This is a genomic window from Neobacillus sp. OS1-32 (genome assembly GCF_030915425.1).
Taxonomy (GTDB): Bacteria; Bacillota; Bacilli; order Bacillales; family Cytobacillaceae; genus Neobacillus; species Neobacillus paridis.
Window position 1 is genome coordinate 632,950 of record NZ_CP133263.1, and the last position, 230,686, is coordinate 863,635.

225 protein-coding genes, 7 tRNA genes, 2 rRNA genes, 6 pseudogenes, 1 riboswitch and 1 other annotated feature (2 of these 242 running past the window's edge) are annotated in these 230,686 nt (G+C 40.9%); of the genes and pseudogenes, 165 read left to right on the plus strand and 75 right to left on the minus strand.

Going from position 1 to position 230,686, the window contains the following annotated elements:
* From RCG24_RS03330 to RCG24_RS03380, 11 genes are all read left to right on the plus strand, one after another.
* Positions 1 to 471 carry the 3' portion of a TerC family protein gene (locus RCG24_RS03330; RefSeq protein WP_202655096.1) on the plus strand. 300 nt of this gene lie to the left of the window's left edge, so the window shows 471 of its 771 coding nt (coding positions 301-771); the start codon falls outside the window, past its left edge; its stop codon occupies positions 469 to 471.
* Between the two features lie 72 nt (positions 472 to 543).
* Positions 544 to 1,740 (plus strand): HpcH/HpaI aldolase/citrate lyase family protein, encoded by a 1,197-nt coding sequence (locus tag RCG24_RS03335; protein ID WP_308078307.1) that lies wholly within the window; start codon positions 544 to 546, stop codon positions 1,738 to 1,740.
* Positions 1,682 to 3,025 (plus strand): phosphoribosyltransferase family protein, encoded by a 1,344-nt coding sequence (locus RCG24_RS03340; protein WP_202655098.1) that lies wholly within the window; start codon positions 1,682 to 1,684, stop codon positions 3,023 to 3,025. Before RCG24_RS03335 ends, RCG24_RS03340 begins: the two co-directional genes overlap by 59 nt.
* A gap of 5 nt (positions 3,026 to 3,030) precedes the next feature.
* Entirely contained in the window at positions 3,031 to 4,146 is a 1,116-nt protein-coding gene (locus tag RCG24_RS03345; RefSeq protein WP_202655099.1) for a cysteine protease StiP family protein, read from the plus strand.
* Positions 4,143 to 5,015, plus strand: a complete 873-nt coding sequence (locus tag RCG24_RS03350; RefSeq protein WP_308078308.1) for an HAD family hydrolase — start codon at positions 4,143 to 4,145, stop codon at positions 5,013 to 5,015. The genes RCG24_RS03345 and RCG24_RS03350 overlap by 4 nt, the downstream gene beginning before the upstream one ends.
* Before the next feature lie 377 nt (positions 5,016 to 5,392).
* Positions 5,393 to 7,036, plus strand: a complete 1,644-nt coding sequence (locus RCG24_RS03355; protein ID WP_308078309.1) for a YceG family protein — start codon at positions 5,393 to 5,395, stop codon at positions 7,034 to 7,036.
* A 3-nt stretch (positions 7,037 to 7,039) separates the two neighbouring features.
* Positions 7,040 to 8,140 carry a toxic anion resistance protein gene (locus tag RCG24_RS03360; RefSeq protein ID WP_202655102.1) on the plus strand — a complete coding sequence of 367 codons (1,101 nt, stop codon included), beginning with the start codon at positions 7,040 to 7,042 and terminating at the stop codon, positions 8,138 to 8,140.
* 31 nt (positions 8,141 to 8,171) lie between these two features.
* Positions 8,172 to 8,792, plus strand: a complete 621-nt coding sequence (locus tag RCG24_RS03365; RefSeq protein ID WP_202655103.1) for a TerD family protein — start codon at positions 8,172 to 8,174, stop codon at positions 8,790 to 8,792.
* Positions 8,793 to 8,821: 29 nt separating this feature from the next.
* Positions 8,822 to 9,400 carry a TerD family protein gene (locus RCG24_RS03370; RefSeq protein WP_202655104.1) on the plus strand — a complete coding sequence of 193 codons (579 nt, stop codon included), beginning with the start codon at positions 8,822 to 8,824 and terminating at the stop codon, positions 9,398 to 9,400.
* Between the two features lie 134 nt (positions 9,401 to 9,534).
* Positions 9,535 to 10,329 (plus strand): thymidylate synthase, encoded by a 795-nt coding sequence (locus RCG24_RS03375; RefSeq protein ID WP_202655105.1) that lies wholly within the window; start codon positions 9,535 to 9,537, stop codon positions 10,327 to 10,329.
* Positions 10,326 to 10,829, plus strand: coding sequence for a dihydrofolate reductase (locus tag RCG24_RS03380; RefSeq protein ID WP_202655106.1), 504 nt, complete (start codon positions 10,326 to 10,328; stop codon positions 10,827 to 10,829). Before RCG24_RS03375 ends, RCG24_RS03380 begins: the two co-directional genes overlap by 4 nt.
* Positions 10,830 to 10,888: 59 nt before the next feature.
* Here RCG24_RS03380 and RCG24_RS03385 read toward each other — a convergent pair whose 3' ends face one another.
* A complete protein-coding gene (locus RCG24_RS03385) occupies positions 10,889 to 11,122 on the minus strand; it encodes a hypothetical protein (RefSeq protein ID WP_202655107.1) in 234 nt (77 codons plus the stop codon).
* Positions 11,123 to 11,429: 307 nt separating this feature from the next.
* Here RCG24_RS03385 and tatA point away from each other — a divergent pair, with 307 nt between their 5' ends.
* The 14 genes from tatA (at position 11,430) to RCG24_RS03455 (ending at position 23,943) form a co-directional block, all read left to right on the plus strand.
* Positions 11,430 to 11,624: a twin-arginine translocase TatA/TatE family subunit gene (gene tatA, locus RCG24_RS03390; RefSeq protein ID WP_202655108.1), complete on the plus strand. Its 195-nt coding sequence runs from the start codon at positions 11,430 to 11,432 to the stop codon at positions 11,622 to 11,624.
* Positions 11,625 to 11,763: 139 nt separating this feature from the next.
* Positions 11,764 to 12,504 (plus strand): twin-arginine translocase subunit TatC, encoded by a 741-nt coding sequence (gene tatC, locus RCG24_RS03395; RefSeq protein ID WP_202655109.1) that lies wholly within the window; start codon positions 11,764 to 11,766, stop codon positions 12,502 to 12,504.
* Positions 12,505 to 12,735: 231 nt separating this feature from the next.
* On the plus strand, positions 12,736 to 13,812 hold the full coding sequence (locus tag RCG24_RS03400) for a hydrogenase small subunit (protein WP_308078310.1): 1,077 nt from the start codon (positions 12,736 to 12,738) through the stop codon (positions 13,810 to 13,812).
* The gene (locus tag RCG24_RS03405; RefSeq protein ID WP_202655111.1) at positions 13,812 to 15,533 is read left to right on the plus strand and encodes a nickel-dependent hydrogenase large subunit; all 1,722 of its coding nucleotides are present in this window, start codon (positions 13,812 to 13,814) and stop codon (positions 15,531 to 15,533) included. Before RCG24_RS03400 ends, RCG24_RS03405 begins: the two co-directional genes overlap by 1 nt.
* Positions 15,534 to 15,544: 11 nt before the next feature.
* Positions 15,545 to 16,351: a Ni/Fe-hydrogenase, b-type cytochrome subunit gene (gene cybH / locus RCG24_RS03410; protein ID WP_235888176.1), complete on the plus strand. Its 807-nt coding sequence runs from the start codon at positions 15,545 to 15,547 to the stop codon at positions 16,349 to 16,351.
* Positions 16,341 to 16,829, plus strand: a complete 489-nt coding sequence (locus RCG24_RS03415; RefSeq protein WP_202655112.1) for a HyaD/HybD family hydrogenase maturation endopeptidase — start codon at positions 16,341 to 16,343, stop codon at positions 16,827 to 16,829. Before cybH ends, RCG24_RS03415 begins: the two co-directional genes overlap by 11 nt.
* Positions 16,811 to 17,269 (plus strand): hypothetical protein, encoded by a 459-nt coding sequence (locus tag RCG24_RS03420; protein ID WP_308078311.1) that lies wholly within the window; start codon positions 16,811 to 16,813, stop codon positions 17,267 to 17,269. Before RCG24_RS03415 ends, RCG24_RS03420 begins: the two co-directional genes overlap by 19 nt.
* Positions 17,262 to 17,618 carry a hydrogenase maturation nickel metallochaperone HypA/HybF gene (locus RCG24_RS03425; RefSeq protein WP_308079101.1) on the plus strand — a complete coding sequence of 119 codons (357 nt, stop codon included), beginning with the start codon at positions 17,262 to 17,264 and terminating at the stop codon, positions 17,616 to 17,618. The genes RCG24_RS03420 and RCG24_RS03425 overlap by 8 nt, the downstream gene beginning before the upstream one ends.
* Positions 17,618 to 18,277, plus strand: coding sequence for a hydrogenase nickel incorporation protein HypB (gene hypB / locus RCG24_RS03430; RefSeq protein WP_202655115.1), 660 nt, complete (start codon positions 17,618 to 17,620; stop codon positions 18,275 to 18,277). The genes RCG24_RS03425 and hypB overlap by 1 nt, the downstream gene beginning before the upstream one ends.
* Positions 18,262 to 20,541, plus strand: coding sequence for a carbamoyltransferase HypF (gene hypF / locus RCG24_RS03435; protein ID WP_308078312.1), 2,280 nt, complete (start codon positions 18,262 to 18,264; stop codon positions 20,539 to 20,541). Before hypB ends, hypF begins: the two co-directional genes overlap by 16 nt.
* Positions 20,542 to 20,543: 2 nt before the next feature.
* A complete protein-coding gene (locus RCG24_RS03440; protein ID WP_202655117.1) occupies positions 20,544 to 20,777 on the plus strand; it encodes a HypC/HybG/HupF family hydrogenase formation chaperone in 234 nt (77 codons plus the stop codon).
* Positions 20,752 to 21,864 carry a hydrogenase formation protein HypD gene (hypD, locus tag RCG24_RS03445; protein ID WP_202655225.1) on the plus strand — a complete coding sequence of 371 codons (1,113 nt, stop codon included), beginning with the start codon at positions 20,752 to 20,754 and terminating at the stop codon, positions 21,862 to 21,864. The genes RCG24_RS03440 and hypD overlap by 26 nt, the downstream gene beginning before the upstream one ends.
* Positions 21,864 to 22,865 (plus strand): hydrogenase expression/formation protein HypE, encoded by a 1,002-nt coding sequence (gene hypE / locus RCG24_RS03450; RefSeq protein ID WP_202655118.1) that lies wholly within the window; start codon positions 21,864 to 21,866, stop codon positions 22,863 to 22,865. Before hypD ends, hypE begins: the two co-directional genes overlap by 1 nt.
* A gap of 235 nt (positions 22,866 to 23,100) precedes the next feature.
* The gene (locus RCG24_RS03455; protein WP_308078313.1) at positions 23,101 to 23,943 is read left to right on the plus strand and encodes a DegV family protein; all 843 of its coding nucleotides are present in this window, start codon (positions 23,101 to 23,103) and stop codon (positions 23,941 to 23,943) included.
* 118 nt (positions 23,944 to 24,061) lie between these two features.
* On the opposite strand, the gene RCG24_RS03460 is transcribed toward RCG24_RS03455, so the two are convergent.
* Positions 24,062 to 24,952, minus strand: coding sequence for an MBL fold metallo-hydrolase (locus tag RCG24_RS03460; RefSeq protein WP_202655120.1), 891 nt, complete (start codon positions 24,950 to 24,952; stop codon positions 24,062 to 24,064).
* Between the two features lie 163 nt (positions 24,953 to 25,115).
* On the opposite strand from RCG24_RS03460, the gene RCG24_RS03465 reads away from it, so the two are divergent.
* The 5 genes from RCG24_RS03465 to RCG24_RS21245 all read left to right on the plus strand — a co-directional run bounded on the left by RCG24_RS03465 (position 25,116) and on the right by RCG24_RS21245 (position 27,575).
* A complete protein-coding gene (locus tag RCG24_RS03465) occupies positions 25,116 to 25,718 on the plus strand; it encodes an SCO family protein (RefSeq protein WP_202655121.1) in 603 nt (200 codons plus the stop codon).
* Positions 25,719 to 25,832: 114 nt separating this feature from the next.
* A complete protein-coding gene (locus tag RCG24_RS03470) occupies positions 25,833 to 26,657 on the plus strand; it encodes an SGNH/GDSL hydrolase family protein (RefSeq protein WP_202655122.1) in 825 nt (274 codons plus the stop codon).
* A gap of 7 nt (positions 26,658 to 26,664) precedes the next feature.
* A complete protein-coding gene (locus RCG24_RS03475) occupies positions 26,665 to 27,126 on the plus strand; it encodes a YpmS family protein (RefSeq protein WP_308078314.1) in 462 nt (153 codons plus the stop codon).
* A 16-nt stretch (positions 27,127 to 27,142) separates the two neighbouring features.
* Positions 27,143 to 27,244 (plus strand): hypothetical protein, encoded by a 102-nt coding sequence (locus RCG24_RS03480; protein WP_308078315.1) that lies wholly within the window; start codon positions 27,143 to 27,145, stop codon positions 27,242 to 27,244.
* Positions 27,245 to 27,413: 169 nt separating this feature from the next.
* Positions 27,414 to 27,575 (plus strand): YjcZ family sporulation protein, encoded by a 162-nt coding sequence (locus RCG24_RS21245; RefSeq protein WP_374049119.1) that lies wholly within the window; start codon positions 27,414 to 27,416, stop codon positions 27,573 to 27,575.
* A 99-nt stretch (positions 27,576 to 27,674) separates the two neighbouring features.
* Here the strand turns inward: RCG24_RS21245 and RCG24_RS03490 are convergent, their stop codons facing one another.
* The gene (locus tag RCG24_RS03490) at positions 27,675 to 29,036 is read right to left on the minus strand and encodes a TrkH family potassium uptake protein (protein WP_374049120.1); all 1,362 of its coding nucleotides are present in this window, start codon (positions 29,034 to 29,036) and stop codon (positions 27,675 to 27,677) included.
* A gap of 204 nt (positions 29,037 to 29,240) precedes the next feature.
* Here RCG24_RS03490 and RCG24_RS03495 point away from each other — a divergent pair, with 204 nt between their 5' ends.
* From RCG24_RS03495 to RCG24_RS03545, 11 genes are all read left to right on the plus strand, one after another.
* Complete coding sequence (locus RCG24_RS03495) at positions 29,241 to 30,593, plus strand: aspartate aminotransferase family protein (protein ID WP_202655124.1); 1,353 nt, start codon at positions 29,241 to 29,243, stop codon at positions 30,591 to 30,593.
* Positions 30,593 to 31,285, plus strand: a complete 693-nt coding sequence (locus RCG24_RS03500) for a CoA transferase subunit A (RefSeq protein ID WP_308078316.1) — start codon at positions 30,593 to 30,595, stop codon at positions 31,283 to 31,285. Before RCG24_RS03495 ends, RCG24_RS03500 begins: the two co-directional genes overlap by 1 nt.
* On the plus strand, positions 31,270 to 31,935 hold the full coding sequence (locus RCG24_RS03505; RefSeq protein ID WP_202655126.1) for a 3-oxoacid CoA-transferase subunit B: 666 nt from the start codon (positions 31,270 to 31,272) through the stop codon (positions 31,933 to 31,935). Before RCG24_RS03500 ends, RCG24_RS03505 begins: the two co-directional genes overlap by 16 nt.
* A gap of 15 nt (positions 31,936 to 31,950) precedes the next feature.
* Entirely contained in the window at positions 31,951 to 33,225 is a 1,275-nt protein-coding gene (locus tag RCG24_RS03510; RefSeq protein ID WP_308078317.1) for a peptidase, read from the plus strand.
* A 159-nt stretch (positions 33,226 to 33,384) separates the two neighbouring features.
* On the plus strand, positions 33,385 to 34,239 hold the full coding sequence (gene ablB, locus RCG24_RS03515; RefSeq protein WP_202655128.1) for a putative beta-lysine N-acetyltransferase: 855 nt from the start codon (positions 33,385 to 33,387) through the stop codon (positions 34,237 to 34,239).
* A 64-nt stretch (positions 34,240 to 34,303) separates the two neighbouring features.
* Positions 34,304 to 35,698: a sigma-54 interaction domain-containing protein gene (locus RCG24_RS03520; protein WP_202655129.1), complete on the plus strand. Its 1,395-nt coding sequence runs from the start codon at positions 34,304 to 34,306 to the stop codon at positions 35,696 to 35,698.
* A 137-nt stretch (positions 35,699 to 35,835) separates the two neighbouring features.
* Positions 35,836 to 37,257, plus strand: coding sequence for a lysine 2,3-aminomutase (gene ablA / locus RCG24_RS03525; protein WP_202655130.1), 1,422 nt, complete (start codon positions 35,836 to 35,838; stop codon positions 37,255 to 37,257).
* A 12-nt stretch (positions 37,258 to 37,269) separates the two neighbouring features.
* Entirely contained in the window at positions 37,270 to 37,554 is a 285-nt protein-coding gene (locus tag RCG24_RS03530; RefSeq protein ID WP_202655131.1) for a YokU family protein, read from the plus strand.
* A 114-nt stretch (positions 37,555 to 37,668) separates the two neighbouring features.
* A complete protein-coding gene (locus RCG24_RS03535; protein WP_202655132.1) occupies positions 37,669 to 37,899 on the plus strand; it encodes a YozE family protein in 231 nt (76 codons plus the stop codon).
* A 130-nt stretch (positions 37,900 to 38,029) separates the two neighbouring features.
* A complete protein-coding gene (locus tag RCG24_RS03540) occupies positions 38,030 to 38,722 on the plus strand; it encodes a hypothetical protein (protein ID WP_308078318.1) in 693 nt (230 codons plus the stop codon).
* 34 nt (positions 38,723 to 38,756) lie between these two features.
* Entirely contained in the window at positions 38,757 to 38,930 is a 174-nt protein-coding gene (locus RCG24_RS03545; protein WP_202655134.1) for a YozD family protein, read from the plus strand.
* Between the two features lie 104 nt (positions 38,931 to 39,034).
* On the opposite strand, the gene RCG24_RS03550 is transcribed toward RCG24_RS03545, so the two are convergent.
* Complete coding sequence (locus tag RCG24_RS03550) at positions 39,035 to 39,163, minus strand: hypothetical protein (RefSeq protein ID WP_306792958.1); 129 nt, start codon at positions 39,161 to 39,163, stop codon at positions 39,035 to 39,037.
* Between the two features lie 190 nt (positions 39,164 to 39,353).
* Here RCG24_RS03550 and deoD point away from each other — a divergent pair, with 190 nt between their 5' ends.
* From deoD to RCG24_RS03565, 3 genes are all read left to right on the plus strand, one after another.
* Positions 39,354 to 40,058: a purine-nucleoside phosphorylase gene (deoD, locus tag RCG24_RS03555; RefSeq protein ID WP_308078319.1), complete on the plus strand. Its 705-nt coding sequence runs from the start codon at positions 39,354 to 39,356 to the stop codon at positions 40,056 to 40,058.
* A 148-nt stretch (positions 40,059 to 40,206) separates the two neighbouring features.
* On the plus strand, positions 40,207 to 41,703 hold the full coding sequence (locus tag RCG24_RS03560; protein WP_202655136.1) for a lmo1851 family serine protease: 1,497 nt from the start codon (positions 40,207 to 40,209) through the stop codon (positions 41,701 to 41,703).
* Positions 41,704 to 41,830: 127 nt separating this feature from the next.
* Positions 41,831 to 42,646: a hypothetical protein gene (locus RCG24_RS03565; protein WP_202655137.1), complete on the plus strand. Its 816-nt coding sequence runs from the start codon at positions 41,831 to 41,833 to the stop codon at positions 42,644 to 42,646.
* A gap of 48 nt (positions 42,647 to 42,694) precedes the next feature.
* Here the strand turns inward: RCG24_RS03565 and RCG24_RS03570 are convergent, their stop codons facing one another.
* The 6 genes from RCG24_RS03570 to RCG24_RS03595 form a co-directional block, all read right to left on the minus strand.
* Positions 42,695 to 42,940 carry a DNA alkylation repair protein gene (locus RCG24_RS03570; RefSeq protein WP_202655138.1) on the minus strand — a complete coding sequence of 82 codons (246 nt, stop codon included), beginning with the start codon at positions 42,938 to 42,940 and terminating at the stop codon, positions 42,695 to 42,697.
* Positions 42,941 to 43,056: 116 nt separating this feature from the next.
* Positions 43,057 to 43,239 (minus strand): hypothetical protein, encoded by a 183-nt coding sequence (locus RCG24_RS03575; protein WP_202655139.1) that lies wholly within the window; start codon positions 43,237 to 43,239, stop codon positions 43,057 to 43,059.
* Positions 43,236 to 43,724, minus strand: a complete 489-nt coding sequence (locus RCG24_RS03580; protein WP_202655140.1) for an Hsp20/alpha crystallin family protein — start codon at positions 43,722 to 43,724, stop codon at positions 43,236 to 43,238. Before RCG24_RS03580 ends, RCG24_RS03575 begins: the two co-directional genes overlap by 4 nt.
* Before the next feature lie 75 nt (positions 43,725 to 43,799).
* Positions 43,800 to 44,147, minus strand: coding sequence for an Hsp20/alpha crystallin family protein (locus tag RCG24_RS03585; protein ID WP_308078320.1), 348 nt, complete (start codon positions 44,145 to 44,147; stop codon positions 43,800 to 43,802).
* Positions 44,148 to 44,303: 156 nt separating this feature from the next.
* Positions 44,304 to 44,546 (minus strand): spore germination protein, encoded by a 243-nt coding sequence (locus RCG24_RS03590; RefSeq protein ID WP_202655142.1) that lies wholly within the window; start codon positions 44,544 to 44,546, stop codon positions 44,304 to 44,306.
* Positions 44,547 to 44,570: 24 nt separating this feature from the next.
* Positions 44,571 to 44,813, minus strand: a complete 243-nt coding sequence (locus RCG24_RS03595; RefSeq protein ID WP_202655143.1) for a spore germination protein — start codon at positions 44,811 to 44,813, stop codon at positions 44,571 to 44,573.
* 172 nt (positions 44,814 to 44,985) lie between these two features.
* Between RCG24_RS03595 and RCG24_RS03600 the strand changes: the two genes are divergently transcribed.
* Positions 44,986 to 45,756, plus strand: coding sequence for an SDR family oxidoreductase (locus RCG24_RS03600; protein WP_202655144.1), 771 nt, complete (start codon positions 44,986 to 44,988; stop codon positions 45,754 to 45,756).
* Between the two features lie 65 nt (positions 45,757 to 45,821).
* On the opposite strand, the gene RCG24_RS03605 is transcribed toward RCG24_RS03600, so the two are convergent.
* Positions 45,822 to 46,379: a GNAT family N-acetyltransferase gene (locus RCG24_RS03605; protein ID WP_202655145.1), complete on the minus strand. Its 558-nt coding sequence runs from the start codon at positions 46,377 to 46,379 to the stop codon at positions 45,822 to 45,824.
* A gap of 478 nt (positions 46,380 to 46,857) precedes the next feature.
* On the opposite strand from RCG24_RS03605, the gene RCG24_RS03610 reads away from it, so the two are divergent.
* The 3 genes from RCG24_RS03610 to dapF all read left to right on the plus strand — a co-directional run bounded on the left by RCG24_RS03610 (position 46,858) and on the right by dapF (position 49,133).
* Positions 46,858 to 47,181: a DUF4870 domain-containing protein gene (locus tag RCG24_RS03610; protein WP_202655146.1), complete on the plus strand. Its 324-nt coding sequence runs from the start codon at positions 46,858 to 46,860 to the stop codon at positions 47,179 to 47,181.
* A gap of 121 nt (positions 47,182 to 47,302) precedes the next feature.
* Positions 47,303 to 48,094, plus strand: coding sequence for a hypothetical protein (locus RCG24_RS03615; protein ID WP_308078321.1), 792 nt, complete (start codon positions 47,303 to 47,305; stop codon positions 48,092 to 48,094).
* 64 nt (positions 48,095 to 48,158) lie between these two features.
* Positions 48,159 to 49,133 (plus strand): diaminopimelate epimerase, encoded by a 975-nt coding sequence (gene dapF, locus RCG24_RS03620; RefSeq protein WP_202655148.1) that lies wholly within the window; start codon positions 48,159 to 48,161, stop codon positions 49,131 to 49,133.
* Between the two features lie 66 nt (positions 49,134 to 49,199).
* On the opposite strand, the gene RCG24_RS03625 is transcribed toward dapF, so the two are convergent.
* Entirely contained in the window at positions 49,200 to 51,044 is a 1,845-nt protein-coding gene (locus RCG24_RS03625) for a DNA ligase D (RefSeq protein WP_202655149.1), read from the minus strand.
* A gap of 126 nt (positions 51,045 to 51,170) precedes the next feature.
* Here RCG24_RS03625 and RCG24_RS03630 point away from each other — a divergent pair, with 126 nt between their 5' ends.
* Positions 51,171 to 52,004, plus strand: a complete 834-nt coding sequence (locus tag RCG24_RS03630; RefSeq protein WP_308078322.1) for a non-homologous end joining protein Ku — start codon at positions 51,171 to 51,173, stop codon at positions 52,002 to 52,004.
* Between the two features lie 134 nt (positions 52,005 to 52,138).
* Here the strand turns inward: RCG24_RS03630 and RCG24_RS03635 are convergent, their stop codons facing one another.
* The 4 genes from RCG24_RS03635 to RCG24_RS03650 form a co-directional block, all read right to left on the minus strand.
* A complete protein-coding gene (locus RCG24_RS03635) occupies positions 52,139 to 52,423 on the minus strand; it encodes a DUF6509 family protein (RefSeq protein WP_202655151.1) in 285 nt (94 codons plus the stop codon).
* A gap of 119 nt (positions 52,424 to 52,542) precedes the next feature.
* Positions 52,543 to 52,634, minus strand: a tRNA-Ser gene (locus tag RCG24_RS03640).
* Positions 52,635 to 52,645: 11 nt separating this feature from the next.
* Positions 52,646 to 52,719 (minus strand) — tRNA-Gly (locus tag RCG24_RS03645).
* A gap of 202 nt (positions 52,720 to 52,921) precedes the next feature.
* Positions 52,922 to 54,217, minus strand: a complete 1,296-nt coding sequence (locus RCG24_RS03650) for a bacillibactin exporter BcbE (RefSeq protein ID WP_202655152.1) — start codon at positions 54,215 to 54,217, stop codon at positions 52,922 to 52,924.
* A 311-nt stretch (positions 54,218 to 54,528) separates the two neighbouring features.
* Between RCG24_RS03650 and RCG24_RS03655 the strand changes: the two genes are divergently transcribed.
* The 9 genes from RCG24_RS03655 (at position 54,529) to mnmH (ending at position 64,218) form a co-directional block, all read left to right on the plus strand.
* The gene (locus tag RCG24_RS03655) at positions 54,529 to 55,872 is read left to right on the plus strand and encodes an ISLre2 family transposase (RefSeq protein WP_308077453.1); all 1,344 of its coding nucleotides are present in this window, start codon (positions 54,529 to 54,531) and stop codon (positions 55,870 to 55,872) included.
* Between the two features lie 162 nt (positions 55,873 to 56,034).
* Positions 56,035 to 56,391 (plus strand) — a binding site (T-box leader).
* A 214-nt stretch (positions 56,392 to 56,605) separates the two neighbouring features.
* On the plus strand, positions 56,606 to 57,901 hold the full coding sequence (trpE, locus tag RCG24_RS03660) for an anthranilate synthase component I (RefSeq protein WP_308078323.1): 1,296 nt from the start codon (positions 56,606 to 56,608) through the stop codon (positions 57,899 to 57,901).
* Positions 57,898 to 58,485, plus strand: a complete 588-nt coding sequence (locus tag RCG24_RS03665) for an anthranilate synthase component II (RefSeq protein ID WP_308078324.1) — start codon at positions 57,898 to 57,900, stop codon at positions 58,483 to 58,485. The genes trpE and RCG24_RS03665 overlap by 4 nt, the downstream gene beginning before the upstream one ends.
* Positions 58,482 to 59,507 carry an anthranilate phosphoribosyltransferase gene (gene trpD, locus RCG24_RS03670; protein WP_202655155.1) on the plus strand — a complete coding sequence of 342 codons (1,026 nt, stop codon included), beginning with the start codon at positions 58,482 to 58,484 and terminating at the stop codon, positions 59,505 to 59,507. The genes RCG24_RS03665 and trpD overlap by 4 nt, the downstream gene beginning before the upstream one ends.
* Position 59,508: 1 nt before the next feature.
* Positions 59,509 to 60,297: an indole-3-glycerol phosphate synthase TrpC gene (trpC, locus tag RCG24_RS03675; RefSeq protein WP_308078325.1), complete on the plus strand. Its 789-nt coding sequence runs from the start codon at positions 59,509 to 59,511 to the stop codon at positions 60,295 to 60,297.
* Positions 60,297 to 60,905 carry a phosphoribosylanthranilate isomerase gene (locus tag RCG24_RS03680; RefSeq protein ID WP_202655157.1) on the plus strand — a complete coding sequence of 203 codons (609 nt, stop codon included), beginning with the start codon at positions 60,297 to 60,299 and terminating at the stop codon, positions 60,903 to 60,905. Before trpC ends, RCG24_RS03680 begins: the two co-directional genes overlap by 1 nt.
* An 11-nt stretch (positions 60,906 to 60,916) precedes the next feature.
* Positions 60,917 to 62,122, plus strand: a complete 1,206-nt coding sequence (gene trpB, locus RCG24_RS03685; protein WP_202655158.1) for a tryptophan synthase subunit beta — start codon at positions 60,917 to 60,919, stop codon at positions 62,120 to 62,122.
* A complete protein-coding gene (gene trpA, locus RCG24_RS03690) occupies positions 62,119 to 62,904 on the plus strand; it encodes a tryptophan synthase subunit alpha (RefSeq protein ID WP_202655159.1) in 786 nt (261 codons plus the stop codon). The genes trpB and trpA overlap by 4 nt, the downstream gene beginning before the upstream one ends.
* A gap of 243 nt (positions 62,905 to 63,147) precedes the next feature.
* Positions 63,148 to 64,218, plus strand: a complete 1,071-nt coding sequence (gene mnmH / locus RCG24_RS03695) for a tRNA 2-selenouridine(34) synthase MnmH (protein ID WP_202655160.1) — start codon at positions 63,148 to 63,150, stop codon at positions 64,216 to 64,218.
* Between the two features lie 100 nt (positions 64,219 to 64,318).
* Here the strand turns inward: mnmH and sda are convergent, their stop codons facing one another.
* Positions 64,319 to 64,444 (minus strand): sporulation histidine kinase inhibitor Sda, encoded by a 126-nt coding sequence (gene sda / locus RCG24_RS03700; RefSeq protein WP_374049145.1) that lies wholly within the window; start codon positions 64,442 to 64,444, stop codon positions 64,319 to 64,321.
* A gap of 218 nt (positions 64,445 to 64,662) precedes the next feature.
* Here sda and RCG24_RS03705 point away from each other — a divergent pair, with 218 nt between their 5' ends.
* Positions 64,663 to 64,866, plus strand: coding sequence for a DUF6501 family protein (locus tag RCG24_RS03705; protein WP_202655228.1), 204 nt, complete (start codon positions 64,663 to 64,665; stop codon positions 64,864 to 64,866).
* A 47-nt stretch (positions 64,867 to 64,913) separates the two neighbouring features.
* Here RCG24_RS03705 and RCG24_RS03710 read toward each other — a convergent pair whose 3' ends face one another.
* Positions 64,914 to 65,495 (minus strand): YhcN/YlaJ family sporulation lipoprotein, encoded by a 582-nt coding sequence (locus tag RCG24_RS03710; RefSeq protein ID WP_202655162.1) that lies wholly within the window; start codon positions 65,493 to 65,495, stop codon positions 64,914 to 64,916.
* A gap of 212 nt (positions 65,496 to 65,707) precedes the next feature.
* On the opposite strand from RCG24_RS03710, the gene RCG24_RS03715 reads away from it, so the two are divergent.
* Positions 65,708 to 65,998, plus strand: coding sequence for a fluoride efflux transporter FluC (locus tag RCG24_RS03715; protein ID WP_308078326.1), 291 nt, complete (start codon positions 65,708 to 65,710; stop codon positions 65,996 to 65,998).
* Positions 65,999 to 66,015: 17 nt separating this feature from the next.
* Positions 66,016 to 66,369, plus strand: a complete 354-nt coding sequence (locus RCG24_RS03720; protein ID WP_202655230.1) for a fluoride efflux transporter FluC — start codon at positions 66,016 to 66,018, stop codon at positions 66,367 to 66,369.
* Between the two features lie 38 nt (positions 66,370 to 66,407).
* Here the strand turns inward: RCG24_RS03720 and yidC are convergent, their stop codons facing one another.
* The 4 genes from yidC to RCG24_RS03740 all read right to left on the minus strand — a co-directional run bounded on the left by yidC (position 66,408) and on the right by RCG24_RS03740 (position 71,493).
* A complete protein-coding gene (gene yidC, locus RCG24_RS03725) occupies positions 66,408 to 67,193 on the minus strand; it encodes a membrane protein insertase YidC (protein WP_202655163.1) in 786 nt (261 codons plus the stop codon).
* 437 nt (positions 67,194 to 67,630) lie between these two features.
* Complete coding sequence (gene pflA / locus RCG24_RS03730) at positions 67,631 to 68,380, minus strand: pyruvate formate-lyase-activating protein (RefSeq protein WP_202655164.1); 750 nt, start codon at positions 68,378 to 68,380, stop codon at positions 67,631 to 67,633.
* 131 nt (positions 68,381 to 68,511) lie between these two features.
* Positions 68,512 to 70,791 carry a formate C-acetyltransferase gene (pflB, locus tag RCG24_RS03735; protein WP_202655165.1) on the minus strand — a complete coding sequence of 760 codons (2,280 nt, stop codon included), beginning with the start codon at positions 70,789 to 70,791 and terminating at the stop codon, positions 68,512 to 68,514.
* A gap of 249 nt (positions 70,792 to 71,040) precedes the next feature.
* Positions 71,041 to 71,493, minus strand: coding sequence for a cupredoxin domain-containing protein (locus RCG24_RS03740; protein ID WP_202655166.1), 453 nt, complete (start codon positions 71,491 to 71,493; stop codon positions 71,041 to 71,043).
* Between the two features lie 201 nt (positions 71,494 to 71,694).
* Between RCG24_RS03740 and mprF the strand changes: the two genes are divergently transcribed.
* Together mprF and RCG24_RS03750 are read left to right on the plus strand one after the other, a co-directional pair.
* Positions 71,695 to 74,220 carry a bifunctional lysylphosphatidylglycerol flippase/synthetase MprF gene (gene mprF / locus RCG24_RS03745; RefSeq protein WP_235888178.1) on the plus strand — a complete coding sequence of 842 codons (2,526 nt, stop codon included), beginning with the start codon at positions 71,695 to 71,697 and terminating at the stop codon, positions 74,218 to 74,220.
* Between the two features lie 167 nt (positions 74,221 to 74,387).
* A complete protein-coding gene (locus tag RCG24_RS03750) occupies positions 74,388 to 75,509 on the plus strand; it encodes a D-alanyl-D-alanine carboxypeptidase family protein (RefSeq protein WP_308078327.1) in 1,122 nt (373 codons plus the stop codon).
* A gap of 52 nt (positions 75,510 to 75,561) precedes the next feature.
* Here the strand turns inward: RCG24_RS03750 and RCG24_RS03755 are convergent, their stop codons facing one another.
* Entirely contained in the window at positions 75,562 to 75,828 is a 267-nt protein-coding gene (locus RCG24_RS03755) for a hypothetical protein (RefSeq protein WP_308078328.1), read from the minus strand.
* Positions 75,829 to 75,989: 161 nt separating this feature from the next.
* On the opposite strand from RCG24_RS03755, the gene RCG24_RS03760 reads away from it, so the two are divergent.
* The gene (locus RCG24_RS03760) at positions 75,990 to 76,478 is read left to right on the plus strand and encodes an Hsp20/alpha crystallin family protein (protein WP_202655170.1); all 489 of its coding nucleotides are present in this window, start codon (positions 75,990 to 75,992) and stop codon (positions 76,476 to 76,478) included.
* A gap of 144 nt (positions 76,479 to 76,622) precedes the next feature.
* Complete coding sequence (locus RCG24_RS03765; RefSeq protein ID WP_308078329.1) at positions 76,623 to 76,973, plus strand: hypothetical protein; 351 nt, start codon at positions 76,623 to 76,625, stop codon at positions 76,971 to 76,973.
* A gap of 24 nt (positions 76,974 to 76,997) precedes the next feature.
* Here RCG24_RS03765 and RCG24_RS03770 read toward each other — a convergent pair whose 3' ends face one another.
* Positions 76,998 to 77,240, minus strand: a complete 243-nt coding sequence (locus RCG24_RS03770; protein WP_202655172.1) for a YkuS family protein — start codon at positions 77,238 to 77,240, stop codon at positions 76,998 to 77,000.
* Between the two features lie 116 nt (positions 77,241 to 77,356).
* On the opposite strand from RCG24_RS03770, the gene RCG24_RS03775 reads away from it, so the two are divergent.
* On the plus strand, positions 77,357 to 77,497 hold the full coding sequence (locus tag RCG24_RS03775) for a YuzL family protein (protein ID WP_202655173.1): 141 nt from the start codon (positions 77,357 to 77,359) through the stop codon (positions 77,495 to 77,497).
* Between the two features lie 51 nt (positions 77,498 to 77,548).
* Here the strand turns inward: RCG24_RS03775 and RCG24_RS03780 are convergent.
* The 3 genes and pseudogenes from RCG24_RS03780 to RCG24_RS03790 form a co-directional block, all read right to left on the minus strand.
* Positions 77,549 to 79,169 (minus strand): annotated as a pseudogene (locus tag RCG24_RS03780) (ABC-F family ATP-binding cassette domain-containing protein).
* A 367-nt stretch (positions 79,170 to 79,536) separates the two neighbouring features.
* Positions 79,537 to 80,139 (minus strand): SCO family protein, encoded by a 603-nt coding sequence (locus RCG24_RS03785; protein ID WP_202655175.1) that lies wholly within the window; start codon positions 80,137 to 80,139, stop codon positions 79,537 to 79,539.
* 124 nt (positions 80,140 to 80,263) lie between these two features.
* The gene (locus tag RCG24_RS03790; protein WP_202655176.1) at positions 80,264 to 80,692 is read right to left on the minus strand and encodes a hemerythrin domain-containing protein; all 429 of its coding nucleotides are present in this window, start codon (positions 80,690 to 80,692) and stop codon (positions 80,264 to 80,266) included.
* 137 nt (positions 80,693 to 80,829) lie between these two features.
* On the opposite strand from RCG24_RS03790, the gene RCG24_RS03795 reads away from it, so the two are divergent.
* The 5 genes and pseudogenes from RCG24_RS03795 (at position 80,830) to RCG24_RS03815 (ending at position 87,524) form a co-directional block, all read left to right on the plus strand.
* On the plus strand, positions 80,830 to 84,519 hold the full coding sequence (locus RCG24_RS03795) for a nitrate reductase subunit alpha (protein ID WP_308078330.1): 3,690 nt from the start codon (positions 80,830 to 80,832) through the stop codon (positions 84,517 to 84,519).
* On the plus strand, positions 84,509 to 86,035 hold the full coding sequence (narH, locus tag RCG24_RS03800) for a nitrate reductase subunit beta (protein WP_308078331.1): 1,527 nt from the start codon (positions 84,509 to 84,511) through the stop codon (positions 86,033 to 86,035). The genes RCG24_RS03795 and narH overlap by 11 nt, the downstream gene beginning before the upstream one ends.
* Positions 86,028 to 86,558, plus strand: coding sequence for a nitrate reductase molybdenum cofactor assembly chaperone (narJ, locus tag RCG24_RS03805; protein WP_202655179.1), 531 nt, complete (start codon positions 86,028 to 86,030; stop codon positions 86,556 to 86,558). The genes narH and narJ overlap by 8 nt, the downstream gene beginning before the upstream one ends.
* Before the next feature lie 12 nt (positions 86,559 to 86,570).
* Positions 86,571 to 87,293, plus strand: a pseudogene (gene narI, locus RCG24_RS03810) (respiratory nitrate reductase subunit gamma).
* Between the two features lie 12 nt (positions 87,294 to 87,305).
* Positions 87,306 to 87,524 carry a cold-inducible protein YdjO-related protein gene (locus RCG24_RS03815; RefSeq protein WP_202655181.1) on the plus strand — a complete coding sequence of 73 codons (219 nt, stop codon included), beginning with the start codon at positions 87,306 to 87,308 and terminating at the stop codon, positions 87,522 to 87,524.
* Between the two features lie 47 nt (positions 87,525 to 87,571).
* Here RCG24_RS03815 and RCG24_RS03820 read toward each other — a convergent pair whose 3' ends face one another.
* The 3 genes from RCG24_RS03820 to yhfH (RCG24_RS03830) form a co-directional block, all read right to left on the minus strand.
* Positions 87,572 to 87,763, minus strand: coding sequence for a hypothetical protein (locus tag RCG24_RS03820; RefSeq protein WP_308078332.1), 192 nt, complete (start codon positions 87,761 to 87,763; stop codon positions 87,572 to 87,574).
* A 97-nt stretch (positions 87,764 to 87,860) separates the two neighbouring features.
* Entirely contained in the window at positions 87,861 to 87,995 is a 135-nt protein-coding gene (gene yhfH, locus RCG24_RS03825) for a protein YhfH (protein ID WP_308078333.1), read from the minus strand.
* A 75-nt stretch (positions 87,996 to 88,070) separates the two neighbouring features.
* Entirely contained in the window at positions 88,071 to 88,205 is a 135-nt protein-coding gene (gene yhfH, locus RCG24_RS03830; protein WP_308078334.1) for a protein YhfH, read from the minus strand.
* 301 nt (positions 88,206 to 88,506) lie between these two features.
* On the opposite strand from yhfH (RCG24_RS03830), the gene RCG24_RS03835 reads away from it, so the two are divergent.
* The 3 genes and pseudogenes from RCG24_RS03835 (at position 88,507) to fdhF (ending at position 92,491) form a co-directional block, all read left to right on the plus strand.
* The gene (locus tag RCG24_RS03835) at positions 88,507 to 90,303 is read left to right on the plus strand and encodes an ATP-binding protein (RefSeq protein WP_202655185.1); all 1,797 of its coding nucleotides are present in this window, start codon (positions 88,507 to 88,509) and stop codon (positions 90,301 to 90,303) included.
* A 127-nt stretch (positions 90,304 to 90,430) separates the two neighbouring features.
* Positions 90,431 to 90,589 (plus strand): annotated as a pseudogene (locus RCG24_RS21250) (hypothetical protein); the annotation flags it as partial.
* Between the two features lie 24 nt (positions 90,590 to 90,613).
* Entirely contained in the window at positions 90,614 to 92,491 is a 1,878-nt protein-coding gene (gene fdhF, locus RCG24_RS21255; RefSeq protein WP_374049146.1) for a formate dehydrogenase subunit alpha, read from the plus strand.
* Positions 92,492 to 92,535: 44 nt separating this feature from the next.
* Here fdhF and RCG24_RS03850 read toward each other — a convergent pair.
* Positions 92,536 to 94,049: pseudogene (locus RCG24_RS03850) on the minus strand (MFS transporter).
* A gap of 289 nt (positions 94,050 to 94,338) precedes the next feature.
* On the opposite strand from RCG24_RS03850, the gene RCG24_RS03855 reads away from it, so the two are divergent.
* Positions 94,339 to 94,500 (plus strand): hypothetical protein, encoded by a 162-nt coding sequence (locus RCG24_RS03855; RefSeq protein ID WP_202655199.1) that lies wholly within the window; start codon positions 94,339 to 94,341, stop codon positions 94,498 to 94,500.
* Between the two features lie 133 nt (positions 94,501 to 94,633).
* On the opposite strand, the gene RCG24_RS03860 is transcribed toward RCG24_RS03855, so the two are convergent.
* Positions 94,634 to 94,813 carry a hypothetical protein gene (locus tag RCG24_RS03860; RefSeq protein ID WP_235888189.1) on the minus strand — a complete coding sequence of 60 codons (180 nt, stop codon included), beginning with the start codon at positions 94,811 to 94,813 and terminating at the stop codon, positions 94,634 to 94,636.
* Between the two features lie 482 nt (positions 94,814 to 95,295).
* On the opposite strand from RCG24_RS03860, the gene RCG24_RS03865 reads away from it, so the two are divergent.
* Complete coding sequence (locus tag RCG24_RS03865) at positions 95,296 to 97,245, plus strand: lipoteichoic acid synthase (protein WP_308078335.1); 1,950 nt, start codon at positions 95,296 to 95,298, stop codon at positions 97,243 to 97,245.
* Positions 97,246 to 97,356: 111 nt separating this feature from the next.
* Positions 97,357 to 98,244, plus strand: a complete 888-nt coding sequence (locus tag RCG24_RS03870; RefSeq protein WP_308078336.1) for a thermonuclease family protein — start codon at positions 97,357 to 97,359, stop codon at positions 98,242 to 98,244.
* A gap of 139 nt (positions 98,245 to 98,383) precedes the next feature.
* Here the strand turns inward: RCG24_RS03870 and RCG24_RS03875 are convergent, their stop codons facing one another.
* On the minus strand, positions 98,384 to 98,479 hold the full coding sequence (locus RCG24_RS03875; protein ID WP_374049121.1) for a YjcZ family sporulation protein: 96 nt from the start codon (positions 98,477 to 98,479) through the stop codon (positions 98,384 to 98,386).
* Positions 98,480 to 98,714: 235 nt separating this feature from the next.
* On the opposite strand from RCG24_RS03875, the gene RCG24_RS03880 reads away from it, so the two are divergent.
* From RCG24_RS03880 to RCG24_RS03905, 6 genes and pseudogenes are all read left to right on the plus strand, one after another.
* On the plus strand, positions 98,715 to 98,840 hold the full coding sequence (locus tag RCG24_RS03880) for a hypothetical protein (RefSeq protein ID WP_308078337.1): 126 nt from the start codon (positions 98,715 to 98,717) through the stop codon (positions 98,838 to 98,840).
* Positions 98,841 to 99,009: 169 nt separating this feature from the next.
* Positions 99,010 to 100,014, plus strand: a complete 1,005-nt coding sequence (locus RCG24_RS03885; RefSeq protein WP_202655233.1) for an ABC transporter substrate-binding protein — start codon at positions 99,010 to 99,012, stop codon at positions 100,012 to 100,014.
* A gap of 107 nt (positions 100,015 to 100,121) precedes the next feature.
* Positions 100,122 to 101,153 carry an ABC transporter permease gene (locus RCG24_RS03890; protein ID WP_202655203.1) on the plus strand — a complete coding sequence of 344 codons (1,032 nt, stop codon included), beginning with the start codon at positions 100,122 to 100,124 and terminating at the stop codon, positions 101,151 to 101,153.
* Complete coding sequence (locus RCG24_RS03895) at positions 101,128 to 101,922, plus strand: ABC transporter ATP-binding protein (protein WP_202655204.1); 795 nt, start codon at positions 101,128 to 101,130, stop codon at positions 101,920 to 101,922. The genes RCG24_RS03890 and RCG24_RS03895 overlap by 26 nt, the downstream gene beginning before the upstream one ends.
* Positions 101,923 to 102,080: 158 nt before the next feature.
* Complete coding sequence (locus tag RCG24_RS03900) at positions 102,081 to 102,701, plus strand: NUDIX hydrolase (protein WP_308078338.1); 621 nt, start codon at positions 102,081 to 102,083, stop codon at positions 102,699 to 102,701.
* Positions 102,702 to 102,796: 95 nt separating this feature from the next.
* A pseudogene (locus RCG24_RS03905) lies at positions 102,797 to 104,158 on the plus strand (aspartate kinase).
* Positions 104,159 to 104,209: 51 nt separating this feature from the next.
* Here the strand turns inward: RCG24_RS03905 and RCG24_RS03910 are convergent.
* On the minus strand, positions 104,210 to 104,806 hold the full coding sequence (locus RCG24_RS03910) for a DUF2238 domain-containing protein (RefSeq protein ID WP_202655207.1): 597 nt from the start codon (positions 104,804 to 104,806) through the stop codon (positions 104,210 to 104,212).
* 12 nt (positions 104,807 to 104,818) lie between these two features.
* Positions 104,819 to 105,385, minus strand: a complete 567-nt coding sequence (locus tag RCG24_RS03915) for a DUF2238 domain-containing protein (protein ID WP_308078339.1) — start codon at positions 105,383 to 105,385, stop codon at positions 104,819 to 104,821.
* Positions 105,386 to 105,535: 150 nt separating this feature from the next.
* Between RCG24_RS03915 and RCG24_RS03920 the strand changes: the two genes are divergently transcribed.
* Positions 105,536 to 106,156 (plus strand): GntR family transcriptional regulator, encoded by a 621-nt coding sequence (locus tag RCG24_RS03920; RefSeq protein ID WP_202655209.1) that lies wholly within the window; start codon positions 105,536 to 105,538, stop codon positions 106,154 to 106,156.
* Positions 106,157 to 106,197: 41 nt separating this feature from the next.
* Here the strand turns inward: RCG24_RS03920 and RCG24_RS03930 are convergent.
* Positions 106,198 to 107,675 (minus strand): annotated as a pseudogene (locus RCG24_RS03930) (glycine betaine ABC transporter substrate-binding protein).
* Positions 107,676 to 107,750: 75 nt separating this feature from the next.
* Positions 107,751 to 108,875 (minus strand): ABC transporter ATP-binding protein, encoded by a 1,125-nt coding sequence (locus tag RCG24_RS03935; protein ID WP_202655211.1) that lies wholly within the window; start codon positions 108,873 to 108,875, stop codon positions 107,751 to 107,753.
* Positions 108,876 to 109,183: 308 nt separating this feature from the next.
* On the opposite strand from RCG24_RS03935, the gene RCG24_RS03940 reads away from it, so the two are divergent.
* Both RCG24_RS03940 and RCG24_RS03945 read left to right on the plus strand, forming a co-directional pair.
* Positions 109,184 to 109,837, plus strand: coding sequence for a DHHA1 domain-containing protein (locus tag RCG24_RS03940; protein WP_235888181.1), 654 nt, complete (start codon positions 109,184 to 109,186; stop codon positions 109,835 to 109,837).
* Between the two features lie 465 nt (positions 109,838 to 110,302).
* Positions 110,303 to 110,770, plus strand: coding sequence for a GreA/GreB family elongation factor (locus tag RCG24_RS03945; protein ID WP_202655212.1), 468 nt, complete (start codon positions 110,303 to 110,305; stop codon positions 110,768 to 110,770).
* A 93-nt stretch (positions 110,771 to 110,863) separates the two neighbouring features.
* On the opposite strand, the gene RCG24_RS03950 is transcribed toward RCG24_RS03945, so the two are convergent.
* Both RCG24_RS03950 and RCG24_RS03955 read right to left on the minus strand, forming a co-directional pair.
* A complete protein-coding gene (locus tag RCG24_RS03950; protein ID WP_308078342.1) occupies positions 110,864 to 111,415 on the minus strand; it encodes a MerR family transcriptional regulator in 552 nt (183 codons plus the stop codon).
* A 69-nt stretch (positions 111,416 to 111,484) separates the two neighbouring features.
* Positions 111,485 to 112,360 carry a MerR family transcriptional regulator gene (locus RCG24_RS03955; RefSeq protein WP_308078343.1) on the minus strand — a complete coding sequence of 292 codons (876 nt, stop codon included), beginning with the start codon at positions 112,358 to 112,360 and terminating at the stop codon, positions 111,485 to 111,487.
* Between the two features lie 379 nt (positions 112,361 to 112,739).
* On the opposite strand from RCG24_RS03955, the gene RCG24_RS03960 reads away from it, so the two are divergent.
* Together RCG24_RS03960 and RCG24_RS03965 are read left to right on the plus strand one after the other, a co-directional pair.
* Positions 112,740 to 114,245: an aminotransferase class V-fold PLP-dependent enzyme gene (locus tag RCG24_RS03960; protein ID WP_308078344.1), complete on the plus strand. Its 1,506-nt coding sequence runs from the start codon at positions 112,740 to 112,742 to the stop codon at positions 114,243 to 114,245.
* A 131-nt stretch (positions 114,246 to 114,376) separates the two neighbouring features.
* Positions 114,377 to 114,865 carry a L,D-transpeptidase family protein gene (locus RCG24_RS03965; RefSeq protein ID WP_308078345.1) on the plus strand — a complete coding sequence of 163 codons (489 nt, stop codon included), beginning with the start codon at positions 114,377 to 114,379 and terminating at the stop codon, positions 114,863 to 114,865.
* A gap of 49 nt (positions 114,866 to 114,914) precedes the next feature.
* Here the strand turns inward: RCG24_RS03965 and RCG24_RS03970 are convergent, their stop codons facing one another.
* Positions 114,915 to 115,448 carry a YceI family protein gene (locus tag RCG24_RS03970; protein ID WP_308078346.1) on the minus strand — a complete coding sequence of 178 codons (534 nt, stop codon included), beginning with the start codon at positions 115,446 to 115,448 and terminating at the stop codon, positions 114,915 to 114,917.
* Positions 115,449 to 115,844: 396 nt separating this feature from the next.
* Here RCG24_RS03970 and helD point away from each other — a divergent pair, with 396 nt between their 5' ends.
* Positions 115,845 to 118,175, plus strand: coding sequence for an RNA polymerase recycling motor HelD (gene helD, locus RCG24_RS03975; RefSeq protein WP_308078347.1), 2,331 nt, complete (start codon positions 115,845 to 115,847; stop codon positions 118,173 to 118,175).
* 59 nt (positions 118,176 to 118,234) lie between these two features.
* Here helD and RCG24_RS03980 read toward each other — a convergent pair whose 3' ends face one another.
* Positions 118,235 to 118,369 carry a BA3454 family stress response protein gene (locus RCG24_RS03980; protein WP_202655219.1) on the minus strand — a complete coding sequence of 45 codons (135 nt, stop codon included), beginning with the start codon at positions 118,367 to 118,369 and terminating at the stop codon, positions 118,235 to 118,237.
* Between the two features lie 247 nt (positions 118,370 to 118,616).
* Positions 118,617 to 118,847, minus strand: coding sequence for a hypothetical protein (locus tag RCG24_RS03985; protein ID WP_202655220.1), 231 nt, complete (start codon positions 118,845 to 118,847; stop codon positions 118,617 to 118,619).
* A 278-nt stretch (positions 118,848 to 119,125) separates the two neighbouring features.
* On the opposite strand from RCG24_RS03985, the gene asnS reads away from it, so the two are divergent.
* Entirely contained in the window at positions 119,126 to 120,517 is a 1,392-nt protein-coding gene (gene asnS / locus RCG24_RS03990; protein WP_202655221.1) for an asparagine--tRNA ligase, read from the plus strand.
* 85 nt (positions 120,518 to 120,602) lie between these two features.
* Here the strand turns inward: asnS and RCG24_RS03995 are convergent, their stop codons facing one another.
* Entirely contained in the window at positions 120,603 to 122,078 is a 1,476-nt protein-coding gene (locus RCG24_RS03995) for an amino acid permease (RefSeq protein ID WP_308078348.1), read from the minus strand.
* A 101-nt stretch (positions 122,079 to 122,179) separates the two neighbouring features.
* Positions 122,180 to 122,369: riboswitch (Lysine riboswitch) on the minus strand.
* Between the two features lie 182 nt (positions 122,370 to 122,551).
* Complete coding sequence (locus tag RCG24_RS04000; RefSeq protein WP_308077453.1) at positions 122,552 to 123,895, minus strand: ISLre2 family transposase; 1,344 nt, start codon at positions 123,893 to 123,895, stop codon at positions 122,552 to 122,554.
* Positions 123,896 to 124,216: 321 nt separating this feature from the next.
* On the opposite strand from RCG24_RS04000, the gene RCG24_RS04005 reads away from it, so the two are divergent.
* Entirely contained in the window at positions 124,217 to 125,185 is a 969-nt protein-coding gene (locus tag RCG24_RS04005) for a DMT family transporter (RefSeq protein WP_308078349.1), read from the plus strand.
* Positions 125,186 to 125,241: 56 nt separating this feature from the next.
* Here RCG24_RS04005 and RCG24_RS04010 read toward each other — a convergent pair whose 3' ends face one another.
* From RCG24_RS04010 to RCG24_RS04020, 3 genes are all read right to left on the minus strand, one after another.
* Entirely contained in the window at positions 125,242 to 126,102 is an 861-nt protein-coding gene (locus RCG24_RS04010; RefSeq protein WP_308078350.1) for a DUF421 domain-containing protein, read from the minus strand.
* A gap of 18 nt (positions 126,103 to 126,120) precedes the next feature.
* Positions 126,121 to 126,327 carry a DUF1657 domain-containing protein gene (locus RCG24_RS04015; RefSeq protein ID WP_308078351.1) on the minus strand — a complete coding sequence of 69 codons (207 nt, stop codon included), beginning with the start codon at positions 126,325 to 126,327 and terminating at the stop codon, positions 126,121 to 126,123.
* Positions 126,328 to 126,408: 81 nt separating this feature from the next.
* The gene (locus RCG24_RS04020; RefSeq protein ID WP_308078352.1) at positions 126,409 to 126,612 is read right to left on the minus strand and encodes a DUF1657 domain-containing protein; all 204 of its coding nucleotides are present in this window, start codon (positions 126,610 to 126,612) and stop codon (positions 126,409 to 126,411) included.
* A gap of 251 nt (positions 126,613 to 126,863) precedes the next feature.
* On the opposite strand from RCG24_RS04020, the gene RCG24_RS04025 reads away from it, so the two are divergent.
* The gene (locus RCG24_RS04025; protein ID WP_202654691.1) at positions 126,864 to 127,025 is read left to right on the plus strand and encodes a hypothetical protein; all 162 of its coding nucleotides are present in this window, start codon (positions 126,864 to 126,866) and stop codon (positions 127,023 to 127,025) included.
* A 245-nt stretch (positions 127,026 to 127,270) separates the two neighbouring features.
* Here the strand turns inward: RCG24_RS04025 and RCG24_RS04030 are convergent, their stop codons facing one another.
* The 3 genes from RCG24_RS04030 to RCG24_RS04040 all read right to left on the minus strand — a co-directional run bounded on the left by RCG24_RS04030 (position 127,271) and on the right by RCG24_RS04040 (position 128,705).
* Positions 127,271 to 127,522: a sigma-G-dependent sporulation-specific acid-soluble spore protein CsgA gene (locus RCG24_RS04030; protein WP_202654680.1), complete on the minus strand. Its 252-nt coding sequence runs from the start codon at positions 127,520 to 127,522 to the stop codon at positions 127,271 to 127,273.
* A 114-nt stretch (positions 127,523 to 127,636) separates the two neighbouring features.
* A complete protein-coding gene (locus RCG24_RS04035; RefSeq protein ID WP_308078353.1) occupies positions 127,637 to 127,870 on the minus strand; it encodes a hypothetical protein in 234 nt (77 codons plus the stop codon).
* Between the two features lie 124 nt (positions 127,871 to 127,994).
* Positions 127,995 to 128,705: a class I SAM-dependent methyltransferase gene (locus RCG24_RS04040; RefSeq protein ID WP_308078354.1), complete on the minus strand. Its 711-nt coding sequence runs from the start codon at positions 128,703 to 128,705 to the stop codon at positions 127,995 to 127,997.
* 227 nt (positions 128,706 to 128,932) lie between these two features.
* Between RCG24_RS04040 and RCG24_RS04045 the strand changes: the two genes are divergently transcribed.
* Both RCG24_RS04045 and RCG24_RS04050 read left to right on the plus strand, forming a co-directional pair.
* Positions 128,933 to 129,559 carry a YkoP family protein gene (locus tag RCG24_RS04045; protein ID WP_308078355.1) on the plus strand — a complete coding sequence of 209 codons (627 nt, stop codon included), beginning with the start codon at positions 128,933 to 128,935 and terminating at the stop codon, positions 129,557 to 129,559.
* 50 nt (positions 129,560 to 129,609) lie between these two features.
* Positions 129,610 to 129,915, plus strand: coding sequence for a hypothetical protein (locus tag RCG24_RS04050; protein ID WP_202654677.1), 306 nt, complete (start codon positions 129,610 to 129,612; stop codon positions 129,913 to 129,915).
* Positions 129,916 to 129,948: 33 nt separating this feature from the next.
* Here RCG24_RS04050 and RCG24_RS04055 read toward each other — a convergent pair whose 3' ends face one another.
* A complete protein-coding gene (locus RCG24_RS04055) occupies positions 129,949 to 130,830 on the minus strand; it encodes a VanW family protein (RefSeq protein ID WP_308078356.1) in 882 nt (293 codons plus the stop codon).
* A 231-nt stretch (positions 130,831 to 131,061) separates the two neighbouring features.
* Here RCG24_RS04055 and RCG24_RS04060 point away from each other — a divergent pair, with 231 nt between their 5' ends.
* The 6 genes from RCG24_RS04060 to RCG24_RS04085 all read left to right on the plus strand — a co-directional run bounded on the left by RCG24_RS04060 (position 131,062) and on the right by RCG24_RS04085 (position 137,600).
* The gene (locus tag RCG24_RS04060; protein ID WP_308078357.1) at positions 131,062 to 131,643 is read left to right on the plus strand and encodes a TetR/AcrR family transcriptional regulator; all 582 of its coding nucleotides are present in this window, start codon (positions 131,062 to 131,064) and stop codon (positions 131,641 to 131,643) included.
* Between the two features lie 176 nt (positions 131,644 to 131,819).
* Positions 131,820 to 132,521, plus strand: a complete 702-nt coding sequence (locus tag RCG24_RS04065; protein ID WP_308078358.1) for a winged helix-turn-helix domain-containing protein — start codon at positions 131,820 to 131,822, stop codon at positions 132,519 to 132,521.
* Positions 132,493 to 133,932, plus strand: coding sequence for an ATP-binding protein (locus RCG24_RS04070; protein WP_308078359.1), 1,440 nt, complete (start codon positions 132,493 to 132,495; stop codon positions 133,930 to 133,932). Before RCG24_RS04065 ends, RCG24_RS04070 begins: the two co-directional genes overlap by 29 nt.
* A gap of 149 nt (positions 133,933 to 134,081) precedes the next feature.
* Positions 134,082 to 135,470, plus strand: coding sequence for a S1C family serine protease (locus RCG24_RS04075; RefSeq protein WP_308078360.1), 1,389 nt, complete (start codon positions 134,082 to 134,084; stop codon positions 135,468 to 135,470).
* A 203-nt stretch (positions 135,471 to 135,673) separates the two neighbouring features.
* Positions 135,674 to 136,354 (plus strand): response regulator transcription factor, encoded by a 681-nt coding sequence (locus RCG24_RS04080; protein WP_308078361.1) that lies wholly within the window; start codon positions 135,674 to 135,676, stop codon positions 136,352 to 136,354.
* Complete coding sequence (locus RCG24_RS04085; protein WP_308078362.1) at positions 136,344 to 137,600, plus strand: sensor histidine kinase; 1,257 nt, start codon at positions 136,344 to 136,346, stop codon at positions 137,598 to 137,600. The genes RCG24_RS04080 and RCG24_RS04085 overlap by 11 nt, the downstream gene beginning before the upstream one ends.
* Here the strand turns inward: RCG24_RS04085 and RCG24_RS04090 are convergent.
* The 4 genes from RCG24_RS04090 to RCG24_RS04105 are packed head-to-tail and all read right to left on the minus strand — an operon-like array spanning position 137,597 to position 140,015.
* The gene (locus RCG24_RS04090) at positions 137,597 to 138,175 is read right to left on the minus strand and encodes a ferric reductase-like transmembrane domain-containing protein (protein ID WP_308078363.1); all 579 of its coding nucleotides are present in this window, start codon (positions 138,173 to 138,175) and stop codon (positions 137,597 to 137,599) included. The two genes, RCG24_RS04085 and RCG24_RS04090, sit on opposite strands and share 4 nt — an antisense overlap.
* A complete protein-coding gene (locus RCG24_RS04095; protein WP_308078364.1) occupies positions 138,172 to 139,119 on the minus strand; it encodes an FAD:protein FMN transferase in 948 nt (315 codons plus the stop codon). The genes RCG24_RS04090 and RCG24_RS04095 overlap by 4 nt, the downstream gene beginning before the upstream one ends.
* Positions 139,085 to 139,357 (minus strand): hypothetical protein, encoded by a 273-nt coding sequence (locus tag RCG24_RS04100; protein ID WP_308078365.1) that lies wholly within the window; start codon positions 139,355 to 139,357, stop codon positions 139,085 to 139,087. The genes RCG24_RS04095 and RCG24_RS04100 overlap by 35 nt, the downstream gene beginning before the upstream one ends.
* 13 nt (positions 139,358 to 139,370) lie before the next feature.
* Positions 139,371 to 140,015, minus strand: coding sequence for a copper amine oxidase N-terminal domain-containing protein (locus RCG24_RS04105; RefSeq protein ID WP_308078366.1), 645 nt, complete (start codon positions 140,013 to 140,015; stop codon positions 139,371 to 139,373).
* Between the two features lie 123 nt (positions 140,016 to 140,138).
* Here RCG24_RS04105 and RCG24_RS04110 point away from each other — a divergent pair, with 123 nt between their 5' ends.
* Positions 140,139 to 140,639 (plus strand): mismatch-specific DNA-glycosylase, encoded by a 501-nt coding sequence (locus RCG24_RS04110; protein WP_308078367.1) that lies wholly within the window; start codon positions 140,139 to 140,141, stop codon positions 140,637 to 140,639.
* Between the two features lie 36 nt (positions 140,640 to 140,675).
* Here the strand turns inward: RCG24_RS04110 and shc are convergent, their stop codons facing one another.
* Positions 140,676 to 142,547 carry a squalene--hopene cyclase gene (gene shc / locus RCG24_RS04115; protein WP_374049122.1) on the minus strand — a complete coding sequence of 624 codons (1,872 nt, stop codon included), beginning with the start codon at positions 142,545 to 142,547 and terminating at the stop codon, positions 140,676 to 140,678.
* An 81-nt stretch (positions 142,548 to 142,628) separates the two neighbouring features.
* Between shc and RCG24_RS04120 the strand changes: the two genes are divergently transcribed.
* The 26 genes from RCG24_RS04120 to RCG24_RS04245 all read left to right on the plus strand — a co-directional run bounded on the left by RCG24_RS04120 (position 142,629) and on the right by RCG24_RS04245 (position 172,835).
* Complete coding sequence (locus tag RCG24_RS04120; protein ID WP_202654686.1) at positions 142,629 to 143,753, plus strand: DUF2515 domain-containing protein; 1,125 nt, start codon at positions 142,629 to 142,631, stop codon at positions 143,751 to 143,753.
* Positions 143,680 to 144,126 carry a CBO0543 family protein gene (locus RCG24_RS04125; RefSeq protein WP_235888120.1) on the plus strand — a complete coding sequence of 149 codons (447 nt, stop codon included), beginning with the start codon at positions 143,680 to 143,682 and terminating at the stop codon, positions 144,124 to 144,126. Before RCG24_RS04120 ends, RCG24_RS04125 begins: the two co-directional genes overlap by 74 nt.
* Before the next feature lie 324 nt (positions 144,127 to 144,450).
* The gene (locus tag RCG24_RS04130; RefSeq protein WP_202654666.1) at positions 144,451 to 144,891 is read left to right on the plus strand and encodes a peptidylprolyl isomerase; all 441 of its coding nucleotides are present in this window, start codon (positions 144,451 to 144,453) and stop codon (positions 144,889 to 144,891) included.
* Between the two features lie 123 nt (positions 144,892 to 145,014).
* Positions 145,015 to 145,767, plus strand: a complete 753-nt coding sequence (locus RCG24_RS04135) for an exodeoxyribonuclease III (RefSeq protein ID WP_202654665.1) — start codon at positions 145,015 to 145,017, stop codon at positions 145,765 to 145,767.
* Between the two features lie 285 nt (positions 145,768 to 146,052).
* The gene (locus tag RCG24_RS04140; protein WP_308077453.1) at positions 146,053 to 147,396 is read left to right on the plus strand and encodes an ISLre2 family transposase; all 1,344 of its coding nucleotides are present in this window, start codon (positions 146,053 to 146,055) and stop codon (positions 147,394 to 147,396) included.
* A 559-nt stretch (positions 147,397 to 147,955) separates the two neighbouring features.
* Positions 147,956 to 149,505 (plus strand): 16S ribosomal RNA (locus tag RCG24_RS04145).
* Positions 149,506 to 149,893: 388 nt separating this feature from the next.
* A 23S ribosomal RNA gene (locus RCG24_RS04150) occupies positions 149,894 to 152,830 on the plus strand.
* Together the 16S and 23S rRNA genes with 5 tRNA genes alongside form the textbook arrangement of a ribosomal RNA operon.
* Before the next feature lie 267 nt (positions 152,831 to 153,097).
* Positions 153,098 to 153,181: transfer RNA gene (locus tag RCG24_RS04155), tRNA-Leu, on the plus strand.
* 14 nt (positions 153,182 to 153,195) lie between these two features.
* Positions 153,196 to 153,267, plus strand: a tRNA-Gly gene (locus RCG24_RS04160).
* A 69-nt stretch (positions 153,268 to 153,336) separates the two neighbouring features.
* Positions 153,337 to 153,413 (plus strand) — tRNA-Pro (locus RCG24_RS04165).
* 3 nt (positions 153,414 to 153,416) lie between these two features.
* Positions 153,417 to 153,492, plus strand: a tRNA-Ala gene (locus RCG24_RS04170).
* Positions 153,493 to 153,507: 15 nt separating this feature from the next.
* Positions 153,508 to 153,581: transfer RNA gene (locus RCG24_RS04175), tRNA-Met, on the plus strand.
* Positions 153,582 to 153,887: 306 nt separating this feature from the next.
* Positions 153,888 to 155,243 carry an RNA-guided endonuclease TnpB family protein gene (locus tag RCG24_RS04180; protein ID WP_202653103.1) on the plus strand — a complete coding sequence of 452 codons (1,356 nt, stop codon included), beginning with the start codon at positions 153,888 to 153,890 and terminating at the stop codon, positions 155,241 to 155,243.
* 439 nt (positions 155,244 to 155,682) lie between these two features.
* On the plus strand, positions 155,683 to 156,324 hold the full coding sequence (locus RCG24_RS04185; RefSeq protein WP_308079104.1) for a transcriptional regulator CcpN: 642 nt from the start codon (positions 155,683 to 155,685) through the stop codon (positions 156,322 to 156,324).
* A gap of 18 nt (positions 156,325 to 156,342) precedes the next feature.
* Positions 156,343 to 157,158, plus strand: a complete 816-nt coding sequence (locus tag RCG24_RS04190; protein WP_308078369.1) for a pyruvate, water dikinase regulatory protein — start codon at positions 156,343 to 156,345, stop codon at positions 157,156 to 157,158.
* 2 nt (positions 157,159 to 157,160) lie between these two features.
* Entirely contained in the window at positions 157,161 to 159,830 is a 2,670-nt protein-coding gene (gene ppdK / locus RCG24_RS04195) for a pyruvate, phosphate dikinase (RefSeq protein ID WP_308078370.1), read from the plus strand.
* A gap of 183 nt (positions 159,831 to 160,013) precedes the next feature.
* Positions 160,014 to 160,574, plus strand: a complete 561-nt coding sequence (locus tag RCG24_RS04200; RefSeq protein ID WP_374049147.1) for a TetR/AcrR family transcriptional regulator — start codon at positions 160,014 to 160,016, stop codon at positions 160,572 to 160,574.
* A gap of 11 nt (positions 160,575 to 160,585) precedes the next feature.
* Positions 160,586 to 162,082: an o-succinylbenzoate--CoA ligase gene (locus RCG24_RS04205; RefSeq protein ID WP_308078372.1), complete on the plus strand. Its 1,497-nt coding sequence runs from the start codon at positions 160,586 to 160,588 to the stop codon at positions 162,080 to 162,082.
* A 46-nt stretch (positions 162,083 to 162,128) separates the two neighbouring features.
* Positions 162,129 to 163,136 (plus strand): 3-oxoacyl-ACP synthase, encoded by a 1,008-nt coding sequence (locus RCG24_RS04210; protein WP_308078373.1) that lies wholly within the window; start codon positions 162,129 to 162,131, stop codon positions 163,134 to 163,136.
* 175 nt (positions 163,137 to 163,311) lie between these two features.
* Positions 163,312 to 163,503, plus strand: a complete 192-nt coding sequence (locus RCG24_RS04215) for a YbxH family protein (protein ID WP_202653096.1) — start codon at positions 163,312 to 163,314, stop codon at positions 163,501 to 163,503.
* Positions 163,504 to 163,569: 66 nt separating this feature from the next.
* Positions 163,570 to 166,143: a DEAD/DEAH box helicase gene (locus RCG24_RS04220; RefSeq protein WP_308078374.1), complete on the plus strand. Its 2,574-nt coding sequence runs from the start codon at positions 163,570 to 163,572 to the stop codon at positions 166,141 to 166,143.
* 116 nt (positions 166,144 to 166,259) lie between these two features.
* Entirely contained in the window at positions 166,260 to 167,717 is a 1,458-nt protein-coding gene (gene dacB / locus RCG24_RS04225; protein WP_202653105.1) for a D-alanyl-D-alanine carboxypeptidase/D-alanyl-D-alanine endopeptidase, read from the plus strand.
* 99 nt (positions 167,718 to 167,816) lie between these two features.
* A complete protein-coding gene (locus RCG24_RS04230) occupies positions 167,817 to 168,545 on the plus strand; it encodes a CBS domain-containing protein (RefSeq protein ID WP_202653094.1) in 729 nt (242 codons plus the stop codon).
* 160 nt (positions 168,546 to 168,705) lie between these two features.
* Positions 168,706 to 170,031 (plus strand): FAD-binding oxidoreductase, encoded by a 1,326-nt coding sequence (locus RCG24_RS04235; RefSeq protein ID WP_308078375.1) that lies wholly within the window; start codon positions 168,706 to 168,708, stop codon positions 170,029 to 170,031.
* A 1-nt stretch (position 170,032) separates the two neighbouring features.
* On the plus strand, positions 170,033 to 171,397 hold the full coding sequence (locus tag RCG24_RS04240; protein ID WP_308078376.1) for a (Fe-S)-binding protein: 1,365 nt from the start codon (positions 170,033 to 170,035) through the stop codon (positions 171,395 to 171,397).
* Positions 171,384 to 172,835, plus strand: coding sequence for an FAD-linked oxidase C-terminal domain-containing protein (locus RCG24_RS04245; protein ID WP_308078377.1), 1,452 nt, complete (start codon positions 171,384 to 171,386; stop codon positions 172,833 to 172,835). The genes RCG24_RS04240 and RCG24_RS04245 overlap by 14 nt, the downstream gene beginning before the upstream one ends.
* 144 nt (positions 172,836 to 172,979) lie before the next feature.
* Here the strand turns inward: RCG24_RS04245 and RCG24_RS04250 are convergent, their stop codons facing one another.
* Entirely contained in the window at positions 172,980 to 173,318 is a 339-nt protein-coding gene (locus RCG24_RS04250) for a CotG/ExsB N-terminal domain-containing protein (protein ID WP_202653093.1), read from the minus strand.
* Between the two features lie 200 nt (positions 173,319 to 173,518).
* On the opposite strand from RCG24_RS04250, the gene RCG24_RS04255 reads away from it, so the two are divergent.
* A complete protein-coding gene (locus tag RCG24_RS04255) occupies positions 173,519 to 174,613 on the plus strand; it encodes a CotH kinase family protein (protein ID WP_308078378.1) in 1,095 nt (364 codons plus the stop codon).
* A gap of 57 nt (positions 174,614 to 174,670) precedes the next feature.
* On the opposite strand, the gene RCG24_RS04260 is transcribed toward RCG24_RS04255, so the two are convergent.
* Positions 174,671 to 176,011, minus strand: coding sequence for a uracil-xanthine permease family protein (locus RCG24_RS04260; protein ID WP_308078379.1), 1,341 nt, complete (start codon positions 176,009 to 176,011; stop codon positions 174,671 to 174,673).
* 180 nt (positions 176,012 to 176,191) lie between these two features.
* Between RCG24_RS04260 and RCG24_RS04265 the strand changes: the two genes are divergently transcribed.
* Positions 176,192 to 177,169 carry a Rieske 2Fe-2S domain-containing protein gene (locus tag RCG24_RS04265; RefSeq protein WP_308079105.1) on the plus strand — a complete coding sequence of 326 codons (978 nt, stop codon included), beginning with the start codon at positions 176,192 to 176,194 and terminating at the stop codon, positions 177,167 to 177,169.
* Between the two features lie 43 nt (positions 177,170 to 177,212).
* Here the strand turns inward: RCG24_RS04265 and RCG24_RS04270 are convergent, their stop codons facing one another.
* The gene (locus RCG24_RS04270; RefSeq protein ID WP_202653090.1) at positions 177,213 to 178,151 is read right to left on the minus strand and encodes an endonuclease I family protein; all 939 of its coding nucleotides are present in this window, start codon (positions 178,149 to 178,151) and stop codon (positions 177,213 to 177,215) included.
* Positions 178,127 to 178,291, minus strand: a complete 165-nt coding sequence (locus RCG24_RS04275; RefSeq protein WP_308078380.1) for a hypothetical protein — start codon at positions 178,289 to 178,291, stop codon at positions 178,127 to 178,129. Before RCG24_RS04275 ends, RCG24_RS04270 begins: the two co-directional genes overlap by 25 nt.
* 138 nt (positions 178,292 to 178,429) lie before the next feature.
* On the opposite strand from RCG24_RS04275, the gene RCG24_RS04280 reads away from it, so the two are divergent.
* The 11 genes from RCG24_RS04280 to RCG24_RS04330 all read left to right on the plus strand — a co-directional run bounded on the left by RCG24_RS04280 (position 178,430) and on the right by RCG24_RS04330 (position 187,594).
* Complete coding sequence (locus RCG24_RS04280) at positions 178,430 to 178,885, plus strand: SRPBCC family protein (RefSeq protein WP_308078381.1); 456 nt, start codon at positions 178,430 to 178,432, stop codon at positions 178,883 to 178,885.
* Positions 178,886 to 178,898: 13 nt separating this feature from the next.
* Complete coding sequence (locus RCG24_RS04285) at positions 178,899 to 179,510, plus strand: (2Fe-2S)-binding protein (RefSeq protein ID WP_308078382.1); 612 nt, start codon at positions 178,899 to 178,901, stop codon at positions 179,508 to 179,510.
* A complete protein-coding gene (locus tag RCG24_RS04290) occupies positions 179,425 to 181,767 on the plus strand; it encodes a xanthine dehydrogenase family protein molybdopterin-binding subunit (protein ID WP_308078383.1) in 2,343 nt (780 codons plus the stop codon). The genes RCG24_RS04285 and RCG24_RS04290 overlap by 86 nt, the downstream gene beginning before the upstream one ends.
* Positions 181,764 to 182,621, plus strand: coding sequence for an FAD binding domain-containing protein (locus tag RCG24_RS04295; protein ID WP_308078384.1), 858 nt, complete (start codon positions 181,764 to 181,766; stop codon positions 182,619 to 182,621). Before RCG24_RS04290 ends, RCG24_RS04295 begins: the two co-directional genes overlap by 4 nt.
* 215 nt (positions 182,622 to 182,836) lie before the next feature.
* Positions 182,837 to 183,748, plus strand: a complete 912-nt coding sequence (locus tag RCG24_RS04300) for an XdhC family protein (RefSeq protein WP_308078385.1) — start codon at positions 182,837 to 182,839, stop codon at positions 183,746 to 183,748.
* 7 nt (positions 183,749 to 183,755) lie between these two features.
* A complete protein-coding gene (locus RCG24_RS04305; protein WP_308079106.1) occupies positions 183,756 to 183,947 on the plus strand; it encodes an XdhC family protein in 192 nt (63 codons plus the stop codon).
* The gene (locus RCG24_RS04310; protein WP_308078386.1) at positions 183,944 to 184,570 is read left to right on the plus strand and encodes a nucleotidyltransferase family protein; all 627 of its coding nucleotides are present in this window, start codon (positions 183,944 to 183,946) and stop codon (positions 184,568 to 184,570) included. The genes RCG24_RS04305 and RCG24_RS04310 overlap by 4 nt, the downstream gene beginning before the upstream one ends.
* 5 nt (positions 184,571 to 184,575) lie before the next feature.
* On the plus strand, positions 184,576 to 185,466 hold the full coding sequence (locus tag RCG24_RS04315) for a 5-oxoprolinase subunit B family protein (protein WP_308078387.1): 891 nt from the start codon (positions 184,576 to 184,578) through the stop codon (positions 185,464 to 185,466).
* A complete protein-coding gene (locus RCG24_RS04320) occupies positions 185,459 to 186,433 on the plus strand; it encodes a 5-oxoprolinase subunit C family protein (RefSeq protein WP_308078388.1) in 975 nt (324 codons plus the stop codon). The genes RCG24_RS04315 and RCG24_RS04320 overlap by 8 nt, the downstream gene beginning before the upstream one ends.
* Positions 186,434 to 186,563: 130 nt before the next feature.
* Positions 186,564 to 186,800 carry an acetyl-CoA carboxylase gene (locus RCG24_RS04325; RefSeq protein ID WP_202653082.1) on the plus strand — a complete coding sequence of 79 codons (237 nt, stop codon included), beginning with the start codon at positions 186,564 to 186,566 and terminating at the stop codon, positions 186,798 to 186,800.
* 26 nt (positions 186,801 to 186,826) lie between these two features.
* A complete protein-coding gene (locus tag RCG24_RS04330) occupies positions 186,827 to 187,594 on the plus strand; it encodes a LamB/YcsF family protein (RefSeq protein ID WP_202653081.1) in 768 nt (255 codons plus the stop codon).
* Between the two features lie 43 nt (positions 187,595 to 187,637).
* Here the strand turns inward: RCG24_RS04330 and RCG24_RS04335 are convergent, their stop codons facing one another.
* The 3 genes from RCG24_RS04335 to RCG24_RS04345 form a co-directional block, all read right to left on the minus strand.
* Positions 187,638 to 189,242: a sodium:solute symporter family protein gene (locus RCG24_RS04335; protein ID WP_202651674.1), complete on the minus strand. Its 1,605-nt coding sequence runs from the start codon at positions 189,240 to 189,242 to the stop codon at positions 187,638 to 187,640.
* The gene (locus RCG24_RS04340) at positions 189,239 to 189,382 is read right to left on the minus strand and encodes a hypothetical protein (RefSeq protein ID WP_202651672.1); all 144 of its coding nucleotides are present in this window, start codon (positions 189,380 to 189,382) and stop codon (positions 189,239 to 189,241) included. Before RCG24_RS04340 ends, RCG24_RS04335 begins: the two co-directional genes overlap by 4 nt.
* Before the next feature lie 97 nt (positions 189,383 to 189,479).
* Entirely contained in the window at positions 189,480 to 190,886 is a 1,407-nt protein-coding gene (locus RCG24_RS04345; protein WP_202651671.1) for a sigma-54 interaction domain-containing protein, read from the minus strand.
* A gap of 285 nt (positions 190,887 to 191,171) precedes the next feature.
* Between RCG24_RS04345 and RCG24_RS04350 the strand changes: the two genes are divergently transcribed.
* The 4 genes from RCG24_RS04350 (at position 191,172) to RCG24_RS04365 (ending at position 197,306) form a co-directional block, all read left to right on the plus strand.
* Positions 191,172 to 193,190, plus strand: a complete 2,019-nt coding sequence (locus tag RCG24_RS04350) for an oxidoreductase (protein ID WP_202651669.1) — start codon at positions 191,172 to 191,174, stop codon at positions 193,188 to 193,190.
* Positions 193,191 to 193,450: 260 nt separating this feature from the next.
* Positions 193,451 to 194,665 carry a CaiB/BaiF CoA transferase family protein gene (locus RCG24_RS04355; RefSeq protein WP_202651667.1) on the plus strand — a complete coding sequence of 405 codons (1,215 nt, stop codon included), beginning with the start codon at positions 193,451 to 193,453 and terminating at the stop codon, positions 194,663 to 194,665.
* The gene (locus RCG24_RS04360) at positions 194,662 to 195,873 is read left to right on the plus strand and encodes an acyl-CoA dehydrogenase family protein (RefSeq protein WP_202651665.1); all 1,212 of its coding nucleotides are present in this window, start codon (positions 194,662 to 194,664) and stop codon (positions 195,871 to 195,873) included. Before RCG24_RS04355 ends, RCG24_RS04360 begins: the two co-directional genes overlap by 4 nt.
* A gap of 101 nt (positions 195,874 to 195,974) precedes the next feature.
* Positions 195,975 to 197,306 carry an aminotransferase family protein gene (locus RCG24_RS04365; protein WP_202651664.1) on the plus strand — a complete coding sequence of 444 codons (1,332 nt, stop codon included), beginning with the start codon at positions 195,975 to 195,977 and terminating at the stop codon, positions 197,304 to 197,306.
* A gap of 48 nt (positions 197,307 to 197,354) precedes the next feature.
* On the opposite strand, the gene RCG24_RS04370 is transcribed toward RCG24_RS04365, so the two are convergent.
* A complete protein-coding gene (locus tag RCG24_RS04370) occupies positions 197,355 to 197,663 on the minus strand; it encodes a DUF3870 domain-containing protein (protein WP_202651662.1) in 309 nt (102 codons plus the stop codon).
* A 184-nt stretch (positions 197,664 to 197,847) separates the two neighbouring features.
* On the opposite strand from RCG24_RS04370, the gene RCG24_RS04375 reads away from it, so the two are divergent.
* From RCG24_RS04375 to qoxD, 7 genes are all read left to right on the plus strand, one after another.
* Positions 197,848 to 199,875, plus strand: coding sequence for a hydantoinase/oxoprolinase family protein (locus RCG24_RS04375; protein ID WP_308078389.1), 2,028 nt, complete (start codon positions 197,848 to 197,850; stop codon positions 199,873 to 199,875).
* Positions 199,876 to 199,892: 17 nt separating this feature from the next.
* Positions 199,893 to 201,872 (plus strand): hydantoinase B/oxoprolinase family protein, encoded by a 1,980-nt coding sequence (locus tag RCG24_RS04380; RefSeq protein WP_308078390.1) that lies wholly within the window; start codon positions 199,893 to 199,895, stop codon positions 201,870 to 201,872.
* Positions 201,873 to 201,960: 88 nt separating this feature from the next.
* Positions 201,961 to 203,367 (plus strand): purine-cytosine permease family protein, encoded by a 1,407-nt coding sequence (locus RCG24_RS04385; protein ID WP_308079107.1) that lies wholly within the window; start codon positions 201,961 to 201,963, stop codon positions 203,365 to 203,367.
* Between the two features lie 364 nt (positions 203,368 to 203,731).
* On the plus strand, positions 203,732 to 204,622 hold the full coding sequence (gene qoxA / locus RCG24_RS04390; RefSeq protein WP_308078391.1) for a cytochrome aa3 quinol oxidase subunit II: 891 nt from the start codon (positions 203,732 to 203,734) through the stop codon (positions 204,620 to 204,622).
* A 59-nt stretch (positions 204,623 to 204,681) separates the two neighbouring features.
* Positions 204,682 to 206,628 carry a cytochrome aa3 quinol oxidase subunit I gene (qoxB, locus tag RCG24_RS04395; RefSeq protein WP_202651658.1) on the plus strand — a complete coding sequence of 649 codons (1,947 nt, stop codon included), beginning with the start codon at positions 204,682 to 204,684 and terminating at the stop codon, positions 206,626 to 206,628.
* A complete protein-coding gene (gene qoxC / locus RCG24_RS04400; RefSeq protein ID WP_308078392.1) occupies positions 206,628 to 207,224 on the plus strand; it encodes a cytochrome aa3 quinol oxidase subunit III in 597 nt (198 codons plus the stop codon). Before qoxB ends, qoxC begins: the two co-directional genes overlap by 1 nt.
* A 1-nt stretch (position 207,225) precedes the next feature.
* On the plus strand, positions 207,226 to 207,507 hold the full coding sequence (gene qoxD, locus RCG24_RS04405; protein WP_202651654.1) for a cytochrome aa3 quinol oxidase subunit IV: 282 nt from the start codon (positions 207,226 to 207,228) through the stop codon (positions 207,505 to 207,507).
* Between the two features lie 39 nt (positions 207,508 to 207,546).
* Here the strand turns inward: qoxD and RCG24_RS04410 are convergent, their stop codons facing one another.
* From RCG24_RS04410 to RCG24_RS04420, 3 genes are all read right to left on the minus strand, one after another.
* The gene (locus tag RCG24_RS04410; RefSeq protein WP_202651652.1) at positions 207,547 to 207,813 is read right to left on the minus strand and encodes a hypothetical protein; all 267 of its coding nucleotides are present in this window, start codon (positions 207,811 to 207,813) and stop codon (positions 207,547 to 207,549) included.
* A 60-nt stretch (positions 207,814 to 207,873) separates the two neighbouring features.
* The gene (locus RCG24_RS04415) at positions 207,874 to 208,134 is read right to left on the minus strand and encodes a hypothetical protein (RefSeq protein WP_202651650.1); all 261 of its coding nucleotides are present in this window, start codon (positions 208,132 to 208,134) and stop codon (positions 207,874 to 207,876) included.
* Between the two features lie 390 nt (positions 208,135 to 208,524).
* Entirely contained in the window at positions 208,525 to 209,802 is a 1,278-nt protein-coding gene (locus RCG24_RS04420) for an IS110 family RNA-guided transposase (protein WP_308079108.1), read from the minus strand.
* A gap of 321 nt (positions 209,803 to 210,123) precedes the next feature.
* Between RCG24_RS04420 and fosM the strand changes: the two genes are divergently transcribed.
* The 12 genes from fosM (at position 210,124) to RCG24_RS04480 (ending at position 219,980) form a co-directional block, all read left to right on the plus strand.
* A complete protein-coding gene (fosM, locus tag RCG24_RS04425; protein WP_202651648.1) occupies positions 210,124 to 210,546 on the plus strand; it encodes a FosM family fosfomycin resistance protein in 423 nt (140 codons plus the stop codon).
* A gap of 73 nt (positions 210,547 to 210,619) precedes the next feature.
* Positions 210,620 to 211,501, plus strand: a complete 882-nt coding sequence (locus RCG24_RS04430; RefSeq protein ID WP_308078393.1) for an NAD-dependent epimerase/dehydratase family protein — start codon at positions 210,620 to 210,622, stop codon at positions 211,499 to 211,501.
* A gap of 516 nt (positions 211,502 to 212,017) precedes the next feature.
* Positions 212,018 to 212,758: a type I methionyl aminopeptidase gene (gene map, locus RCG24_RS04435; RefSeq protein WP_308079109.1), complete on the plus strand. Its 741-nt coding sequence runs from the start codon at positions 212,018 to 212,020 to the stop codon at positions 212,756 to 212,758.
* Between the two features lie 173 nt (positions 212,759 to 212,931).
* A complete protein-coding gene (locus RCG24_RS04440) occupies positions 212,932 to 213,717 on the plus strand; it encodes an HAD family hydrolase (protein WP_202651644.1) in 786 nt (261 codons plus the stop codon).
* Between the two features lie 93 nt (positions 213,718 to 213,810).
* The gene (locus RCG24_RS04445; RefSeq protein ID WP_308078394.1) at positions 213,811 to 214,518 is read left to right on the plus strand and encodes a BsuPI-related putative proteinase inhibitor; all 708 of its coding nucleotides are present in this window, start codon (positions 213,811 to 213,813) and stop codon (positions 214,516 to 214,518) included.
* Positions 214,519 to 214,667: 149 nt separating this feature from the next.
* On the plus strand, positions 214,668 to 215,738 hold the full coding sequence (locus tag RCG24_RS04450; protein ID WP_202651640.1) for a permease: 1,071 nt from the start codon (positions 214,668 to 214,670) through the stop codon (positions 215,736 to 215,738).
* A 264-nt stretch (positions 215,739 to 216,002) separates the two neighbouring features.
* Positions 216,003 to 216,518: an MgtC/SapB family protein gene (locus tag RCG24_RS04455; protein ID WP_202651638.1), complete on the plus strand. Its 516-nt coding sequence runs from the start codon at positions 216,003 to 216,005 to the stop codon at positions 216,516 to 216,518.
* 507 nt (positions 216,519 to 217,025) lie between these two features.
* Positions 217,026 to 218,405, plus strand: a complete 1,380-nt coding sequence (gene brnQ, locus RCG24_RS04460; protein WP_202651637.1) for a branched-chain amino acid transport system II carrier protein — start codon at positions 217,026 to 217,028, stop codon at positions 218,403 to 218,405.
* A gap of 194 nt (positions 218,406 to 218,599) precedes the next feature.
* Positions 218,600 to 219,139 (plus strand): NADPH-dependent FMN reductase, encoded by a 540-nt coding sequence (locus RCG24_RS04465; protein ID WP_308078395.1) that lies wholly within the window; start codon positions 218,600 to 218,602, stop codon positions 219,137 to 219,139.
* 201 nt (positions 219,140 to 219,340) lie between these two features.
* The gene (locus tag RCG24_RS04470; protein WP_202651633.1) at positions 219,341 to 219,607 is read left to right on the plus strand and encodes a hypothetical protein; all 267 of its coding nucleotides are present in this window, start codon (positions 219,341 to 219,343) and stop codon (positions 219,605 to 219,607) included.
* A gap of 54 nt (positions 219,608 to 219,661) precedes the next feature.
* On the plus strand, positions 219,662 to 219,796 hold the full coding sequence (locus RCG24_RS04475) for a hypothetical protein (RefSeq protein WP_306792889.1): 135 nt from the start codon (positions 219,662 to 219,664) through the stop codon (positions 219,794 to 219,796).
* Positions 219,797 to 219,836: 40 nt separating this feature from the next.
* Positions 219,837 to 219,980: a hypothetical protein gene (locus tag RCG24_RS04480; RefSeq protein ID WP_202651631.1), complete on the plus strand. Its 144-nt coding sequence runs from the start codon at positions 219,837 to 219,839 to the stop codon at positions 219,978 to 219,980.
* 47 nt (positions 219,981 to 220,027) lie between these two features.
* Here the strand turns inward: RCG24_RS04480 and RCG24_RS04485 are convergent, their stop codons facing one another.
* The 7 genes from RCG24_RS04485 to arcA all read right to left on the minus strand — a co-directional run bounded on the left by RCG24_RS04485 (position 220,028) and on the right by arcA (position 228,221).
* Complete coding sequence (locus RCG24_RS04485) at positions 220,028 to 220,699, minus strand: Dph6-related ATP pyrophosphatase (RefSeq protein WP_202651629.1); 672 nt, start codon at positions 220,697 to 220,699, stop codon at positions 220,028 to 220,030.
* 314 nt (positions 220,700 to 221,013) lie between these two features.
* Positions 221,014 to 221,622, minus strand: a complete 609-nt coding sequence (locus RCG24_RS04490; RefSeq protein WP_308078396.1) for a cell wall hydrolase — start codon at positions 221,620 to 221,622, stop codon at positions 221,014 to 221,016.
* Positions 221,623 to 221,956: 334 nt separating this feature from the next.
* Entirely contained in the window at positions 221,957 to 222,940 is a 984-nt protein-coding gene (guaC, locus tag RCG24_RS04495; protein WP_308078397.1) for a GMP reductase, read from the minus strand.
* Positions 222,941 to 223,364: 424 nt separating this feature from the next.
* The gene (gene arcC, locus RCG24_RS04500; protein ID WP_202651623.1) at positions 223,365 to 224,324 is read right to left on the minus strand and encodes a carbamate kinase; all 960 of its coding nucleotides are present in this window, start codon (positions 224,322 to 224,324) and stop codon (positions 223,365 to 223,367) included.
* Between the two features lie 12 nt (positions 224,325 to 224,336).
* Positions 224,337 to 225,752, minus strand: coding sequence for an arginine-ornithine antiporter (arcD, locus tag RCG24_RS04505; protein ID WP_202651621.1), 1,416 nt, complete (start codon positions 225,750 to 225,752; stop codon positions 224,337 to 224,339).
* 207 nt (positions 225,753 to 225,959) lie between these two features.
* A complete protein-coding gene (argF, locus tag RCG24_RS04510) occupies positions 225,960 to 226,961 on the minus strand; it encodes an ornithine carbamoyltransferase (protein ID WP_374049148.1) in 1,002 nt (333 codons plus the stop codon).
* 27 nt (positions 226,962 to 226,988) lie between these two features.
* Positions 226,989 to 228,221: an arginine deiminase gene (gene arcA, locus RCG24_RS04515; RefSeq protein ID WP_308078398.1), complete on the minus strand. Its 1,233-nt coding sequence runs from the start codon at positions 228,219 to 228,221 to the stop codon at positions 226,989 to 226,991.
* 497 nt (positions 228,222 to 228,718) lie between these two features.
* Here arcA and RCG24_RS04520 point away from each other — a divergent pair, with 497 nt between their 5' ends.
* Positions 228,719 to 229,282, plus strand: a complete 564-nt coding sequence (locus tag RCG24_RS04520) for a DUF2062 domain-containing protein (RefSeq protein WP_308078399.1) — start codon at positions 228,719 to 228,721, stop codon at positions 229,280 to 229,282.
* Between the two features lie 31 nt (positions 229,283 to 229,313).
* On the opposite strand, the gene RCG24_RS04525 is transcribed toward RCG24_RS04520, so the two are convergent.
* On the minus strand, positions 229,314 to 230,069 hold the full coding sequence (locus tag RCG24_RS04525; protein WP_308078400.1) for a YoaK family protein: 756 nt from the start codon (positions 230,067 to 230,069) through the stop codon (positions 229,314 to 229,316).
* A gap of 590 nt (positions 230,070 to 230,659) precedes the next feature.
* On the opposite strand from RCG24_RS04525, the gene RCG24_RS04530 reads away from it, so the two are divergent.
* Positions 230,660 to 230,686 carry the start of a BC1872 family protein gene (locus tag RCG24_RS04530; protein ID WP_202651611.1) on the plus strand. 297 nt of this gene lie beyond the right edge of the window, so 27 of the gene's 324 nt are visible here — the first part of the coding sequence; its start codon is at positions 230,660 to 230,662; its stop codon lies beyond the right edge, outside the window.

Sequence of the window (230,686 nt, forward strand, 5' to 3'; positions counted from 1 at the left end):
TACCTTGCTTGGTTATCCATTAAATATTTTATCGATAAACATAAAGACGAAGCTGAAGAAGGGGAAGAAGCTGAGGGAATCAACAAGAATGGTATATTGATTCGTACTTTCGGTGTTTTTTGGGGAACAGTTGCTTCTGTTGAACTGATGGATATAGCTTTTTCAGTCGACAGTGTGCTGGCGGCGTTTGGTGTAAGCAATGAGGTCTGGGTCCTGTTAATCGGAGGTATGCTAGGTGTGTTGATGATGCGAGGCGTAGCCGGTTTATTCTTAACCTTAATTGACCGCGTTCCAGAGCTTGAAACAACGGCCTATATTTTAATCATGCTGATTGCCATTAAGATGCTGCTTAGTGTCTTCGATATTGAATTAACCCATGTAACATTTTTCACAATCCTGATCGTAACCTTTGGTGCTACTTTCATTGTTCATTTTATGAACAAGAAAAAGAAGAAGGCGAAAGAAAGTTAACAGCAACATGAAAAGGGAGCTGCCGCGAGTTGTCTCCCTTATTTTTTAGCGTACATGAGGAGTAGGAAACATATGAGGTTTTTTACCTATTTTTATCAGGATGAACTTGAGCAGTTCTTCTATCAACAACCCCAGGAGTTTAATAAATTTTCAAGCAGGGATATCCTGGCTTACGGTTTGGGAGCAACACTTTATATGCCAGCAACACGCCCCAATATTCATCAGGATATTCTCTCCAATAAGCATGAGGGGTTAACCTCCTTAGTTTTAGATCTGGAAGATGCCGTCGGTGATAATCAAGTTATTGCTGCCGAACTGCTGTTAATTGGAGAACTGCTGAAATTAAATGGTGAATTGGAAAAGGGATTTTTAACCGTAAAGGATTTGCCCTTAATGTTTGTCCGCATTCGCAGCCTTGAGCAGTTCAAGCGGGTGATGGAACAGTTGGGTGATGCATCACAGTTGTTAACAGGGGTTGTGCTGCCTAAATTTAATCCCGAAAATGGTGCGGAAATTTTGAACGAAGTTCGTCATATTCATTTGCACCACCATCCTTTTTATGCCATGCCGATTCTCGAATCAGTTAAAGTGATCCAAAAAGAAACGAGAATGGAAGAATTATTAAAAATTAAACAGCTTATCGACTGCTATAAAGAAAATGTACTTAATATTCGAATAGGTGCAACAGATTTTTCCGGGTTATATGGGATTCGCCGCAGCGCCGATACAACGGTTTACGAGATTGCTGTTTTACGAGATTGTATTGCTGATATTATTAATGTTTTCGGGCGCCAGGCAAGTTCCTATGTTATTTCAGGCCCTGTGTGGGAATATTTTTCAGCAAAAGATAGAATCCTTAAACCACAGCTTAGGCAAACCCCATTTCGCGACCGTTATGGCACGGAAGGCTTACGATGGCGAAAAAAATTGTTAAATGAAAATATCGACGGGTTCATTCGGGAAATTCTAATGGATATCGCCAATGGCTTAACCGGGAAAACGATCATTCACCCTTCACATATTAAAATCGTTCAGGCATTAAATGTCGTTTCGTATGAGGAATATATTGATGCGCAGATGATCATTCAAGCGGCAACCGGTGAATTCGGAGTGCTGAAAAGTGAGTTTGCTAACAAAATGAATGAAATAAAACCACATTTGTACTGGGCAGAGAGAACGATGATAAAAGCAAAGCTATACGGGGTGCTGTATGAACATTTTACCAACATCGACCTTATCAAAAAAGAAGTATACGTTCCATATCCTTGATGCACTTGTTGCTGAAATTGATCTATTGGATAATCCATACAGGCTGCCGATTGAGGAGTTATTTACAATGGCCGCAAGAATCAATAAAAAACGGGCGTTTTTATTTGTCAGCAATGTGCTTGGAAAACATGTGCCCATCAGTCCCAATAAAGGACTTTTAATTGGGGCTTTATTAGCAGCGAGATATTGCGAAACGGTAAAGGGACTGCCAGCTAATAATAAAAATCAATTGGTAACTGCGTTTCTTCAGGATACATCGGTGCCGATTGATCCTTTTATTGTAGCCGCAGTGAATCCGCTCATAATTGGGTTTGCGGAAACAGCAACGGCACTCGGTCATGCATTTTTCTCCTGCTTCCAGCATGCCGATTTTTTTCATACAACAAGGGAAGAAGTAGCGAGTTGCACTCCGGAAGTGATCTTTGAAGAAGAGCATTCGCACGCGACCTCGCATCGTTGTTATATTCCAACGGAAATGATCGCTCATCAGCGGGAAATAATTCTCGTTGACGATGAAATGACAACCGGGAAAACCGCTTTAAATATTATTAAGTCTATCCACTGTAAATATCCGCGGAGCGAATACACCGTTGTATCGATTCTGGATTGGCGTTCAGAAGACCACCACAGGCAATTTGCCGATTTAGAGAAAGAGTTAGCCATTAAAATAAATGTAGTCAGTCTTTTATCAGGTAAAGTGCGGGTTAAACCGTTAAAGGAGATGAAAGAAAACGTCCCTGTGAAAGCGGAAGCAGAAAAGCAGCTGTCGATTGAGACGGCAGACCTTTCCGAAATGTTTTCGCCGACGTCATTTTCTTCTATTACTGAAACCATTCCATATATTAAAGAGACGGGGCGATTTGGGCTAAATAGTAGAGAAAATGACCAGCTTCATCAAAGAGCCTGTCAAGCAGCCGCGTTTTTATCGCAGAAAAGGAAGGGGAAGCGGACGCTTTGTCTCGGAACAGGTGAATTCATGTATCTGCCAATGAAAATCGCAGCTGAAATGGGAAAAGGTGTATTTTATCAATCAACAACAAGAAGTCCGATCTATGTTGACCATAACAAAGGATATGGGGTCAGATATGGTCTTGCCTTTCCCAATCCTGAGGACATGGCTGTTCAACATTTTGTCTATAATATTGCCCCAGGATGCTATGATGAAATTTTCCTATTTTTTGAGAGAGCGGTCAATTTAGCGAATCTTGCTCCACTGCTTGAAGAGCTGAAAAAAACGAAAATTAACTCGGTTCAACTTATCTTTTTTTCAAAGAAACAGAGGTGAAAACCATGCAACTTACTAAGCCCGCTAAATTCGGAACCTATTCCCAAGATGACGTTGTTTTTCTATTGAAAGATTTAAGTGATGTGAACCTTGAGGACTCTACCGCCAATCGTGAACGGAGAATTCAATCGGGCGGGCATTATAGCGAGTCGCTGCCAATTGAATACCAGCCTCCAAAAGAGTATGTCGCGCTTTTTTGGGAGACCTTACAGCAATTTAAACAAAAGACAGCCTTATGCATCGGTATTGTTTCAGAGAGAATTTTTCAGTTAAAGGGAAGGAACACTGTTTTGGTTTCCCTTGCCCGTGCCGGGACACCTGCGGGGATATTAATCAAAAGATATCTGCAAATGCAGTATGGAGTTTCATTGCCACATTACAGTGTTTCTATTATCCGCGATCGTGGAATCGATGAAAATGCGATTCAATATATTCTTCAACAGTACTCAGAAGAAAATATTCAATTTGTTGATGGCTGGACAGGTAAAGGTGCGATTTCACTTGAGCTGACAAAAGCCTGTCACCAGTATGAACAAAAATACGGGGTAAGGCTGGATGATCGCCTGGCCGTGATTGCCGACCCAGGCTATTGCACAACCCTCTTTGGAACTAGAGAAGACTTTTTAATCCCTAGTGCCTGCTTAAATTCCACCGTGTCCGGGCTTATCAGCAGAACGGTTTTAAATGAAAGGTATATAGGAAAAGATGATTTTCACGGAGCCAAATTTTACAAGGAATTGATCAAAGATGATGTTTCCAACAAGTTTATTCAGCTGATAGCGAATGAATTTCCAGGCATTGCAAACGAAGCAAAAAAAACCGCGGCACGAATGAATCAGCAAGTGATTGAAACGGGCTTTTTGGGGATAAAGGATATTCAGAGGATACAAGCGGATTTTTCAATCGAAAATATCAATTACATTAAACCAGGTGTCGGGGAAACGACAAGGGTTTTGCTCAGAAGGATTCCGTGGAAAATACTAATGCGTGATGCTTCCAGTCCATTTGTGCAGCATATCTTGATGCTGGCAGAAGAAAAAGGTGTTGAGGTGGTGGAATATCCCGAGCTGAACTATTTGTGCTGCGGCATCATCAAGTCGCTGAAGGAGCAGAACAAATGATTATTGCCTCTGATCTTGACCGCACGTTGATGTATTCTGCCAGAGCAATTAAAGAGCTAAACGCTGCTGAAGAACAAGAATTGAAACCAGTCGAAATGAAAGAGGGCCGCTGGATTGGTTTTATGACGGAAACCGCTCTTAGGAATCTTAAACAATTATCTCAACAAACTTTATTTATCCCCGTAACCACAAGAACAACAGATCAATTTAACCGCATTGTTATCTTTGAAACAGATATCGCGCTTAAATATGCGATTACGGCAAATGGTGCCGATATTTTGTATTATGGCAGGAAGTTGGAAGAATGGTCTGAACAGGTGTTACAAACAATGAATACAGAATCGCTGTCAATGGCAGAAATGTTGGCATTGTTAAAATCGGAGGGCTTTTCTTATGCTAGTGAATTACGGCAGGTAGAAAATCTCTTTTTCTATTATCATTTCAAAAGTGTTCCGGATTCGCTTGATAAAAATGCTCTCCATGCTTTGGCAGCCGTTTCCGGGTGGAGAATATCGCTGCAGGGACGAAAGCTGTATTTTATTCCTAAGGCTATCAGCAAAGGGGCGGCTTTGGAATTTATCTGCCAACGTGAAGGGTTAAAAGCCGTAGCTGGTGCGGGAGATTCAATCTTGGACTGGGATTTTTTGCAGCATTGTCAGCATCGATTTGTGCCAAAACACGGAGAACTGGTAAGCAGGTCCGAGCATGGTCTTTTTACTGTGATTGAGCAAACAGGTTTAAAAGCAGGAGAAATGATTATCAAGGAATTCTTAAAATTGATCCCGCTTAATTGTCCATCTTTTAACAACAAAATAATAAAAACTGGAAAACAAACTGTAACAGCCAATGAAGAAGAAAATCGACAATGAAAGAGAATGAAATACCGGCGTAAGAAACAACGTGAAGATGAGGCTAAATACCAATAAATCGAGAAAAATGAAAAAATCAGATGCCATCACATCCATCACATCCGTTAATTCCTCATAAACAAGTTCCACCTTGGGACGTTTATATAAAAATCTCATTGCGAGCACCTACTTTAATATTGGTATTCAATACTATGTAGGGAGAAGAAAAAAGGTGAAGGAATGGAGGGCGGCCATCGATATATTGAAACATTTTTTTCGTTCTTTCGTATAAACATATGAACCATTTAATTAACTGTGATATGATAAAAAGGGCTGCCTTACATAAATTTCTAATCATACCTAATTCAAGTTTTGCTATAAAAGGGAAGGGGTTATGAATGAATTTATCTTTAAATCAATTAAACATCCGACCTGTAGCCCTTACATCTGAAAATTGGCAGAAAATGCTCCGAAAACCGCTTCAGGATAGGCCCCATTTTTCCTTAGAAAATGGGACGATTCAAATCGGGCAAGTATTAGGGGAATTTCTTGGAGTACCAATTGACGCAGATGAGTACTATAATCAGCTTTTCGACTATGTTTCCTCAAAAGAGTTAGATTTACATTTGCTTAATGAGGATTCTCTTGATAAGACGATCGATAATAGACATTTTCAGGCCATCCAAAGGGTTATTAATATCCATCAGGAGCAAAACCTGTCCATCAACCGCTTTACCGCATTCCTTGACGGGGAGCAGCTGCTGTTAAAAGCAACCGTGCCGGTGCTCCAGCGAAAATTACGGGAAGCAATGGTTGCCACGCTCGAGTTGTTTGCGAACCGTGAACAAGACGGCTTGAAAAGTCACGAATTAAGACGTGTTCTAGTAGACTTGGTGAAGTGGTCGATGAACCATCTTGCCTCACCGCTGGAGAAGGCTGACCCGCAAAAATCAATGCCCAAGTTTCTCTGGTATGGGGATGTGAAAAAGAGCCACCAATATTTTTTATATTATTTAATCAAGCTTGGCTGTGATATTGTGGTTTTTCATCCCGGAGGCATGGATATTTTAGGGGAAATCCTTCAGGAGCCGGTCTTTATTCACCGTTACCCCAACAATCTGCCGCCGGAACCATTTCCAACTGAAAAACGGAGCCGGAAAACAACGGTTGCATACAGGGCTTCCAAGGAAATTGAAACGATTCTTAATCAAGAAGGCTCAGGCCTTTATAAGCCATGGCAATTAAGGAACTACACTCCATCATCATTGACGCTCAAAACAACCTATGATGAAATCTTTATTGTCAGTAAAGAAATCGCCATGATTCGGCCGGAATTTCAGGTGAGCGGCGGCGAGGTAAAGATCCCTTCCATTTTTGCGAAAATCCACGGTGTCAGCAGGGATCGCAAGGAATATTGGGAGCGTCTTCATGCACTATCTCAATTGGACAATAGCCTATTGATTCGCAGACTGCCGATTACTTTACCGAGCCAAAGCGATTTCCGCTTTCACTATCGGAATGCGCTAGGGAAGAATGGGGTGCTTCTTCCGGAGAAAATGATGCAAGGACATTACTGGCCCTATTCATTTCTGCCATTAGGCCTGCAAAAGGGACTGGCTAATGCGATAAAGAGAGTATGTGAGAAACCAGGTTTAAAATCCTTACCAGGGGAAAGTCTGGAAGAAGTAAAAATATACCTGTTTACCCAGGCGATGTTTATCCCGAAAAGTATTATCCAGCTGCTCGAAAGATTTGATTACTCTCAAGAGGTTCCAAAATTGATTATTTTTAATAATGAGACGACAGGGATGTTTTCAAGAACGGATGCGGCGATCCTTCTTTTACTCAACCAATTTGGCCTCGATCTGATTGTATATAACCCTACTGGTCACAATGATATTGAAAATTATCTTGATGAATCCTTATTTGACAGCCATTGGCTTGAGGATGTGGTCTTTGATTTGGAGTATAAAGAGCCTTCTCATTCCATATTCAAAAAGCGAATTTTTCATGGGATATTAAAAAACTTAAGGGGAGATTAACCAGTGAATCTTACACCAAATTCAACGAGTGGTTTAACACCTGCAGAAGATTTATTAACCGAAGCAAAAGTATCGGATATCAAGCTGGCCCTGCGTAAGGAACCGGAAGTGCAGAACTTGGCCCGGTCTATTGATGAACGCGACCAAATTCAAGTATTAGAGTTTGGCAAGGAGCCGGCTGAACAAATTTCCCGGTTCTCCGATCAAATCTTAGGAAATATGCGGACAACAAAGGTAGAGGATTCCGGCGAGCTGTTAAAACAGCTTGGTCGGATTATGGATAAATTTGATCCAAAAGATTTTCAAAAGACATCGGGCGGTCTTTTCGGCAAGTTGTTTAAAAAAGGGGAAAAAGTCATTGAAAAGCTTTTTGGAAAATATCAGACGATGGGATCCGAAATTGACAAAGTTTATCTGGAAATTTCCAAGTACCGCCAGGAAATGGTGGACTCCACAACGATGCTTGAAAATATGTATGAACAAAACTATCAATATTATTTAACCTTGGAGAAATATGTGGTTGCCGGTGAATTAAAAGTTGAGGAGTTGAAAAATATTCAGCTGCCCCAGCTCGAAGCCCGCGTTGCTTCAGGGGACCAGCTTGCTTCAATGCAGTTAGATTCTCTAAAGAACTCAATTGAACTGTTGGAACAGCGAATTTATGATCTAGAAATGGCCAAAATGGTAGCACTGCAAACAGCACCGCAAATCCGGATGCTCCAGCGGGGAAATACCAAGCTGATTGGGAAAATTAATTCTGCTTTTGTAACGACCATTCCAATTTTTAAAAATGGGTTGATTCAGGCAGTTGCCGCCAAAAGGCAAAAGCTTGTGGCCGATTCGATGAGTGAATTGGACCGTCGTACAAATGAAATGCTGTTAAGAAATGCGCAAAACATTTCTCAACAAAGTACCGATATTGCCAGACTAGCCGGTGCCCCAAGTATAAAAATTGAAACGATTGAAGAATCGTGGAATACTATCATCAAAGGAATGCAGGAAACAAAAGCAATAGAAGAGGAAAATAAACGGTTACGTGAAGAGGGGACCAAGCGTTTAGAACAATTGACGCAAAACTTTAAGCAATTAAAACAACAATCTTAGATTGTTTAAAAATATGGATGAGGTGAAAAAAATGGCGATCAATTTACAAAAGGGACAAAGAGTGGATTTAACAAAAAGCAATCCGGGTCTAACAAAAATTCTCGTCGGTTTAGGCTGGGATCCCGTTCAAAACAAAAGCGGCGGTGGCGGTTTCTTTGGTTCGCTATTTGGCGGTGGTGGTGGTGGCCAAGCAAACATTGACTGTGATGCTTCGGTTATAATGCTCGGTGCCAATGACAAACTCGGGAGCAATAAAGATGTCATTTATTTTGGCAATTTACGAAGCAATGACGGCAGTGTTCAGCACTCCGGCGACAATTTGACCGGTGATGGCGACGGTGACGACGAGCAAATTTGGGTAGATTTAAGCAGAGTTCCTGCCAATATTCAAAAGCTCGTGTTTGTCGTTAATATCTACGATTGTGTAAAAAGAAAACAGCATTTTGGGATGATTCAAAACGCCTTTATTCGGATTGTGAATCCTAACAATCAACAAGAACTGATTCATTACAACTTGACAGATAATTACAGTGGCCTAACTTGCCTGATAACCGGTGAAATCTATCGCCATGGTAACGAATGGAAGTTTGCTGCAATTGGTTCAGGGACAACTGCAGCAAGTCTTAGTGAAGTCGTCCGTTCCTACAGTTAACGAAGAAAAATCTGTTAGAGGTGATGATATTGGGCATCAATTTATCAAAAGGACAAAGAATTGATTTGACGAAAACGAATCCGGGCTTAACGAAAGTCATTGTTGGTCTTGGCTGGGATACAAATCGCTATCATGGTGGCTATGACTTTGACCTGGATGCATCTGCTTTTCTTACTGATTCTAACAGCCGGGTAATCAATGATCATGATTTTATTTTTTACAATAATTTGGTTCATCCTTCAGGTGCAGTTGAACATACAGGTGATAATCGCACTGGTGAGGGAGACGGAGACGACGAGCAAATTAAAATTGATTTCAGCAAAGTTCCTTCACATGTCGATCGGATTGCCATTACGGTAACAATTCATGATGCCGAGGCAAGGAACCAGAATTTTGGACAGGTCAGCAACGCTTTTGCGCGAGTTGTTGATGAAGAGTCGGGCAGAGAAATTCTTCGGTTCGATCTTGGTGAGGATTTTTCCGTTGAAACCGCCGTAGTCATTTGCGAGTTGTACCGACATAACGGTGATTGGAAATTCAATGCTGTCGGCAGCGGATTTGCAGGAGGGTTGGCTGCTCTTTGTAGAAATTTTGGTTTAGAAGTTTAACGGCTGGAAGAGGCTGTCCCAAAAGGTTAATGTCCTTTTGGGTCCAGCCTCTTTTTTGGAGCTTATAATTGCTTAAGCCCTTGAAGTAAATTAAAATAAAATAAGATGATTGGCAGTTAGAGGAGTGTACAAATTTGAAACAATATTTAGACTTATGTAAGCATGTGTTAGAAACTGGAACGGTGAAGGGTGATCGCACCGGAACCGGAACCATCAGTACTTTTGGCTATCAAATGAGATTTCCTTTAGCGGATGGCTTCCCACTGTTAACAACAAAAAAACTACATTTAAAATCAATTATTTATGAACTGCTTTGGTTTTTACAGGGCGATACCAATGTTCGTTACCTGCAGGAGCATGGCGTCCGCATTTGGAATGAGTGGGCGGATGAAAATGGTGAACTGGGACCGGTGTACGGTCATCAATGGCGTTCCTGGACCGGAGCCAATGGGAAAACAGTTGATCAAATCAGCGAGTTAATTGAGCAAATTAAGACCAATCCAAATTCGCGGAGATTGCTGGTTAATGCCTGGAATGTCGCGGAGATCGAGCAAATGGCACTGCCGCCTTGTCACTGTATGTTCCAATTTTATGTGGCCGATGGGAAGCTTTCCTGCCAGTTATATCAGCGTTCCGCTGATGTCTTCCTTGGCGTGCCATTTAATATTGCTTCCTACGCACTGCTGACGATGATGATTGCCCAAGTTTGCGGGCTTAAGCCCGGTGAATTTATTCATACGTTTGGTGATGTTCATATTTATCTGAATCATCTGGATCAGGTGAAGCTGCAGTTGACAAGGGAACCGCGGCCGCTGCCAACATTAAAAATTAACCCTGATGTTAAAGATATTTTTAATTTTAGCTATGAGGATTTTGTATTAGAAAACTACAACCCGCATCCTCACATTAAAGGAGTAGTCAGCGTATGATTTCTTTTATTGTGGCAATGGATGAAAATCGGCTAATTGGCAGGAATAATCAGTTACCCTGGCACCTGCCCGAGGATTTGAAGTTTTTTAAACGGATGACCTTAGGACATCCGGTGGCAATGGGAAGAAAAACACACGAATCAATTGGCCGGACACTCCCAGGCCGGGAAAATTTAATTATAACCCGTCAATTTGGGTATCAATCTGAAGGCTGTAAAATATTTTACTCAATCGATGATTTTATCCATTACTGCCGAGAACAAAATGAAGAAATTTTTGTGATTGGCGGTGCGGAAATTTTTAGAGAGACGTTGAAATACGCGGAACGCCTCTACATTACCCTCATACATCATCAATTTGAAGGCGATACATACTTTCCGGCATTCAATTTAGCAGACTGGAAATTGGTTTCAAGTGAAAAAGGGCTAAAAGATGAGAAGAATCCATATGATTATGAATTTAGAATTTACGAAAAGAATGCGAAGGTTCTCGTTTCTTAAGCTATAATGAAAAAAGCATCAGCTTTAAAGCTGATGTTTTTTTCATATTTACTAGTAATTTAATATCCATTAATTTCATATTCGGCTAATTTGGCTAGCATTCCCTGGAATTCGTGTGGATGGCAAAATTCCTCCTCACGGAAATGTGCTTTCACCCAGGCTATTAGTTCTTTCGGGCTATTAAAATACTCTCCGCTTCGATCGCTTTTTCGAATGGTGTACCTTCCATTGTCATCATCGATTGTTACCTCCACTGGCAGGGCCCCATCAAAACTGCAAAGTGAAAATTCCATCCAACTCACATCCTATCCTAAATTAATTTTCATTAGTATATGTTACTAATGATCCAATTATATGCAAAAAAAGTAATGTTGTCAAAATATTTTAAAAATTCCATTAAGATTTTCTTCATTGACTTCAAATCAGGATATTGTTAAATTGACTATAGAGATGGATAAGACATGAATTGTTCATCATACTATTACGTGTTTTATTGAAGTTTGTGAATCTTCTATGAATTATTTTAAAAAATTTTCCCAAACGCAATCCTCAGTACTATAATCGTAGTAGTCATTACAACAAATAAAGGGGAGATACTTCATGTTTTCAAATATCGGAGTACCCGGATTAATTTTGATTCTAGTTCTAGCACTGATTATTTTTGGACCGAAAAAATTACCTGAAATTGGAAAAGCTTTTGGACAAACATTAAAGGAATTTAAAAAATCAACAAGAGAGCTTACAGAAGATGTAATGGAAGATATTAAAGATGAAAAGGAAAAATTGACTAAATAAGGGTGTAAGATTTTGTGTCTTGCACCTTTTTCTTCTCAACTTACCAGATTATTATTGTGTTATGGGTTAATATTGGCCATCATACTTGGTAAAAACGACATAAAATATTTTTAACCTTTGAAATTGGCAGGGGAAGTAAATGGAAGACAAAGAATTACAGTTGGTTGATCATTTAGAGGAATTACGAAAACGAATTATTATTACGGCACTTGCCTTTATTGCTTTTTTTATCTTAGGGTTTATCTACGTCGGTGATATTTATAAATGGTTTGTTCGCGATTTGGATGTTAAATTACTCGTTCTTGGTCCTAGTGATATTATCTGGATTTATTTTATGCTCGCGACTATTGTTGCCATTGCCGGAACAATTCCGGTGCTGGCCTTTGAAATATGGCTGTTTGTAAAACCGGCTTTAAAACCAAACGAAAGAAAAATTACTCTTTCTTATGTACCAGCACTATTTTTTCTATTTGTTTTTGGACTTGCTTTTGGGTATTTTGTTATTTTCCCAATGGTGCTGAAATTCCTGGTAAACATAGGAGCCGATATGTTTGTTACAAATTTTACTGCAGAGCGGTATTTCCGTTTTATTCTGAATATGACACTTCCATTTGGAGTATTATTTGAGTTGCCGGTAGTGGTTATGTTTTTAACTTCACTCGGCATTATAAATCCATTTGTTTTAGCAAGGGTTCGTAAATATGCTTATTTTGTCCTTGTTATTATCGCAGTAGTCATTACACCGCCGGACTTTATGTCTGATTTTGTTGTTACTCTGCCGCTGATCTTGCTATATGAAATTAGCATAAACCTGTCGAAATTTGTTTACCGTAAGCGATTAAAGAAACAGCAGGAAGAAGAGATGTTAGAGTTAAACTAAGCAGACCTTAAGGAATTTGATTCCTTAGGGTCTTTTTTTGCGTATATTTAGAGAGAAAATGGTTTTTAGAACTTAATTAATGTGAAGTTTATCACTAATGTTTTTTATATAAACATCATAAGCATGCAATTAAGGCGAATTTGTGACTATTTGGAGAATAACAGGACGAAATTTTTAAACTATACTACAATTATTTTATATCAAGATTTCTATTTTTGGAGGGGAAGGCGGATGTCGAAGAAAGAGAAAACGGTTTATGAAGCCGCACTGGAACATGGATTTTCACGTCGTGATTTCTTGAAGATGTGTACGGCGCTGGCAGCGACGCTCGGTCTGGAATTTACCCAGTCCGATCAAGTGGTGAAAGCCATGGAAACAAAAACTAGAGTACCAGTTGTATGGCTGCAATTCCAAGATTGTACAGGTTGTTCAGAATCATTTATACGTTCGTCACAACCTAAAACTGAAAGCGTATTACTTGAGATGATTTCACTTGAATATTCTGAAGTGCTTTCCGCACCATCCGGGCATCAGGCTGAAGCATCAATGGAACAGGTTTTAAAAGACTATAAGGGTAAATACATACTTGCAGTTGAAGGAAGCATTCCAAAAGATGATGCTTACTTAATGGTTGGAGGAAAATCTGCCAGAGAGACATTTATCAAAATGGCTGACAATGCCCAGGCTGTCGTTGCCTACGGTTCGTGTTCCGCCTGGGGGGGGATTGTCGGTGCTTCTCCAAATCCAACTGGTGCGAAACCGGTTACAAGCTTTGTGAGTAATACCCCGGTTATCCTTGTTCCGGGTTGCCCGCCAATTGCTGAGGTTATGACGGGAGTGATTGCACATATTATTACATTTGGAAAACTTCCGGAACTTGATCATTTAGGCCGGCCGAAGGCGTTTTATCGCCACAGAATTCATGATAAATGTAACCGGCGTGCCTATTTTGATGCAGGACTGTTTGTTGAATCCTTCGATGATGAAGGGGCCAAACAAGGCTATTGCTTGTATAAAGTGGGCTGTAAAGGACCTACCACCTATAATTCATGCGCGGAAATGCGCTGGAATGGCGGAGTGAGTTACCCGATTCAGTCCGGTAACCCATGCATAGGCTGCTCCGAAAAGGATTTTTGGGATAATGGTCCATTCTTTACAAGAAGAGCGAAAATTCCTGGAACGCAAACAACGATTAATCCGGATTCCGTCGGCTTAGCAGCTCTTGGCGTAACAGCAGCAGGAATCGCTGTCCATGCAACTGGGACAGTGGTTAAGAAAAAGATGGACGAAAAACGGGGTGAAGAATAATGAGCGAACGAATTGTAGTAGATCCAATAACAAGAATTGAAGGCCATCTGCGCGTTGAAGTTGATGTAGATGAAAAAGGTGTGATTAAAGACGCCTATAGTTCAGGCACGGCTGTCCGCGGTTTGGAACTGATTGTAAGAGACCGTGACCCGCGCGATGTCTGGGCATATGTGCAAAGAATCTGCGGTGTGTGTACGACGACACATGCTCTCGCATCTGTCCGGGCAGTGGAAGATGCCCTAAAGATAAAAATTCCTAGAAATGCCCATTTAATACGTGACATCATGAACGAAGCTGTATTTATCCATGACCATGTAGTCCATTTCTATCATTTGCATGCATTGGATTGGGTTGATGTTGTAAGTGCAACAAAAGCCAATCCGGCAGAAACATCCAAGATTGCACAATCGATTTCGAAATGGCCAAACTCATCACCTGGCTATTTTGCCGATGTGCAAAACAAAGTGAAAAAGCTTGTTGCTAGCGGTCAGTTGGGTATTTTTGCCAACGGATACTGGGGACATAAGGCCTATAAACTTCCACCGGAGGTAAATTTACTGGCTGTTGCCCACTATTTAGAAGCTTTAGATTGGCAAAAAGAGATTGTAAAAATCCACACCATTTTTGGAGGGAAAAATCCACATCCACATTATGTAGTGGGTGGTATGGCCACGCCGATTGATATCAATAGCGATAACGGGGTGCACGCGGAAAGATTGATGCACGTTTCGCAACTTATTGACCAAGCTAGAGACTTTGTCACACAAGTATATATCCCTGATTTGCTGGCAATTGGGTCATTCTACAAAGATTGGACATATGGCGGCGGTTTGAATAACTATCTTTGCTACGGTGATTTCTCCACTGGAAGCCTTTATGATCACAAACTTTACCGGATGCCGCGTGGTGTTGTCTTAAATGGCAATCTTAATGAGGTCCTTGAGGTTGATCTCGAAGATCCAAAGCAAGTACAAGAATTTATTGATCACTCTTGGTATACATACGATGGTAAAGATGCCGGTGATGGCAAACATCCGTATGATGGGGAGACAGAATTAAATTATACAGGGCCAAAAGCACCATATAAAACATTGGACACAGACAAAAAATACAGCTGGCTGAAGGCACCGAGATGGAAAGAAAATCCAATGGAAACAGGTCCGTTAGCGCGGATGATGGTCGGCTATGCTGCTGGCAAAAAGGACATTGTTAATATTGTTGATGATACATTGAAAAAACTGGGACTGCCAATTAGCGCATTACAATCAGCTCTCGGTCGTACAGTGGCCCGGGGGATTGAATCGGTATTAATTTCCGAATGGATGCGAAATGATATGGATGCTCTATTGAAAAATATTAAGAACGGTGATCAAGTCACGTTTGATCGCTCGAAATGGGAACCAAACACATGGCCTGAACGTGCAAAAGGCGTCGGCTGGATCGAGGCACCGCGTGGAGCTCTTGGTCACTGGATTGATATTGAAAATGGAAAAACAAAAAATTATCAAGCTGTTGTACCAACTACATGGAATGCTTCACCGCGCGACCATCAAAATAATATCGGCGCCTATGAAGCTTCACTTAAAGGGACACCACTGTTAAATAAAGAGCAGCCGCTTGAAATTATGCGGATTATTCATTCCTTTGACCCTTGTCTTGCATGCGCTGTCCATCTGACAGATTTGGAATCTAAAAATACAACCGAAATTAGATTAGGTTAGGAGTGAGATAAATGGATGCGCCAAAATTACCAACGCAAATGCCAGGGGGACCTACATCACATCCTAATCATGCAGTGGGAATCAATAGCGAGAATTCATTTCACCCGGAGAAACCAATTGTCTATCAAAAGGTAAAAAATGAAGTTAGGGTCTATGTATGGAACTTGCCGGTCAGAATTTTTCACTGGCTCAATGCCTTGGCTATTGTGGTCTTGATGGTGACAGGAATATATATTGGCAAGCCGTTTTCGTCGGCAGGAATTCCCGGGGATGCCTATTATTCCAACCTTATGGGCTGGATGAGGTATATTCATTTTTTTGCTGCTTTCTTGTTTACCGCCAACCTTATGTATCGGTTATTTTGGTCAGCGATCGGTAATAAATTTTCCAGATCCAATCCATTTCGCCTGATATTTTGGAAAGAAGTCTGGGAAACGATTAAATTTTATTTATTTTTGAAAAATAAAAAGCCGCATTATATTGGTCATAACCCATTAGCTCAGCTCAGTTATTGGATTTTCATCTTCTTTGGGTCGTGGATTATGATGCTGACAGGTTTTTCATTATATTTTGAACCACAGCCTGAGTCGTTCTGGGCCAAACTGTTTACTTGGGTTCCGACGGTGTTCGGAGGTAGTAGCTATATGGTTCGTTCCTGGCACCATCTGATTGCATGGGCGTTTATGCTCTTTATGATTATTCACATTTATATGGCTGTTCGCGATGACTATCTTGAACGAAATGGAACAGTATCTTCAATTTTTACTGGCTATAAGACAGCAACGAATCATTCAGTAGGTGAAAAAGATGGCGAATAAGGAGAGAATCAAAAAAATTACGATTCTTGGGATTGGCAACACCCTCTTTTCTGATGAGGGTGTTGGCATTCACCTTTTGCCTCTTTTAGAGGAGAAATATAAGGATGATGACCTAATTGACATCATCGAAGGCCAGACAGACGGAATGAAGTTATTAGGTCCAGTCGAGGATGCGGAAAACTTAATTATTATTGATGCCATCAATGCCGGAAAGGAAGGCGGCAGCATCATTAGGCTCGAAGGTGAAGAGATACCTGCCTATTTTGGAATCAAAATGTCTATTCATCAAATGGGATTTCAAGAGGTTTTATTTGCTGCCAAATTACGCGAACGCTATCCTAAGCAGGTTGTCATGCTTGGCATGCAGCCTAGCTCGCTTGAGTTGGGGGTTGGATTAACAAAAACCAATCAAGAAAAATTATCTGAATTGGCAAATTCAGTCATCGAGCAGGTGGAAAGATGGAGAAATGCATCATGAACCGGGCTGAATTTTTTAAAGAAATGTCAAATAGTCTTTTGCAAACTGTTAAATCTGTCTATGAACCGTTTATTAGTGATGATTTGGAAAAGGTCGAAAACGCCGCAGACCGGGTTCTTGGAATTACCTGGTACCCCTTATTGGAGGATAAAGGACAAGATCCGTTGCTTGAAATGCACTATACAGCTGGAAAGCCAATAATAGTTTCACGTTATGGAACGAACATGCAGGTATTTGACGGTGTATGTCCTGTATGTTCGAATATTATTATGCTATCAACACTATATTCAAAGGGTAAATGTTTAAATTGTCAAAAAGAATTCAATTTTAATACGGGAATCGGAGAGTTAAAGTTGTATTCTTTACCTGTAAAGTATAAGCAGAAAATGGTTTATGTCGGTTTGCAAACAAGTCTGAAACAAGGTGACAAGCATGCATGAAATGGCGTTGATGGGAGATATCGTTCAGTTGATTGAGGAGGATGCAACCGCCCAAGGGATTACGAAAATTGAAAAGGTTGAGCTTATTGTTGGAGAAATTTCCAATGCAATGCCGGATGCCTTAAGGATGGCGTTTGAAATTTTCCGTGATCAGAATTTACATTTCTTTTCCCGAGATGCACAATTAGTGATCCATACAGAAGAAGCAAAGGCGCAGTGTGTTCTGTGCGGAACGCAATATAGACCGAGGCAAAAAATCGCCCTCTGCCCGGAATGTAAAATTCCCTCAGGAAAATTGCTATCAGGGGAAACATTTCAGATTTTATCATATGAAGGGAGTTCTGACTGATGAAGGTTACGTTGAGGACAGATGTATTGACTAATAACAATAAGGCTGCTGAATTTAACCGTGAACTGTTTGAAAGCACCAAAACGTTAGTTATTAATCTAATGAGTTCACCGGGTGCGGGCAAAACAACATTATTGGAGGAAACGGTTCGAGCGTTATCAGAAAAATATCGGATTGCTGTCATTGAGGGAGATTTAGCAACGGAGCGGGACGCAAACCGTATCAGGTCAATGGGGGCGAAAGCAGTGCAAATTAATACCCATGGAGGCTGCCATTTAGATGCAAGAATGGTTGCGGCAGCACTTGGGGAATTTGACCTTGATGAAATCGATATTTTATTTATTGAGAATGTCGGGAATCTTGTCTGCCCATCAGGTTATGACCTTGGGCAAAACCATAAGGTTGCCGTTTTAAGTGTTCCGGAGGGTAATGATAAAATTACCAAGTATCCGCAAATGTTTATGCGGACGGAACTGGTGTTGTTAAATAAAATTGATCTGCTGCCATATCTTGACTTTAATGTGGAGGAAGCGAAACAGGATTTAAGTGAAATTAATCCACAATCAGTGTTAATCCCATTGTCAGCAAGGACAAATGAAGGGCTCCATGAATGGTTTTCTTGGATTGAAGGAGCATATAACCGATGCGTTCAGCAGTAAACATAGCGGTCCATGGCAGGGTTCAAGGCGTAGGGTTTAGGCCTTTCGTCTTCCAACTTGCCCAAAAATTATCACTGCAGGGCACAGTGCAAAACAACATGGACGGCGTGAAAATTTATCTTGAAGGTGAGAAGTCTGCGATAGAGGAGTTTCTAACAGATCTGAAAACAAAAGCTCCAAGACTTTCAAAGATTCATAATATTATTGTGGAAGATAGCGAGCTAAAAAGTGCCGAGGCCTTTTCTATTATTGAAAGTGATCGGCATGGTACATCAATGCTTGTCATTCCGATTGATTCGGCCGTTTGTGACGATTGCTTGAGAGAAATGAATGACCCGGAGGATTTTCGTTACCAATACCCCTTCATCAACTGTACCCAGTGCGGACCGCGATATACGATTATCGATGAATTACCTTATGACAGACCGTATACTTCAATGGGTGGCTTCCCCATGTGTGATGATTGCCGGAAGGAATATGAGGATCCAACAAACCGCCGTCATCATGCACAGCCGATTGCCTGTCCAAAATGCGGCCCAAAAGTAACTTTACTCGATTCAAATGGGCAGGTATATGAAGCAGAGAATTCGATAGAGGTTACCATCAGGTTATTAAAAGCAGGAAAAATTATCGCCATCAAAGGGATTGGCGGCTATCATCTGAGCTGTGATGCCCGGAATGAGCAAGCAGTTGCTACCCTACGCAAAAGAAAAAATCGGCCCAATCGGCCTTTGGCAGTCATGGCTGCATCAATTGCTGCCGCGAAGGAATTTGCGGAAATAAGTCAATCAGAAACAGACCTGCTGAGGAGTCCGGAGGCACCAATAGTGATTTTGAAAAAAAATCGCCGGTATCCATTGGCCGAAAGTGTTGCCAAGGGAATGCGCACGATTGGTGTAATGTTACCCTATTCACCTTTACATCACTTATTATTTGCTGACCCTGAATTATCCTGCCTAGTGATGACCAGTGCCAATCCATCTGGCCTGCCAATCCTTTATCGTGATGATGAAGTATTTCAGTATCTCTCCGGGATTGCCGATTTCTATCTCGTTCATAATCGGGAAATTCTGCATCCTGTCGATGATTCAGTTGTTCAACTCAATAATGGAAAGCTTGATTTCTTCAGGCGTTCTCGGGGCTATGTACCAGATCCATTTACAACGGAACAAGATGTTACCGGTATCGTTGGATTTGGAGGTCAGCAAAAAACAACCTTTACAATCGGCAGAAATGAACAAATTTTTATTGGACCACATATTGGCGACCTGGAAAATATCGAAACAATTAACCATTATCGCCACGAATTGGACCACCTGTTGAAGTGGATTGATATTCCTAAGACCACCGCTGTTATTGATGCCCATCCGGGTTATCAAGTACGGAATGTAGTAAAGGAATATGATTTTTCAGAAGTCGTGGAAGTTCAGCATCATCATGCGCATATGGCGGCATGTATCGAAGAACACCATATTCCCGGGAGAGCATTTGGAATTATCCTGGATGGTACAGGATACGGTCCTGACGGTAATATTTGGGGGTTTGAAATTCTTTATGGCGATGCGGCTCAATATGAACGCATGGCTCATTTATGCTATACACCACTCCCCGGAGGAGAGAAGTGTATTCTGGAACCATGGCGAAATGCTGCGGCGATGTTGATTCAGTTACTCGGTGAAGATGGTGTCAGACTCGCCCAAACCATTTTTTCTGATAAAGAGAGAGAAATAAATGTGTTAAAAAAGCTGATCGAGCACAATTTGAATACCGTCTATGCCGGTACCTGCGGCAGGTTGTTCGATGCGGTTAGCGCGATTTGTGGTGTGACAAAGGTATCTAGCTATGATGGCGAGGCAGCCATTCAGTTAGCGGAACTTGTCGATGAAAATAACAACTTTGAACCATATTCATTTGATTTGCAAAAAGAAAAAATGATGATGATTAATTTTTCATCAATGTTAAAAGAACTTGCCGACGATGTTATTAAGAAAAAGCAAATATCATTGATTAGCGGAAGGTTCCACGAAACTGTGGTACAGGCGATTGTATTAACGATGGATGAATTACTGATGAAAAACCCATCTGCGGAAAAGAACGTTGTATTATCCGGTGGCAGCTTTCATAACCGTTATTTGAGAAAACGGATCACTAATGAACTACAGGCAAGAGGCTTTCAAGTTTTTGTTCCTGAAAGTATACCATGTAATGATGGTGGCTTATCATACGGTCAATTAGCTGTTGCCGCGGCGAAACGGAGGTCATAAACATGTGTGTTGGCGTACCCGCAAAGGTTATAAAAAAAGAAGAGTACAGTGCATTGGTCGATGTATTAGGATCACAGACAACTGTTGGAATTATTTTTGTTCCGGAAGTTGAAATTGGCGATTATGTGATTGTCCATGCTGGTCAGGCCATGAGTATTGTCGAAGAAGAATATGCACGCCAAAGTGTCGAGGAGTGGAAGAAACTTGTCAATGCTCGAAATCCTGAAACAGTCTAGTAATCCTGAAATTTGCAAACCGCTGGTTGATGCCGTCATTCAAAAAGCTGTGGAGTTTCGGCAAAAGTTTGGCCGCAAGCCTGCTTTCATGGAGGTATGCGGTTCCCATACGATGGCGTTGGCACGTACAGGTGTAAAGCAATCGTTGAAGGATTATGTTCAGTTAATTTCCGGACCGGGCTGCCCTGTCTGTGTCACCGACCAGCGCTCAATCGACGCGATGATTGCCCTTGCTGAAGGGGACAATCGCATCATTTGCACGTTTGGTGATATGATGCGGGTGCCGGGCTCTAACAGAACATTGCTGGATTCCAAGATTGCCGGTAAGGACATCCGGGTTTTGTATTCGCCTGTCGATGCCGTAAAGGTTGCCAAAGATAATCCAGATAAAGAGGTCATTTTCCTTGGGGTCGGATTTGAGACCACCATCCCAATATTAACACTAATGGTTGGGGAAGCGGAAAAACTTAGGCTGGATAATTTTTCAATTTGGATGACGACAAAGCTTGTTGAACCAGTATTGCGGTATTTATTAGAGGCAGGTGAGGTTCAGCTGGACGGTTTTCTCCTTCCTGGGCACGTTTCGATTGTCTTGGGTGAGGATGCCTATCAATATTTGGTTACCGAATACAATATTTCCGGTGTCATAACTGGATTTGAGCCGGCAGAGCTGCTCTCGGGAATCTATAAATTGATCGATTTGGCGATCAATGGTCAGGCTTCCATCCTCAATAATCATCCTGCCGTTGTACGAAAAGCAGGAAATCAAGTAATCCACCAGTGGCTGGAAAAATACTTGACCGAATGTGATGAAGCTTGGCGCGGAATGGGCGTAATTCCCAGAAGCGGTTTAGACCTTAAACCCGAGTACGACAAGTATAATGCCAAGAAAAGGTTTACGGTAGAAGTCGGGGAGCCGAAGAAGACGAAATGTCGTTGTGGTGAGGTTATAAGAGGTTTAATTTCCCCAAATGAATGTCCTTTGTTTGGAAAAGCCTGCCATCCCATGAACCCAATTGGACCATGTATGGTCTCGGCAGAAGGAAGCTGTGCCGCTTATTATCAATACATGAGGGAGAGCTTTTGATGGAAACATATATTAGTTTAGCGCATGGTGACGGCGGTGAGTTGAGCCATCGGTTAATTCGTGATATTTTTGTTTCGGCTTTTGGTGATAAAAATGCTGTTATGTTTGATGCTGCAGCAATTACGATGGCCACTCATAAAATTGCCGTGACTACTGACTCGTTTGTAATAAAACCAATCTTTTTCCCAGGCGGTTCTATTGGTAAATTGGCAGTGGCGGGAACAGTCAATGATCTTGCCGTAAGCGGAGCCAAGCCGGCATACTTGACATGTGGGTTTGTGATTGAAGAAGGATTTCCCATTTCTAATCTAAAAAAAATTGTCACTGATATGGCGAATGAAGCAAAAAAATCAGGTGTAACCATTGTAGCTGGTGACACAAAGGTGGTAGAACGCGGCAGCGCCGATGGCGTTTACATTAATACAACTGGTATCGGTGTCTATCAACCTGAGATTGGCTGTAGTTTGGAGTTTGCCGAGGGGGATGCTGTTATCGTCTCAGGCACAATCGGTGATCACGGAATAGCTGTGCTCACTGCCAGAGGGGAATTGGGGATTACAGCCCCGGTAAATAGTGATTGTGCATCGTTAAATAATATGCTTGAAGCGATTCTTAAGGATACCAGCGGTATAAAGATTATGCGCGATCCCACAAGAGGAGGGCTTGCCACGACGCTGGTTGAAATCGCCGAAGATTTCCAATTAACGATTAACATACAGGAGACGGCTATTCCTGTAAAAGCTGAAGTTCACGGGGTTTGTGATTTATTAGGTTATGACCCGCTATACTTAGCTAATGAGGGGAAAGCAATTATCATTGTTTCCGCTAAAGAAAAAGATAAAGTCGTTGAGATCCTGCGAAAATTTCCTGAGGGAAAAGATGCAGCAATCATCGGCTCCATTAGCAGTAAGGAAAAAGGCCGGTTGCTATTGGAAACACCGCTTGGCGCCAAACGATTATTGACGAGACTTTCAGGTACAATGTTTCCGAGAATTTGCTAACATATCATGCTGTCCAAATGGTGTCGGGCACCACTAACTTCCTATCTTGCAGGAATTTGTCACGATTTTGACTGCTAGATAGGATGTTGTGGCGGCTTGACACCTTGCTTTTTGACAACTCCTGATCAATGAGGGGACCGGCAAAGAATTCAATGTTTTTTTATCTTTAAATAGTTGTTTCCTTCATTAGCTGAAACCTGTATAATCAAGGGAGTAATAGTTGGGAAGTGAATGTATGAGCAAAATAAAAATTGTAACCGATTCAACAATGGATATGCCGGAAGAACTTGTTAAAAAGCTGGGAGTCGAAGTTGTCCCCTTGGCAATTACGATAAATGGTGAAACATATTTAGACCGTGTAGAATTAAATCCAGTTGATTTTATTAAAAATATGAGCCTCTCTAGGGAGCTGCCGAAAAGCTCACAGCCATCAGCAGGTGCTTTTCTCGAAATCTATGACCGTCTTGGAAGAGAAGGGTATGAAGTCCTTTCTATCCATATGACCGGAAAAATGAGCGGTACCGTCCGATCAGCGGAAAGTGCGGCCAAGATGACAGAAACGAAAGTAACCGTGGTGGATTCTAAATTTATCTCAAAAGCTCTATCCTTCCAGGTAAAAGAAGCTGCAGAAATGGCGAATCAAGGAAAAAGCATGGCGGAAATTCTTGAAAGACTTGAAATGGTACGTGAACATACTAAATTGTACATCATGGTGGATACACTAGAGAACCTGGTAAAAGGCGGCCGGATTGGTAAGGGGAAAGCTTTTATTGGATCGCTTCTCAATATTAAACCAATTGCTTCACTCGAAGGGGCGGAATATACACCGGTCACTAAGGTACGCAGTTATTCACAAGTCGTTAAATTTATGGCCAAACAGTTTGCCGAGGATGTAAAAGGCAAAACCATCCGCGGTGTCGGTATTGCCCATGCTGAAGCACATGATCTTGCTGTAAAGATTAAGGAAAGTATAATTGAAATGACCGGATTCGGAAATATCGAAATAGATTATACAAATCCAACGATCAGTACCCACACTGGACGCGGAGCGCTAGCATTAATGTATTATTTTGAATAACGGAACAAAAAGCGCAAGCGTTGGAGCTGGGTTCAAATAACCATGTCCAAGTTATCCACAGCTAATAAATTTTATAATTTCCTTAACGAAAAAAATAGGATGGTCCTTGTGCTCCATCCTATTTAGATTTTACCAGATCTAGAGTGGTTTCAGGTAACGTAAGCCCAAGCCGTAACAGGTGCTTGCGAATTCCAATTCGCTCCCAAGTCCTGTAGATAGCATTATTCAGATTCTTCTTTGGATAAAATATGCCAATATTGCTCAACTCTTCAAAAGTTAACCCTTGGCGGACATAGCGTTCGATCATTTCATCACGGCGGTCAATAATGGCAAGATATCTTTCCATTGATTTCTGAAACTCTTGTTTAGAAAATATCCCTTTTTGATGTCCGGTAATATAAGTGTCGGCATCGAGTGAAAGCAGACGTTTTCCCGAGGCAACAAAAGCGTCAATATCGCCATCAGTTCCGTTATACCACGGCCCAAATGAAGTCATATCATAATCACTGCAGAATACAACACCCCATTCAGGAAAGTACGGACAAGCTAGACCACTTGTATGGCCGGGGGTATGCAGAAAAGAAACTTTTACACCTTCAAAAACGTATTCCGTTTCGTATTCATAGGTTCCGGTAATTCCAGTAAGATTTTGGATCATTTCCTGTGGCAGTGATTTTTTCCATCGTTCAATACCCAGAGTCCCCCACTCTTGATAAATTCCGTTGACACGGGCAACCCCTTCCACCGTTCGTGTTATGTCAAATTCGATTGGATTTATCCACTTTTCAGTATCAGGAAACAAATGGTTATGGGTTGTGTGATCGGGGTGGTAGTGTGTATTAATAATTAATCCAATCCCCTTTTCCTGATTAAGATTCAATAGCGTTTTAGCTTCCGCTCCGCTGTCGATTAAGACCTTTTCCCCACTGTCAATAAATAGACTTCTTGAATAAGGTACTTTGCTGTGGTTTGGACCTTCCAAAATGATGATTGGGCCGATGCGTTCCATTAATGATCACCTCCGGATGATTGGTAATATGAATGAGTACTCATTCATATTACCATACATAATAGTATTCTAACAAACTTTTTTTCTTCGACAGTTTCGGAGCTGAATCTATGTTTTTCCTTTCTTCTTTTGTCAATCTTTGTTACACTATTCACGGGAACATATGAAGAGGTTAGTAGGTGATGAGGTGAAAATTAGATCTATTGCGATATTTTTGGTCATTTTGACACTTCTATTATCTGCTTGTGGGAAAAAGGAGATTAAAAATGCGGTTGACTGGCCTGTCAAGGATTTTAAGGCAACCACCCAGGCGGATAAATCTTTTGGTCTAAATGATTTAAAAGGAAAAGTATGGGTTGCTGATTTTATTTTTACAAGCTGTATCGATGTCTGTCCGCCGATGACTGCGAATATGGCAAAGTTGCAAAAGATGGTCAAGGATGAAGGTTTGAAAAATGTGGAATTTGTCTCTTTCAGTGTGGATCCAACTGTTGATTCACCTGACAAGTTAACTAAGTATGCCAACCAATTTAAAGTTGATTTAAACAATTGGACATTTTTAACAGGCTACTCTCAAGATTTTATTGAAAAATATGCGTCAAAAACCTTCAAAACTTATGTCAAGAAGCCTGAAAAAGCTGACCAGGTAATCCATCAAACGTATATATATTTGGTTGATAAAGAAGGTCATATTAGAAAATCCTATAACGGGTTTAAAGATGTTCCGTTTGATGAAATGATTAATGATATTAAAATATTACAATAGACCATTTTACGGGTCTATTTTTTTTCAAAGGAATAGGATATAGTACAGAAGATTCTGAATGAATAAAGCCGTGATATAATGAATGAAGATAGTTTAGAAGGAAGGTGAAAAAGCATGAAAAAAATCTTCACCCCTTTAATTCTCTCTGCGAGTGTATTGGTCTCCTGCAGCGATTCGAACGACCTGATGATGCAGCCGGAAAAGAAGACAGCGATCCAAGTATTTGAACCTATTCCTGCCGATTTTAAGCCGCGAAATTTAACGGTGTTATCCGCAGGCGATTCCTTAACCCAAGGTGTTGGTGATAGTACAGGAAAGGGCGGTTATTTACCGTACTTAGAAACGATGCTGGAAAAAGAGAAGGGAATACATGAAGTAGATTTCTATAATTATGGTGTAAAAGGCAATCGGACGACACAACTGTTAAAGAGATTAAAATCACCGGCAATGAAAGAAGTAATACAGAAAGCTGATTTGGTGATTTTGACGATTGGTGGAAATGATATTATGAAGGTGGTACGAGATCATTTTACCAACTTGCAGGTTTCCGATTTTATGGCAGCAAAAGAAACATATCGGGACCATTTAAACCAAATTATGCAGACCATCGTTGAAGAAAATCCGAATACTTCAATTATTTTAGTGGGGATGTATAATCCATTTTCAAAATGGTTTTCCTATATAAAGGAAATGGATGAAATTGTTTCAGAGTGGAATCAAACCGGGCAGTCTGTCATCGTTCAATATCCAAATGCTTACTTCGTCGGAATTGACGATCTATTTGTCAATACCAATGAGGATCTATTGTACACAGATCATTTTCACCCGAACGATAAAGGATATGAATTAATTGCCCAGAGATTGAATATTGCTTTAGGAGACAAAGTAATTCCAGACCTGGAGAAGAAGACATTAACGGTAAGTACAGAGGAGCATTAGAATTCTTATGAAAAACAAATGGAAAATGGGATTCCTTATTTTGTTAGGAATCGACCTTTTGTTCGCAATTATTATATTATCGCTTGTCATGGCACCTTCTAAGGATATTGAGCGAGAAATAGCCAAACACCCTGTAGGAGAGCATGTCTCCTTTCATGTGAAATCCAATAAGTATGATTTAAATAAGCTGATTAATCATTATTTGGATGAAGAAGCCGCTGATTCGCCGATCCATTATCGTGTTGTATTGGCGGATGAAGTAGAATTGTACGGTAAAATCTCCATTTTTAGTGAAGAGATCAATATGAAGTTAACCTTTAAACCGAAAGCCTTGAAGAATGGCGACTTGGTTCTGAGACAGGAATCCATGTCACTTGGCGATTTACCGCTGCCAAACTCTTATGTGTTAAAGTTTATCAGCGAAAACTATAAGCTGCCAAAAGGAGTTCAGATTCGTCCAAAAGAATGAATTGGTCTATGTTAATATGCAGCAATTAAAGCTGAAGAGTGACTTGAAAATAAAAGCAGAGCAATTTGATCTAAAAAACGATAACATTGCTTTCACGATTTTAGTTCCGGTAAAATAGTGCTCTTTCTATACTCAATGTAAGTAAAAAAACCGCTTTGAGCGGTTTTTTTTAATCTATATTTTTCATGATTGTCCCAAATATAATATAGGCAGATGCACATGCAGGTCAAGCACCTACTTCATAAAGTAACAGGGAAAAGACACAATTTTTAGAGGAGTGAATGCGAATGTATGGATTCGGCGGATACGGCGGTTATGGATTTGATGGCTGCTGTGGCTATGGATATCCGGCAGTGGGTGGCGGATTTGGCTTTGGTTTTGGCGGCTTTGCGCTAATCGTGGTGTTATTTATCCTGTTAATCATCATTGGCGCAAGCTGGGCCTATTAATGGATAAAAAGAGGCTGACTCCGGAATGAGTCAGCCATTTTTGTTTTGGTGGGTGTTTTTATTGGATGAGAAACATGGAAATGCCAGTCGTACCGTCTTTTAACCAATAATAATTTTTTCTTTTGGATAATGGAAAGTTTCCGTGCTGCCTTTACCTCTTAGCAATGATAAGCAGGTAACAATACCGACCCTGCCAATAAACATTAAGATAATGATCAATACCTTTCCGAAAGAAGAAAGTTTCGGCGTTAGTCCCAGTGATAATCCGTTCGTACCAAAGGCAGAGGACACTTCAAAGATGACCTCGATGATCGTTCCTTGTTCAGTCATCGATAGAATGAAAATGGATACTAAACATAAAAAGGCACCAGTTGTCATGACAATAAAAGATTTCAATACATCTTCAGCTTTAAGTTCACGTTTAAAAATTTTAATCGAACCTTTTCCTTGGGCATAAAAAACAATCGCTAAAATTACAATCGCAAATGTTGTTGTTCTAATGCCGCCGCTGGCGCTGCTTGGTGATCCGCCAATGAACATCAGGAAGGACATGAATACCTGGTTACTCGGGGTAAATTCATTGACATCAGTCGTCGCCAGTCCGGCACTCTTAGAGGTAACCGAATGAAATAATGAATAAAAAATGGAATCAAACCAGCCTCTATCAACAAAAAAATGCTGCAAATCCAATAGATAAATGAAAATCGCACCAATAATAGTAATCACAACAAAGGTTAAAGTAGTTAACTTCGTAAATAAAGTAAAATGAAATTTCTTTTTATCCTTGTAGGTGATAAAAAATTCATATACCTCCATGATGACCGGAAAGCCGATTGCCCCGAAAATAATTAATAACATGACGATGGTTTGAACAAAGTAGTCATTATGAAATGGAATTAATGATTCTCCTGTTATATCAAAACCGGCATTTGTCGCCGCACTAATGGCCGCAAAAAAGCCATGTTTAAAGGCAGTAGAGACATTTCCGTAGTATTTGAGAAAGCAAATTCCTAAAATAATTCCGCCAATTATTTCAAATGAAATAAAAATGATAAAAATTCTTTTTGCCAGCTGTACTAAACCAGATAAATTGGATTGATTCTGATCAATCATAAGGAGCTGTCTTTCTTTTAAGCCTACCTTTTTTCCAATCATGACCCAAAGGAAGGTGCTTAAGGACATCACACCCAGTCCGCCTAATTGCAAAATTAAGCAAAGCAGCAAAATTCCGAAATTGTTAAAGGTATCTTTGATGGAAACGACACTCAGGCCGGTCACACTAACAGCGCTCGCGGCAGTAAACATCGCATCAATAAATGATAACTTCGCATTGGGCCGCAACGCGAATGGTATTTTTAGGATCAGGGTAGAAAAAATTAATGCTGATAAATAGAAAATGACAATTAATTGAAAAGCCGATAATTCTTTTGTTTTCATTTGAAATTTTTTAAATGCACTCATACTCCATTCATTCCTCATAATTTCTATGTATTAATCTATAATACCATAGCGATTGTGAAAGGTTGGAATTAAAAATTAAATTTTTCTAACAAAAGGAACAGAAGCAGGTTTGTTCCTTTTTTCTTTATAAAGACGAAAGAAATAAATAGTTAACTCATACAATTTTAACAGGGTTTTACTTATGTAAAAAGGAAGTGGAGACAGATGCAGCGCTCTTTTTTAATAAAACCAATCTTGGACGAGGTTTATCCGGTCATTGATTATGGGAAAGGCGTTTATTTAGTTGATCTTGCTGGACAAAAATATTTGGATGCCGCCTCTGGAGCGGTTACAGCCAACATTGGTCATGGTGTCAGCGACATTATCGAGGCGATGAATGAACAAGCAAAAAAGGTTTCCTTTGTTTATCGTTCTCAATTTACCAGTGAGCCAGCTGAAAATTTAGCAAAAAAAATCGCCAATCTGACTCCGGGCGACCTTAACTGGAGCTTTTTCGTGAACAGCGGCTCAGAAGCAACAGAAACGGCAATGAAAATCGCGATTCAATATTGGCAGGAAAAGGGGATTCACACAAAAGTGAAAGTACTGTCTCGCTGGGTCAGCTACCATGGAATTACACTGGGGGCACTTTCTATGTCAGGCCATACTGGCAGAAGGGCACGCTTTGTTCCACTCCTTGAGGATTTTCCAGTCATTAACCCTCCCTATTGCTACCGCTGCCCCTACCAGCTTGAAGCACCAGCCTGTCAATACGCCTGTGCACACGAGCTGGAAGCGGCGATTCGTAGGATTGGAGCGGATCAGATCGCAGCATTTATTGCTGAGCCGGTAATTGGTGCTGCGGGTGGGGCAATTTCTCCGCCCAAGGATTATTTAAAAGTGATTCAAAAAATTTGTGAGGATCATGACATCCTCTTTATTGCCGATGAAGTAATGACCGGCTTTGGGCGGACAGGAACGATGCTGGCCTGTGAGCATTGGGAAGTGATACCTGATATTGTTACCCTGGGTAAGGGGATGGGGGCAGGGTATGCACCGATTGCCGCAGCAGTTGCCAGTGAAAGGGTGATGGAACCCATTTTGGCTGGATCAAAATTAGTGATGAGCGGGCATACTTTAAGCGCTAACCCGCAGTCATGTGCAATTGCCTTAGCTGTTCTCGAATATCTCGAAAAATACAAGATTATAAGTCAAGTAGAGGCTAAAGGTGATTTCTTAAGACAAAGGCTTGAAAAGTTACAGAACCAATTTTCGTTTATTGGCGATATCCGTGGTAAAGGATTGCTGCTTGGGATCGAATTTGTCGTGGATCGGACGTCTAAAACACCATTCCCACGTAAAGCGGTAGTTACCCAAAAGTTGGTAGATCTTGCGAAGGAAAAGGGCTTAATTGTATATCCCGCCGGTTCGGGTATTGACGGTGTGAATGGAGACGCGATTATCATTGCTCCCCCATTAACGATTACAGAAAAGGAGCTAGACGAACTTGTTGGTTTATTGCATGAAACATTTACTGCTTTTCAAAACGCTCTTGGTGAGACGGCTGGTGTTTTTTAATGAATAATAAGTTCGGAAAAATAACGACGTTAGAGCATGTTCTTAGATTTTTTCAAGATGGGATGACTTTAATGTTTGGCGGCTTTGGCGGGGTTGGCTCACCGCCGACCATTATCGCTGGTATTTTGGAAAAGGGAGTCCGAAACCTCACCTTAATTGGTAATGATACAGGCTTTCCAGATATCGGTATTGGTAAGCTGGTCAGCCGGGGCCGGGCAGTAAAAGTAATTGCTTCTCACATTGGTTCCAACCCTTTTGCCGGGAAAATGATGCATGAGGGAAGTCTGGAGGTTGAATTTTCACCGCAGGGAATTTTAGCTGAAAGAATCCGTGCTGGCGGTGTTGGTCTCCCGGGCATTCTCTCGGATATTGGCTTTGAAAATGAAGTCGTAACCAAAGGCAAACCAATGATTTCTCTTAATGGTAAGGAATATGTCGTGGAAACGGCTTTAACTGCCGAAGTATCAATCGTGTTTGCAAAAAAAGCGGATGAATTTGGCAACTTAATTTATGACAAAAGTGCTCGCAATACTAATCCACTAGTAGCAATGGCGGGCAAGATCACGATAGTCGAAGCAGAGGAAATTGTACCGCTTGGCAGCCTTGATCCTGAAGAAATTATTACCCCCGGCGTCTTTGTCGACTATGTGATTCCATCTAAGGGGGTGAATTGGAAATGGGCATGGGAATAGATACCCGCAATAAATTAGCGAGGCGTGCAGCAGAGGAAATTCGGCATGGAATGGTTGTCAACTTAGGAATCGGCATCCCATCGCTTGTTCCCAACCATTTACCAAAAGATATAACCGTCATGTTTCATGCTGAAAACGGAATTACGGGAATGGGTCCAAGCCCAAACAAAGGAGAAGAGGATGAGAATCTTTGTAATGCTGGCGGGTTTCCGGTCACCTTAACTCCAGGAGGTTCTTATTGTGACAGTGCCACTGCTTTTGCGATGATTCGTAAGGGGATAGTTGATATTACCATTTTGGGCTCGCTTGAAGTCAGCGAAAAAGGGGATTTAGCAAATTGGATTGTACCCGGGAAAAAGGTGCCGGGGATGGGCGGGGCCATGGAACTGGCCCAAAAAGCAAAAAAGGTGATTGTCCTGATGAATCATTGTGACAAAAAGGGATACCCGAAAATTGTCGAGCAGTGTACCCTGCCGTTAACATCCAGTCGTTGTGTTGATCTGATTATTACCGATCTGGCAGTTTTTCATGTATCGGACCAGGGCCTGTTGTTGGCAGAGATGTTTGCACCATATGATGTTACTCAAGTACTTAGCAAAACGGGTTGTCGAGTTCAAATGGCAAAGGAGATCCGTAAAATAAGCTATTAAACGAGGAGGTTGGAAATGCCAAACCCAGCAAATAAAATCAGAAATTGGCTGAAGGAAAACCGTGTCGCCGGGGTCCATTTGGTGCAGAAAATGGTTCAAGAAAACAGTACAAGAGGAAATGAAAGTGGTACCCAGGCAGTGGTGATCGAAAAGTGCCGTCAACTCGGCTTATTACTCGATATTTGGGAAATTGGCGATAATGAGCTGAAAAATCATCCCGCCTATTTTTGTGACCGTGAGAGCTTTGAAGGAAACCCTAATCTGGTGGCAGTTTTAAAAGGCACAGGCGGTGGAAAATCAATGATCTTAAATGGACATATTGATATTGTTCCGGTTGGTGATGAAGCAAGCTGGACATATGACCCGTTTAGCGGCCATATTGAAGAGGGCAAGCTGTATGGCAGAGGAGCAACGGATATGAAAGGCGGGAATGCTGCTCTTTTATTAGCGATCGAAGCAATTATCGCATCTGGCATCAAGCTAAAGGGAGATATCATTTTTCAAAGTGTAATAGAAGAAGAGAGCGGTGGAGCCGGGACATTGGCTGCTGTTTTAAGAGGTTATCAAGCGGATGGGGCAATTATTCCTGAACCAACCAATATGAAAATTTTTCCAAGACAACAGGGATCGATGTGGTTTAGAATCACAGTACCTGGTAAGGCTGCACATGGTGGGACCCGATATGAGGGGATCAGTGCGATTGAAAAATCTGTCCAGGTGATCCAAGGGCTACAACAATTAGAAAAACGTCGCAATGAAAGAATCGAGGATCCCCTGTATAAAGGCATCCCTATTCCCATCCCGATTAATATTGGGAAAATCTCAAGCGGTGAATGGCCCTCGTCAGTTCCCGACACGGCCATTATCGAAGGAAGGATGGGGATAGCCCCAGGAGAAACAATGGAATCAGCGCAGTTTGAAATGGAAACTTGTCTCAAAGAATTAAACGAACAAGATGCTTGGCTACGGGAAAATCCGTTGAAGTTAGAATGGTTTGGCGCCAGATGGCTGCCGGGCAGCTTGGAGAGTGACCATCCTTTGATGATTAACCTTATCGATAGTTTTAAAGAAATTACCGGAGAAACACCTGTGATTGAAGCAAGCCCATGGGGAACGGACGGCGGTATTTTATCAAATGTTGGCGATACACCGGTTGTCGTTTTTGGACCGGGTGTCACCAAGGTGGCCCATGATGCAAATGAATATATTGTCCTCGAAGAAATGTTTACAGCCAGTGAAGTGATTGCCTTGACACTTTTAAAATGGTGTGGGATACAGGGAAATGATTAAACCTATTTTTCACTCATTAGGAAGGAATTACCGATACCAATGCAGAAACTAAACAAGATTAGTAAGAAAGGACAAATAGGAAATGTCTGGCGTGATTCATCGCCAGGCATTTTTCTCTGGCAACTGAGTTTGATAGAAAAGTTGGAAGGAGCGAATCAAATGAATCAATTGGCCAGAACAGATCGTTTACAGGAAATCAATTTTTACCTTGAGGTGTGCAGTGATCCATTTAATCGGCGTGTTCGTGTTGATGACTATCGTGGAAATATACAGGATCTAGTAAATAAAGCTGAGGAACTGGTTCATCAACAACAGGTGGAAAAGTTGATAATCAAAGGGCGTTCCGAAGATGCACATGCCTTTTTCGAGCGAGGGTTTCAGCCTGAGGCGATCGTGGACCGCTATTTTCATGGTTCGGATGCCTGGTTTTTTTCGAAATTTTATACAGCAGAACGAAAAAAGAATGATCATTGGGTGGCCGAGGATGGAATCATTCACAGTGTTTATCAATTGGCCGCTTCTGGACGAAGAGCACTTCCGCCAAAAGAATATGAACTGAAAAAGGCGGGAAAAAATAGTGCCGAAAAGCTGGCAGAATTATACCAGAACGTATTTCAAATTTATCCAACTCCTTTACATGATCCGGAATATGTAAAAAAAACCATGGACGCCGGGACAGTCTACTATGCCTTTTTTTATCAGGGGAAAATTGTTAGCGCCGCTTCTGCTGAAATCAATCTGTTTTATAAAAATGCTGAATTAACGGATTGTGCCACACTAACGGAGCACAGAAAATACGGCTTGATGAAGCTGCTATTGCAGGAACTGGAACAAGAACTGAAGCAGAGGGGGATATTTTGTGCTTATTCAATTGCCAGGGCACAGTCTTTCGGAATGAACGCCGTCCTTTATCAGCTCGGCTTTAAGTATCGCGGGCGGCTTAAGAATAATGTCTTTATTTATGACAAACTTGAAAATATGAATATGTGGGTAAAGAATCTGGCAAATTGCTGAGATTTTGGCAGTACCCGCCTATTTTTCGGCACCTAACAAATCTGGAGAAGGTAGGTGAATAGGGATGGGGGAACTTACCGTCCTCACCCAAGAGGTACTTGCGGCCATTCTAAAGAGTATTGATGAAGGTATCCATGTCGTCAATACGGAGGGGAGGACGATTTTCTATAATGAAGTAGCTGCCAGGCATGATGGGATGGATATAAAAGAAGTTCAGGGCAAACACTTATTAAAGGTATTTCCCTCACTTACGGAGGAATCAAGCACATTATTAAAGGTGATTAGAACGGGAAAACCAATCTACAATCAAACTCAGGTATATGTCAATGTACATGGAACCAGAATCGATACCATTAATACTACCTTACCGATCTTTCTCGGCGAAGAAATTATTGGTGCGGTGGAAATTGCTAAGGACTATTCGAGAATGAAGCTGCTGGCAGAGCGATTGCTGGATTTACAAAAGGGACTGAAAAAAAGCAGCAAGAAAAAGGTATGGAAACAAGTAAAATATTCGTTCCAAGATTTAAAAACAGTCAATCCTCAGTTCATCAATATGAAAGTGGAAGCCAGCAAACTGGCAAAATCTGATTCTCCAATACTGGTCTATGGAGAGTCCGGCACGGGGAAGGAGTTATTTGTTCAAGGGATTCATCAGGAATCGCTTCGTGCCGGCGGTCCTTTTATCGCCCAGAATTGTGCAGCGATACCGGAAACCTTGCTGGAAAGCATTCTTTTTGGGACGGCAAAAGGGAGTTATACAGGTGCAGTTGACCGTAAGGGATTATTTGAACTGGCGGATGGGGGAACCCTGTTTCTCGATGAACTGCATGCGATGCCAATTGAACTGCAGGCTAAATTACTTCGCGTATTGGAAGACGGGATTGTTAGAAGAGTTGGGGGAGCGGAAAATATCATGGTCAATGTCCGGGTGATCGCTGCGGTAAATCTCCATCCTAACAAGGCCTTAAAAGAACAAAAGCTCCGTTCAGACCTATATTATCGTCTTAATGTATTTTCCTTTGCATTACTTCCCTTAAGGGAGCGAAAAGAGGATATCCCCTATCTAACCGATTATTTTATTCAGCTATTTAATAAGAAGTTAGGCAAAGAAGTCAAAGGAATAGAGAAAAAATTGGAAGTGTTTTTCAACAAGTATCATTGGCCAGGGAATGTTCGCGAATTAAAACATACGATTGAATATATGATGAACATTTGCGAGGAAGAAATATTAACCTATGCGCGCCTTCCATTAATCTTGAAGCAGCCGCTGACTCCGGCACAAAGGAACAGTGAACAAACGGAGGATCTTTCATTAAGGAAAAATATTGACAATCTGGAGAGAAACTTGATCTTGAAAGCGTTGGAGAAAACGGATGGTAACATTAATCAAGCGGCCAAACTTTTGGAGATTCCAAGACAAACTTTACAATATAAACTGAAAAAAATACCGCTTTAAGGTGCCGGATCCCCGGCATCTTTTTTTGATTCACCAGCTAATAAATCGGTATTTCCTTTTTATTACTATCTTCAGAAAAGTGGCATGATTCTTGCATATTTAATACATAGAGCAGGAAAAGGGAGGAATTATTGACGATGAAACCATTTTTATATAAGCCAACAAGGCATTGGAAAGAAATTGAGTTGTGGAAAGACGTCACTGATGAGCAATGGAATGATTGGATCTGGCAGTTAACAAATACGATCCGAACACTGGATGATTTAAAGAAAGTGATCAATCTTACACCTGATGAAGAGGAAGGTGTCAGAATCTCGACTAAAACGATCCCCCTTAATATTACACCATATTACGCATCCCTAATGAATCCTGATGATCCGCGCTGTCCCATTCGGATGCAGTCAGTCCCGATATCAAAAGAAATATATAAGACCAAATACGACCTTGAGGATCCGTTATATGAAGATGAGGATTCGCCAACACCAGGCTTGACCCACCGCTATCCGGATCGGGTACTGTTTTTAGTGACCAATCAATGTTCGATGTATTGCCGCTATTGTACGAGAAGGCGTTTCTCCGGCCAGATTGGCATGGGCGTACCTAAAAAACAGTTGGATGCAGCGATCCATTATATTCGCCAAACCCCCCAGGTAAGAGATGTCTTGATTTCCGGCGGAGACGGGCTTTTAATCAATGATAATATTTTGGAATATATTTTAAAGAATTTACGAGAAATTGATCATGTTGAAATTATTCGCATCGGTACCCGTGCACCGGTCGTATTCCCGCAAAGAATTACTGAAAACCTCTGCAACATATTGAAAAAGTATCATCCCATTTGGCTGAATACCCATTTCAACACCTCGATCGAAATTACTGAAGACTCAAAACGAGCCTGCGAAATGCTTGCCAATGCCGGTGTACCGGTTGGCAATCAGTCAGTCATCCTTGCCGGGATAAATGACAGTTTGCCAATTATGAAAAAGTTAATGCATGACCTCGTGAAAATCCGTGTCCGCCCATATTATATCTACCAATGTGACTTGTCAGAAGGAATCGGTCATTTCCGGGCACCTGTGTCAAAAGGTCTTGAAATTATTGAAGGTCTTCGCGGGCACACCAGCGGCTATGCGGTACCAACCTTTGTTGTGGACGCTCCTGGGGGTGGAGGAAAGATTGCTCTGCAGCCGAATTACCTTATCTCACAAAGCCCGGAAAAGGTGGTTCTGCGCAATTTTGAAGGGGTGATCACTTCCTATCCGGAGCCTGAAAATTATATTCCTGGAAGAGCAGACGACTATTTTAAAGAAATTTATCCGGACATCGATGAGAAAAAATCGCTTACCGGGATCGCTGGGATTATGAACGACGAACATTTCAATCTCGTTCCCGAGGATTTATCAAGGATTAACCGTCGTCAAGCCTACAACCAGAATCCCGAGCACACGACGCTTAAAGATAGACGCGGCAAACGAGACGAATTAAAAGAAAAGAAATATCAAGCATTATTGCAAAAAGAAAAGCAAACTGAGGCCGAAGCCGAGCAAGTAAAGGAATAGGAGGCAGCAAAAATGACAACCGTTTGTCAGTGGTGCAATAGCACAAAAATTGAACAAATCAGCGATTCTGTTTTCTGGGAGCTGCCTGACGGTACAAGAGCGATTGAAATAACCAATACCCCGACAATTTCTTGTTTAGATTGCTCAATGGTTTATCAGAGTGAGACAATTGTAAAAGAAATCGAAAATCAATTATTTTTGATAGATTGTAAACAAATTGGTAATGTAATTAGCTTTGATAAGTTGATGCAAATTCCAAGGTTATTGAAGCGGAACTACTTTGATTTTACCTCGTAAAGTAGCAGTCTGGGGCTCCAGGCTGCTTTATATATTTTACTGGACGGAGCAGGCTGAGGTGATTTATAGTATAAAAATATAGAGTGAAAGCGAATTTGCAAAGAAGGGGCCTATATGAGAAAATCTTTCTACCATTTTTTAATGAAATATCGACACCCATCACCCGCTGACGACATAGGTAAATTTGCCAATGATGCTTATTTGGACCATAGCTTTCCGAAACAATCCGATGATTATCAAGAACTTTCGGCTTACCTCGAATTGAATGGTCATTATTTACCGTCCATGTCTGTATTTGATAAAGCATGGGAATTATTTGTTATATCAACAGAAAATCAAAGCTGATCTTGTTCTTTCGCTTCTGCAACTAGAGGCGATTTTTTCATTTTAAAATGGAAAATGCGCGTTTAATTTATCTTCCGCATATACTATGGTAATTAAAATTACGGTTCTTCATTTGAGGGGATGGGAGGAAATGACACAGCGAAAAAAACCGAAGTATAAGATTGGCGACACGGTGGTCATTACAATATACGGTACAGTTGGGAAAATCACTGATATCAAATGGCTGGATGGTCATTATGTGTATGAAGTGAATAAAAGTCATGGACTATTTATGGAATCAACTTTAGAGTTGCTTTCAGAATTTGAGGGAACGGTTAGGGAACAAGAACAAATTGATATTGAGTATAAGTTTTTTATCGGTGATTTGGTTCAGGTTAGCGGATATGGTGCTGATTTGTTTAAAGTTGTCGGCTTCCGTACGGAAATTTGGCGATACAAGGAGGACGCTTGGGAGGATGTCATTTATGAGCTTTCAAGAATAAGTGACGGAGAGTGGCTTGAAGCTGGAGAAGAGGAATTAACTCTTGTTGCCGATGCCGAAAGTGCTGAAACATTCATTCAAAAGCTTGGACTTCTCTATTTAGTCAATAAGCAAGAGAAATCATTGAAAAACCAGCAGTTGCAAAATATCCTTAGAAAAGCGGAACTTGAAGAGATCGCTAAAAAGAAAGAGAAAAAGGAGTTTATTGATCATCTTCTTGATTTATATAATGATTATCGAATTTTATATGAATTATTTCATGATCAAGAATACTACCAGGTTATGCGGGTAATTTTAAGAAAATTGGAAAATTTGGCCGGTAATGGCATGAAGAAGCCTTGACACTCATACATTCTGAAAAAGGGGGTCGATATTTTTGAGAGAAATCGAAGTATTTATCGATACAGAAGAGATTGCCGAATTCTTTTTTCATGAGCTGATGAAAAGGGGATACGTCCCTAGTGAGGAAGAATTAGAGGAAATTGCAGACATTACCTTCGAATATTTAATTGAAAAAAGTATTATTGATGAAGAAGTGAATGAGGAATAAGCTGCTTTTTCATAACATATAGATTTTACCAAGTGAAATATATGCAAAACCTAAGGAAATAGCTCCTTAGGTTTTTGTCGTTTAGAAAATTATAAAATTTATTACTATCTTTTTCTTCCTCCTGTAGCCTGATGTTCTTTCGCGTGTGCTTCATGTTCAGCAACAATCGCTTCAGCAGGAATATGATTATTTTTCTTAGGTGCATTAATTCGTGCCCGGTGTTTTTTTCCCATGTTTCGTTTACCTCCTGTTGAATGCTTATTATCAATTATTTTGACATCATGGATCAGCAACAAGCATATTTAGTTTCCCACAGTTATGAAATTTCATTCTACTACCCATTATCGATTTTCATTGGAAAATGATTTATGTTATATTGACTATGAACATAAGTTATTCGTAGATAAATGAGGAGGAGCATTTATGAGCATACATATTGGTGCAAAGGAAAATGAAATCGCCGATGCAGTCTTATTGCCTGGAGACCCGCTTCGGGCAAAATATATTGCCGAAACATTTTTAGAAGGGGCAACCTGCTATAATGAAGTTCGAAACATGTTTGGCTTCACTGGAACTTATAAGGGAAAACGGGTCTCTGTTCAAGGGACGGGAATGGGAGTCCCATCAATTTCGATTTATGTAAACGAATTAATGCAGAGCTACAATGTACAAACACTAATTCGTGTCGGCACTTGCGGGGCGATTCAGAAGGATGTGAAGGTACGCAACGTGATATTAGCCATGACGAGCTCAACTGATTCAAATATGAATCGACTGACGTTCGGAAATATTGACTACGCCCCTGCCGCAAATTTTGAGCTTCTGAAAAAGGCGTACGATGCAGGAATCGAAAAAGGGCTTAATTTAAAAGTCGGAAGTGTATTCACTGCAGATTCTTTCTATAATGATAATGCTGATTTAGAAAAGTGGGCCAAATACCAAATTCTTGCGATAGAAATGGAAACGGCGGCATTATACACATTGGCTGCCAAATTCAACCGGAAAGCTTTATCCGTCCTTACCGTCAGTGACCATATTCTAACCGGAGAAGAAACAACTGCGGAAGAAAGACAGACCACTTTTGATGATATGATTGAAGTCGCCTTGGAAGCGGCAACTAAAGAATAAGCCTTGCCCATGCCTCTTCGTAAAGAAGAGGTGTTTTTTAATTAAATTCTTTGTTAATTTTATTAAAAAGATGTTATTCTAAACATTAAGAGTTCATTTTTTAGCATATTTAAATGCTTTATCTTAGTATGTTTAATTTTTATGGTTGATGAAAGTGGTGAAGGCTTTGGAAGAAGAGAAAAAGGAAAATGAAAAAGTTGATCAAGAGCGTGTTGCTGATAATAAATCGGGATATATTCGCTTGAAAAAATTCCATTTTGTGATGCTGCTGTTTTTAGTTGTATTTTTATCTGTAGGAATTACTGCTGTGGCCCTCTCATTTGGCGGGGAAAAAGTGGTCACGGTTGGAAACGAACGTACTGAATTTAACAAACTGTATAGTACTTTTGATACCATAAAGAATAAGTATTATACCAAGGTCAATGATCAGAAACTGATTAACGGTGCAATTAATGGGATGGTCCAAGCACTTGATGATCCATATTCTGATTATATGAACAAGGATGAAGCTAAGAGCTTTCAAAGTACAATATCCTCTTCATTTGAAGGGATCGGAGCTGAAATTCAAGAAAAGGATGGCCATATCGTCATTGTTTCTCCGATTAAAGGTTCTCCAGCGGAAAAGGCAGGTTTAAAGCCAAATGATATTGTTTTATCAGTGGATGGCAAAACCCTTCAAGGAATGAATTCAACTCAAGCAGTCATGTTGATCCGCGGCAAAAAAGGGACAAAGGTGGAACTGTCGATTAAACGTCCGGGTATCGAAAATCCAATTTCTGTCCCGATCGTTCGCGACGAGATTCCGATTGAAACGGTATATGGAGAAATGGTGGATGACAAAATAGCTAAGGTTCAAATTACCAGCTTTTCAAGTAATACTGCGAAAGAACTTGTGACCACCTTAAATGATTTACAGAAAAAAGGGATGAAAGGCCTGGTGTTGGATCTAAGGCAAAACCCTGGTGGATTATTAGACCAAGCAGTTAATATCGCTAGCATGTTTGTTCCTAAAGGGAAAGTGATTGTGAAGGAAGAAGACCGAAATGGAAAAATTACCGAGATTCCATCACAAAATGCCGGAAATCCTAATCTTCCTTTAGTCGTCCTAATTGATAAAGGAAGTGCCAGCGCATCAGAAATACTGGCTGCCGCTGTTAAAGAATCTGCTGGCATTCCGCTTGTAGGAGAAAAGTCATTTGGGAAGGGTACCGTTCAAACGACAACAGCCTTCAAAGATGGCTCAAATATTAAATATACGATTGCCAAATGGCTCACTCCAAATGGTAATTGGATTCATAAAAAAGGGATTGAACCGGATGTTACCGTAACGTTGCCAAACTACGCGACATTGCCGATTATTGACCCGGATAAAGTATTATCTAAGTCCAAGGCAGGAACAAATGTGCAAACCGCGCAAAAGATGTTAAAGGCGGTTGGCTATAATCCAGGTCGTGTCGACGGGTTCTTTGATGAAAAAACAAAAGAAGCTGTTATCTCCTTCCAAAAGGCTAATAAATTGAAAGCGGACGGGGTGTTAAAAGGCGACACGACATTGAAGCTCATGGAGCAATTAAGAGAAAAAATTGTTAAAAATGATACCCAGCTGAAAAAAGCTGTCGAGGTTTTGAAGCAAAGAATGAAATAAAAAATGAATATAGCAAAAAGCGGATGGGACTTCATCCGCTTTTTCCAATTCACAGCGAAAATAATGAATGATTAATTCCCCTTCAGGTAATTCTTTAAATGTTAAGATAAAAAGAAGGAGGAAATTAATGAAGAAAACAGTAATGATCATGATCTTTCTGCATTTCCTTCTAAGCGGTGCTGGGGATGCGGCAGGACATATCAGTTTTCAGATTGAAATGCCCGATTGGAAAGATGTTAACCAGATCCTCCCGAAATATTCAAAGTTTACTGTCCTGGACATCGAAACTGGGAAAAAATTTAAAGTCCAAAGACGTGCTGGAAGCCACCATGCTGACGTTCAACCATTAACCGTAAGAGACACAAGTATTATGAAAGATATTTATGGCGGCCGGTGGAGTTGGAAAAGAAGGGCGATCATTGTCATTCATAAAGATCGCTGGATTGCCGCTTCGATGCATGGAATGCCGCATGGGGCCGGCGCGTTGAAAAATAATTTCCCCGGTCATTTTTGTATTCATTTCTATGGAAGCACCACGCATCGAACAAATTCCATGGATTTATCACACATGCTTATGACATTGAAAGCAGCCGGAAAATTAAACGATTACCTGGCGAAGGCTAATCCTTATGATGTTATTTACGCATATTTTACGGCGATTAAACAGCAGGATGAAAAAATTGTCTCGAAAATCTCCCTCCAAAAAGTGAATTGGCAGCCAATCTTACCATTGATCGAAAATGTAGCAATATCGCGCATGGAGTATCTGCCTGCTGAGGATTTAGCCGAAGAAATCAGTTTGGACATTCCGGTCGAAGTAGAGTGGTTTAATAAAACTGGCAAACATGTTTTTAATGGTGAACTACATGTAATTCGTTTTTCACCTCAGGATGGTTGGAAAGTGGATTCACTTCATTTCTTGAAGGAAAATAATTTAAAATAAATGAAACACCTTTATTAATAGCGTATATTAACAAAGGTGTTTTCTCTTTCAATTTTGCTGTTCACCAAATTTTATAAAGGTTAGTTCATCTTCAATCAATCCGCATGAACCGCATTGAATTCGATACTCGGGACCGTTGTAAGGGTGGTGAAAGGGTTCTAGTTCATTTTCACTGTATTCTTTGATGATCACCCCTGTTTGCGGATCAAGCTTCACTGCTTGTGAAACTTGTTGAATAATATTAAAGCGGCTGCGGTTTGTTTTACAATTTGGACATCGATATGGGGTAGGCATATGTCTCTCCTTCCATCCAATTTTAAGACTATTTTCTACAATTAAAGAAGGAAATATGTAACAAAATTTATCCGACAGAAGAGGAAGTTTTATTTAAAAACATGAAAAGACAGCAATCATGCTGTCCCTCTAGCCTCGGGGATCTTTTTTCCCAGTTTTTCTTTTATCTTTTGCTGAATTTGCTTGCTAAAATCCCCTTCATATGTGGTTCCGATATTTAATGTTCCTGATAATTCATGAATCCCTATTTTGCCAAAATTATTAGTAAAACAAACGTTTTTAAAGACCTTTTTTTTCACCTTTGATCAACCTCCTGATCTGGACGATTGGGCTCGAAGTTAATTGGGATTGTTTCCATTTCTTCCTGGTTTATTGGCATAGCGATATATAATATCCCGTTGCGAAATTCTGTTCTGACTTTTTCTAGTAGGATTGGAAACGGAAGTGGTATTTCCTTTTTAAAAGACCGATTGGCGCGTTCTTTTAAGAAATACTTTCGTCCATGTGTAAACGAGTTAAATTCACCGCTAATAGTAAGCATTTGTTCTTGAATGGACAACTTCATATTTTCCTTCGTCATTCCTGGGAGTTCGACTTCGGCCATTAAGTACTGGTCCGTTTCAAACAGATCGCATTTTGGAAAAAAATCAGTAACGGATGTAAAGGGGTTACCATTTAAGGGAGAAGCGGATTTTTGTGAGGAATCAAAAATCGAATTCCAAAAGGTTTCTGATTGGAAATGTTGTGCCGCTTCCATCCACTTTCTTAATTTATCAATCTCCATCAAATCACTCCCGGTAATAAATAGACCGATATTTAATCTTATTAAGGGAAAGGCAAAACATCCGAATAAAAATGATTACATAATTTCTGTAACATCAATTTGCGAGAATTGCATATCAATATTTTTAGGGATTTTTACTTCCAAAATACCATCCTTGTAGTTTGCGGCTGCTCCTTTCTTTTTTACGATGGCCGGAAGGGTAATCGTATGTTTATCATCATGTTCCGGAATATGTTCTAAAATCAATTGGTTTGATGTATGATAAAGGCGAAGCTTCTTTAACCAATCTTCATCCTTAATCGAGATTCTGACAAAGACGTAATCATGTGTTTCAAAAGCGGAGGAATTCAAATTTCCGCTAGAGGCGGGTTGCTGAGACGGAGAGGTTTGAAAGCCGTTTAATATATCCATTGGGTTCATCATTCCCCTCATATTTGCGGGAAACACTTTCCCAATTATATCTTGGACATATTTATCTATTTCCTCGGGTTTCATTTTTTGCACTGAATCCTTTAGGTCTTTGTTAAAAGGGAATATATTCCACGGGAACATTTGTTTCATCCTTTCGCATGTAAGTCATTAAATTTGATTTAAATTTGGTAAAGAAGGGTTGGCAATTTGATCCAGTTCACTGACATCAAAGTCAATATAATTATTGATATGACCGGAAGTCGCCGGGGAAAGGTCGCCAAAAGCCATATTGGTACCAATTAACTTTGTGTTTGAAGTATGAGAGTTTTGCACAATCGGTCCGAAATCAATATTTCCGTTATTATTAATGGCATTGGTTTTAATATTAAAAATATTTATTTGAAAGGGCATGTTATGTTTCAGTCCTTTTATTTGTTATATGGGATTTGAGTAAACATTCGATGGATTAGCAACATCTCCCATATCATTTACGTCCGGATCAATAAAGACGTTTTCCATGGCCGCATTAGGCGGAGCAAAATCACCGTATGAGGTATTTTCACCCTGTGATTTTGTAAGGGCTGAATGAGCATTATGAAGTGCTTCTCCGATGTTGACAGACCCATTGTTGGCTACACTATTAATTTTAAAACTGAAAATGTTAATGATCGTCTGCATTCTGCCACATCCTTTTCTTTTATATCACATCCTATGCAAGCAAAGGCCCATTCGTTATTAATTCTTTATTTTAGCGATATGCGGCAAAAGGCTTACAAAAGAATTTGCATTATGAATGGAATGTTTTTAACATAAAAATAACGAGTGAAATTAAAGATTGGAGAGGTATTATTTGAACAAGAAGACTGCTTTGATAACAGGGGGAGCTTCTGGAATTGGAAAAAAAACAGCGATCCATCTTGCTGAAAAAGGGTATCAAATTGTTATCAATTACCGAAATAGTAAATTAGAAGCCATTTCTTTGGCGAACCATGTAAATCAATGTTATGGTACAAGCGCTATTGCTGTTCAAGGGGATGTCGCTTATCAGGAAGATTGTGAGCGAATGGTAAAAGAGACACTTTCTGTTTATGATTCCATCGATATATTAATCCATAATGCTGGTCCTTACATTCATGAGCGAAAGAAAATGACCGAATATTCCTTTGAAGAATGGAATTACTTGTTAAATGGAAATCTAACTGCTGTATTTAATTTATCAAAATTGATTATTCCGTTGATGCGTCAACAAAAATGGGGCCGAATCATTACCATGGGTTTTGATCGTGTTGAATCTTCTCCAGGATGGATGCACCGCTCTGCTTTTGCTTCTGCAAAGGCGGGACTTGCGTCACTTACAAGAACGATTGCTCTGGAGGAAGCTGGGTATGGGATTACGGCCAATATGGTTTCTCCCGGAGATATTACAGACGATTGGAAGGAAAAATCGATTCAAGAATCAAAGAATGAAACAGCTGGAAGGAACTCTCTTCGGAGGGAGGGAACAGGGGAGGATATAGCCCGAGTTATTGGATTTTTAATTGATGAGCAATCTGATTTTATTACCGGCAGTATCATTCCGGTTACCGGCGGTTTGGATATATTGGGTAAAGCCTTAAAATAATAGATGCTGTCTTTTTTGAACACTTGAACGAAACACGAAAAAAGCAATCGGATTACCGATTGCTTTTATGCTTCCAATAAATGAGAATTGGATTGCTGTAAGCCATTCCGCAGTAAATAGAATGTATACAAATCCTTGGGAATTTCATATAAATCGTATACGGTCTCATTCGCATTTAATTGATTATATAGCGTCTTACGGCTTTCATTCACCTGAATCACAAAGGGAAGTTTCTCAGCTGCTTTTTTCGACCGAATATTAACCTTGCGGATTCGCATATAAACTGTTTCAATTCCTAATTCATAAAATAATTCTTGAAAGAAGCTGTCTTTGGCCAAACGATTATAACCCTTGCCATGGAACGGTTTTCCCAGCCAAGTTCCCAAAAATCCTGACTGATTTTCAATATCATACAAGCTGATGGTACCAATGGGTGCTCCCCATTCATCTAAAATGGTTCGGGAGATTAATTCCCCACGTTCCTCTGCTTCAATTGTTTGTTTGGTTATAAATAAAAATTCATCATATGAAGCTGCCTTTTGGCGAACATAAGGGAAGACATCAGGATGCGTCATTAGTTCATACAATACATTGCAATCTTGCAGCTCACGTTTCTTAAGCATGCGAATCCCTCCAGTTAGGGCATTCCGCTCCCCCGATAGACAGCGGCCACCCTCGAAATTTTTTATAAAAGTAACGTAAAAAATTTCGGGGTGGGAATCGAACCCACTAGAACCAGTAAACTGGTGGCGCACCATTTGCCTTCCCTATTTCATTTTTTGTTATACCAATATAAGTTTGTAAAACCCCCAAATGGTGTTAGAAAAGTTTTATCTAGAGTATAATACATGAAAAAAAGCAAAAAGAAAATAGATTTTTTTGGCGAATTACCGAAAAAAATTATTCCATATTTCTACAGATTTCTACACCTCGGTATAAATGAATTTCTGTAAATACCTTTCTAAATCATAAAATAGTATTTTTTCCATTTTATCAGCATCTGTGCCTTAATAAAAGCAGAAATTTAAATGAAACATTCAGCAAGCTAATACGTAAATAATAGGGTAAGGAATTATTAAAATCCCAATGGGGGGAATTCAGATGGCGAACAGTGATGAAAGAATGCTTGCGGCACTCATGTATGTTCTAAGTTTTTTTGCACCAATTCTTGGTCCGCTAATCATTTGGTTAATTAAGCGGGAGGAGTCGTCGTTTATTGATTACCACGGAAAAGAATATTTTAACTTTTTTATTTCCTACACTGTTTATTGTTTTATTAGCGGTATATTGGTCATTATCTTGATTGGTTTTGTAGCACTGGCGGTGCTGGGAATAATGGCCTTTGTCTTTACGATCATTGCAGCAATCAAAGCATATGAGGGATATGAATATCGTTTCCCGTTGATTTTCAGGTTAATAAAATAATTCGTTCTTAAAGAAGAGGTCTCTAAATGACTCTTCTTTTTCTACGGAAATTCTTCTATCATTTTTTATTGCTGTTTTAAATAAACTAGTAATAGAGGATTTGACAAGGAGTTTTTTCCGTATGAAAATAAACGACTATTACCAAGATGTTGCCCAGTTGAACTTAAATGGCAGTATTGCCGCATTATTACCGAATGTGTTTTTGATCGCTTTCAATTTGGCATTATTTCATAATCATAAAATTTTTATCTTAGCGGTTCCTTTTTTTCTTTACAGCTTTTTTTGCTTTCAACTCTATCTTTTTCGCAAACAACAGGCACTACGTATTAATAGAAACATGACTGAATTAAGACTTGAAAGAAAAAACAATTCGTTGCTGTCAGCTAGATATTTGTTGGTACTATATTCTAATTCCCAAAATTCCAGGATCTTATTCTACTATCCGGATGGACATTTGGCAGGAAGTATCAAGCGATACCGTTCGACAGGTCTGCGCCCGATTCGCTTTTCAAAAATATATGTCCTCTATGATGAAGATCATAGGGCAATTGCCTGCTACCGGGTCAAAGGGAAAAAAACGATGAAAATTGAAGTATACGATAAAGATAAAAGCTATTTAGGCTGCTTGCTGAAAACTAAGCAAAATTGGTGGAATAATAGAGAGGAATTATTTAATGGGGAAGGAAAATATTTTGGCGAGGTAGCGGGTTCCAAGCTATTTATGGACGAAAAAATAATTGATTCGAACGACAGGCAAGTTAGTCGGTTGCGCAGAGGCTGGATGCCCGTTGAATGGAGCCCGATATTTCCGGAACCGAATACACCTGTTCTTTCATTCAGCGGGAATCAATCTGCCCAAGAGAAACTTCTTGGAATGACGATATTAATTAATGAGTATTTCCTTGAGCGCTAGAAGTTCCCCTGAACAATATTGTTTGATATGATAATGGTATTATTTTGTTGCGGGGGTTTTATAAGTGGAAATAAATGTGATTAAAGGCCATGGTTCTGGCAATGATTTTTTATTAATTGATGAAATGACGAATGATTACACCTTTACGGAAGCGGAAAGGGCAGAACTTGCCAGGCTATTATGCAATAGAGAAACGGAATTAGGTGCAGATGGAATTCTATTTGTGTTAAAGAGTGACCGGGCTGATGGAAGAATGCGCATTTTTAATGCTGATGGCTCGGAGGCTTCGATGTGCGGGAATGGACTGCGGCTGGTGGCACGTTACCTTTGTGAATTGCTGGGAAAAAATGAAGCGGTTGTGGAGACAATGAAGGCCGACTTAAAAGTAAGAAAGCAGGCGGAGATTTTTCCCGAGGTCCATACTTACCAAGTGGAAATTTCACCAGTGTTATTTAGCCTAAATGCACTGCCGCTGCAGTTAAATAAACCAACCTTATTCAATGAGAAAATTCCTCAGTTGTCAGAAAAATTAAGATTTACTGCTTTAGCAGTCCCCAATCCCCATTTAATCGCGATCGTTGATGTAGAGACACTGCAAACGGATATTCAACAACAGCTTAGCGAAAAGGTTAATGGCCCCAATGAACTATTTCCGGATGGTGTTAATGTCAGCTTTGTCAAGCCGCTTGGAGCGGGGGCCATTTATGTAAGAACGTTTGAACGAGGAGTCGGTTTCACGAATGCTTGCGGAACAGCAATGTCTGCTTCATCTTTAGTTACCTGCATGCAGGGATTAAATGAATATGAATCTTTAATCGACGTTTATAATAATGGCGGTAAGGTCCAATGTGTTGTCCATCAAATCGGTCAAGAGTATCAAATTGATTTAATTGGCAATGCCACCTATCTTTACAAAGCGTCGGTAACCACCGATTTATCCGCAGGCTCCTTTGTTGTTACAGATAAAAATTATTTCGCGGAGCAGTCTGTCTATGAAAGGCTTCAGGCAGAAGTACAGCAATTTTTAACGATAAAGTGAAACTTCCATCAGTGGCGGTCTTACTGCTTGTTAAGGCGAAATAAAAATGAAAGGATAAGGGGATGCTTATCCTTTTTTTGTGGCCCTTTGTTTTAACACTTCCAGGATCGGGGCAAAGGGCTGAATTTCTTTGGCTTTGAAATAATTTTTGAAAGGGTCTCCCAGTTTTTTTAGGCGGATTAAGGCATTCTCCATTGTAAAAACGTTTGGATCAAGCTGCTCATTCACTTCCTCCCAAAACAATGGGGTGGCAGCCCCGCCATGTTCATTGCCTCGTAAAGAATAGGGTGCAATGATCGTTTTTCCTTCTCCGTGTTGCACATAGTCGACATAAAGCCTGCCGCCGCGCTGTTTTTTCATTCTTTCAATCGTAAAAGAATCTGAATCTTTCGAAACTAAATATTCAGCGATAAAGCGGGTAAACAGCCTTGTGTCAGCAAACGTAAATTTACCTTCCGGCAGCGGCAGATATATCTGCAGCCCCTTGTTTCCGGAAGTTTTAATAAAGCTGATTAAATGAAACTGATCCAGGACTTCTTTAATTAATACCGCTGCTTTGACCGCCATAGGGAAATCTTCCTTTGAAGGAGGATCCAAATCGAAAACAATTTCACTCGGTCCCCGGCTGTAGATGGTGTGAAACGAGACATGAAATTCGATTGCCAGTTGGTTTCCCAGCCAAATGAGCGTTTTCAGGTTATTGCACAAGATATACTTAATTTCATCTACCTTATGGGTTTCAACAAAATCGGGTGCATAATCGGGACAGTTTTTTTGATAAAAGGCTTCACCGAACATGCCGTGGGGAAAGCGAATCACTGTCAATAAGCGATTTGTTAGAAACGGCAGCATATAAGGGGAGACTGCCCGCAAATAAAGGATATAATCTGCTTTTTGAATGGTAAGCTTGTCCCAGAGTGGCTTGTCTGGATGAGTAATTTCTAAATCCTCAGGTAAATTTTTTTGCCTAAAAATAAATTTTTCGTATGTGCAATTCTTAGGTTCGAGATCAAATCGAAAACGGTCAAAATGCGGCTCACGCAGTTGAAAATCATAAAGCTCTAAATATTTTATTTCAAGGCAGATGGCGGGCTCAACATAAATAAATTGTTGATCTTCGCTGGTCGTATTTTGTTTGATAATCTGTTCCAGTGCCTGTTTCTCCTCCGGCTTAAAACCGAACAGCACCTGACCAATCTCGTGAATTTGCTTGCCTTTGTATACCGATACGAAAAAATAACCATTTGTTTTATCATAGGAAGTAACAAAGCAGCTGACGTATTTCCAATTTTTATACTTTAACCATTGTAATGAACGTTTACCCTCCTCCCATGGGCTCTGGTCATTTTTGGCAACGATCCCCTCGCTGTCGAATAAAACAACTTTCTCCCATAATTCCTGAAAATGATCATAAGCGGTTACCAGCTGAAGCAGCTGGTCATTGGCAGGATCAGGATTTAAATCAAACTCCAGCAATTTAAATAAATGCAACAGTTCTTGTTTTCTTTCCTTAAAAGAGAGAGAGTATAGTGGTTTCCCTGACAATTTCAGAAGATCAAAAACCATCAGGCGGCAAGGGGCATTTTTGGCTTGCTCCACCATTTTTTTAACAGATTTAAGCCGTCCACGCAGTTGAATCGCCGAAAAATTGGCTTTAAAAGGATTCTCTAGTGAAACCAGTTCCCCATCGAGCTGCAGGGGTAAAAATGGTTTAAATGCTGCTTCCTTTTTTAATAAAAACTGCTTGATTTCTGGAAACTGCGGCAATAATGTTTTTCCATTTCGACTGGTTAATTCAATCCCGTTTGCATCCCAGTCTAATATAGCCCGAAAACCATCATATTTTACTTCATATACCCAGCCGGGACGGACTGGCTGCTCGAAAGTAAGGGTAGGAAGCATAGGTTTCATAAAAGCATTTCCCCTTTTTCCTTACTTTGTGTTAAACGGCCAAACTTCATTCTTTACCAGAAGTTTTTATGTATTCGCGGCCTTTAGAATCACACACTAAAATTAAAAAGAATGGAGAAAGATGAGATGCACACAATGTGGAAAGGCAGCATCAGCTTTGGACTCGTCAATATTCCCATTAAGCTGCATGCAGCAACAGAGGACAAGGATATAAAATTGAGAACCCTGCATAATAAATGCCATGCCCCAATTAAATATGAAAAAGTTTGTTCAGTTTGCGAAGAGGAAGTAAAACCGGAGAATATTGTCAAGGCTTACGAATATACAAAAGGAAAATTCGTCCTTCTTGATCAGGAAGAACTGGAAAAGTTAGCAAAGGAAAATGAAGATAAAGCGGTTGAAATTATAGATTTTGTCAAAATGGAAGAAATCGACCCGATCTACTTCAATCACAGTTATTATATGTCACCCAATGATGGCGGCAGCAAGGCTTATTCCTTACTGCGCAAAGCTTTGGAGGAAACACAAAAAGTTGGTCTCGCTAAAATCATGATCCGCTCCAAGGAACAGTTAGCAGTAATACGGGTATATGATAATACCTTGATAATGGAAACGATCCATTATCCGGATGAGGTCCGAAAAACAGGTGATGTTCCCAATGTTCCAACGGATGATAAGGTAACGAAGAAAGAACTGGAAACAGCTATTTTGTTGATCGACCAGTTAACAACAGAATTTCAGCCGGAGAAATATACCGATGAATACCGGACAGCACTATTGGAATTAATCGAATCAAAACGCCAAGGTAAAGAAACGGTTACGGCGGAAGCGAAGGAACCGGCTGCTTCCAATGTGACGGATTTAATGGCAGCATTGCAAGCATCGATTGACCGGACGAAACCAAAGAAGGCTGCAGTAACAAAGAAAAAAACTACTGTTAAAGTCAAGAAAGAAGCATAGGTTCTAAAGAATTTACAAATCTTAGAAACTAATCTATAGCAGGGAAGTTCCCTGCTATTTTTTAGCTAAAAGAAAAGGATAAATTCAACTACGCTTCATGAACCATCCTGATGGGCTCACCAGTCGGGGAGTTTTTATTTATTAATATTCTCCTTGCAGTATTGAAGAACTTCCTCTTCTTCGTCATCTTCTAGGGCAAAGTCGAATACCTTTTCACTTTCCTTTTCATAAAAATGATAATTGGATATTTTTGCTTCATGGTTGTCAACGGCCAATAGGACGCGTAAACCAACCCCTTTTTCCGAATAAAGTTCATCGTCTTCATCTATGTCAAGATCCAAAAAAAATTCATAACGGTCACCTGAAAGCAGACCGAAAGGATCTTCTAATTTTTCTACTGTATGTCCAATGATCTCCATATGGATCCTCCTTTTGCATTATTTTAATGTTGTTCTTTGATATTATACATTTTTACCGGCTAAAGCAAAATAAACGTAAAAACGCCAGAATTCTCTGGCGTAGATTGTTTATGTATCGATGGCGGAGAAGGTGAGATTCGAACTCACGCGACGGTTACCCGCCCTAACGCATTTCGAGTGCGCCCCCTTATAACCACTTGGGTACTTCTCCAAAGGATAAAATGGAGCGGGTGAGGGGAATCGAACCCCCGCCGTCAGCTTGGGAAGCTGAAATTCTACCATTAAACCACACCCGCATAGGAACAATTAAGACAATTGATATTATAGCATAATAATTTCAAATATGGTAGAGGAAATTTATTTTTATTTCAATTTTTTAAGGAAAAGTTCATACCTGCAAGCTTACTGTATGCAGGATGCGATTTCCAGGCCTTAAAGGATTAAATTAGTATGGTAAAAGCTCGGCTATGGTGCAACATGAAAGAGCTGAGGGTCCACTCAGCTCTTGCTATAATTATTTTCTTTAGCTTGCGGTTTGATGGCCAGCAAAGTAACGACCGCTGCTAACATACTAAGACCGCTCATGATGATAAAGATCCAATGGTTGGCGTATTTCATTAACAAAGCAATAATTGGTGGACCAGCGGCCACTCCAATAAACCGCATGGAAGAATAAAAAGAGGTGATGGTTCCCCTTTCCTTTTTTTCTACTCCATCAGTAATTAAGGAATCGAGACAAGGAAGACCAATACCGATTCCCACACCGCTAATTAAAAACATGGTGATCATATACCATAGTTTTATGGAAAACCATAAGGCCGCAATTGAAAGGGCGGCAGCGATTATTCCACCGAAGGTTAACCATTTCATTAAAATCTTATTTTTTTTAATCACCTTTCCACTGATAAAGGAGGATAAACAAAGAGCACCAAGGGGAAGAGCCAGGAAAATCCCCTTTTTAACATCCTTTATCCCATACTTTGTTTCAAACACCTCAGAAAGGTAAAAAAGAATTCCAAACAGCACAAGCATTAGGATACCGCCAATAAAAAAAATTGCATAAAGCCAGCGACCATGTTGTTTAAAGGTTTTCTTCACACCACTGAAGAAAGCTTTAAACGGTATTGGCTTTTCCTTGCCTTTGGGAGATTTTACAAGCAACGCCACCATTAAAATCGAGACTGCGCAAAAGATTGGAAAAGATAAGAAAGGTAAAAACCAAATAAATCCTGCTAGAATAGCCCCAAAAATTGGGCTTAATACCTTACCAAAGGTGTTGGAAGTTTCAATTAGCCCCAAACAGGTACTGACATCATCCTCATTCTTAAACATGTCGCCGACCAACGGAAGGACGATCGGAAAAGCCCCGGCAGCTCCTACACCCTGCAGCGCCCTGCCAGCTAAAATAATCCAATAGGCCGACTCAAGTTTCCATGCTGCCCAACCGGAAATAAGACCGCCAATCCCGGCAATAAACAAACTTGGGATAATCACCTTTTTTCTGCCGATATGATCAGATAAATAGCCGGCAATTGGGATTAATACAATCGCTACTATAGAATACACCGTAATAACCATACTCGACTGAAATGCTGAAATCGATAATTCTTTTTCCATCCTAGGCAGTACAGGTATTAACATGGAGTTTCCCAATGTCATCACTAAAGGGATAGAAGATAACGATAAAATTGCCCATTTTTGCTTGGAAATCTCACTAGAACCATTTTGCTTGGATTGGGACTTTTTGCTTTTGGCTGCCCGGGGGTTCGTCCATAATTGTTCAATATGTTCCATTGTCTCCCTATCCCGCCTTCAAAGTATTTGGTATTGTTTAATATTTGCTTATATCGAAAAAAAAACTGTGGTAGAAAAATCCTCTTGGGGAATATTAATTTTGTACCTTTTGAATTTTTCCGAAGTATGAGTAAAATTAATGTGGGCAAAATTTAACCCCTTCATTTGGTGAGGGATTGTCAGATCGCTCACCAAATGAAGGGGCCACCAAGCGAAAGCGCGGTAGTGTTCTAAGCTAAATACATGAAAAAGAGGGCTACTCCTTGGTAGAATCATAGTCGACCAAACCCAATCCAAAGGAGGAAGCCCTCATGCAAAAGAATAGCACAATATATCCCAATTTAAAACAGATTGAACAATTAGTTTGGAGGCAATTACAGGAAACCTTCTCAGGGGTTATGAAGACTCTTTTAGAGGACATGGACCAACAGATTGCCGAAGAGCGTAATAAAAAGCGTTATCGTCTACTCGATAAGCGTACCACCACGTTAGACAGCCTTTTTGGGGAAATCACGATTGAACGGAACTATTACCGTGATAGAGAGAAAAATGAATATGTCTATCTCCTTGATCGTTATTTGGAATTTGAAGGGGCAGGTACCTTCAGTCCCCTTATTGAGGAAGCCGCTCTAGAGCTTGCCATTACAGGGCCTTCTTACCGAAAGGCCGCAGAATCGCTTGAAACACTTTTAGGCTACCGTGTGATCAGTCACGAAGCTATACGTCAACATCTGTTACAGGTTGCCAGTATTCCAAAAGAGCGTCAGCCTATACACCGCTCAGTGTTATTTGTAGAGGTGGACGGTATATATGTGAAACGTCAGGGAAAAGGAAAAAGAGGAAAGGAAGAAAAAATAGCAGCGGTTCATCAAGGCTGGGAAATTAACGGAAAACGGGTAAGTCTAAAAGATAAACGGCATTTTATTCACCGTGGGAAACAGCCCTTTTGGGAGGCGTTTGAGGACTTTCTCATCGAGAATTTCGAGTATGACCCCACTGTCCACAAACTGGTGATAAACGGTGATGGTGCTAGTTGGATCACAGCCTGCCGTGAGCATTTTAAGGACAGGGCTTTCTTTTCGATTGACCGATTTCACGTGGCACGAGATATTCGCAGCCTGTTCCGTAAACACCCTCGCTATCGCCAAATGCAAAAGGCTCTCGCGTCCTATGACAGTCAGAAACTACTTACAGAATTAAATAATGCCGTCGGAACTCTTGAAACGAGGGAACAAGAAGAACGGCTGGACCAGTTGCTTCGTCAGCTCGAAAAGTACCCTGAAGCCCTCAGGGATTATCGAGAATGGCTTAAAGAGCAGGGGGTTGAGACATCTGGAATGAGACCAATGGGAAGTGCAGAGGGAACAATGAGAGTCTTCGCAAAAAGGCTCAAAAATGGGCGTAGTTGGGTGGAAAAAGGCGTAAGTGCCATGATCACCGGATTGGTGGCATTCCTCGATAATTTAGCTTTGAGAACACTATTCGGGCGAGTGGAAAGATGGACAGAAACCAAGGAAGAAAAGAACCCCCCGAGACATTATGTGGAAAAGGTGAAAAGCACGATTGGTGAAGCTACAAGGGATAATATCCTTTACCTAAAAGGCAAGGCGAATATTCCAGTGTACAAAGCATTAAAAGAGTTGGCCGGTTTTTAAAAAAGACAAATTTTCTATCAAGAGAGCACTCTAAATAAGTGAATCCGCTTTCACTCCTGTGGGGATAAAAAAACTGCCCACAAATACTTGACTCAAACTTTTCCGAAAAACATCTTGACAGTAGAAATGGAATTTATTATGATAATCATCAATTACACAGTTATTTTGGCGATGATGAAGAAGAGTAACCTTTACAATTTCTTTAGAGAGCTGATGGATGGTGCAAATCAGTGAAAAAGTATCGGTGAATGGACTTCTGAGCCTCCAAACCGAACGATCTCTTGATTCAGTAGGCTTTGGCGAAAATCTCGTCGTTACAAGAGAACGCATTAAGTATTTTTTGCTTGATGCTGGTAAAGTGAGCTAATTTTAGCTAATGAAGGTGGCACCACGGGTCTTCCGTCCTTTTTTGGATAGAAGACCCTTTTTGTTTTATCTTCGATTTAGCTCATTAAAAGAGGGAGCAGAATCATCTGCTTCAATTGAGGTGGCACCGCGGGTCTACGATTCGTCCTCTATATTCCTAACACCTGTTGTGGATATAGAGGGCGATTTTTTATTTTAGCTTTTAGCGGCCAGCGCCTCATGGATGATCAAGCTGCAATTGCTTTCCGAGTTGAGAAGAGAGGAGACGAGAAATGACAACCAAAACAGACTTTATGGTGAAAGAGATTAGTGGAGATTTGCTTACCCCAATCTCAATTTTACAAAAAATCAGCGGGGGAAAAAATTTTTGCTGGAAAGCTCAAATAAATTTAATCAATCCGGTCGATATTCCTTTATTGGAGCAGATCCGGCAATTGAGCTGATTTCATTTGGAAAAATTAATACAATTATTCGAACCAATGGCCAAAAAAGGACGCTTCAAGGAAACCCATTAGATATTTTAAACGATGTTCTTCCTTCCAGGGATTTGGATGATCTCCCTTTTCCATTCATTGGCGGGGCTGTCGGCTATGTCGGCTACGACATTGTCAGGCAGTATGAAGAGATTGGCCATGAGTATTCAAACAGCCTTGAAATGCCTGATGTTCATTTAATGTTTTATGAGGAGGTCATTGTTTACGATCATCTTGAAGAAAAGGTATATATTTGTGGAATCCCTTTAGAGCATGGAGATCTTGATTTGGTTCGAGAGAAGATGGGCAAGAGAGAAGTCGAACTGAAAAAAACATATCATTTTGCCGAGGAAGAGCCTTTCTCGTTCTCAGGTTTTCAATCCGAGACAACGAAGGAAGCTTTTATCCACAATGTCGAGACTGCCAAAGAACATATCTTCGCAGGTGATATTTTTCAAGTAGTGCTGTCAAGGAGAATGAGGTCAGAATTCCAAGGCTCGCCGTTATCGCTTTATCGGAAGCATCGCACCCATAATCCAACACCCTACATGTTTTATATCGATTTTGACAACTATACGGTGATAGGCTCCTCGCCGGAGAGCTTGATAAAAACAAGGGGTAAAACAGTCATTGCCAACCCCATTGCCGGGACAAGAAAAAGAGGAAAAACAAACCTCGAAGATTTAGCGCTTGAGAAAGAATTGCTGGCTGATGAAAAAGAGCTGGCTGAGCATAAAATGCTTGTTGACCTTGGTAGGAATGATCTTGGAAAGGTTTGTGAATTTGGCTCAGTTAAGGTAGAAAAATACATGGCAGTTGAAAAATTCCGCCACGTCATGCATCTTGTTTCCGAGGTTAGCGGCCAGCTCCGTTCCGATCAAACTCCACTTGCGGCACTTGCTGCCTGCCTCCCTGCCGGAACGGTTTCCGGTGCCCCAAAGGTGCGGGCAATGGAAATTATTAATACATTAGAAAAATCAAAGCGTGGACTTTATTCCGGGGCCATTGGTTATGTATCCGCAAATGGAAATATCGATTTTGCCCTGGCAATTCGGACAATGATTTTGAAAGAAGGCTGTGCTTACATCCAAGCTGGTGCAGGAATTGTGCATGACTCCGATCCCGAGTCAGAATACGAAGAAACAGCCAACAAACTAAAATCGTTTCTCGAGGGGAGGGAGGTACAATGATTTTATTAATCGATAATTTTGACTCCTTTACCTTTAACCTTTATCAATATTTGGGGGAAATGGGCGAAGAGGTGGCAGTCTATCGCAATAATCAATTAACGATTAAAGATATCCTCCGGTTGAATCCGAAAGCAATCATTCTATCACCAGGACCTGGCCGGCCTGAGGATGCCGGGATTTGTATGGAAGCAATTCAAACCTTTTATCAAGAAATTCCGATTTTAGGTATTTGCCTGGGGCATCAAGCAATCGGAGCTGCATTCGGAGGAGAAATCAGAACAGCGCGCACGATTAAGCACGGAAAAACATCGTTTATCAGCCATAACAGCAATGATATTTTTGCATACCTTACCTCTCCTTTGGAAGTGATGCGGTATCATTCACTTTCCATTGATCATGACAGCCTGCCGCTAGAGCTTGAATGTGTGGCACATTCGCTGGACGATAACGAAATTATGGCAATTAAGCATAGCGATTATCCTGTCTATGGGTTACAATTCCACCCAGAATCAATTGGAACCCCAACAGGAATGCAAATATTAAAAAATTTTTTAGCAGAGATAGAAAGGAAGAGACGAATATGAAGAGTTATTTACTCCAGTTAGCTGAGCGTAGATCTTTTTCGGAAAAACAAATGCGGGAAGCAGTTGATTCTATTTTAGGTGAAGAAGTATCCGAATCCGAAATTGCTGCCTTTTTAATGGGGTTGAAATCAAAAGGAGAGACTGTTGATGAAATTGTTGGCATTACAAAGGCATTAAAAGGCAACACATTGCCATTTAGGAAGAAGTTTAACGGTGTGCTTGATAATTGCGGTACTGGCGGTGATGGTTCCTCCAGCTTTAATGTCAGTACTACTTCAGCATTTGTCCTTGCTGGTGCCGGCATTCCTGTTGCTAAGCATGGGAATAGAAGTGTTTCCAGCAAAACGGGTAGTGCTGATGTTTTGGAGGAATTAGGAGTGAATTTAAACCTCTCTCCTGAAGCGATTGAAGAAATGATTGAAGAAATTGGTATTGCCTTTTTATTTGCACCACATGTTCATCCAAGACTAAAAAAGGTGACGGTGGTCAGAAGGGCGCTTAAAATCCCTACTATTTTTAACTTTATCGGTCCGCTGACAAATCCAATTGACCTTGATTTTCAACTGCTAGGTGTATACCGTCGAGATTTGGTAACGATGTTTGCCGAGGTGCTAAAGCAGTTAGGTAGAAAAAGAGCGGTTGTTTTGAATGGGGCTGGTTTCATGGATGAAGCCTCCCTGCAGGGGGAAAACCATCTGACTATTCTAGATAACGGGGTTATGACAAGTCAGATCATTACCCCCGAAGGAGTTAATCTGCCGCAATATGCTAACAGTGCGATTAAAGGCGGCGACGCAAAAGAAAATGCACAGATCTTAATAAATGTCTTAAAAGGGGAAAAAGGGGCATATCGTGATACGGTCCTGCTAAATGCCGGTATTGGTATTTTTACAGCAGGAAAAGCTGATACCATTGAGGCAGGGATCAGAAAAGCCGCAGAAATTATTGACTCAGGAGCAGCATATGAAAAATTAGCTACTTTAGTGGAAAAATCCAAAGGCTTGCAAAGAGAGGCAATTTAAAATGGGAACGATTTTAGACCAAATTATTGAACAAAAGAAGCGAGAAGTAGTGCATCTTCGCGAACAAAAAAATAAATTTCCGGAATCTCATTATCAAAAAAGATCATTCGTTGCCAAATTGCAAAACGCCGAGGAACTGGCAATAATCGCTGAATTCAAACGGGCCTCTCCATCTAAGGGAATCATTAATAGTAACGCGGAACCGGCTGAACAGGCAAAAATTTATGAAAAAAATGGGGCCGGTGCGATCTCAGTGTTAACCGATCAAACTTTTTTTAAAGGATCTTTTGCTGACCTGAGTGCCGTTCGTGAATCAGTAAATTTGCCGATTCTATGCAAGGACTTCATCATTGACAGGCTGCAAATTGACCGGGCCAAGGGGTTTGGAGCGGATCTTGTATTGTTAATCGTTGCCGCTTTAAAGGAAAAAGAGTTACAGGAATTATACAAGTATGCGATAGACATGGGGCTGGAAGTTTTAATGGAGGTGCATGACCTGGCTGAGCTGGAAACAGCACTTGACACAGGGGCAAAACTGATTGGGATTAATAACCGTAATTTAAAAACCTTTAACGTATCCCTTGAAGTGACAGAAAAATTAGCACCAATTGTAAAAAGTTCGGGGGCTTTTTTAATCAGCGAAAGCGGCCTGCACCAGCCAGCGGATGTCAAACGGGTAAGAAATGCTGGTGCAAATGGGATTTTAGTTGGTGAAGCGCTTATGAAAAGTTCAAACCTCCAGCAACAGTTTAATGATTTTAGACTGCTGTTAGCAGAAGGTGCAAAGTGATGAAGGTAAAAATTTGCGGAATAACCGATGTAAATACAGCAGTTAAAGCAGTTGAATATGGTGCCGACGCAATTGGATTTGTCTTTGCTGAAAGCAAGCGAAGAATTACGGAAAAGCCGGCCCGAGAAATTGTAGAACATCTTCCACCAGAGGTTTATAAGGTTGGCGTATTTGTAAATGAAACAGCTGAAGAAATCGAAAGGATTGCCTCCTATGTCGGACTGACACATATTCAATTGCATGGGGATGAGGACGCTGAATTTTGTCAATCGCTTACTTTTCCAGTAATTAAAGCAATTAGCTTCCAGAGCAATGAGCATTTAGCCGAAGTAAGCCGTTTTCCAGCTGCCTATATTTTATTGGATGGACCTAAAGGAAAATACCGTGGAGGAAATGGTACAGCATTTGACTGGAATCAAGTAAATATTAGCCTGCTTAAGAGCAAAAAGGTAATTCTTGCCGGTGGGTTACAGGCAAATAATGTTGAAAATGCCGTGAGCATCATCAAGCCATTTATGGTCGATGTCAGTTCCGGAGTGGAAACAGATGGTGTAAAGGATCTCGAAAAAATCAAGGCATTTATTAAAAAGGCAAAAGGGATTTGCTAGGAGGAGAAAAAATGACTGCATATACACTGCCAAATGAAACAGGCCATTTCGGCATGTTTGGAGGGAAATTTGTCCCGGAAACGTTAATGAAGGCGATTATCGAATTAACTGATGCCTACGAAGCGGTAAAACAGGATCCAGAATTTTATGCGGAAATAAAACATCTATCAAAAGATTATGTGGGCCGGGAAACGCCGTTATATTTTGCTGAAAATCTGACGAACTATGCAGGCGGCGCCAATATTTTCTTGAAGCGGGAGGATTTAAATCATACAGGCGCCCATAAAATTAACAATGCGATTGGTCAGGCACTTCTTGCCGTCCGCATGGGCAAAAAGAAGATTGTTGCCGAAACAGGTGCCGGACAGCACGGTGTAGCGACTGCAACAGTCTGTGCATTGTTAAATTTGGATTGCATTATTTTTATGGGAGCGGAAGATATCAAACGCCAGGCGCTGAATGTATTCCGAATGGAATTGTTAGGAGCGAAAGTCGTCAGTGTTACTTCCGGAAGTGCCACATTAAAGGACGCCGTTAATGAAGCGTTGAGATACTGGGTGGCAAATGTTGAGGATACCCATTATTTACTGGGCTCCGTAACGGGTCCGCACCCGTTTCCAATGATTGTAAGGGATTTTCAAAGTGTCATTGGAAAGGAGACAAAAGAACAATTTTTCACACGCTATAAAACACTTCCTGATGCAGTTGTGGCATGCATCGGCGGCGGCAGCAATGCGATGGGAATGTTCTATCCGTTTATCGAAGAGAAAAAAGTTGCATTATATGGAGTTGAAGCTGCCGGCAAGGGGATTGAAACTCCTTACCACGCAGCATCGCTGACAAAAGGAAAACCTGGTGTTCTGCACGGTGCGTTAATGTATCTATTACAGAATCAGGATGGGCAGATTCAGGAAGCTCACTCGGTATCTGCAGGACTTGATTATCCTGGGGTGGGACCGGAACACAGCTATTTAAAGGAAATCGGCCGTGCTCATTATCATTCGATTACGGACCAGGAAGCCTTGGATGCTTTTCAATTATTATCAAAGCTTGAAGGAATAATCCCGGCGTTGGAAAGTTCCCACGCAGTCGCCTTTGCCCTTAAACTGGCGCGGCAAATAGGAGCTTCCCAAAATCTCGTTGTCTGTTTATCAGGGCGGGGCGACAAGGATGTTGATGCTGTAAGAGCAAGGCTTAAAGGGGGAGACATAGGATGAACCGGATCGAACAAACCTTTCAATTATTAAAAGAACATGACACAAAAGCTATTGTCCCTTATATAATGGCCGGAGACGGCGGACTTGACTGCTTGACAGAGAGACTGGAGATGCTGGAGAAATTTGGTGCGGCTGCTATTGAAGTTGGAGTCCCTTTTTCCGATCCGGTTGCCGATGGCCCTACGATTCAAGCAGCCGGAATTAGAGCCCTAAACAACGGAACTACCTTAAAGGAGATTGTTGCGGAGCTCACGAAAGCGAGAAGAACCATCAAGATTCCACTTATCATCATGACTTATCTTAATCCGGTCTATGCCTACGGGATTAGTAGTTTTGTTGAAGATATTCAAAAAGCCGGGGTGGATGGTTGTATTATTCCGGATATGCCGGTTGAGGAAGAGGAAATGATTGCGCCTCTGCTTGAAGCTGCTGGGACTGAGCTGATTCGTCTGGTGACCCTGACCACACCGCTTGACCGGGTCAAACAGATAGCCGCAAAAGGCAGAGGATTTCTTTATACAGTTACGGTTAAAGGAATTACTGGAACAAGAAATGAATTCGATAAGGAATTGCTTAGCTTTTTACAAGCAGTTAAGGAAGTTAGTCCGATTCCCGTGTTAGCTGGCTTTGGAATTTCTAATCATGAACAAATGCAGACAATTACCAAATACTGTGACGGTGTGGTCATCGGCAGTAAGATTGTTGATCTCTTGGCAGAAAATAATTTTGCCGAGTTGGCAGACTTAATGTCCATTTTTAAACTAAAGTCCAATCTGATATAAACGGTGGGTCCTTCCTTTTTAGGGGAAGGGCCCTTTTCTGTTGTTTCGCTAAATAAAAAATCCTGTCGAATCCAATCAGCCCCTTACCTCACCTTGATCGCTTTAACAATCTCCTTTATAATTAATTTTGACTGCGAATGAGAAGCCTTAGCTTTGCTGACACTTTACTTAAACTTCCATAAAGGAAGTTTTGTTTATTTTTATGATATTATGATCAAGGACTAATTATAGGAGCGGTGTTTCATGAAGGAGATTACAGTTGAAGAGCTTTCTACACTTGAGAAGCCGATTTTCATTGATATACGCTCCCCTATCGAGTTTCAAGACGGTTCAATACCGGGTGCGATTAATGTTCCCTTATTTTCAAATGAAGAACGTCAGGAAATAGGGACGATCTATAAGCATGTGGGGCAAGCTGCTGCAAAGTGGCGGGCTATGGAACTGGTATCACCCAAAATTCCTAACATGCTCCAAGAGATTAAATCCCATACTGATAAGGGAGAAGTAGTGGTTTATTGCTGGCGCGGCGGGATGCGCAGTAAAGCGGTGGTGACATTTTTAGAATTTGCCGGTATTTATGCCTGGCGCTTAGTTGGAGGTTATAAAGCATTTAGGCACTATATTCTCGAACAAATACCCTCTATGATTCCAAATAAGGCAGTCGTTTTACATGGAATGACGGGCGTTGGAAAAACGGAGATATTAAAGATTTTAAAAAGAAAGGGCTATCCAGTCTTGGACTTGGAAGAAATGGCGGGGCATAGAGGCTCGATTTTTGGAACGATAGGCCTTGGGGAAGGAAACAACCAAAAAACGTTTGATTCTCTTTTATTTAAGGGATTACTGGATTTACAAGGAGCTGACTATTTTCTTGTGGAGGCAGAGAGTAAACGGATTGGAAAAGCGGTTCAGCCTGAGAAATTAATGGATGTTAAGTTTACTGGTCTTAACCTGTTCATTCATTCACCGCTGGAACAAAGGGTGAAGCATTTGGTTTCTGAATATGTCCGTCCCTATGAACATCAGTCATGGTATCATGAAAAAATATCATTAGGAATGGATCGGGTTTTGAAACGGATCAAAGATATTGAAATTAAAAATCGGTTATCTGAAGCATTGGCTGAGCATAATTATGAAGCGATGATTCCGATTTTGCTAGAATTTTATTACGATCCGCGATATGACTATGCAAGATTAGATTATCAAAATGAATTTATTGATATCTATGCTGAAAATTATCAGGATGCAGCAGAAAAAATTGCCGATAAATTGGATGAGCTATCATTCAAGCCTGTCTTGGCGGTAAGTAATTAACATTGCCCATGTATTTCTAATTGTCCAAGGATACGGAAAGATTGTTATTCGAAGGGTAGATAAAAAACCGCTGAAAAACTTTCAGCGGTTTTTAAAATTGTTAACGATTGACAATGGGCTTTAAGCCTCGTCGTTCAATTTCATCCTTTAAAATTTTTATCCATTCCTTTTCCTTTCCAGATTTTAATGCATCCCGATACGAAACAATCAACTGCTCGTTACTCATAATTTTCAATTTTAGAATGCCCTCCTTGGAAATTGGATTGAATATTCAGTTTTTATCATTGTAATGTTTTATTGCCTGTTTGAGAACCCATGTGGAGCATTTTTCACAAATTTGTCAGTATTTTTCTTGAGAGACCTGATATTTTTCTGTTGTTGCACTGAAAGAGTCATTTTGTTTATACTTGTAATGGAATCAGGAGAGAAAGGACGGTGGCAGCATTGATTCATTTAACTTGGCACGATCGTGAAGCAATTAAAAAAGTAAAATGCGTTCATACGAATGCAAAAAAATATGTTGTCGATCAAGTTTTAACTGTTGGAAAAGTCTATGAGGTAAAAAATGAAACCGAAGAATTTTATTATATTATTGATAATTCCGGAAAAGTTGGCGGTTTCTATAAGGATTATTTTCAAGAAGTTTAACATGAAAATGCCCGGCCTATTGGTACCGGGCATTTTATATGGGGTTATTAACGTGCATCTGGGAAAACTCTGCGGATCGTATCGGTAAATTCATTAAAAAAGCCGGAAATGGGTCTGCCGTTACGGATATCATCAGCATAGTTATTAAAGCGGTCGTATAGATCAGGATTTACCGAAACATAAACATGGTCAATATCCGGGTCAACCGATTTTACGGCCCGGGATATTCGATTTTCTATTTTGGAGGTAAGTCCATTTTTTGCTGTTCGGGCTAACTTTGCAGCAACGTAGGCATTATTTTCAGTCACAATGACGTTAGCGCGATCTACATCTGCTAGGTCGGCCACTTTCCTGGCCGCATCATCGGCCACACGCATTTTATCGGAACGATTATCATTCGTATCATTGATTAAATCATTGTTCCGGCGATTGGCATTAAGATCCGTCTGATTGTCACTGACATCTACTCCCGAAATTGCCGGCCCGCCTTGATTTGGTGGATTATAATTGACTCTCGTCGGTTGGTTTCCATTTCGGGTTGCAACATCATCATCGACATTATTTCTTGCACAACCTGTTAGATAAAGGCTAAAGATCACTGCTGAGATTAGAATTAATCTTTTTTTCAATTTGTGTTCACTCCTTTTTTAGTTGTACATATTTAGCTTTCCGTCTAGAATAAAATCTATCCACAAGAATAAATGGAAAATTCATGGATAAAGGTAAACGAATATATATTTTTGGACATTGGAGTGTTTATGATGGTTTATTTATTTATTGGGATTGGCGGAATGATCGGTAGTATTTTGCGCTATTTACTTTCCCACATTATTCCGCAAATATGGGGGGAGATTTTCCTTGGGGAACACTAATCATTAATCTTTCAGGCTCTTTTTTTCTTGGTTGGATTACCAATAAATTGGTGGTTCTAAAGAAATTACCTCCACAGCTGTTAACGGCATTAACAACTGGAGTGGTCGGATCTTATACAACCTTTTCCACCTTCTGCCTGGAAACTGTTCAGCTAATGGAAGCGGGAAAGTATTATCTTTCATTGCTGTACATAGTGCTCAGCCTGATGGGTGGATTGCTGTTCGTCCGCATTGGCTTAGAAATAGCCGAAAATAATTGAAGGGAGCTGAATACTTGATGACAGAAATTCTTTATGTTGCAATTGGCGGCTTCTTCGGCGCAATCCTTCGTTATGCGATCAGCAATCTGCTAAGGAGAAAAAACGGATTTCCTTTAGGAACGTTAGTGGTGAATTTATTAGGAGCATTTTTATTAGGGCTGCTGGCCGGTTTGGGTATTCATGGGTCCCAATATACACTTCTTGGTGTTGGGTTTATGGGCGCTTTTACCACCTTTTCTACCTTCATGCTTGAATCCGAACAACTAAAGAAGACCGGCAAAAACAAGTTTTTCTATGTTTACATGGCCTGTAGTTTGCTACTGGGGATTGGTTTATTATCTTTCGGACTTTTTATCGGATCAATAATGTAAAAACAAGAAGCACCGTTGCCGATGCTTCTTGTTTTGTATTATTTATCTGCTTGCGGTACATTTTGTTTATTGTGATAAAGCCGATGACTAATGAACGTTTGAATGGTTAAGAAAGTACCCCCTACCACCCAATAAAGCGGCAGGGCAGCCGGTGCATTTAATGAGACCATAACAATCATTATTGGTGATATCAGCCCCATAAATTTCATTTGGTTCTGCTGTTCTTTCGTCATAGTCGATTGAGATACCCTAAATTGGAAGTAGTACACAAGTCCGGCAATGGCGGTAAGAACGATATCGGGGTGTCCCAGACTAAACCATAAGAATTTATGGGTAGCAATTTCATTTGAACTACGAATTGCATAATAGAAAGCTGTTAAAATCGGCATTTGAATTAAAATTGGCAGACAGCCCATATTAAGCGGATTCACTCCATGCTTTTGATAAAGCCCCATCATTTCCGCTTGCAGCTCCTGCTTCTTCTGCGGGTCTTTTTCCAGCTTCATTTTCTTTTGGATAGCATCCATTTCCGGCTTTAAGGCTTCCATTTTAACCTTCATGTTCATTTGATTCTTATATTGTTTTAACATTAATGGCATTAAAGCAAATCTGATGACCAGCGTGACGATAATAATCGCCAGTCCATAGTTTCCATTAAACAGATTAGCCGTTGATTTTATAATCAGCGAAAATGGTTCGACAAAATAATGATGAAAAAATCCTGTATTATTTCCGCCTTTTGGCTGTGACGAACAGGCTGATAGTAACACAGTTGTGGTCATTAAAAGAACGATTGTAATAAGTGATGATTTTAGTTTTTTCATATTTCCTCCTGAAAATGTTGGTTTAATTAGTAAGCAATAAGGAGGGAAATAGGTTCTTCAGAATCATCCTGAGGGCATTCTTTTCTGCGAATATATTTAATGATGCGAATAAGAATAATACTCCCATTAAAGCTGCTTGTTTTGTTGAAAAAAAATAATGGCCGGATAATTTTTGTATTTTTCGCATATGAGGTATTTCCATTTAAAGTGTACTCAACACTCCACGTCCAAAGGTGTTTTAGAACGAGACCCAAGTAGATACTAAGATATAGGGCATTAAGGGTGTTTACATCAGAGTGATCGATGAGTATCTGAAACAAAAATTATCACCTCACTAGATAAGCGCAGGGCGCTGGACAAATTTTAAGCCAATGATAAGAGTATATAGGAGATTAAAAAAATAATCAATTTAAAAAGGACACCAATTTCGAAGGAAATTAGTGTCCGACCGGTTTCACCCAATGTGCAGTAAGCAAATGTTCCGCAAATTTCACTTGTTCTTCAGTTGGTGGTTCCACATGATTTAATGGATAATCATATCCAAGTGTCTCCCATTTATATACTCCAAGTTTATGGTAGGGGAGGATTTCAATTTTATCGACATTATGAAGTGAACCAATAAATTCACCCAATTGTTTTAAGTCATCAGGATCATCAGTAACGGTTGGAACAAGAACATGGCGGACCCAAATTGGCAGATTACGATCTGACAGAAATTTGGCAAACTCCAAAATGTGATCATTCGCCATTCCTGTTAGCTGAATATGTTTTTTCCGGTTTATATGCTTTAAATCAAGCAAGATTAAGTCTGTATAGTGCAGGAGCTCCTCGATCTGCTGGATGAAAAGCTTTGAATGGGAAAAGCAGCCGCCTGATGAATCAATTGTAGTATGAATCCCTAACTTTTTACATTCTTTGAAAAGCTCAATAAGAAACGGTATTTGTAATAGTGGCTCTCCGCCTGTAACGGTAATCCCTCCGCCTGATGCTTCAATAAAAGGGAGGTAGGATGATAAATCCTCAATGATTTCAGCCACAGACATTTGTTTTCCGGTACCAATTTCCCATGTATCGGCGTTATGGCAAAATTGGCAGCGCAACAGGCAGCCTTGAGTAAAAACGACATAGCGGATACCGGGCCCATCGACAGTTCCAAATGTCTCAATGGAATGAATATTTCCGTCCATATGATGATCTCCCTTCATTCTAATTGCCAAGCCATTGATAATAATGAAAGTAACAAGGTGAAATTAATTCTCAACAAAAAGTAAAAGTGTGGGGAAGGGGTTAAATCCTTCCCCAGACACTTTTGTGCCTATTAATGAGCACCCGCAAGCTCTTTAACCGGTTCCTTAGCTGGTTCAGCAGCAGTAATACTTTCATGGAACGTACGATTGATGACATCAATTTGCTGTTCGCGAGTCAGTTTAATGAAGTTAACTGCATAACCAGATACCCGGATGGTTAATTGTGGATATAATTCCGGATGATCCATGGCATCTAATAAGGTATCACGGTTTAATACATTGACATTGAGATGATGTCCGCGTTTTGTCATATAACCATCAAGCAAGGCGACGACATTTTTTACTTGTGTTTCATCTTCACGACCAAGTGCTTTCGGTGTGATCGTAAATGTATTAGAGATACCATCCAATGATGATTCATAAGGTAATTTTGCCACGGAAGTTAATGAGGCAAGAGCACCTTTGGAATCACGGCCATGCATTGGGTTTGCTCCTGGCGCAAATGGTTTACCTGCTTCACGGCCATCTGGTGTTGCACCAGTTTTCTTACCGTAGACGACATTGGAAGTAATCGTTAAGACAGATTGTGTTGGAACAGCGCCACGGTATGTTTTGTGTTTTCTAATTTTGTTCATAATTTCTTTTACAAGATTAACCGCAATTTCGTCAACACGGTCGTCGTTATTGCCGTATTTAGGATAATCGCCCTCGATTTGATAATCAACAACAAGGCCGTTTTCATCACGAATTGTTTTCACCTTTGCATATTTAATGGCACTCAGTGAGTCAGCAGCAACGGAAAGTCCAGCAATACCGCAAGCCATTGTCCGAAGAATTTCACGATCATGAAGCGCCATTTCAAGTCTTTCATAGCTGTATTTATCATGCATATAGTGAATCACATTTAATGTGTTGACATATAGCTCACATAGCCAATCAAGCATATTATCATATTTTTGCATGACTTCGTTGTAATCCAAATACTCAGAGGTAATTGGCTGATAAGCAGGTCCAACTTGGGTTTTATATCTTTCATCAATCCCGCCGTTAATCGCATATAATAAGGCTTTCGCAATGTTGACCCGGGCACCGAAGAACTGCATTTGTTTACCGATTCTCATGGCTGATACGCAGCAGGCAATACCGTAATCATCGCCATAAATTTCCCGCATCATATCGTCATTTTCATATTGAATCGCACTTGATTTAATCGACATTTTGGCAGCATATTGTTTAAAGCCTTCAGGTAATTTGGTAGACCAAAGAATCGTTAAGTTTGGTTCTGGAGCTGGTCCTAAATTGTCCAATGTGTTTAAGAAACGGAAAGAGTTCTTTGTTACCAATGGACGTCCGTCAAGAGCCATCCCACCAATGGATTCAGTTACCCAAGTCGGGTCACCACTGTATAATTCGTTATATTCAGGAGTTCTTGCAAATTTAACAAGACGCAGTTTCATAACAAAATGGTCAACAAGTTCCTGCGCTTCTTTTTCGGTTAGTGACCCATTACGCAAATCTCTTTCGATGTAAATATCCAAGAAAGTAGAGGTACGGCCTAGGCTCATGGCAGCACCATTTTGTTCTTTAATCGCAGCTAAGTAACCAAAGTATAGCCATTGAATCGCTTCTTTCGCATTCTTAGCAGGTTGTGAAATATCATAACCGTATGAAAGAGCCATTTGCTTTAATTCTTTAAGAGCGCGATATTGTTCGCTATATTCTTCACGTTCACGAATCACATCATCAGTCATCGTGCGATCGCCAATATAGTTAAATTCTCTTTGCTTTTCTTTCATTAAAAAGTCAACACCGTATAGAGCAACACGACGATAGTCGCCAATAATCCGACCGCGTCCATAAGCATCAGGAAGACCAGTGATAACGCCGGCATGACGGGCTGCTCTCATTTCTGGAGTATAGGCGTCGAATACCCCTTGGTTATGTGTTTTCCGCCAATCGGTGAAAATATGTTCAATTTCCGGATCTAATTCATAGCCGTATGATTCCAACGCGTTTTTCGCCATGCGGATTCCGCCAAAAGGCATCAACGAACGTTTAAACGGCTTATCAGTTTGAAAACCGACAATTTGTTCCAGCTCTTTATCTAAATATCCGGGTCCGTGTGAAGTAATAGTTGAAACAACTTTAGTGTCAGCATCTAAAACGCCGCCTGCTTCACGTTCCTTTTTCGATAACTCCATAACTTGTCCCCACAGTTTTGTTGTTGCTTTTGTAGGGCCCTCTAAGAAACTTTCATCACCTGTATATGGTGTGAAGTTTTTTAGAATAAAGTCACGCACATTCACTTCTTTTGTCCAAACACCGGTTTTGAAACCTTTCCATTGTTCCATTTTAAGTCACCCCTTACAGAAATAAAGAATATAACAGTTATTCTTTTTTATCACAATTTAAGTATAACAGATTTTTAATGTGAAACAATGAACAATTGTTAAGATATTGTGAAATCTTATTGTTTTAAAAATAAGTTACAAAATATATTAAAAGTGTTACATTAAATATAAAAATCTGTATTATAATCATTTGCAGAAATTAGCAACTGTTATATAAAACAAAAAGAACAGGAATCATCCCCTCCTGTTCTAATCAACAACAATATAGGCAATCATTGGGCCATTATGGTCTCTGGTTGAATGGGCCTCACAAATTAATCGATAGGTTCCTTCTTTATCAAATTGAAGAGGTACCACCGTCTCCTTTCCTTTCTGAACTGTCCCCTTAATGTCGGTTCCTTCGATATAAAAAGGGTGCTTTTCACCGTTTATCCCACTAATAAATAAATGTACTTTTTCACCTTTTTCTAAAGAGATTGTTCCCGGATCCCATCTGTAGGCCTCTAATTGCGTTCCGTTTTTTGTTGTTGTTTTGAATTCAGCAGTTACCATATGAATCTCGCGAATACCTTCATCGGCTGTCTGATTAAAAACAGCGGCATCGCCAGCCTTCATCATAAACCAGGCTAATATAGCGGTTAACATAATCCCGATCGCTAAGAAGAAGACAAAGGTTTCCTTCTTAAATACTAGAAATTTCATTTCAAGTTCCTCCTTAAGAATTTGTCCTCATTCATTCATATGCCTGATAGGGTGGAAAACTTGTCTGCATTTTTTAATTTATTAATGCGGCCTGTAGGTTAAATGGGGATGAAGCGGTCAAAAATAATGCATATATATCTTTGTTTTTCTTGTCGAAACGTTTATAGTAAAAACAGGAATATAAAATAGGTGGTTTTCTTGTTGGGCATAAAAAAAGAAAAGATAGTCAAAGTAATAAAGTTCATTTTTCCACTATTTTTGTTAATACTCGCGGTTATTGAAATTAGAAAATTTACCGGGCATTTAAATGTTGAGTTACTTAAAAATGAATTAAATCAACTAAATGCCTGGGTCTTACTATTTATTATAGCGATCACCTTTGGTGCAGTTTTGCCAATGATTTTATACGATGTGATTTTAGTAAGAGTCTTACAGATCAAAGTTCCTAAGAAGGAACTGTTGGAACAATCGTTTATTGCCAATTCATTTTCTAATTTAATTGGCTTTGGCGGCCTGATAGGAGCCATGCTAAGAACATATTTTTTTCATAAGCTAGAGAACGATAAACGTAGATTGCTAAGTGTCATTGCTTCCGTGTCTTTTTTTTATTTAACCGGTATATCCGTTTTATCATGGGTTGTGACCATTTTTTATCGGCATTTTCCGCTATTTGTTGATATTAAATGGCTTTATTTTGCTGTTTTAGCTGTGAGTTTGTATTTACCGGTATTTATCATGATCCATTTGATCAATGCAAAGAAGAATAACCAGTCACTTATATCCATTAATGCTGGAATGAAGCTGATCGCAGTTTCCATTGTCGAATGGTTTGCTGTGTTTATTGCGATTTACATCTTAAGCAATATATTGGGTATTAGCATTCCAATGACAAAGCTATTTCCGGTATACATTAGCTCCGCTTGTGCAGGGATCATTAGTATGATTCCCGGGGGACTTGGCTCCTTTGATTTGGTTTTCATTTGGGGAATGCAGGATTTACATATTCCACAGGAAAAGGTTTTAGTTCTGCTCCTTTTATATCGGATAGGCTATTACTTTATTCCATTTTTAGTAAGCTCTGTATTCTTTGTCAAATTATATTGGAAAAAATGGAATCAATCATGGAATGATTTGCCAAAGGCAATTGTTCAAGGGCTGAGTCACATTATTCTGACGCTGCTCGTTTTTTCATCGGGATTAATCTTGCTTTTGTCAGCTAGTGTTCCGGGGATTATGTCCCGACTGAGAATGGCCCAAGAACTTTTGGCTTTCCCAATCATTAATGTTTCCCATCAGCTTTCCGTGGCGACTGGCTTTTTATTGCTGGGCTTATCACGGGGGATTGAGTATAGTGTCAAACGCACCTATGATGTAACAATGTTTGCTTTAATTCTAGCTGCATTATTTTCCATCTTTAAGGGGATCGACTATGAAGAAGCGATTTTTTTAATCATTGTTGCCCTGATTCTCAGAATGTCCAAGGGACAGTTTTATCGAGAAAGCTACGTACTGACATGGGGAAAAACATTGTTTGACGTCTCGATCATTGTCATCATCACTTCCATGTACTTGATAATCGGTTACCTTAATTTGCCAAGCGCGAAATTGGCGATGCCGGAAAAATTATTGCCATATGTTATTGTAGATTCCCATGATTTATTCACAAGCGCCTTCATTGGACTGCTGATCGCGTTTATGATTCTTTCTGCGGGTTATTTAATTAGTTTGCCAAAAAAGTGGGTATTTGAAAAATCAATCGATGTGGAAAAAGAAATTCTCGATCATTTTTATAAATACAAAGGAAAAGTATTATCCCATTTAATCCTGTTACATGATAAATTTATTTTTTGGAATAGCAAACGAAATATTTTATTTTCGTTTCAACAGTATGCGGATAAATTGATTGTTCTTGGGGAACCTGTCGGGGAACAAGCGGAAATATCCAATGCCATAGCAGAATTTCAAGAAAAAGCCGATTTGTACGGCTATACTTTGGTATTTTATCAAGTTGGTGAAAAAATGCTGCCGCTTCTCCACAATCACGGTTTTGCTTTCTTTAAGCTTGGGGAGGAAGCTGTCATTGATTTAAAGGAATTCTCGCTCTCCGACGATAAATTGCAAAATTTACAGGCAATTGAAAATAAGTTCTCTCGTGATCAATATACTTTCGAATTGCTGGAACCGCCATTTTCGGAAAAGCTTTTTCAGGAATTAAAGGAGATATCAATAGATTGGCTGCAGGGGAGGAAGGAAAAGGGCTTTTCATTGGGATATTTTGATAAAAACTATTTGAATAAAGCACCAATTGCGATTGTTAGAGATAATAATTTACAAATTCTGGGGTTTGTGAGCATCATGTATGTTTATGATCAGCAGACCATTTCAGTTGATTTGATGCGTTTCAAACATGATGTTAGACCCGGTACAGTTGATTTTCTCTTCCTTTCATTGATTGAGTGGGCGAAGAGCCAAGGCTATGAGCGTTTAAATTTGGGGATGGCGCCGTTAGCCAATGTGGGATTATCAAAATTTGCTTTCTTAAGTGAAAAAATCGCCTCGCAAATTTTTTTACATGGTCATTTAATTTATCATTTTGAAGAGTTAGAAGAATTTAAAGAAAAATATACAAATATTTGGAAACCAAAATATATAGCGTATCGTAAAAAATCATCACTTCCTTTTATAATGGCACAAATTTCGCTGTTGATATCGAAAAAAAGAGAATAGAAATGGCGAGAAACGGTAAGAAAACTGCTTACCGTTTTTTTATGATAAACTTTTTTTGGAAAAACTATTTTTTCTTATTAATAATCTGTTAAAATATATGAGGATTATAGTACTTATTAAGGGTGTTCATATTGAGAAAATTTGTAGCAGGTTTTTCTTTCATTATTATGCTGTTTTCAATCCAAACGATCACATATGCTAAAAGTGATCCAAAATTGGCATTGAAAAGTGAGGCAGCCATTCTTTTAGACTCCGAAACAAACGCGGTTCTATACAGTAAAAATGCCGATAAAAAAATGTATCCGGCCAGTCTAACTAAAATTGCGACAGCCATATATGCGATTGAAAAGGGCGATTTAAACAGTATTGCGACTGTAAGCGACAATGCCGTAAGACAGGACGGCACGAGAGTTTATTTAGTTGAGGGTGAAAAATTACCGTTAATCAAATTGGTCCAAGGCATGCTGATCAATTCCGGAAATGATGCTGCGGTGGCCGTGGCCGAACAGGTAGATGGCAGTGTTAACCAATTTGCCAAAAATCTAAATGAATATCTAAAAACAACTATCGGTGTCCACCATACTCATTTTACAAATCCAAGTGGTTTATTTGACAAAAATCATTATACGACCGCCAGTGATATGGCCTTAATCACTAATTATGCAATAAAAAACCCTGTTTTTGCCAAGATTTTCGGGACGAAAAAAATTCATTGGGTAGGAAAGTCCTGGAATACAAATATCCTTTCCCACCATAAGATGTTGATTGGTGAGTTCCCTTACAAAGGTATTACAGGTGGGAAAACGGGGTATACGACAGAATCAAAGCAAACTTTATCGACGACAGCGGATAATGGAAAAATAAAATTAACCGCAGTCGTCCTTAAATCTGATTTGAAACAAGATAAATATGTTGATACGGCGCATTTATTTAACTATGGGTTTAAATTCTTTCGTGATCAAACGATAAAACAGGGAGAGAGATTCAAAAAGGCCTCTAAGGAATACCATTCTGACGGAGATATCCTTGTTACAGAAGATATACGCGGGACAACCAAAGATTTAACTGATAGCGGGGCCCTTTTGATTAAAAACAAACAAGGAAAGGTTCTTCAAACGGTTCAATTAAAGCCATTGGAATTAAAGCCGGCAGCAGCACCGAAAAAAGCTGTTGAACCAAAAGAAAATGAACAGCCGCGATTTGAATCAATGGCAATATTTGGATTAATGTTTATCGTTGCTGCTTTGATTGTTGCTGGGACTGTCAGGAAGCTTAGCAGAAAGTATTAGAAAGATGAAAAGGCGATGAAAAGGAACCAAACTTTTCATTGCCTTTTTTTGGCTATTCCAAATCACAGTCCTGAATATTGGGCAGGGTGGATTCGAAGGAAGACGGTGAATCTATTTGGTCACGATCATCGACAAAACTTCTTGTGGCAAAAAAGTCACTTTGGTCACCAAAATTTTGCCCGTAGCCCTGATTTTTTTTATCGGAATTATACCATTCTGCCAATAGATTTTGTCCAATATTGACAGCAGAGGCATTTTCAAAGGAATTAATTTTTATCATAAATATATTAATATTAATAAATGGAGCGGGAGTCGGCATGTCATTTCCTCCTTATCGTTGCTTAAAATATATGCAGGGATCAGCTGTTTAAGAAATCTTAGGGTAAAAATTGGTTTAAATTAACTCAATCAAAAGTATGATGTAGTAATAGAAAAAATGAGTTCATTTTTTTAATGGATGGTTAGAGGGGGTAGAGCTGCATGGATGTGGAGAAATTAAAGCAATGGCTCGATGTTGCCAAAAGTATGCAAGGGGGCGATTTCTGGGGCAATATATTTGACCAGGAGTTTGCCAAGCAATTTATCAACGAACAGCAGATGAAGGGCCCCTTTTCTAACACTAATCAACAAGCTTCCCGGGATGCAGGCTCTGCACGGACATTTCCGATCATTGATGTGCTTGAAGGAGAAGAAGAAGTAATCATCATTATTGAGCTGCCTGGTATATTAAAAGAAAATGTTGAACTAGGTTTGAACAACAATATTCTTACCGTAAAAGGCAAGGCTCTGCCGCTCCATCCACAATTAAAATTAAGCTATTCGGAAAGGTTTTATGGTGATTTTCAACGGCAGATCACATTGCCTGATTCCATTACTCCAAATGAAATAAGCGCTAAATTTTGGAACGGAGTTTTACTCGTTAGATATCCAAGGATGGTGGACAAGGGAGAAATGATTCCCATCGACTAAAACGGATTAGATTTTCTTTCGTACATGTTCAGCTGATTTTCCCATATACATAAAGTAAGGGATTGAAAAGAGGAGCGTTCCGCGGAGATGTCAATAAAAAATTTATTTTCCATATTTCACAAAAATGAACGTGAAAAGGAACTAATGAAAAAACTGACTTTACTTGACCTGAGTATCAAGGAACTAGAAACAGCTTTATTTGCTCTTCAAGCTCAATCTCAAGTAGACAAGACGAGCAAAACAACTGAACCTCCAATTATAATCGAGAAGATAAATATCGAAAAAATTATTTTGGATAAATACGAACTTAATAATAATTTTGGCCAGCTGGGAATTAAAGAACTAAAGGGGAAATTAAATATTGGTGCAACCTACGGTGCTGAATTTACACCACAGCTGGACGAGGAAGAAAAGAATTCGGAAATGAAACAGGAAAAAGTTGAGGCTGAAGAAACAAGCGGACCGAAAATTAATATCAAGGCAAAAAAAGACTAAAGATTATCCTTTAGTCTTAAAAAACTATTGAAGTCTGTTCTCTACCTCGCGGCAAACTTCATCTGCAGACATTCCTCTTGCTTCAATTACCGGTGCTTTCGTGATTGTCTCTTGCATTCCCATTACGTTGGAATCCAAACCAGTGACGACACAGCAGTCCACATTACGGGCATCTGATTCCTGCTTTAATTCCACCACATCGTAACCCTTATCACGTAAAGCCCTTGTCACATTTGTCAGCGATTGTTCTACTCCAATCTTTGCCATATAAAACACCTCCTCTGACCATTATCGTCCCTAATTTTTTCAAAAATATTCAAGTATATTTATTCGGGTATATTGGAACCATTTATTCCAAACGCTAAGTGTGGAGGTGTTTTGAAATGGGAAAACAAAGTAAACGCAAAGCCGACCCGTCTACCATTGGGCTTGGTTCACCACAAGTAGAAGGGCAAGGGACGACGAATGGGGAAACAGGAATGAAAGAAGTATCTTCTGCGCGAAGAAAACAGAAACGATACTAATTAAGCAGGCTGAAAAGGGCACCAACAGATCTGTGGTGCCCCCTAAACAAATTATTTATACATCTCCGCCACTTGTTTTTGGATTTCGCTATTTTCCAAGTATTCATCATAGCTCATTTGCTTATCAATGAGACCATTTGGGGTAATTTCAAAAATTCGGTTGGCAATGGTTTGAACAAACTGATGGTCATGTGAAGCAAACAATATTGAACCCTTAAAATTAATTAATCCATTGTTGAGAGCTGTAATTGATTCTAAGTCTAAATGGTTTGTCGGTTCATCAAGCAGCAGAACGTTTGCGCCGCTAAGCATCAATTTGGACAACATGCAGCGAACTTTTTCACCACCAGAGAGGACGCTGGCTTTCTTTAACACTTCCTCCCCGGAAAATAACATTCTGCCTAAAAATCCTCGTAAAAAGCTTTCACTTTGATCTTGAGGAGAGAACTGCCGCAGCCAATCGACAAGATTTAACTCGCTGCCTTCAAAAAACATCGAGTTATCTTTAGGAAAATAGGCTTGAGAAGTGGTTATTCCCCATTTATAACTGCCGCTGTCAGGCTCCATTTCGCCCATTAGTATTTTGAAAAGTGTCGTTTTGGCCATTTCATTTGTGCCAACCAATGCAATTTTGTCTCCTTTATTCATAAAAAAACTAAGGTTATCTAAAACTTTTACTCCATCTATTGTTTTCGTCAATCCTTCCACCCTTAATAAATCGTTACCAATTTCACGTTTCTGGGGTAAAGCCGACATATGGATAGCGGCGTGAGGAAGGTTTGATATCTTCAAGGGTAATCTTTTCCAATAATTTTTTTCTTGAGGTGGCCTGCTTGGATTTGGAGGCATTTGCACTAAATCTGGCAATAAAGTTTTGCAATTCTTTTATTTTTTCCTCCTTCTTCCTGTTGGCATCCTGAGCCATCTTTAACGCTAACTGACTAGATTCATACCAGAAATCATAGTTACCGATATAGATCTGAATCTTGCCAAAATCCAGATCGGCAATGTGGGTGCATACTTTATTTAGAAAATGACGGTCATGGGATACAACGATAACTGTATTTTCAAAGTTAATTAAAAACTCCTCAAGCCATTGAATGGCTTTAATGTCCAAATGGTTTGTCGGCTCATCAAGTAAGAGAACATCCGGTCTGCCAAACAGAGCTTGGGCCAGTAATACCTTTACCTTCTCAGCTCCTGTCAATTCGACCATCATTTTATCATGAAGATCCTCTTCAATTCCAAGACCTTTAAGAAGAATTGCTGCTTCTGATTCTGCTTCCCAGCCGTTTAACTCAGCAAATTCAGCTTCAAGTTCAGCAGCTCTCATTCCATCTTCGTCAGTAAAATTTTCTTTCGAATAAATGGCATCTTTTTCTTGCATGACTTGATACAGTCTTGCATGACCCATAATCACCGTCTTTAATACCTCAAATTCTTCGTATTCAAAATGGTTCTGTTTTAAAACTGCCATTCGTTCGTTTGGATCAAGCTGAACAGTGCCCGTTTGTGGCTCAATTTCTCCGGCTAAAATTTTTAAAAATGTGGATTTTCCGGCCCCATTCGCACCAATCAGCCCATAACAGTTTCCAGGGGTAAATTTAATATTTACATCTTCAAAAAGTTTGCGGTCTCCGTATCTTAAACTAACATTACTTACGGTAATCATCTAAAACATCCTCCAAAAAAACATATTGCTTATCATTATACCATTTATAAAGGGGAAGGGCGAATAATTAAAAAAAGGGGAGCAAGGAAATTTTCCAAAAAAATTTTTATGTTTTCACACTTTATTCATAATTTTGGTGTAAAATGAAACTAAGCAGTTTTAAAGAAGGTGAAGAGTGTGGCCAAGAAACAACTAACGGAACTCGTAAACAAGTTAAAAAAGTTAGGAATTCAAGCGAGTTTAACAAAACCAAAGTCTAATTACCTTTTATCTTTACAACAGCTCAAAAAATGTCCTTCATTTGTGAATTAATAAGAGAATAGGTATAAAAAGCGATTAATCCCTAAGGACTAACCGCTTTTTTATGTTATTCCAATTTGTCGATGATTTTATCATATACATCTTGTTGATTAAAGTCTTTTCCCATTGGAAATTTGGCAATAAATTTATTGTTTTTATCGACCAAATATGTAAAGGTGGTATGAACAAATTGTCCATTTCCCGGGTCCTTGAACTGGAATTGCAAGGCATCGGTAATTTTTTTAAGTTTTTTCTGATCCGCCTTAATATTTTGCGGATCCCCAGTCAAAAATACCCAATGCTTTCCGTTTTCAATTCCAAAACCTTTCATGTATCGGGTTAATGCTTCGGGTGTATCGCGATAGGGGTCAATTGTAATCGTAATAAATTCAATATTCTTCCCAAATACCCCTTTTTTCTCAAGCTGCTGTTTTAAGCCGACCATTTTTTGTGTTGTCGTTGGACATACGTCCGGGCAATGAGTGTAAGCAAACTCAATCAGCTTTAATTTTGTTTTATCTTTACCAAATGTATATTGATCACCATTCTGATTGATCAGGGTAACATCTGATGGTATGGCTGCATTTGCGTCCCGAATAAGAAAAAATGAAATCCCGGCTGCAATTCCAAAGAAAATCGCCAGACCGCAAATAAGATAGATCTTTTTCAAGTGTCTCCCCTCCTACTATATAAGATAAAGAAATTTTTTGAAAAAAGATATGGATAATTTGTGAACAAGAATAAGAACTTAAAAAGAATAATAATTTGAAACTGAAAAAAGCTGCCTGTGTCAGTCAGCCTTTTTGCTCCACGAATAATTTACTCTCTTCTTCCATATTATGAATTTCAAACACGACCAGTAATGCATCGAAGCAACGGACAATTTCTTCCGTCAACTCTGAGGTTTCCCATCTGTGTTTTATCTGCTTAACAATTAATTCCAAGATTTCATGATCTCTTTTTAATTGAATAATCGTTTCCAACAGGTCCGGATTTTCAGCCAGCTTTTCTTCAAAAAAACCCTCCTCTTCTGACTGAGCATGGGCCAATGTCCTTGTTTCCCAATGTTCGAGTAATGCATCACATACCTCTTTTTGCTGCTGTTGTTTTTTATGATCCTTGAACAGCTCTTTTAGAACATTGGTCAATTCTCTTGCTTCTGTAAAAATACCGTCATGAATGGCATGGTGGGAATGTTTCTTTCTTAGTGATGGCCCGGTCATGTCAATTCTCCTTTCCAATTTTTCTTTCTTCAGTCATTTCCAACCTATGGATTATTTAAAACAAACCTGAACTGAAAGAATAGATTTACAGTTAATGGATACATTACTAGATAAAAATGTTTAAAGAAGGTGAGAATATGGAACGAAAACGAGCCCCGCTTCTGAAAAAATTAAAATTCTTTGGACAATCAAGGGATGTTGCCGACCATGCAGTGATGAATCCTATGGATCGAAACTCTGAAAAAGTATATAGACGGCGGTGGCAGCATGATAAAACGGTTAGAACAACGCATGGAGTTAATTGTACCGGCTCTTGCAGCTGGAAGGTTCACGTAAAGGATGGAATTATCGCTTGGGAAACCCAAGCTACCGATTATCCTTCAACGGGTCCTAATATGCCTGAGTATGAACCTCGTGGCTGCCCGAGAGGAGCGAGTTTCTCCTGGTATATTTATAGTCCGTTAAGAGTCCGTTATCCATATGTTCGCGGCAGTTTATTGACGATGTGGCGTGAAGAGTTGGCGAAAACCAGTGATCCGGTTGCTGCATGGAAGGAAATTTCGGCTAACCCCGAAAAAGCCAAAAAGTATAAACAGGCTCGTGGGAAGGGAGGATTTGTTCGCGCTTCATGGGAAGAGGTAAGTGAAATAATTTGTGCATCCCTTATCTATTCGCTTCAAGAATTTGGTCCCGATCGAATTTTTGGATTTTCGCCGATTCCAGCAATGTCGATGGTCAGCTATGCCGGCGGTGGGCGTTTCCTATCCCTAATCGGAGGCTCATTGTTAAGCTTCTATGATTGGTATGCAGATCTCCCACCAGCATCACCACAGGTATGGGGGGAGCAAACGGATGTCCCGGAAAGCTCCGATTGGTTTAATTCATCCTACCTGCTAGTTTGGGGATCGAATATTCCCCAGACGCGATCACCTGATGCCCACTTTATGGTGGAAGCAAGATACCGTGGCACAAAAGTGGTGGCCGTCAGCCCTGATTATGCGGAATTTGTCAAATTCGCCGATAACTGGTTAAATTGTCAAGCGGGTATGGACGGGGCATTAGGCATGGCCATGACACATGTCATCTTAAAAGAATTTTATGTCGATAAACAAACGGATTATTTTACCGATTATGTCAAAAAATTTACTGATTTGCCTTTTCTCATCAAGTTAAAAAAACACGGCAATTCCTATGTATCCAGCACATTCTTACGAGCAAGCGAACTTGATCCTACGATTACCAATGGGGAGTGGAAAACAGTTGTTTGGGACCAGATCATGAATAAGCCAGCATTCCCGAATGGGACGATTGGTCATAGATGGGAAGAGAATGGACAATGGAATCTTCATCTGACTGATTCAGAACAAAATATATCTGAGATCAATCCATTATTAACGCTGCTCGGGGCTGAGGATGAGGCTGTGCCGGTGGAGTTTCCGCATTTTGAAATGGAACAAAAGGAGACTTTTATCCGTGAGGTTCCTGTTAAGCGGATCCAGATGAATGGTCAATCTATTCTCGTTACGACCGTGTTTGATGTAATGCTCTCGAAAGTGGGTGTAGCCAGAACAGGCTTAAAAGGAGACTTTCCTCAGGACTATAATGATCCTAAACCATATACGCCTGCTTGGCAGGAAAGTTTAACGGGTGTTGACCGTAAACTTGCTGCACAAATTGCCCGTGAATTTGCCCAAAATGCGGTTGATTCTAACGGTCGTTCAATGGTGATCATGGGTTCGGGAATTAATCAATGGTACCATGCGGACGCTACTTATCGTACGATTCTTAATTTAGTAATGCTGACAGGATCACAAGGTGTTAATGGTGGAGGATGGGCCCACTATGTAGGTCAGGAAAAGGTACGTCCATTGGAAGGATGGCAGACAATTGCCATGGCAAGAGATTGGGGCGGCCCGCCTAGGCTGCATGCAGCAACCCCATTCTTTTACTTTGTGACCGAGCAATGGAAATATGATGACCAGTCTATCACCGACCAAGTATCACCGCTCGTAGATGCCCCCCGTTATAAACATGCCGGTGATTATTATGCGTTAGGGACTAGACTTGGGTGGACCCCGGCGTACCCGCAGTTTGATAAAAATTCTCTGAAACTTGTTGATAGCAGTAAACTATCCGATAAAGAAGAAATCATCCAGTCTATCGTTTCAGATATTAAACAAGGAAACACCAAGTTTGCGATTCAAAATCCTGAGGATCGAAAAACTTTTCCAAAGGTCATGTTTGTCTGGCGGGGCAATTTAATTGGAAGTTCTTCGAAAGGTCATGAATATTTTCTAAAATATATGCTTGGTACACATAGTGGAAATCTTAGCGAACAGAATATTGAATTAGCAACGGAGGAAATTGAATGGAATGAGGAGCCCGTTGATGGAAAGCTTGACTTGATGATTAATCTCGATTTCCGTATGGCCGGGACTGGTTTGTACTCAGATATTGTTCTTCCCACTGCTACTTGGTATGAAAAATATGATATTAGCAGTACAGATTTACATCCATTTGTCCATCCGTTTAATCCGGCAATCGCACCTCCATGGGAATCAAAATCAGATTGGGACACGTTTAGATTACTGGCAAAAAAGTTCTCTGCGATGGCTGAAAAATATTTTCCTACTCCGGTCCAGGATGTTGTCGCGACACCGCTTTTGCATGATTCACGTGATGAAATTTCCAAGGCGTGTTCATTTGGAGAAATTTCAGATTGGATAAATGGCCAAGCTGAGCCTGTTCCCGGTCAGAACTTCCCGCGTTTACATGTAGTAGAACGGGATTATCGCAAAGTGTACGAAAAGTTTATCTCGCTTGGGCCAGTCGTAAAGGAGCAAATCGGAGCAAAGGGTATTGGCTGGCAGGCAAAAGAAGAATATGAAAAATTGAAGAAACTTCTTGGCACCGCCAATAAAACCGAGTATAAAGACTGTCCAAGTCTATATACAGCAAGGGATGCAGCAGAAGCAATCCTCTCATTATCAAGTTCAACTAACGGCTCCCTCGCCATGAAGGCGTGGGCGGCATTGGAACGAAGGAGCGGACAAAAATTAGCTGACTTGGCAGAGGAGAGAGCAGAGGAACATCTTTCATTTAATGAAATAACCGCACAGCCGCGTCAAGTTATTTCTACCCCTGTGTTTAGCGGTACAGAAACTGGCGGACGCCGCTACTCGCCGTTTACCACTAATGTCGAGCGGCTGATTCCGTGGCGGACATTAACCGGTAGGCAGCACTTTTATTTAGATCATGAAATGATGCTTGAGTTTGGTGAGGAGCTTCCCATTTTTAAGGCGCCTCTTAAAAAAGCGGCGTTTCAAACAACAGATCGAAAACCTGATGGGATGGGCAAAGAGATAAACCTACGTTATTTAACGCCACATTTTAAATGGTCTTTCCATAGTACCTATGGTGATACGATTCCAATGCTGACACTCTTTAGAGGCGGTCCACATGTGTGGATGAATGTAGAAGATGCCAAAGAGGTGGGGATTGCTGATAATGATTGGCTGCAGATGTATAACCGGAACGGTGTCGTCGTTGCCCGTGCTGTTGTTACGCATCGGCTCCCACGGGGGCAGGTGTACATGTACCATGTGCAGGAACGGCATATCAATGTCCCTGGTTCCACGATAACAAGACAACGCGGTGGGACTTTTAATAGTCCGACAAGACTGCAAATGAAACCTACCCATATGATTGGCGGTTATGCCCAGTTAAGCTATGGCTTTAATTACTATGGGCCATGTGGAAGCCAGCGGGATGAACGCGTGATCATTTCCAGACTTGATCGAAGTGAGGTGGATTGGCTTGAAGATTAAGGCCCAGTTTGGCATGGTGATGAATTTAGACAAATGTATCGGCTGCCATACCTGCAGTATTACCTGTAATAACACCTGGACAAATCGTCCAGGTGCTGAATATATGTGGTGGAATAATGTCGAAACCAAGCCAGGAATTGGCTATCCAAAGGAATGGGAAAATCAAGACAAATATAAAGGCGGCTGGCAGTTAAGAAACGGCAAGATTGAATTGAAGGCCGGTGGCAGGGTTTCAAAGCTGTTGAACCTTTTCTATAATCCCAATCTGGCAGAATTGGATGATTATTATGAGCCGTGGAGCTATGATTATGAACATTTGCTGAGCAGCCCGGGAAAAAAACACCAGCCGGTTGCACGGCCCAAATCGCAGATTACGGGTGAATATATGGATATCAAATGGGGGCCTAACTGGGAGGATGATCTGGCCGGTGTCTATCAAACCGGACAGGATGATCCGAACCGCAAGGGGATTGAGGAAAGGGTCAAATTTGAATATGAGCAAACGTTTATGATGTATTTGCCGAGAATTTGCGAGCATTGTATGAACCCTTCTTGTGTAGCCTCTTGTCCTTCAGGAGCGATTTATAAACGGGAAGAGGATGGCATCGTTTTAGTCGATCAAGAAGCCTGCCGCAGCTGGCGTTTTTGTACGACGGGATGCCCGTATAAAAAAGTATATTTTAATTGGAAGACACATAAAGCGGAAAAATGTACTTTCTGTTTTCCAAGAATTGAAGCAGGAATGCCGACGGTTTGTTCAGAAACTTGTGTAGGCAGACTTCGTTATATTGGGATTGTCTTTTATGATTTAGATAAAGTGGCGGAGGCAGCAGCGACAGCAAATGAAAAAGATTTATACGAGGCACATTTGGGTATTTTTCTTGATCCACATGATCCTGAAGTTATTAAAGAGGCGAGAAAGGCAGGCTATCAGGAAGACTGGATTGAGGCCGCTCAACAATCACCAGTATATAAGCTTGCTGTGGAGCAAAAAATCGCCCTGCCACTCCATCCGGAATACCGTACATTACCTATGGTGTGGTATATCCCGCCGCTCAGTCCGGTTATGAGTGCTTTTGATGGAGGACTTGACGGGGTTAACCCGCATGTTATTTTTCCACAGATTGACGAGCTGAGAATTCCAATAGAATATTTGGCCAATATGCTCAGCGCAGGGGATACCAAAGTCATTCGAAAAGTGTTAAAAAAAATGGTTGCCATGCGAAGCTATATGAGATCGCTTAATTTAGGCAAAAAACCAGACCAAACTATTCTTAATGCAGTCGGCATGAACGAAGAGACAATGCACGAAATGTATCAGCTGGCGGCAATTGCCAAATATGACGACCGCTATTGTATACCGAAATCCCATCGGGAGGATGCAGGAAATATGTTCCTAGGTCAGGGAACAGCCGGGTTTGATTTTATGGAGGGTTGTTCCGGCTGCTCAGTCACACCGATTATTTCCAGCGACTATAAGATCGGCGATGATTATTGGGGTGAACTAAATGGATGAACATCAGCATATTCTTGGATTAGCGTCATTACTTTTACAACATCCAGAGACGGAGTGGTTTACGGATGAGCAACTCAAAGAGGAAATAAATCTAATTGATGATCAATTAACCAAAATGCTGTTTAGACAATTTTACCATTATCTTCATTCTGTCCCTTTTCATGAGCTTTGTGCCAATTATTCATTCACGTTTGATTTTAATGAAAAAACAACACTATATCTAACACATTATCTGTTTGGGGAAAATCCTGACAGGGGAAAGGCGCTAATCAAATTGAAAAAGGATTATGATGAGGCAGGCCTTCCATTGAAAAGTAATGAATTACCGGATTTTCTCCCGCTTGTGCTTGAATTTTGTTCACTAGCTCCAGCTGATACCGCTCAAAAAATGCTGATGGTTCATCGCCGAGCAATTGATCAATTGGTAAAGGAATTATCCGCAATCGATAGCCCTTACCAATTTATTTTACAAGCTTGTGTTGAAACAATTGAAAACATGATCAATAAACAAAAAGCGTCGTAAGGGGGACCATGAATGACCTTTTGGCAAAACTTTTTCTGGATTTCTTTCCCATACATTATGTTAACGATGTTCGTTGTTGGCCATATTTATCGCTACAATACCGATCAATTTGGCTGGTCAGCCAAATCAAGCGAATTTTTGGAGAAGAGGCAATTAAAGTGGGGCAGTGTTTTATTCCATTATGGAATTATTTTTGTGTTTTTTGGCCACGTAGCAGGAATCTTAATTCCTAAGGCTTTTTATGACTCCGTTGGAATTACAGATCATATGTATCATTTTGGGGCCGTCTGGATAGGAGGAATTGCCGGCCTGGCAACCATTATTGGTGTATGTCTACTAATGGTTCGTTGATTCACTGTGAAACGGATCTATGTCCACAGCACATTTCGCGATATTCTTGTACTTGTTCTTTTAACATTGATTATCTTTTCGGGGTTCGTGAACACTGTTTGGTATACCGGAAGAGGTGTTGCATTTGAATATCGTGAAACGATTAGCCCTTGGTTTCGTGGAATTCTTACTTTAAATCCGGATTCAGCTCTGATGGCAGGGATCCCGCTTGGATTTCAAATCCATGTTGTCTCGGCTCTATTGCTTTTTGGAATTTGGCCATTTACGAGGCTTGTCCATGTTTGGAGCCTGCCTCTTGAGTATTTAAAAAGAAAATATATTGTCTACCGTGCCGTCTTTGGCAGAAAAGCATTGGCCATGTCAGAGGACCCCGAAAAACAATAATAGCTTCACTTTATGGACATACTAAGAAAAAAGGAGGCGGTTGCTATTTTTTATGGCAGAAAGGGTAAAGACATTGAAACGGAGATCATTTTAGAAGATACAGAAGTTTTCTCATGTATTGTTGATTCATGCATTGGCTGGATGCGAAAGGACTTTGTTGCAGCAGATTTACTTTGTCCGATATGCGGTAATGAAATGATTCAAGAAATTCGGGTCCTACCGAAAATTTAATCATGAAAAGGTAAAAGACTGTCAGTTGAATTTGACAGTCTTTTTGCTTACAAGTTTTCATTTTGTTGTCTGATTTCATCACCTGTGACTAGGGAATTAGCCTCTTCAAGAGCTTTATGTTCGTCGACCGAGTCGCCGGGAACATTTTTTAAATTTGGATACACCGCGCCATTATTTATGGTCAGTTGCTGCTTTTTGGGTGCAGTAGTAAGATAATCTTTATTTTTACTTTTTGCCATCCTTCATCAACTCCTTATGTAAAGGTTTTACTAGTGAAGAATGGTTTATGCTAAGCGGTTTTAAAAAAATTCTCCAGGTTATACTGGAGAATGAGCTTTATTCCCCTTTTTTTGATAAACAACGGTCGCATTCCATGAAATACGATTCTGCCTGCTCCTCAATTTGCTGACCACACTCTGGACAAACCTTTTCAGGTAAATTACGGAAAAATTCAACCGGACTCATTAACATTTTAGTATCCTCCTTTAATAATACAGTTAATTATTTTTTAATATTGTTATAATACAGAAAGTGCAAAAAAAGATCTTATTCTTCCTTTTTTGCTAAGCAGCGGTCACATTCCATTAAATTCGATTCTGCTTGCTCTTCGATCAGCTGACCACATTCAGGACATACTTTATTAGGTAAACTGCGGAAAAGCTCTAGCGGACTCATTAACATTGGAAATCGCTCTCCTTTATTAATACAGAATTATAATTTCAGCTTTGTTATAGTACAGTATAAACGAAAAAATTAAAAATGTGTAGACTTTTTTAAAAAATTTATAAACTTTTTAAAAAATAAGTCTTTTAACCTGTTTGTTTCCTTTTGGGATTTTGTTAGCACGAAGGTCTAATGAAAAAATAGTGTAGGTAAAAAAATATTAAAAAAGCAATATTCATATTAATTTAACACTTCCATAACAAACCACTTTCCATTAAAATCATAGTAGAAAAAGATTTAAAGGGGGGATGCTGGTTAAATGGATACATTATTTAACTCGTTTCATCCATTTTTCTTCATAATCGCGATAGGCTTAACGATAATGGCTTCATATACGGCATTAGATATGTTCAGGTTAATAAGAACATCTGATCAAAACAAACGGTTACTGTTTCTCGGCGGAACTTTTTCGATGGGGATGGGAATTTGGGTTACTAATTTTATGGGTCTGATTGTTACCAATGCCGGCTTATTTGCCAATTACTATATACCACTTGTGATATTATCCATTTTGATTGGTATTGCTTTTTCAGGAATGGCCTTTATGCCTTTTTTTGGGAGAAAGATTCGTTTTTATCACTTAATGATAGGCAGCTTATTTCTTACACTTGCTGTCATCGCTATCCACATTATCGGAAATTATGCTCTAAATGTGGAAATAGAATACCATGTGTTATTATTTATTGTTTCCAGTTTATTAATCTTCGCTTCTTTTTTGTTTTCTTTATGGATGTTATTTTCCTCAAAAAATTCCCAGGAAAATCAGACATGGTTAAAACCTGTTAGTGCTTTGATTATGTCCGGGACGATTGCCGAAGGTCATATATTATTGAGAAAATCATTGGTGATCATAACTGCAAATGATGTGACGAATGCAACGGTTGTGGACAGTCCTTTCTTTAATTATTTAGTCTTATTTGTTTCGGTTCTTATCATGGGCGGCCTAATTGTCTCAAGTACATTAATAAGCAAGCAGCTTGCTGCCTCCGACACCACTTTGCGGGATATTACAAAAGAAGTAAAGGATATTACGTTTGCCTTAAACCAATCATCGATCGTTGCGATTACGGATGAAAAGGGGAGGATTACTTCTGTAAATAATAAGTTTTGTGAAATCTCTAAGTACAGTGAGGAAGAATTATTGGGGCAGGACCACCGTATTCTGAACTCTGGCTATCATTCTAAAGAATTCTTTAAGGAACTTTGGAGAACGATTGGCCATGGGAAAGTTTGGTATGGTGAAATTTGTAATCGGGCTAAAGATGGAACACTTTATTGGGTGGATACAACCATCGTGCCCTTTTTAAATAAAAATGGAAAGCCGTATCAATATCTCTCGATCCGGACTGATATTACCGAGAGAAAAAAGCAAGAGGAAGTCCTCCATCGCCAAGATAAGCTTGCGGCTGTGGGGCAATTAGCAGCGGGAGTGGCCCATGAAATCCGAAATCCGCTGACATCTATGCGAGGATATGCTGAATTTTTGCAATTAGATGAAAAAGATCCGGAACGCCTGGAGTTCTTAAATATCATTCTTGATGAAATTGAACGAGTTAATACAATTGTTGAAGACTTTTTGGTCTTAGCCAAACCAAAGGCAGTTGAACTGGAAGAAAAAAATATTGTGCCTGTCATTAAAACTGTTATCTCCATGCAGGAATTTGAAGCAATAAAAAAGAATGTCCGACTGCACTTTGACTGTGAGCAAAAAAATATTCTAATAAATTGTGATGAAAATCGGTTAAAACAGGTATTTTTGAATTTTATTAAAAACGCGATTGAAGCGATGCCAAACGGCGGCGATCTCTATGTAAAAGCAATGATTCATGACAACAATGTGCAAATTTCCATTCAAGATACCGGTGTCGGAATTCCAAAGGAGCAATTGAAAAAATTGGGCGAGCCATTTTTCACAACCAAGAAGCAAGGACACGGGTTAGGACTAATGATGAGCTTTAAAATCATCGAAGGTCATCAGGGGAAGGTATTTGTCGAGAGCGAGCTGAACAAAGGAACTACCTTTAATATTCTATTGCCCGCTAAAAAAACCGCCTAAAACGAGAGATTGATTCTCCCATTTTTTTAGTTTTAAAAAAATAGACAAAATTTTAATAAAAATGAAGGCGATAGGAAATAGATTAATATTATAATATAGGTAAAAATGTAACAAGGGAGGTAATATTATGGGAGAACCTAACTTTGTCAAAACGATTTGCGGCTACTGCGGAACTGGCTGCGGATTAATTCTGGAAGTCCAGGACAATAAAATCATCAAGATCCGCGGTGATAAGGAAGCCCCGGTAAACAAAGGGCAGACATGTGTAAAAGGTGCCTTTGCCTATGAATATGTCCATGCCCAAAACCGGCTGACAACCCCGCTCATTAAAAAAGCAGGTAAGCTGGTGGAAACCACTTGGGAAGAAGCTTATCGCTTTATTGCCGATAACCTATCAAAAATAAAATCTGACTGGGGCCCCAATGCCATCAGCATGTTTGCTTGTGCAAGAAGCACAAATGAATCTAATTATGTTACCCAAAAATTTATGAGAGCCGTCATCGGCAGCAATAATATTGACGGCTGTAACCGAACGTGACATGCTCCCAGCGTTGCCGGTCTGGCAACTATCTTTGGAAGCGGTTTTCCGACCAATACACTTGAAGATTTTGAACGGGCTGAAGTTCTGCTGCTAATGGGTTCCAACACCACCGAAGCACATCCGATTATTGCCAATCGGATGAAAAAGGCAGCTAAATCCGGGCTAAAAATAATCGTGATTGATCCGCGAAGAATTGATATGGTCAAAGTGGCTCATCGTCACCTGCAAATTAATGTCGGGACTGATATTGCTTTGATCAATGCCTTTATCCGGGTGATATTGACCGAGGGACTATATGATGCAAAATTTATTGATCAAGTTACCATTGATTTTGAAAAGCTAGCGCGTCAGGTGGAACCATTTACCCCGGAATACGCAGCAGCGATTACCGGGGTGTCGGCTGAGGATATCGTAACAACAGCGAGAGAATACGCAACGTCGAGCGGTTCGATGATTGCCTATACACTGGGAATTACCGAGCATCATTGCGGTGTTAATAATGTTTTTGATATTGCTAATCTTGCGCTGCTAACTGGCAATATTGGCAAACCAGGAACCGGGATTATGCCGCTTCGGGGACAAAATAATGTCCAGGGTGCAGGAGATATGGGCTGCCTGCCTAACCAGCTTGCAGGGGCAATGAGTTTGGCCAATGACGAATTCCGTGCCCGCTATGAAAAAGAGTGGAATGTTACCCTTAATCCGATTGCAGGCGACACACAAACACGGACATTTGACCGAATTGAAATGGGTGATCTGAAGGCGTTATACATTATCGGCGAAAATCCCCTGCTCGCTGATGTGAATATGAATCATACGAAAACACTATTTGAAAAACTCGATTTATTAATAGTCCAGGATATTTTTTTAACGGAAACAGCAAAGCTGGCCGATGTTGTTCTTCCTGCCCGTTCGTGGGGTGAAGTAGATGGAACTTATACGAATACTGACAGGCGAATCCAACGGGTTCGAAAAGCAGTGAAACCTCATCCTAGCACGAAGGAGGATTGGGAAATCCTTTGTGAGCTTGCCACAATGATGGGTTATCCAATGCAGTATCAAAATAGTGAGGAAATTTGGAATGAAGTAAGAAAGCTTGCCTGGGAGATGTATGGCGGTATTTCTTATGAACGGCTTGATCGGGAATACAGCATCCATTATCCATGCCCGGATGAAAATCATCCTGGAACCTTCATCATGCACGAACGTTTTCATCAAGATAAAGAAACAAAGAAGGCACCGTTTGTACCGGTTGATTATACACCGCCAATGGAGTTGCCTGATGAGGAATTTCCATTTATCCTGACAACCGGAAGACGCTACGAATCATATAATACTCATACACAAACCCGGCATTATGCGACAGGTGTTAAGATTAAGCAAAAGGAAGAGACGGTTGATATTCATCCCGAAGATGCTGTTGCCTTAGGAATTGCAGACGGAGAAGTGGTTCAAGTACGCTCCCGCAGAGGTGAACTGCAGGTCAAAGCCAAGATTACCGAACAAGTAGTCCCTGGGTTAGTGTTCATGAGCTTCCATTGGCACGAAACGCCAACAAATGTGTTAACCCTAAATGAGTATGACCCGATTTCCGGTACCGCCGAATATAAAGCATGTGCCGTCACCATTGAACGGTTAGTCAATTAATGCTTCAAGAAGACGCAGTCAGTCACCAGACTGCGTCTTCTTTTTTAACTTTTTTCTATTTTATCACTTTTTACGTTTTCTTCCTTAAACATTCCTACGTAATGTTTCGTTGCGCCGGTTTCATCTTTATCGCCGTAATCGTTAACCATTCTTTATAAATATCATTGCTTTTACGTTTGTTCCAGATCTCACCTTCCCAAAATCCCTCATTTAATAAACTATCCCACATTCTTTCGTAAAAATCGTTCCCATGTTCACCTGACTGAAGGATACTAGGGGTTTTTCCTAGTACTTCTTCTGGGGGATATCCGGTAATTTTCGTGAAGGCTGGGTTCACTTTTTGGATGATCCCATTGGCATCGGTAAGGACAATTCCTTCTGCGGCGTGATCGACAATTTTTGAGGAAACTTCAAGTTTGTCTAGGTAATAAAGCCACACGACCAACACTAAGGTGGCAAGTGAAAATTCTGACAGTGACATGAATCCGATCGCATAATGACCGGTCCAATTAAACAGAATCGTTAAGATAATGGGTGGGAAGAAACCGCCAAGGCCACCCATTGCAGCAACAATTCCGTTAACAATACCCGCCTGTTTGGAAAAATAAAGCGGCACTAATTTGAAGACAGCACCATTTCCGATTCCAGCAAAAAACGCGACTAATAAACAGCCGAAAGAGTAAATCGGCAGCGATGGAGTAAACGATAACAGAAAGCCAGCAAACGTCAGGCTAAAAAAGACCCCCATCAAGATTAAAAATGGGTTAATTTTATCTCCGAGCCAGCCGCCGACCGGCCGAAAAATTGTTGCCAAGGCAATAAAACCAGCTGTTCGCAAACCTGCATCCACTTTACTTAATTCGAAATGATTCACTAAAAAAGAGGGCAAATAAATGGTAAAAGCAACGAAGGAACCAAAAGTAATAAAATAACATAAACTTAAAAACCAAAGCTTAGGGTTACGATAAACCTGCTTGAAACCAACGGAAAAAGAATTACTAACTTTGTCTTCTTTTCGATCACCAAAAACAAAATTAAGGATGGCAAAAATTAAAACGATAATTAAAAAAATCAGTACGGTTGTTCTCCAACCAAGTACATTGGCGAGGACCGGTGCTGAAAAAGATGTAATTGCTGTTCCAATGTTTCCTGCACCATATATTCCATTAATAAAACCGTGTTTTTCTTTCGGGTAATATTTTGGCAATGAGGTTACGCCAATCGAAAAGACCGCCCCGCCGATACCCAGGAGAAATCCACCTAATATCAACATGGAGATAGATTGGGCATAGCTAATCACGGCAATTGGGATCAGTAGGATGATAAAACTAATTGTAAATAATATTCGGGCACCGTAGCGGTTGGCCCAAAATCCAATTGGAACCCTTAGTAATGACCCCAAAATGACAGGCACTGCTGTCGCCCAGGCAATCTCTGTTGAGGTCAGTTGAATATCCTCTTTTATAAAGGGCATTAATGATGAAATTAACACCCAAACCATAAAACCTGCAATCAAGCTACTGGTTTGAATAATAAGTTGTTTTGCACCTTGATGCATTCTGAACCCCTCATTTCGTTCCCTATACTCAAAAATTTAAGAATTCTGCTTCATTCCTGAGAAAATAACAAGGTAAATCTGATGTCTTTCCCCAAACTTTTTTATAATCCAAAAATTTTCACTGATTCAATATATTCGACAACAATTTTCGAAAACGATTTGCATCTTTAGCATTACCGATTAGCGCATATAATAGTCCATATGATTGGTTAGTTTTTACATCAAGGGGAGAATGCGCCTAAATAAAATTTCAAAGGATCGGATAAATTAGGGGAAAGGAGTGAGAAAAATGCCAAGAGGAAAAGAATTAGAACAATTACCGATGGCAAATACTTTACCTGGGGCAGGAAAAGATGTCAGTAAATTTAACAGAGAAATACTTGGGACCATGGTTCAAAAGGAAAGGCCCCAGCCAAGTGAAATCGAAAAGGAAAATGAGGATATGGTTTAGGCAGGAATTCCTCCTGCCTATTTTTTAGCTTATTAGAAATTCAAATATGCCTCCTGAACCGTCCTTAAGGACTTGCCAGTCAGCAGTGCCATATAATGATTCGAAATGAAATCGGTTTCTACTATTATATAGTTCATTGACTATAAGGATATTCAATATGGTTTCCATTTATGGTGCCGCCCTCGTCATTGATCGTTAGATTATTTAAATACTGAGCTAATTCCAGCTCTAATTCCTTTGGTGCCCCTGGCTTTAAATGCCAATTTCCTGGTTCAGCAACAAAATATGGACTTTTTGTGAATTTTGGTTTCATTCTTGGCAAAAAAATCCCTCCTTTTTAAAAGAAACCGGTTTGTCTATAGCTTGGCTTTTACAAAGATTTTTATCCACGGCGATCAAAGATAAGGCTAAAATCATATTGCGGCGCCAATACACTCAGTGTATGATAAATAGAAATCATTCCTCACAGAATGTACGTAAGGGAAACTGAGAGTATAATTTTAGGCAAAAAATGAAACCAATTTGTGAATTATTCGTCTTATATTATTGAGATCAAAAATAGTCATGTCCATTAATAAACAATCATACAAATGAAATGGATATGTGACTACTAAAAATGTCCAAGCAATTGGAAGTTGTCGATGATTGCCGAAATTTAGAAAAAAGCAGAAAATTACCGCGAGAAATTAAACATTTAATGGAAGAATTTATGTTTTTCATTTTAGAGAAAATATGTTATAGTAATTGAGGTTCGTTTACCGAAGCTTTAATTTGGTAAGTGAGAGGAGAAGTAAAATGAATAAAATAAGACTACCTAAAAAATTCAACAATAGTCATATTACTTTTTTTGCTATTGCTGTTATTCTATTTTGGCTTAAATCGTACGTAGCATACCGAATCGAATTTAATCTGGGAATTGATAATAATCTACAGAAATTTTTACTATTGATTAACCCATTAAGTTCAGCACTTTTCTTTTTAGGGCTGGCTTTACTTTTTAAGAAGCATACGAAGCTTGTAATGATTATTATTGACTTCCTTTTATCATTTTTGTTGTACGCGAATATCACTTATTACCGTTTCTTTAATGATTTCATCACGGTTCCGGTTTTGTTGCAGACAAAGACAAATGCCGGTCAGCTTGGTGATAGCGCACTATCACTGATGCATCCACTAGATGTTCTATATTTTGCAGACTTCTTTATTTTAATTGCTTTAGCTTTAACGGTTTTCAAACATATTTCGGTAACGAACAGGAAACCTTTTAAAATTGTTTTGTTATTTGCCATTACGACATTTTTATTTAACTTAGGCTTGGCAGAAAAGGATCGTCCGCAGCTTTTAACACGTTCCTTCGACCGAAATTATCTTGTGAAATACCTTGGCGCCTACAACTTTACAATTTACGATGTGATTCAAAATATTAAGTCTTCCAGTCAACGCGCTTTGGCTGATTCTAGTGATATCACTGATGTAGAAAACTATCGAAAAGCAAATTATGCAGAGCCAAATCCGAAGTATTTTGGTAAAGCGAAAGGCATGAACGTCATTTTTATCTCAATGGAATCACTGCAGAATTTTATAATTAATTATAAGCTGCCGGATGGTCAAGAAGTGACGCCATTCCTGAATTCATTAACACATGATAAAAACACCTTCTATTTTAACAATTTTTATCATCAAACAGGGCAAGGGAAAACGTCAGATGCCGAGTTTTTAATGGAGAATTCGTTATATCCAATGGCTCAGGGAGCGGTATTTGTTAACAAAGCACAAAACACTTACCAAGCCACACCGGCCATTTTAAAAGGAAAAGGATATACTTCCGCAGTATTCCATGGCAACTATAAAACATTCTGGAACAGAAACGTCATTTATAAAGCATTTGGCTATGATCAGTTTTTCGATGCTGAATATTATAACATGACGGAAGAAAATACGAAGAACTATGGCTTAAAGGATAAACCATTTTTTAAAGAATCGATACCATTGTTAAAGAGCTTGAAGCAGCCGTTCTATACGAAATTTATCACATTGTCGAATCATTTCCCATTTGCAATGGACCCAGGTGACACTGATTTTCCAGCCGGTGATTATGGTGATACAGTGGTAAATCAATATTTCCAATCCGCTCATTATATGGACCAAGCCTTGGAGCAGTTCTTTAATGATTTAAAGGCGTCTGGTTTATATGATCATACCGTGATCGTAATGTATGGGGATCACTATGGTATTTCTGAAAATCATAATGATGCCATGGCCCAAGTATTGGGTGTAGACGAAATTACGCCAGCCATTAATGCAAAATTACAGCGTGTACCTTTATTTATTCACGTTCCTGGCGTTAAAGGCGGTATTCAGTCACAGGTCGGCGGAGAAGTAGACGTTCGTCCAACCGTGCTTCATTTATTAGGGATCGATACAAAGGATTACATGGAATTTGGCTCAGACTTATTATCTAAACAGCATCGCAATTGGGCATTATTCCGTAATGGCGACTTTGTAACTTCTGACGTAATTCAAGTAAAAGACAAGTGTTATGCAGCAAAGACAGAGGAGTTATTGGAAGATCCTCAACCATGTAAGGAGATATCCGATAATGTCAATACTGAACTGCAAATGTCCGATGAAGTGGTTTATAAAGACCTCCTTCGTTTCTATAAACCGGAAGGATACACACCAATAAACCCTAATGATTATGATTATTTAGGACCTAATGCAAAAGCAACTGAAAAAAATAATTAACTGTGAGAGAAGAACAATTCTTCTCTCTCTTTTTCATTTTGGCTGCACCATATCAAATATTTCTGTTACAATTGCTGCAATGTTAGTAAGATTAGAAGAGGTATGATTTTTATGCGAAACAAATTTCAGCTGTCATTTGGACTATTCATTTTATTTTTATCTATTTTTATCTCTGGCTGTTCAAGTACTGAAACGGCTCAAAAAGATGCAAATCACAACAAGGTTCCTGCTGTTAGCCAAAATGAAGAAAAAGCGGATCACACAAATGATACTGCTTCAGTAAATCATTCTTCAAAGTCTAGAGAGAGTAATAACAGACTGCTGCCAGGGGTAATTGTTAAGAATATTGATGGAGACACGGTTGAAGTGAAGATAAATGGACGGGTGGAAAAGATTAGAATGCTCTGTGTTGACACGCCCGAAACACATCATCCACGGCTAGGAGTTCAACCGTTTGGACCAGAAGCCTCAGCCTTTACAAAAAAGATCCTTGCTGTAGGAAAAAAGGTTGAAATTGAACCGGGAATTGGTGATGGTCGCGATAAATATGGACGGCTGCTTGCCTACATTTATGTAGACGGAAAAATGTTTAACGAAATGTTGCTGGAAAAGGGATTAGCCCGGGTAGCTTATATTTATGCACCTAATACCAAGTATGTCGACGAGTTCTATGCCATCCAAAGAAAAGCACAGAAAAAAGGTATCGGAATCTGGTCGATTGAAAATTACGCGCAGGAAGATGGTTATCATACTTCCGAATCCAGCAAAAACGAACATGCAGACACAACTTTTACAAATAATGGAACAAGCTTTCAAAATAACTCCGATGATGATCAAGAAAGGAATATAAAGTGTAAGGGGAAAATTAAAGGCAATGCCAATTCCCATATTTATCATGTTCCCGACGGAGCCTACTATGACTCCATTAAGGATAATATTGTGTGGTTTTGTTCCGAAAAGGCTGCACAAGCGGCAGGATACCGGAAATCAAAACGATAATTGCAGGAAATATGTAAAAGACAGAAAAGGCTGGATCATGAATACCCGGCCTTTTCTGTTTAGGGAGACAGCCAACAGGTACAACCTCATTGTCGGACTCCAGTTTAGGAGGGATGCTGGTCAGGTGTTATTGATGAACTTAGTAGAAGCCACCGTAGGAAGTACCTACAATAATCAACAGAATGAACAGAACAACAATCAACACAAATCCCATGTTTCCGCCACCATAGCTCATAATTCTCCACCTCCTTTTTATGATCTACTTCAAATTATGTAAAGGCATGTCCAAAGGTGTGGACAATCTACCCGCAGGCGAAACCATTTTTTGAAAATCTAAAAAAGATTTTCAAAAATGGGTGAAATTATTACGAAGTACTTTGAACTTTTTTAAATAAAAACCCTCATGTTCCTGTTTTAGGCTACGAACCCTTTAATAGAATGAAAGAATATCAGTTTTTCGGGGGGAAATCATGGAACCGTTGTTGATAGATATTGATACTCTTTTAGATGCAACCATTAACCTGACAGCAGATGGCAAAGGCTTCTCGATGGAGCAAATTGAGATAGATCGGCTGCTTGATTGCACCGAGGATTAATGAAAATTTTTCTTTACACCTTCTGAACAAACAGAAGGTTTTTTTAGCTTTAAAGCGCAAAAATATTTTTTCCATTTCTATTGCTTTTGGACTAAAAAAATACTAGAATAATTTCTAATATAAGAATTTTTTGAAATCTCTTTTTAATCAGTTTAGGAGGAAATAAATGATGAAGAAAACAGTAAAAGGCCTTTCAATCGCATTGGCAGGGCTGCTTTTGCTCGCAGGATGCGGCACTAAAGAATCTGCGGGAGATACAAAGCAGGGAGGGGCAGAAAAGGATAAAACCTTTAAAGTTGGCATTTCACAGTTTGCACCGCATCCTTCATTAGATGCCGCAACAAAAGGATTTCAAGACGCTTTAAAGGATAAAGGGCTTAAAGTCGATTTTAAGGTGCAAAATGCACAAGCTGACCAAAATAACACTCAATCGATAGCCAAGAATTTTGTAGGTGATAAAGTAGATTTAATTTTTGCCAATGCGACTCCGAGTGCCATTGCTGCTCTTAACGCGACCAAGGATATTCCGATTGTCTTTACTTCTGTAACGGATCCTGTCGGTGCCGGACTGGTTAAGGCATTTGATAAGCCAGGTGAAAATATCACCGGGACGACCGATAACCACCCTGAAGCAACCAAGAAGACCATCAGTTTTATTACAGATGAAGTGAAGGCTAAAAACGTTGGTGTTATTTATAATGCCGGTGAACAAAATTCCGTTGTTCAAGTAGACGAAGTGAAAAAATTGGTGAAAGAAAAGGGTGCAAAGCTTGTGGAAGTATCTGTATCGAATACTTCCGAAGTGAAGCAGGCTGCTGAATCGCTTGTCGGCCGTGTTGATGCCATTTACATTCCAACCGATAATACGGTTGTCACGGCGCTTGATGCTGTTATTGCGGTAGCGAATAACAAGAAGATTCCATTATTTGTTGGTGAATTGGATTCGATGAAAAAAGGCGCTGTAGCGGCAAGTGGATTTGAATATTATGATATTGGTTATCAATCAGGTGAAATGGCTGCAGATATCTTAACTGGCAAGAAAAAAACATCAGAAATTCCGGTTCAGTTGCCGAAAAGCTTAAAACTTGTCATTAATAAAAAAGCTGCAAAGGCACAAGGTTTAACTGTAAAAGAGGAATGGAAGAGTCTTGGCGAGTTCTATGACGGGAAATAATCAACCATCTTCAGGTCAGGAGCCAATCAAGGAACGATTGGCTCTTTGATTGCAGATTTTATTCTTTATCGCTTAGGCCAAAAGACTTAATGGAAAGGATGATCTCATTGTTTACAGCAATATTTGGATCATTTGAAGCGGGTATCATCTATGCGATTATGGCTCTGGGCGTCTATCTTTCCTTTCGAATTCTCGATTTTCCCGATTTAACGGTAGACGGCAGCTTTGTAACTGGAGGCGCGATTGCATCCGTCATGATTATGGGTGGCGTGAACCCTTATGTGGCAACAGTGGCAGCACTGTTTGCTGGATTTTTAGCCGGGTGTATGACTGGTTTGTTGCACACATTCGGAAAAATTAATAATTTATTATCCGGTATTTTAATGATGATCGCCCTTTATTCGATTAACTTACGAATAATGGGGCGTCCGAATATTTCGATGTTAAATACAGAAACGGCCTTTACAAAGGTTGAAGATCTGTTTGAAAAAACAGGCATTGATACTTTTTTGAATAATTTGCTGACAGCACTTGGATTAGGAGACAGCCTCCCAGAAACATGGGGAATTTTGATTATGATGATCATCGTGACATTCGTCATCAAAATTATTACCGATTGGTTTTTACAAACAGAAATTGGTCTTGCCATTCGAGCGACGGGTGATAATAAACGGATGATTCGCAGCTTCTCGGCGAATACCAATTTGCTGACGATATTAGGCCTTGGTCTTTCAAACGCTTTTGTTGCTTTTTCAGGTGCCTTGATTGCCCAGCAAGGAGGATTTGCGGATGTCGGTATGGGGATTGGCATGATTGTTATAGGTCTAGCCTCCGTTATCATCGGTGAAGCCCTTTTTGGCACCAAAACGATTGTTAGAACCACTCTTGCCGTAATTGGTGGTTCAATAATTTATCGCATAGTTGTCACAATGGCACTGAGAATTGAATTCCTCGATCCGGGAGATATGAAGCTTATTACTGCCATTATTGTTATCATTGCCTTAACGATGCCGAAAATTTTAGAGCGTTCAAGAGAGAAGAAGCGCAAAGCTCACAGAAAAGCTGAAAGGCCGGTCAGTTTTAACGTTGCTGCTGATGAGGAGGGGACTAAACATGCTGCAATTAAATCAGATTCATAAGATCTTTAATGAAGGGTCCCCTGATGAGAAAATTGCCATTGACGATATCAACCTTTCCCTCAAAGCAGGCGATTTCGTTACGGTCATTGGTAGTAATGGGGCCGGAAAGTCAACATTGATGAACATCATTTCCGGGGGCTTGTTCCCTGACGTTGGCGAGGTGTTCATCTCCGGTAAAAACGTGACTAATATGACGGAATATAAACGTTCAAAAATGATAGGCAGGGTCTTTCAGGATCCAATGGCGGGTACAGCTCCAAGCATGACGATCGAAGAGAATTTGGCGATGGCTTATTCCCGTAATAAGACACGCACTCTGAAAAGGGGTGTAACACATAAAAGGCGTGATTACTTCCGAGAGGTGCTGGAAACATTACACCTTGGATTGGAGAATCGTCTTAGCGCCAAGGTAGGGCTGTTATCAGGTGGGGAACGTCAAGCCCTCTCCTTGTTAATGGCAACCTTTACTGAGCCAGCTATTTTACTGCTTGATGAACATACAGCCGCCCTTGACCCATCCAGGGCCGAGCTGATAACAAACATAACGAAGGAAATAGTCGAACGCTACAAGCTGACAACATTAATGGTAACACATAATATGCAGCAGGCGATCGATCTTGGCAATCGCTTGATCATGATGGATAAAGGGCAGATTATCCTTGAAGTTGACGAGGAACAAAAGCAGCATCTCACCATAGAAGGCTTGTTGGAGGAATTTAAACGGATCCGCGGCAACCAAATGGTAAGTGACCGAGCGATTCTATCATAGAATTAATATCTGATGGTTGTTGTAATAAATTGATATTCATTTTTCTTGAGAAACATCCAAAATGCTGGATGTTTTTTTTTATAAATAGGCAGTTTTTTTTAGATTCCGGAGAAAAAATGTTAAGCTAAAGAAAATATTGCTGAATGAGGGGTGTAAATATGGAACTAGATGCGATTTGGTTAAGATTACAGCAGCACACTCCAACAATATTGGGAAGCCGCAATTTTTCCAAATATGCCGTCATGGTACCACTTATGAAAAAGGATGACGGAGTTCATGTTTTATTTGAAGTACGTTCGCTTCAATTAAGACGTCAGCCGGGTGAGATTTGTTTTCCGGGAGGAAGAATAGATCCTGAAGATGCTGATGAAAAAGCCGCTGCGATCCGTGAGACGAAGGAAGAATTAGGTATCGATACGAGTGATATATCGGAGGTATATCCTTTGGATTATATGGTTTCTCCGTTTGGAATGATGATTTATCCCTTTGTTGGATTGATCGAACAAGCGGAAAGGTTAAATTATAACCGCTCTGAGGTGGAGGAAATTTTCACAGTCCCGTTAACCTATTTTTTAAAACATCCTCCCGAAATACATCATGTTGAATTTAAAGCAACACCGGATATTGATTTTCCTTTTGAACTGCTTGTCGGCGGTAAAAACTATAAGTGGCGGTCGCGAGGGATTGATGAATATTTTTATGTATACAAAGGTCGAGCCATTTGGGGTTTAACCGCAAGGATACTAGCTCATTTTATTGAATTGGTGTCTGCTGGATAAAGACAAATGTCCACATCAGGCGGAAAAAAGTCTTGATTATTTTGCGAATTGTAATAAAATTAAAATTATATTTCTAAAACTTAGGAGAGGTAAATATGAAGGTCGTTAAGTTTGGTGGCTCGTCTTTAGCCTCAGGGGAACAATTGGAAAAGGTTTTCGATATTGTCGTTTCGGACCCTGAGCGAAAGGTGGTTGTCGTTTCGGCTCCAGGGAAGCGATATCCGGAAGATATAAAAGTAACAGATTTGTTAATAGAATGTGCAAAAAAATGCTTGGTGAATGAAGAGCCGAAAAAGCATTTCGATGCCTTGATTCAAAGATATGCAGCAATTGCGGCTGAACTGGCCCTTCCGGCTGAAATCATTAGTGAAATTAGCGATGATTTAACCACTAGGTTAAATGCAGATAAAAGCAATCCTGAGCGGTTCATCGATTTGCTGAAAGCTAGTGGGGAGGACAATAATGCAAAATTAGTTGCCGCTTTTTTCTGTAAAAAAGGACTGGAGGCTGCTTATGTTAACCCAAAAGAAGCTGGCCTTTTTGTTACCGCCGAACCAGGTAATGCTCAGGTCCTTCCTGAGGCCTATACGGAGCTGCATAAACTTCGCGAACGCTCCGAGATTCTCGTCTTCCCAGGTTTCTTTGGTTACAGCAAGGAAGGGGATGTATACACGTTCTCTCGAAGCGGTTCAGATATAACCGGGGCGATCCTAGCCAACGCCTTAAAAGCGGATTTATATGAAAACTTTACTGATGTTGATGCTGTTTTTTCAGTCAATCCGTCGATCATTGATCGACCTAAAGAAATTAAGGAACTTACCTTTCGGGAAATGCGGGAGCTTTCTTATGCCGGTTTCTCTGTACTCCATGATGAGGCTCTTGTTCCGGCATTTCGTGCTGGAATTCCGGTTCATATTAAAAATACCAATAACCCCCAGGCTCATGGAACAAGAATTGTTGCGGAACGGGACAATACGAATGGACCGGTTATTGGCATTGCCTCAGATTAGGGATTCTGCAGCATATATGTAAGCAAATACTTAATGAATCGAGAAATTGGCTTTGGACGGAAACTTTTAAGTATTTTAGAGGATTTTGGGTTATCATATGAACATACTCCTTCCGGTATCGATGACTTATCTGTCATTCTGCGAGAAAATCAGCTAGATGCCGAAAAGGAGAAAAAAATTATACATCGTATTAAAACGGAATTGCAGGCAGATGAAGTAATTTTTGAGCATAGCCTGGCTCTGATTATGGTTGTCGGCGAGGGAATGCGCCATAATATCGGGACAATGGCAAGAGCCTCGAAGGCATTAGCAAAGGCCAATGTTAATATTGAAATGATCAACCAAGGTTCGTCAGAAGTCAGCATGATGTTTGGTGTAAAAGAAGTCGATGAAATAAGAGCAGTGAAAGCCATATATGAAGAATTTTTTGCCGCCGTACCAGTATAGTGACGGCAATTAAATGGGCAGGGCTAAAATAAAAATTTAGCCCTGCTCTTTTCATTGTTCATTAGGAAGGTCTTTCATTTTCTGCAGCTTGAATCTTGTTCTAATCCCACTCCAGCAGGCAATTAGCAATCCTCCTCCGACATCAGCAATTAAATCCGTCATTGTGTCTTTATTGCCGCCGCCCTGTAAGTCCATGCCCAAAAACTGATCACAGCTAAATTCATAGATTTCCCATAGAACACCGCCAAGTGAGGCGAACGAAAGGGTAAACCAAAACACAAACCAAGGGGAAATGGCATTCCCTGCGTTTCGGTGAATCATTCTTTCATATAAAGCAATTCCGGTAAAGGCAATAATCCCCCCACTGATAAAATGGACAAATGTATCCCACCAGCCTAGACCGTACCAGCCGCGGATGGAGCCTAGATATTGCGAGCCGACTAAAAAGATTAAATAGGAAATGACAATCGGCAAGTTAAACTGCAGTTTAGTAAACAGAGCCAGCAATAGCGGAATGGCCCCGCAAGCTATTCCGCCGATAGCCACAGTCGCTTTAAATGAGGCCCCTTGACTAAAGTAATAAACTGCTAAAATAGCCATGAAAATGACATAAGCAGAACTTAAGATGATGACAACTTTTCGATTCATAAATTCATCCTCCTACACGTGCTTTTTTCTATATAAGGAGTACAGGCTGACAAGCAGTCCACCGGCAGAACCCCATAATAAATCAAGCATCGTATCTTGATTTCTCCCTCTTTGCATCGTATGCGTAAATGTTAAATCACCGACAAATTCATAAATTTCCCAAACAACACTGGCCAAAACCCCAAGTGAGAGGACAAAAAGAAATAGGATCCACACCGATACATCTCTTCGAACCCTTGCCGGTATCAACCGTTTAAACAGGGCAATTCCGACAAAACCAATATAGACACCTTTGTAGAAGTGCAAGGTCGAATCCCACCATTTATGATGGAGATAAAAGCTAGAAATCGAACCAAGAAATAATGAACAAAAGAGAAACAGATAATAGCCGAGAATAATCGGTATATTAAATGGATTGTCCTTTAGTTTTAGCAGCAGAAGTGGTAAAGCGCTCGCTAAAATACCACCAAGGGCAACCTGCCACCGGGACGAATCATTCTTAATCAAATAATAGGCAAATAACGAGGCCATAAAGCAGATAAAAAGGATACTTAACCAAATAATCATTTTCCGTTTCATAAAGCACCTCGGTTGAAGGAGTATACTCTCAAGTATGTCCAAAATGATTTAAATCTAATGGTTTTACAACAAGTAAGCAAAAACAGTATATTGTTATTATATATAATAATCGATAGAATTGTTTTTTTGAATGAAACCTTGGAGGAAGCTATGGAAAGGACGCAAATACCAATTTATGAGCGAATTGCGATTGATTTAGCAAATCGGATTTACGATGGGAAATTAAAAGTGGGAGAAAAAATTCATGGCAGATCGACTTTAGCCAGCGAATACAAGGTATCTCCTGAAACGGTACGGCGGGCCATCAAGATATTAGAGGATGTTGAAATTGTTCATTCCACAAAGGGCAGCGGGATCGTGATTGCTTCAAAGGAAAAGGCATTCAAATATATCTCACGTTTTTCCCACTTAGCAAGCATGAAAGAGCTGGAAAAGCGAATGAATTCACTTATTGCTCAAAGAACCATGCTGGATGAACAGTTATACGAAACATTGCGAAAAATCATCGATTATTCTGGAAGGCTGCGTCATACAAACCCATTAACACCGATTGAAGTCGACATATTTCCGGACTGCCGCTATATTGGGAAGTCCATCTCCGAATTGAAATTTTGGCAGAACACCGGAGGAACGGTAATCGGGATAAAACGGAATGGAGAGTTAATTATTTCACCAGGACCTTATGCTTCAATTCTGGAAAATGATGTTCTGCTTGTGGTCGGTGATGAAAGAACATACGACCGGGTAGTACACTTTTTAAAAGGGGAGTAATAAGAAACCTGCTTTTATGTGAAAGCAGGTTTCTGTATTTATTAATCAATTAAACCCTCAGCTTGTAAAAACTCCTTTGCGACTTTCGCTGGGGATTGCTTTAGACTGTCAACTCGATAATTCAGCTCACGCATTTTATCTTCCGTCAGCTTTCCAGCAAGGGAGTTAAGTACCTTCTTCAGTTCCGGATGTTCTTGCAATGTCTTTTCTTTTATTATTGGAACCGCATAATAAGGGGGAAGAAGTGTTTATCATCCTTTAACAGCTTTAAGTCAAAGGCCTTAATTAAGCCGTCAGTGGAGAAAGCATCAATGACATCACTTTTATGATGATCCAATGCCGTGTAGCGTAATCCGCCATCCACCGCTTTTACATCTTTAAAATTCATTTGATAGGTCTTGGTAAGACCTTTTAAACCATCATCTCGTGTCGAAAATTCAATGGTCGGACCGAGGATAAGCTGGTCACTGACTTTCGCTAAATCAGATACCGTAGCAAGTCTGTATTTTTGGGCGGTGTCCTGGCGAACCGCCATGGCATACGTGTTATTGAACCCAAGCGGTTTTAACCATTTAATCCCGTATTTTTGCTGAAATTGCTTACTTACATAATCATACACCTTTTCAGGGTTATTCATTGTGTTCTGATTTAAGATACTAACGTATGCGGTGCCTGTATATTCAACATACGCATCAATATCACCTTTATTAATCGCACTGAAGGTCACTTGGGAGCCGCCAAGGTTTAATTTTCTTTCAACTTGTAAATCAGTTTTATCTTCAATTAAATCGGCAACGATATTTCCTAAGATGATTTGCTCATTATAGTTTTTGGAGCCGATGACAATTTTGTCTTCTGCCTTTGCTTTTGAAAAAAGTGTGATGCACCCGGCAGCAATAAGGATTATCGCTGCAAATGAAATAATTAATTTCTTCGTTGTCTTGCCGGTAGCAGCTGACTTCTGCTTCCCTGTAGGAGAAAGAGAGGCTTCAAGCCTGCCGACGACAAAGTCAATTAATAAGGCAAGCAGACAGGCAGGAATGGCACCAGCCAAGATCATCGCATTATCCACGGATTGGACCCCGGAAAAGACTAAATAACCGAGACCGCCCGCACCGACAAATGCAGCAATGGTCATCAAACCAACGGCCGTAACGGCTGAAATTCGAATGCCTGCCATAATCATTGGCAAAGCCAGTGGAAGCTGAACCTTTCTCATCGTTTGACTTTTAGTCAGCCCGATTCCTCTGGCAGCTTCCAGAATATCCCGATCAATATTCGTAAGCCCGGTATAAGTATTTTTTACAATCGGAAGCAGTGAATAAAGAACAACCATGATAATTGCTGGTGTACTGCCAATCCCAATGAAAGGAATGAGGAACCCGAGCAAGGCCAAACTTGGGATCGCCTGAATCACATTGGTTGTCCCAATAATCGGTTTTGCCAATCTTTGTTCCCTGGAAATTAAAATTCCAAGTGGAATCCCGACTACTGTAGCGATCAGAGACAGCAATAACACTCAAATAGATATGCTGTCCGATTAAGTTTAGAATTTGTTCATAATTTGATGTTACATAGTTCCATAAATCTCTCACTAAAAAGCCACCTCCATATCTATTAATTGGCTGCTTAGTGCTGATAAAATACTGCTCCTTGTGATTAGTCCAATTAATTGATTTTGCTTGTTTACAACTGGAACATAACCAATTCGATGTTTATTCATCGTTGCTAATACAGAAATTAAATTCGCATCATCTGAAACAGAAAGAACGTTTTTCTCCATTAGCGCTTCAACTGAAAGATTTCGGTTTTGCAGTTGAATTCCTTTTAATGTGACTAACCCAAGTAAAAAGTTATTTTTGTCCGTCACCATCAAACTATCAACCTTATTTTCTTTCATTATTTCAATCGCCTGAAGAACATTGCGCTTTGCCGTGATTTTTACTGGGTTTTGAATCATGAAGTCTACAGCAGTCAATAATTCCGGATTGTTCCAGATTCTTCTTTTCCCAATAAAATCAGCAACAAATTCATTTGCAGGATTTTTGAGTATATTTTCAGGAGAATCATATTGGAGAATATCGCCATCTTTTATAATGCAAATCTTATCTGCGATCTTTATCGCTTCATCCATATCATGGGTAACAAAAATGATGGTTTTGTTTAGTTCCTTTTGCATGGTGAAAAGTTCATCTTGAAGTGTTGTCCTGGTCACGGGGTCTAACGCGCTGAAAGGTTCATCCATTAATATAATCTCCGAGTCTGTTGAGAAGGCTCTGGCAACCCCTACGCGCTGCTGTTGACCGCCGGACAGCTCCTGAGGATATCTATTCAGATATTCTTTTGGATCCAGACCTACCATCTGAAGTAACTTTCTGGTTTTTTTATCAATGTCTCCCGGGTCTTCGCCTTTAAGTTTCGGAATTAACTCGACATTTTCTTTAATCGTCATATGTGGAAATAAACCGGTATTTTGAATCACATAACCGATATTTCTGCGCAGTTCTATCGGATTCATCGCGGAAATATCGCTGCCGTTAACATAAATATGTCCGGATGTGGGTTGGATTAGTTTATTGATCATTTTTAACAAAGTGGTTTTACCACAGCCGCTGGGACCAATAAACACAACAAGTTCGCCCGCATCAATTTTTAAAGAAAAATGATTTATAATCGTTTTGGTGCGGTACTTCTTAACAATATTTTTAAATTCGATCATTCAATGTCCTCCTTCGAAAAAAGTAACAACCTGATTATAACATAAAAGTTGCTTGTTGTCGATTATGCTGGCAATAAATTGTAAGCCTTATTCTATTAAAATCACTAATTATTAGGTAAACTTGAATAGAGATGGTGGATGAGTAAATGTTCATGCTGCCTCTCATAAGGAATCCGGGGTAGGAAAGATGTTTAAATAAACCTAGACGTAGAGAATATTTATGCAAGAATTGCGCTCTTGTTTTTGTATAAGGATCGTGCTGAACATCCAAACTATAGTTTGGAAATACAATAGAATGGTGGTAGCTTATGGTTAAACTTTTTACAGATAATGATTTAGATGGGCTTGGTTGTGGGGTAATTGCCAAAATTGCCTTCGGAGAACAAGCTAAGGTCTCCTATTGTTCCTATCGGAATTTGAATCAAAGAGTAGAACGATTTATTGCCAATTCCGAAAATGATAGGGAAGAAACATACATAACAGATTTAGCCGTAAATGTGGAAATAGAGAAGAAACTCGCTCAACGAATGGTCCAAACCTTTGTCAAGCAATATTGTGTGGGAATCGTTCATGCAGAACAGTACTTATCAGAACTTGGCAATGCATTAAATAATTTGAATCCGCATTTGGATATGATTGCCCTGATAAATGTAGGCAGTAAAAAAATTGGCTTTCGAACGATTCATGATGAGGTAAATGTCGCGGAGTTTGCGAAAACTTATGGAGGGGGCGGACACCCAAAAGCTTCCGGTGCAGATTTGACAAGCACAGCGTTTGCAACCTTTGTTTTAAATGTATTCGAACTGCCGCCGCTTAAATCAGATGCAGACAGGAATGAATTTAATGTGAAGGAGTCGCCCTACGTTGTAAGCTATCGAAATCACATAGACGAAATATCCTATATTATTCGGCAGACTGACAAGAAGTTTACAATTGTTCATAATGGAAAAAAGTTAACTTAAGATTTTTCATCCTTTCCCGCGGCTGAACGATATATAAAAAGAAATTATTCATCCTGGCTTCGTCACGATCATGATTTTCTCGGAGAGCTTGCCGGCCTGTTCAACATTTCCGTGGAGGAATTAAAGGAAAATTATCCAGCGGTTATTGGCGGGCGTTTGCATGAAATAATGGGCGTTTAACAGTCTTTTTACAGATGCATAATATTCTGCGAATTTCGCTTTATCGATTTTCGGGATTTTTCTGTTTAGGTATGGTAATATTATGTTAAGATCTTCCAACAATTTAAGGATTATCATTTTATCCTTTCGGGGTATACGATAAGCTTTGGCTTTTTGCCAGCTGGAAAAAGCCAGAGGTTTTGTGTACATTTGGAAGGTTCATTTTTTTATTTAAGGAGGAATTTATCATGAAAAAATTAATGAAGTTTTGCAGAAGGTTCGATCCTAGTCAGGAGGCTATCTACTATGAACCATAGTACACTTCAGAACAAGGATTTTTTTAGTGAACAATTAGCTTATATTGAGGAGAATATAAAAGACTTAACAAATCTTTATATTTCTTCCACCCCAATTCAGGAACGATTAAAACACTTTTTCAATTTGTATGTTTTGGAAGTAGAGGAATTATTAAATCAAAATCGTAAGAATGCGGTTATTTCATTCTTTTCGAAAGTATATATTGGAACCAAGGTTACGGTTCAATATGATGATGAAGATGATTTCGAGGAGTATGTCATTTGTTTTCCGGAGCAGTCGGACCCGGATCGTGGCTTTATTTCCTTTTTATCCCCGGTTGGCAGACAGCTACTGCTTAAAGAAATGGGGGAAAAGATTTCATTGAAGGTGCCAACCGGTAAACTCCAAGTGACCATCAAGGAGATTTCCTATGTGGGGAATTTATTTGAAATGAAGCGAAGGACCAAAGAAGCATAATTATTGTAAACGTTTTTATTTTTTGTTAACATGACCGAACAGTTTACTTTCTCTGGTCGGTCATGTTAATTAGCTGCTGGAAAAGAAGTTATGTTAAAATCCGAATAATGAGCTAACAAAATTTTTCTTTTTTCTTTTTACTTTCCCTTCATCCAGGACGTACGGCTTTTCAGCAGAGGGCACAGGTTTAAGAGCATTTAATTCCTCCTGCAGCAATTCGCATTTTTGGTTGAGTGCTATTATTTGATTTTGCAACTCTTCAATTTCCCTTCGATGCTGAAGTAATTGATAAGAGGCAACGGAATCTGCTTTTGCCTGCAGATTTATTTCAATTTCTTTAACCTTTGATAATAAATATTCGACGGTTTGATCATTTCCAACGGACCTTATCGCTCCTTTTCGCGGGCTTTTCTTTGCGGTTACGGGCGCAATATCCGCGAGAATCGCTCCATTTTGTAGTTGTTCCTGAATATTTTGTAATAATTGAATATCTTCCTCTTTAAAATAATAATGTCCCCGGTCATTTCGTCCCATCGGGAGTTCCAACTGCTTGACCCAGCGCTGTACCGTGCTTACAGATACCCCTAATAATTTTGCCACTTCCGCAGTATTCATAACATATCCCTCCAAATATAAATTAAACAATAGACATGGATGGTAACTAGGTTAAAAATGAATTATTTATTTTCAATCAAGAAGAGGGCAGCAGCTCAGTTATGACCAGAATTTCCACCACTTTTTTTCCTTGGCTGCAGCAACATCCCTGAAATTTGCTAACATTTGCAGAAAGGCTGCTTCTCTTTGTCTTATTTCATGGAGGTATTGCTGCCTCTCTTCAGCAAAGAATTCCCGGTCAAGGGAAATAGCTTCTGTTAGATTGGTTAATTCATCATTTGTATCATTGATGAAATGGGAAATAGCATTTGTCGAATCTGTCAATTGCTTTGTAAGAGTAAAAATGTCATCGGATGTTTCGATTGCACTGCTCTTGATGTTATTAGCAAGATATTGGAGCTTGTCGGCAGTTTGATCAGCATTCTTTTCAACTGCCTTGGAAAGATGTTCAATCTCAGCTTGAGTTTTGGCGGATGATTTGTAAATCGCATCCGAAATCGACTTTACGGTTGTCAGCGTTCCTTTTGAGATTTCCTTTTTGACCTCTTCAATCATGTCTTTACGGACAGCATGACAAATTTCCTCTTTTACTTCCTGAATAAAATGATTCTTGTAAGTATCGATCGCCTCAAAAAAGAGATGGGCCTGTTCATTTCCTTCTTTACTAACGGGTGAAGCGGAGATTGGTTCATCAATCACTTCTAAAGAAGTCCCGACTTTTACAGTCTCATCTACGTTTTCTTCCTGAACTGACTTTCTCTGCAACTGAAGCCGTATTGTTTCTTTGCTCAATTTTTGGTCGTACAATTCCTTGGCGTTAATGAGCAGATCAATTTCTGTATCTGTATAAATTCGTGCACCTTGCTTTGTGCGGGGAATCTCTATGACTTCCTTCAACTCTTTCTCCCATTGCCGAATAATCCCTGGAGCAATATTTATTTTTTTAGCCACTTCCTTTAAAGTATAGGTCTTCATCAAAATCCATCCCTTTCTATATCTATCTAGGAAATATTTTGTCTATGACTATGTAATTCACCAATCGGTATATGATTTTCCTGCTGCTTGACAAAAGCTCTCAAAACAAGACTTGAAGTAAGAAATCACAACAATATTTTGCAAATTTACTGCCTGTTACAAAATATTTGAAAAATATGCTTGAGTATTGTAGAAAAGAGGTTTTTGAATGGTGGCGAAATATAATGATTATCTGGCGACAAATTAATTATTGCGTCCAAACAATTATTTGGGTGCCTATATATTTTGATCAGTAACAAATTTTGAAATCCTTTTTTACCTCCAAATAGGTTGTTGCATATATTGGTAAGCAGGATCAGAAAGATGGAGGTGGAAAAAGATGATTACGGCAAATCTTGGCAGTAAAACCTATCGGATTCCAACTAACCTTGAGCAATATTTTCACACGTTTCGTTCGCAAACAATTGGGATGGATCAGGAATTTGCTTCCCCTTATGGAAAAAAGAAAATCATTTATGCGGACTGGACAGCAAGCGGGCGTCTTTACCGCCCTATTGAGGAGCGTATTTCCGAAGTGTTTGGACCGTATATGGCGAATACACATACGGAATCAAATATAACCAGTTTAATGATGACGGGAGTATATAAGCATTCAAAGGAAATGATTAAAGAACATGTTAATGCTGATCCCTATGACGTAGTCATTCTTGATGGTTTTGGGATGACTTCCGTTATTAACAAATTTCAACGGATCTTGGGAATTAAAGCGCCGGAAGGCTTGAAAGCCAGGATGGGGCTTCCTGTAAATGAAAGACCAATTGTTTTTCTGACACATATGGAGCATCATTCCAACCAAACATCTTGGCTGGAAACGCTGGCTGATGTGGAAATAATAAAAGCTGATGAAAATGGCGGTGTGGATATTGGTCACTTAAAACAGTTATTACTTCGTTATCATAATCGAAAAATGAAAATTGGTTCCTTTACGGCTTGTTCCAATGTAACCGGCATTCAAACTCCTTATCACAAGCTGGCGAAAATCATGCATCAGTATGGCGGACTTTGTTTTATCGATTTTGCTGCCTCAGCACCATATATCAAAGTGAATATGCATCCGCAAGACCCAATGGAAAAGCTCGATGCGATTTTTTTCTCGCCGCATAAGTTTTTAGGGGGACCGGGAACAAGCGGGGTATTAGTGTTCGATTCCAGATTATATGTGAATAAGGTTCCAGATCATCCTGGAGGGGGAACGGTCGCATGGACAAATCCATGGGGAGAGCATCAATACTATGAGGATATTGAACTTCGTGAGGACGGCGGCACTCCAGGGATTCTGCAGGCGATCCGTATCGCCCTTTGTCTAAAGCTAAAGGAGCAGATGGGGATTGACAATATCCTAGCAAGGGAAAAGGAGCAGTTAGCGCTTTTATTGCCAATGCTGGCAGAAATTTCGGGACTCCGCATCCTAGAAGGACAGGTAAAAAGCAGGTTGGGGATTGTTTCCTTTACGATTGACAATATCCATTATAACCTGATTGTCCGGCTGCTTAATGACCGCTATGGTATTCAAGTCAGGGGCGGTTGTTCATGCGCCGGAACATATGGCCATTATTTATTTAACATTGATAAGAATATGTCTAAACAAATTACTGATAAAATCAACCAAGGCGACCTGTCAACAAAACCGGGCTGGGTCCGTTATTCTCTTCATCCGATTATGACAAATGAGGAGATTTTAGTGTTTACCCGGGCTGTGAAAGAAATTGCTCTTAATATCGATGAATGGAAAAAGGATTATAAATATGATCCAGCCAGTAATGATTATTTTTATATTCATTTTAAAAGAGAAGATTTGACTCCCTTATTTAGGATGGAATCCTAACGAATACCATTGGGTGGGGTGCCTTGCTGAGGGGAAGGCAAAGGATGCAGGGTAAAGCCTGCCCTTTGTCAAAAGTTAAGTGAACCTTCGGCATAAAAGGGCATATTCTAATGAAAAAGGTGTGACCCTTTATGATTCATGTCGTTAAACCTGGAGAAACACTTTCTTCCATCTCCGCTGATTATCGGGTTAGTCTTACCAGTCTACATGCTGCCAATCCAGGAATTGGTCATCTTCACGTCGGTCAACGAATTCGGATACCTGGACTCCCGGAGCCAAGTACGATTCCCTATACGATTCAAGTTTCAGTTAGCAAAAGAAGATTATCCCTTTTCCATAATGGAAGACTAATGCGAATTTTTCCGATTGCTGTCGGAAAGATGCTGACAAGAACGCCTCCGGGAGAATTTGTTATCGTCAATCGACAAATAAACCCTGGTGGACCGTATGGGGTCATGTGGCTTACACTATCCAAACATGGCTATGGCATTCATGGGACAAACGATCCCGGTTCAATTGGAAAAGCAGTATCCCATGGCTGCATCCGCATGTATAACCGGGATGTCCTGCAACTAGCCGAAATCGTACCCAATGGTGCACAAGTGATCATAAAGCCGTGAAACAGGAAAAAGGGAAGACAAATCTGTTGAATCTGTCTTCCCAGGCTTACTATTCCGCTTTCGCAGCCTGAATTTGCAAGTTGATTTTAACTTTATCACCGACAAGAACGCCGCCAGTTTCAAGCGCCGCATTCCATACAAGACCGTAGTCTGAACGGTTGATCGAACCTTCTGCACTGAAACCAGCCTTTTCATTTCCCCATGGATCTTTTCCTGACCCTTCAAAGGTAACCGTAAATGTTTCTTGTTTCGTTACGCCGCGAAGGGTTAAGTCACCCGTTACGTTATATTCACCTTCGTCAGTTTTCACGATATTTGTTGCCTTAAACGTCATTGTTGGATGATTTTCAACATCGAAGAAATCGGCAGAAACCAAGTGTGCGTCACGCTCTTTATTACGTGTATCAACACTGGCAGTTTCCACTGTGAATTCAATTTCTGCAGTAGTTAAATCGGTTGGATCTGCCGCGATTTCAGCCGAAAAATTTTGAAATGTTCCTTTCACGTTGGCAATCATCATGTGACGAACTGAAAAATCGACGCTGCTGTGAGCAGGATCAAGAGTCCATTTTTGTTTTGTCATTTTTCTTCTCCTCCTAAAAATTACTTTGAAATTATTTATCTTGAATTTGAAATAACTTAATTCAAAGTAAATTATAAAAAAGAATTTTATAAATGTCAATTATTTTTCACATTTTTTTAATACGGATGATTATTTTTTCAGGAATGTAGGAATATAACCTTCATTTTAAAAGGGATGGGGAATGGAAGAGAAGAAAAAACGTATAATAAAAACGCCTAAGTGGCGTTCATTTTTTTGCAACCAAATCCTTGAAAATGACAAAGAAGCATGTTAAAATGACATTTGGTATAAATGATAATGTTATAATTGAATATATAAATATCCAATAATAACATTATCATATTTTATTGAGGATGTCAACAGAATGAACGAATAATTTATTATGGGAGTGGTGGCATGAGTGAATGGCAAAGCAAGGACTGGCAAATGGAGCAAAAAAGAGTCCATTCAGTAGTAAGTGAAATAGACAATAAGATAAATCGACTTAAAAAGAATACCGGCAGTATAACTTTAGATGTTCTTGAGCTGCGAAAAACCTTTTGGGAGGATGTAACCGTCAATTTGGATGAACCGGATGATATGATTGAAACGGCTGCCAGCATTAAACAGCAGGCAGAACTTCTTTCAGAACGTGAACGGACCCACAGACAATTGGACCAACAGCTCAAAACCCTTGTAAGGTTAAAGTATTCACCCTATTTCGGACGGATTGATTTTTTGGAAGAGGGTGAAAAAGCAGTGGATACCGTTTACCTGGGGATTGCCTCATTAATGGATCAGCAGGATGAAAATTTTTTGATTTATGATTGGCGCGCCCCGATTTCGAGCCTCTATTATGACTATCCGCCAGGACCTGCCCAATATCAGACGCCCGCGGGTGTGATTCAGGGTGAGATGAAACGGAAGCGTCAATTTATCATTAGGGCTGCAGAAATCAAGGGAATGTTTGATACAGGCGTGACCATCGGTGATGAAATGCTTCAGGAGGTGCTTGGGGCTGGTGCCAGCACTCAAATGAAAAGTATTGTTGCCACGATTCAACGGGAACAAAACGCAATCATCCGCAATGAAAAAAGTAAATATCTGATTGTGCAGGGAGTAGCCGGCAGCGGTAAAACTTCTGCGGCACTGCAGCGTGTGGCTTTTTTGTTGTATCGTTACCGGGGAACAATCAGTTCAGAAAATATCATGCTATTTTCACCCAATCCTCTGTTTAATAGTTATGTGGCTACTGTTCTTCCGGAGCTTGGCGAGGAAAATATGCAGCAAGCGACCTTTCAGGAATACTTGTATCAAAGGATTGGGAAAAATTTTGCTGTCGAAGATCCATTTACGCAAATGGAATATTTATTAAATCAAGAGGAAGATCCAGATTATTGGATAAGGCTTGAAGGGATTCGCTTTAAAGCAAGTCTTCAATTTAAAGATATAATAGACCAATATACCAGGAATTTATCAGCTGACGGACTAATTTTTCGTGATTTAACGTTTAGAGGGGAGACATTCATCTCGGGACGGGACATTCATCAATATTTCTATTCATTAGATCAAAGTATCAGCATTCCCAATCGGATCCAGCTTGTTAAAGAATGGCTATTGCGAGAACTTAAAAGTGCGATGAAACGGGAGCGGACCAGAAGCTGGGTTGAGGAAGAAATTCAATTTTTAGATAAAGCGGACTATGTGGAAGCCTTTAAGCAGCTTCAGAAAAAGCAAAGGTTTTCTGAGGCGACATTTGATGATTTTGAACGCGAACAAAGACTGCTTTCGGAAATGGTCGTGAAGCAAAGGTTCAAACCGTTATTTTCAAGGGTGAAGAATTTAAAATTCATTGATATGCCACAAATTTATCTGCAATTATTTAACGGGGATTATGCTGCTAACGAGCTTCCACCCAAATGGCCGCAAATAAGCAGATTGACAGCCAAGCAAATAAACGATAGGGTAATGCCTTATGAGGATGCTGTGCCATATGCTTACTTGCAGGATTTAATTGAAGGCAGGAAGGCTAGTACCGCAATTCGTCATATTTTTATTGATGAAGCCCAGGATTATTCACCGTTTCAGTTTGCTTTTATTCACAGACTGTTCCCATATAGTAAAATGACACTGCTGGGTGACTATAATCAAGCGATTTTTTCCGGAGTTACCGAGGCGGAAACGGTTATAAATGGATTTGCAACCGCTGAAGATGATCTTGCGACCTTTTATTTAACAAAAACGTACCGTTCCACCAAGGAGATTGTTGAATTTACCAAGGCATTAATCCCAGAAGGAGATAAAATTGAACCCTTTAACCGTTCAGGTAAGAAGCCTGTGGTCACGTTGACTGACAGAGTGCGATTACATGACAGTATCATTGAAAGAATAAACGAGTTGCAAGCTGAAGGCTATCAAACGATTGCAATTATCTGCAGAACATCTGAAGAAAGTAAACAAGCTTTCAAGGCCTTGAGGAAAGAAGTCCAGCTTCATTTAATTGAAAAAGGGACGCTTACCTATGAGAAAGGAGTCAATGTTATTCCTTCTTATCTAGCCAAAGGAATTGAATTTGATGCTGTGATTCTCTATGATATTTCCCAATACAAGAGAGAACGAGAACGGAAATTATTTTATACCGTCTGTACCAGGGCCATGCACGAGCTGCATTTAATGGCTGCCTCAGGCATAAATGCACTAATGAACAACATACCGCAGGAAACCTATAGAATTGAGAAAAAAATTTAGCATAAAACAAGAAAGCTGTATGTTGGATATTGCGGCATACAGCTTTCTTTACCAATACGTTATTTTTTCCATTGTTTCTCCACTTGTTCAAAAGCAAGTCGCATAATTTCCTCATCTGATGTGTTTCGGTCAGCAATAACATTAGTTAAATAACTTCTTCCTTCGAAAGTAATCGCTACTTCAATTTGCATCATAATTTAATCACCTTTCTTTATAAATTTAGTTTTATTAAATAAATAAATGAGAAAATACTCCAAAATATGTCCATTCTATTTGGAAATTTACCGCTGAAAAGTTTTTGAAAACAGAGAGTATGAACCGATGTTTAAAGAAGTTTTAAAAAGAGGGTTTTTATATTGTAACAAAACAACATCCAAAATAGAAGAAAAATGCTTTAGGAAACAACGATAGGGAAAGAAAAAACTTCCAATTGGGAAGCCTTTAAACTTCAACAATCATAAATTCCTCGGCAAACAGCCGTACTTGATTTTTATCTATTTTATTCTTTTTTACCATCGATTCTGCCATAACTACATGGGCTGAAAGAGAATGATTTCGTTTTAAATCACGAATTGACAGATCGCCATTAAGTAATTGAATCGCTTGTTCTTTGATTTCTTGACTTCTCGCCGATTTGTAAAGAAAATAGGCTATACAAGTAACTTTATCCACATTACCACTCCTTTTGAATCTTTGAATCATGGATCCGATTATCCTTATAATTCGTTTTTAATCTACTAGTTTCCTGCTTTTTTCTGAAAATTTAATAAAAACACATAAATATCCGGAATTCCTTTGGATATTGCTTATTTAATGCGACTTTTATATAATATTGGAGGAATAACAGGCAATTGGTAATGGCGATGATTACCTTTCGTTCCGTGGGGATGGGAGGTTTTTTGTTTACACTCGTCGTTGGAGTTGATACATAAGTTTAGGAGGAAACTCAAATGAAACAGACCTTAGTGAAGGATTTGTACAGAAACACTGAAAACTATATTGACCAACAGGTACGAATTTCAGGTTGGATCCGCACGATCCGCGATTCCAAGACTTTTGGATTTATCGAGATAAATGATGGTAGCTTTTTTAAAGGTGTTCAAATTGTTTTTGATGACAGCTTGGAAAATTACAAGGAAATTGCGAAGCTGCCGATCAGTTCATCGCTTAAGGTGGAAGGAGATTTTATTTATACTCCGCAAGCTAAGCAGCCATTTGAAATTAAGGCAACCAATATTGAGATTGCAGGAACCTCAAATGTCGATTACCCGCTGCAAAAGAAAAGACATACGTTTGAGTATTTAAGAACGATTGCTCATTTAAGGCCAAGAACCAATACGTTTGCTGCTGTTTTTCGCGTCAGATCGCTTGCAGCTTATGCGATTCATAGATTTTTTCAGGAAAATGGATTTGTTTATGTCCATTCGCCCATTATCACAGGCAGTGATACCGAGGGTGCGGGTGAAATGTTTAGAGTGACTACTCTGGATATGGATAACCTGCCGAAAAATGAACAGGGTCAAACGGATAATACCCAGGATTTCTTTGGCAAAGAAACCAATTTAACTGTCAGTGGACAACTTTCTGCAGAGGCTTTTGCTTTGGCATTCCGCAATGTCTATACATTTGGACCGACCTTTAGGGCGGAAAATTCCAATACAGCGAGACATGCTGCTGAATTCTGGATGATTGAGCCCGAAGTAGCGTTTGCGGAACTGCCTGACATTATGGACCTGGCTGAAGAGATGGTGAAATATGTCATCGGTTATGTGTTGGAGAATGCTCCGGAGGAAATGACCTTCTTTAACAGCTTTGTTGAAAAAGGGTTGTTGGATCGTCTGCAAAACGCTCACAACGCCCAATTTGCGCGGGTAACCTATACAGAAGCAATTGAACTGTTAAAACAATCAGGGGAAAATTTTGCTTATCCGGTCGAATGGGGCTTAGATCTGCAAACTGAACATGAGCGCTATTTATGTGAAAAAGTGTTTAAGAAACCGGTGTTTGTAACAGATTATCCAAAAGAAATTAAGGCATTTTATATGCGATTAAATGAAGATCATAAAACCGTTGCTGCAACAGATTTGCTTGTTCCGGGAATCGGTGAATTAATTGGCGGCAGTCAGCGTGAAGAACGTGAAGATGTACTTGCCGCAAAAATTAAGGAACTTAACATGAATGAAGACGATTATTGGTGGTATTTGGAATTAAGAAAATATGGAGGCACGAAGCACTCGGGCTATGGCCTCGGCTTCGAACGGCTGATTATGTATTTAACAGGTATGACCAATATTAGAGATGTCATCCCATTCCCAAGAACACCAGGTAATGCAGAATTTTAACATTGAAAAAACAGACTTGTAAGGGGTCTGTTTTTTTCTTTTCTATAAAAAACAACACGCAGTGAAAGCGTGTTGTTTTAAGATCTTATACTTCAAGATCACATTTCTCTAACGGAATAAGCTTTGTTTTCTTAATAAATTTATAGCCAAGCCAAAGTGCCAGAAATAGCGGTAAACCAATATAGGAAACTAAAACACCATTCCAATCGATATGGTTTCCAAGGAAGGCTGAGTAGTTTTGCCCCAAGATAACGAAGGCACATACAGCAAAAGCGAAAAGGGGTCCAAATGGGAATAGTTTCGTTTTATAAGGTAACAAGCTTAAGTCTTTACCTTGTGCAATGAATGCTCTCCGGAAACGGTAATGGCAAATCGCAATCCCTAACCATGCAATAAATCCTGACATCCCTGAAGCGTTTAACAGCCATACATATACTGTTCCATCACCGAAGAAAGAAGCAAGAAAGGCGAGAGTTCCCACTAAAGTGGTCACGATTAAAGCATTTACCGGTACGCCATTTTTATTTAATTTTGCCAGGAATTTTGGTGCTTTACCATCGCGGGCTAAATCCCAAAGCATCCGGGTTGAAGCGTACATCCCAGAGTTACCTGCAGACAATACCGCCGTAAGGATAACGGCATTCATGACTGAAGCGGCGAAAGCAATCCCTGCTTTTTGAAAAACAAGGGTAAACGGACTTACGGATACATCGCCGTTAAGTAAACTTTTATTTGTATAGGGAATGAGTAATCCAATAACTAAAATTGCTAACACATAGAATAGGAGGATCCGCCAAAATACTGATTTAACGGCCCGCGGTATCGATTTGGCTGGATCGTCTGTTTCTCCGGCAGCGACTCCTAACAGTTCTGTACCTTGGAAGGAAAACCCAGCTGCCATGAAGATCCCCAGCATCGCCATAAAGCCGCCGTGGAATGGGGCATCACCAATGGTAAGGTTTTTAAAGCCGACAGCTTCACCACCCATAATCCCAAAAATCATTAACGTTCCTGTAACAATAAAAATAATGACTGTAACTACTTTTATGAGTGAAAACCAATATTCTGCTTCACCAAATCCTTTAACAGACAGGTAATTTAATAAGAACATCAGCACTAAAAAAATACTGCTCCATAATAATGATGGTGTATGAGGGAACCAAAACTTCATAATCATCGTCACGGCAGAAAGTTCAGCGGCAATCGTAATTGCCCAGTTATACCAATAATTCCATCCTAGAGCAAAGCCGAGAGATGGGTCAACAAACTTTGTAGCATAGGTACTGAAGCTGCCGGCAACCGGCATATAGGCAGCCATTTCGGCTAAGCCTTGCATTAAAAAGTAAACCATGATCCCAATAACGATGTACGAAAGAATTGCACCACCAGGCCCTGCGGTATGAATTGCACCGCCGCTGGCAAGAAATAGCCCGGTGCCAATCGTTCCGCCTAGCGAAATCATCGTAAGATGCCGGGATTTTAAGCTTCGTTTCAGTTCGCTTGTCTCCACGTTGTTGGCTTCTGCATAAGCTTCATTTTCTAGTGCGTTTGCACTTTGCATAATTAGGACTCCTTTTTTAATAGAATGGGAAGGAGGTTGGAATAAAAAATGCCACCGAAGCAGATACAGGTGGCAAGTGTCTATACCCCGCATCATACCTTCCGAAAGATAGCTCAACACGTTTGGATAGGTGGTCCGCACGTGACAGTTCTGTTCCTTTTCGGAGACAGCCCCAGCATACTGTTCCAGAGAAAAAAGTACACTTCGGCAGTTTTTCCTTTCAAATGGAGTCGCCAATGTCTCTGCATCTCGTCCATCCTACTAATAAAAACCGCGACCTCTACCCCATCGGTTGATGAGGATTTAATATATAAAGTTAATATACTTATATAGTATAAATTTTATTTATTGAATGTCAAATGGAAACTAAATATGGTTTGAGTCAAGTATTTGTGGGCAGTTTTTTTATCCCCACAGGAGTGAAAGCGGATTCACTTATTTAGAGTGCTCTCTTGATAGAAAATTTGTCTTTTTTAAAAACCGGCCAACTCTTTTAATGCTTTGTACACTGGAATATTCGCCTTGCCTTTTAGGTAAAGGATATTATCCCTTGTAGCTTCACCAATCGTGCTTTTCACCTTTTCCACATAATGTCTCGGGGGGTTCTTTTCTTCCTTGGTTTCTGTCCATCTTTCCACTCGCCCGAATAGTGTTCTCAAAGCTAAATTATCGAGGAATGCCACCAATCCGGTGATCATGGCACTTACGCCTTTTTCCACCCAACTACGCCCATTTTTGAGCCTTTTTGCGAAGACTCTCATTGTTCCCTCTGCACTTCCCATTGGTCTCATTCCAGATGTCTCAACCCCCTGCTCTTTAAGCCATTCTCGATAATCCCTGAGGGCTTCAGGGTACTTTTCGAGCTGACGAAGCAACTGGTCCAGCCGTTCTTCTTGTTCCCTCGTTTCAAGAGTTCCGACGGCATTATTTAATTCTGTAAGTAGTTTCTGACTGTCATAGGACGCGAGAGCCTTTTGCATTTGGCGATAGCGAGGGTGTTTACGGAACAGGCTGCGAATATCTCGTGCCACGTGAAATCGGTCAATCGAAAAGAAAGCCCTGTCCTTAAAATGCTCACGGCAGGCTGTGATCCAACTAGCACCATCACCGTTTATCACCAGTTTGTGGACAGTGGGGTCATACTCGAAATTCTCGATGAGAAAGTCCTCAAACGCCTCCCAAAAGGGCTGTTTCCCACGGTGAATAAAATGCCGTTTATCTTTTAGACTTACCCGTTTTCCGTTAATTTCCCAGCCTTGATGAACCGCTGCTATTTTTTCTTCCTTTCCTCTTTTTCCTTTTCCCTGACGTTTCACATATATACCGTCCACCTCTACAAATAACACTGAGCGGTGTATAGGCTGACGCTCTTTTGGAATACTGGCAACCTGTAACAGATGTTGACGTATAGCTTCGTGACTGATCACACGGTAGCCTAAAAGTGTTTCAAGCGATTCTGCGGCCTTTCGGTAAGAAGGCCCTGTAATGGCAAGCTCTAGAGCGGCTTCCTCAATAAGGGGACTGAAGGTACCTGCCCCTTCAAATTCCAAATAACGATCAAGGAGATAGACATATTCATTTTTCTCTCTATCACGGTAATAGTTCCGTTCAATCGTGATTTCCCCAAAAAGGCTGTCTAACGTGGTGGTACGCTTATCGAGTAGACGATAACGCTTTTTATTACGCTCTTCGGCAATCTGTTGGTCCATGTCCTCTAAAAGAGTCTTCATAACCCCTGAGAAGGTTTCCTGTAATTGCCTCCAAACTAATTGTTCAATCTGTTTTAAATTGGGATATATTGTGCTATTCTTTTGCATGAGGGCTTCCTCCTTTGGATTGGGTTTGGTCGACTATGATTCTACCAAGGAGTAGCCCTCTTTTTCATGTATTTAGCTTAGAACACTACCGCGCTTTCGCTTGGTGGCCCCTTCATTTGGTGAGCGATCTGACAATCCCTCACCAAATGAAGGGGTTAAATTTTGCCCACATTAATTTTACTCATACCTAAATATGTATTTTTATACTATTGCGAAAAAGTATTATCAAAAGTATTATCATATGATTCGAAAAAAAGGTATTATTAGAAATATTATAAATATGCTATGCTTATAATAAAAATTTTTTAGGAAGGAGATAGTATGCGCCCCATTCTCATCGGCATCTTAGCTGCATTCTTTTTTGCTTTTACGTTCATTTTAAATAGGGCAATGGATCAAGGGGGCGGCAGTTGGATCTGGAGTGCTTCCCTCAGATATTTCTTTATGCTGCCATTTCTTTTCAGCATCGTTATTGGACGAAAAAATTTACAACCATTATTGGTTGACTTAAAACAGCGGCCTGGGGCTTGGCTTTTATGGAGTACGGTGGGCTTTGGGCTTTTTTATGCGCCGCTTTGTTTTTCGGCTGCCTATGCACCTGGCTGGCTGATTGCCGCAACCTGGCAAGTGACGATTATCTCTGGTTCACTGCTCGCACCCTTATTCTCCGAAACGGTCATGACAGAGACTGGACCCAAACAAATAAAGGGAAAAATTCCTTTTAAAGGTTTAACGATGTCGCTGCTCATTTTAATTGGTATCATTTTAATGCAGTTACAGCAGGCCGCCGCACTTTCGCCAGTGGCCATTATGTTAGGAATTTTGCCAGTAGTTGCTGCCTCATTTGCCTACCCGCTGGGAAATCGTAAAATGATGGAGGTATGCAGCGGCCGTTTAGATGTATTCCAGCGGGTATTAGGAATGACTTTAGCAAGTTTACCATTTTGGCTTATTTTATCGATTTATGGCTATGTAACCGTTGGTTTGCCTAGTATGGGCCAGACGATTCAGTCCAGCATAGTGGCTATTTCATCGGGAGTCATTGCGACAATATTATTTTTCCAGGCTACCGATCTAGTTAGGGGAAACATGCAGAAACTGGCAGCGGTTGAAGCAACGCAGTCGATGGAAGTTTTGTTTGCTTTATTAGGGGAATTATGGCTGTTAGACTCAGCTTTTCCCACCCCTTTATCATGGCTGGGGGTCATTTTGGTCATGGGCGGCATGATTTTACATAGTTATATTTCAAACAAAAAAGAAGCCGGAGTCAGTAGTAAGGTAAGTGCGTAAATAATTTTAAAAAAATAATCCTTATCAGACGGGGTGATAAGGATTATTTACGGTCACTATTTGCTTAAATAGGGCTCAAGTTTGGCAATTGTTTCTTGGAGGAGCGTGGCATTTTTTTGATACATGGCTTTGGATTTTTCACATTCGGTCGAAAGGGCAAAGATCTCTAAATCAGCTTGTGTTTTTTTCAATGAGGCCAGGAGCAGTGGCCGCTGCTGTGGCTGTGGAACTTTAATTTTATCATCATAGAGATCAAGAGTCAGCTCACCATAGGAATCGACTTGACCTAAGAAAACGTTATCAAGTGTGGCATTCATTTTTTCCAGTTCGGTATATAGCCAGCCCCTGCTCTTACCGCTCCACCTTAATGCATCATCCATGATCTTTCCATCCATGATGATGGTATATGGTTCTTTTTCATTGGGCATTTTCATCTTTAAATCTTTTGGAGTTAGGGGGCGATTCTCCTTCTTAAGCAAAACGCTCAGTTTACCTTGTGGTTCCAAAACAGCAAATTCAACATCAGCTACATTAAAGACGTCTTTTTGCCTAAGCAGGGTGAGTAAATTGTCAATGGTGTATTTTTCCTTTTTTAAATTATCTTCTAATAGCTTTCCTTCCTTAATGATTACCGTTCCGCTACCTTCTACAATATCACGGAATTTTTTGCTTTTCAGTGAAAAATAGTCAGTTAAAAATGTAACAAAACCAAAAATGAGGATACAAAAGGCACCTTGCAACCAACTTTTTTCCAACCCTGTGACTGCTTCACCGGCAATACTGCCAATTGTGATTCCGGCAACATATTCAAAGAAAGTTAACTGGGAGATTTGCTTTTTACCGACAACTTTTGTAATTAAGAATAGAATAAGGATAAAGATAACAGATCGAAAAAATATATCCAGATAGCCATTCATCGATATTCACCTCATAAGTTAAGAACCAGCATACTGTGGTTCCTGCCGCTCTAATTCTAAAACTCGATATTGGAGATCCTTTTTTATCGTTTCAATTGTCATGGCAGCATCATGAAAAACAGCCTGTGCCTCATTATCTAATGAATTCAGTGCCAAAGTAGATAATTGAGATTCTATTCCTTTAATGGTTGTAAGACATTGTTTAACGTTTGAAGCAACTGTCATCCTCTGACCACCTTATTAGCATAATAATCAACATGAAAAAGGGGTTGGCTAAAATGCCAACCATTTTTATTACTGATTTTATTACTGATTGTATTGCGGTTCTTCCGTCGTTATTTCTTGCAGTCGTGGTTCTACAGTATCAATGATGGATTGGGTCTGTTGCGCTGCTTGCTGATAAAGCTGTTTTGCGTTTTTATTATCTGTTTGGAGCGCAAAAGTTTCAAAAGAAGCCTGTGCCGCTTTTAATCCTGCTATAGTTTGTTTCACTTGTGTTCCAACAGTCATATTCATTCCTTCTTTCTGATCGAGATGGGATGTTACAAGCATAGTATGCGAATCATCCGCCGGCTTATGTATCGAGAATCAATTGAAGAAAGGAGAAAGTTTTTCCAGTAATAAGTGGAAAATTGCCTTTTGAAATTGCTTATAATAGGGTCATAACGATTCACATGAGGGCATTTCTTTTTTCTTTTATACTCCTTTAGAATATTGTTCCTTGCTTTTGAGAAAATAACAGTTGAAAGGAGATGATCCACGTGGCTAAAAAGCAAGAAAATAACAATTTCGGACCGACTCTGGCACCTGGTATAGATGACCGGGCAGAATTGGAAAAAAGCGCAACCAAAGAAGAACTAGAAAATGGGGATTTCACGAGTGTCACCACCCTTTCTCTTGATGAAGTTGACGCTGGCAGATAGACTTTGGTAAATTTCCCAAGGAGATCATTCAAAGTAACGAAACTAAAAAATAATTTATCCTAATGATTACGTAGAATATTGTAATTTTCAGAAAATTTATGTCGATTTTTAGAGAATTTCTCAAAAATATAAATCATGTTTTGTCGGAAGGTGCGCTTGCCTAGGAAATAAAATGGCCCACCCGGCAATATTTCCAAAAAAGATGGCTGCTGAGATTTCTGCCATCTTTTTTGTTATCAAAAGACTTAAAACAATAGCTCGTACACTTCATTGAGTTCATAAACCCTTTGATCGTCTTGTACTTCTTGAGCATAGGCGATTTCAGCATCTAAAATTTTATTTAAAAAATCAATTTCCTTCTGATTTAAACTTCTTACAAAAGCCTCTTCAGATTTGAATTTCCCAGTTAGAAGCTTTTGGTAGATTTGCCCTCCTTCGGAATGGTCACCCGTATAGTTCGATAAAGTTTCTCTTAGATAACCTAACGTCTTATCCACATTCGTTCACCGATCCTTTCATAACTTATTTTTCTTCTAAACGGTTTAACTATACATAGTTTAGTTTGAAGGAATTTGGCCAAAAAAAAGCAAGTATGAGAAACATACTCGCTGTTACCACCAAAATAAAGGAAAACCAAACCCAACAAAGACGGATGGTCCCCAAAATGGTCCCCAAAAGCCGTATCCATAACCCTCGTCGGAACCGGAATGATTTAATTCTTCAATCTCCAGGCCATCTTTTCGTACCTTTGCTACTCTGCCAATTGTCCACTGGCCTTGTTTATTTTTAAACGAAATGATTTCTCCTTTTAGGCGAAGTGCTTGTTCATAAGTTAACCGCTCCACTTAAATTCCTCCCATTCATAGGACTTGCTATAGGGTATGAAGGATATCCCCCGTATGTAAGGGCTGTTAACCAGTACCTGTCCAGATATTAAGAAAATTGAAAGCCCTTCTTTGAAGGGCCTTCTTATTTGGAGCAAGTAAATATTCGGTGACTTAATATATCATGATACTTTATAAGCATATTCCCGTGTTCATTGAGGATGCTGAATAGCTCAGGCTCAAAATTTTGTGAAAAATTAAATTCCTGAGCAACGTTTCCATCCTTCAGGTCTGACTGCAGCTCGTTTATTTTAATTTGTTTAAAGCCAGTATCTTCTAAAAGGCGGATCCAATCGTTTTCTAACAACAAAGAGTCGATATTATAGAACCCGATAATTTCTTGTTCGGCTTGTTTGTTTAGCTTTGAATTAATCGTCATTTCATTTGCCAAAAAGCGGCCGCCTGTTTTTAAGACTCTGTAGAATTCACTGAGGGCTTTAGGTTTATTGACAAATGCCAAGACAGATTCACATATAATAAAATCAAAAGTATTTCGATCAAAAGGAATTTCTTCGACAGATCCTTGGAATAATTGAATAGGGAATTGCAGTTTTTCAAAACGATTTTTTGCTTTTTCAATCATGATCGGATTAATTTCCAGGCAGAAAATTTTTGCTTGATACTGATTAAATAAATAGGCTGCCGTTTGCCCTGTGCCACAGCCTGCATCTAGAATCATGCAATCTTTTGTAATATGTTCCTGTGCAAGGATGCTTTTTGTTAAACCGATTCCACCTGGATGGGCACCACCAACGCCAAATTTTGCAAGAAAATCAATATATGTTAAGCCACCCATAGCCACCATCCTAACTTACATCTTTTCTGCATCTTATGAAAAGGAATCGGGATGGGTGCCTTAATGTTATTATTAATCTGCATAAAGGGACTGCTGACGATAAAAAAGTCCATTACTAGCTGATTCATTTTCAATGTCCTTTTTCATATCCTAACATTAGATGATGATGATAAAAAGAAAATTTGAAAAACCACACTTTTTGGGTGTAAGGACGGAACGAGGTGTAAATGATGGCTATTCGCCTAACACTCCTTTGGTTATGGAAATTAATTGATCCGTTATTTTATTATTGTTCCCGTTTATATTGCATAAAGGATGAGGAAAACAAACGTTCAATCTTTCGTGTTCGCGTAACAAAATATAAAGGGGCGGAGGTCGTTCTTTCGGATGGAACCATCATCGGGAGGAATGATTTGTTACTTAAAATTCACCTGCATAATGTTAGTTTATTGAGTGAGTACACAAAAATCAAAAATGACATCAAGCGGTCAAGAATGATGTATAGACTGGTACATCAATCAATGCCGACTTTATCTAAGTATTTAAAAAAACATCCGAAAGAAGATAAAATCAAGGCGATTATCGGAATCACGACTTTAAATCGTGGTGTTCGCACATTAGGATTTGAATGTTTTAAGCCAAAAAGCATTTGGTATCGGAGGTTTAAGCAGCTGGGACAACTGCCCATCTTCATTCTGTCAGGTACCCCTCTTAAATATTTTCAAAAGCATCAGCTCACCTATCTTTTTTTATCAAAGGAGATCCTATATCAAAAATACGGCAAAATTCCTCCAGAAATTAACAAGGTATGTACAGATTCCTATTCATACACAGAAGGAAAAAGGACAAATTAACAAAATGGAAGGCTCTTTTGTTCTTCCATAATGGGAAAAGGGGTGCAAGTATGCGGAATTTGAGAAGAATGCCGTTTGTTAAAATGTTTATGCCAAAGCGCAAAACGAATGGGGCCATCTGGGCGTCGCTGGCCAGCATTGGAATAGGTGCTGCTGTATTGACAATGACTAAAGGAAAATGGTTTTCCAATACACTTCCGTTGAAGGATTCAGTCAAAAAATTTGCAAGTCCGATTAAGGATTCTGTGAAAAATATCGTTCCCAAAATGAATATAAACAACATGGATACAGCTGCACTGACAGAATTCTCACAAGAACTGCTTTCCAGTGCCTTAAATAATAAAAATAAGCGTTAATTGCAAAAAAGTCCGCTGATTCGCGGACTTTTTTTAAGTTGGCGGGCGGGGAATTTTACGCGGCTTGTATTGAATTCCTTCACTGGAATACAAATTAATAATTAACAATCTTCCCATCGTTCGGGCTCGGATTAAAACCGGTTGTTGGTATTTATTTTTAAACACAAAATCAGGGCCATACCAACTGACTGTAGCATCTCTCCCTGGGGGGATGTATGGAACATCTCGGCTATGCGAAAATCGTTGTACAATTGCCAGACCTGCACTGTCCACAGCATTAAAAAGGGTTGAGGATACTTGACAAATTCCACCGCCAATATCTTCTGAAAACTCACCTCTAACGATCACTGGTGCTTTAAGGTAGCCCTTGGCTTTAGTTCGTTTCCCTACAACTTTGTTGAAAGAAAACGTTTCGCCCGGAAATACTACATAATTATTGATCGCCTCTGCTGCCAGCTTGATATTATATGACCGGTTTTTGTTCTGTGGATTAAAGGATGTGAAGTATCGACCAATCCTGAATGAACGAATATCACTCAGTAATTCACTATCAACTTTTGGGTAAACAGTTTGAAGCGGGACTTCCAGACTGGGAGAATGTTGGTCAAAAAAATTAGCATAAATTTGTTCTGTAAAAGCTTGCCGGTTTACTTTAAACCCAGCAATTTCCGGAATGATATTTCCGTTATGATCTAAGCGGGCATTTTTTGCTTCAAAGGATATCTGTTTATCTAATTGATCTAAAAAACGCTGATATTTTTGAACATCAAAAATTGGGAAATCAATGTAAGGGTTAAAAAAATCCAAGCGATTAACCGTTGTAACCGGAATACCGTCTTTTGTAATCGTTATATCTTCGGGAGAATGAACTGGTTGGATGGCCAGCCAAGCTGCAAAAATTAACGGTAAATTCATAAGCTTAAACCTCCTCATTTTATTATGGGTATTCATTGAGAATTTCATGTAATAAGGAACGTAAAAATATTTTACCGTGAAAAAGGATCTTTCCATTGAAGCCAAGCAAAAAGGAATTTAAATATTGAATAAATGATGTATAATATAATCATCAACATACTAACTAGTTGGTATAAAGAGAGCGAAAAGGGACATATCTGAGAAAATTTTTTGATTGAGAGGCTGCGTGCAATGAAAGACAAAATTACGGAACATAGCATTCGTTTATTTGAGAAACAGGGGTTCAGCGAGACGTCAATTCAGGATATTGTGGATTCACTCGGCGTAACAAAAGGGACCTTCTACTACTATTTTTCCAGTAAAGAAGAGTTGTTAATGGATATCCACCTTGGATATATTAATGGACTGCTTAACCAGCAGGAAAAAATTTTGAACGACAAAGCGACCTCTTCCAGGGAGAAATTAAATGATATTGTAACCATGCTGATCACCGATATCAAAACAAAAGGTTCGGCAGCAAAAATCTTTTTTACGGAAATGAAGAATTTAAGTGAAGAAAGAATTGAATTGATTAAATCCAAGCGGGATCAGTTTCGCTTTAATCTTGAAGAGCTGTTGAATCAAGGGGTAAAAAATGGTGAATTCCGCTCCGATTTAAAAACGGCAATTGTAACTTTTGGAATCCTTGGTGTTGCCAATTGGAGCTATTTTTGGTTTAACCCGGCCGGGAATGTTTCTGATCGTGAAGTGGCTGAGATTTTTGTCGAGATGATATTGCAGGGAATTCAAACGAAGCTCATTGTGAATAAGTAAATACCGGATCATATCCCAAGGGGTCTTGAACAAGTTCAAGACCTTTTTAAGTTGTTTTATTTCGAAATTATGAACAATCTATTAATAAGCTGGGAAGAATACAGCAGAACCTTTGCGATCCGGTAAAATTTGATTACACTAGTAGTAGGAAGTATATTGCCGGGAGTTGACCGAATTTGAAAATACTAGTGATTGAAGATAATAAAAGTGTTTGTTCCATGATTGAAATGTTTTTTGCTAAAGAGGGCATTGAAGGTGTGTTTGTTAATGACGGGCTTGAAGGTTATCAGCGATTTAAAAACGGTACATGGGATGCACTGATTGTCGACTGGATGCTTCCGGGGATGGATGGAGTAACCATCTGCCGGAAAATCAGGGAGGAAAAGTTGACCGTTCCCATAATTATGTTAACGGCTAAAGATAGTGAGTCTGATCAGGTCCTGGGGCTTGAGATGGGGGCCGATGATTACGTCACAAAGCCATTCAGTCCGTTGACATTGATGGCCAGAATAAAGGCCGTTACCCGAAGATATCAATCACAGGTACCTAAAGATATGGAGGGGATTATACAAACTGAGCATTTTAACATCAATAAGACAACCAGGGAAGTAATCGTGGACGGGACGCCAATTACCAACTTAACACCAAAAGAATTTGATTTACTCTATTATTTGGCCGAGCATCCTCGTCAGGTGTTCTCCAGGGAGCAGCTGCTTGAAAGTGTATGGGGCTATCAATTCTACGGGGATGAGCGTACAGTTGATGTTCACATCAAACGGTTGCGGAAAAAGGTTGAAACATCATCCCAGCCATTTTTCCATACTGTCTGGGGAGTAGGGTATAAATTCGATGACACAACGAAAACCGATGAAATTTAAATATTTTTATCAACAGTTTTTCAGCCATATTAGTATCATCATCGTCGCTTTTTTACTTTTAAGCCTGCTGTTTGCCCATTATCTCGAAAATCTCGTCTATGAAAATAAAACTGATGAACTGATCGCATACGGCAGGGCCATTCTCTCCGATATTAAAGAATCGCCGCTGGAGTCGGACCAAATCATTAACCAATACAGCAATGTATTAGCGGCAAGAAAAATGAGCTTCAGCATGTTTGACTCCGATGGTAACTTATATTTGGTCAATAATCATGGACCGGCCATAAAAAACCTGCCGCGATCCTATTGGGAGAAGGTGACAAAAGGCGAAACCATCGTCGTTAAAAGCGATTATAAAAGCTTTGACCAGGATGGAGTGACGTTTGTTATATTGCCTCACATGGATCATGGGAAATTCTATGGTGGAGTCCTGCTAACCTCGCCGATTAGCGGTTCGGTTAGTATGATTCATGCCATTAACAAATATTTATTGTACGCAATTTTAGCTGCCTTTGGTGTCTCCTTCCTGCAAAGCTGGTATTTGTCGCGAATTCACGTAAAACGGATTCAAAGGCTGCGTAAGGCAGCCGCCCAAGTCTCGAAAGGGAATTATAATGTTCATGTTCATTCCTCAAATTACGATGAGATTGGCGAATTAGCGCAAGATTTTAACAACATGGTTGATAAAATCAATGCTTCGATGCTGGAAATTGAAAGCCTGGAAAACCGCCGGCGCCAATTTATGGCCGATGTTTCCCATGAAATGCGGACCCCGCTGACGACCATCAGCGGCGTTATTGAAGGTCTTAAAAATAATATGATTCCGGAAGAAGATAAAGAAAAGGGCATCAATCTTGTCAGTCAGGAAGCTAAAAGATTAATCAGGCTGGTGAATGAAAACCTTGATTATGAAAAAATTCGTTCGAATCAGGTTCGATTATTTAAAGAAGAAATCCAGCTTTCTGAAGTACTGGAAATTATCCAAGAGCAATTAAGCATGCAGGCTGAGGAGAAAAACAACCAAATCGTCGTTGAGGCCTCTCCTGATGTGTTTGTATATGCTGATTATGACCGCCTGGTTCAAATCCTGATTAATATTACCAAAAACAGTATCCAGTTTACCACTGAGGGGACCATTTGGCTGCGCGGAAAAAAGGAGCAGGATCATATTATTATTGAAGTGGAAGATACTGGAATTGGAATTGACACGAGTGAAGTTGAAAATATTTGGCGCCGTTTTTACAAAGCTGATATTTCTCGAACAAGTAACCTCTATGGTGAGTTTGGTTTAGGCCTGTCGATTGTGAAACAACTAGTCAATCTTCATAATGGAGAGATTAACGTCTATAGTGAAAAAGGAAAAGGAACGAAATTTGTCATTCGTTTTCCGGCTCAAATGGATCCGAAATAAAGCTGAGGATTGATTCTGTTGCTTTTAAACAATATTCTTAGATTTTTCCAAAACCCTTTAAAAATTGTTCATAATTTATTAACATTTGTCAGATAAAGTAAAAACAAGCGATAAATTATTGGATTTTAGTTTTAAAGGAGTGAGCAAATATGGAAAACAAAGAGCCATTTGAACAGGAAAATTCGATTGATTTATCATTACCAGCCAACAGTGCCGGAAATCCGAGTGAGGCTGCTGAAGATCATAAACCGTTAGACGAGGATTCAGTAAACAAGGAAACTGGCCCTGTAGAAGCGAATAGCACTAACAGCGATCTTGAGCATGCCAGGATAAATGAAGAAAAAGGACCGAAACGAACTAGTCGACTTAAAAAGAATGCCAAAGGATTCGCCTCCACATTGGCTGCAGGTGTAATCGGTTCTGTCTTAACATTAACGATTCTGCCGCATACCGATTATATTAAAAACCTCCAACCGCAAGCGGAAGAGCAACCTGTCCAGGTTCAACAGAATAGTACCGTGGCAAAAACTGTATCAGCTAAAGCGGATGGCACTGATTCGATTGCCAATATCGTTGAGAAAGTATCGAAGGCTATTGTAGGGATTGAGAATTATCAGCAGCAACAAAGTGTTGACTTTTTTGGCAACACCCAGTCTTCACAAAACGTTGAAGCTGGATCAGGATCTGGGGTGATTTTTCAAAAAAAGAATGGGTATGCTTATGTTGTGACAAATAATCATGTTGTTGAAGGGGCATCAAAGCTGGAGGTTTCATTATATGACGGAACGAAGGCAACTGCAACAGTGCTGGGAACGGATGCTTTAACCGATTTAGCCGTTCTAAAAATCGATGGAAAAAATGTTACGGCTACTGCCACATTTGGCGATTCATCGACGCTTCGACCTGGTGACCAAGTATATGCCATCGGAAATCCGTTAGGTTCAGAACTTTCCAGAACGGTGACACAAGGAATTGTCAGTGCGACCAACCGCAGTATTTCCGTTTCCACCTCTGCGGGTGATTGGGAAACAACGGTTATTCAAACAGATGCTGCGATTAATCCGGGAAATAGCGGCGGGGCATTAATTAATCCGGAAGGGCTGGTTGTCGGGATTAACAGCATGAAGATAGCCGAAAGCGGCGTAGAAGGGTTAGGCTTTGCCATCCCAAGCAATGATGTTATACCGATTGTAAATAAATTAATTAAAAATGGAAAAATTGATCGTCCCTACCTTGGGATTGGATTAGCAGACCTTGACCAAATTCCCCAGGTTTATCGCGGGGATCTTCCTAAAAGTGTCACACAGGGTGTAGTAGTGATGAATATTGATGGCAATTCTGCTGCAGCCCGTGCAGGATTTCAGCCAAAAGATATTATTGTCTCTATGAATGGAGAAAAAATTGCTAATTCTTCGGAATTACGAAAATATCTTTATACGAAGGTTAAAATTGGCGATAAAATCAAATTTGGAGTTTACCGTGATGGCAAATTGAAAACCATAACTGTAACAGTATCCAATAATCGAGCAACTGAGTGATCTCCACCTTTCTGAGGATTTAACCAATCATGAAATAGAGTTCACGAAAATTTCACTTATTTTTCAGAAAAGCCTGCTATCATAATGGTAGCAGGCTTTTTTCCAACTTTTACAGTTTCTGTTTTAAATTCAAAGGATCATAGAAACTACTACCAATCATAGGTGAAAAGTCGGTTGGAATTTTTTGAAAAGGGGTTTTAAAAGTGAATATACTGCTGGCAGAGGATGATGTTCGGCTGGGAAAACTGGTGTCCCATTTGCTGAGTAAAGAATTTCATTTGGTGGATTGGGTAAAAAATGGCAAAGATGCCTACGATCATGCCATATTTACGGAGTACGATATCATCATTCTAGATTGGATGATGCCGGGTGAAAGTGGATTGTCTGTTTGCCACAGGTTAAGGGAGAAGGGGATTCAAAGCGGCATATTATTCGTAACCGCCAAGGATGCCAATCAGGATATTATTACTGGTCTGGATTCAGGAGCCGATGATTATATAGTGAAACCGTTTGAATTTAATGAGTTATTGGCGCGCATTCGGGCGATTAGCCGCAGAAAACAAAAACCTCTGGAGCAAGTTATTACATACCATGACCTCACCCTCCATTTAGACACCCATGAATTAAGGCGAAATGGCTCGATTATTGAGCTGACTAAAAAAGAATACCAATTTCTTGAATTACTGATGCGAAATCAAAATCAAATCATGACCAGAGAAGTCCTGTTTGAAAAACTCTGGGGTTATGATAGCGAGGTAACGGATAATGCCTTAGATGCGTTAGTAAAATTAGTCCGAAAAAAGGTGGACATACCCGGAGAGCCTTCGCTGATTCAGAATGTTCGGGGAATTGGCTACAAAGTGAGAAACCGCCATGTTTCATAAAGTAAAAACAAAATTAACTTTTATATATACCTGCTCACTTGTTTTATTACTGTTTTCTTTCATCGGGATTCTCTACTTGCTTATATCGCATCAAATTTACCAGCAGGAAATAGAGGAACTATCTGCTTATTATAACAAGGAGGCCGATGATTTTTATGATGACTTTTATGAAAAGGAGGATCATCATAAAAAAAAGGAAGATCATCCTTTAAAATATGAACCGGAGGAGCCGATCTTTTATTACTTGTATGATCAGGCAGGAAATTTAATCTATGGTAAAGAGACCAATCAAGAGCTTTTTCGATGGATTGATAACCAGATGGATATAAAGTCTAGCGATGAAATCATAAAAATGGAAAAGGGATCACAGCATTTTCTGTTAATGAAACAAGAAATTGGAGCTGATGGTTTTGTCCTAATTGGCAAGGAAATTACAGCACAGCAGCACTTAATTGAAAAGATCACCTGGATTTTGTTATTGTTGACCATTTTTTTTAGTTTGATTTTTGCCTTGCTGGGTTACTATTTTGCCGGGCAGGCAATAAAACCGATTAAGCGAGCTTTTGAAAAACAGGAAAAATTTGTATCCGATGCTTCCCATGAATTACGGACACCGCTTAGTATTTTTTACAGCTCTATTGACCTGTTGATGACCGAGGAAAAAGACCGCTTGAGTCCATTCGGACAGGAGGTTCTCGAAGATGTGAAAATCGAAGCCCAGCTCATGAGTAAGCTGGTTAATGATTTGTTGATTTTAGCCAGAAGTGACAAAAACCAGTTAATGCTGGAAAGCAAAGAATTGAATCTATCTAAGTTATTCACTTCCATCCATCAGCGATTTGAAAGAAAAATCCCCAAAGATATTGCGTTTAGGGAAAATATTCAGCCGGGAATTTTGTTTCATGGAGATGAAGTAAGGATTCAGGAATTACTCTATATTTTATTGGATAATGCCCTGCGTTACACAAAGGCAGGCGAGATTACTTTAGGTTTAACGGAAAATGCAGGTAAAATTACTATAACGGTAGAAGACACAGGCTGTGGGATTGCAGCGGAAGATTTGCCATTGATCTTTGACCGTTTTTATCGGGCTGACCAAATGCGGGAAAAAGGTGGTGCTGGCTTAGGGCTCTCCATTGCCCAAACTATTGTTCAGGCCCATGGCGGTGAAATAACGGTCAGCAGTCAATTAGGGAAGGGTAGTATCTTTACTGTAATATTTAACCAAAACAACGGCAGCTCTTAAGGCTGCCGTTGTTGATTTAGTGGTTTTCTTTGTTGTCTTGCCGGTTGCTCTACAGCCGTATCTAACAAGCGAAGTAATCCGATAATGGCAATGACAACAATCCCGGCGGCATATAAAAATAACGCCCAAGGTTTTGTGGAATCCGTTCCAATCAGAATGCCATGAAATACCATCATCATCCAAGCGGGAATGACTGCAATATGAAGCTTCTTCCAGCGTTTAATCCCCATTTTTTTAATGAAAAAGTCAGACGATCCGATGACGATAAAAAATAAGTAAAAGGATATCGTCCCTAATGCTGACAGAAACGGCTCATTTTTTGCCAGAAAAGGAATAAAAAGTTCCTTTAAAGAGTACGGAACATATTGATCCTGCCAGATTAACAAAATATGAAATAGGATGGTTAACAGTCCGGCCCAGCCAGTTGATTGATGCAGCGAAATGAACATCGCCTTCTTCTTTTTCATAACTGAAAAAGAACTTAATAATCCTATAGCAAGTGACAGTGTCATTAAATAATAAGCTAAAAAGCCAGAAGTTCGAATCAAAGACCAAGTCGAAAAATAATCGCTCAATGTTTTTCACCACCATGATGAATGATTTTTCCATCCTTTGTAACCAAAAGGAGAGTATAACTGGGATTTATCGAGTTTAAAAGAGGATCCAACTCTTCTTCATTTACCATAAAGCACAGTTTAGCCATGACTTCTGCATCGACACAATTTTCTGTGATCACGGTTGCTTGAATGAGGTTACTGTTAACGGGCAGCCCTGTTCTCCCGTTTAACAGGTGGTGTTTCTGTTCATTCCCTTGAAGCCAGCTGCGATAGACGACATTCGAGGTAGCAATCGCACCGTTCTTAATGCGAAATTGGGCAATGTCGAGGTCTGTGCGATAGGGATGGGCTACGCTGATTTTCCATTCTTTTTGATTATTGGACCAAACCGTCATATCACCTCCGCCATCGACAATCCCGGCGGCGGCTTTCCCGTTTGACTTTAGCCAGTTTGCCGCTGCCTCAACGGCGTACCCTTTAGCAATCCCGCCAAGATCCAGTTGTCCTTCAGCGAGTCGTTCAATCATTCCGGTTTTCTCATCAAAGTGGAAAGGAGAGGCAGCATCTGAAAAAACAGCAGGCATTTTCTGAGTCTTTGTTTCACACGATTGAAACGGAAAAGAATGGCTGTAACCATGATACTCCATTAGCGGCAATAAATAGGGCGAAAAAAAGCCATTGCTCTTTTGCCGATATTCCTCAGCCCGTGATAGAAGATCAAAAAGGGGCGGTGAAACTTCCCCAATTTCACCTATTTCCAGATTATTAATCTGTGCCAATGCATTATCAGACTGAAACCGAGACCATTCATGTTCAACATATTTAATCCAGCCAAGGATGAAGTCTTGCCAATTGGGAACCCTGCACTCTTGTACCGTTATATAAAAGGAAGTATTCATTGCTTCAAATATAAGCGGCTCCTGTTCATTATGTTCTCCGTGTTTGCCGGTCACTTTGTTCATTCCCTCCTGAAACTGAAGCCTCATTCCCTCTTGTAACAGTCGCTCCATTTATGCTGTAATTGGACCAATCAAGCTGAGCAAGTTTCTTTTCTTGTTTACTCATCGATTGTACCGCAGTGGCGGTTGTCGTATTCTGGTTATTATTCATTTGACCTGCCCCAACTTGGCTGATGACAAAGGCAGATAAAGCAGTTCCGGTTAAACCGATGATCCATTTTCCTTTTTTTGATTTAGTCATTTTTACATCCCCTTTATATCGCTTGTAAAATGATTGCTTTTTTGGCCGCATCCCATGTTACCCGGTATCCAAGGGCATTAGCCGCTACGGAAATAGGCAGATAGACGGTATTCTCATAGGCTGCTGCCGGAACCGGCATTGGTGTTTTCATTCGATTTTCATAGGCTGCGTTCGAGCCAGCTTTGACAATGAGTTCTTTCCCGCCTTTTTTTAGTACACATATCTTGCTTGTCGGGTAAAAGGTAGAGTCGGCATCTATAACATTTGCAAGCGTTTCGCCCCCCACCAGCAGCTGCCCATCGCGGGGAATAAAGTACATGTTCGTCTTTTTATTGCCAGCAATAACCAAGACATTTGAAGGACTGTCAACTGGCAAGGTATTTTCCGGATTATTTACTGGTTCCCTTGACCAGATATTCCAATAATCTGCTTGTTGTGTGACTTGTATTTGTTGCTGTTGGTTACCTTCCCACTCTTCATCATCGTCGTCCTCTTCCTCATATTTGTAGGATTCGCCCTTTTTTTCACCATGATCTTTGTGATAATATTCATATTCTTCATCGTCGTCATCATCATGGTCGGCGATGGCAGTGGTGCCAAGAGAAAATACTACAAAAAACGCTGCCAAAATAGTCAGCCCTTTTTTCCATTTTTTCATTATTGTTCGCCTCCTTATTGGGTTGTTTATATATAGAAGTGTAGTCCGCCTGTCTGAAAAGAAACTGAAAAGGATATGGTAAAATAAAAAATATTAACACTCTTTTAAGAAAGGGCGGTAGTTATGAAAGAAGTGGAAGACCGTGTGAAAGATCATTTACAGGTCCTTTTTGTCGGTTTTAATCCAAGCATTCGTTCTAGCGAAACCGGACATCATTTTGCCAATCCAAATAATCGCTTTTGGCGGATCCTTTTCGAGGCGGGGCTAACTCCAAGAAAATTTATGCCCTCTGAAGACGATTTATTGTTGGAGCTTGGTTTTGGAATTACCAACATTGTGGCTAGACCGACAAAGGCGGCGGATGAAATTTCGAAGGAAGAGTATCGGCAGGGGAGAGAAATCTTAAAACAAAAAATTGCCCGCTTGAGACCAAGAATTGTTTGTTATGTTGGAAAGGGAGTCTATTTGCAATTTAGCGGACGGAAAACGGCACCATGGGGAGTGCAGCCGGCAGCCGTTGTTCCCGGAACAATTGATTTTGTCGCGCCGTCTTCAAGCGGATTGGTGAGGATGAAGCTGGATGAAATGGTAGCCATTTATCAGAAACTGGCCGAGTTACTTTGACATTAAAAATCGACGGCAATGACCGTCGATGAACAACTAGGTTTCAAATTTTTGGTGATAGTGTGACAAAGTTAAAAGCGGGAAGATGTAACGATAACTATGATAATGGATATAAAAAGCTCCCACCATGCCCTGTCCTTTAGGGTAATCCATTGACCAATCCCTTCTGTCGAGTGAAGCTGCTAAATAACGGATTCCCCGCTGGATTTCCACAGTCGGGTGATCTGAAACGGCAATAAGAGCATCCAATGCCCAAGCAGTATGAACTAACGTGCTCGTGCCCAGCGCAATATATTTGTTTTGAACATCACTGCGGCAGGATTCTCCCCAGCCGCCATCGATGTTTTGAATACTCAGGAGCCAGTTGACAGCTCTTTGTACAGCCGGGTCTCTGCCGTCCAATCCAATCGCAATCAGTCCGGTAATGGCTGCCCATGTCCCATAAATATAGCAAATTCCCCAGCGCCCATACCAGGAACCATCGCTTCTTTGCTCCTTTCGCAGCCATTTGATGCCATTTTTCATAGCTGTATGATGTCGTGGCATGTTTGTGAAATTTCCGAAAAATTCCAACGTCCGCCCGGTAAGATCGGCACAGGATGGATCCATCAGCAAAAACTCTGCTTTTTCAAGGGGAAGGTATTCCAGCAGCTTGGAATCAGTATTTTTTTCAAATGCCGGCCAGCCGCCATCGGCGTTTTGCATCGATAAGGCCCAGCTCACTCCCCGCTCCCAGGCAGTGTTCGCAGGTGAAACAATCCTGGCAAGCGACCTTAAGGCAGCTGTCGTATCATCAACATCCGGCAGCATCGTATTTATATTGGAAAAACCCCAGCCTCCAGGCAAACTATTTGGATTATGAATTACCCAATCGCCAAATTTATCATGCTGCCTGCTGAGAAGATAGCGATTGGCATTTGCCACCATCGGGTCAGCTTGGGAAATGCCTGCAGATTGCAAAGTGTAGCCAATCAGAGCAGTATTCCATACATTGGCGGTTGTATACTGGATATGCGGCAGTCCATTTATCTCGCATTTCATCGACTTAATCCCGGCCACGGCATTGGTGATAACGGGATCATTTTTCTTATAACCTAGGGAAAGTAAGGCAAAAATCATTAAAAATGTACAACTGTAATAGCTGTAAAAGGTACCATCCGGTTCAATTCGCTCAAGCATGTATTTTTTTGCACGATCTATCGCAATGCGGTGCAGCTCATCAGGTAAACCGATTAAACTTTTTATCCCATCTTCTATTAAAGGGATAATGGAGTCCCATTCGTTGGACCAATTCCATGGTTCATCCTCATCCCGGTTTATCGATAACTCGGATAAATCCGGTGATTTTGCTGTTTTTAAGGAAAACTTTTTGGCTGCAAGAATCATAATGGGAGTAATATTGGCTCTCCCAAAAACGGAAAACGAATAAAAGTTGATCGGGAAAATCGGTGGCAGCAGAATCATTTCAATGGGCAGTGGGGAAAATGCTGGCCATTGGTACTGTCCTGTTACGGCAAGCATGATTTTTGTAAAAGTACTGACTTCTTTCAGGCCGCCGTGAGCTAAAATAAATCTTTTGGCTGCCTGCAAGCGTTCGTCTTTCTTGGGATAATACCCAGAGTATAATAGTGCATAATAGGCCTCCAAAGTAGCGGACACATTTCCTTCGCCTTCATCATAAAATAGTTTCCAGGCGCCATTTTTCTCCTGTTTACTGAGCAGTCGTTTGCATAACCCCTGTATCAAATCCTCATCATTTATCTCTAAAGTACGCAATAAAATGATCATATAAGCATCTGTTGAAATGCCTGTATCAAATGGATAATCCCAAGAGCCGTCGGGTGATTGGTCTTTTCTTAATGTTTCAATGATCCAATCTCTACCCATCCGTGTTCTAAACATCAACATTCCTCCATTCTCATCCCAAACATCCTTAGGCTATACATATTCCCTTTGTGCAAGGCTCATTCATTAGCGAGGTGGTTTATCATTTTTTTTACAAGAAACCGGGAGAAGACGCCACTCGACAAGATTCGCGAAGAATTAAAAAAGAAGAGCAAGAACACTTTTCAACCACCCCATCATTTGTCATTACAAGACCGCAAGCTTCTGGAAAAAATCAGAAGGGAAACTGAGAATCTAAATTTAAATAATGTAACACGAACTAAGGCTTATTTGGATTTCTATCTTCGCTATCCGGAAATAAAGTGGGCCTTTTTAGGTCATATGGTTTCCCGCAATGGTGGATGGAATATGACCGATTTAAAGGGAGAATTCCTCCCTAAGCTGCTTTCAAAAAAGGAAAGAAATTCATTTTTCAACTTTCTGGAACGGGGAAATTGGTTAATTTTTCAAGATGTCTATCCGCAATTATTGGTATATGAAGAAAGTTTGCGGCAAAATAGACCATTGTTTTATCTCTTAACCTATTTAAATATCTCCACGTTTATGGAAACGATTTGGAGTCATTTTTGGCAAAATCAGGATACCTATATTCTCTGCATCGCCCTCGTGATTAATGAACAAAGCTATTTACATCAACGGGTCATTCAACACCCGGTCTATCAAAAGGAAGTGCTGCATAAATTTGAGTTTTTTTTGCAGGATCTGCTTTCTTTTAATAACATCTTGTTCCCTTATGGTGACGGAAATTTGGCCGGCCAGACACTGCATCAATTTGAATCGTTGCACGAACGGATAATGCTGGGAAAAAGGTTATATTCGGTCCTCTTTCGTAATAAAGATTTTCTAAGACAAGTTGTCAATTGGGCGAAAGGTCATCCACATACAGGGTCAAGAAAAGATTATTGGCCGGATATTTTTAACCATGTGAAGGAAGGATTGCCTGGCTTAACTTATCCACTCCGATTGAAGGGATGCAAATTGCGGAAAGGGGCTAGAAGGTTTTATAGTCCGAGGCTTGAGCATGCCTGGAAGAATGTGCTTCAACCGGAAGCGGAAAAAGGGGATTGGTTTAAAGACAACCAGATCGTCGATTATTTAGTGGATGATAACAATACGGTTGATGGGGAGATTAAACATGAATACTGTAAAACACTTGAACGGCTTGAAGTCGCGGCCTTGGCGAAAAAAACGTTTAATTTTCTGGAATAAGAACTATTTGGCCGCGGCCTTCCTGGCGGCATTATTTGGAACCTATTCAGATCTTGTCCTTGTCGGAATCGGCATGTATGACTTTCCATTGCGGCCGTTTCCGGCAATCTTTTCAGTCAATATCCTGTTTACCTTAGTGGTTCTGCCGCTGGCAGTGATGACGATTTTACATTATACTTCCCAAGTGAATAAATGGGGGAGACGCGGAATTATTTTGTTTGTCAGCCTGTTGGTGCCGATTCTTGAAAAACTTGCAGAAGAGCTCGGGCTTTTTATTCACTCTGATCATTGGCAGCATATTTACTCATTTTTTGGCTATTGGATTTTTCTTGTCCTAATAGATGCCTTTCAGCGATGGTGGGCAAAAAGGTAAGCAAAGTTAAAAAAGGGTTGCCCAGAAAGTTATGTTTTAACTTTTGGACAACTCTTTCATGATTTAAAACTATGAACAGTACAACATTCTTAATTATTGAATTTTATACAATTTTTCGGTCAGCCTTTTTGCTATGTACGAGGGGGTTCTGCCCGTCCGTACAGTGGTTAAGTGTCCCGCAACAAGCGAAATGTTCGGACAGAACCACCCTCACATTTATTTTACCATAGACTTATAGAAAATATGTGGCTTAATTGGTTTCACTTTCATTTCATTGTGAAACAGTGTATGATTAGATTGATTTTTACATAAGGAGTGGTTAATATGGCTAAAAAAGGATACATATTAATGGAAAATGGTGAAAAGATTGAGTTTGATTTATTCCCGAATGAAGCTCCTGGAACGGTAGCGAATTTTGAGAAATTAGCTAACGAAGGTTTTTACAATGGGGTTATTTTTCACCGTGTGATCCCCGGCTTCGTGAGCCAAGGAGGGGATCCAACGGGAACTGGAATGGGCGGTCCCGGCTATACCATCAAGTGTGAAACCGAGGGAAATCCTCACAAACACATTCCTGGAGCCATCTCAATGGCACATGCCGGTAAAGATACCGGCGGCAGCCAATTCTTCATCGTCCATGAATCCCAGCCGCATCTTGATGGTGTTCATACAGTCTTTGGCCAAGTTACCTCTGGCTTAGAAACAGCTAGAAATATGAGAAATGGCGATAAAATGGTTGAGGTTAAGGTTTTTGATGTGGAATAAATGATTTAAGCGGGCTGAATCTGTCAGCCCTCTTTTTGTTCATTCGAGCGTATAACTTTAATCCTTTTTATTTTACTGGTAAAATGACTTCTATCAAACTATTGATTAGAAGAGGAATCCAAAATGAAACTAGTATCTTGGAATGTTAACGGCCTGAGGGCATGTGTGAAAAAAGGCTTTTTAGATTATTTTGAACAGGTTGATGCCGATATTTTCTGTATTCAGGAAACGAAATTGCAGGAGGGGCAAATCAATCTTGAATTAGATGGATATCTTCAATATTGGAACTATGCCGAAAGGAAGGGATACTCGGGAACGGCCGTGTTTACGAAAATTGCACCTCAATCAGTCCGCTATGGGTTAGGTACTGATGATTCCGAACCAGAGGGAAGAATCATCACACTGGAATTTGAAGATTTTTTCCTTGTCAACGTGTATACTCCCAATTCCCAGCGCGATTTAGCCAGACTTAGCTACCGGCTTGAGTGGGAGGACCGAATTAGGCAGTACCTGCAAGAGTTGGATAAGATAAAACCAGTTGTTCTATGTGGCGATTTAAATGTCGCACACCAGGAAATTGATTTACGCAATGCCAGAACAAATATTGGCAATTCCGGTTTTACTGACGAGGAAAGAGAAAAAATGACCCTGTTGTTACAAACAGGATTTGTTGATAGTTACCGTCATTTTTATCCTGATCAAGAGGGTGCTTATACTTGGTGGTCTTACATGAACAAGGTCAGGGAGCGGAATATTGGCTGGCGTATTGATTACTTTATTGTTTCGGAGACCTTTAAAGATCGTTTAAAAAATGCCGAAATTCATCCTAAAATTATGGGCAGTGATCATTGCCCAATATTGCTCGAAATACAATAAGAAAGAAATGCGCTATAAAACCCTTTACTTAAGAAGTAATGTTATCTTTTGTAAAGGGTTTTTTATTATATTTCATTTAGAAAATATTAAGCCCAAAAGTATGAGTAAAATTAATGTGGGCAAAATTTAACCCCTTCATTTGGTGAGGGATTGTCAGATCGCTCACCAAATGAAGGGGCCACCAAGCGAAAGCGCGGTAGTGTTCTAAGCTAAATACATGAAAAAGAGGGCTACTCCTTGGTAGAATCATAGTCGACCAAACCCAATCCAAAGGAGGAAGCCCTCATGCAAAAGAATAGCACAATATATCCCAATTTAAAACAGATTGAACAATTAGTTTGGAGGCAATTACAGGAAACCTTCTCAGGGGTTATGAAGACTCTTTTAGAGGACATGGACCAACAGATTGCCGAAGAGCGTAATAAAAAGCGTTATCGTCTACTCGATAAGCGTACCACCACGTTAGACAGCCTTTTTGGGGAAATCACGATTGAACGGAACTATTACCGTGATAGAGAGAAAAATGAATATGTCTATCTCCTTGATCGTTATTTGGAATTTGAAGGGGCAGGTACCTTCAGTCCCCTTATTGAGGAAGCCGCTCTAGAGCTTGCCATTACAGGGCCTTCTTACCGAAAGGCCGCAGAATCGCTTGAAACACTTTTAGGCTACCGTGTGATCAGTCACGAAGCTATACGTCAACATCTGTTACAGGTTGCCAGTATTCCAAAAGAGCGTCAGCCTATACACCGCTCAGTGTTATTTGTAGAGGTGGACGGTATATATGTGAAACGTCAGGGAAAAGGAAAAAGAGGAAAGGAAGAAAAAATAGCAGCGGTTCATCAAGGCTGGGAAATTAACGGAAAACGGGTAAGTCTAAAAGATAAACGGCATTTTATTCACCGTGGGAAACAGCCCTTTTGGGAGGCGTTTGAGGACTTTCTCATCGAGAATTTCGAGTATGACCCCACTGTCCACAAACTGGTGATAAACGGTGATGGTGCTAGTTGGATCACAGCCTGCCGTGAGCATTTTAAGGACAGGGCTTTCTTTTCGATTGACCGATTTCACGTGGCACGAGATATTCGCAGCCTGTTCCGTAAACACCCTCGCTATCGCCAAATGCAAAAGGCTCTCGCGTCCTATGACAGTCAGAAACTACTTACAGAATTAAATAATGCCGTCGGAACTCTTGAAACGAGGGAACAAGAAGAACGGCTGGACCAGTTGCTTCGTCAGCTCGAAAAGTACCCTGAAGCCCTCAGGGATTATCGAGAATGGCTTAAAGAGCAGGGGGTTGAGACATCTGGAATGAGACCAATGGGAAGTGCAGAGGGAACAATGAGAGTCTTCGCAAAAAGGCTCAAAAATGGGCGTAGTTGGGTGGAAAAAGGCGTAAGTGCCATGATCACCGGATTGGTGGCATTCCTCGATAATTTAGCTTTGAGAACACTATTCGGGCGAGTGGAAAGATGGACAGAAACCAAGGAAGAAAAGAACCCCCCGAGACATTATGTGGAAAAGGTGAAAAGCACGATTGGTGAAGCTACAAGGGATAATATCCTTTACCTAAAAGGCAAGGCGAATATTCCAGTGTACAAAGCATTAAAAGAGTTGGCCGGTTTTTAAAAAAGACAAATTTTCTATCAAGAGAGCACTCTAAATAAGTGAATCCGCTTTCACCCCTGTGGGGATAAAAAAACTGCCCACAAATACTTGACTCAAACAGCCCAAAAAAAGTAGTTGACGGATAAGAAAATGGGGAGTAATATAAGGAATGTCCTCATTACGAGATGTTTTAATTCTTTAAAACGAAATTAAAACGAATGTAGTAATGTTGACAACAAAAATTTATTATGTTAAAATAATCTTCGTCGCTGATTAATAGTATGATAGATACTGTTAATTTGGCTAACTCAATGTAGAAGCTTTGTTCTTTGAAAACTAAACAAACAAAAACGTCAACATAGAAAAGCGAAAGCACCCTGGTCAGCACCGTATGGCCTGGAGTGCTCCAACTGAGATAAAGGAAACACGAAGAGCCGAAGGCAATTCGATGTTGACTTATCGTAGGGCGGAGCGCGAAGGACACTAGGTGCTAGGGTACTGTAGCTGGACAATAATAATAATTCATTTCTTTATTGAAATGAAGCCAACGTTAAATTTTATGAGCTATTTCAACTCAACTTTATTGGAGAGTTTGATCCTGGCTCAGGACGAACGCTGGCGGCGTGCCTAATACATGCAAGTCGAGCGAATCTTTGGGAGCTTGCTCCTCGAGATTAGCGGCGGACGGGTGAGTAACACGTGGGCAACCTGCCTGTAAGACTGGGATAACTTCGGGAAACCGGAGCTAATACCGGATGATTCTTATCTGCACATGCAGATAAGCTAAAAGACGGCGCAAGCTGTCACTTACAGATGGGCCCGCGGCGCATTAGCTAGTTGGTGAGGTAACGGCTCACCAAGGCGACGATGCGTAGCCGACCTGAGAGGGTGATCGGCCACACTGGGACTGAGACACGGCCCAGACTCCTACGGGAGGCAGCAGTAGGGAATCTTCCACAATGGACGAAAGTCTGATGGAGCAACGCCGCGTGAGCGATGAAGGCCTTCGGGTCGTAAAGCTCTGTTGTTAGGGAAGAACAAGTATCGGAGTAACTGCCGGTACCTTGACGGTACCTAACCAGAAAGCCACGGCTAACTACGTGCCAGCAGCCGCGGTAATACGTAGGTGGCAAGCGTTGTCCGGAATTATTGGGCGTAAAGCGCGCGCAGGCGGTCCTTTAAGTCTGATGTGAAAGCCCACGGCTCAACCGTGGAGGGTCATTGGAAACTGGGGGACTTGAGTGCAGAAGAGGAAAGCGGAATTCCACGTGTAGCGGTGAAATGCGTAGAGATGTGGAGGAACACCAGTGGCGAAGGCGGCTTTCTGGTCTGTAACTGACGCTGAGGCGCGAAAGCGTGGGGAGCAAACAGGATTAGATACCCTGGTAGTCCACGCCGTAAACGATGAGTGCTAAGTGTTAGAGGGTTTCCGCCCTTTAGTGCTGCAGCTAACGCATTAAGCACTCCGCCTGGGGAGTACGGCCGCAAGGCTGAAACTCAAAGGAATTGACGGGGGCCCGCACAAGCGGTGGAGCATGTGGTTTAATTCGAAGCAACGCGAAGAACCTTACCAGGTCTTGACATCCTCTGACACTCCTAGAGATAGGACGTTCCCCTTCGGGGGACAGAGTGACAGGTGGTGCATGGTTGTCGTCAGCTCGTGTCGTGAGATGTTGGGTTAAGTCCCGCAACGAGCGCAACCCTTGATCTTAGTTGCCAGCATTCAGTTGGGCACTCTAAGGTGACTGCCGGTGACAAACCGGAGGAAGGTGGGGATGACGTCAAATCATCATGCCCCTTATGACCTGGGCTACACACGTGCTACAATGGATGGTACAAAGGGCAGCGAAGCCGCGAGGCTAAGCCAATCCCATAAAACCATTCTCAGTTCGGATTGCAGGCTGCAACTCGCCTGCATGAAGCCGGAATCGCTAGTAATCGCGGATCAGCATGCCGCGGTGAATACGTTCCCGGGCCTTGTACACACCGCCCGTCACACCACGAGAGTTTGTAACACCCGAAGTCGGTGGGGTAACCGCAAGGAGCCAGCCGCCTAAGGTGGGACAGATGATTGGGGTGAAGTCGTAACAAGGTAGCCGTATCGGAAGGTGCGGCTGGATCACCTCCTTTCTAAGGATAAAAAGTTTGACGTTTTTGTTGTTTAGTTTTGAGAGAATGAATCTCTCAATGAAGTAATGTGCTCCTGCGCCGACGCATATTCGTAGAAGATTATGCTCAGCTCGTCGCAAGGCAGCATGAAGCAAAACTAAGGAGATTTTTCATGAAGTTGATTCGTGGAAGTCGCCTCGTTCCTTGAAAACTAGATAATCGTATGAAGAAGTAACCAAGTAAGAACCGAGTATCGCTCATTTATGGTTTTAAACCTTTTAGGTAATGGCAAATTAGCAGCGAGAAGGTCAAGGAAGCAAGTGAGCGAAGACCGGAGCGTGCTTAAGGGCACGTGAGGATCTGAGTGAATGAAACTGACGCAGAGATTCGACGCTGATCATTTGTCAGAGGTTAAGTTAGAAAGGGCGCACGGTGAATGCCTTGGCACTAGGAGCCGATGAAGGACGGGACTAACACCGATATGCTTCGGGGAGCTGTAAGTAAGCGTTGATCCGGAGATTTCCGAATGGGGGAACCCCCTGCTCGTAATGGAGCAGGATCCTTACCTGAATTCATAGGGTAAGGAAGGCAGACCCGGGGAACTGAAACATCTAAGTACCCGGAGGAAGAGAAAGCAAACGCGATTCCCTAAGTAGCGGCGAGCGAAACGGGAACAGCCCAAACCGAAAGGCTTGCCTTTCGGGGTTGTAGGACACTCAACATGGAGTTACAAAGGAACGAAGTAGACGAAGCGATCTGGAAAGGTCCGCAAGAGAAGGTAAAAGCCCTGTAGTTGAAACTTCGTTCCCTCCTGAGTGGATCCTGAGTACGGCCGGACACGTGAAATCCGGTCGGAAGCTGGGAGGACCATCTCCCAAGGCTAAATACTCCCTAGTGACCGATAGTGAACCAGTACCGTGAGGGAAAGGTGAAAAGCACCCCGGGAGGGGAGTGAAAGAGAACCTGAAACCGTGTGCCTACAAGTAGTCAAAGCCCATTCATGGGTAATGGCGTGCCTTTTGTAGAATGAACCGGCGAGTTACGATTGCATGCAAGGTTAAGTTGAAGAGACGGAGCCGCAGCGAAAGCGAGTCTTAAGTAGGGCGATCTTTAGTATGTAGTTGTAGACCCGAAACCAGGTGATCTACCCATGTCCAGGGTGAAGGTAGGGTAACACCTACTGGAGGCCCGAACCCACGCACGTTGAAAAGTGCGGGGATGAGGTGTGGGTAGCGGAGAAATTCCAATCGAACTTGGAGATAGCTGGTTCTCTCCGAAATAGCTTTAGGGCTAGCCTCACGGCTTGGAGTCTTGGAGGTAGAGCACTGTTTGGACTAGGGGCCCTCATCGGGTTACCGAATTCAGACAAACTCCGAATGCCAAAGACTTACCCGTGGGAGTCAGACTGCGAGTGATAAGATCCGTAGTCAAAAGGGAAACAGCCCAGACCACCAGCTAAGGTCCCAAAGTATACGTTAAGTGGAAAAGGATGTGGAGTTGCTTAGACAACCAGGATGTTGGCTTAGAAGCAGCCACCATTTAAAGAGTGCGTAATAGCTCACTGGTCGAGTGACTCTGCGCCGAAAATGTACCGGGGCTAAACGTATCACCGAAGCTGTGGATGGACACCGCTGGTGTCCGTGGTAGGAGAGCGTTCTAAGGGCGTTGAAGCTGGACCGGAAGGACTGGTGGAGCGCTTAGAAGTGAGAATGCCGGTATGAGTAGCGAAAGATGAGCGAGAATCTCATCCACCGAATGCCTAAGGTTTCCTGAGGAAGGCTCGTCCGCTCAGGGTTAGTCGGGACCTAAGCCGAGGCCGAAAGGCGTAGGCGATGGACAACAGGTTGATATTCCTGTACCACCTCTGAATCGTTTGAGTGATGGGGGGACGCAGGAGGATAGGGTAAGCGCGCTGCTGGTCATGCGCGTCCAAGCAGTTAGGCTGGTGAATAGGAAAATCCGTTCACCGTGAGGCTGAGCTGTGACGGCGAGGGAAATACAGTACCGAAGTTCCTGATTCCACACTGCCAAGAAAAGCCTCTAGCGAGATTCAAGGTGCCCGTACCGCAAACCGACACAGGTAGGCGAGGAGAGAATCCTAAGGTGAGCGAGAGAACTCTCGTTAAGGAACTCGGCAAAATGACCCCGTAACTTCGGGAGAAGGGGTGCTTTTTAGGGTGTCAAAGCCCTGAGAAGCCGCAGTGAATAGGCCCAGGCGACTGTTTAGCAAAAACACAGGTCTCTGCGAAGCCGCAAGGCGAAGTATAGGGGCTGACGCCTGCCCGGTGCTGGAAGGTTAAGAGGAGGGGTTAGCTCACGCGAAGCTCTGAATCGAAGCCCCAGTAAACGGCGGCCGTAACTATAACGGTCCTAAGGTAGCGAAATTCCTTGTCAGGTAAGTTCTGACCCGCACGAAAGGCGTAACGATCTGGGTACTGTCTCAACGAGAGACTCGGTGAAATTATAGTACCTGTGAAGATGCAGGTTACCCGCGACAGGACGGAAAGACCCCATGGAGCTTTACTGTAGCCTGATATTGAATTTTGGTACAGCTTGTACAGGATAGGTAGGAGCCTGAGAAACCGGAGCGCTAGCTTCGGTGGAGGCGTCGGTGGGATACTACCCTGGCTGTATTGAAATTCTAACCCGCACCCCTGATCGGGGTGGGAGACAGTGTCAGGTGGGCAGTTTGACTGGGGCGGTCGCCTCCCAAAGTGTAACGGAGGCGCCCAAAGGTTCCCTCAGAATGGTTGGAAATCATTCGCAGAGTGTAAAGGCACAAGGGAGCTTGACTGCGAGACCTACAAGTCGAGCAGGGACGAAAGTCGGGCTTAGTGATCCGGTGGTTCCGCATGGAAGGGCCATCGCTCAACGGATAAAAGCTACCCTGGGGATAACAGGCTTATCTCCCCCAAGAGTCCACATCGACGGGGAGGTTTGGCACCTCGATGTCGGCTCATCGCATCCTGGGGCTGTAGTCGGTCCCAAGGGTTGGGCTGTTCGCCCATTAAAGCGGTACGCGAGCTGGGTTCAGAACGTCGTGAGACAGTTCGGTCCCTATCCGTCGTGGGCGCAGGAAATTTGAGAGGAGCTGTCCTTAGTACGAGAGGACCGGGATGGACGCACCGCTGGTGTACCAGTTGTCTTGCCAAAGGCATCGCTGGGTAGCTATGTGCGGACGGGATAAGTGCTGAAAGCATCTAAGCATGAAGCCCCCCTCGAGATGAGATTTCCCATAGCTTTAAGCTAGTAAGATCCCTGAAAGATGATCAGGTTGATAGGTCAGAGGTGGAAGCGTGGTGACACGTGGAGCTGACTGATACTAATCGATCGAGGACTTAACCAAATTCGAAAAGCGGAAGCGTCCGCTTAGCAACGTATGGCTTGGAGGGCTTTGACTGAGATAAAGGAAACACGAAGAGTGAAACGATTCGATGTTGACTTATCGTAGGGAAAAGACCGAAAGACACTAGTTGCTGGACGCTGGAGCTGGACAATTAATATAAGCGAAACTCGTTCTTATAACTTCTTCTGTATTATCTAGTTTTGAGGGAATGAAACCTCTATATTAAGCATCTATATTATATGATTGACTTTACAATTATTTAAATATGCGGGTGTGGCGGAATCGGCAGACGCGCTAGATTCAGGTTCTAGTGGTAGTAATACCGTATGGGTTCAAGTCCCTTCACCCGCATCAAGGTTTAAATTGCGGAAGTAGTTCAGTGGTAGAACACCACCTTGCCAAGGTGGGGGTCGCGGGTTCGAATCCCGTCTTCCGCTTATCCATATGCAAATATTGTTGATCGTATGGATTATTGTTTCTCTTACTATTATGGATTCCTATTACATCGGGAAATAGCTCAGCTTGGTAGAGCACCACGTTCGGGACGTGGGGGTCGCAGGTTCAAATCCTGTTTTCCCGACCATTTGGGGTCTTAGCTCAGATGGGAGAGCGCCTGCTTCGCATGCAGGAGGTCAGCGGTTCAATCCCGCTAGGCTCCACCATTGGAATTGAATTATGGCGGTGTAGCTCAGCTGGCTAGAGCGTACGGTTCATACCCGTAAGGTCGGGGGTTCGATCCCCTCCGCCGCTACTTAAAAACATTTTATAAGCTATATTTATTGACACGTATGTGGTTTCATTTTAAAACTAAAGACAAAAGATTATTTAAATAAATGACGTTTTCCTCTATTATGAGGAAAACGTTTTTTTATTCCTTTCGGCAAGAAGACTCCATCTGATTTGTGTTACGGGCACAAGCCTAACAATTCAGGTGGTGATGAATTGCTGTCAGCCAATAGGCTGAAATCTTTTGTTTGGTTTGCATCGTGATCCCACTACTCATAGAACAGATGTTTGTTTAATTCAGTGTGAACTCTCTAGAAAGGTGGTGAACAAAATGACCAGGAAAAAGGCAGTTAAAGTATTGCGTAAACAAAAGAAAACCGAAAACATTCAACGTTTCACTCAAAAACAGAATATCGGACGTAGTATCCTTACAGCTAAAGAATTTCGTCTACTTCAACATATGGCACACAGCTCAAAGGCATTGCGAAATGTTGGATTGTATACGATTAAACAAAGCCTCTTGAGCAAGGGCAAGATGGCTACTGTAAAAGAAGTTGACGCTGCCATGAAGGCAGATGTTAATTATTGGGGCGTTCAATCAAACTCTGCTCAAGCCATTCGCCGAGCATTGTTTTCTGATGTAAAGAGCTTTTTTAAAGCATTAGAACAGTGGAAGAAAAGCCCAGAAAAATTCACTGGTCGTCCTAAGTTTCCAAAGTATTCTCGTTCTACTGAAAAACGAATCATCGAAATCTATCAAGTTCCGAAAGTTGATAACGATGGATACTGGATGATTCCAATGAATGTTGAATTTAGAAAACGGTTTGGTTCTATCAAAATCCGAATGCCTAAAAACTTGTTAAATAAAAAAATAGCCTACATTGAAATTGTACCCAAACAAAAAGGTCGGTTCTTTGAGGTGCATTACACTTATGAAATGCAAATCTCTCAAATGAAGAAGCAGCGGGCGACCACAACGAATGCTTTGAGTTGCGATTTAGGTGTAGACCGATTGCTGAGTTGTGCAACAAATAAAGGGGATACCTTCTTAATAGATGGCAAAAAACTAAAATCCATCAACCAATACTTCAACAAAACGATTAGCTATCTGCAACAGAAAAATATCAACAACGGGATTTCAAAAAGGATCGTCACGAACTCTATCGCAAAGCTTTGGAAAAAGCGTGAAAACCAAATCAACGGTTATATCTCGCAAGCTGTAGGTTTACTGTTCAAAAAAGTAAGCGAATTCAACATTGATACGATAGTTGTCGGCTATAATGCCGGATGGAAACAAGAGTCTGATATGGGTAAAAAGAACAATCAGAAATTTGTTCAAATTCCCTTCCATAAACTGATTTCAGCCATCGAAAACAAATGTTTGAAAGAGGGTATTCGTTTTGTGAAGCAGGAGGAAAGTTACACATCAAAGGCTAGTTTCCTAGACAAAGATATGATCCCTGTTTGGTCAAAAAATGACCCATCCAATTACTCCTTCAGCGGCAAACGAATCCATCGTGGATTATATCGAAGTAAAACAGGACAATGTATTCACGCTGACATTAATGGCGCATTGAATATTTTGAGAAAATCTGAAGTTGTAGAAATGGGTGGATATCTCCAAGTGAACACTCCAATCAAATTAGAGGTGCAAAAACGTAAGGCTGTTGCTTTGCGCATAGCTTAGTGGGTGCGTCAACCATCCATGTGTACTCGACTTTTTGTCGGGGCTTGTATGGCTCTTTTTCGGAAGGGTGGTGCAAGTGGGAAAACGATCGTTCGTCGCCAGTACCGACCAAAAACAGTGCTTTGGGGAGTGCTGAACAGTGCTTGCCACTCAGAGCGTCACTCGTCTCAGACGAAAAGACCTGAGTGGCTAACTCAAGCCCCCACTGAAACAGGAACCGTAAGGTTCTCAGTGGGGGTACGTTGACTGAGCAAAGTAATCCCGCCAAATGATCATGGCGGGATTTTTTCTGTAAATCAAAGATAAATTGTTTGCGATATTGTCAAAGTTTTTGTTCCAGAACATTGCTAAATATAATATACTATATATAAAAAAAGTATAGCATATTTGTTTTAGCTAACTTAATTGTAACATCATTATTGTGCTTAAGGGGGTGGTCATAATTAAACTAACGAAGCGTCAGGATGAAATCCTGCAAATTGTAAAAAAAAATGGACCCATCACCGGAAAAGAAATTGCAGAGAGACTTTCCGTATCGAGAGCAGCCTTAAGACCAGATTTGGCAATCTTAACGATGTCAGGAAATTTAGATGCAAGACCCCGAGTAGGTTACTTTTATAATGAACAGTTTGCCGTAAAACGGCAGGCGGAAAAATATCTTCACCAAAAGGTGACGAATTTTAAAGCACACCCGATTGTTGTTGAAAAATCAACCTCTGTATACGACGCCATTGTCCAGTTATTTTTAGAAGATGTCGGAACACTTTATGCAGTCGATTTAGAGGGTCATTTAGCTGGAGTTGTATCACGGAAAGATTTATTAAGGGCAGCAATTGGAAATCAAAATCTGCAAGAACTACCAGTAAGTGTCATTATGACGCGGATGCCGAATATTATTACTATTTTTCCTGAAGAAACCTTATACGAGGCAGCCAAAAAAATGATTAATTATCATGTTGATTCATTACCGGTTGTGAAGGAAGTGGACAAACAGAGTAATACATATTTATTAGTAGGACGGATTACCAAAACAACCATAACCCGTGCTTATCTGGAATTAATGGAAGAAAAAGTAGACTAAAGGGGAGTTGCTGCCATTTTGGAAACGAAGCAAGTTGTTTATGTGATATCAGACTCGGTTGGTGAAACGGCCGAGCTTGTTGTCAAAGCAGTGGCAACACAGTTTAACGGCGGTCATGTCGAGATTCGCCGAAATTCTTATGTAGATGACATTGAGGATATAGAGGATGTTATTTTGTTAGCAAAAAGAGGGAATTCTCTAATTGCTTACACAATCGTAATACCGGACTTAAAAGAATATTTGGATAAAAGAGCAGTCGAAGAGGGGATCGTTGCGGTTGATTTACTCAGCCCTTTAATGAATGCATTTACTGTCAAGTTTAACCAGGAACCGCATCATCAGCCTGGCCTGATGCGGCAATTAGACGAGGAATATTTCCGAAAAATTGAAGCGATTGAATTTGCGGTTAAATATGATGATGGTCGGGATCCGAGAGGAATATTAAAAGCCGATATTGTTTTAATCGGCGTTTCACGGACATCTAAAACACCATTGTCGATGTACCTGGCACATAAGCGCTATAAAGTGGCAAATGTTCCGCTTGTACCCGAGGTACCGCCACCAGAAGAATTATTTCAAATACCAAGAAAAAATTGTATCGGTTTAATCATTTCACCGGATAAGTTAAATGAAATTCGCAAAGAACGACTTAAAGCATTAGGGTTAGCTTCACGGGCCAATTATGCAAGCTTTCAACGGATTCTTGATGAATTGGATTATGCTGAAAAAATTATGAAGCGGGTTGGCTGTCCGATTATCAATGTTTCCAATAAAGCAGTAGAAGAAACGGCCGGTTTAATCTTAGATGTGTTGAAAAAAGAGAGGAGCTCTTAATCATGGAGAAATTTGTTTATTTGTTTCACGAAGGTAATGGAAATATGCGGGATTTGCTAGGCGGAAAAGGGGCCAATCTGGCGGAAATGACAAGAATCGGGCTGCCGGTTCCTTTCGGTTTTACAATTACAACCCAGGCCTGTAACGCATACTATGAATCTGGTAAAACCATTCCTAATCTGGTAGAAAAACAAACCATTGAAGCACTCACTGTTTTGGAAGAAAAAATGGGTAAAAAATTGGGTGATCCGCAAAATCCTTTGCTAGTTTCTGTTCGTTCAGGCTCCGTTTTTTCTATGCCTGGCATGATGGATACGATTTTGAATCTCGGGATGAATGATGAAACGGTTGTCGGAGTGGCAAAGTTAACAAATAATCCACGATTTGCCTATGATTCCTACCGCCGATTTATCCAAATGTTTAGCAATGTGGTACTCGAAATTGATACGTTTTTCTTTGAACAATTATTAGAAGATACACGTGAACAAAAGGGCTACTCCGTTGACCCAGAAATGACTGCGGAGGACTGGCAAGAAATTATTGCCGGCTACAAAGAAATAGTCAAAAAGCACACGAGAAAAGATTTCCCGCAGGATCCAAAGGAACAGCTATTTTTAGCCATAAATGCAGTATTTAATTCTTGGAATAATCAGCGTGCGATTGTTTACCGCCGCTTGAATAAAATCCCCGATCATTTAGGTACGGCTGTAAACGTTCAAAGTATGGTATTCGGGAATATGGGAGACGATTCCGGCACCGGCGTTGCTTTTACAAGAAATCCTTCCACTGGGGAACCGGTCCTTTACGGGGAGTATTTAATCAATGCTCAAGGGGAAGACGTTGTTGCCGGAATCCGTACACCGCAGCCGATTGCCACTTTAAAAGAGGAAATGCCAGGGGTGTACCAGCAATTTGCCGATACTTGTCACCGTCTTGAGCAGCATTACCAAGAAATGCAGGATATTGAGTTTACTGTTGAGCGCGGCAAGCTTTTCATATTACAGACTCGAAATGGTAAGCGGACCGCACAAGCAGCTATCCGAATTGCGGTTGACATGGAAAAAGAAGGGATCATTGATAAAAAGACCGCATTGCTCCGTGTTGACCCGGATCAACTGAATCAACTGCTGCATCGGCGAATTGACGATTCGGTACCGAAAACGATTTTAGCAAAGGGTCTGCCTGCATCTCCTGGAGCAGCAACGGGGCAAGTGGTCTTTAATGCCGATGAGGCAGAACAATTGGGAAATGAAGGGAGAAAGGTGATTCTTGTGTCACCGGAAACAACTCCGGATGATATCCACGGGATGGTGGCCTCACAGGCGATTTTAACAAGCCGGGGCGGCATGACAAGCCATGCCGCTGTCGTAGCCCGCGGTATGGGCAAGGCTTGCATTTGCGGTTGTGAAGCATTAAAGATTGATATGAAAGGGAAGTTTTTTACAGTTGGCGATACTGTTGTTCGTCATGGCGATGTCATTACGATTGATGGCTCCACCGGTGAGATTATGCTTGGGGAAATTCCGATGATTGATCCGGAGCTATCTGAGGAGTTCCAACAGTTGCTAACCTGGGCGGATGAAGAACGAAAATTTGGTGTCCGTGCCAATGCCGATACCCCGGAGGATGCCAAAAAATCGTTTGAATTTGGTGCAGGCGGAATTGGCCTATGCCGCACGGAGCATATGTTTATGGATATTAAGCGAATCCCAATTGTTCAAAAAATGATCCTCGCAGAAAACTTTAATGAGCGAATGGAAGCTTTAGAGCAGCTGCTGCCAATGCAGCAAGGTGATTTTGAAGGGATTTTTGAGGCGATGCAGGGATACCCGGTCACAATTCGTCTGCTTGACCCGCCATTGCATGAATTCTTACCGGATAAGGAGGAATTATTAGTTGAGGTTACCAAACTGCAAATCCTTGAACCGCAATCAGACGAATTAAAACAAAAAGAGCAATTGCTGAAAAAAGTTCGGCAATTGGATGAATTTAATCCAATGCTTGGTCATCGCGGCTGCCGCTTAGGAATGATTTATCCAGAAATCTACGAAATGCAGGCAAAAGCTATTTTTTACGCAGCTGCCGCCTTAGCGGAAAAGGGCATGGCGGTAAAGCCGGAAATCATGATCCCGCTTGTTGGCCACGTTAATGAATTAAAACAAATGCGACAACTTGTGATAGATGCCGCAGCCAAGGTACAAGAAGAAACAGGCAAGCAATTTGAGTACACGATTGGCACGATGATTGAAATACCTCGCGCAGCCCTAACGGCAGACAAAATTGCTGAGGAAGCTGATTTCTTCTCTTTTGGCACGAATGATTTGACCCAAACAACATTCGGCTACAGCCGTGATGACGCTGAAGGAAAATTCCTGCAAGCCTATATTGAAAACAAAGTTCTACCGGAAAATCCATTTGCGGTCCTTGATCAGGAAGGTGTGGGCAAGTTGGTGGAAATGGGCGTTAAGCTTGGCCGCAAGACAAAACCATCGTTAAAAACTGGTATTTGCGGTGAGCATGGGGGAGAAAAGAGTTCCATTGATTTTTGCTACAGAGCGGGCTTAGATTATGTCAGCTGTTCGCCATATCGTGTCCCATTGGCACGACTTGCAGCAGCTCAAGCAACAATCCGCCATGAATTAAAGCATGAAGAAGTTTATACAACAGCATAGTTGATATTGTTAACGGCGCCGTAATGGGTGCCGTTTTTTCATCGAAATCAATTCAATTAAGAGAAAAAATATTCAAAATATTATGTTGACAACTTTAAATTAACTGAATAAAATAAAAACTGAGAGGTGATTCACTTGTCAGAAAGTTTATTGGATGAAACGACTAACTTGACGAGAAAAGCAATGGCAACTAGAGAGAAACTACTGAATGCAGCGGAAAAGGTCTTTGGAAAAAAGGGATATTTTGAAGCGTCCGTGGTGAATATTACGCAAGAAGCTGGGGTTGGACAAGGAACATTTTATAATTATTTCCAATCAAAAAAGGAAATATTTGATGCCCTCATTCAACAATACAGCCGCCAATTGAGAATGGCAATTAAAGAGGAAATGAAAGACGCCTCCACTCATGAAGAGGCACAAAGGAAGGGTTTTCAAGCCTTTTTTAATTGGGTAAAACAACATCCTGAATTATATAGCATTGTCCAACAGTCGGTTGTTGTGGATCAGGAATTATATCGTTGGTACTACGCAAAACTGGCATCTGGATTTCTCAAAAGCTTGTCTCAGGGGGTTGAAGATGGGGAATTTAGGAATACCCATTTAGAAACAGTTGCTTATTGTTTGATGTCAATCGGGCAGTTCTTGGGGATGCGTTGGGTTTTTTGGGAAGGCCAAGATGTACCGGAACAAGTTTTTAATGCAGCGATGGGATTAATTTTCAATGGTATCAAAAATGATCAATGAGGGGGATTTGCATGCAGGGCATGGCTTATTGGATTGAAAAACGGGCAATGACCAATCCGAACCGCATCGCTGTTATGACAGAAACTGAACAGCTGACGTATAAAGAGTTGGATGAAAAAATACGTGGTATGGCTGCAATCCTAAAAAATAACTGGAGGGTGAAAAAGGGAGACAGAATTGCCATCCTGTCGCAAAACAGACTTGAGTATGTTGTATTATTGTTTTCGATTGCAAAACTTCAATGCGTCGCTGTTCCTTTAAATATTCGGTTAAATGTGAACGAATTGCTTTTTCAAATAAAGGATAGCGGAGCAACCATTCTAGTGAGGGAAGATACCTTTGCCGAGATGGCTCAAAGTATCCAACAGGAGACCGGGATAGAACTGGTTCCTATCGATCTGTTAAATCAGATCACCATTTCAGAGGATCTGCCTTGGGAAGATTCAATCAATGAAAATGCTCCATACATTATTTGCTATACTTCTGGGACAACTGGGAAGCCTAAAGGGGCGGTCTTGACTCAAAACAATATGTATTGGAATGCTATTAATAACGTCCTCGCCATTGATTTGACTTCGATGGATCGTTCCATTGTTTTATTGCCGCTTTTTCATATAGGCGGGATTGGTTTATTTGCCTTGCCAACACTTTTTGTAGGGGGAACGATTATTATACCGGGTAAATTTGACCCCGATAAAGCGATTGAAATGATTGAAAAATATCAAGTGACGGTCGTAATGGGGGTACCCTCTATTCATCAAGCAATCTACCATTGTCAAGCCTTCCACAAAGCAAATTTTCGTTCCGTCCGTTGGTTTTATAGCGGTGGTGCACCCTGCCCCCATGAATTGATTCATGCGTTCAAGGATAAGGGCTATATATTGGGCCAAGGATTTGGGATGACGGAAACATCGCCTTCCGTATTTTTGTTAAGCAGGGAAGATGCACTGAGAAAAATAGGTTCAGTCGGAAAACCGGTACAATTCTGCGAATTTAAGCTTGTTGATGGAGAGGGCCATGAGGTAAAGTCTGGTGAAGTGGGCCACTTAATCGTCCGTGGGCCAAATGTTATGACGAAATATTGGAACAGACCGGAGGCAACAAATGAAGCAATTCAAAATGGCTGGTTTCACACTGGAGACTTGGCTAAGGTAGATGAGGAAGGATTTGTTTATATTATTGGCCGAAAAAAAGAAATGATTATATCAGGAGGGGAAAACATTTATCCACTTGAAGTGGAGCAAGTCATTAATCAACTTCCTGATGTACTGGAGGTGGGTGTGTTGGGTGTACCGGATATTAAATGGGGCGAGGTACCAATAGCATTTATTGCTAAAAAGGAAGGTGCTACGATGACAGCAGAGGAAGTTCAGGAATATTGCAGGCAATACCTGGCCAAATATAAGGTGCCCAAGGAAATATATTTTATTGATGAATTGCCTAAAAATGCCACTGGTAAAATCCAAAAAAGCCAACTGGTATTAGTGAGAGAGCAGGTAAAACAATAATGGCCTAAGCAGCCACAAAGCTTGTACATAAGGAGGGAGAACTGGTTTGACGACAAAAATTGGAATTGAGGAGACAAGTGTCTTTTTTCCGAAAGACATTGAAACTGCCGCATCTTTAGCGGAAAAATCAGGTATACCAGAACGTGTATTAATTGATAAATTCGGTTTATATCAAAAACATGTTGCGAGTTATTCGATGCATGCTTCCGATCTGGCAATTGCCGCAGGAAAACAAATATTAACGAAAATTGATCCATTAATGATCGATGTGGTGATTTATTTCGGCAGTCCCCATAAGGACTATTATGTTTGGTCATGTGCCCCCAAAATTTGCTATGAGTTGGGAACGAAAAATGCTTATGCCTTTGAAATTATGAATGTCAGTTCCTGTTTTCCGATTGCCTTAAAGGTTGCTAAAGATATGCTGCAATCTGACGCTTCCCTTAATAACATTTTGCTTGTAGGAGGTTGTAAAGAGTCTCAGATCCTTGATTATCAAAACGGGCGAGCCAGATTTATGTTTAATTTTGCCGATGGGGGAACAGCAGCATTAGTGAAGCGGGACGCAACTAGGAGTGAAATTTTAGAAAGCGCTATTATAACAGATGGGTCTTTTCATGATGATGTCCGGGTTCCCGCCGGTGGCTCGATGCATTTCCCCAGCCAAGAAACTGTCAAAAACCGGCTCCATTATATTGATGTTCCCAATCCCATAAGAATGAAGGAACGACTTGATCCGGTTTCTATTCCTAATTTTCACAAAGTTATCCGGCTGTCCCTGGAAAAAAGTGGTTTAGGAGAAAGGGATATTGACATGCTGCTGCCGTTGCACACTAAACGCTCCATCTTCAAGCAGTTATTGGAAGGCTTAGATTTAACAGAAGAACAAGCAATTTATTTGGATCATCATGGACATATGTCAGCCCTTGATCCTTGTATTGGTCTGCATTTTGCCCAAGAAAAAGGAAAATTGAGCGAGGGCGATGTAGCTGTTGCAGTCAGTGCAGGCACAGGTTATACGTGGGCTGCCACGGTTATTAGATGGTTTGGTTAAACAACAACGTCATAGCATAGCATTCATGCCTTTCTCCAAACGGCTGGGGAAAGGTTTTTGTTTTACACTCCCATACCTGTATTCACTGGTGAAATGGAGTCATTATCGTTAACAAACTAGGTTTAGCCTCTAAAATTATGCTTATACTAAGAAAAATGCAAAAGGAGAATGGAAAATGGGAGCTATTGAACGTGGCGGTTATCGCTTTGTACCGGAATTTAGTGTTATTCAACAAAATGGGGCTATCCATGTGTACAATAAAGAGGAATTTATCGAAGAAATTAAGTTTCAATTTTCTGGAAAGTTTCCTGAGATGGATAAAATAGAGGATATAGTTGATCAATATTGTGAGCTTCATAATATTTAACAGGAACATTTGTTCCATCCTGAATTTCATGTTATAATGAAGTTGCAATAGAAAGGAGGGAATAAAATGAGTAAACTGAATAGTATTTACCCTCAAGCTATTGAACAGACAAAGATGAAAGTGTATCAGGATATTGATCATTATTTGGAAACGAAGGTGGTACTGCCTTCATTTGCACAATATCTCAGTGATCGCAGCCATTATCTTGAACAAATTTGGATCAATGTTTGGTTGAATAAATCAACCAATGACGTTCCGAAAAATGAAAAGAAGCAATTTTTAGCTGAAAAAGGGTTTGAGGTGCAGGGGGGCGACCGCAAGTTAATTAATAAACTGTTCCGCGATGAGATGCGGCACTATCAGCCCTTTGATACGCTTGCCTGGGTAATGGAAAGCTTCGAGAAACAGGAAGAAAAATGGCCAGAACGTTTCGAATTGGCCAAACAGCAGTACATAAAAAGACAGCAAGAGAAACAATTGAAGGAAGCGAAGTTAGAGTTTGAAGCAGAAATTGATCGTGCGGCAAACATCATGATCGAGGAGAAATATCAGCTTCTTTATTTGCATGTCCGTTATTTTGTGGCCAAACAGTTGGCAGCTGACTTTGTGAATAATGTCAGATTCAAAGCCGTGGACCCCTTTGCCTTGGAAGAAGAACTAAAAGAAGAGGGGTTATTTAATCCATCTGCTTATAAAACCATTGCTGAATTTTTTGATGAACTGACCGGAGATATCCAAAAAACGCTTGGTTGGGGCAGAAGTTACTTTGAATATGAAACATACTTTTATCTTTATGAAAGCCTGATATCTGATTTCCTGTCAGAATTGATTCCTGAAAAGGTACTAATTGACCTCCCTGGCAAATTCAAGGATCGATTTTTTCAACTGTTCGATGTACCTTTATCGGTCTCATTTGTGAAAGAAAGCATCGAGGATTTACTTTATGATATGGTTGGTATGTTTCTCGAAGATATTCAGGCTGAATACGTATCGGATTTGCTGAAGCTTGTGGAAATTCCTTTTGATGAAAAGATTCATCAGGAGATCTTAGAAAAAGATCTCGAAGAGCGAAAAAGGCGTTATCTTCAAGAACAAGCGGAAATTCAGCGTAAACAAGAAGAAGAGCGCCGCATCATGCAGGAAATCTTTGGTGAAGAATATGCTCCGTCCACAAAGCGAAATGTCCGCTATGTCCTCCATATTGGCGAAACCAATACGGGTAAAACCCATCAAGCCCTAGAAAAAATGAAACAGGCCGACAGTGGTTTGTATCTGGCACCTTTAAGACTATTAGCCCTCGAAGTGTTTGATAAATTGAATGCCGATGGGACACCGTGTTCCTTGAAAACCGGGGAAGAGGAAAAAATTATTCCCAATGCCAGTCATATTTCCTGTACGGTCGAAATGTTCCACGAAAAGGAATCTTATCAAGTGGTTGTCATCGATGAGGCACAGATGATCACCGATAAAGACCGCGGCTTTTCCTGGTATAAGGCGATTACCAAAGCCAATGCCGAGGAAGTACATATAATCGGGAGCCGAAATTCCAAGGAGATGCTGCTTCAACTATTGGGGGATGGCGAGGTTAAAATCCATGAATATACTCGTGATACCCCGCTTGAAGTAGAGTCGAAGAAATTCGATATTAAACGGATTAAAAAAGGGGATGCTCTGATTTGTTTTTCCAGAAGGCGCGTTCTCGAGATGGCTTCGAGACTGCAAAATGACGGACATACAGTTAGTGTGATATACGGCAGCATGCCGCCGGAGACAAGGAAAAAGCAAATCTTCCAGTTTAATGAAGGAAAAACAAAGGTAATAGTCGCTACAGATGCGATAGGCATGGGATTAAACCTGCCAATCCGCCGGATTGTATTTTTAGAAAATGAAAAATTTGACGGTACCAGAAGAAGGCTGCTAACTTCTCAAGAGGTGAAGCAAATTGCCGGCCGTGCTGGTCGAAAAGGGATCTATGATGTCGGCAGGGTTGCCTTTACCAGTGATATTAAAAAGATGCGTGACCTGCTGATGCAGGAAGATCGTCCGGTTCAAACATTTGCGATTGCCCCTACCAATTCCGTGTTTGAACGATTCCAACGCTATTATCATGATCTTGGTACTTTTTTTGCGTTGTGGGAGAAGTTTGAAAGTCCCAAAGGAACGAAGAAGGCTTCTCTGGCTGAGGAACGATCATTATATCAAAGGATTGCCGGGACAGAAATTGAAGCCAGACTGCCGTTAATGGATTTATACGGCTTTTTACATTTGCCATTTTCCAAAAATGATGGGGCCTTAACACGGCAATGGGAAGAGACAATGTATGCGATTATTCGTAATGCTGATCTCCCAGAGCCGATCATTAAGGAAGGCAGCCTTGAGGAACTGGAATTAAGTTATAAAGCAGTCGGTCTTCATTTGTTATTTTTGTATCGATTAGGGGAGCGCACAGAGGCCATTTATTGGGAGCGTGTGCGTGAGGGGATCAGCGATAAAGTTCAGGATCGGTTAAAAACAGATATCAAAAAGTTTATTAAACGGTGTAAAAATTGTGGTAAAAAACTTCCGTGGGATCATCCATTTCCGACCTGCGACGCCTGCTATCACGCCCGGTTCAAAAAGTATTGGTATGAGGAAGAATGAGTTTTACCAGGGCCTGTTAAGCAGGTCCTTTTCTAATCTGAACTGCGTTATTTAGATTGGGTGTATTATTGGATAAGGAAGTGAAATCACACTTGCTAACAAAAAGTAAGTACTTAATGATGATCATTGTATTGATTTTCATCGGAGGAATTGTTACAACCACCGCCCCCTCTATGGTAATGGCAAAAGGAACGGGGGAGACATGGATTCAACAGCTTAATCAGCTGGTTCAGACTGAAGCAGAACTGCAAGGAGCAATCGCCGGCATCAGTATCCGATCAGCTTCTGATGGCAGGATCCTTTACCAGCACCAAGGGAACACCCGGCTCACGCCTGCCTCGAACATGAAGCTGTTAACAGCAGCGGCCGCGTTGAATGTGCTAGGAGAAGATTACACTTTTTCCACAGAGGTCTACTCCGATGGTCGGATGAGAAAGAAAGGATTGGCCGGAAATCTTTATCTGAAGGGGAAAGGCGACCCCACGTTATTAAAAGCTGACTTCGACAAAATGGCTGTGGAGATGAAGAAGCGAGGAATAAAAAAAATAACAGGAGACATAATTGGCGATGATTCGTGGTACGATGATATTCGCTATTCACTTGATCTTCCCTGGAGTGATGAAACAACCTATTATGGTGCACAGGTTTCGGCTTTAACCGCCGCACCGACAACGGACTATGATGCCGGATCGATAAAGGTTGTGATAAGACCTGCAGAACATGAAGGGGACAGGCCGGCAGTGGAACTTACTCCCAAAACTGCCTATGTCAAGATCATTAACCGTGCCTTAACGGTTGATCAGCAAGGAAAAAAGAAAATAGAGATGATCCGTGAACATGGCAAAAACACCATTATAATCAATGGAACCATACCGGTAAACTCCAAAAAAATAACAGAGACGGTGGGAGTTTGGGAACCGCAAAAATACACATTAAGTCTGTTTAAACAATCGTTAGGAGAGCATGGCATCAAAGTTTTGGGAACAATCAAGACAGGGGCAGTGCCTGAATCCGCGAAGCTGCTTTATACCCACCAATCCATGCCCTTATCGAAACTGCTAGTACCGTTTATGAAACTGAGTAATAATACGCATGCAGAAATACTTATAAAGGAAATGGGAAAAGTGGTTGCGGGGGAAGGTTCCTGGGAGAAAGGATTATCCGTCCTGAAATCGGAGTTGACAAAATGGGGAGTAAACCCGGACACAATGGTTTTGCGGGACGGATCGGGAATCTCCCATGTAACGGGCATTTCGGCCAACCAAATTTCTCAGCTGTTATTTGCAGTTCAAAAGGAAGAATGGTTTCCTGTTTATTTATACTCATTGCCTGTTGCCGGTTCAGCAGAGAAGTTAACCGGGGGTTCATTGAGAAATCGGATGCAGACACAAGGCATCCAAGGAAAAGTACAGGCGAAAACAGGAACCCTTTCCACTGTCAGCTCATTGTCAGGATATTTGACGGCGAAAAGCGGTCAAAAATTGATTTTTTCCATCATATTAAATCATTTACTCGATGAAGAAAATGGAAAAATGATTGAGGATCAAATGGTCTCGATCATCGCTAATCCATAACGGAAATCTAGTATATTGTAAGGGAAAATAAGTTTTCATTTATTTCATAAAAGAATGATAATATAATTTAGATAGAATATACATAAGCGGGAGAGAGAAATGAAAACGGTCAAAGATCAAGCACAGCTGCTTTCAGAGCGGTTTGAGGTAGCTTACAATCAAGTACATGATGCACTACGTGATATTGTAAAAATTAATGATGACAGATTTATCGTTCTCGTAAAAGTGGGGGCCAAAAAATACCAGGTGATTGAAACATTTAAGAAAGACTTGGAACAATATGCAAGATTAAGAAATGCGATTGTCCATGAAAAAATGGAGGTAGGTTTTTACATTGCCGAACCGAACGCCAAAGTCGTCAATCATTTTGAAAAAATCGCCAATATTTTAAGCCGTCCTAATTTGGCTTTAACCATTGCCACCAAAAATGTGATTTCCTTTGATGTTCATGACAAGGTATTAAAGGTAACAGGGGCGATAAAGACATATGGCTATTCCAAATTTCCAGTCTATAAAAATAAGAAATGTATCGGCTTACTAACCTCCAGTTCGATCGTAAAATGGATGGCACAAAATATGAAAAACAACACCGTGAATTTAGCCGATATTCATGTTTCCGATATCATGACGTTTGAAAAAGACCGTCCGCTTGTTTTTATCTCTAAAGAAATGAATATTTTTGAAGTAGAAAATATTTTTGAAAAATCCCATAAGAACAAGCAAAAATTAGAGTGCGTCATTATAACGGAAAACGGCAGCGAAGAGGAAAAACCGCTTGGCATTATTACACCTTGGGACTTAATAGATGTTGATTATACACTTGATTAATTTACTCCATTTTCTGCCTTGCACTCAATCGGTTGCTTTAATACAATAAAGATATGTGATAAAACCTCTATATATCATAGCGGCAGGCTCGTACTGCCGTTTTCTTTTAAAAAATATAGTCTGAAGATTAGAAACGTTTTGAAAATGGGGGGTATTAGGAATGGTAACAGCAGAACTGATGACCGATCTATGTTCTCTTTTGCCGAAAGAACAGATTGTGTCTAGCCATATTTCTGACAGCGCCTTGGGAAATAACGGCCGTATTACTGTTTTTCCAAAAACTGAGCAGGAAATCTCCAGCATTCTTCAATATGCAAATGGGCGAGCAATGAAGGTAAACATCATGGGCGCAGGAACCAAAAGAGGTTACGGAGGAATAACGGATAGTGCAGATCTTTTAATGTCACTGGAAAAATACCACGGAATAATCGACCATTCCCCCGGCGATACAATCGTAACAGTTAAAGCCGGAACCATCTATCAGGACCTGCAAAATTATTTGACGAAACATCAGCAAAAGGTACCGCTTGATCCGTCATTACCAGCAGCTGCAACAATTGGCGGCGTCATTGCTGCCAATGATTTCGGCCCGAAACGGCTTGGATATGGCTCAGCCCGCGATATGGTGATTGGTCTGCGAATGGTTTACCCCGATGGGACGATCATCCGTTCCGGTGGCAAAACGGTAAAGAATGTTGCCGGCTATGATATGAATAAATTGTATATTGGCTCAATGGGAACCTTGGGGGTCATCTCGGAAATTACTCTCAAGCTCCGCCCCCTAAAACAATACGAAAGTTTAATTCTATTATCCTTTCCAGAGGGAAACCACGAAAATATCTTGGCATTTACGATCAACATCCTCGATTCAACATTGGAACCCGTTGCACTGGAAGTAATAAACCCCGCTTTGGCGGAAAAATTAATCGGGATTCCCGCCTACACGCTTGCCATCAGTTTTGAGGATGTTGAAAGCTCGGTTCATTATCAAGTGGATTTCGTAAAACGAAATAAGCCGGAAAGCGCAGCTCTTTCGATTTTTGAACAAAATGATGCCGAAAAATTTTGGGATTCAATCGCAACCCTCGCGCCAAATGGGCGGCAGAGCCATACTGAAACGATTACAAGGGCGGCGTTAAAAATGGGTGTTAAAAATTTGGATGTATTGCAGATCATCAAGGATAGTCACCTTTTACAGGATTCCCACCATCTGAACGTGGAATCTCATGGGGGACTTGGGACCGGCTTATGCAAAGTATATCTATCGGGGGCCCAGGATGATGTTGTCTCAGCTATTTCCACTTTACAGGGGGTTGCCCAAAATTTGGGTGGATATGCAGTAGTGACTCATCTGCCATTGGCCCTTCGTCAACAAATGGAAGTATGGGGCGAAAAACCGACTCATTTTTTCTTATTCGATGGTATAAAGGCAAAAGTGGATCCTAAAAGAATCCTGAATAACGGACGGTTTGTAGGAGGGATATAAAATGAGCATAAAGGAGCTCGAACAAAGCACCGGATGGACAACAGGAGGATTGGGGAATTATTTATGGAATGATCCGCCAAAAGAATATAAGTGGGCAGACTGTGTTCATTGCGGTCTATGTTTGGAATCCTGTCCCACTTATGAGCAATTGGGACAGGAACAGCACTCACCGCGTGGCCGTGTTCATTTGATCAAATCCGTTGCAGAAGGTAAGCTGTTAGTCAATGAAGCCTTTGCCGACCCTGTGTTTCAGTGCCTTGATTGCCGTGCCTGTACTACCGCTTGTCCAGCAAACGTCGATGTAGGCGGTTTAATTGAAGAAGCGCGCGGCCAGATTAGACAGGCCATACCTTTAAAGGGCTGGAAGGCAGTGACAAATAAATTTTTCCTCGAAAAGCTTTTTCCCCACCATAAACGGCTAAATGCGGCCGGAAGCCTGCTGAAATTTTACCAAAAAAGCGGACTGCAAAAAGTGATCCGAAATACGGGGTTAATTAACATTTTGCCTGATCATTTGGTGGAAATGGAGGCGACTATGCCGGAGATCAGGACGCCGGTAAGGAAAAAATATAAACACGAAAAGGTTATTAGGGCTAAGGGGGAAACAAAGCGGGAAGTGGCGATTTTAACTGGCTGTATCATGGATGTTATGTTTAGTGATGTTAACGAAGCAACAATAAATGTGTTGACGCGGAATGGAAATGACGTCGTGATTCCAAAAAATCAAACATGCTGTGGGGCCCTTCACGTACATGCCGGCAACCGGGAGATGGGCCGGAAACTGGCAAGGCAAAATATGGAGGCATTTCTGGATTCTGAAAAAGTTATCGTCAATGCTGCCGGCTGTGGCTGCATGTTAAAAGAATATCCGGAATTATTTCATGATGAACCGGAATGGCAAGAACAAGCAAAGGAGTTCGCGGAAAAAGTTGAGGATATTTCTAAATTTCTTTATGATACTGGCTACGAAATTCCGAAGGCTGAACTAAATACCCGCATCACCTACCATGATGCCTGTCATCTCGCTCATGGACAGGGCATCCGCGACGAACCGCGGGATCTTCTGCTTCATATTCCGGGGGTGGAAATGGTTCATATGCCAAATGCCGACCGTTGCTGCGGCAGCGCCGGTATATACAACCTGACAAATCCGGAGATGGCCGGTGCCATATTAGCGAGCAAGATGGCCAATGTTCCTGAGAATATCGAAATGATATCGATGGGAAACCCTGGCTGCATGCTGCAGATGGCAGTCGGGGTGCAAAAATACGGTCGAAATCAAAAGATTGTTCATACGGTCCAACTGTTAGACTGGGCTTATCAAAAAGAAGATACGATGAGAGGTGACCGTGATGGTGCGAAATAACATAATGACGAGCGATATTCACATTGTTAATCTCGCCAAACTTGTTTCCACTCCGAACGCCATTCTTTATAAAGAAGAAGATTTACTGGCCTATGACTGCGACGGCTTTACGATTGAACGGCATCTGCCAAGGGCGGTTATTTTTCCAAAGAATACCGAGGAGGTTTCACAGATTGTGAAATACTGTACGGCCAACAATCTGCCGTTTCTCGCTATAGGTGCCGGAACAGGACTCAGCGGAGGAGCGATCCCGTTAAATAATGAGGTCATAATCAGTTTGGTTAGAATGAAGCGGCTGCTGGAAGTAGATTTAGAGAATCGTCATGCGGTCGTGGAACCTGGGTTTGTGAATTTGAAACTAACGAATTCCATTTCACATAAAGGCTACTATTACGCACCAGATCCCTCCAGTCAGTATGCCTGCACGATTGGCGGAAATGTCGCTGAAAACGCCGGCGGCGCCCATTGTTTGAAATACGGTGTCACCACCAACCATATTTTAGGATTAGAGGTTGTACTGCCTGATGGGGAAATCATTGAAATTGGTAGCAATGGCATCCCTGATACCCCCGGTTATGACTTGCTCGGGCTGTTAACCGGATCGGAAGGAACCCTGGGGATTGTCACGAAAATAATGGTCCGGTTGTTGAAAAATCCGCAAGCGAAACAAACTGTGCTGGCCTATTTTGATAATATTCAAGACGCAAGCCAGGCTGTATCCGATATTATCTCCAGCGGGATTGTTCCCGCAGCTCTGGAAATGATGGATAAAATAGCTATTGAGGGTGTAGAGGCGGCCGCATTTCCTGTCGGCCATCCGAAGGATATTGAAGCTGTCCTGTTAATTGAGGTCGACGGGATTGCCGCCGGGATTGATGAACAAATCGCCTTGATTCTGGATGTTTGCCAAAAGCGAAATGTTCGCGAAGTAAAGGCAGCGAGTAATGAAGCGGAAAGAGAAAGATGGTGGGCCAATCGGAAAACCGGCTTTGGGGCGATGGGAGCCATTTCCCCTGATTATTTAGTTCAAGACGGTGTTATTCCGCGGAGTAAACTGCCAGAAGTGTTAGCAAGGATTAATAAAATCAGTGAGGAATACGGCCTTAGAATAGCCAATATCTTTCACGCCGGCGACGGCAACCTTCACCCGCTCGTTCTGTTCGATTCGCGGATTCCCGGTGAAACAGAAAAGGCGATTCAAGCGGGCAGTGCCTGTTTAAAAGTTTGTGCTGGCGTTGGCGGCTCGATTACTGGTGAACATGGGGTTGGTATTGAGAAAAAAGAGGAAATGCGGTTTGTCTTTAATGATGAGGAGATTAGGGTGCAGACCGATATCCGTGATGTCTTTAATCCACACTCATTACTAAATGCCGGCAAGCTGTTTCCGACTCCGGGACGCTGTGCTGAGGTGAAGCGGGAACTGTCAATAAAAGGATAAATGAAAACTTGCCGACTGGCGAGTCCTTAAGGACGGTTCATGAGGCGCAGTTAAATTTATGCGAAATAAGGAAGAATAAAATTGGAAAAATTTTATTCTTCCTTATTAGCAAAAAACAGCGGAGGTTCCCCCTCCGCTTACGATCTATCTTCTGCGGACTCTATATACCCACATATTGCTGTCCTTCCAACAACTCATTGTTTGATGTCTGCCGCGTCCTGTATTTCTCCATTCGGTACAGCATAAATCTAAATGACGTGAAGTGCGGCGTGATGTTTTTTTCCTAGAAGTTCTATTCCGCGACGTCTGCATTCTTGACGTTCTTTTGCGTGATGTCTGTTGTGGACGGCTGGAAGTCCGTCTTTGTGTGGTCATTTGGTTGCGATTTGGGTCCATAAACATGAAATCACCAAACCCACCCCTTCTAACCTCATTGGCTGCCGTTTGAATTTCTTCAGGGGAAAACTCTTTTTCTTCGTCCATTTCTTGCACCTCCTTTTAATTTTGAAAAGGGAGTACGAAAAGTGTCCAATTGCTTGACTATATATTCTCACTCTTCTTTTATCACTTTACGTTTATAATCACCTGTTTGTATGGGCAGGAAGCCTAAGAAAATGAAAAATTGCCAATAATCGTGACATCCCTTCATTTTTTACATACCCATATAACAGGGAGGGATGATAATGGACGAGACAGCTAAATTACCGCAATACAAGCTATTTATTAAACCTATCGATTTAAAAGAACTAAAACGGGATATCTGGATCGATGAACCGATCCCGGCACAGGCTAGAATTGATGGGAAAAGGCTCGAAATTGATGTAAGCTATCGCGGCTCCCATATTCGTGACTTTCCAAAAAAGTCTTATCAAGTAACCTTTTATAAGCCAAAAATATTTATGGGTTCTCACCAAGTTCATCTAAATGCTGAGTATAAAGACCCCTCTATGATTCGTAATAAGCTGTCATTTGATTTTTTTTCGGAAATTGGCGTGTTGGCACCGCGGTCGCGGCATGTTTTCCTCACGTTAAACGGACAGGCGGAAGGGGTTTATTTAGAAATTGAATCGGTGGATGAATATTTTTTAAGGAGGAGGAATTTGCCGCCGGGAAGTATTTTTTATGCGGTGGACGGCGATGCAAATTTTTCCCTAATGAGTGATTTAGAGAAAAACACCAAGAAATCGTTGAAATTAGGATATGAAACGAAGTGGAAGGATTCCCGGAATGCTGAATATCATTTGCAGGAATTTATTTATAAAATCAACACGATTCCTCCGCGCGAGTTTGAAAATGAAATTCTGAAATATGTCAATGTGGACCGATATTTACGATGGGTCGCGGGAATTATTTTTACTTCAAATTATGACGGCTTTGTCCATAATTATTCCCTTTACCGAAACGGAGAAACCGGCTTGTTTGAGGTAATTCCCTGGGATTATGATGCCACTTGGGGACGGGATGTAAACGGCAAGTTGATGGAGGCGGATTATGTTCCGATTAAAGGATTTAATACGTTAACCGCACGGCTTTTGAGTGTTGATCGGTTTCGGCAGCAATATCGCCAGCTGCTTGAGGACATCATGAATTACCAGTTTACCCATGATTTTATTATGCCAAGGGCGGAAAAACTGCTGCAGCAAATACGTCCATTTGTACGGCTAGATCCATATAAAAGCTCGGTAATTGAACAATTTGATGAAGAATTAAAGCTGATTGCCCATTACATTGAAGAAAGAAGAAATTATTTAATGAGTAAATTTCACAAACTGGATTAGGGAATATGTCAAAAGAAACCATCGGACTAAGCGATGGTTCCTTCTTCGTACGGCAAATCATTTTCCAACAGCAGCTGCTTGATTGGTAAATTCCTTCTCTTTTTTATCAACTGGAATAATCAAATTCAAAATCAGTGTTGCCAGTGCACCGATTGTCATGCTGGAAGAGAGGAGGTAGTTTGCCCAATCTGGAGCACTCGCCAATACTTCCTTCGGTAAAATGGTTACGGCAATGGTTAATAGAATCGGAATCCCAATGATCATCATATTACGGTCATTAATAATGATGGGCTGAATCACCTTCATGCCGTTTGTGACTATCGCTACACACACAATCCCAAAGATTCCATTGATGACCGGTTCAGGAATACAGGTAATCGCAGTGGACAATTTTGGTACAAGTCCAAGGGCAATTAAGATCACGCCACCGGCCATGATCGCCATTCTACTGGCAACCCCGGTAATGGCCAGTAGCCCGGCGTTGGAAGAATAACCGGTCATTGGCGTGCTGCCGAATAATGAACCGATCAAACAGCCAAGCCCTTCCCCGAATGAGGCACGATTTAACCGTGTTTCATCCAATTCTTTACCGGTTACCGAGGAAACAACAAACCACGTCCCGGTTGTTTCGATTAAGATAATAAAGTAAACAAACGTAATCGTTAAAATGGCACTTAGGTCAAACACTGGTTTTCCAAATGGGAAAAACGATGGCAGGGAGAACCAGGCAGCATCTTTTACCGGTGAAAAGTCAACAGCACCTAAGAAGCTGGCTGTAATCGTACCGACTGCAATCGCCAGTAATACGGACACTAAGCGGAAGAACGTGCCTACCCCATGCATTTTGCGTCCTAATAACATACATAGTACCAGTACTCCTGCGGAAATAGCTGCAATTAAAATATTGGTACCGATTTTTCCTTCGGCATTATAAATATTGTTCATCCCGATTGGCATCAGTGAGATCCCAACAATAATGATGACGGTTCCGCCAACAAGCGGCGGGATAAATTTTCTAACAGCTTTGGCAAACCATTTTAATGGGTAACCAATAAGCGAAATGATAATGGCTCCCGGTATAAGACTTCCCGCAATCGCTCCCAAGCCTAGCTTACCGCCAATGGCCGCAATCGCCCCAATCGGTACATAAGAAGGTCCCTGAACGACCGGCAGTCTTATCCCCATGCCCGTTTGGATTAATGTGGCGATTCCCGTTGCCAAAAAGCACATTTGAATAAAAAAGGATGTATTCACAGTACTCAAAGACAGCAATCCAGCAATAATGATCGGTGCTATGTATAAGTCCATCGCCAAAACATGCTGTGCCCCTAAAAGAAAGGCCTTCCCGATACTAATTTTGTCATCCACACCGATAAGAATGTTATTATCCTTATTCATTTACCCTACCCCTTTGTTCGTGTTTCAAATATTTATACTAGGATTATAATTTAAATGAATCGGAATGTACATAAAAAACCGAATGATTTTTTATAAAAAATAAATTATATTCGTAAAATCTGTTGACCTCTTTAAAGCGGATGAATAGAATGAAAGAGAGAATTATATTGGGGGGATAATATCATGGTAGATGACAAGGTGTTAAGGGAGGAATGGCTTGTAGCGTGTCCATCAACTGAAGTTGGGGAAAAGCCGGTTCAAATTATGTTAATGGGAGAAAGAGTTGTGATCTTTAGGACAAGTGAAGGGGTACGTGCCTTTAAAGATCTTTGTATCCATCGCGGTGCTGCGCTCTCTTTAGGTGAGGTAAAACATGATTGTCTTGTCTGCCCATATCATGCTTGGGAATTTGATGCCAATGGTGATTGTGTTTCCATTCCACAACTGCCTAAGGGAAGAGCGATCCCGAAAAAAGCAAAGGCGATTAAATACGGATGTGTCGAAAAATATGGCTATATTTGGGTGAATCTAGCAGGAAACGAACCTGAATTATTTCCTTATCCAGAATTTGAAGCAGAAGGATACCGCAATATTATTTGGGGACCACAAGAGGTGGAAGCCAAACCGCCTAGAATTATTGAAAATTTCCTTGATGTCGGCCATTTGGCGGTTGTCCATATGGGTGCGTTAGGGGTAAGCAGTCATCGGGAAATTGCTGATTATGATGTTCATTGGGAAGACGATCGTATTTATTCGGATGAAATCCCGATTTATCAACCGGACCCTGATGGTACTGGTCAAGCTAAAACTGTCTATTATACATATGAAATTCTTCGTCCATTTACCGTCCGATTTACGAAAAAAGATAAGGAAACCGATCAATATTTTTCAATTCTATTATCGATTCGTCCCGTAAATGAAAATAAATCAATTGCCTATGGGATCTTGTCTTATAGCTATCAAACTGAAAATTCAGATGAAGAAATTATTGCCTACCAAAATGCCATTTTTGCCCAGGATAAGCCGGTGGTTGAGAACCAGAAGCCCGAAGAACTGCCGCTCGACCTGCAAATCGAACTCTCGCTTGTATGTGACCGTGTAAGTATTGCCTATCGCCAATACTTGAAGAAGCTGGGGGTACAATTTGGAACAGTATAAATAAATGAAGCGCACTGGGAACATATCCTGGTGCGCTATTTTTCTAGAAATACGGGAATTTTATTTTTTCTGCTGAACGAGGGAAATCAATGAACGGATTTCGATTTCCTTGAGCTTGAAAAATCGCCTGATTCCGATGCTTTTCATATAAACTGACAGGAAATTCCTGATGCCATTTTAAAAGCAAGGGGAGATTAATTTGTACCCGGTAAGCTTTTTTGATAGCTCTCGGATAGCGCAAGATAAAATACAGCATTGCCCTGGCTGCCGCACCCTTGCCATATTCCGGCTCAAATCGGTCTTCCGTAGCCACCCCGCAGTGATTATGAATAGGCTCATCAGGGGATTCAGGGTGATAAAAAGCGAAATCCTCATATGGAAAATTGGAACGGGCGATATTGCATTCAGGCTCACAAACAAATAAGTGGTGCAAATCACCCTTCATCGGTTCCAAAGCGCTAAACCAAGATTGAGGAACAATATGCTCCGTATTCAGCTTCAATCTTCGCTCAAAAGACTTTAATTGTTTTAACGAGTCAAATTCCTTACGCTCCACTTTTTGTAAAAATTGTTGAAACTCAACGTATTTTTCGGTAATGATGGAATGATCCTGGATGATCAACGATTCAGGGTCTTTTTCGTTACCTGAATAAATACTTTTTACCGTTCCATCCGGGTATAAATCAACCCAAGTATATAAATATAAATCCTTGCTAATAAAATAGGGAATCTGATTTTTATGTGTTTTTGTCAGTAAACTACTATATTTATAAAATAACTCAATCCCTGTACATTCAGAGTCAAAAATTGTTGCGTAATATCGCTTAACATCGATTTTGTTTTGGTCTTCATTATAATAGAGATCTCGATCAACATTGATCTTTCGTTTGTTTTCACGTAAATAGGCTAGTTGTTTATGTAATTGGATCAATTCTGATGAATCTTCCCAAAGACTTTTTACATTCTTCCTCTTCTTTGCCATTCTTGTTCCCCTTTTTCATGGTAGGCATAAGTGTAACTACGCCTCATGAACCGCCTTAAAGGCTCGCCAATCGACGAGTTTTCTTTAAAAAACGACTCTTTTTCAAAATATTGTTTTCTTTGTCCTTCATTATAGTACATTAGGCGGGTAAAAAAAATTGAATATTTTTGTTTACAAGATAGTAATAATAGGTTGCAAGTTTTAGTAAAGATAGGATAAGTGTACAAATCCATTTCAGGTTTTTTTGCTTTCTAATCAGTCCAGCAAAAGGAGGGGAAATGTTGAAAATCGAATACATCTATACCTTTGATTTACCACGAGATGTCGTTTGGAGGTACATACAGGATCAACAAGTCCTTAGAAGTGCTCTCCCAGGCTGTCAGTCCTTTGAAGAAATCTCTCCGGGAACATATTTGGCTGAAATGGGCCTAAATGTAGGGCCAATTAAAGGGCTGTTTACATCCGAGGTCCAGCAGACTGACCAAAAACCACCGTCTTTCTACCGCCTAATCATTAAAGGAAAGGGGAAGCCAGGGGAGGTTGAGGCAACAGCTGATATGTTTATTGAAGAAGTTAGGGACGTTTCACAGGTTACTTGTGTTGCTGATGTCGAAGTGACGGGGATATTGGCTTCGGTCGGTCAGCGAGTAATGGGAGGAGTAGCCAAAATCATTTTGGGTCAATTTTTTAAGGCGGTTGAGAAAGAAATGAAAAAGGAAATCAATCAAGTATAAGGGGGCTGGTTCGGTGGCAAAAAAATATCCAGTTCAAGTAAAGGTGAATGGCAAAATGAAATCCGCGGAGGTAGAGCCGCGTCTTTTGCTTGTCCATCTTTTACGTGATGAGTTTGACTTAACCGGAACACATATCGGCTGTGACACAAGCCAGTGTGGTGCCTGCACGGTGATGTTGGATGGCATGGCTGTGAAATCGTGTACGATATTGGCGATTCAGGCTGATGGTGCTGAGATTACCACTGTTGAGGGATTGGGCTCACGGGAAGAATTACACCCAATTCAGCAGGGATTCTGGGAAAAGCACGGACTTCAATGCGGTTTTTGCACCCCAGGAGTGATGATGGCCGTCAATGGTTTATTACAAGAAAATATAAATCCATCGGAAGCAGAGATCCGCGAAGCTTTAGACGGTGTGATTTGCCGTTGTACTGGCTATCAATTTATTGTGAAGGCGGTTCAACACGCAGCAGAACTTATCAGAGAGCAGCAAAGTCAGCCCGTTTCGCTGGAAAATGTGACAACCGGGGGGACGTATCATGACCCAAGTAATAGGCAAGCCGATAAAAAGAAAGGAAGATCCGAAGCTTATCACGGGCCATGGGCAATTTACCGACGATATTAAATTACCCGGCATGTTGTTTGCAGCAATGAAGCGAAGCCGCTATGCTCATGCGAAAATTAAGCGAATTGATACCGCGGAAGCATTAAAGCTGCCGGGTGTAATGGCCGTTTACACTGGAAAAGATGTTCAGGACAAAATAAAACCAATTCGCTCGATTTGGCTGGTGCCCGGCTGTAATTTAATCCCGAAGGACCGTATCCCGCTTGCTGTCGGTAAAGTGAACTATGCCGGTGAAGCCGTTGCCATGGTGGTTGCCGAGAGCCGTTATATCGCCTATGATGCGCTGGAACTTATTGATGTGGAATACGAGGAACTTCCTGTTGTGGTCGATCAGGAAGCAGCGCTTGCGGAAGCTGCACCGGTTATTTACGATGATGTCCCGAAGAACATTGCCTTTACCTGGAAGGCAGGGGACGTTCCTGAAGAGGTCTTTGCAAAGGCAGAAGTAGTTGTGAAGCAGCGACTCGTTGAACAGAGGGTTATCGCCAATCCAATGGAAACGAGAGGGGCCGTGGCCAGCTATAATCCTGGAAGTGGTGATTTAACGATCTGGTGTACAACACAAAATCCGCATATTCACCGGATCACATATGCTGATGCCCTGGGAATTCCAGAAACGAAATTACGCATCATTGCTCCAGACATGGGCGGCGGTTTTGGAGCAAAGATTGCCGTCTATACGGAAGAGGCGCTCGTTGGTCTGGCCGCCATCCAGTTAAAGCAGCCGGTAAAATGGGTGGAAGGCCGTCAGGAACACTTTCTCGCAACAAGTCATGCCCGCGACCAAGTAATTACAACGGAACTGGCCGGAACAAAAGACGGTAAAATACTGGCTATCAGGGCTAAGAATATCGCAAATCTGGGGGCTTATTTATCGACAATGGGTGCCGGTGTCCCGACGATTGACTTTGGATTAATGGTAACCGGAGCCTATGACATCCCATACGCCCAAGCCGAAACTATCGGGGTTTATACAAATACCACTCCGACAGATGCCTATCGCGGTGCCGGAAAACCGGAAGCCTCCTTCCAGATTGAAAGAATGATCAATATCTTTGCGGATAAAATTGGCATGGATCCGGTCGAGGTCCGCAAGAAAAATCTTGTGGCAAAAGTTCCTTATACGAATGCTATGGGCTGTAATTACGATAGCGGTGATTATCATGGAACACTAGCAAAAGCGCTGGAAGCAATTGATTATGTCGGCTTAAAAAAAGAGCAGGAGGAGGACCGGAAAAATGGGCGCCTGCTGGGCATTGGCATTTCAACTTATGTAGAATTGTGCGGTCTCGGTCCTTCGAAGGTGGCCGGAGCGATTGGCTTTGGCGGCGGCTTATGGGAAAACAGTTCCATTCGCGTCCATCCAAGCGGCAAGGTCACAATCTTTACTGGTGCATCCCCCCATGGTCAAGGGGAAGGAACAACATTTGCACAGGTCGTAGCTGATAAATTTGGCATTCCACTTGAAGACATCGAGTTTGTCAGTGGCGACACGTTGATTATTTCAATGGGCTGGGGAACGTACGGCTCAAGGACAACACCAGTAGCTGGCGGGGCATTATCGATTGCGGCGGATCGCATCGTCGAAAAAGCCAAAATAATTGCTGCACACGAACTGGGAGTACCTTTGGAGGATGTTGCATTTGCAAAAGGTATTTTTTCAATAAAAGAGCAGCCAGATCAGCAGCGAACCTTTAAAGAAATTGCCTGGTCAGCCAATAATGCCTGGAACCTGCCGGATGGGATGGAACCAGCACTGGAGGGACAGTCCTTCTTTGACCCGCCTGATTTTGTTTATCCATTTGGGGCCCATATATGTGTCGTGGAGGTAGATCCGGACACTGGTATGGTGGAATTAAAGCGTTATGTTTGTGTCGACGATGTCGGCCGGATTATTAACCCGATGATTGCCGAAGGTCAGGTTCATGGCGGCATAGCGCAAGGAATTGGGCAGGCGTTATGGGAGCAGTCGGTTTATTCCGATAAAGGCCAGCTGTTATCAGGTACGTTCATGGATTATGCGATGCCGAAGGCGAGGTTTTTCCCGATAATTGAATCCAGCTTTATCGAATCACCAAGCCCTGTTAATCCATTAGGGGCAAAAGGTATTGGGGAAACGGGCACAACAGCGGCACCATCGGCGATTATCAATGCTGTAATCGACGCATTGGCACCATACGGTGTAAAAGATTTGCCAATGCCGCTGACTCCTGAAAAGGTCTGGAAAGCGATTCATGAAAGGAGCGATGGCCAATGATTCCCACAAGCTTCGATTACGTTCGTGCGGCGTCAGTCCCGGAAGCGATTCAGTTGTTAAAAAATTTTAACGGAGAAGGGAAGCTTCTTGCCGGCGGGCATAGTTTGGTACCGTTAATGAAGTTTCGCATCACAACGCCGGGGACATTAATCGATATCAGTCAGATTAAGGAATTAAAGGGTGTCAGCAAAGAGGGAGGGCGTCTTGTGATAGGGGCTCTCACGACCTATGCTGAAGCACTCGGCGATCCCTTGGTTGCTGCTCAATTACCGGTGTTAGCAGAAGCGATTCAGAAAATTGCTGACATGCAGGTTCGCAATAAGGGCACCATCGGCGGCAATATTGCCCATGCGGATCCAGCGGCTGATCTGCCAGCACTTGCCTTGGCTTTGGATGCCGTTGTTCACATCACTGGGGAAGACGGTGAAGAAAGAGTGCCAATCCAAGACTTTTTATTTGGACCCTTCATGACTGCGCTGCCCGAAACAAGTATTGTGACAGCAGTTTCGTTTGCGATCCCGCCGACTGAAGGAAAAAGTATCTATTTAAAATACTTTCACCCAGCCTCGGGCTATGCCGTGGTTGGTGTTGCCGCTGTTGCGAGGAAAACTGCGGCCGGGGTAATTAACCATATTCGGGTCGGCATTACTGGAGCAGGTGATTGCGCATTTCGAGCGGAAAACGTTGAGAAATATCTTCTTGGAAAAATGGCAACCCCTGAAAATATTTCCAAGGCTGCTCAATTGGCGGCCGAGGGGGTTGATATGGGTGAAGACCTCTTCGCCTCAGGCGAATACCGCAAACATTTATGTGAGGTTTATACGGAACGGGCTTTACGAAAGGTTCTATTATAGTTTATTAGCGAATTTTTGGCGGGTATTAGCGAATTCAAACAACTTATAAGCGAATTGACAGGGGATATTAGCGAATCTTAGAGTTTTATTAGCGAATCATTAAGTAGATTTAATATTAAAGACCGTACAAGAGCCAAACCACCCAGAAAAAGCGACATTTGCCGGCATCGTGGTTTGGCTTTCTTTTTTAAAAATGTAAGAAAGTAGGTTAAGTCATGTTATCGAACCGGAAAGTGACGAAATTATTATCCGGCATGATTAACAACAATGAAACTGGCGTTTTGGCGACAGTGGTTTCTGTTCAAGGATCGGCATATAAACGGGAAGGCGCCAAAATGGTCATTGAAGCGAACGGAGACTACTATGGGATGATTTCCGGGGGCTGCTTAGAGTCTGATGTGGCTTCGAGCGCTGAGTACGTCTACCGAACGGGAAAATCAATCGTAAAAAAATACGAACTGGATGAGGACCTTGTCTGGGGCCTTGGTTTAGGCTGTCCGGGAACAGTCGAAATCCTGCTGGAGCCCATTGACACGACTAGTTTGTGGCGACGGCTTGCAGACAGTTATGCGAACGATGAGGCAATAGTGGTCTGTAAAATTCTTAAGAATGATGATGCTGATGCCCAAGTTTTGCTTGTTACCGAAACGGAAATGTATGGAAGCTGGCAGGATGAATATTTGCAGGAAAATGTCGTTACAATTGCCAAGCAGAAATTAAGGCAGCAAATCGACCAATCTGAAAGCATCCCTCTTGAAAACAAGGCTGGAAAACAGGAAACGGTCTTTTTCGATGTCCACCTGCCACCGCCCAAATTGTGTATTTTTGGTGCTGGCCATGATGCTGTCCCGCTGGCAAAGGTGGGTACGATGCTTGGCTATGAGACGACGATCGTCGATCCCAGGCCGGCCTACAACACAAAGGAGCGTTTTCCAACCGCAAAATCGTTAGTGGCAGGGCCGCAGCAAGTAACAGTAGATTCTCAGACTTATATCGTCATCATGAACCATCACTTAGAAAGAGATATGGAGTCATTAGCCTTTTCTCTGAAATCAGACGCTGTATATGTCGGAGTATTGGGACCAAGGTCAAGAAGCAATCGGTTGTTAATACGTTTAAAAGAATGACGGCATTATTTTTTCAACTGAACAGCTAAAAAAAATGTTTACCCCAATTGGTCTTGATATTGGTGCAGATACACCTGAGGAAATCAGTGTAAGTATTATGGCAGAGATTACGGCCTTTCGCTCCGACCATGCAGGCGGTTTTTTAAAAAATCGTCCCTATATTCATAAAAAATCACAAATGGCCGTTGAAAATTTATGATGACGAGTGTTGGTGCGATCGTTTTAGCAGCTGGAACATCAACGCGAATGGGCTTTCCAAAACCATTGCTTCATTGGAATGGGACAACATTATTGGAACACCAGGTAAATCAATTGTTAAGGCTACCCTGCTCAGAAATTATCATTGTCCTTGGACATGAAAGCAAAATGATTTTGAAAAAGATAGCAATTGCTGATCCGCGCGTTAAGGTACTGGAATGCCGGGACTATCATCAAGGTCTTAGTTCATCGTTGAAGTGCGGTTTGAAACAAGCCGCAAAAAAAGACGATGCGGTAATGTTGATGCTTGTTGATTTACCGCTGATCCGAGTTGAAACAATCAAACAGGTATTTGAACATGGAGTTCGGATATTGGCGGCAGGCGGTGAACCATTTGCTGTCCAGCCGATGCACCAAAACCAAAAGGGGCATCCGGTTTTTCTCGGCTTTTTTAACAAGTTAAACTGGCAGAATCTTCAGGGGGATCAAGGGGCAAAACCGCTGATCCAACAATTAAAACATCATATATTGCTGGAAACCAATGATGAAGGGGTTATATATGATGTGGATACCCCAGAAGCATATGAAAATGCTTTAACAAACTCTATTTTTCAAAAGAGGTGAAAAAATTGACGAACTCATCGTTAACCACCCGCTACGAATACGGCGGGGATGAATTTGTATTTGTTCAGCTGTCCGAAGCCATGAGCTTGGAGGCGAATTTTAAAGGAATCGCAATTACAAGAAAGTTAAAGGAACGGAATCTGGAAGGAATTATCGATATTTGTCCGGCCAACGCCTCGTACATGGTTCGCGTAGACCCGGATATTTTACACCCGGATGATCTAATTCGCGAACTGCAGCAAATGGAAGACAGCATGAAAGATTTGGAGATTGAAATTTCCTCGCGTATTGTTGATGTGCCAGTGTTGTTTGAAGACCCCTGGACCCATGAAGCCGTGATGCGCTTCCGCGACCGCCATCAGGATCCAAATTCGACAGATCTGGAGTATAGTGCCAGAATCAATGGCTACAACAGCAAAGAAGAATTTATTCAAGCCATCGATGCCTCGCCATTCCTCGTGTCGATGATCGGCTTTGTTCCGGGGCTACCGTGGTGCTTCCAAATTGTCAGACAGGAAAAACAGATTGAAGTACCGAAATACGTACGTCCGAGGACATTTACTCCTGAACGTACCTTTGGATTTGGCGGAGCCTTTGCCGTTATTTATCCAGTTCAAGGAGCCGGCGGCTATCAGATGTACGGAATTGCCCCGGCGCCAATCTATCAAAAGGAACAAACCTTACCGGATTTTCAAGACTCGATTGTTTTTCCGAAGCAGGGAGATATTTTCCGCTACCGCAGCATAACGAGGGAGGAATATGATACCATCCGTTCACAGGTAGAAGCCGGAACGTTTACCTACCGAAAAAAAGAAATCACCTTTACCCCGCAGGAGGTTCTGGAAGATCCGGAAAAGTTCTCAGAAATGGTATTAAGGAGGTTATACCATGATTAAAGTACTGAAACCCGGGCTGCAAACAACGGTGCAAGACCAAGGAAGACGCGGATTATATGAGATTGGCATGCCACCCTCAGGTGCGATGGATCAGTTTGCCTTTCGCGTTGCCAATCTGCTTGTCGGAAATCACCCGAACGCTGCTGTTCTGGAAATGACCTATATTGGTTCAGAGCTGTTATTTGAACAAGATACACGAATCAGCCTTACTGGCGGCAATATTCCGCCAAAACTTAACGGACAATCCGTTCCAATGTGGGAAACACTTGAGGTTCGCGCTGGCGATGTGCTGTCGTTTGATTACGTCCGTTCGGGAGCAAGAACGTATTTAGCTGTAGAAGGCGGCATCGATGTTCCGCTCGTGATGAATTCCCGCTCGACGTATACCTTAATTGGAATTGGCGGTTATGAGGGCAGAGCGTTAGCAGCAGGCGATGTATTAAAAACCGGTGATTTACATCAATGCAAGGTGGCAGCAGGAACAACGATTGATAAGTCCTATATTCCTTCTTATGGTAAAAACCATGAAATTCGCGTTATTGTCGGGCTATGCAGTTACCGTTTGACAGAAGAAAGCAGGCAAGCTTTTTTGGAAACAGAATGGACCGTCACCCCTGAGGCGAATAGAATCGGCTATCGCCATAAAGGGCAGCGCCTCAAGTTCGTCGAACGGGAGCAGCCATTTGGAGCCGGCAGCAATCCATCAAACGTAACAGACTTAGGCTATCCCATCGGTTCCATCCAAGTGCCAGACGGGGTAGAGCCCATTGTATTGTTACATGATGCCGTTACGGGTGGCGGCTATGCGACTGTTGCAACGGTGATTAGTACCGATCTGAATCGAATGGCCCAAATTAAAACAAATGAAAAAGTGAAATTTGCCGCTGTTAACCTGGATCAGGCTCTGAAAATTCGTAGGGAACAAAATGAAATTTTTAACAGGATTGCTGAAAGCCTAAGTTCTTAGAGTCGAGAAAATAGAAATGCAGATATTTTGAGGAAAACTACAGAAATATATGAGAAATTGCAGATATTTCATGAAAAGCTGCAGATATTTTTCAGGTTAGCAAAATAGCGTGTTTTAGGAGGGGAAATTGATGTCGAAATCAATCATTGCGCCGCTGCCGGGTGTATTTTATCGCCGTCCTGCACCGGACCAGCCGGAATTTGTTCGGGAAGGAGATCAAGTCAACCCCGGTGATGTTGTCGGACTGATCGAAATTATGAAAACCTTTTATGAATTGAAAGCGGAAGAGGCGGGAATCGTCGAAAAATTCACCGTCGACAATGAAGCTATCGTCGATGCCGGGCAGGAAATTGCTTCATTAAAATAATGATATAAAAGAATGGATGGTGAACCATGAAGGTCGATCTTAATTGCGATATGGGGGAAAGCTTTGGCTTGTACCAAATCGGCAATGATGAGGAAATGATGAAATATATCACCTCAGCAAATATTGCCTGTGGTTTCCATGGGGGAGATCCGCATGTAATGAGACAAACGGTTCAGCTCGCAAAGGAATATGACGTAGCACTTGGGGCGCATCCAGGATTTCCAGATTTAATCGGTTTTGGCAGACGTCACATCAATTGTACAGCTGATGAGGTAAAGGATTATGTTGTTTATCAAATGGGTGCTCTTAAAGGTTTTGCACAATATGTTGGTCTAGAGTTGCAGCACTGCAAGCCGCACGGTGCTCTTTATATGATGGCGATGAACGATGAAACACTAGCGCGGGCTATTTTAGAAGGAATCGCTTCATTTTCGGACACGATCATTGTGTTTGCCCTAAACAACTCGGCGGTAGCTCATGTCGGTGAGAAGATGGGACTGCCGATCGCTAAAGAAGTTTATGCCGACCGTGAGCATACAAAGGACGGTTCAATTATCTTAACCCGTACCGGACCGACAATTCAAAGTTATGAAGCCATGGCCGACCGTGTCGTCAAAATGGTCAAGGAAAAAAAGGTCATCACACCTGATGGTGAAGAAGCAACGGTGGAAGTAAATACAGTCTGTATTCACGGCGATACGAAGGGGGCACCGGAGTTGATTAGGCAAATTCGCGAGCGCTTGGAAGAAGCAAATATAAACGTAGAATCTGTTAAACGGATTTTGACTGGATAAAATAAAGAAACTAGCACCAACAGGCGGTGCTAGTTTCTTAGTTTTACATCGCAAGCTGCAACGGCCAATAGTAAAAAATGAAGGTAACAATGATAATCACAATGCCGCTCGCAACCAGGTAAAATGGGTATCTTTTTGAAACAGCCATTTCTTCTTTTTCATTCGGCTCAATCGGCCTTTGTAAGATATTTTTCTGAAACTCTTTTTCTTCCATGGTGATCGTTCCAAATTTAGAGCCAATATATAGAGCCAGAGAGCTAAGAACAACCCCAATAATGACAGGATTTAAATAAACAGGCAATGTGACGCCAAATTTTTTCAACGATTCTCCCAGTACAACTCCTAAAAACCCAACGATAATACTCCACAACGCCCCGGTTTTGGTAATTTTTTTCGAATAAATGCTGGCAAAGGCCACCGGTCCCCATGAGGCGGCAAAAAGGGTAGCGGCGAAGTAGCCAATCCACATGATAGAAGGCGGCTGCCATAACCCGATTAGCAGAATGATGATACTTACAATAATCATGGAAATTCGGCTTGTACGTAGCAATTGCGAATCTGTATAAGTTTTGTTACGGGATTGTTCCATAATATCGCGGGTGATGCTGCTGCCAATTAATTGCAGGAAGCTTGCACAGGATGATAAGGCTGCAGCCATAATGCCGCTGACAATAATCACTCCTAACCATTTTGGAACCATATTCATCGCCGCCCAAATAAATACTTTTTCAGTTGGTTTGATATTTGGATTGACGGTTGTAATCGTTGAAATGCTGATATGAAGGAATAAGTAAATCGTGATGATGGAAATCGTGGCCCAGACCCCTGAACGGATGGCGACATGCTCATTCTTTGCCATTAGGTAGCGGCTACTCTGCCACGGGCTGATGGCGATAACGGCAGACCAAACTAAACCAAGAATAATGGCCCAAAGCAATGCTTCCCATGGTGCTCCCATATAGGCGTTAGGGCCGGTAATGCCATGCCAGCTCAATAAATCAGGGCGGTCAGGATTTGTCGCCGCTTTGATGATCGCGTCGGGAAACCCGCCGGCTTTTCCAATAATATAGGGAAAAGAAATATACGTTGCAATCGAAAATAAGAAGAACATGATGGTATCATTTACCATGACTCCTTTTGCCCCGGAAAGTACAGTGAACGACGCATAGGCAAGCCACATGATTAACAAAGCAACTGGGTAGGAAGCACCAGAGATCTCGGATAATAGCACTGCACCGCCTTGGGTGACGGCGACCAGGTACGCAGAAATCCCTAGGATTGTCGTAATCGCTGCTGCCATTCTGACTTTATTCGATTGAAAGCGGTCCCCAAAATATTCGGGGACAGTCAACGATTTACTTCTCCTCAAATAGCGGCCAAAGCAAAAGACCCCAATTACATATCCAGTCGCATTAAAAATGACGAGTATTAATAGCAGAATCGGGTAGCCTTCATATGAAAATCCTGCCTCCCCCATAAACGATACGGTACTTAGGAATGAGGCGACTAATGTTCCGGTTACCATCAGAGTGGAACCTTTCCTCCCCGAAACATAATATTCTTCAGAGTTTTTAACCCGTTTTGACAAAAACACCCCGATAAGTGCGTATAACAGGAAGGAGACAATGATACCAATTGTATAAATCATGAAATCCCCGTCCTTTTATCGGTATTTGCCGACTGGTTTGCTATCACATCATGATTCATCTTCCGAATAAATAAATGTGTAATCAGTCCAAGAACAATGAGAGATCCACCATAGCCTAATGAAAAAATAAATTCCCCCATATACTACACTCCTTTGCATTTTAGTTTCATAAAAAAATTATGCAAATTTCGTGCCAATTCAAAAAATTCAGTTAAGTGTAATATATGACCTTACATGTTAGTTTAGATTATACTTGTGGAGTTTTCTCATGATTGTTGTTTGATTGACCCCAAGGGCCTTTGCCATTTTTCTAGTCGTCTTATATTTCAATAAAGCATTGGAAAGGATTTGTTTTTCCGTCTCTTCCACAGCTTTTTTTAATGGCATGATCTGAAGTGATTGTTCCCGATGAAATCTACGGTCCATTGTGAATGGTAAATCTTCCATACCAATTACTGATTTTTGGGCAGTTACAACCAGCTGCTCCATGAAGTTTTCAAGTTCCCTGATATTCCCGGGCCATTCTTGGAGTTGGATTACTAATTTAGCATTTTCATCTAACTGGATGTGCTGTGCATATTTGCTGTTGAATTTTTCGAGAAAATAATCAGTTAGCGCCAAAATATCCTGCTTCCGCTCTCTTAACGGCGGAATTTTTAGCGGAACAACGTGTAAACGGTAATATAGATCCTGGCGGAATGATTTATTTTCGATCATCTCGAGTAAGTCTTTATTGGTTGCTGAAATGATTCGAATATCGACGTGTTTTTCCTGGGTGCAGCCAACTTTTTTGAATGATTTCTCTTGGACTAAGTGCAGGATTTTAACCTGCAGCTCCAGCGGCATTTCCCCAATTTCATCCAAGAACAAAGTCCCTCCGTCCGCCGTTTCAACCAGACCTGGTTTTCCGCGTTTGTTGGCGCCGGTAAATGCTCCAGCTTCATAACCAAATAATTCGGATTCCAACAAGGCCTCAGGAATCGCCCCGCAATTTACTTGGATAAATGGTTTTGTCTTTCTTGGGCTGTTTTCGTGGATAATCCTGGCCAACACTCCTTTACCTACACCTGATTCTCCGTGGATAAAAATAGAAGAATCTAAAGGGGCAACTTTCTTGGCCAACTTTATCGTTGAAATCATGTTTTCGGACTGTGTAATGAACGTATGCTGCCCGGCAGATTCAATTATAACCTGTTGTTCATGTTGGATAGAGTGGATCTCTGACAGCTTCCGTTTCATCTCTACTAGCTCAGAAATATCCCGTGAATTACAGACAATCCGAAATAAATTTCCGTCTTCATCAAATACGGGTTTGGCTGTCGCCAGCACCGTTTTACCGTTCGGGTATTGCTGCTCCAATGATTGAATTGTCTGTGTCTCCATCGCTTTCACCGTTACCGATTCTTTAATAATCCCTTGTTCCACCAGATCATAGATGTTTTTATTGACAAATGCTTCCGGCGGCAGGCCGGTAAAATGTTCACACGATTCGCTAACAAATAATACTTGTCCATTCGCATCGGTCACAAAAATTTCGTCATAAGTAGAGTTCAGCACATGGGTGAGTTCTTTAATTTTTTCCATGGCGCTGTCTAATTGCTGTTGTAAATTGTTTATTTTTTCAATGTATTGGTCACGATCCAACCTGCTCCCCTCCTTTTATATAATATTTGAACACATTTTGCATCACCAAATCAGGCTCTCTGACTCAAATTAAGATAAATAGCTTTTAAAAATGCAGTTTATATCGGGTGAACCTTTTTTGCAACGGTTTGTTGCAAAAAAGGTTCGTTTATACCAGCCATTATAATACATTTTTTGTGAATTGTTATAATTTTTAGAAAAAACTTTTTTATAGCAAGTTCCAAAAATGTTGGCACGATTTTTGCTAGCTATCTTTATGCAGACTTTTACAGGGAGTGAACAAATTTGACACAATTTAAACATTTATTTAGCCCAGTTGAAATTGGAAGCACTATATTGAAAAATCGGATTCTCAGTACAGCACATCAAACCAACCATGTCATCGATGGAATCCCCACAACAGATATGACAGCTTATCATGCGGCCCGGGCAAAAGGCGGAACGGGTTTAATTATCCTTGAGGCAGCAGCCGTGCATCCTTCAGGGATGCTGACAACCAATACCATTGCCGGATTTGATAAAAATGTAGTACCTGCATATTTAGAGTTGGCAAATGAAGTTCATCAATACGGAACAAAAGTGTTTTCGCAATTATTTCATGGCGGCAGGGAAGTCGTATCTAGCGATTACCGCAATGCCGCATGGGCTCCGTCCGCGGTTCCCAGCCTTCGCTTTAGCACCATGCCCAAGCCGATGAGCATAGAGGAAATTAAAGAAGTAATTGAAGGTTTTGCCCTTTCCGCTAAATTAGCGAAAGAAGGTGGATTAGACGGTGTTGAAATTTGTTGTTCCCACGGCTATTTACCGGCGCAATTTTGGGCGGAACATACGAATTTTCGGAGCGATGAATATGGCGGTTCTTTTGAAAATCGGATGCGTTTTATTGTCGAGGTAATCGAGCGGGTATGGGAAGAGGTAGGTGATGATTTCACGGTCGGAATCCGCATGAGCGCCGATGAAATGACAATGGACGGTACAACCATTAAAGATGCAGTCAAAATCGTTGAATATTTGGTTGATAAAGTCAGATTGGATTTTATTGATGTCACAGCCGGGGATTCCAGTACGTTTGCCGGTTCAACGCATATTGTACCGCCTTCCCCGATCAAACATGGCTATGTGACACCGCAATCGTTTAAAATCCGGATGGCCGGAGCTGTCCCAGTATTCGTAGGCTCACGGATTGTCGACCCAGTGGAGGCAGAGCAAATTGTGGCATCAGGTAAAGCAGATGTCGTTGGCATGACTCGTTCGTTAATTGTTGACCCGGAAATGCCCAATAAAGCAAAATCAGGAAATTTGCCGTTCATTGATGCCTGTATCGGCTGTCTACAGGCCTGTATTGGCCATTATCATAAAGGATTAACCATTGGCTGTGTCCAAAATCCCTCAGCGGGTAAAGAAAATCTAGTTCAGGCACTCAAGAACCGGAAAAAAGAGAAAAAGAAAGTTCTAGTTATTGGCGCAGGACCTGCTGGAATGCAAGCAGCCGTCACTTTGGATGAACAGGGCCACGAGGTAATTTTGGCAGATCAAGCTGACAAAGTGGGTGGATTGCTGCATACTTTGAGACGCGCACCGATGAGACATGAATTGGCTGAATCCATGCTTGATAATTATATGAGAAAGCTATCCAATAGTAATGTAAAAGTACAACTTGGTACCGCGATTAAGCCGGCAGATATTCGTACAATCGCGCCGGATGCCATTGTTTGTGCTACTGGTTCTAGACCATACATTCCGAATGTTTTAGGGATTAACGACTCAAGAGTCGTAACAGTGGATGAACTATTTAATAAGCAAAATCAGACCATCGGTAAAAATGTCTTGGTATTTGATTTTGCCGGGGATTGGCCAGGGATGGAAGCAGCGCTTGACTTAGCTGAAAAAGGACACCAAGTAACCTTGATTTCAGCGCGGCTTTACATCGGAGAAGAGGTCCATCAATATTTGAGAAACGAATATTTGAAAAAGCTTTATAAGCTGAAGGTAAAAATGCTGCCGCATTATGATTTAGGCGAGATTATTGGCAACACCGTCGTGATTCGTAATTTATTTTCCTACGAAACAGAAAAGGTGGAAAACTGGGACACGATTGTTCTCTCGCTTGGTAGGGTTCCAAATAATGAATTATTTGAACAAATTAAGAATTTAGCACCTCATGTATGGCAAATAGGTGATTGCTTGGCTCCAAGAACCATAGAAGAAGCCACGTACGAGGGTCTGATACAATCATTAAAGCTTGGAATTGAAGACAAAGACGATAAAATAAATACCAGCTTCAGCAAGTCGAGCACACAATAAGAAGTATATTTTTTTCAAAAATAGCTTGAATAATTCAGAAAATTCTCGTAAAATTAAGATATTCCTTCATCCTATCCGTTTAAACAGCGGCAGGTAATGAAGAATTTTAGCCAAAAAATGAATAAAACCGACTGATAAGTTTCCACTTCCAGCCTTAGCCGGCTGGGTTAAATGGATCGTTAAGCCAGTCCATACCACCATTGCGTGTGTTTGGGCTGGCTTTTATTCGTTTTTGAATTTTTTTTGACGGGAGGTGTAATTTGATGGGAGCTTTAACCGGCTTGAAAGTATTAGATTTGACAAGGGTGCTCGCCGGTCCCTATTGTACGATGATCCTTGCTGATCTTGGCGCAGATGTGATTAAAGTCGAGGCTCCGGGGGGCAGCGATGAGACGAGGGCATGGGGGCCACCGTTCCAAAACGGTGTAAGTGCCTATTACTTATGTGCCAATCGCAATAAGCGGAGCATTACTGTCAATCTGAAAACGGAAGAAGGCAGGGAAATCATTCGAACATTGGCTAAAGAAGCGGATGTTTTGATTCATAATTTTAAAACCGGATCGATGGAAAACTGGTCTTTGGACTACGATTCTCTAAAACATATGAACCCACGGCTGGTCTATTGTTCGATTACCGGATTTGGTGAAACGGGACCATACCGGCATCTGCCCGGATACGACTATATTATCCAAGGGATGAGCGGGCTGATGAGCATCACCGGGAGCGAAGAAAGCGGCCCGATGAAAATTGGTGTGGCAATGGTTGATATTTTAACAGGTTTGTATTCGGCGATTTCGATTGAAGCCGCACTGCTGGAACGGGAAAAATCCGGTGAGGGGCAAAAAATTGATATGTCGCTAATGGACACAGCGGTAAGCTCGCTAGCCAATGTAGCCAGCAATTATTTAATGTCCGGAACCATCCCGAGGAGATTGGGAAATGATCACCCTAATATTGTCCCGTATTCAAAATTTAAGGCACGGGATGGAGAAATGATTATCGCGGTCGGAAATAACCGCCAGTTTGCGACACTATGCGAAGTGATGGGAATCAGTGAAATTGCAGCGGATGAAAGATTTCACACGAATGAGGCAAGGGTAAAAAATAAGCAGGAACTAACCGATATTTTGGAAAGCCGGCTGCAAGGAAAGCCAATTCAAGAGTGGCTGGAGTTATTTTCCCAACATAATATTCCATGTGGTCCAATTGCCACAATGGATCAGGTATTTAACCACCCACAAGTCATTGCGCGCGACATGGTCGCGCACATGGACCACCCCGAAGCAGGGGAAATCAAGCTCGTCGGTTCCCCTATTAAGCTTTCAAGAACAAAAACAAAAATCGAGCGTCACCCGCCAATTGCCGGGGAACATACGGCGGAAATTCTTCAACAAGCAGGATATTCACAAGAGGAAATTGAGCATTTAAAAGAAAAAAATATTATTCAAATTTACCAGGAGGCGTTCTCATTATGAATTTTGACTTTACCGAAGAACAAGAAATGCTAAGGAAGATGGTTAGAAGTTTCGTAGATAAAGAAATTATCCCAAATATGCAAGAATGGGATGAACAAGGGGCATTCGATCCAATTATTTGGAAGCGATTAAGTGAGTTAGATCTTATGGGTGTATGTATCCCCGAACAATATGGCGGCAGCGGCATGGATTATAACTCGCTGGCAATTGTCTGTGAAGAACTGGAAAGAGGTGACACAGCCTTTCGGACAGCGGTATCAGTTCATATCGGTTTAAACAGTCTTACCCTTTTACAATGGGGAAGCGAAGAGCAGAAACAAAAATACCTCGTTCCCCAGGCTAAAGGGGAAAAAATCGGGGCCTTTGGGCTAACGGAGCCGGGAGCGGGTTCTGACGTGGCCTCTTTGCAGACAACGGCGGTAAAAGATGGAGATGGCTATATTTTAAATGGATCAAAGACGTGGATTTCCTTGTGTGATGTAGCCGATCATTTTATCGTGTTTGCCTACACGGACAAATCGAAAAAGCATCATGGTATTTCTGCCTTTATCGTGGAGCGGACAATGCCTGGATTTTCATCTAAAGCGATTAAAGGAAAGATGGGGATTCGCTCGGGAAATACAGGCGAGTTATTCTTTGATAACGTAAGAGTTCCAAAGGAAAATTTACTTGGTCAGGAGGGTGAAGGCTTCAAAATTGCGATGGCTGCGCTTGATAATGGCCGCTTCACTGTGGCTGCTGGGGCAGTCGGTCTCATTATGGCAAGCTTGGAGGAAAGCGTTAAGTATTGTCATGAACGGAAAACATTCGGCAAAGAAATTGGCCGCCATCAACTTGTGCAGCAAATGATTGCCAATATGGAGGCCGGATTGCAAATGAGCCGCTTACTGGTATATCGTGTCGGCGAGTTAAAAAACAAAGGGGTGCGTAACACAAGAGAAACGTCACTAGCCAAATGGCAAGCCTGTAATTTTGCCAATAAGGCGGCAGATGATGCGGTGCAAATTCACGGTGCTTATGGATTTTCAAGTGAGTATCCGGTTGAACGCTTCTTAAGAAATTCGAAAGCACCGGTTATTTATGAAGGAACGAGAGAAATTCATACCATTATGCAGGCTGAATATGTACTTGGATATCGTGAAGATAAACCATTAAATAAAATGCTTCCGGCTTGGCCATTTGAGAAAGAAACGATAAAAAATAGTTAAATATATGGGATCAATATCATAGAAATAGAAAGTGTGGGACTTCCCTGATTTTATTGTGGGGAGTCCCCATCACTGAAGGTCCAACAAAGGGGAGAAATATTATGAGCCAAAACCAGGTACAAAGCACTGTTAAAGATGCATTGGTGGAGTTGGATAAACGGCATTTTATCCATCCTACTTCCTCTTTAAAACAGCAGCAGGAATCTGGAGCGCCGTTTATTTTTACAGAAGGCAATGGGGTATATTTAACGGACATTAGCGGTAAAAAAGTGCTGGAAGGTATGTCATCTTTATGGAATGTCAATGTTGGCTACGGCAGAAAGGAATTGGCGGAGGCAGCCCGTGAGCAAATGGAAAAACTGGCATTTACCAACTCTTTTTCATCTTTCAGTAACGAACCAGCAATCCGGCTTGCTGCCAAGATTGCAGAAATTACCCCTGGTGATCTGAATGCCGTATTCTTTACATCCGGTGGGTCCGAATCAAATGACACCGCTTACAAATTAGTTCGCTATTATTGGAAATTAAAAGGTTTTCCACAAAAAACAAAAATCATTTCACGCAGAAAAGGCTATCATGGGGTGAACATCGGGGCAACGAGTGCGACTGGCATTACTCCTTTCCAGGAGATGACATCGTCCTTAGCACCTGATTTTCTTCATGTTGATACGTTTTCTACTGAAGATTTAAAGGAATGCATTGTCAGAGAAGGCGCTGAAAAAATCGCAGCCTTCGTTGCTGAGCCTGTACAAGGTGCCGGCGGAGTCAATATTGCTCCAGACGGTTATTTTCAAGCAGTAAGAAAAATTTGTGATGAAAACAATATCTTATTTATTGCTGATGAGGTGATTACCGGGTTTGGCCGAACTGGCAAACTATTTGCCTGTGAGCATTATAATGTGGTTCCCGATGTTATGCTATTAGCAAAAGGCATAACCAGCGGCTACATTCAGCTTGGTGCTGTTGTATTAACCGAACGAATCCATCAAGAACTGATTGCTCTATCCGACGGTGTCCTGCTGCATGGCTATACTTACAGCGGTCATGCGACAGCCTGTGCAGTTGCGTTAAAAAATATTGAAATTATTGAGAAAGAAAACTTAGTGGAAAATTCTCGGTTGATGGGTGAAGAGCTGTTAAAAGGTTTTAAAAAAATTCAAGAAGAGATTGATATTGTTGGTGAGGTTCGGGCATTAGGGTTAATTGGCGCAGTCGAGATCATTGACCCTGTCACTAAGAAGAGATTCCCGACACCTATTTCACCAAAGGTAAGTACCGAAGCGGCAAAAAGAGGCCTTATTGTGAGAACGGTGGTCTTTGAGGGAATGGATACCGTTGTTTTCTCACCTCCCCTGGTGATTAATAAGCAGGAAATTGAAGAGCTTCTCGCCATTCTTCGCGAATCACTATTAGCTGTTGAAAATAGTTTATAAGATAAAGGTAGGCCCCGCTGCCCTTTTTGACTTAGGGGCCGTTCTCCTTTATTGGTGAAGCGTCTCGTACTGCTTATATAAATCTTTTAATGCGGCAATCAATGCATGACTAGCTTTTCCTAAATAGCCCTTTTTTAATTGTTCAAGGGGAACCTCTATTCCATTACGAAGGCTATGTCCTTTTAAAAGTCTTGTAATAAAATCCCTTCCATGCTCAGTAGCCAGCGTACAGGAAGCATCTACTATTACACCAAAATTTTTATCAATTTCCGCAGTAATCGTCAACGTTTCATATACACTTCTAGCAGCCATCCCCGTCGGCAGCTTTGCATGTCCAGCAATAAAAATGGTATTCATTTAATCACTCTCCCAAAATTAACTTTATTTTTAGAATAATACAAATATCGAAAAAAGGTAAGAGAAAAGTAATGTATCCAATTCCTTGTAATTTATGGTAGTTAGTTAAAATTTCTAAAGGAGTAGCAATATTTCAATTTTATATAATATATTCTATTAATTATCAAAATTGGAGGTTTTCATATTGAAGCAGATTAGACTTGCCATTGATGTTGGCGGTACATTCACAGATGTGTTTGTATTTGATGAAAAAACAAGAAAAATTTCAGTAACAAAAACTTCATCAACCCCATCCAATCCTGAAAAAGGAATTTTAGCCGGGATGGAAAAAGCACAAGTAAAAGGCGAGAACATTAAGGTCTTTTCTCACGGAACAACAGTTGGTACGAATGCCCTAATTGAGAGAAAGCTTCCGAAGACCGCTTTAGTAACGACAAAAGGGTTTCGGGATGTTCCAGAGATTCGCCGCGGGACGAAGCTAGATTTATGGGATGCCTATAAAGATACAGCCAAACCTTACATCAGAAGGAGGGATCGTTTTGAAATTAATGAAAGAGTAGATTATCACGGCAATATTTTAACAGAAGTAGATCCGGAAGAAGTTCGCGCTCTGGCACAAAAATTAAAGCAACGCGGTACAGAATCAATTGCCGTGTGTTTCCTGAATGCTTATGTAAATGGTGAAAATGAAAGGATTGTAAAGGAGATCCTGCAAGAAGAATTACCTGGTGTGTATGTTTGTGCCTCCAGTGAAGTTTTACCGGAAATTTTTGAACATGAGCGGATGAGTACAACGATTGTCAATGCTGTCTTAGGTCCAATTATGAGTCGTTATATTCGTACATTAGAGGGAGAAATGGAGAAAAAAGGCTTCAAGGATGATATTCTCGTGCTCCATTCAGGTGGCGGGGTTATGACCTCAAGCACCGTTCCCAGATACGCAGCAAGAATTGCCAGCTCCGGTATTGCTGCAGGAGCCATTGCCAGTAAACATATAGCCCAATTATGCGGCTATAAAAACGCTATTGGTTTAGATATGGGGGGAACAAGTACAGATATCTCACTCATGTATGATGGCGATATCCGAATCACAAAGGATTGGTATATCGAATATGGTTATCCAATAGGCTTTCCAAGCATTGAAATTTTAACAATTGGTGCCGGTGGCGGGAGTATCGCCTGGAAAGATGATGGAGGTTCATTAAGGAATGGCCCGCAAAGTGCAGGAGCTGTCCCAGGTCCTGCATGTTATAACAAAGGGGGCGAGGAACCGACAAACTCTGATGCCAATTTAGTTCTCGGTCGTCTTGGAGTGAATTTATTAGATGGTAGCATGCAGCTCGACAAAGAAAAAGCGATTCAAGCCGTTGGGAAAATTGCAAAAAAGTTTAATTATTCTATAGTGGAAGCAGCCAATGCCATTATTGAGGTGGCGAATGCGAATATGTGTGATGCCTTAAGATTGATTTCTGTTAGACGCGGTTATGATCCGCGGGAATTTGCGCTCGTTGCCTTCGGTGGTGCTGGTCCACTCCATGGTGCTTATTTGGCAAAGGAAATGGAAATACCTACTGTAATTGTTCCTCCACACCCAGGAGTTGCAGCAGCAATGGGATGTTTGCTTGTGGATGTGCGCCATGATTTATCTAAAACGTTCGTTAAAAAGTTTAATCAAGTAACTACTGAAGAACTTGATGTTGAATTTGCTGCAATGGAACAAGAAGCTGAAAAGCTACTTCAGGAGGAAGGGGTTGCAAAAGAAAACTCTACACTCATGCGTTATATTGAAATGAGGTATAGCGGTCAATGGCGTGCATTAGCTATACCAATCAGTTCAAAGGCTCAATCATTAAAAGAGACATTAGAGGCATTCCATCAAGAGCATGAACGTGAGTATGCGTTTTCTGATCGAAAACAAGCGGTTGAAATCTATGGCTTACAATTAACAGCTATCGGAACGGTTCCCAAACCGGAATTTCCTAAATATGGTCCATCAGGCAATCTTGAAGATGCCTTAAAAGAGATAAGAGAGGTTTACTTTGATAGCGAATTTGTTGCAACAAAAATATTCGACCGTGAAAAACTTCCGGTTTCCGCGGAAATTCATGGCCCGGCAATCGTTGAACAGCTTGATGCAACAACAGTGATCCCACCAGACTTTACCGCTATTGTCGATGAGTATCGAAATATTATTATCACTGTCAACAAATAAAGAAGAGGTGAAAGAAGTTGAGTAAGGTCAATTCGGCTAGTCAAGTTGGAACTAATCGTTTAGATCCGGTTACATTTGAGGTGTTAAAAAATGGTTTCGTGAACCTTGTAGACCAGATGGCAGAACAAATTTTAAGAACTTGTTATTCGTTCGTTATTTATAACAGAGATTTTAGTTGTGCTCTTTGTGATGCTGAAGGGAATACAGTCATGCAAGGGACACAAGATATTTCCGTCCATGTTGGAACATTGCATTTAACGGCGAAGGCTGTATTAGAAGATTTTAAGAATGATATTCACCCGGGAGATATTTTCCTCGTTAATGACCCATACCGCGGTGGTACCCATTTTAATGATACAAGGGTTGTATTACCGGTATTTTTTGAGGGAAAATTAATCGCTTTAATGCAAACCAATGGTCATTGGGCCGATATGGGCGGCTCGACACCAGGCTCTTTTGACATTACGGCAAAGGATCACTATGGTGAAGGAGTTCGCATTCCTCCAGTAAGGATTTACAGTAAAGGAACTTACTTAAGGGATATCGTCAACGTCCTTGCTGCTAATATGCGTGTTCCAGAAGAAAGGGTAGGGGACTTGCGCGCTCAAGTAGAGGCAGCAAAGGTCGGTCAATCGCAATTACTGGATATTGTCAATAAGTATGGGCTTGAAACAACATTGATCGCCTTTGAAGAAGTCCAGAATTATGTGGAAAGATTGGCAAAGGTGAAAATCGCTTCATTACCGAAGGGTTCTTGGGAGACGGTCGATTTCATTGACATGGATCCGGAAGTGGGGGATGGACTGATTCCAATCCGAGTGAAAATGACGATTTCCGATGATGAAATTGTCTACGATTTGTCCGGCTCGCATGACTATATCAACTGCTTCTTAAATGCGGGTTTTGGCGCATCATTATCAGCTGCCTATGCGGGTACGAAAACATTCTTCCCGGAAATCCCATTAAATTCAGGTTTCTATCGGGTGGTAAAAATAGAGTTGCCGGAAAATTCTGTAGTAAATGCACCGGCACCAATTGCTGTAACCGGTTTTTGCTCAGGTGCCTATGAAAAAATTATGAATGCATGCTTTGAGTTATGGTCCAACATTATGCCTGAAAGGGCTCTCGCCTGTTCTTTTAATCTTGAGTATTTATTAATTGGTGGCTGGGATCAACGCACACAACAGAGTAATTACTTTATGTGGTATGACTGGATGGCAGGAGGACATGGGGGCCGCTCCGGTCTGGATGGGGCTAACGCAACATCGCCAGTATTTGGCGTCGGTCTTAGTGTCCAGCCTTGCGAAGGTCAGGAAAGATTGTCACCGGTGATCACAACAAAACATCAAATGATTACTGATTCAGGTGGTCCCGGTAAATTTCGCGGCGGCTGCGGTGTAGAAAAAGGCGGGATTCTAACTGAGTTAAATAATTCGGTTATGTCCTATTGCTGTGACCGAGCTCGTTCCGTGACATGGGGAATATTTGGGGGATTACCGTCCTATCCACACGGGGCTTGGCTAAATCCGGGACGAGAGGATGAGCGGTATCTAGGAGCCATTTTTTCTAATGTAAAGGTGAAAAGCGGTGACTCGTTTACAAGACCATCAGCGGGCGGCGGTGGCTTAGGTGATCCGCTGGAGAGAGACCCTGAGGCAGTTCTTGAGGATGTTATTGATGAATACGTTTCCATTAAAAGGGCTAAGAAGGATTACGGTGTCGTTATTAAAGAAATCAACAGGGACCTTGACCTGTTTGAAATTGATTACGCAGCAACAGAAACAGTAAGAAAGCAAATTCGAAAAGAGCGCAAAGGTTGGTTGGAAGTGGATCCATTGGAAGTGGAGAAAAAATACCGGAATGGTGAAATTGATCAATTAGATGTCATTCGGTGCTATGGCGTGATTATGGATTATGGAACAAATAGAGCATTGCTTAAATCCACAGCACAGTTTAGGGAATCAATGAAAAAACGTTCACTTGCTTATTGGGAGTAGGAGTGGGGCTGACTTAAAAGAGATGGTATGTACTTCTTTTGGGTCAGCCTCTTTTAAAAAAATTAAGGGAGATGAATGTATGGCAAACATGATTAGACCGGCAAATGCTGTAGATGGTGGAATTGCTAAAGAGGCCAAGAAGGATGACTTCTCGCTTGAAAAAGTCCCGTTAGAAGGCAGGACACTAGGCTGGCTAAGCATCACCAATGTTACACTTGGGGTTGCCACAGCTATGCTATTTATGCAAATGGGGAGCTTAATGGCCATTAGTTTTGGTTCTGTCAATGCCTTACTTGCGGAAATTTATGCTACGTTAGTTGCAGGTTGTTTAGGGGTGGGGATTTGTTATTTTGCCGCTAAATCCGGACTAAATGTAAATTTATTGGCCCGCGGTGGGGGATTTGGCTATATTGGGGCATCCATAACATCTCTTATTTATGCCTTGAATTTTATTATGTACTGTGCGATTGAAGGCTCTATTATGGCTTTTGCTGTCCACGAATATCTTCCTTTTATTCCTGTTTGGGTGTTGATGGTTGTTTTTGGGTTGCTAGTTATTCCGTTAAATTGGTTTGGGATAAAGCAGTTAGATAAACTGCAAAAATGGTCCATCCCGCTATTTATTTTATTACTGGGAGCAGGCTTTATTTTAGCGCTAAATATGACACCAAAAATTGCGGGAAATGTATGGACATATTTGCCAAAAGGAGCTACTGTTGGTGGAGCTGGTCTTTTGGCTTGTATTGGGATTATGAATGGCTTGGTAGGGATCATGGCTCTTCTTGTTTCAGACTATGCCAGATTTATTAAAAAAGAGGAATTCAAAATCGGTGTCTTCGCCGTCGGGTTTATTCCACAGCTTGTTTGTTTCTTTATTATGGGGATCATTGGTATTTGGTTTGGCGTTCGAATGGGAGAAGAAAACCCGGGAATATATTTTGTGCAGATCCTTGGAATTGGAGGAGCATTATTTACCATATTGACCCAATTGAGGATTAACATCACCAACTTATACAGTGGCTCCTTGTCGTTGGCAAGTTTCTTTGAGAATGTTTTTAAATTTAAGCCCGGCAGGACCTTTTGGGTTGTTTTTGTCTCAGTTGCGGCGATTGTTCTTATGTTGGGAGGTGTATTGGATCACTTAGGAAGTTTACTTACCTTTCAAGGGGTGTTTTTATTGGCATGGGCAGCTGTTTTGGTAAGTGACGCTATTGTCGTAAAGAAATTATTAAATATCGGTCCTAATTATTTCGAGCATCGACAAGAGTATTTGTATGGATGGAATCCAGTAGGAGTCCTATCGTTAATCATCTCAAGTGTTATTGGATCATTTGCTGCCTTTGGTTATTTTGGTGTATTTTTACAAAATGTCGCCGCTTTTTTTGCCGCAATTATAGCCTTCATACTAACCATTCTTCTTGCAATGATGACAAAAGGAAAATACTACAGTAAAAAGAAAGCGGATAATATCCCTGCCAATGAGTATATATACTGAACTCTGAAATCTAAAAGAAGGATATGATAAATACTATTAATCTAAATCCCCTGTCCAATATTTTTCGATAGGGGATTTTCTTTGCTGAAAAGATACTATTTCGAAAAAGTATGGAAAAATAATAATAATACCCCTGTAGGTAATAAGGTGATAAATATATTATAATAATTCATTTTTATACAAAATGCCAATAAACGGTTTGTTTTTTTGTAATTGTCAAATTAATTTTGAACATTTGGTGACATCTACTGCAAATCGGTGTGTTTTCCAGTTTTTCATATTATTATAGTTATTAAATAAGTGATGTAAATCACACTTTAGGGGATGTAAATTTTATCTATTCAAAGAAAGGGGATATGACAAAATGAAACGCCTTTTTTTAGCGTTTGTTTTTACTATTGTCACTGTGCTTACGGGTTGTGAGCCGCTAAAGGTCCTTGACCCAAAGGGACCGCAATCCGAAAGGCAAGCCCATGATATTTTAATATCAATTGGGATCATGTCATTTATTGTGATTGTGGTATTTACAATTTTGATTTATGTGTTATTTAAGTATCGTGCTTCCAAGCAAAGTCCGGACTATGAACCGCCGCACATTGAGGGGAATAAATGGGTTGAGGCGCTTTGTGTAGGTATTCCGGTAATCATCGTTACCTACTTTTCATTTGTATCAGTTCAAAGTAACTACATTGTGGAAGCAAAACCAAAAGCATATGAGGATAAGGAACCTTTAGTTATTTATGCTTCCTCCTCTAACTGGAAATGGCATTTTAGTTATCCCGAGGAAGATATTGAGACAGTTAATTATTTGTATATTCCTACAGATCGACCGATTGAGTTTAAGCTTTATTCTTATGGACCGATAACAAGCTTCTGGATTCCTCAGCTTGGTGGTCAAAAATATGCAATGGCTGACATGGTGACGACCTTGCACCTGGCTGCTGATGAACCGGGTGAAATGATCGGCCGGAACGCCAATTTCAGCGGAAAAGGCTTTGCCGAAAACATGTTTAATGTAACAGCCGTACCGGAGAAAGATTTTGATAAATGGGTAAAAGATGTGAAGCAAACAGCAAAACTGCTGACAGAAAAGAAATTTAATGAGTTATTAAAACCCGGCCATCTTGGACAAATGACCTTCACGGGTACTCATTTAGACTTTAAACCTGCTCCGGAACACAATCACAGTGCCTCAGGTAAACCGGTGGATTGTAATGCAGAGGAGCTGCTGCAAAAAAACAATAATCAAAAGTAATAATTGAACGTTTAATGATCGTTATGATAAATATTTTTTCCGAAAGGAGTCAATAAAGAATGGAGTTCTTGGAACGTTTTGCCGTGCCAAATCCAAGTCTGGCAATCTATGCTTCCATGGTGGCAATTGGTCTTACTTTAATTGCCATTATTGCAGGGTTAACCTATTTTAAAAAATGGGGTTATTTATGGCGTGAATGGTTAACCACCGTTGATCATAAAAGAATTGGCATTATGTATTTAATCTCTGCCTTGATTATGTTATTCCGGGGTGGAGTGGACGCGATTATGATGCGTGCTCAGCTGGCTGTACCGGATAATAAGCTGCTCGATGCCCAGCATTACAATGAAATTTTTACCACTCACGGTGTCATCATGCTTATTTTCATGGCCATGCCGTTTATCTTTGCCTTTATGAATTTTCTTGTACCGTTACAAATTGGCGCACGGGATGTCGCCTTTCCAAGACTAAACGCCTTAAGTTTCTGGCTGTTCTTCTTTGGTGCGATGCTGTTTAATATCTCTTTTGTTGTCGGCGGATCACCTGATGCTGGCTGGACTTCTTATTTCCCGCTTGCTGGGAATGAATTCAGTCCGTCAGTTGGGACTAACTATTATATGATTGCAATTCAGATCTCCGGTCTTGGTTCGCTCATGACTGGAATTAACATGATTACAACCATTCTAAAAATGAGAGCACCGGGTATGACCTTAATGAAAATGCCGATGTTTACTTGGGCTACGTTAGTAACAAACCTGATTATCGTGACGGTTTTCCCAGTCTTAACAGTGGCACTTGTCATGGGAACGATGGACAGATTATTTGGAACCAACTTCTTCTCATCGACAAACGGCGGTATGGATATGCTTTGGGCCAATCTGTTCTGGGTTTGGGGGCATCCGGAAGTCTATATCTTAATCCTGCCGGCATTCGGCTTATATAGTGAAATTATTTCAACATTTGCCGGGCGTAACCTTTATGGCTATAAATCAATGGTGGCTTCGATGGTGATTATCTCTGGTCTATCATGTGTAGTTTGGGCACACCACTTCTTTACGATGGGCCAAGGGGCACTAGCGAATAGCTTCTTCTCAATTACAACGATGATGATTTCCGTCCCAACAGGGGTGAAAATCTTTAACTGGTTGTTCACCATGTGGAGAGGAAAAATTCGCTTTACTGTCCCAATGCTGTATTCAATTGGGTTTATTCCATTGTTTGTTCTTGGTGGGGTAACCGGAGTTATGCTGGCAATGTCGGCGGCTGACTATCAATACCATAACACGATGTTCTTAGTTGCCCATTTTCATAACACGATTATTCCGGGGGTAGTGTTTGCGATGCTGGCTGGCCTTACCTTCTATTGGCCAAAAATGTTTGGCTTTATGTTAAATGAACGAATTGGAAAATGGACTTTCTGGCTGCTTACAGTTGGCTTCTGTTTGGCATTTCTTCCAATGTATGTTACCGGTTTGGATGGTCAGGCACGCCGGATGTACACTTACTCGGCAGCAGCTGGTTTCAGCACGTTAAATATGGTTTCATTCGTTGGGGCCATGATTATGGCTGTCGGCTTTGTTTTAATTGTTTACAACGTTTATCATAGTGTCCGGTATGCACCAAGAAATATTGGCGCCGATCCTTGGGATGCTCGCTCACTTGAATGGGCAACACATACTCCGGTGCCGGAATACAACTTTGCCGTGCAGCCGCATGTTGCTTCAAGTCAGGCATTCTGGGATGCCAAGAAAAATGGCCATGTACTGTTCCCTGGAAAAGTAGAAAAAATTCATATGCCCAATAATAGCGGAGTTCCATTTATAATGAGCGCGATCTTCTTCGTTTGGGGATTTTCGATGATCTTCTCACTCTGGATTCCAGCGATTATTTCAACCATTGCGATTTTCGCCTGTATGGCCCATCGGTCATTTGAAAAAGATCATGGCCGCTACATTTCTGTTGCAGAAATTGAAGAAACTGAAACCAAATTGCGAGGTGCTAACTAATGAAAATCGATCACTCGCTGCCATTAGAGTATAGTACAAAACAAAACGGACTGAATATATTTGGCTTCTGGGTTTTCCTTGCTGCTGAAATTATGCTGTTTGCGACTCTTTTTACCTCCTATTTTACGTTGGAGCATCGAGTTGGAGGTGGTCCAAGCGGTACGGAAATTTTTGAAATCACGCCAGTGTTAATGGAAACGCTCATTTTATTAACCAGCAGTTTTACGATTGGACTTGGTGTTCACGCGATGCGGATTGACAACAAAAAGGCGATGACTGCATTCTTTGTGATTACACTTCTTCTTGGTCTAGGATTCTTAGGCCTGGAAATTGATGAATTTATCACCTATATCCATGAGGGTGCAACACTGCAAACGAGTGCCTTTACAGCAATTTTAATGTTGACATTGGGAACACATGGAGCGCACGTGACCTTTGGATTATTCTGGGGGTCGGCCATTCTCATGCAGTTGAAAAAACGCGGCTTGACGAAAGAAACGGCGAATAAATCATTTATTTTCTCACTTTATTGGCATTTCTTAGATGTTGTTTGGATCTTTATCTTCAGCTTCATCTACTTGAAAGGAATGATGTAAGATGAGCGAATTATTTCCGCGAAAACAAATAATGGGCTTTGTCTTTTCCTTAGTCCTGACAGCAGCAGCCCTGGCAGTCTACTTCTTGGATTTGACATTTGCTCAAGGGATAACTGTGCTGTTAATCACCGCATTTGTGCAGGCTCTCTTGCAGCTTGTTGTGTTCATGCATGCCGGTGAAACAGAAGATAAATGGATCATTTACGGTAAGGTCTATTTTATGATCGGGATTGCCTTGGTAACCATATTTGGGACATTACTTATTTTCCTTTGGGATATGTAGGATAAAGTTAAGAAGGGGGAGCATCTTTTGGGATGCTCTCTATCTTTTTACTAAATACAGTCCGTTTCTTGGTTTAATGGGAGAAATTTCTGTTCCCTTATCTGTATTTTCAACCATTTCCTCGGTGGTGATAAAAAGCATGCCAATAAGAAAGAACATGATCGCTCCCACAATGGTTCCGATACCAATACCGATAATTGGAATTAAACCGCTTCCAATTCCAGAGAAAAATATCATGATACCCATTACTAATGTTATACTGCCGGCCCATTTGGTGGCATGTAATATTTTCATCCGTGAATTCATTAGAACGGCCCCCTTATTATGATTGAAACATTTTTATTGATCCTTGTATGAAAAGGAGTGTTATTTAAGACGTCCCTTAGTAAGGTACAGAGGGATGACTTGGCTGCCGCGATCTCTTTTTTCCAGCATTTCCTCTGCGGCGACAAAGAATGCTCCAATCAGAAAAATAAACACGGCCCCCATCATGAAGCCAACACTGATGCCAGTAACATTGTTGTAACCGTTTGCAATTATGCTAAACAAGAAGAGGATAATCCCTGCAGTAAGTAAACTGCCGCCTGAAATCATGACTGCCTGAAACATTTTTGGCTGTTCTAACATTTTTTTAATCCCTCCCTCTATAAATGTTGATGTACCAAGGGTTTGAGCCGTTGGTACGGTGTCAAAAAAATATTTTTCGACAAAGTTACCTGAAGTATTTTCATAATATGTGAAACTATTCCAACAGGTGGGTACGCTACGCGGTCACTACTGGATAATGGTGGAAAGTAGTGATAGGGAATTATGCGATGCACAATGGATCTCTGCGTAGCTTATGATGACGTACCCTCCCATGTCTCTGGGCATCAGTGTGCCTACATTCCTTCGTTCGGTCTAGTCATAAGGCAGAGGCTAGCGAAGCTCCTTTAGGGACTCGAGGTCGAATGGAAAAAATAGTGCCAGCTTCTCCGTGTCATCCTGTTGTCTAGGTCTTTTAAGGGGATGTAGGGCTTACATAGCCTCTGCGAGACTAGGAATATCCTTCATCATTCGCTGTGCGTCAAACGCTTTGTGCTTTGTGCTAATTCCATGTAATACTTTTAATAGCTTTCCGCATAGAACCACGATGGATTGCTTCTTGCGTAACGGGTTAACCTGACGGTTTGTGTAATACTCATGTAGTTTTCTAAAGGCTTCGTTGTGGCGAATCATCGGCATCATTACTCGGAACAGGAGGGCACGCAGCTTTCTTCTGCCTCGTTTGGAGATGCGTTTTTGTCCTTTGTGCTGTCCGGAGGAATTTTCACGTAACGTTAATCCCGCGAGTTTGATTAGTTGGCGTGGATCTTGGTAGTGCGAAAAGCTTCCGATTTCAGCTAACAGATCGACAATGGTTGTATCTCCAAGCCCTTGAACCGTTGAGAGCCATTTGTATTCTACGGTCGTTTTTACAAGCTCAACTAAGTGTTGAGTAATGCTTTCGATATCTTGTTCTAGCTGGTGGTAACGGCGGACTAGTGTGGCGATTTCGATACGGGCCATCTCACGTCCTTCTGTTACTCCGATTGAGTTGGCAGCGACTTCTATAAGACGCACTGCTTTTGGTCTCTGGGGGGATTTGAGCCCCTCGACCTTGCGATAAAGTGATAACACCTCATCGGGTTGTTTCTGGTGAAGATCACTTGGAAATGGTGTGCATTCAAGTACAGCTAATGCCATTTTTCCGAATGACGGAAACACCTGAGTGAATTCAGGAAAATAGCGATCTAGCCAGCGGATCATCATGTTTTTGACAGCACCAAGTTCCTCTGTCAGCTTACTTCTAAAGGATGAACCGACACGCAGTTCGGCCTCCATGCCTTTAAGGATACGAGGGTAGCTGAAGCGTCCATCTTTTACAAGACGGGCAATTACCAGTGCATCTTTGCGGTCATGTTTGGTTGGTAGATTGTCGTCTAACTCTTTTGAACGCTTGACATGCATGGGGTTAACCATAGCTAATGGAATGCCTCGCTCCTCTAGGAAGTAGGCCAAATTGAGCCAGTAATGGCCAGTAGGTTCAATCCCGACAATGACTTCTGTTTTTTCGTTTTCTTTCATGGCTGCCAATACACGTTGATAGAATAGCTCGAATCCACCTCCATCCTGTTGTACGGAGAATGATTTTTGGAGCACCCGGCCGCGGTCATCCACAAAGCAAGCGTAGTGTGTCTGCTTGGCAATATCGATCCCTACAACGAGCGTTTTATCGGTGACTTGATTTATTTTTTGGTTTTGTTTAAAATCCATTATGGAGTCCTCCTTGGTTAACAAATTAGGGGTCAATTCGTCGACGCTTTGACACCCCGTATCATACCAAGAGGGCTCTTTTTATTTCAAGTCCCCTAAAATCCTTCTAACAGGAATGCTCCTTATATACTATTATTCATATTGTTCACAAAATTGTCAAAAAATATTAAACTTGTGAATGAACCACCATTCGATTTGACGAGATAATTTCGCATCCCAATCTGTGGCAAGGAAACTAAATTTGATTCAGTATGGAACGGATTTTTATATTAACTACATTTTCCATGGGTACTTATTTAAGATAATTAATGAGGTGAAAAGATGCAAATACACGGTATTAATCATATATTATTTTCAGTTTCTAATTTAGAGGCTTCAATAGAATTTTATCAACAGGTGTTTGATGCAAAGCTGTTAGTCAAGGGGAGAAGTACAGCTTATTTTGATTTACGGGGAATATGGCTTGCTTTAAATGAGGAGAAGGATATTCCCCGAAATGAGATTCACCAGTCGTATACACATATTGCTTTTTCAATAGAGGAAGCAGAATTTGATAATATTTTCCGCAAATTGGTTGAACAGAATGTAAACATTCTTCCAGGTCGGTCAAGAGACGCAAAAGATAAGAAGTCTATTTATTTTATGGATCCTGATGGACATAAGTTCGAATTTCATACAGGAACAGTGCAGGATAGACTGGATTACTATAAAAAGGAAAAATCTCATATGGAATTTTATGAATAAACTTTCTACATCATTATGACTGAGCTATCTTCTGTGGCGATTTTTAAGAAACCTAGATTAGGAGGAAGAACAGTTGAAAAATATTTTAGTTCTTGGCGGCACCCGTTTTTTTGGCCGCAAATTAGTGGAGTTATTACTTGAAAGCGGGCATCATGTTACGGTGGTGACTCGCGGACAATCGGGTAATCCTTTTGGGGGGAAAGTCGAACATCTACTAGTCAATCGCTCAAATAAGGAGGAACTGGCAAAGAGTGTTGAAGGGCGGAGTTTTGATATTGTCTATGATAATATTTGTTATTCCCCTAATGATGCCAAAGCCTTTTGTGAACTATTCAACGGGAAAATTGGCAAGCTTGTGTTCACGTCGACAATGGCTGTGTACGAAGCGGATGGAAACAAAAAAGTTGAGACTGACTTTGATCCGTATCATTATGAAATCCGCATGGGCAATAGTTCCGACTTTACATATGGAGAAGGAAAGCGCCAGGCTGAAGCGGTGTTTTACAAATATGGCCAATTTCCTGTTGTAGCTGTTCGCTTCCCGATCGTGATGGGAACCGATGATTATACAAGGCGTTTACATTTCCATATTGAAAGGATAGCGAACGAGGACCCTATTGGGTTTTTAAATATGAAGGCAGAAATGTCATTTATCCAGGATCTGGAGGCAGCAAAATTTTTAGTATGGGTAGCTAGGGCGGAAGTGTCAGGTCCGATTAATGCCACAGCAAACGGAAAAATTTCATTATTTGAACTAATAAAATTAATCGAGACAGCTGTTGGAAAACAGGCAAAAATTTCTTTAGTTGGCAATAATGAAATTCGCTCTCCCTACGCCATTCCCGTTTCTTGGTATATGTCGAATGATAAAGCCACGAATAGCGGGTTTCAATTTACTAATTTACATGATTGGTTGAAACCGTTAATTGAGGAGATTGCCAGCAACATTGGATAGGGGTCAATTAAATTTAAAAAGTAATTTTGGGAAAAAGAGCTGACTTTATCGGCTCTTTTTTGGATATTTCCAAGAAGTTTTCTCATTCAATACTTTCGCTTTCATATATATACTAGCCAAAATGAGGTTTGCCAAAAAAATAGGATTTTGGAAAAAAGGAAATATAAATTTATCATCGTTACCCCAAACAGGTAAAGCATCTAATTACGTCGGAGGCCTGATTCTAAAAGGAAGGTTTTAGATATTCTGAAGAGAAGTTCTACGTGCCCGAAATCGATGAAAAAGGAGTTGCCCGGTCACGTAGCGGGCTTCTACATGCCCGAAACCGATGAAGAAAGAGTGGTCCGGTCAAGTAGCAGTACAGCAATTTCTCTAACAATTAAAGCCTCACTGTTTTACATTACGCAAGCCCGTTACTGCAGTGAAATGGTGATAGACTTGTTTTTTTCGGTAAAATAAAGCTACAATATACTACGTAGTTAAAAAAGATAAATAAAGAAGAAGCAGGGATTAATGATGATTGTAAAAACAGAAGAAGATATAAACGGTTTAAAGGAAATTGGCAGAATTTGTGCGGCAATCCGGGATGAACTGGTTAGAAGAACGGTACCAGGAATTACCACAAAGGAACTGGATACTATCGCCGGTGAGATGTTTGAAAAAGAGGGAGCTATGTCTGCGCCCAAAGCAGAATATGATTTTCCTGGTTATGCATGCATAAGTGTAAATGAAGAAGTAGCCCACGGTATTCCCGGGGATCGTGTGATTCAAGAGGGGGATCTCGTCAACATTGACGTTTCCGGCTCCAAAAACGGCTATTTTGCCGATACCGGCATTTCAATAGTGGTTGGCGATGGTGATGAAGTGCTGAAGAATTTATGTCAGGTGGCTAAACTGGCTTTTGAAGCAGGCTTGAAAAAAGCAAAGCCCGGCGCGAGAAAAGTCGGACTTGGAAAGGTTGTATATCAAACGGCACGGCAGCACGGTTTTAACGTCATTACGAATCTAACCGGTCATGGTGTCGGTCGATCGATCCATGAAGCGCCAGAATATGTGTATAATTACTACGAACCCTCTGATCGAGAATTACTTAAGGAAGGAATGGTGATTGCTTTCGAACCATTTATTTCTACTTTCGAAGATGAGGTATTTGAAAAGGGAGACGGCTGGACCTATATCACCGAAGAAAGCTTTGTTGCCCAATATGAACATACGATGATTCTGACAAAAGATGGACCGATTATTACTACACTATAATGAATAGCGAGGCAGGATCTAATCATAGGTCCTGCCATTTCTATACCCAATTTGGTTTCCTGAAGCCTGTTCCAGCGCAGCTTTTCTTGCCTGCAAATCTAATTATCTGTATAGTAGTTGTATAAAATAAAATATTCGAAAAATTATTGGTGATGCGAAAGTGAGGCCCCTACATGTTAAAAGCGATTTTCTTTGATTTAGACGATACACTGCTATGGGATCAGAAAAGTGTTAAAGAAGCGTTTCAAGCTACGTGCAAACTGGCCGAGCAGCGCTACGGGATCGATCCCGAGTCCCTCGAAGAAGCGGTTCGTGAAGCAGCAAGACAGCTTTATTCCAGCTATGAATTCTACCCTTTCACCCAAATGATTGGAATCAATCCCTTTGAAGGGTTATGGGGGAATTTTCTGGATGAAAAAGAAGAGTTTAACAGAATGAAAGAAACCGTCCCTGGATATCGGAAGGATGCCTGGACGTTGGGGCTGAAAAAAATGGGCGTGGATGATGCTGATTTTGGTTTTCAATTAGCCGAAAGTTTTCCGGAGAATCGAAAAAAGCTCCCATTTGTATATGAAGATACGTTTAAAACTTTGGATGCTTTAAAAGATCAATACCAGCTTTTACTATTAACAAACGGTTCACCAGACTTGCAAAATACGAAACTAACAATTACACCGGAGCTCGTCCCTTATTTTGACCAAATTGTTATTTCAGGGGATTTTGGCAGGGGCAAACCCGACCCGTCCCTTTTTCAACATGCTTTGCAGCTATTGTCGTTAGAAAAAGACGAAGCCTTAATGGTTGGGGATAATTTGATGACTGATATTCTCGGAGCAAATCGAGCCGGCATCCGCTCGGTTTGGATCAACCGCCATAACAAAGCACGCAATGAAGTGATTCCAACATACGAAATTCATCATCTAAGTGAACTATTTCCGATCCTGGAAAAATTCAAATAGTATATCTAGGGCTTCAAGTTTTGTAACTTTCTAACCTGGAAATGCGACTATAAAGATGAAACCACTATATGGCATTAAAGGGGATTGAAAGAGATGTTAAAGAAAAGAATTGTATCTCTCATGTGTTTGGCCTTGGTGATTGGACTGATGTCAGGGTGCGGTACCAATAGTTATACAAATAAAAATCAAAAGGAAAATCCCGGTACATCGAAAACGGAAACTCCAACTGAAAATAAAAACGAAACCAAATTTAAGGCAACATTGGAAATAAAGCAAGAGAAACAGGATGTGGTCGTAACTTATAAAGTTAGAAATTCAACCGGTACCCTACAAAAACTAAACTTTGCAAGCGGTTTGGAAGCAGATTATATTTTATATGACGGGAACGGTCATGTGCTAAAAAAATATTCCGATGAAGTACTAGCAACCCAGGCATTAAAAGAAGTAAAATTAGACAAAAATCAAGAAATCAGCCGCGTATTTAAAATCCCCGGTCTTGTCAATGGCAGCTATAAAATCGAAGTATTTTTATTGGCCAAAGAAGTAAAGGCTAAAGTAATCAAACAGTTTGATGTAAGGAATTCAATCTATCAGCATGGAGAAGGGAAATTGGTCGGGCTGGCCGATCCGCACACTATAGAGGTTAATATCGACGGAAAAGCAGTCGCTTTTCAATTATCTGACCAGGCCCGTGAACAAATAAAGTTATATAAAGATGGCGATCCCATATCCTTTATTTATATAGAAAATGATAGCGGGCAAAAAGAAATTAAGTGGTTTGAGCACAACAAGATGCAATAGATTTATCCCATAGACGTATCTATGGGATTTTTTACTTCTGTATAATCGATAGTAAATCATCCAATCTATCTATTTTTTAGATAAATATCTATATATTATTGTGATATAATTTTGAAGTTCGATTTTTTATTATGGAGGTTTTACAAAATATGGCGCAAGCAAACAGTTCATTAACAGCAGCCCAGCCAAAGACAAAAAAGACTGTTGTTTATGCTATAATCTTTCTCTTGATAACCATTGCCGGTCTTTCATACGTAAAATGGTATCCATACTTAAATAAAGCAATTTTAGCAGCGAATACTCATTCAATTGGGACATCAATACTAGGTGATAAAGCTGACTTGCCTGCAGTATCATGGGGCAGCGCCTGGTCTTATGCCGTTGCTTATTTCACAGCAGTTTGGAAAGCTGCAGTTTTCGGTATTCTGATCGGTTCATTAGTCCAAGTATTACTGCCAACGAATTGGTTGTTAAAGGTGCTTGGAAAAACTTCCTTTGGCAGCACCGCTGCAGCTGGCTTTGCTTCGCTTCCGGGAATGATGTGCACTTGCTGCGCCGCACCAATTGCAGTCGGCCTACGCAAGAAAAAAGCATCCGTTGGAGCCAGCCTGGCATTTTGGATTGGAAACCCGACGCTTAATCCGGCAACATTAATTTTCATGACCTTTGTGTTATCGTGGAAATTTACTGCACTACGCCTTGTATTTGGGGTTTTGTTAACATTTGGCATCAGCTATTTGGCAAACCGCTTTGCACCAAAGGTAGACTCTATTGAGATTGAAAAAATGATAGAAAACAGCGAACAACAGGATCATCGTTCATTTGCCGCGAGATGGATGAAGAGTATCGGTGATATGATATTATATATTGTTCCAACTTATTTTCTTTCCGTTCTGGTGATGGGGGCAGTGCGTGTCTGGCTATTCCCGCACATCAGCGCGGCTTCTGCCAATAGCCTGCTGGCTGTGATTGGCTTTGCGATTGCCGGCATGCTGTTCGTGATTCCGACAGCTGCTGAAATTCCTATTATTCAAACATTTATGTCCTTTGGTCTTGGCGGTGGACCAGCGGGTGCCTTGTTATTAGCATTGCCTTCTGTCAGCCTGCCATCTTTATTACTTGTAGCAAAATCATTTCCAAAAAAGGTATTATTCTTTGTTGCAGGTGGCGTCATTGTCTTAAGTATTTTTAGCGGCGTGGCAGGCCTGTTCTTTCTATAATTTTTCCAGATAGGAGTCGAAATGATCGGCTCCTTTTTCAATGTTTTAGAATTGTTAAAAAGTAGCAGTTGCCCAATAAAGTGCTTCCTAATTAATAAAAAGCCATAACCTTCCTCGAGTAATATTTCTTTCTAAACTAAAAAGTAGCATCATATGAATAACAATATATTTAAGATGTTTTCGTATTGTAGCGTATTAATGAAATACGAATACTTAAACTCTCTAATTTATATACTGAATTGTCAAAATAGGGAGGTAATGGGGATGGATCATTTAGGCATTTTTTATGAAGAGCATTTTTTAAAAAATTTGGAGATCTATTTTCGCCTTGTAATTAGTGCTCTACTCGGGATGTTTATTGGTTGGGACCGCAGTGCTAAGAATAAGCCTGCAGGATTGAAGACATTTACTTATGTTTCTGTAACTTGTACGTTAATCACGATTGTTTCCATTTATAGTGCCGAGTTTTTTGGCAGTTCAAATATCAATAATCGGATGGACCCCATGCGCCTTACAGCGCAAATTGTATCCGGTTTAGGTTTTTTAGGTGCGGGGTTAATTTTAAAAGACGGATTACGAGTCAAAGGATTAACTTCAGCGGCCATGGTGTTTTTTGCCGGAGGTGTCGGCATCGGAATTGGTGCCGGATTTTACGGAATCGTATTTGCATCCGTATTGATTACGTTTATCTTAGCCAAAATCAGCCTATTCATCGAAGAAAAACATAATGTTACCGAAAAAGAAGAACAACGAAGGATAAAGAGAAATTTAAGATCCTGAAATGTTCTTGCTCATTTCCTAAGAATTATCGACTCATTTGAAGGGGAATAGTGAAAGATATTTAATGGTGTCAGGCACCTAATTTATCATAAATATATTATGTAAACTATGTTATATAAAAAGCGATAAATGAGAAATTTATCGCTTTTTAGTAATTCTCGCTGAATTCATATTCCGACGGTCTGATTCTAAAGCCTTTTGTAAGCTACATCTCATTTAGCATAAAAATTATTGTAAAAGAATTTTTATTCAATGAATAGATTTTTTTAAAATGATCTATTAAATTTTTTTACCTATAATATAGTCAAAAATAAGACTGAAATAATCATAGAATAATTTTTCGATGGGGTGGTAGATACGAATAATTATTTTGAATAATATTCAACAATATCTAAATTATCGAAATAATTTTGAAAATGGGTTGATTTTTATCAATAAGAATAGTAATATTATTATCGTACTATATTAAGTAGGAATTTTCAGATTATTTTAGGAGGAACACTTTTAATGCAAAACAAGTTACCATTTTCACGGTATTTCGTTATAGGAGTGATGTTATTTGCCTTATTTTTTGGGGCAGGAAACTTAATTTTTCCGGCTTCGCTCGGTCAGCAGGCAGGATCAAATGTTTGGTTCGCGGTAGCGGGATTTTTAGTAACGGGAATCGGCCTGCCGTTTCTTGGCATCTTAGCAATGGGCGTGTCAGGTAGTAAAAACTTGCAGGAGCTGGCCAGCAGAGTTCATCCACTTTACGGTGTCTGTTTTACGGCACTTTTATATTTAACTATTGGACCATTTTTTGCAGCTCCAAGGACTGGGGCTGTTGCTTATGATATTGGAATTGCTCCGTTTGTCGGTGAAGGCTTCGGTCAAGTCGGATTATTTATCTTCACCTTACTGTTCTTTATTGTAACGATGTGGTTCTCATTGAACCCGGCTAAGATTGTTGATAATGTTGGGAAAATCTTGTCTCCGGGGATTCTCATCTTACTTTTTATCCTATTGGTGATGGCTTTTGTTAAACCAATCGGAGCGATTGAAGCACCGCAAGCGTCTTATGCACACGGAGCGTTCGTCAAAGGTTTTATGGAAGGATATAACACTATGGACGCTTTGGCGTCGTTAGTATTTGGGATTATCGTCATTAACGCGGTTCGCTCGATGGGGGTAACGTCGTCACGAGGAATTCTGATTACTTCGGCAAAATCCGGCATTATAGCGGTATTGTTCCTCGGCATCATTTATGTCGGTGTTGCCTACTTAGGTGCGGCAAGTACAGGGACGTTTGGCTTGTTTGATACAGGGGGGCCTGTCCTCGAAAAAGCCGCCTCACACTATTTCGGTTCGTTAGGAAGTGTGATGTTATCGATTATTATCATTCTAGCCTGTCTGACGACAAGCATCGGATTAGTCACCGCTTGTGGTGAATATTTCCATACAATATTTCCTAAAATCAGCTATAAAATGTTTGTTTTACTGTTTTCGGGAGTATCATTCGTGATTGCTAATTTTGGCTTGGCAAATATCATTAATTTTTCAATCCCTGTGTTAATGTTCTTATATCCGTTAGCAGTTGCCCTAATGATGCTTACCTTTGTTTCAAAATTATTTTATCATGCGCGTATTGTCTATGTTGCTGCCATCGTCGTTACCTTTTTCATCAGTATCATTGATGGACTGAAAACATTTTGTCAGCTCGTTAAAATTGATTATTTTGGCTGGATGTCATCGGTAATCGGATTTTATCAAAGCGTTCTGCCGTTTTACAACCAAGGATTGGGCTGGTTGGTTCCGGTTCTGGTTACGATTTTGCTAACAGGGTTATTCGTAAGAATCCGAAAATATTATAAAGTTGGATTTAAGAAAAAAACAGAAAGTGCTATTTAAATTTATGTGAACATCTTCACCTTTGGTGGGGATGTTTTTTAAAATCTTCAATACTTAGGAAAATTTTTAAAAAAGAATGAATGATGAGTTACGCGAAATTCTTTAAGTAAAGGCATATTGGTTGAGAATTAGCGCTCTGTTTTACTATAATCAAATTATTGTCGTACAATCCAATCAGAAAAGGTGTGAAAAACTTGAAACTTGTCGCGATCGTAGGTAGTTTAAGAAAGGATTCTTACAATAGGCATTTGGCAGCCACCATTCAGGAACGAAATTTGGATAAATTTGATTTGGAAATTCTTGATCTTCGTGTACTGCCATTTTATAACCAGGATGAGGAAAATAACCCTCCGCAATCAGTAGTTGATTTTAAAAGAAAGGTAAATGAGGCGGATGGGGTCATCATCATAACCCCAGAATATAATTGGTCGATCCCAGGCGTATTGAAAAATGCACTTGATTGGCTTTCCCGTGTTGATAAAGTTCTGATAGGCAAACCGGTCATGACGGCAGGGGCAGCTACCGGGTTAATGGGTACTATTCGGGCTCAGCTTCACATTCGGCAAATTTTAACAGCGATGCAGGTTAAACTGTTTCCGCCAGCAGGGAATGAAATTCTGATTAACCAAGCCAGTATAAAATTTGACCCAGAAAGCGGAAGATTAACAAATGAAGCAACAGTTCAATTTGTCGATGAGGTAATCGACCGCTTTGTTCAATTTGTTGCTGAATAATTTTTTCATACTAATAACGCAAATAAGTTGCATTTAACCGCAATTTATTTGCGTTTTTTTTGTTATCATTTTCCTATAAAGTAAAATCTGAAGGCGTTTAAGTGAGGTGGTATCTATGACCGGGAATAACAATACAGATATCTTTCAAGTAATCGCGGAAGCACGGGTGGTCCCCGTCCTAAGTGACGGCGGGGACATGAAGTGAACGATGTATTACATCCGGAAAACTGTGGGATTGTGGAAAAATCGCTTTCGGACGAGAAGAACCGCAAACCAGTTGGAACAATTCAAAGTGTCACTAGGGATTACTATATAAAAATGGCGGAAGAGGACGAAAAAGCCTACCATCTTTTTCTTCAATTAAAAGACGGTGAAACTCTTAGTACAAATGAGAAGATTTGGCTGGAAACGATTATTCGTTATGTCAGTATTCTCTATGATAATCTTCATTTAATGAATGGCTACTAAAATGCATGAATGAGGGAAATCAACTCATACTAAAAGCAAAAAGGGGTGACTTCTTTGGATAAACGATATAATACCGGCGATGACGCCACCGTTGAGTTGAAAAAGGCACTTAGAAAATCGGAGCCCCGGCAACAGCCTAATATGAGCGATGCCGAAATGAAACTTAAATTTCAAGGAAAGAAAAGCTAAAAGCCGATGGGAATTTTACAACCATGAATGAGGTGAACACTTGAAAGATCAAAGACCAATCGAGTATACCGGAAATGTTCTTGACCAAAGAAAAAATCTTACCGGACCGGATGATGAAGGAAAAAATGGCTATCCAAAACGGCCCAAGCGGGTAACTATCAAACAATCTGATAACAAGGAATAAAAGGCGGCCGTAGCGGCTGCCTTTTCCGCGTATTTATTTATAATATCTTATACGAGCCGAAAGTTTTTAAATTCTAGTTTTTTTGTAGTTTCCAGCTGGATGAGTTCTTCTCCTTCCAATTGGATCTTTTTGGCGAATAATGGCCCGTCATAGACATATGAATGATACTCGCCGGATTCTCCCATCGGGCAGCTTGCCGTTTTCTGGATATCACGTAAAAAAGACTGGTCGATTTGTCTGCCTAGCCAGGATTCATCCAATACATCATCACGGACTCGAATGACAACTGCTTGATAGCCCGATTTGACGTAGTTTCTAAGTGCTTCAAGCGCGGCCTCTTCTTTAGTCCAAAGCGGGTAAAGTGCTACGACTCCTGCAGCCTCGGCAACTTTTTCACCCCACTGGCGATGACCATCCAAATATAAATCTCCATAGGCAATGGCGCTAATGTGATATTGTTGTTTCAAATATTGAATTGCTTCAATAAATTTGTCAGTATAGCTGTCAAAAGTACATTCGATAAAATGGACAGGAATCCCAAGCGCCTCTCCCTGCAAGCGGATCATCTCTGTTCGCTCCCCATGGCCGAAAGTCCGCTCTAATTCCTGCGGTACCGTCGTAACTAGGGAGATTACTTCGTAGCCTTGCTCAATCAAGGTATGTAAGGTCATACAGCCATCTTTTCCACCGCTCCACGATACAACAATTCGTTTGTTCAACAGTCATCATCCTTAAAGTTTATTTATCTGGAATAATCCAAGTCTAACATAATTCATCTGAAAAGTTTATCGCTTCAATCACAACATGAGGCATAGTCAGGAGATGTATTGTGGGGAATATCATTCAAAGGTTGACTACGGTTGTCTCTCATGATCATTAAAATGTATTGATGTTGTGGTGTAATATGGATTATCTGATGATGAATAACCAGACTTATTTTTTAGGAATGTAATGGATGGAGATAAAGGGTGGTTCTGTTGATAATTTCATCATGGAACCTAACCACATCTTTTTTTACAGAATTATAAGGGGTTCATTTTTTAAATACATGATGGCCAATGACCAGTGTAGTCTCTCGAGAATCGAGCCAACGGCTGGTGGCAATCGTGGGGTTATAGAAAAATAGCGAATCTCTCGCAATCTGCCGTTTCTCTTTCAGCGCTTCCCGTACAGCCTTGATAGAAGCTTCATCAGCAGGTTTATTAATTTGGCCGTTTTGAACTGGCTGAAACTGCCGCTTCTGATAGATTACTTCTTTTATTGTGTCAGGAAAAGCCGGGCTTGCTACTCGGTTTAGGACAACGCAGGCGACAGCTATTTTTCCCCTATACGGCTCAGCTTCCGCTTCCGCTCTTACTAATCTGGCAAGTAAATCGATTTCCACCTTCGAATAGCCGACAACCATTTTCGCTTTTTGCTTTGCCGGTTTCAGTTTTTGTTTGATCGTATGGATAGTTTGTCCCTCGTATATCAAATCAAGATTACGAATTTGCGGATTCAGTTCTGCTAATTCCGCTAATGTAGAATGATTTTCCCTGGCAATCTTTGTCATGGTATCCCCGGTTTTCACTGTATAAGCAAATGCTGGTGAAGCAAAGAGAATCGATAATACGATTGTTAGAGTCGCAACTAGTTTTTTCAATTTACTTTCCCTCCTAGCAAATAAATAAGAACTCTTGGATTGTTTCTATTTCTATGAAACCGTTCGCTAGATTAGTATTACAGTTTTGTTACATATAAAGTGAAACTTCCATCAGTGGGGGTTTTCTTCATCCCCCACCTAGATTCCTTGTAGACTTGGACTCTTGAGCTGGGGGTCTTACTGCCCGTTAAGGCGGGAAAAATTGAATTTTTTTAACAGATCGATTCTAGTGAAGGAAATTTGTTAGTGGATTGTGGAATGATGGAAGGTATAAAGGAAGAAAGCAAAAGGGAGCGAGTTTAAAAGCAACTCGCTCCCTAAGGAAGTTTTTTTATTAATAAATCTTATCTCCATTAAAAATGGAATTTTTCACGACAACATAGTCAACCGTCCGAATGTCTTTTAATTTTCTTCCGCCGGCATAAGAGATAGAGGACTGGAGATCCTGTTCCATCTCAATTAAAGTGTCGATTAAACGACCTTTGTATTCCACATACATTTTCTTGCCTTCGACATTTCGGCGCTCACCTTTTTGAAATTCCGAAGCAGAACCAAAGTATTCTTTATAGATTTTTCCATCTTTTTCATACGTTTCACCGGGTGATTCTTCATGCCCGGCGAATAATGAGCCAATCATCACCATCGAAGCTCCGAAGCGAACCGATTTGGCAATATCTCCATGTGTTCGGATTCCGCCGTCAGCAATCACAGGCTTGCTGGCAGCCTTCGCGCACCATCTTAGGGCTGCTAATTGCCAACCGCCGGTACCAAAGCCGGTTTTGATTTTCGTGATACAAACTTTTCCTGGGCCAATTCCGACTTTTGTGGCATCTGCTCCGGCATTTTCTAATTCCCGGACTGCTTCTGGGGTGCCGACGTTTCCGGCTATAACAAAACTGTCTGGCAGGTATTTCTTAATATGCTGAATCATTTCGAGGACAGAATTGGAATGTCCATGGGCAATATCGATCGTAATGTATTCCGGCACCAGATTTTCTTTCGCCAGCTGCTGAATGAACTGAAATTCGTCTTCTTTTACACCGACACTGATGGAGGCAATTAACCCCCGTGATTGCATATCTTTGACAAAATCAAGCCGTTTTTCCGGCTGAAAACGATGCATGATATAAAAATAACCATTTTCCGCTAAAAAAGCAGCTATTTTTTCATCGATGATCGTTTGCATATTTGCCGGAACAACCGGCAATTTAAATGTATGCTTACCAAAGGTTACACTGGTATCACATTCTGAGCGACTTTTAACCACGCATTTTGCGGGAATTAGTTGAATATCTTCGTAATCAAATACTGTATCCATATATTACACCCCTAAACACGAATAATGAAACAAATTTTAATAAAAAACGTTCGTACATTTGATAATGTACAATATTTTAACGGATATGTCAAAATTATTTTTTGAAAAAAGTCAGATATATCTGCAACTTTTCGGCGGGGCGTGTTATTTGGAAGATATCCACAAAATGGATTTGGATATTTGCAAAAAAATTACGATAACTTCAATTTTTGGCCAGGGGTGCATTTAGAAATATATCAGCAAAATTGAAGCGGATATCGGCAAAAAATTAAATATATCTGCAATTTTGGGGGAGATATCGGCAAAAAACAAATAGAACTGCAATTTTTGCACAAAATGTTTTGGAATAGAGGTAGGAAGGGGGAATGGCTAAAAAAGTTACCCAAGGAAAGAAATAGCCTCATCCTTGGGTAACTAATGTTTTCTACGCTAAAACCGGCTCCTTCTGAGCGACGATCGTACCTGTTTTTCCGCTTACTGCCTCGTAAGCGTGGTCAAGAGATGTAATAATCGCTTGTCGTTCCTTCTTCGATTCAGCAAATTGTACGGCTGCTTGAACCTTCGGTAGCATGCTTCCAGGAGCAAATTGTCCCTCGTCTATATATTGTTTCGCCTTGCTGACAGAAAGATTCGTTAGATTTTCCTGATTAGGTTTACCAAAATTAATCGCCACATTTTCCACAGCTGTTAAGATTAAAAGGACATCGGCATCGACTAATTCTGCCAATTTTTCCGAGGCAAAGTCTTTATCAATAACCGCTTCGACACCAATAAGCTTGTTATTGTCTTTAGAGACAGGGATCCCGCCGCCGCCGCTGGCAACGACAATATTGTCACTCTCGATCAGATCGATAATGGCCTTCTTTTCAATGATATCCACCGGTTTAGGGGATGGCACGACCCGGCGATAACCGCGTCCGGCATCTTCCTTCATTTTATACCCTTTCGTTTGAACTAAATGATCTGCTTCGTCTTTTGTATAAAAAGAACCGATTGGTTTAGTTGGATTTTGGAAGGCTGGATCATTGGCATCCACTTGAACCTGGGTCACTAACGTTACGACATTCTTGTCAATTCCATTTTCATGAAATACTTCATAAAGGGCATTTTGCAGCCAATAGCCAATCATCCCCTGACTCATCGCACCACAAGTATCGAGCGGCATTGCCGGAAGCTTGTCACTTTGATTCATTTGCTGCTGCAGGACAATATTTCCTACCTGCGGTCCATTTCCGTGAGCAATGATCAGTTTATGTCCTTCTTGAATTAATTTTACCAACTGTTTTGCTGTATTTAAGCAGGCCTGCTTTTGGTCATCGGCAGTGGCACCATTACCAGTTTGGATGGCATTCCCGCCAAGTGCTACAACAATTTTTTTTGCCATTTATTTGTCCTCCTAAGTCGTGATTTGTCCTGTTGCTAACATAATAATGGCGACAAGTGCTAGAATGATGAATATAATCGCCCAGACAAGCTCAAAGGTTTTAAATGTCTTCTGGCCATTTTCCTTTTGGGCGTATCGAAAGACAAAAATACCGATTGCGTACAACAATGAAGTTAACACTAAATAGCTTAGTCCTGCCGCATATAACAGCCAGATTCCATAGATGGATGCAATGATGCCGATTACCATTTGCCCGGTATTTTTTTGCTGGCTGCTGTATTTTACTTGATAGAGCGCAGAGAAAAGATATGGCACTAGTATCGCTGAACTGGCTAATGAATAGGCAAATTGGTATGGTTTATCGGATATTAACAAGGTAAGCAAGAAAATTTGTACTAATACATTGGTAATAATTAATGAATTGACCGGAGCTTTATTTTTATTTTCTTTGGCAAAATACTTTGGTAAAATGCGATCCTTTGCCGCGACATAAGGAAGCTCCGCAGCCAATAATGTCCATCCTAATAATGCTCCCAATAGGGAAACGATTAACCCTAAATTTACGATTGCGGCTCCCCAAGGGCCGACAACGTCTTTTAATACATAAGCCATGGAAGGGCTCTTTAATTTTGCCAGCTCTGCCTGTGACATAATTCCATAGGATAACAGGGAAATCAATACGTATATAACCAAGGTAGAAAGCAGCCCAATGACCGTTGCTTTTCCGACATCTTTCATATTCTGGGCCCGGCTGGAAAGAACAACTGCCCCCTCAATTCCGATGAATACCCAGAGGGTTACTAACATGGTACTCTTCGTCTGACTCAACACATCGGATAGATTAAAGGCATTTTTACCCCAAAAATCATGAGTGAATGTATCGAGATTAAAGGCAAAGATCGTTATGATGATAAAAAGGATAATTGGAACAAGCTTGCCAATGGTTACCACCAGATTCACCAGTGCTGCCGACTGAACCCCTTGTAAAATCAAAAAATGCATGAGCCAAAGGATGATTGACGCGCCGATAATCGAAGCAATATTTCCTCCGGTAAATACTGGTATGAAATAGCCAATCCCACTAAATAATAACGTCAAAAACGCAATATTGCCGAGCCATGCCGATAACCAATAACCCCAAGCTGAGTTGAACCCCCAATAATTTCCGAAACCTGCTTTGGCATAGCTAAAGACACCACCCTCCAAATCAGGCCGTTTATTAGTTAAATTTTGAAATGATAAGCCTAAGGTGATCATTCCGATCCCGGTGATGATCCAGCCAAGAATGACCGCTCCGGCACTGGCCCCCGAGGCCATATCAGAAGCGATATTAAACGCTCCGCCGCCGATCATTGAACCAATAACCAGGGCAATCAGCGAAACCAATCCAAGTTTTTTTTCATTTTCTGCCAAAGTTTCCACCTTCATTTCTTAAAAGAAGTTAAGCTGCCATCCGTGGTGCCTGTCCTTCTTTTAGCTAATAGGAAGTATAAAATGGTTCCGAATTTTATACTTCCTATGTCGCATAAATTCAACTCCGCCTCATGAACCGTCCTTAAGGAATCGCCAGTCAGCGAGTTTTCATTTATTGTGACGATTTGAAGGTGCCTGACACCATGGAGAATAGTCAGCGTTTTAAGATAGCGTAGCCGCCATTACAGCTTTGATGGTATGCATTCTGTTCTCTGCTTCATCAAACACGACGCTATTTTTCGAACGGAATACTTCATCGGTGACTTCCATTGCATCCAGACCAAATTTTTGGTGAATATCTCGACCTACTTCGGTTTCCAGGTCATGGAAGGCCGGAAGACAATGCATGAATAATGTATGTTCTTTACCAGTCTTAGCCATCATTTGTTTATTAACTTGGTACTTCTTAAGTAAGTTAATCCGCTCTTCGAATTTATCTTCTTCACCCATGGAAACCCAAACATCGGTATAAATGACGTCAACGTCCTTGACCCCGTCTTCAATACTATCCGTAATCGTAATTTTCGCTCCGGTGTCTTTCGCCACACCTTGTGCATATTCGACTAATTCCCCAGCAGGATGCAATTCCTTCGGGGCAACGGCACGGAAGTCCATTCCCATTTTCGCTGAGCCAATCATTAAGGAGTTCCCCATGTTATTTCTGGCGTCGCCGATATAAGCAAATTTAATGCCTTTTAAATATCCGAGCTTTTCTTTTATGGTCATAAAATCAGCTAAAATTTGTGTTGGATGGAATAGATCGGTTAAACCATTCCATACCGGAACCCCGGAATATTTCGCCAAATCCTCAACGGTTTCATGTTTAAAACCGCGAAACTCAATTCCATCAAACATTCTGCCTAAAACGATGGCGGTATCGCGATTGGATTCTTTTTTTCCAAATTGGATATCGCCTTTACCTAGGTATTCTGGATGAGCTCCTAAGTCGATACAAGCAACCGTGAAGGCACAGCGGGTACGGGTTGATGGTTTTTCAAACAACAGGGCAATATTTTTCCCTTTTAACATTTTGTGGGGAACGCCTGCATACTTTAAACGCTTGAATTCAATTGCTTGATTAATGAGAAATTCGATTTCCTCTGGAGTATAATCTTTTAATGTTAAAAAATGTCTGCCTCTTAAGTTAACTGCCATTTTTATGATCCTCCCAAATATGTGATTGCAAGCTGATTAAAGATCTTCACGATATAACGGCATGCTCATACAGCGCGGACCGCCGCGACCGCGGGCTAACTCACTGCTTTGAACCTCGATCACTTCGATACCGTACGAACGCAATAATTCATTGGAAACATAGTTACGGTCATAAGTCACCACAACTCCCGGAGAAATCGCAAGTGTGTTACTTCCGTTGTTCCATTGCTCACGTGCGGAAGCGATGTGATCCCCGCCGCCACAAGGAATGAGGGTGACTTCTTTTAAGTTCAAAACCTCTTGTAACGCTTCAACGATATTGGAACGTTGAGAAATGTTTACCTCTTCGGCACTGTCTCCTCTTTCCAAGATAAAAATATTCATTTCGCCGCCAGGGCCTTGAATTCCCGGATGCACGGTGAACTTATCGTGATCGACCATGGTAAAGACGGTATCTAAATGCATGAATGCCCTTGATTTCGGGATTTCAACTGCCATGACTTTTTGGTAATTGCTGTTTCCTCTAAATAAATTGATCGCTATTTTTTCAATCGCCTGGGCAGTTGTTCTGGCACTGATTCCGATAGCCACGGTGTCATGGCTAATGACTAATTCATCGCCGCCTTCGATCGAATAGGCACCGTCACGGTTAAACCAGAGCGGAATATCGTGTTGGGCAAATCGTGGATGATATTTGATAATATACTGCAAGAATAACGATTCGCGTTTTCGCGCTGAGCGATTCATCCGGTTGACCGACACGCCATTTCCAATAACGGCCGCCGGGTCTCTGGTAAAATAAAGGTTTGGTAATGGATAAAGGTAAAATGGGTCGAAATCCTCAAGCATTTCATGGAGGTGTTTCTTCCCTGTACTGGTTAATTCGTTTTTACGAATTCCATGCATTAATGTAGAAATTAACTGATCTTTTGGAAGACTGGTTAAGTATTCCTTTACCATTTCATAGGAGCGGGTCTCCACTAAGTTGCTTTCACGCATAAAATCTTCAATAAGATTCATCCTGACATCGTCATTGATCAACGCTTCTGTCGCCAATGTATCTAAATATACGACCTCCACACCTCTGTTGCGAAGCGTTGTTGCAAAATAATCATGCTCTTTTTGAATCGCCGGTAAGAAAGGAATATCATCAAATAATAATACTTCCAAAAATTCCGGTGTTAAGTTTTCCAACTCTTTGCCGGGTCGTTTCAGCAGAACTGTTTTTAGTTCTCCGATTTCCGATGTAACATTTAATGGATATTTCAATACGTTCAACTCCTTGTACATAATAGAGAATTTCTATGTTAGATCATGTTCAAGATTTTCTTTTCAAAAATATAGTTCCTTTTTACACACCACCACCCCTAAACTGAAAATTAATTTCTTTTGTATTATTAAAAAGTGGTGTGCAGTTTATTCTCATTCGCTTTTTCCAAAAAAAGTTATTTGATGTCATTCAAGCGGGTAATTTTAATTTATAGAAGAAAGAATCAGGGAATTCAAAGGGAAATGATACTCCTAGGAGGTATGGTCACTAGTAGCAGATTTGATTAAGTGATCAAAGAAAGGGGTGTAAGAAAATTTCTTTTCGGTTTTACGATTTCACCCATTTCTTTCCAGAAAGCAGACTGGTCATAAAACTAGTTTTCAGAAAAAAAATATAATATAATTTGTCTGTAGAACAATCGGATTTTATCGATGATGAATTAGCCTAATTTTAAATTTTCTCAATTTACTTTGTTTTCACCTGGGGGTTGACTTGTATGAACATTAAACAGAAAAAATATCACGTGTTTCAACGTTTCGGACGGGCTTTTAAGTTCAACTTCATTAAACTGCTTCGTTCGCCAGGTGGTGCAAATAAAGTTGCCTTAGGCTTTGCTCTGGGGTTTGGATTAGAAATGTTGGTTATATCATCCGCTTCGCTTATTTATATTATATTTTTCCCACTTGTCCGCTTGTCCAGAGCTTCATTGTCGGCATCCATCATTGGAAATGTGATTGGCAAATTAACATTTCTTCCGGTCATTTTACTGCCTTTCGCCAGAAAACTAGGGAAAGTTATTTTTCCACTGGAACTATCCCCTGGTCATCATACCGCTTTTTCTGTTCAACAATTGCTGCACGGTGATTTCCACAGTTTAGTCGGATTACTTCACGGTGGCATCCATGCTCTAGTTGGAATGACGATTTTTGGGATTGTCCTCGGTGTGATTTCTTATTTTATCATCCATTATCTTTATGAGAAAGAACTGGCAAACCGGTTAAAGCGCAGACGTCATAAACGAGAGATTAACTTAAATCGACAAGTGTCAGGAACCTTGTGAAAGAATCACCAGGTTCCTGACACCTTTTTCTTCAACTTTTATTGAGTAGGGTTTTTGGGTTTGTATTTAAGATGAGCATCGTGCACAGTAAAATAGCTGAGGCGAACCAAATGGCTTTTGTCCCAAAGTGAAGGGTAAACAGGCTGCCGATGAAAGCACCACCAAGAAAGGCCAGAATGATAATGCTGAAATCGATGAATTTGAGCATTCCCTGGCGATCATGGAGGATAATAGCCGTATAGGCGGCTTCTGCCGCTGATCGTAAATTACCAGTAACCATCGCCGAATTATAAGGCCATCTCACCAGCGTGCGAAAGGATGAAATTTGCACCGATGAAACAAAGGCAATCGTTAATGTTACCACGGTATTTGGTATCTCGGCCGGCCAGGTTCCGACAAATAAAAGGACAATACTTTCCAACAACAGCACTGTCCTAGCAGGAAATGGAAACGTTCGGGTGATATTTGGATGTTTTAATCCTTCTGCAACGACCACTCCGATGACAAACGCAAAAATCGGGGGAATATGCTTTAATCCTTGAGCCCAATGTCCTTGTGCGGTTACCACACCTAATAAGACGAGGTTGCCGGTCTGGGATGTAGCAAACACTCCATCCCGACTAACATACGTGTAAGCATCAAGATATCCCCCAATTAAAGCTAATAATACCCCCAAACCAATGGATTCCGCTGTAATTTGCGGAAGCTTCACCTTCCTGATATTTACTGTTCTTCTCACATAGGGTATCGCGATATTTAGTTTAGACTGATCATGAGTCTTTTCCATGGATCTCTCCCTAAACAAACTGTTAGCAAAAATTACAATCTTTATTTTTCCCGGAGTGACCTTATTTTATTAATGAGCTAATAAGGTCTTTTTTTGTGTAGTCCAGTATATTTGCAGCCTTTCACTAACTTTTGAGTTCCCACACGGAAGGGGACGTACGGACCAAAATAAGGGAATGCTGGCGGATAACCGAAAAGCAAAGGGACAATATGGTAGATGGTATGCCCCAATTGAACACTATGAGGATGAATCGGTTGATTCCACGGTCCAAACATCGGCGGAGGGTAACCTAAGTACATGGGGCCATTTGTTCCGGTAATAATCGTATGCATCCTATCACCAACTACGTTTTTCACATTGTACGTTCTAGTGAACGAAAAGAGCATGGTTTTTTGTAGAACCGCTAGATCCGTCATCGAATTACTCTGTTAAAAGCCAGTGATTAGTTAGAACTTTCTAGTTTTAAAAGCCTTTGTTTAAGTTTTAAAAAAATTTTTAATGAAAGGCTGGTAATCAATTTTTCGTTGTTATATAATTGTATTAATTTATAAAACGTGTTATATAACAAATTTTAAGAAGGAGCAGAAAATATGGTTAAAACAGACTCAATTGCGCGA

Coding starts and splice junctions, on each gene's coding strand:
- RCG24_RS03335 (WP_308078307.1), top strand. CDS start 544: ATGAGGTTTTTTACCTATTTTTATCAGGATGAACTTGAGCAGTTCTTC.
- RCG24_RS03340 (WP_202655098.1), top strand. CDS start 1,682: ATGAACATTTTACCAACATCGACCTTATCAAAAAAGAAGTATACGTTC.
- RCG24_RS03345 (WP_202655099.1), top strand. CDS start 3,031: ATGCAACTTACTAAGCCCGCTAAATTCGGAACCTATTCCCAAGATGAC.
- RCG24_RS03350 (WP_308078308.1), top strand. CDS start 4,143: ATGATTATTGCCTCTGATCTTGACCGCACGTTGATGTATTCTGCCAGA.
- RCG24_RS03355 (WP_308078309.1), top strand. CDS start 5,393: ATGAATTTATCTTTAAATCAATTAAACATCCGACCTGTAGCCCTTACA.
- RCG24_RS03365 (WP_202655103.1), top strand. CDS start 8,172: ATGGCGATCAATTTACAAAAGGGACAAAGAGTGGATTTAACAAAAAGC.
- RCG24_RS03380 (WP_202655106.1), top strand. CDS start 10,326: ATGATTTCTTTTATTGTGGCAATGGATGAAAATCGGCTAATTGGCAGG.
- RCG24_RS03385 (WP_202655107.1), bottom strand. CDS start 11,122: ATGGAATTTTCACTTTGCAGTTTTGATGGGGCCCTGCCAGTGGAGGTA.
- tatA (WP_202655108.1), top strand. CDS start 11,430: ATGTTTTCAAATATCGGAGTACCCGGATTAATTTTGATTCTAGTTCTA.
- tatC (WP_202655109.1), top strand. CDS start 11,764: ATGGAAGACAAAGAATTACAGTTGGTTGATCATTTAGAGGAATTACGA.
- RCG24_RS03400 (WP_308078310.1), top strand. CDS start 12,736: ATGTCGAAGAAAGAGAAAACGGTTTATGAAGCCGCACTGGAACATGGA.
- RCG24_RS03405 (WP_202655111.1), top strand. CDS start 13,812: ATGAGCGAACGAATTGTAGTAGATCCAATAACAAGAATTGAAGGCCAT.
- cybH (WP_235888176.1), top strand. CDS start 15,545: ATGGATGCGCCAAAATTACCAACGCAAATGCCAGGGGGACCTACATCA.
- RCG24_RS03415 (WP_202655112.1), top strand. CDS start 16,341: ATGGCGAATAAGGAGAGAATCAAAAAAATTACGATTCTTGGGATTGGC.
- RCG24_RS03420 (WP_308078311.1), top strand. CDS start 16,811: ATGGAGAAATGCATCATGAACCGGGCTGAATTTTTTAAAGAAATGTCA.
- RCG24_RS03425 (WP_308079101.1), top strand. CDS start 17,262: ATGCATGAAATGGCGTTGATGGGAGATATCGTTCAGTTGATTGAGGAG.
- hypB (WP_202655115.1), top strand. CDS start 17,618: ATGAAGGTTACGTTGAGGACAGATGTATTGACTAATAACAATAAGGCT.
- hypF (WP_308078312.1), top strand. CDS start 18,262: ATGCGTTCAGCAGTAAACATAGCGGTCCATGGCAGGGTTCAAGGCGTA.
- RCG24_RS03440 (WP_202655117.1), top strand. CDS start 20,544: ATGTGTGTTGGCGTACCCGCAAAGGTTATAAAAAAAGAAGAGTACAGT.
- hypD (WP_202655225.1), top strand. CDS start 20,752: ATGCTCGAAATCCTGAAACAGTCTAGTAATCCTGAAATTTGCAAACCG.
- hypE (WP_202655118.1), top strand. CDS start 21,864: ATGGAAACATATATTAGTTTAGCGCATGGTGACGGCGGTGAGTTGAGC.
- RCG24_RS03455 (WP_308078313.1), top strand. CDS start 23,101: ATGAGCAAAATAAAAATTGTAACCGATTCAACAATGGATATGCCGGAA.
- RCG24_RS03460 (WP_202655120.1), bottom strand. CDS start 24,952: ATGGAACGCATCGGCCCAATCATCATTTTGGAAGGTCCAAACCACAGC.
- RCG24_RS03465 (WP_202655121.1), top strand. CDS start 25,116: ATGAAGAGGTTAGTAGGTGATGAGGTGAAAATTAGATCTATTGCGATA.
- RCG24_RS03470 (WP_202655122.1), top strand. CDS start 25,833: ATGAAAAAAATCTTCACCCCTTTAATTCTCTCTGCGAGTGTATTGGTC.
- RCG24_RS03475 (WP_308078314.1), top strand. CDS start 26,665: ATGAAAAACAAATGGAAAATGGGATTCCTTATTTTGTTAGGAATCGAC.
- RCG24_RS03480 (WP_308078315.1), top strand. CDS start 27,143: ATGCAGCAATTAAAGCTGAAGAGTGACTTGAAAATAAAAGCAGAGCAA.
- RCG24_RS21245 (WP_374049119.1), top strand. CDS start 27,414: ATGTATGGATTCGGCGGATACGGCGGTTATGGATTTGATGGCTGCTGT.
- RCG24_RS03490 (WP_374049120.1), bottom strand. CDS start 29,036: ATGAGTGCATTTAAAAAATTTCAAATGAAAACAAAAGAATTATCGGCT.
- RCG24_RS03495 (WP_202655124.1), top strand. CDS start 29,241: ATGCAGCGCTCTTTTTTAATAAAACCAATCTTGGACGAGGTTTATCCG.
- RCG24_RS03500 (WP_308078316.1), top strand. CDS start 30,593: ATGAATAATAAGTTCGGAAAAATAACGACGTTAGAGCATGTTCTTAGA.
- RCG24_RS03505 (WP_202655126.1), top strand. CDS start 31,270: ATGGGCATGGGAATAGATACCCGCAATAAATTAGCGAGGCGTGCAGCA.
- RCG24_RS03510 (WP_308078317.1), top strand. CDS start 31,951: ATGCCAAACCCAGCAAATAAAATCAGAAATTGGCTGAAGGAAAACCGT.
- ablB (WP_202655128.1), top strand. CDS start 33,385: ATGAATCAATTGGCCAGAACAGATCGTTTACAGGAAATCAATTTTTAC.
- RCG24_RS03520 (WP_202655129.1), top strand. CDS start 34,304: ATGGGGGAACTTACCGTCCTCACCCAAGAGGTACTTGCGGCCATTCTA.
- ablA (WP_202655130.1), top strand. CDS start 35,836: ATGAAACCATTTTTATATAAGCCAACAAGGCATTGGAAAGAAATTGAG.
- RCG24_RS03530 (WP_202655131.1), top strand. CDS start 37,270: ATGACAACCGTTTGTCAGTGGTGCAATAGCACAAAAATTGAACAAATC.
- RCG24_RS03535 (WP_202655132.1), top strand. CDS start 37,669: ATGAGAAAATCTTTCTACCATTTTTTAATGAAATATCGACACCCATCA.
- RCG24_RS03540 (WP_308078318.1), top strand. CDS start 38,030: ATGACACAGCGAAAAAAACCGAAGTATAAGATTGGCGACACGGTGGTC.
- RCG24_RS03550 (WP_306792958.1), bottom strand. CDS start 39,163: ATGGGAAAAAAACACCGGGCACGAATTAATGCACCTAAGAAAAATAAT.
- deoD (WP_308078319.1), top strand. CDS start 39,354: ATGAGCATACATATTGGTGCAAAGGAAAATGAAATCGCCGATGCAGTC.
- RCG24_RS03560 (WP_202655136.1), top strand. CDS start 40,207: ATGAAAGTGGTGAAGGCTTTGGAAGAAGAGAAAAAGGAAAATGAAAAA.
- RCG24_RS03565 (WP_202655137.1), top strand. CDS start 41,831: ATGAAGAAAACAGTAATGATCATGATCTTTCTGCATTTCCTTCTAAGC.
- RCG24_RS03570 (WP_202655138.1), bottom strand. CDS start 42,940: ATGCCTACCCCATATCGATGTCCAAATTGTAAAACAAACCGCAGCCGC.
- RCG24_RS03580 (WP_202655140.1), bottom strand. CDS start 43,724: ATGGAGATTGATAAATTAAGAAAGTGGATGGAAGCGGCACAACATTTC.
- RCG24_RS03585 (WP_308078320.1), bottom strand. CDS start 44,147: ATGATGAACCCAATGGATATATTAAACGGCTTTCAAACCTCTCCGTCT.
- RCG24_RS03590 (WP_202655142.1), bottom strand. CDS start 44,546: ATGCCCTTTCAAATAAATATTTTTAATATTAAAACCAATGCCATTAAT.
- RCG24_RS03595 (WP_202655143.1), bottom strand. CDS start 44,813: ATGCAGACGATCATTAACATTTTCAGTTTTAAAATTAATAGTGTAGCC.
- RCG24_RS03605 (WP_202655145.1), bottom strand. CDS start 46,379: ATGCTTAAGAAACGTGAGCTGCAAGATTGCAATGTATTGTATGAACTA.
- RCG24_RS03610 (WP_202655146.1), top strand. CDS start 46,858: ATGGCGAACAGTGATGAAAGAATGCTTGCGGCACTCATGTATGTTCTA.
- RCG24_RS03615 (WP_308078321.1), top strand. CDS start 47,303: ATGAAAATAAACGACTATTACCAAGATGTTGCCCAGTTGAACTTAAAT.
- RCG24_RS03625 (WP_202655149.1), bottom strand. CDS start 51,044: ATGAAACCTATGCTTCCTACCCTTACTTTCGAGCAGCCAGTCCGTCCC.
- RCG24_RS03630 (WP_308078322.1), top strand. CDS start 51,171: ATGCACACAATGTGGAAAGGCAGCATCAGCTTTGGACTCGTCAATATT.
- RCG24_RS03635 (WP_202655151.1), bottom strand. CDS start 52,423: ATGGAGATCATTGGACATACAGTAGAAAAATTAGAAGATCCTTTCGGT.
- RCG24_RS03650 (WP_202655152.1), bottom strand. CDS start 54,217: ATGGAACATATTGAACAATTATGGACGAACCCCCGGGCAGCCAAAAGC.
- RCG24_RS03655 (WP_308077453.1), top strand. CDS start 54,529: ATGCAAAAGAATAGCACAATATATCCCAATTTAAAACAGATTGAACAA.
- RCG24_RS03665 (WP_308078324.1), top strand. CDS start 57,898: ATGATTTTATTAATCGATAATTTTGACTCCTTTACCTTTAACCTTTAT.
- trpD (WP_202655155.1), top strand. CDS start 58,482: ATGAAGAGTTATTTACTCCAGTTAGCTGAGCGTAGATCTTTTTCGGAA.
- trpC (WP_308078325.1), top strand. CDS start 59,509: ATGGGAACGATTTTAGACCAAATTATTGAACAAAAGAAGCGAGAAGTA.
- RCG24_RS03680 (WP_202655157.1), top strand. CDS start 60,297: ATGAAGGTAAAAATTTGCGGAATAACCGATGTAAATACAGCAGTTAAA.
- trpB (WP_202655158.1), top strand. CDS start 60,917: ATGACTGCATATACACTGCCAAATGAAACAGGCCATTTCGGCATGTTT.
- trpA (WP_202655159.1), top strand. CDS start 62,119: ATGAACCGGATCGAACAAACCTTTCAATTATTAAAAGAACATGACACA.
- mnmH (WP_202655160.1), top strand. CDS start 63,148: ATGAAGGAGATTACAGTTGAAGAGCTTTCTACACTTGAGAAGCCGATT.
- sda (WP_374049145.1), bottom strand. CDS start 64,444: ATGAGTAACGAGCAGTTGATTGTTTCGTATCGGGATGCATTAAAATCT.
- RCG24_RS03715 (WP_308078326.1), top strand. CDS start 65,708: ATGGGGGGAGATTTTCCTTGGGGAACACTAATCATTAATCTTTCAGGC.
- RCG24_RS03720 (WP_202655230.1), top strand. CDS start 66,016: ATGACAGAAATTCTTTATGTTGCAATTGGCGGCTTCTTCGGCGCAATC.
- yidC (WP_202655163.1), bottom strand. CDS start 67,193: ATGAAAAAACTAAAATCATCACTTATTACAATCGTTCTTTTAATGACC.
- pflA (WP_202655164.1), bottom strand. CDS start 68,380: ATGGACGGAAATATTCATTCCATTGAGACATTTGGAACTGTCGATGGG.
- pflB (WP_202655165.1), bottom strand. CDS start 70,791: ATGGAACAATGGAAAGGTTTCAAAACCGGTGTTTGGACAAAAGAAGTG.
- RCG24_RS03740 (WP_202655166.1), bottom strand. CDS start 71,493: ATGAAATTTCTAGTATTTAAGAAGGAAACCTTTGTCTTCTTCTTAGCG.
- RCG24_RS03750 (WP_308078327.1), top strand. CDS start 74,388: ATGCTGTTTTCAATCCAAACGATCACATATGCTAAAAGTGATCCAAAA.
- RCG24_RS03755 (WP_308078328.1), bottom strand. CDS start 75,828: ATGCCGACTCCCGCTCCATTTATTAATATTAATATATTTATGATAAAA.
- RCG24_RS03760 (WP_202655170.1), top strand. CDS start 75,990: ATGGATGTGGAGAAATTAAAGCAATGGCTCGATGTTGCCAAAAGTATG.
- RCG24_RS03765 (WP_308078329.1), top strand. CDS start 76,623: ATGAAAAAACTGACTTTACTTGACCTGAGTATCAAGGAACTAGAAACA.
- RCG24_RS03770 (WP_202655172.1), bottom strand. CDS start 77,240: ATGGCAAAGATTGGAGTAGAACAATCGCTGACAAATGTGACAAGGGCT.
- RCG24_RS03775 (WP_202655173.1), top strand. CDS start 77,357: ATGGGAAAACAAAGTAAACGCAAAGCCGACCCGTCTACCATTGGGCTT.
- RCG24_RS03790 (WP_202655176.1), bottom strand. CDS start 80,692: ATGACCGGGCCATCACTAAGAAAGAAACATTCCCACCATGCCATTCAT.
- RCG24_RS03795 (WP_308078330.1), top strand. CDS start 80,830: ATGGAACGAAAACGAGCCCCGCTTCTGAAAAAATTAAAATTCTTTGGA.
- narJ (WP_202655179.1), top strand. CDS start 86,028: ATGGATGAACATCAGCATATTCTTGGATTAGCGTCATTACTTTTACAA.
- RCG24_RS03815 (WP_202655181.1), top strand. CDS start 87,306: ATGGACATACTAAGAAAAAAGGAGGCGGTTGCTATTTTTTATGGCAGA.
- RCG24_RS03820 (WP_308078332.1), bottom strand. CDS start 87,763: ATGGCAAAAAGTAAAAATAAAGATTATCTTACTACTGCACCCAAAAAG.
- yhfH (WP_308078333.1), bottom strand. CDS start 87,995: ATGTTAATGAGTCCGGTTGAATTTTTCCGTAATTTACCTGAAAAGGTT.
- yhfH (WP_308078334.1), bottom strand. CDS start 88,205: ATGTTAATGAGTCCGCTAGAGCTTTTCCGCAGTTTACCTAATAAAGTA.
- RCG24_RS03835 (WP_202655185.1), top strand. CDS start 88,507: ATGGATACATTATTTAACTCGTTTCATCCATTTTTCTTCATAATCGCG.
- RCG24_RS03855 (WP_202655199.1), top strand. CDS start 94,339: ATGCCAAGAGGAAAAGAATTAGAACAATTACCGATGGCAAATACTTTA.
- RCG24_RS03860 (WP_235888189.1), bottom strand. CDS start 94,813: ATGAAACCAAAATTCACAAAAAGTCCATATTTTGTTGCTGAACCAGGA.
- RCG24_RS03865 (WP_308078335.1), top strand. CDS start 95,296: ATGAATAAAATAAGACTACCTAAAAAATTCAACAATAGTCATATTACT.
- RCG24_RS03870 (WP_308078336.1), top strand. CDS start 97,357: ATGCGAAACAAATTTCAGCTGTCATTTGGACTATTCATTTTATTTTTA.
- RCG24_RS03875 (WP_374049121.1), bottom strand. CDS start 98,479: ATGAGCTATGGTGGCGGAAACATGGGATTTGTGTTGATTGTTGTTCTG.
- RCG24_RS03880 (WP_308078337.1), top strand. CDS start 98,715: ATGGAACCGTTGTTGATAGATATTGATACTCTTTTAGATGCAACCATT.
- RCG24_RS03885 (WP_202655233.1), top strand. CDS start 99,010: ATGAAGAAAACAGTAAAAGGCCTTTCAATCGCATTGGCAGGGCTGCTT.
- RCG24_RS03895 (WP_202655204.1), top strand. CDS start 101,128: ATGCTGCAATTAAATCAGATTCATAAGATCTTTAATGAAGGGTCCCCT.
- RCG24_RS03900 (WP_308078338.1), top strand. CDS start 102,081: ATGGAACTAGATGCGATTTGGTTAAGATTACAGCAGCACACTCCAACA.
- RCG24_RS03910 (WP_202655207.1), bottom strand. CDS start 104,806: ATGAATCGAAAAGTTGTCATCATCTTAAGTTCTGCTTATGTCATTTTC.
- RCG24_RS03915 (WP_308078339.1), bottom strand. CDS start 105,385: ATGAAACGGAAAATGATTATTTGGTTAAGTATCCTTTTTATCTGCTTT.
- RCG24_RS03920 (WP_202655209.1), top strand. CDS start 105,536: ATGGAAAGGACGCAAATACCAATTTATGAGCGAATTGCGATTGATTTA.
- RCG24_RS03935 (WP_202655211.1), bottom strand. CDS start 108,875: ATGATCGAATTTAAAAATATTGTTAAGAAGTACCGCACCAAAACGATT.
- RCG24_RS03940 (WP_235888181.1), top strand. CDS start 109,184: ATGGTTAAACTTTTTACAGATAATGATTTAGATGGGCTTGGTTGTGGG.
- RCG24_RS03945 (WP_202655212.1), top strand. CDS start 110,303: ATGAACCATAGTACACTTCAGAACAAGGATTTTTTTAGTGAACAATTA.
- RCG24_RS03955 (WP_308078343.1), bottom strand. CDS start 112,360: ATGAAGACCTATACTTTAAAGGAAGTGGCTAAAAAAATAAATATTGCT.
- RCG24_RS03960 (WP_308078344.1), top strand. CDS start 112,740: ATGATTACGGCAAATCTTGGCAGTAAAACCTATCGGATTCCAACTAAC.
- RCG24_RS03965 (WP_308078345.1), top strand. CDS start 114,377: ATGATTCATGTCGTTAAACCTGGAGAAACACTTTCTTCCATCTCCGCT.
- RCG24_RS03970 (WP_308078346.1), bottom strand. CDS start 115,448: ATGACAAAACAAAAATGGACTCTTGATCCTGCTCACAGCAGCGTCGAT.
- helD (WP_308078347.1), top strand. CDS start 115,845: ATGAGTGAATGGCAAAGCAAGGACTGGCAAATGGAGCAAAAAAGAGTC.
- RCG24_RS03980 (WP_202655219.1), bottom strand. CDS start 118,369: ATGATGCAAATTGAAGTAGCGATTACTTTCGAAGGAAGAAGTTATTTA.
- asnS (WP_202655221.1), top strand. CDS start 119,126: ATGAAACAGACCTTAGTGAAGGATTTGTACAGAAACACTGAAAACTAT.
- RCG24_RS03995 (WP_308078348.1), bottom strand. CDS start 122,078: ATGCAAAGTGCAAACGCACTAGAAAATGAAGCTTATGCAGAAGCCAAC.
- RCG24_RS04000 (WP_308077453.1), bottom strand. CDS start 123,895: ATGCAAAAGAATAGCACAATATATCCCAATTTAAAACAGATTGAACAA.
- RCG24_RS04005 (WP_308078349.1), top strand. CDS start 124,217: ATGCGCCCCATTCTCATCGGCATCTTAGCTGCATTCTTTTTTGCTTTT.
- RCG24_RS04010 (WP_308078350.1), bottom strand. CDS start 126,102: ATGAATGGCTATCTGGATATATTTTTTCGATCTGTTATCTTTATCCTT.
- RCG24_RS04015 (WP_308078351.1), bottom strand. CDS start 126,327: ATGACAGTTGCTTCAAACGTTAAACAATGTCTTACAACCATTAAAGGA.
- RCG24_RS04020 (WP_308078352.1), bottom strand. CDS start 126,612: ATGACTGTTGGAACACAAGTGAAACAAACTATAGCAGGATTAAAAGCG.
- RCG24_RS04040 (WP_308078354.1), bottom strand. CDS start 128,705: ATGGGTGGCTTAACATATATTGATTTTCTTGCAAAATTTGGCGTTGGT.
- RCG24_RS04045 (WP_308078355.1), top strand. CDS start 128,933: ATGATGGCTATTCGCCTAACACTCCTTTGGTTATGGAAATTAATTGAT.
- RCG24_RS04050 (WP_202654677.1), top strand. CDS start 129,610: ATGCGGAATTTGAGAAGAATGCCGTTTGTTAAAATGTTTATGCCAAAG.
- RCG24_RS04055 (WP_308078356.1), bottom strand. CDS start 130,830: ATGAATTTACCGTTAATTTTTGCAGCTTGGCTGGCCATCCAACCAGTT.
- RCG24_RS04060 (WP_308078357.1), top strand. CDS start 131,062: ATGAAAGACAAAATTACGGAACATAGCATTCGTTTATTTGAGAAACAG.
- RCG24_RS04070 (WP_308078359.1), top strand. CDS start 132,493: ATGACACAACGAAAACCGATGAAATTTAAATATTTTTATCAACAGTTT.
- RCG24_RS04075 (WP_308078360.1), top strand. CDS start 134,082: ATGGAAAACAAAGAGCCATTTGAACAGGAAAATTCGATTGATTTATCA.
- RCG24_RS04085 (WP_308078362.1), top strand. CDS start 136,344: ATGTTTCATAAAGTAAAAACAAAATTAACTTTTATATATACCTGCTCA.
- RCG24_RS04095 (WP_308078364.1), bottom strand. CDS start 139,119: ATGAACAAAGTGACCGGCAAACACGGAGAACATAATGAACAGGAGCCG.
- RCG24_RS04100 (WP_308078365.1), bottom strand. CDS start 139,357: ATGACTAAATCAAAAAAAGGAAAATGGATCATCGGTTTAACCGGAACT.
- RCG24_RS04105 (WP_308078366.1), bottom strand. CDS start 140,015: ATGAAAAAATGGAAAAAAGGGCTGACTATTTTGGCAGCGTTTTTTGTA.
- RCG24_RS04110 (WP_308078367.1), top strand. CDS start 140,139: ATGAAAGAAGTGGAAGACCGTGTGAAAGATCATTTACAGGTCCTTTTT.
- shc (WP_374049122.1), bottom strand. CDS start 142,547: ATGTTGATGTTTAGAACACGGATGGGTAGAGATTGGATCATTGAAACA.
- RCG24_RS04125 (WP_235888120.1), top strand. CDS start 143,680: ATGAATACTGTAAAACACTTGAACGGCTTGAAGTCGCGGCCTTGGCGA.
- RCG24_RS04130 (WP_202654666.1), top strand. CDS start 144,451: ATGGCTAAAAAAGGATACATATTAATGGAAAATGGTGAAAAGATTGAG.
- RCG24_RS04135 (WP_202654665.1), top strand. CDS start 145,015: ATGAAACTAGTATCTTGGAATGTTAACGGCCTGAGGGCATGTGTGAAA.
- RCG24_RS04140 (WP_308077453.1), top strand. CDS start 146,053: ATGCAAAAGAATAGCACAATATATCCCAATTTAAAACAGATTGAACAA.
- RCG24_RS04180 (WP_202653103.1), top strand. CDS start 153,888: ATGACCAGGAAAAAGGCAGTTAAAGTATTGCGTAAACAAAAGAAAACC.
- ppdK (WP_308078370.1), top strand. CDS start 157,161: ATGGAGAAATTTGTTTATTTGTTTCACGAAGGTAATGGAAATATGCGG.
- RCG24_RS04200 (WP_374049147.1), top strand. CDS start 160,014: ATGGCAACTAGAGAGAAACTACTGAATGCAGCGGAAAAGGTCTTTGGA.
- RCG24_RS04205 (WP_308078372.1), top strand. CDS start 160,586: ATGCAGGGCATGGCTTATTGGATTGAAAAACGGGCAATGACCAATCCG.
- RCG24_RS04215 (WP_202653096.1), top strand. CDS start 163,312: ATGGGAGCTATTGAACGTGGCGGTTATCGCTTTGTACCGGAATTTAGT.
- RCG24_RS04220 (WP_308078374.1), top strand. CDS start 163,570: ATGAGTAAACTGAATAGTATTTACCCTCAAGCTATTGAACAGACAAAG.
- dacB (WP_202653105.1), top strand. CDS start 166,260: ATGATGATCATTGTATTGATTTTCATCGGAGGAATTGTTACAACCACC.
- RCG24_RS04230 (WP_202653094.1), top strand. CDS start 167,817: ATGAAAACGGTCAAAGATCAAGCACAGCTGCTTTCAGAGCGGTTTGAG.
- RCG24_RS04235 (WP_308078375.1), top strand. CDS start 168,706: ATGGTAACAGCAGAACTGATGACCGATCTATGTTCTCTTTTGCCGAAA.
- RCG24_RS04240 (WP_308078376.1), top strand. CDS start 170,033: ATGAGCATAAAGGAGCTCGAACAAAGCACCGGATGGACAACAGGAGGA.
- RCG24_RS04245 (WP_308078377.1), top strand. CDS start 171,384: ATGGTGCGAAATAACATAATGACGAGCGATATTCACATTGTTAATCTC.
- RCG24_RS04250 (WP_202653093.1), bottom strand. CDS start 173,318: ATGGACGAAGAAAAAGAGTTTTCCCCTGAAGAAATTCAAACGGCAGCC.
- RCG24_RS04255 (WP_308078378.1), top strand. CDS start 173,519: ATGGACGAGACAGCTAAATTACCGCAATACAAGCTATTTATTAAACCT.
- RCG24_RS04260 (WP_308078379.1), bottom strand. CDS start 176,011: ATGAATAAGGATAATAACATTCTTATCGGTGTGGATGACAAAATTAGT.
- RCG24_RS04270 (WP_202653090.1), bottom strand. CDS start 178,151: ATGGCAAAGAAGAGGAAGAATGTAAAAAGTCTTTGGGAAGATTCATCA.
- RCG24_RS04275 (WP_308078380.1), bottom strand. CDS start 178,291: ATGTACTATAATGAAGGACAAAGAAAACAATATTTTGAAAAAGAGTCG.
- RCG24_RS04280 (WP_308078381.1), top strand. CDS start 178,430: ATGTTGAAAATCGAATACATCTATACCTTTGATTTACCACGAGATGTC.
- RCG24_RS04290 (WP_308078383.1), top strand. CDS start 179,425: ATGACCCAAGTAATAGGCAAGCCGATAAAAAGAAAGGAAGATCCGAAG.
- RCG24_RS04295 (WP_308078384.1), top strand. CDS start 181,764: ATGATTCCCACAAGCTTCGATTACGTTCGTGCGGCGTCAGTCCCGGAA.
- RCG24_RS04300 (WP_308078385.1), top strand. CDS start 182,837: ATGTTATCGAACCGGAAAGTGACGAAATTATTATCCGGCATGATTAAC.
- RCG24_RS04310 (WP_308078386.1), top strand. CDS start 183,944: ATGATGACGAGTGTTGGTGCGATCGTTTTAGCAGCTGGAACATCAACG.
- RCG24_RS04320 (WP_308078388.1), top strand. CDS start 185,459: ATGATTAAAGTACTGAAACCCGGGCTGCAAACAACGGTGCAAGACCAA.
- RCG24_RS04325 (WP_202653082.1), top strand. CDS start 186,564: ATGTCGAAATCAATCATTGCGCCGCTGCCGGGTGTATTTTATCGCCGT.
- RCG24_RS04330 (WP_202653081.1), top strand. CDS start 186,827: ATGAAGGTCGATCTTAATTGCGATATGGGGGAAAGCTTTGGCTTGTAC.
- RCG24_RS04335 (WP_202651674.1), bottom strand. CDS start 189,242: ATGATTTATACAATTGGTATCATTGTCTCCTTCCTGTTATACGCACTT.
- RCG24_RS04340 (WP_202651672.1), bottom strand. CDS start 189,382: ATGGGGGAATTTATTTTTTCATTAGGCTATGGTGGATCTCTCATTGTT.
- RCG24_RS04360 (WP_202651665.1), top strand. CDS start 194,662: ATGAATTTTGACTTTACCGAAGAACAAGAAATGCTAAGGAAGATGGTT.
- RCG24_RS04365 (WP_202651664.1), top strand. CDS start 195,975: ATGAGCCAAAACCAGGTACAAAGCACTGTTAAAGATGCATTGGTGGAG.
- RCG24_RS04370 (WP_202651662.1), bottom strand. CDS start 197,663: ATGAATACCATTTTTATTGCTGGACATGCAAAGCTGCCGACGGGGATG.
- RCG24_RS04385 (WP_308079107.1), top strand. CDS start 201,961: ATGATTAGACCGGCAAATGCTGTAGATGGTGGAATTGCTAAAGAGGCC.
- qoxA (WP_308078391.1), top strand. CDS start 203,732: ATGAAACGCCTTTTTTTAGCGTTTGTTTTTACTATTGTCACTGTGCTT.
- qoxB (WP_202651658.1), top strand. CDS start 204,682: ATGGAGTTCTTGGAACGTTTTGCCGTGCCAAATCCAAGTCTGGCAATC.
- qoxC (WP_308078392.1), top strand. CDS start 206,628: ATGAAAATCGATCACTCGCTGCCATTAGAGTATAGTACAAAACAAAAC.
- qoxD (WP_202651654.1), top strand. CDS start 207,226: ATGAGCGAATTATTTCCGCGAAAACAAATAATGGGCTTTGTCTTTTCC.
- RCG24_RS04410 (WP_202651652.1), bottom strand. CDS start 207,813: ATGAATTCACGGATGAAAATATTACATGCCACCAAATGGGCCGGCAGT.
- RCG24_RS04415 (WP_202651650.1), bottom strand. CDS start 208,134: ATGTTAGAACAGCCAAAAATGTTTCAGGCAGTCATGATTTCAGGCGGC.
- RCG24_RS04420 (WP_308079108.1), bottom strand. CDS start 209,802: ATGGATTTTAAACAAAACCAAAAAATAAATCAAGTCACCGATAAAACG.
- fosM (WP_202651648.1), top strand. CDS start 210,124: ATGCAAATACACGGTATTAATCATATATTATTTTCAGTTTCTAATTTA.
- map (WP_308079109.1), top strand. CDS start 212,018: ATGATTGTAAAAACAGAAGAAGATATAAACGGTTTAAAGGAAATTGGC.
- RCG24_RS04440 (WP_202651644.1), top strand. CDS start 212,932: ATGTTAAAAGCGATTTTCTTTGATTTAGACGATACACTGCTATGGGAT.
- RCG24_RS04445 (WP_308078394.1), top strand. CDS start 213,811: ATGTTAAAGAAAAGAATTGTATCTCTCATGTGTTTGGCCTTGGTGATT.
- RCG24_RS04450 (WP_202651640.1), top strand. CDS start 214,668: ATGGCGCAAGCAAACAGTTCATTAACAGCAGCCCAGCCAAAGACAAAA.
- RCG24_RS04455 (WP_202651638.1), top strand. CDS start 216,003: ATGGATCATTTAGGCATTTTTTATGAAGAGCATTTTTTAAAAAATTTG.
- brnQ (WP_202651637.1), top strand. CDS start 217,026: ATGCAAAACAAGTTACCATTTTCACGGTATTTCGTTATAGGAGTGATG.
- guaC (WP_308078397.1), bottom strand. CDS start 222,940: ATGGATACAGTATTTGATTACGAAGATATTCAACTAATTCCCGCAAAA.
- arcC (WP_202651623.1), bottom strand. CDS start 224,324: ATGGCAAAAAAAATTGTTGTAGCACTTGGCGGGAATGCCATCCAAACT.
- arcD (WP_202651621.1), bottom strand. CDS start 225,752: ATGAAGGTGGAAACTTTGGCAGAAAATGAAAAAAAACTTGGATTGGTT.
- RCG24_RS04520 (WP_308078399.1), top strand. CDS start 228,719: ATGAACATTAAACAGAAAAAATATCACGTGTTTCAACGTTTCGGACGG.
- RCG24_RS04525 (WP_308078400.1), bottom strand. CDS start 230,069: ATGGAAAAGACTCATGATCAGTCTAAACTAAATATCGCGATACCCTAT.